Raw genomic sequence first — 218796 nt, 5'->3', positions numbered from 1 at the left:
GGGGAACTGCGCGAGCGGCCACAACGCACCCGCAGACCGCAGCGCGCGGAAAGGGGCACCCCGGACCCGGCACCCGGCACCCGGCACCTGGCACACGGCACACGGCACCGGCACCGGCACACGGCATGGGCAAGGCGCGGTCAGTCGGGAATCGTCAGTTCCGCCGAGAGGCGGAGGTCGGTCGCACTGCGGCCCACCGAGAGGGGGTGCGGGCCAGACTCGGTCCGCCAGCACTCGCCCGTGGCGTCCCATCGCTGGACCGCGCGCAGCGGCACGGCGAGCCGGACCTCGACGGCGTCCCCGGCGTCCGCTTCCGCGACGGCGAACGCGGCGAGGGACCGTTCGGCCCCCTCGGGCCCGAGGTAGAGCTGGACGACTTCGCGGCCCGGACGCCCACCCGTGTTGCGGACCCGGACGACGGCCTCGGCGACGGAGTCGTAGGGCCCCTCGGCCGTGCCGGAAGGGACCCGGACGTCGAGCGCCTCGTACGCCCACTCCGTGTACCCGAGGCCGTGCCCGAACCAGTAGGCCGGCTCGGAACCGGCGCGGGCCCAGGCCCGGTAGCCGATGTACGGCCCCTCCGCGTAAGGGAGTTGCCCGTCGCCGTCCGGGACGACCTGCCGCACCGGCACGTCGGTCTCCGCCGCCGGCCAGGTGGTGGGCAGCCGCCCGCCCGGTTCGGCGGCGCCCAGCAGGACGTCCGCGAGCGCGCTGCCGCCCGCCTGCCCGGGGAACCAGGCCAGCAACACGGCGGCCACCCGTTCGCGCCACGGCATCAGCACGGGCGCGCCCGCGTTGACGACGACCACCGTGTCCGGGTTCGCGGCGGCGACGCGCGCGACCAGTTCGTCCTGGCGGCCGGGGAGGGCGAGCGTGTCGCGGTCGACGCCCTCGCTCTCGGACTCGTCGGTGGTGCCGACGACGACGAGCGCGACATCGGCGTCGGCGGCGTCCCGCACGGCACGTTCGATCAGCTCGTCGTCCGGGACGACGGGCGCCCCGTGGCCGAGTTCGAAGGAGATCAGGCCGAAGAGGGGCCCCGCCTCCTTGCCGTTGACGCTGTGCACGAGGCGGACCGGGACCGCGTGGCCCGCGTGCGCGTCGAGGGTGAAGACGCGCTGCGGCGGGTTGAGGAACGCGGCGGCCGGGTCCTCGCTGTCGGGGTGCAGCTCGCCGTCGAAGAGCAGCCGGTCACCGGCCTCCAGCCGGAAGTGGCCGACGCCGCGCACCGCGAGCCGGTGGGCGCCGTCCTCGTCCGGGGTGAACTCGCCGGTCAGCTCGACGCGCCCGAGGTCGCCGAAGGCGACGCCGCCGGGCAGCGCGCCCATCCAGCGGACGGAGCCGTCGGCCTGCGCGGCGCGCGCGAGTTCGGCGTCGTCGAGCCCGAAGAGGGTGGCGGTGAGCGCGAAGCCGTCGGCGGCGGGCGCGAGCCGGGAACGGGGGTCGGGCCCGGGCTCGTACGTCACGGTGACGTCCTCGGGCACGGCGGCGCGCAGCCCGTCCAGGACCGTGCTGACGTGCGGCGGGAAGACCTGCGCGCTGCCTCCACCGCCGAACCTCGGGTGCGCGGCGGGGAGTCCGGCGACGGCGATCCGCCGGAGCGGCCGGGCCGCGTCGCCGCCCAGCGGCAGCGCGTTCCGCTCGTTGCGCAGCAGTACGAAGGAGCGCGCGGCGAGCGCGCGCGCCGTCTCCTCGCCGTCGAGCGGCGCGGGCAGGTCGCCGGGCGCCACGGCGGGCGGCGCTCCCTCCAGCACTCCGGCGCGCGCCGCGAGCAGCAGCACGCGGCGCGCGAGCGCGTCCACGGTCTCCTCCGGTACGCGGCCCTCGCGGACGGCGGCGACGAGGTGTTCGCCATAGACGGTGTGCGGGCCCGGCATCGCGAGGTCGAGGCCGCCGAGGGCGCAGCGGACGGTGTCGCGGGCGCCGGTCCAGTCGGAGACGAGGACGCCGTCGAAGCCCCATTCGCCGCGCAGCACCCCGTTGTTGAGCACGTCGTGCTCGCTCATGGTGGTGCCGTCGACGCTGTTGTAGGCCGCCATCAGGCCCCAGGGGCGGGCGGTGCGCACCATCCGCTCGAAGGGCGCGAGGTACAGCTCGCGCAGGGTGCGGGAGTCGGCGTGGACGTCGACGGTGTAGCGGTCGGTCTCCGAGTCGTTGGCGACGTAGTGCTTGGGCGTGGTGCCGACGCCGCCCTCCTGCACGCCGGTGACCAGCGCGGCCCCGAGGACGCCGGTGAGCACGGGGTCCTCCGCGTACGCCTCGAAGTGCCGCCCGCCGTACGGCGTCCGGTGCAGGTTGACGGTGGGCGCGAGCACGACGTGCGCGCCCTTGCGGCGGGCCTCCTGCGCGAGGAGCAGCCCGGCGAGGCGGGCCGCCTCCGGGTCCCAGGTCGCACCGAGCGCCGTGGGTGACGGGAGCGCCACGCTGGGGTCCTCGGGCGTCCAGTCCTCACCGCGTACGCCCGCGGGGCCGTCGGACAGCACGAGTCTGCCGAACCCGGCGGACGGCACCGGGCCGACCGACCACATGTCGGCGCCGCCGAGGAGGGCGACCTTCGCGGGCAGGTCCAGCCGGGCGAGGACCGCGTCCACGGCCTCGGCACGCTTGTCGCTCATTTCGCTCATGTCCTTCACCATGCCGCGCGCCCCTCAGATCCACCCGTCGAGAGCCGTGAGAAAGCCCTTGAGGTCGTCGCGGTGCATGACGTGCCCGGTGCCAGTGACCGTACGTACCTCGAAACCGCGTCCGGCGAGGAGCGCGGCGCGCTCGGGGCCGACGAGTTCGCTGGGGTCGGCGAGGAGCGCGAGGGAGGGGACGGCGGCGCGCGCGGGGAGCAGGTCGGTGTCCTCGTGGCCGTCCCTGAAGCGCGCGGTCGCGGGGTCCCAGAGGCGCAGGGTGGCCAGCTCCACGTCGATGTCCTCGGCGTCCCAGCGGGGCCGCGCCTCGGCGACCTCGGCGCGGGTCGTCTCGCGCTTGACCTTCTCGCCGTCGATGCCGTCGAGCGGGCCGGGGCCCGCGGCGAGGAAGGCGGGGTCCTCGTAGACGGCGCGGGCGGGGCGGAGGCGCTCGACGGCGCGGGAGAGGAGGAGCCCGCCGAGGGAGTGCCCGAGGGCCAGCTCGGCTCCGGCGGGCAGGGTGTCCACGAGGTCGTCGGCGAAGGCGTCGAGCGCGTAGTCGCCGGGGGCCGGGCTGCGGCCGTGGCCGCGCAGGTCGACGGCGAGCACCCGGTAGCCCCGCTCGGCGAGCGCGGGGCCCACCTTCACGAAGGTCCTGTGATCGGCCATGATCCCGTGGACGAGGAGGGCGAGCCGGTCGCCCCCGCCCCATTCGTGGGTGTGCAGCTTCACGGTGGGTCCCGCCTTACGTGCGTGGGAGAGGGCACGCCGTCGCGCGCCTGGTGACACGTGTCACTGACACGTGTAACGTCCTGTCTAGCACTGCCCCGACCGATCCGCCAGACCCGGCCTGGTCAACGGCTGTTCAAGGCCCGACGGGCCCGTCGAGACCCATCGAGACCCCGTCGACGCCGGCCGGGGCCGGTCGAGGCCCGGGAAGGACGAAGCCGCCATGACCGATCCCCGCTCCGCGTCCGCGTCCCCGCCGACCAGTGCCGACGTGGCCCGTCGCGCGGGCGTCTCGCGCGCCACCGTCTCGTACGTGCTGAACGGCGCCGAGAGCAGCGCCCGTATCAGCGAGGCCACCCGCGCCCGCGTGCACGCCGCCGCCGACGCGCTGGGGTACGTTCCGCACGCCGCGGCCCGCGCCCTGCGCGCGGGCGCCAGCCGGATGGTGCTGATGTCGGCCCCGCACGTGCCCGCGGGCCCGCTCTACGCGCGCTTCGCACACGAGGCCCAGAGCGCCCTGCGCCTCCTCGGCTACACGGTCGCGCACGTCGCCGCCGGAGCCGCCGGTGACACCGGGATCCCCGGGGTCACCGGGATCCCCGGGGTCACCGGGGACGACGGCGGCACCGGAGCCTCCGGGAACGAGGACGGCACCTCGGTCGACGTCCGCGCCTGGGCCGAGCTGCGGCCCGCGGCCGCCGTCGCGCTGCCGCCCACCGTGCTCACCCCCGCCGATGTGACGCTGCTCAAGCGCGCGGGCACCCGGGCGGTCATCACCGTCGGCCCGCCGCGCGTCGCGGGCGCGCACTCGCTGACGATGGACCAGCGCGAGGTCGGCTCGGCGGCGGTGGCACACCTCGTGGAGCGCGGGCGGCGGCGCGTCGGGGTCGTCGTCCCGGCGGAGCCGGGGCTCGACGCGTTCGCCCGCCCCCGGCTCGCGGGGGCCCACGCGGCGGTGGCCGAGGGCTCCGGCGGCGGCGCGGACGTACGGATGACGCCGCTGCCGCTCGCCCTCACCGAGGAGTCGGCCGCCGCGCTCGCCGCCCGCTGGCCCGCGCTGGGCCTCGACGCGGTCTTCGCGTACAACGACGAGTACGCGGTGCTCCTCCTGCGCGCCCTCCAGGACGCCGGGGTGCGGGTGCCCGAGGACGTCGCGGTCATCGGCGCCGACGACCTCCTGGCCGCCCGGCTGACGCGCCCCCGCCTCAGCAGCGTCCGCGTCGAACACGCCTCGGGCGCCGATTTCGCCGCTTATGTCGACGAGTTGGTCCGCTCCCCCGGCGCCCGTCCGCGCCGCCGCCGGGCGATGACCGTGAGTGTGACGGCGCGGGACTCGACGTAGCGGCGAGGGCCCTGGAAGTGGGCACCGTTATCGTCTTCGCGCGCCCCGATGATAGGCATCGCCCCAGGTCAGAGCGTTCTTATCGGTACTGACAACGGTCACCGGTACAGCCTTTGCCACCCTCCCGTCCCGTGCGCTTCACTGCACTCAGCCGACCCCGATCCGGGGGTCCGCGGGAGGGGAGGAACGGTGGGCAAGGGACCGCACGGTCAGGGCCACGCGCACGGGCACGGTGGCGGGCACGCACACGGCGGCGGGCACGGAGACGGGCACGCGGGGCACTCGCACGGGGTGTCCGCGGACACCGACCGGCGCTGGCTGACGAGCGCGCTGGTGCTCATCACGGTGTTCATCGCCGTCGAGTCGGTCATCGCCTTCGCCGCCGGATCGCTGGCGCTGCTGTCCGACGCGGCGCACATGCTCACGGACGCGGTGTCGATCGTGCTGGCGCTGGTCGCGATGCGGCTGTCGGCGCGCCCCGCGCGCGGCGGCTTCACCTTCGGTCTCAAGCGCGCGGAGATCCTCTCCGCGCAGGCCAACGGGCTGACGCTGATCCTCGCCGCGGCCTGGCTCGGCTACGAGGCGGTCGAGCGCCTCATCCACCCGCCCGAGGTCACGGGCTGGCTGGTGCTGGTGACGGCCCTCGCGGGCATCGTCGTGAACCTCGCGGCGACCTGGTGCCTGTCCCGTGCCAACCGCTCCTCCCTCAACGTCGAGGGCGCGTACCAGCACATCCTCAACGACCTGTTCGCGTTCATCGGCACGGCGATCGCCGGTCTCGTCGTCGTCCTCACGGGCTTCGCCCGGGCCGACGCCATCGCCACGCTGGTGGTCGTCGCGCTGATGCTGAAGGCCGGGTACGGGCTGCTGCGCGACTCGGGCCGGATCTTCCTGGAGGCGGCGCCCGTCGGCCTGGACCCGGACGCGATCGGCGACCGCCTCGCGGCCGCGCCCCGCGTGACCGAGGTCCACGACCTGCACGTCTGGACGATCACCTCCGGCGAGCCCGCCCTCTCCGCGCACGTCCTGGTCGAGCCGGGCGGCGACTGCCACGGCGTCCGCCGCGCCCTCGACACCGCGCTGGCCGAGGAGTACGGGATCACGCACACGACGCTCCAGATCGACCACGCGGCCCCGGCCGCCGTCGAGGCGGCGCCGGCCCTCGCGGTCGCGACGGCCGGACCGGTCCCCCACTGCGCGGCGGCCCACGGCCCGGTCCACCACGAGGGGCCGCACGAGCACTGAGCGGGCGCGCTACGCACCGTCCCCCTCCGGCGGCGTCCCCGGCAGCAGGGCCGTGATCAGGGTGTGCCGGAGCCAGCTCTCGTACGCGTCGTAGGACCACCCGGCGTCGCGTACGAGGCTGTCGTGGACGCCGAGGGTCAGCAGGGCCACGGCGATGTCGGCGGCCCGGTCGGCGACGGGGTGGCCCGTGGCGCGGACCCGGTCGATGATCATCTCGACGCCGAGCCGGTTACGGCGCTCGCCCTCCGCCCTGGTGGCCCGGATGTCGGGGTCGACGGCGGCGCCCGATTCGAGGATCGCCACGATGTCGCCGCAGCGCTCCCTGACCTGGCGGCTGGCGGTGGCCATCAGGCCGAGCAGCTCCTCCGGGTCCGTGGCCTCCCCCGACGCGGCCATCAGGTCGGGCAGCCCGGACTCGTCGTCCAGCAGGTCGACGAGTCCGGCGAGCACGCCTGCCTTGGAGCCGAAGTGCGCGTAGAGCGTCTGGGGCGCGACGCCCGCCTCCTGCGCGATGAGACGGACCGGCGTACGGGCGTAGCCGCGCTCGGCGAAGAGGTGGCGCGCCGCGGTGAGGATCGTGCGGAGGGTCAGGGCCTCGCGCCGGTCGCGCAGCCGGACGATTCCGGGCAGGTCCTCGGTCATGTAGCCTCCGGAGCAGAAAGTTGGAACGTTGTTCTAGTCACTGCAACAGCGATTCACCGGAGGTTACCGTGAACGCCGAAGAGATCCTCACCGGGATGGCACGTGCGTGGAACGCGGGCGACGGCGCCGGATGGGCGGCCCACTTCGCGCCGGACGCCGACTTCGTCGACGCCGTGGGGCGCGTCCAGCACGGCCGGGACGTCATCGGGGCGGAGCACCAGAAGATCTTCGACACGATCTACCGGGGCAGCGAGCTGGAGCTCCGGCTGAGGGACACCAGGCGGCTCGGCGAGGACGTGTACCTGATGCACAGCACCTCGTCGCTGGACGTACCGGCCGGTCCCCGGGCCGGTCACTGGGAGGCGATCCAGACGAAGATCGTCCAGGACGGGCTGATCCTCGCCTTCCACAACACCGCGCTCGTGGACCTGGCGGACGTCGTCCACGAGGACGAGGAGCTGGCCCGGCGCTCGCCGCAGGAGTGGCGGCACGCGTAGCCCCGCCGGGAATCGGGGGCCGGAGCCCGCGAGTCGGGGACCGGGCCCCCGGACCTCCGAGCCCCCGGCCCTCCGGGCCACCGGCGCTCAGCGCCTGCGCGGGCGCAGGTGGGTGCGTATACCCGGCAGGCCGCCGAGCAGCAGCCAGCAAGCCGCGACGGCGCAGACGCCGGTCCAGCCCCAGTGGCCGAAGGCGACGCCGCTGAGCGCGGAGGCGGCCGCGGCGCCCGCGAACGCGGCCACGACGTAACCGGTGTTGGCGGCGGCGGGCGTGTCCGTGGCCGCCAGCGCCCGGGCCTGGTTGGCGACCTGGCCCGCGACCAGACCGGCGTGGACGAGGACGGCCGCCGCACACAGGGCCCACATCCGGTGGCCGCCGAGCCAGAAGAGCGGCAGCCAGAGGACGGCGAGGGCGTACGTGCCGCGCACCACCTTGCGCGAGCCGAACCGGTCGACGAGACCGCCGGAGAGCGGCGCGACCAGGCTGGCCGAGAGCCCGAGGAGGCCGAAGAGCCCGGCCGTCCCGGTGGAGAGGTGGTACGGCTCGCCGGTCAGCAGCAGGACGAGCGAGGTCCACAGGGCGCTCCACGCGCCGAAGAGGCCCCCCTGGCGCAGGCAGGCCCGGCGCAGTTCGGCGGAGGAGGCCAGCGCACGTGCCGTACGGGCCATGCCGTGCAGGGGGTTCGCGGTCACGGCCGGTCCGCCCGCACGCGCGCCGGAGGGCAGCAGCGCGGCGGTACCGGCGCCGACCACGACGGTGAGGAGCCCGGCGGCGAGGAAGACCGCGCGCCAGCCGTACGCCTGCGCCGCGGCGCCGCCCAGCACGCGGGCGGCGACGATCCCGGCGAAGAGCCCGGCCATCAGCGCGCCGAGGTGCATGCCGCGCCGCCCGGCCGGGGCGCGCTCGACGACGAGCGGCACGAGGAGCTGGGGGACGACGGACGCCGCGCTGGCGGCGAACACCCCGGCCCCCAGCAGCCCGAGCCCGGGCGCGAAGGAGGAGGCGGCCATGGCGGCGCCGACGCCCAGGGCGAGGACCGCGACGGCCTTGCGGCGGTGCGCGGTGTCGCCGAGGGGCGCGAAGAGGAGCAGCCCCGCCGCGTAACCGAGCTGGCCGACGGCGGCGATCCAGCCGACGCCCGAGGCGGCGGCGCCGAAGCTGTGCGCGATGAGCCCGAGGAGGGGCGCGGCGAGATAGATGTTGGCGACCGTCACGGCGGTGCACAGCGCGATGACGGCGAGCAGGACGGGGGACGTACGGCCGCCGGGGCCGACGGGGGCCGGGGGCGTGGCCGGGGCCGGAGCCGGGACCGGGGCCGGGGCCGCCTGCGCGGTCGCGGCCTCGTCGCGGCGGGTGCTGCCGGAGAGAGACATGCGGTCCTTCGGTTCGGAAGAGGCACCCCTGGGCAGGGCGAAGAGGTTCCAACCAACTTGTTGGTTGGAACTCTGGCAGGCCCGCGTCAGCCCTGTCAACCAAACAGTTGGTTACACTGACCGGCATGGCAGCACCCTCGACCGGGACACGCGATCCCGAGGCGACCAAGGCCCGCATCTTCCGCGCGGCCACCCAGGAGTTCGCCGCCCACGGCATCGCGGGCGCCCGCGTCGACCGCATCGCCCGTGAGGCACAGGCCAACAAGCAGCTCATCTACGCCTATTTCGGCAACAAGGCGGAGCTGTTCTCGCAGGTCCTGGAGGCGAATCTGATCGATCTGATCGCCGAGATCCCCATCGACGCCGAGGACCCCGTGGCCTGGGCCGACCGCCTCCTCGACTACCACGCGTCCCACCCCGAGGTGACGCGGCTGATGCTCTGGGAGGCACTGGAGTTCGGCGAGACCTCGGCACTCCCCGCCGCGAACGCGCGCGCGGAACAGTACACGCGCAAGGTCGCCGCCTTCGAGGAGGCGCAGCGCCAGGGGCTCATCGACACGGCGATCCCGCCCGGGGACCTCGTCTTCCTGATGATCACGCTGTTCATCTCGCCCACCGCCATGCCGCAGATCCGCCATCTGCTCGCGGGCGACACGGACGAGGACACGGCGCGACTGCGCGGCTCGATCCGCACCGTCGTGCGCCGCATCACCGGCACCTGACCGAGGGCCGGGACCCCCTCAGCGCGGGACTTTCCCGGCGAACCGGGGTGTTTCGGCGCTGACTCACCAGACAGGGCCGTTCGGCCCCTGCGAAGGACCGCGCCCCGGGGGCACTCTGAAGCATCACCTCCCGGGGCCAGCCTCGGACCCCGGGACTGTGGGGGGGAAATGGGGGCAGGGTCCGTTGCTGAGCGGCCTCGGACCGGCCCCCCGGTACGCCCGGGCGTAACCCGTCGCACGCCCGGGCGTATCCCACGTCCCCCGTTCCGGAGGTGTCACTCCGGACCCGGAGGGGTCACTCCGGAGGAGTCGGCATCCCCTCATGGCGGTACATCGCCTGGATGTCCATCTCCAACTGCACCGTGCGCCCGATGACGACGATGCCGCGCTGGATCATGTTCCCGTAGTTGAGCGTGAAGTCGTCGCGGTGCAGTTCCGCGGTCGAGTACGCCGCGCAGCGCAGCTCTTCCCCGTAACCGCCGTTGACCGAGCCGTGGTAGCTGGTGTCGAGGTTGACCGTGCGGCTCACCCCGTGCAGCGTCAGCGTGCCCTGCACGGTCCACTTCGAGCCGCCCTTGTGGGTCAGCTTGCTGCTGGCGAAGTGGAGGTACGGGTAGCGCTCGACGTCCAGGAAGTCGGCGGACTTCAGGTGCTCGTCGCGCGTCCTGTTGCCGGTGTCGATGCTCGACGCGTCGATGGTGATCTCCAGGTAGGAGTCCTCCATCCGCTCGGCGACGCGGATCCCGCCGTCGAAGCGGGTGAAGCGGCCGTGCACATTGGACATCCCGAAGTGCCGGGCCACGAAGCGGATCGCCGAGTGCGGCGGGTCGAAGACCCACACGCCGGGCTGCGGGAGGTCGGGCTCCTGGCCCGTCTCCATCCGCAGCCGCTCCAGCGGCGCCGGGGCCCCGGCGGGGACCTCGATGACGCGGTGCAGCGGGTGGAGTCCCTCGACGGTGCCGCGCAGCGCGTACCGCCCCTGCGGCAGCGCCGCGGTCACGCGCCCGAACGGATCGGTGGTGGCCTTGAGGACGTGCCGCCGGGTGTCGGTCTCCGTGAGCGTCACCTCGACGCCCGGCAGCGGCTGCCCCATCGGGTCGGAGATCTCCGCACTGAGGAGCCCCGCCTCCTGGGGAAGTCCGTCCACCGGCCAGCCGCCGCCGGAGTTCTTCGGCCTTCTCCTGCTGAGGAGCGTCCCGAGGCCCATAAATCCTTGCCTACTTCCTGCTTTGTTGCTCACGTGCTGCCGCGTCTCGCGCGGTACCTGGCCAAAAGCGACCGAATCCGATCGTACGTACGTAGCCGCAAAAGTCGTAACCCGGGCTCTCTCCGCGAACACGAAACCGTCACGCATTTCCCCGTCCCGGACGGTTGATTTCTCCTTACGCGTGAGTAAGTTGACTCCCGCGTCAGCACGTTGAGCCATGCGAGCACTTCCCCACCCCACCCCCGCGCCGCGAGCCGCGAACAGGAGCCGACAATGGGTGTCCGGAAGGATCTGAGAACGGCGAAACGGCGCGGCGACCTCGCCGCCCGCGTCCGCTACGAAGTGATCGACGAGGGCGGGACCGTGCGCGAGGTCCGCGCGGAACCGCTCGTACCGCCCGCGCGGACCGGCAGCATCGCCGACATCCCGTTCACCAACGCGGCCGAGGCACCCGGCGCCACCGTGCTGCGCCGCAAGGAGGGCGGGGCCTGGCATCCGGTCACTGCCACCACCTTCGCACGCGAGGTCGCCGACGCCGCGAAGGGGCTCGTCGCCGCGGGCCTCGCGCCGGGCGGACGCGTCGCCCTCATGTGCCGCACACGGTACGAATGGTGTGTTCTGGACTTCGCGATCTGGGCCGCCGGCGGGCAGACCGTTCCCGTCTACGCGACCTCGTCCGCCGAGCAGCTCGCCTGGATCCTCGGCGACTCGGGCACCGCCTTCCTCCTCGTCGAGAACGACGAGCACGCGGCGACGGCCGAGGAGGTCTTCGCCGCGCTGCCCGAGGGCTCCGAACGCCCTCGGCTCTGGCAGATCGACGCGCCGCCCGGCGGCACCTCCGCCCTCTCCCGGCTCGCCGCGCTCGGCGCCGACGTGCCCGACGAGGAGCTGGCCAAGCGGCGCGCGGCGCTCGGGCCCGACACCGTCGCGACGGTGTGCTACACCTCCGGCACCACCGGCAAGCCCAAGGGCTGCGTGCTCACGCACGGCAATCTGCACGCCGAGGCCGCCAACACGGTCGAGCTGCTGCACCCCGTCTTCCAGCAGGTCACCGGGCAGACCGCCTCGACCCTGCTCTTCCTGCCCCTCGCGCACATCCTCGGCCGCACGATCCAGATCGCCTGCCTCTCCGCCCGGATCGAATTCGGCCACTGCCCGAGCATCAAGCCCGAGGAGCTGCGGCCCGAACTCCGCTCGTACCGGCCGACGTTCGTCGTCGGCGTGCCCTATCTCTTCGAGAAGATCCACGACACCGGGCGCGAGACCGCCGAGAAGATCGGCCGCGGCGCCTCCTTCGAGCGCGCCGACCGTACGGCCGTACGCTTCGGCGAGGCGTATCTGCGGAAGTTCCTGGAGACCGGCAAGGGCCCGGGCCCCGGCCTGTACGCCGCCTGGGCGCTCTACGACCTGCTCGTCTACCGGCGCGTCCGCAAGGAGCTGGGCGGCAGGCTCCGCTACGCGATCAGCGGCGGCTCCCCGCTCGACCGCCGCCTCAACCTCTTCTTCTACGCGGCGGGCATCATCGTCTACGAGGGGTACGGCCTCACCGAGACCACCGCCGCCGCCACCCTCATCCCGCCCCTCACCCCGCGTCCGGGCACCGTGGGCCGCCCCGTGCCCGGCACGGCCGTACGGATCGCGGACGACGGGGAAGTGCTGGTCAAGGGCGGCGTCGTCTTCGGCGCGTACTGGAACAACGAGGAGGCGAGCCGCGAGGTCCTGCGCGACGGCTGGTTCGCCACCGGGGACCTCGGGCGGCTCGACGAGGACGGCTTCCTGAGCATCGTCGGGCGAAAGAAGGACATCCTCATCACCAGCGGCGGCAAGAACGTCTCCCCCGCGCCCCTGGAGGACCTGCTGCGCAGCCGCCCGCCGGTCGCCCAGTGCATGGTCGTCGGCGAGGGACGGCGGTACGTGGCGGCGCTCGTCACCCTCGACCCGGAGGCCGTCGCGCACTGGCTGGCCGTGCGCGGGCGCCCCCGCGACACCCCCTTCGCCGAGCTGCGCGAGGACCCGGACCTGCTCGCGGCCGTCCAGCGTGCCGTGGACTACGCGAACGCCTCGGTCTCCGCGGCCGAGTCCATACGCCGCTTCCGCGTGATCGACGGCGACTTCACCGAGGAGAACGGGCTCCTCACCCCCTCGCTCAAGGTCAAGCGCAGGGCGGTGGCCGAGGCGTACGCCGACGAGATCGAGGCCCTGTATGACGCGTGAGCGGCCGGAACACGCGTACGACTACGACGTGATCGTCGTGGGCTCCGGCTTCGGCGGCGCGGTCTCGGCGCTGCGGCTGACGGAGAAGGGCTACCGGGTCGGCGTCCTGGAGGCCGGGCGCCGCTTCGCGCGCGAGGAGCTGCCGGCCTCCTCATGGGACCTGCGCGACTATCTGTGGGCCCCGGCCCTGGGCCTCTACGGCATCCAGCGCGTCCACCTGATGGCGAACGTGATGATCCTGGCGGGCGCGGGGGTCGGGGGCGGTTCGCTGAACTACGCGAACACGCTCTACGTGCCGCCCCGCCCGTTCTTCACCGACCGCCAGTGGGGCCACATCACCGACTGGCAGGCCGAACTCGCGCCCTTCTACGACCAGGCCCGCCGCATGCTCGGCGTACGCCTCAACCCCACGACCACGCCCTCCGACGTCCACCTCAGGGCGGCGGCGGACCGGATCGGCTACGGCGACTCGTTCCACCCGGCGCCCGTCGGCGTCTTCTTCGGCGACGGGCGCGACGCCGACGGCCGCACGAAGGCCCGTCCGGGCGAGTCGGTGCCCGACCCGTACTTCGGCGGAGCGGGCCCGGAACGCACGGCCTGTGTGGAGTGCGGCGAGTGCATGACCGGCTGCCGCAAGGGCGCCAAGAACACGCTCAACGAGAACTACCTCTACCTGGCCGAGCGGGCGGGCGCCCGGGTGCACCCCATGACGACCGTCCTGGGCGTGCGCGAGGAGGGCGACGGCTTCGCCGTCACCACCCGGCCCACCGACCGGCGCCGGGTACGCCCGCGCGTCCTCCTCGCCCGCCGTGTGGTCCTCGCGGCCGGTACGTACGGGACGCAGACCCTGCTGCACCGGATGCGCGACACCGGCGGGCTCCCCCGGCTCTCCGCACGGCTGGGCGAGCTGACCCGCACCAACTCCGAGGCCCTGGTGGGCGCGCTCACCTTCCCCCGCCGCTACCGCGCGCTGCACGGCCGCGACGCCGAGCTGGACTTCACCAGGGGCGTGGCCATCACCTCCTCGGTCCATCCGAACGCCAGCACCCACATCGAGCCCGTCCGCTACGGCAAGGGCTCGAACCTGATGGCGCTGATCTGCGTCCCGCAGTACGCGACGGGCGGGCGGCTGCCGAACTGGCTGGCGGCGCTCGGCCAGTACCTGCGGCACCCGCTGCTCGTCCTGCGCACCGCCACCACGTACCGCTGGTCGGAGCGGACGATCATCGGGCTCGTCATGCAGACCCTCGACAACTCCCTCACCACGTACCGCCGACGGCGCGGCCCCGGGAAGGGCCTGCTCACCGCCCGTCAGGGGCACGGCGCCCCGAACCCGGCGCACATCCCCGAGGGCGCCGAGGCCGTACGGCACATCGCCGAGCGCATCGGCGGCTTCCCCGGCACCAACCTCGGCGAACTCGCGGGCCGCCCGCTGACCGCGCACTTCCTGGGCGGCTGCCCCATCGGCGAGGACGCCGACAGCGGCGTCGTCGACCCGTACCACCGGCTGTACGGCCACCCCGGCATCAGCGTCGTCGACGGCTCGGCGGTCTCCGCCAACCTCGGCGTGAACCCGTCGCTGACCATCACGGCGCAGGCCGAGCGCGCGATGTCCCTGTGGCCCAACAACGGCGAACCGGACCCCCGCCCGGCTCCGGACGCCCCGTACGTACGCCTGGATCCCGTGCCTCCCCGTGAACCCGCCGTCCCCGAGGGGGCTTTCGCGGCGCTGCGGCTCCAGTAGGGTGCCCCGCGTTTGACCGGTCCGAGGTCGACGTGAGGAGAGCTCATGCGCATACGTCCGAGAGCGTGGCTGTTCCCCCTGCTGGCGGCGGCGACGACGCTCACCGTGGTGCTGGTCACCGTCCCCGGGGACGGCGGCTCGCGCGACGGCCGTCCCCGTGCCGGGACGGTCGCGGCACCCGCCCCCGCGGGCAAGGCGAAACCCGACGCCCGCGACGTCGTCCTGGCCGTCCACGGCGGCGCCGGGACCGCGCTCGTGCGGGACGAGACCAGCCCCGAGAAGGAGAAGGCCTACCGCGACGGCCTCGAACGGGCCCTGCGCGCCGGACAGAAGTCCCTCGACCGCGGCGCGAGCAGCGTCGAGGCCGTCGAGGCGGCGGTGAACGTGCTGGAGGACGACCCGCTGTTCAACGCGGGCAAGGGCGCGGTCTTCACGGCGGACGCGGGCCACGAGCTGGACGCCTCGATCATGCGCGGCTCCGACCTCGAGGCCGGTGCCGTGGCGGGCGTGAAGCATGTGCGCAACCCCATCACCGCGGCGCGGCTGGTGATGGAGAAGTCCAAGCACGTGATGCTCGCGGGCCAGGGCGCCGACGACTTCGCCGTGGAGCAGGGACTCAAGCCCGTCACGCAGGACCACTTCTGGACCCAGCGGCGCTGGGACCAGCTCATGGAGGCGAAGGGCAAGAAGTCCGCCGCGGAGAAGGACAGGAACAAGGACAGGGACGAGGACAGGGACGAGGCCAAGGGCACGGTCGGCGCCGTCGCCATCGACCGCGAGGACGACATGGCGGCGGCCACGTCGACCGGCGGCATGACCAACAAGATGGCCGGGCGCGTCGGCGACTCCCCGATCATCGGCGCCGGTACGTACGCCAAGAACGGCACCGTCGCCGCCAGCGCCACCGGGGACGGCGAGATCTTCATCCGCGGCGCGGCGACGGCCACGATCTCGAACCTCATGGAGTTCGGGGGCAAGGACGTCGCGCGGGCCTCGTACGAGGTCCTGGTGAAGCGGCTGCCGAAGCTCGGCGGTACCGGCGGGGTGATCGCCCTCGACGCGAAGGGCGTCTTCGACGCGCCGCACAGCAGCGAGGGCATGCTGCACGGCTACCTCACGAAGGACGGCAAGCTCGTCACCAAGATCTTCAAGGAGGAGTCCCCGCCGAATCAGTGAGACCGGGCAGGGGGCGGCTGAGCAGGGGCTGCCCCTTGCCGCGCGTCGCAGCCCCCGGGCCCGCTCCGGCTGAGCGCGCAGTTCCCCGCGCCCCTGAAGCCGCCCCTCCGGGGCGTGCTTCATCCGCGCGGGTACGCCCCGTCAGGGGCGCGGAGAACTGCGCGAGCGGCCACGACGCACCCGCAGGCGGCCCGGCACGACAAGGGGCAACCCCTGTCCGTCTAACCAGGCAGCGGGGCCAGCGGGGTCCTCAACGGGAGGCCCAGCAGGGCGCGTTCCCTCACCCACCGCGTGGGCCGGTAACGGGGGTCGCCCGTCGACGCGAGCAGCGACTCGTAGAGGGCCAGCATCCGCTCGGCGCCCAGGGAATCGCCCCACGCCAGGGGGCCCTTGGGATAGCCGAGGCCCAGGGTGACCGCCGTGTCGATGTCGTCCGGCGTCGCGATGCCGCGCTCGGCGATCGACGTGGCGACCGCGACGATCGAGGCCAGCAGCCGCTGGGCCGCCGACCCGGCGGTGTCCCGGACCACCGTCACGGCGTGCCCCTCGGAGAGGACCGCCGCCGCGTCCCGCACCGCGTCGGCCGAGGTCGCCGGGGTGACGGCGAGGACGCGGCGCGGGGTGCCCAGGGAGAGCGGGTCGAGACCGAGCGTGCGCTCGGCAGGCAGGCCGTACCGGGCGACCGCCTCCGCGACGGACGTCCCCCACGTGGGGACCAGGACCAGACCCCCGTCGCGCTCCGCGCGGCGCAGCGCCGCCCGCAGGGCGTCGGCCTCGGGCCCCTCCCCCGCGACGGCCACGGGGCGGGCGGCGTCGCCTCCGGCGAGGTCCTGCTCGGGGACGTCGCGGGGGCCGGGCCCGCCGCCGTCGTACGCGTAGAAGCCGCGACCCGTCTTGCGGCCGTGCAGGCCCGCCGTCACGCGGTTCGCTGTGAGGTACGAGGGGCGGAGCCGGTCGGAGAAGCGGAAGCCGCTCCAGACGGTCTCCATGACGGACGCGGTCACATCGAGCCCGGTGAGGTCCATCAGCTCGAACGGGCCCATGCGCAGGCCCAGGACGTCGCGGGCGATCCGGTCGAGCTCCGCGGGCCCGGCCACGGACTCCTCCAGCAGCGCGAACGCCTCGGTGACCAGGCCGCGCCCGGCGTGGTTGACGAGGAACCCGGGGGTGTCGGCGACGGTGACGGCGCGGTGGCCGCAGCCCTCCACGAACGCGGCCAGCATCGGCGGCACGTCCGCCCGCGTCTCCGCGCCCGGCACGACCTCGACGATCCTCATCAGCGGCACGGGGTTGAAGAAGTGCAGCCCCGCCAGCCGTCCGGGGTCGGAGAGCTGCGCGGCGATGCGGGTGACGGGCAGCGAGGAGGTGTTGGTCGCGAACACGGTCTCCGGCGGCAGTACGCGCTCCAGCTCGGTGAAGACCCCGGCCTTGACCTCCAGCTCCTCCAGCACGGCCTCGATCACCAGCTCGGGCGCGCCGTCCTCGGCCGGAGGCGCGTAGGGCGAGTCGAGCGGGACCAGCCGGTCCAGCGCGCCCTTGGCCTCGTCGGCGGCCATCCGCCCCTTCTCGACGGCGCGCTCGCACATGCGCCGGACGAAGTCCACGGCCTCGGCGACCGACTCGGTGCGGGCGTCGGCGAGTTCGGCCGTATGGCCCGCGGTGACGGCCCACTGGGCGATGCCGCGTCCCATCGTGCCCGCTCCGACGATCCTGATGCGCATCGTGCGTCCGTCCTCTCGGCTCGTTCCGGGTCACGGAACAGTGGACCTTGCGCGGCCCGAAATGGAAAGGTCGGCCCCATGACATCGCAGTCCCGGCGCACGGCGCAGTCCATCGTGATCAGCCACCCCCTCCGTACGCCGATCGGGAGGTTCGGCGGCGCCCTGGCGGGGCAGCGCCCCGCGGGGCTCGCGGCGCGGGTGGTCGCCGAGGTCGTGTCGCGGAGCGGCGTGGCGCCCGACGACGTGGACGAGGTGATCCTCGGGCACGCCTACCCCAGCATGGAGGCCCCGGCGATCGGCCGGGTGGCGGCGCTGGACGCGGGGCTGCCGCAGTCGGTGACGGGCACGCAGATCGACCGCCGCTGCGGCTCGGGCCTCCAGGCGGTGCTGGACGCGGCGATGCAGATCCGGGCGGGCTTCAGCGAGGTCGTGGTCGCGGGCGGCGTCGAGGTGATGAGCGCCGCGCCGTATTACACGCACGAGGGACGCTGGGGCATCAAGGGCCCGGGGCTCCAGTTGCACGACGCGCTGGCGCGCGGGCGGGTCACGGCGGGCGGCGAGAACCACCCGGTGCCCGGCGGCATGATCGAGACGGCCGAGAACCTGCGCCGCGAGTTCGGGATCTCGCGCGAGGACCAGGACGTGCTGGCGCTGCGCTCGCAGCGGCGCGCGGCGCACGCCATGGAGAAGGGCCTGTTCGCCGACGAGACGGTGCCCGTGACCGTGCGGACGCGGAAGGGCGCGGACGTCGTGACGGCCGACGAGCATCCGCGTCCGGACACGACCGCCGAGCAGTTGGCGGGGCTGCGCCCGGTCATGGGCAAGGACGACCCGGAGGCGACGGTCACCGCGGGCAACGCCAGCGGGCAGAACGACGCGGCGGCGGCCTGCCTGGTCACCTCGGAGGCCACGGCCGAGCGGCTGGGGGTCACGCCGATGCTGCGGCTCGTGTCGTTCGCGCGCGCGGGCGTGCCTGCGCGGACCATGGGACTGGGGCCCGTCCAGGCGACGCGTGACGCGCTGGAGCGCGCGGAGCTGACGCTCGCTGACCTCGATCTGATCGAGCTGAACGAGGCGTTCGCCGCGCAGGTCCTCGCCTGCACCCGCGCCCTGGGGCTGACCGAGAGCGACCACGAGCGGCGGATCAACGTGAACGGTTCGGGCATCTCGCTCGGCCACCCGGTCGGCGCCACGGGCGCGCGGATCCTGGCGACGCTCGCGCACGAGATGCGGCGCGGCCACGCGCGGTACGGGCTGGAGACGATGTGCATCGGCGGCGGCCAGGGGCTCGCCGCGGTCTTCGAGCGCGCCGACGCCTGACGGCCCCGCCGGTCCCGCCGGTCCCCAGGGGGCCGGCTAGTCCATCTCCTGCGCGATCCGGTGGAGCATCTCCCGGCTCGCGGCGGGCGGTTCGGAACGGGTCACCAGGCAGTCGACCACGTGCCGGTATGTCTCGATGTCGGAGGCGCCCTCCAGATAACTGGCGCCGTTGAGCTGTTCGAGATAGACCACGTCCGGCAGTTCGGCCACCGGCATCCGCAGCAGCGTCACCGGGCCTCCCGCGGCGGCATGGCCCCCCGCGCTGAACGGCATGACCTGGACGGTCACATGGGGCAGGTCGCTCACCGCGATCAGGTGCCGCAACTGGGCGCGCATGATGGCGGTCCCGCCGACGGGGCGGCGGAGGGCCGCCTCGTCTATGACGGCCCACACGTGCGGCGACCGCGGCCCGTACAGGATCTGCTGGCGGCGCATCCGCAGGGCGACGCGGCGCTGGAGGCCGGTCTCCGACTCGTCGGCATGGGCGAGTTCGATCACCGCGCGGGCGTACTCGCGGGTCTGGAGCAGGCCGGGGACGAACTGCACCTCGTAGCTGCGGATGACGCTGGCGGCCTGCTCCAGGCCGATGTAGGTGTGCAGCCAGGACGGCACGGCCCCGGCGTACGCCTGCCACCAGCCCGGCGTGTTGGCCTCGTCGGTGAGGGCTTCGAGGACCGCGCGCTCGCCCTCGTCCGTGACACCGTAGATCGTCAGCAGGTCGGCGACGTCCCGCCGGGGGAACCCGGTGCGCCCGTGCTCCAGTTCGGCGATGCGCGACGGGGGCACGCGGATGGCCTCGCCCGCCTCGGCCCGGGTGATGTACTGGGCCTCGCGCAGCCGGCGCAGCCGGGTGCCGAGGACGAGCCGGGGCACCGCGGGGGAGGTGCCGCCCTCCCGGGTCCGCTCGGTTCCCCAGGTCCGCTCGGCCCTCCGGGTCCCCTCGGTCCTCTCGCGAAGCCCGCCTCCGGCGCCGCCCTCGCCGCCAGTGACGTCCGTGATGCGCATCCCACCGCTCCCGTACCGTAACCGCATAGGTCTCGCCACCTTCTCAGTTTCCCCTCCCCGCCGCATGGACCCCGCCCCGGGGTACCTTCCCAACTCGCGGCCCTGTCAGGCGCGAAGGTGTGCATGCACCTTGCCAGAGGCATTGCCACGGGGGAATCACGCCTCTGCCGCCGCGCCGCCTTGCCCCTGGCCCCGCGAGCGGGTAGACGGCTCATTCATGGGAACCTCACGGAACGCGCCGCAGGAGGAGAGCGAGGACGGGGCCCGCGGGGCCGCCGCGGGACTCGCCGCCGCCGGAGTCCACGGAACGGCACTGACCTGGGTCGACAACGCGGGCATCACGCGCGTCAAGGCGGTACCGGCGGGGCGGCTCGCCGAGGCGGCGGAGCGGGGCGTGGGCATGTCCCCGGTCTTCGACGTATACCTCGTCGACGACTCGGCGACGACCAGTCCGCACATCGGCGGCCCCGACGGGGATCTGCGGCTGCGGCCCGACCTGGACCGGCTGACGGTGCTCGCCGCGCAGCCTGGGTGGGCGTGGGCGCCGGTGAACCGTTACGAGCAGGACGGCACCCCGTACGCGGCGTGCCAGCGGCAGTTCGCGGCGCGCATGGCGGGGCGGGCGCGGGACGAGCAGGGCATCGAGCTGCGGATGGGGTTCGAGACGGAGTGGACGGTCGTCCGCGGCCGGCTCCCCCAGGCCGGGGCCGAGCTGGACTATCCGGTCACGGGGCCCGCGTACGGCATGACGCGCGTGGTCGAGCTGTCGGACTATCTGCGCGACATCCTGGAGGCGCTGGCCGCGCAGGGAGTCGAGGTGCTGCAGATCCATCCCGAGTACTCCCCGGGCCAGTTCGAGCTGTCGGTCGCGCCGAGCGGCCCGGTGGGGGCCGCCGATCTGGCGGTGCTGGTGCGCGAGACGGTGCGCGCGGTGTCCGTACGGCACGGGCTGACGGCGTCGTTCGCGCCGGTCGTGGAGCCGGGCGGGGTGGGCAACGGGGGGCATCTGCATCTGAGCCTGTGGCGCGACGGGCGGAATCTGTGCGAGGGCGGCGAGGGGCCGTTCGGGATGACGCGGGAGGCCGAGGCGTTTCTCGCGGGGGTGCTGCGCGAGCTGCCCGCGCTCCTCGCGATCGGCGCCCCGACCCCCGCGAGCTATCTGCGGCTGCGGCCCTCGCGCTGGGCGGGCGCCTACCACTGCTGGGGACTTGAGGCGCGGGAGACGGCGCTGCGCTTCGTCGCGGCGGCGCCCGGTGTGTCCGGTGCGGCGAACGCGGAGGTCAAGTGCATGGACGCGGCGGCCAATCCGTATCTGGTGACGGGCGCGGTGCTCGCGGCGGGGCTCGCCGGCATGGCGGATCCCGCGCCGCTGCCGCCGCCCGCCTCGGGCGACCCGGCGCTCACGGGCACGCAGCGCAGGCTGCCGACCTCGCTGCCGGTGGCGCTGGGCCGCTTCGAGCGGTCGGCGGTGCTGCGCGAGGCGCTCGGGGAGCCGCTGTTCGGGGCGGTCGCGGCCGTACGCAGGGCGGAGAGCGAGCTGTTCGAGGGGGCGACCCCGCTGGAGATCGCGGCGGCGACACGAGGACGGTACTGAATGACCGGGCAACCGCTGCTCGTCGACCAGCACTGCCACGGCGTGCTCAGGTCGGGTCCGGGGCGCGCCGCGTTCGAGGCGTACCTGAGCGAGTCGGACGTGCCCGCCGCGCCGGGCACGAGCTTCTTCGACTCGCAGCTCGGCTTCGCCGTACGGCGCTGGTGCGCGCCCGTCCTCGATCTCGCGCCGCACTGCCCGCCGGAGGAGTACCTGGACCGGCGCGCGGAGCTGGGCACGGCCGAGGTCACGCGGCTGCTGCTGCGCGCGAGCGGCATCTCGGCGTTCCTGGTGGACACCGGGCTGCCGGGTGATCTGCTGACGCCCGCGGAGCTGGCGGAGATCGCGGGGGCCGAGGCGCACGAGATCGTCCGCCTCGAACGGCTCGCGGAGCGCGCGGCGGACGCCGCCCGCGACACCAACGCGTTTCTCGCGGAGATCTCCGACGGCGTCCGCGAATCGGTGCGCACCGCGCGGGGGTTCAAGTCGGTGATCGCGTATCGCGCGGGGCTCGACTTCGCGCCGCAGCCGCCGGGCACCTCGGAGGTGTACGCGGCGGCAGACCGCTGGCTCTCCTCCCGCGTGCGCGGCAGCAGGCTGAGCGACCCGGTGCTGCTGCGCCATCTCCTGTGGGCGGCGGTCCGCACGGGCCTGCCCCTCCAGATCCACACCGGGTTCGGCGATCCGGACCTGCGGCTGGACCGCTGCGACCCGCTGCTGCTGACGGACTTCGTGCGCGCGGTCGCGCCGTACGGCACGCCGCTGGTGCTCCTGCACTGCTACCCGTACCACCGGGGCGCGGGCTATCTGGCCGCCGCCTTCCCGCACGTCTACGCCGACTTCGGGCTCTCCCTCAACCATGTCGGGGCCCGTGCGGGGGCGGTGCTGGCGGAGCTCATGGAGCTGGCGCCCTTCGGCAAGCTCCTCTTCTCGACCGACGCGTACGGGCTGCCCGAGCTGTACGTGGTGGGCGCCCGGCTCTTCCGCGAGGCGGTCGCGGCGACGACGGGCGCGTTCACGGGGTCCGGCGCCTGGTCGGAGGAGGACGCGGCGCGGGTCACGGCCCTGCTCTCCGCCGGGAACGCCGCCCGCCTCTACGGCCTGGCACCGGCGCACTGAGCGGGCGGCTCTCCCGCGGGACGTACGGGGGTGTCCCCGCCGGAGAGCCGCGCCTCCAGGGAGCGTGCCCGCGCGCCTGCGGGCCCGCAAGACGTTTCGGCGCAGCCCGAAAAGCGCCGCCCGGCGGGGCGGACGCGGTCCCGCCCGACGCGAGAGGACCGGGCCCGCACCCTCCCCAGGGAATGAGGGAGGACGGGTCCGGTCCCGGCGCGGGCGGGTGTCAGCCGCCGATGTTGACGTCCACACAGGCGTAGAACGCGTTGGCCGTGTCGGCGACGTTCCAGACGGCGAGGACCGTCTGCTTGCCGGTGACGCCGCCGAAGTCGACGTTGTGCGACAGCTCGGACGGGGGCTGCTGGCCGCCCTGGTCGAACTCGGCGATCTTCTTGCCGTCGATGAAGTACTGCCAGGTGGTGGTGCGGTGGGCGGCCGTCAGCTTCCAGTTGAAGGTCGCGGAGCTGCCGACGTTCGCGACGTTCCACCCGTGGTTGTCGTCACGCAGCTCGGCCCACTCGTCGTGGCCGCCCGCGCAGTCCTGCAGGCCCTTCGGGCCCTCGACGCTCTGCGGTTCGTACTTGATCGAGCCGCACTCGACGACTCCGGCCGCGCACTGGGCCTGCCTGCTGGCGGGGTCGCTGATGTAGCCGTGGGCACTGGCGGGGGTCACCGAGAGGCCGAGGACCAGGAAGGGCGAGAGCCCCGCACCGGCCAGCGCGGCCAGCTTCCTTTTCTTGTGCATGTCAACTCCTTACGGAGAGCACGGGTGGGGGGGGAGAGGGCGTGGTGAGGCAAGGTTCCACGCCCTCCAATTGGTCTAGACTTTACAACTCGGTGACCGTACGCGGTCAAGAGTGCGTACACAGAAACGGATTCCTCGGATTCCCCGTGCGTGCGTCCTTGCCGCGGGAATGCCGGAGGTGCTCATGATTGTTCCCGTCCGGCGGAGCACGGCACGCTCTGCGACCCCGAAGCAGGAGAAAGCATGAGCACCATCGAGCTGACCAAGGACAACTTCGAAGAGATCGTCTCGGACAACGACTTCGTCCTGATCGACTTCTGGGCGGCGTGGTGCGGCCCCTGCCGTAGTTTCGGTCCTGTCTACGAGGCCGCTGCCGAGCGGCACCCCGACCTCGCGTTCACCAAGGTGGACACCGAGGCACAGCAGGAGCTGGCCGCCGCGTTCGAGATCCAGTCGATCCCGACGCTGGCGATCATCCGGGACCGCACCCTGGTCTTCGCCCAGCCCGGGGCGCTGCCCGAGACGGCCCTGGAGGACGTCATCGGCCAGGCCCGCGAGCTGGACATGGACGAGGTCCACAAGTCGGTGGAGGCCGCGCAGAACGGCGGCCAGGAACAGGGCGGCGGCCAGGAAGCCTGACCGTCGCCCCTCCCGGGGCCCGTCTCGGGACCCCCGGGGCCCGTCTCCGGGCCCTCGCCGTCCGCGCTCAGCGGCTCCCTGCCACCGGGGCCGCGGGCCCGGACGCAGGGGCGGACGCGGGCGCCGTCCGCGGCATCAGGCGGAAGTCCTGCCGCACCGGGTGCCCGTCGCGCGCGAGCACGCGGGCGACGGCGGCGAGCCGGTCGGGACTGCTCGCGATCACGTTCACGAAGCGGTCGGGCAGGCCCGCCGCGGCGTACTCGCCCCGCTCGTCCGTGATGGCCCGCATCAGCTCCCGCCCATGGGTGCCGGTCACCGTGATCGCCACCCCCGCGAGCGGCTGCCCGTGCTGGTCGGTGACCCGGCCGGTCAGCACGGGGTCCTGCTGTCCCAGCCGGTGGGTGTGCGGCGCGACGGCGCTGGGCTGCGGCATCTCGAACGACGGATCCTCGACGGGCGCCTCGACGGACTCGGCGGACTCCCCCTCGGCCTCGCGGCGCGCGGCGCGCCGCTCCTTCCAGGCGCCGAGCAGGATGAGCGCGACGCCGAAGACGATCCAGCCGCAGATCACCAGGACCGGCCGCACGATGTCCTTGCTGTCGAAGTAGAACAGCCCGCGCAGCGCCTCGATCAGATTGCCCATCGGCATGATCGGATGCAGCGCCCGGAAGAAGCCCGGCACCATCTGCACGGGGATGGCCCCGCCGCTCGACGGCATGCTGAGCAGCACGAAGAGGCCCATGGCCACGCCGGGAAAGAACTGCTTGAAGAACGGCACCAGCCCGTACGAGGTCAGCGAGACCGCCTGCGTCATCAGGAAGATGAACAGGATCGCCAGCGGATCGTCCGGGACGACGTCCATGCCGCGCGCCGTGACGTACGCGATCACACTCATCAGCGCGCCCGCGGTCACGAACGTCGCGACCTTCTTGCGCCGCCCGAATGTCGTCGCCCGCAGCAGCATCATCACCATGATGTACGAGGGGATCGTGCAGGCCAGCACCAGATAGAAGAGGCCGGTGCCCATGCCGTCGCCGGGCGCGGTGGACGCCACGTCGTGCATGTGGAGCTGTCCGCCGCTCTGCTGGGCGACCTTGGTGAACGTCTTCTGGAGCACGGACTCCAGCGAGTACCCGTCGGCCTTCGCGACGAAGAGCTGCGGGTCGGTCCGGTCCGGAACGTATCCGGCGGTGGCATCGCGGTCGGTGACCGCGTCACGCGCCGCGTCCGCGTCCGCGACCCGGTGGATGTCGAAGGCCCCGGGGCTCTTCTGCTCCAGCGCCTGTTCGAGCTGGCCCGCCGAGGGCCCGGCGACGGCCACGTCGACGTGGTGCGGGACCGGGTTGTGGAACGGCAGCAGATAGCAGACGAGGAACCCGGTGAAGAAGAACGCCGGGAACCAGAGCGTCGATGCCAGCGTGCGCGCGGTGGTGGCCAGCGACGACGCCGCTCCCCCGCTTTCCGGTTCCGCCTTGTGCTCCGCCATGGACGTGGTCCGCCTCCCCAGAAATAGATGACTACTGCAACGTTTAGCAACGCTAACAGAAAAGTGCAGTGCTGCAAAAATGCACTACTGTAGAAACATGGCCGTCGAGGAAGCCGGTGCCCCGCCCGCGCCCTGCGGGCTGCGGGAGCGGAAGAAGCAGGAGACGCGCGCCGCGCTGCGGGACGCGGCCGTGCGGCTGTATCTGGAGCGCGGCCCCACGGCGGTCACCGTGCACGACATCTGCGAGGCCGCCGGTGTCTCGCCGCGCACCTTCTTCAACTACTTCGACAGCAAGGACGACGCGGTCTTCGACTGGGACCACCGGCTCACCGGCCAGCTCGTCGCCACGCTCGCGGCCCGCCCCGCGGCGGAGCCCCCGCTGGAGGCGCTGCGCCGTACCTTCCACGAGACGATCCCGACGCTCGTCGCCGACGCGGGCTGGCGCGACCGGCGCCGCCTGCTGCGGGCGTACCCGGAGCTGATCCCCAAGCTGCTGCACAGCAACAGCACCATGCCGGTCGCCATCGCGGAGGCCGTCATGGAGCGCACGGGCCTTCCGCCGGACGCGCTCTACCCTCGCCTCGTCGCGGGCGCTGCGCTCACCGCGCTGCGGGCCTCCATCGGGGCCTGGGACCCCGACACCTCGGCGGAAGAGCTGATCGCGGTCCTCGACGAGTGCTTCGGCTCTCTGGCCGGGGGTCTGCGTCCCCCCTCGCGCTGAGTCGTCCTCTCCTCGGGGCCGGGCCCGGGCTGCCCCTTGCCGAACGCGCCGGTCCGCGGCCGCGTCGTGGCCGCTCGCGCAGTTCCCCGCGCCCCTGACGGGGCGCATCCTCTGGCGCCTCGTGAAGCACGCCCCGAAGGGGCGGCTTCAGGGGCGCGGGGAACTGCGCGCCAAGCCACGAAGCGCCCGCGGACCGCGGCGCACGAACGGGGCAGCCCGGACCCGGCGGCCCTTAGCCCAGGGCCTGCGAGAGGTCGTAGCTCACGGGCTCCTCGAGCTGGGCGTATGTGCACGTCGACGGGTCTCTGTCGGGGCGCCAGCGGTGGAAGAGGACCGTGTGGCGGAAGCGGCCCGCCTCCATGTGGTCGTAGGCCACCTCGACCACGCGTGAGGGGGCCAGCGGAATCCAGCTCTGGTCCTTCGTGCCGCTCCAGCGGTTCGGGCTGCCCGGCATCCGGTTCAGCTCGTGCGCGGACTCGTCCTGCCACGCGGCCCAGGGGTGCCCGGCGAGGGAGTCGAGCCGGAGCGGCGCCAGCTCCTCCATCAGCTCGCGGCGCCGCTTCTCGCTGAAGGACGAGGAGCCGCCGACGTACTGGAGGACGCCCGCCTCGTCGTAGAGCCCGAGCAGCAGTGAGCCCACGGCGGCCGGGTCGCGCTTGTGCGCGCGGAGCCCGGCGAGGACGCAGTCGGCGGTCCGCTCGTGCTTGACCTTGATCATCAGCCGCTCCCCCGGCCGGTACGGCAGATCGAGCGGCTTGGCGATCACCCCGTCGAGGCCCGCGCCCTCGTACTGCCGGAACCAGTCGCGGGCCACGTCCACGTCGTACGTCGCGGGCGCGAGGTGCAGCGGGGCGCGGGCCCGCGCGAGGGCCGCGGCCAGCACCTGGCGGCGCTCGGAGAGCGGGAGGGCGAGCGCGGCGATGTCGTCGAGGGCCAGCAGGTCGAAGGCGACGAAGCTGGCGGGGGTGGTGCGGGCGAGGAGCCGTACGCGGGAGTCGGCGGGGTGGACACGGGCCTGGAGCGCCTCGAAGTCGAGCCGCTCGCCGAGCGCGACGACGATCTCCCCGTCCAGCACGCACCGCGCGGGGAGCTGGGCGCGCAGCACGTCGGCCAGCTCGGGGAAGTAGCGGACGAGGGACTTCCCGGTGCGGCTGGCCAGCTCGATCTCGTCGCCGTCCCGGAAGACGAGACAGCGGAATCCGTCCCACTTGGCCTCGTACTGCATGCCGGGCGGGATGCGGGCCGCCGGCTTGGCGAGCATCGGTTTCACGGGCGGCATCACCGGAAGATCCACATTCGTGATTCTCCGCCGGGACGCGCCGCCGCGCCTGCGCCGCGCGCCCCGCCGGGTGACCATGGGGCCATGCTGCTGGCCGACATCGCCCGGACGTCCCGCGAGATCGCGGAGACCCCGGCCCGTACGGAGAAGGTCGCGCTGCTCGCCGGGCTGTTCCGGCGCGCTGAGCCGTCCGAGGTGCCCGTCGTCGTCACCTACCTCGCGGGGCGGCTGCCGCAGCGCAGGACCGGCGTGGGCTGGAGCGCGCTGCGCGAGCTGCCGCCGCCCGCCGCGGCGCCCCGGCTCACGCTCGGCGACGTCGACGCGGCGCTGACCCGGATCGCCGCCGTCGGCGGCAAGGGCGCGCAGGCCGAGCGGAAGCGGCTGGTCGGCGAGGTGATGGCGGCGGCGACGGCGGAGGAGCAGTGGTTCCTCGTCCGGCTGATCGGCGGGGAGCTGCGGCAGGGCGCGCTGGACGCGTTCGCCGTGGAGGGCCTGGCGGCGGCGACGGACGCGGAGCCCGGCGAGGTGCGGCGCGCGGTGATGCTCGGCGGTTCGCTGGGCGCCGTCGCGCGCGAGCTGCTCGCCCACGGCCCGGCGGCGCTCGACGGCTTCCGGCTGGAGGTCGGCAGGCCCGTGCTGCCGATGCTGGCGCACACCGCGAAGGACGTGGCCGAGGCCCTCGACAAGCTCGGCCCCTGCGCCGTCGAGGAGAAGCTCGACGGCATCCGCGTCCAGGTCCACAAGGACGGCGACGACGTACGGGTGTGGACCCGCACCCTCGACGAGATCACCGAACGGCTGCCCGAGATCGTCGCGGCAGGCCGGGAGGTGGCCGCGGAACGGGCGGTGCTGGACGGCGAGGTGATCGCCCTGGGCGAGGACCCGCGGGGCACGGGGGAACGGCGGCCGCGCCCCTTCCAGGAGGTCTCCGGACGCGTCGCCTCGCGCCTCGACGTGACGGGCGCGAGCAGCGAACTGCCGCTCTCCCCCGTCTTCTTCGACGTGCTGAGCGTCGAAGGGCGCGAACTGCTGGACCTCCCGACGGCCGAACGCCACGCCGAGCTGGCACGTCTCACGCCCGAGCCCCGCCGCGTACGGCGGCTGGTCGTACCGGACCCGTCGGACGCCGAACGGCGCGAGGCCGCACGCGAGTTCGCCGAGGAGGTGCTCGCGCGCGGGCACGAGGGCGTGGTCGTCAAGGGCCTCGACGCGCCCTACACCGCCGGGCGGCGCGGCGCCTCCTGGCTGAAGGTCAAGCCCGTGCACACCCTGGACCTGGTGGTTCTGGGCGCCGAGTGGGGGCACGGGCGGCGCACCGGCAAGCTCTCCAACCTGCACCTGGGCGCCCGGCGCGCCGACGGCTCGTTCGCGATGCTCGGCAAGACCTTCAAGGGCCTCACCGACAAGCTGCTGGTCTGGCAGACGGCGCGGCTGCGGGAGCTGGCGACGAGCGAGGAGAGCTGGGGCGTACGCGTACGGCCCGAACTCGTCGTGGAGATCGCCTTCGACGGCGTCCAGCGCTCGACGCGCTACCCGGAGGGCGTCACGCTCCGCTTCGCCCGCGTCGTCCGCTATCGCGAGGACAAGACGCCGGAGGAGGCGGACACGGTGGGGTCGGTGCGTGGGCTGCTGCGGTGAGCACGGGGCCCGGCACCGTCAGCCGAGCGCCGCGCGGATGCGGGCCGCCGCCGTCTCGGCCTCGGCCTCGTCCGCGTAGCGTCGCCGGGGCCAGAAGAAGCCGCGCAGCCCGTCCTTGCGGTTGCGGGGCACGACATGGACGTGCAGGTGCGGCACGGACTGGCTGACCGTGTTGTTCTCCGCGACGAACGACCCGGCCGCCGCCATGCCGCGCTGCACCGCGCCCGTGACGCGCTGGACGGCGGTGAAGTACGGCCCGACCGCGTCCCCCGGCAGATCGGTGAGGGTCTCCACATGCCGCCGGGGCACCACGAGCGTGTGCCCGGGGAAGAGCGGGCGCCGGTCGAGGAAGGCGACGACGGCCTCGTCCTCGTAGACCCGGTACGCGGGCTGGCCGCCCGTGACGATCGCGCAGAACACGCAGTCCGGGGACGGCTCGGCCGCCGTCACGCGAACGTGTCCGGGTCGGGCCCGACGCGGACTCCCGTCTCCAGCCGCCGGAGCGCACCCATGTCGTCCTCGTCCAGCGCGAAGCCGAAGACGTCGAGGTTCTCCCGGATACGGGCGGGGGTGACGGACTTCGGGATCACCACGTTGCCGAGCTGGAGGTGCCAGCGCAGCACGGTCTGGGCCGGGGTCCTGCCGTGCTTCTCGGCGATCGCGAGGACGGCGGGGTCGTCGAGGACGCCGTTGCCCCGGCCGAGCGGAGACCAGGCTTCCGTGGCGACGCCGTGCTCCGCGTCGAACGCGCGCAGGGCGTCCTGCTGGAGGCGCGGATGCAGCTCGATCTGGTTGACGGCGGGCACGACGCCGCTGACGTCGAACAGCCGCTGGAGGTGCGCGGGCTGGAAGTTCGAGACGCCGATCGCCCGGGCGCGGCCGTCGGCGTGGATCTCCTCCAGAGCCCGCCACGTCTCCACGTACGTGTCGCGGGCCGGGACGGGCCAGTGGATGAGGTAGAGGTCGACGTGGTCGAGCCCGAGCCGGGAGAGGGAGGCGTCGAAGGCGCGGAGGGCGGCGTCGTATCCCTGTTCGGTGTTCCAGAGCTTCGTGGTGACGAACAGCTCGTCGCGCGGGATGCCGGACGCCGCCAGGGCACGGCCGGTGCCCTTCTCGTTCTCGTAGAGCGCGGCCGTGTCGATGCTGCGGTACCCGGCCTCCAGCGCCTCGGTCACGGCCTGCTCCGCCTCGTCGTCCGGCACCAGATAGACGCCGAATCCGAGCTGGGGCATCCGGGTGCCGTTGTTGAGCGTGACGTCGGGGACGCGCGTCATGGGGGGACTCCACCTCCGCCTCGGGGGCCGACAGCTTCCTCCGCCATTGACGCATACGTGCGAGCACGCCGCGCCTCCGGGCCGCTCAGTCCTCGCGGACGTTCTCCCGCGGCCTGGGCAGCACCGCGAACAGGAGCGCGGCCAGCAGGACGGTCGCCGCCCAGCCCAGGCCGTTCTTGCCGATCCAGGTGTCGACGAGCGGGCCCTCGAACCAGTCGACCTTGGTGAAGCCGAGCCCCAGGAGCAGCGCGATGCCCCAGGCCGTCATGGCCTGCCAGCAGAAGCCGCCGACATACCAGTAGCGGCTGGTGCGCCCGGTGTCGAGCAGGGCCTCGGCGTCGTAGCGCACGGCCATCCGGCGGCGGCGCAGCATGTCCACCGCGTAGACGCCGACCCAGGAGGAGAAGGAGACCGCGAGCAGGGAGAGGAACGAGATGAACGAGCCGTAGAAGCTCTTGGCGACGAGCATCAGCAGTAGTCCGCCGACGAGGCTGATGACCGCGTTGATGCTGACGGCCGAGGCGCGCGGCAGCTTGACGCCCATTGTCTGCGCGGTGAACCCGGCCGAGTACATCGAGAGGCTGTTGATCAGCACCATGCCGATCAGCGCGATGATCAGGTACGGCACCGCGAGCCACATCGGCAGGGCCTCGCCGAGGAAGGAGACGGGGTCGTTCGTCTTGGCGAGCGCCGGGCTCTCCACCGACATCACGCCGCCCATGAGCACCATCGGCACCAGGACGAGCAGGGCGCCGGAGACGGTCGTGCCGAAGATCTTCTTGCCGGAGGCGCTGTGCGGCAGGTACCGCGCGAAATCGGGCCCGGTCGGGATCCAGGAGATGCCGCCCGCGGCGATGGTGCCGATGCCCGCGATGAGCATCGCGGTGCCGCCGGCGGGCTTGGAGAAGACCTTGTCCCAGTCGATGGTGGAGATCAGATAGACCAGGACCAGCACGGTGAAGAGGCCGAAGAGATAGGTCGACCAGGTGTTGCAGAGGTTCAGCACCTTCCGCCCCATGCCGCTGACCAGGAACGTCACGCCGACGAAGGCGAGCAGCGTGACGACGATCAGCGGGGTGTTGGACTTGATGCCGAAGAGCAGGTCGAGGACGGTGAGCACCGCGTAGGAGCCGGTGACCGCGTTGATCGTCTCCCAGCCGAAGCGGGCGACCCAGAGGATCATGCCGGGGAAGTAGTTGCCCCGGACGCCGAACGTCGCGCGCGAGAGCATCGCGCCGGGCGCCCCGCCCCACTTGCCGGAGACGGAGAGCAGGCCGACGAGGCCGAACGAGACGAAGCCCGCTATGGCGGCGGCGAACAGGACCTGCCAGAAGTTGAGCCCGTTGAAGACGACCAGGCCCGCGCCCATGGTGAGCAGCAGCACGCTGATGTTGGCGGCCACCCAGGTGGGGAACAGCTCCCGCACCCTTCCGCGCCGCTCGTGGTCGGGGACGGGCTCGATGCCCCGGGTCTCGATCGTCTCGTCCACCGCGGCGGTGGGGGCGCCCTCGCCGTCCGGGAAGGTGGCGGGGGCGTCAGTGGAAGCAGCCATGCGGGGGCTCCGTGCGGTTCTCAGGTGCGTCGTGCGTCATTGCAAGGCCCTGACCAGGACCGCGAGGGACTCTACGCGCGTTGCAAGACGCCCTCTATCGTACATAGCTACACAGTGCGTCCCTCTCGGCAGGCGTTTCCTCCAAGGCGTGAGGGCCGCCCGGAACACTGCCGGACGGCCCTCACGGCTCGTACGATCGAACAAACAGTCAGACGACCGGGACCAGCGCGACGGGGCACCGCGCGTGCTGGAGCACCGCGTTCACCACCGGGCTGACCTGCAGACTCAGCCGGCGCTGCTCGCGCCGGGCGCCGAGCACGACGGTCCTGGCGCCCTGGCTCAGGTCGATGAGCTGCTCGGCCGCCGAGCCGTGATGCGCCTCACTCACGCACGCCACGCCCTCGTAGTCGGCACCGATCCGCTCGGCGGTCTCGCGCACGAACGCCGCGGCGGCCTGACCCTCCGGGGAATCCTTCGCGGTCGACTTGCGCGGCAGGCCCGGCAGCACCGGATTGCCCCAGTTGTGGACGACCCGCAGCGACGAGCCGTCGCGGACCGCCTGCTCGAATCCGTACCGCAGCGGGGCCGTCGCGCCGCTGCGTTTCAGCCCGACGACCGTCTCGCGCCCCTCCGCGTCCGCCGACTCGTCGCCCCGCACCACCAGCAGCGGGCTCGCCGAGTGCGCGGCGAGGCGCAGCCCGACCGAGCCGAGCAGCAGCCCGCGGAATCCGCCGTGGCCGCGCGAGCCGACGACGGTCAGCGCCGCCGTGCGGCTGGCCCGCACGAGGGCGTCGGCCGCCAGCTCGTACGACCCCGAGGGCACCACCGTCAGCCCCGGCACCCGGTCCCTGGCCCGCTGGGCCGCGGACTCGGCGACCTCCAGCCCGGCCTTGCGCGCCCGCTCCCGGTCGGTGTCGGTCACCGGCACCGCGGCGTACCGCGGCGGGGCGGCGCCGCACAGCACCATCAGGCCGACGTCCCGCTGGTGGGCCTCGTCGGCGGCCCGGTCGAGGGCCCGCAGGGAGACCGGGGACCCGTCCACTCCGACGACCACGTGATCCCGTGGTACGCGCCTGCTGCCGGCCGTCGTGGGGCGCTCGTTCGTCTCCGGCATGTCCGTCCTCTCCTCACGTCACTCCCCGTGTACCCCGTCAGTGTGGGACACACAGGCCGCCAGCGGGAGGAGGCACGACTCAAGGCACCATCACGGCCCGTCCGTTGATCTTCCCGTCATGCAGAAGTTCATACGCACGCGGCGCGTCGTCGAGAGCGAACTGCTCGACGTGCACATCGAGTACACCCTGACGCGCGAACTCCAGTACCTCTTCCAGCTCTGCCCTGCTGCCCCAGTACGGTGAACGCACGGTGGCCTCGTAGCGAAGGGAGCCGAAGCCGACGGAGACGGCTCCCCCGCCGATGCCGAGGACCGTCACATCGCCCTCGATGCCCACGCACTCGGAGGCGAGCGCGGTGGTGGGCGGCGCGCCCACGCAGTCGAGCACGAGGGCGGCGCCGTTCCCCGAGGTGAGGTCCGCGATACGGGCGGCTGCCTTGCCGTCGGAGAGCATCGCCTCGTGGGCGCCGACGGAGCGGGCCAGCTCCAGCTTCTCCTCGGCGACGTCGAGCGCGATCACCCGTGCCGGGGTCATGGCGCGCAGGAGCTGGATGGCCACGTGGCCGAGCCCGCCGGTGCCGATGACCACGGCCGTACTCCCGGCGATCAACCTCGGTACCGAGAGTTTGATGGCGTGGTAGGGCGTGAGTCCCGCGTCGGTCAGCGGAACGGTGGACACAGGATCGAGGTCACCCAGCGGAATCAGATGGCGGGCGTCGTCCACGAGGAGGTACTCGGCCATCGCGCCCGGCGCGCCGAGCCCGGGCGGGAAGATGCCCTCCTTCTCGGCACGCAGGCAGTAATTCTCCTTTCCCTGGGCGCAGTTGTGGCAGACGCCGCAGCCCCAGGGGCCGTACACGGCGACGGAGTCCCCGACCTCGAAGCCCTTCGCGCCGTCGCCGAGCGCCGCGACCGTGCCGACGCCCTCGTGGCCGAGGGTCAGCGGCAGCGGGAAGGCGATCTGGTCGGCGCCCATGCTCATCACGGCGATGTCCGAGTGGCAGGCCCCGGCAGCCGTGACCTTCAGCAGCACCTGCCCGGGGCCCGGCTCCGGGTCCGGGACATCGGTCAGGACCGGTGCCGCGCCGATGTGCGGGTACTGCAGCGCCTTCATGGCTTCTCCCTCTCGCTCCGGGTCCTTCCACGGGCCGGGTCCTCACACGGCCGGTCCTTCCACGGGCCGCCGCGGTGGCCGCCGGCATCTCCCCGCCCACGGCCACCGCGGCAGGGCAGTCAGGCCGCGACCTGTCCTGACCGCCCGGCCGCCCCCGCCTGGTCCTCCTGGGACGCCCGGTCCTCCCCGGACGCCCGTTCCCGCGCCTCTCCCTGACGTACGGACACCACCAGCGCGTCCTTCTCGACGTCCGCGACCAGGGTGTCCCCGGGGCCGGCCTCGTCGCTGAGCAGGAAGGAGGCCAGCCGGTTGTCCAGCTCGGTCTGGATCGTCCTGCGCAGCGGACGGGCGCCGAACTCCGGCTGATAGCCGTGCGCGATGAGCAGCTTCTTCGCCGCCTCGGTGACCTCCAGGCCGATGTCCTGCGCCCGCAGCCGCCGCACGCTCTCGTCGAGCAGCAGGTCGACGATCCGCTCCAGGTCCTCCTCCGCGAGCGCGTGGAAGACCACCGTCTCGTCGATGCGGTTGAGGAACTCGGGCAGGAACGAGGCGTTGAGCTGCTCCTTGAGCTGCGGCCGGATCGCGTCGACGTCGCCCCTGTTGGCCAGGATGAGCTGGGAGCCGATGTTGCTGGTCATGATGACGAGCGTGTGGCGGAAGTCGACCGTACAGCCCTGGCTGTCCGTCAGCCGCCCGTCGTCCAGCACCTGGAGCAGGATGTTGAAGACGTCGGGGTGCGCCTTCTCGACCTCGTCGAAGAGCACGATGCTGTACGGCTGGCGGCGCACCTTCTCGGTGAGCTGGCCCGCCTCCTCGTGGCCGACGTATCCGGGCGGGGCGCCGACGAGCCGGGAGACGGTGTGCTTCTCCTGGAACTCGCTCATGTCGATGCGGATGAGCCGGTCCTCGTCCCCGAAGAGCAACTGCGCGAGCGCCTTGGCCAGTTCGGTCTTGCCCACGCCGGTGGGGCCGAGGAAGAGGAACGAGCCGGTGGGCCGGTTCGGGTCGCCCATGCCGGAGCGGTTGCGGCGTACGGCCTGGGCGACGGCCGTGACGGCCTCGTCCTGGCCGACGACCCGCTCGTGCAGCGCGTCCTCCAGCTTGAGCAGCCGGTCCTTCTCGCTCTCGGTGAGCTGGGAGACGGGGATGCCCGTACGCCGCGAGAGGACATCGGCGATGTCGGAGACCTCGACCGCCATCACGCCCTCGCGGCGCTCCTCGACGCCCGCCAGCTCGGCCTCGACCTCGGCGATGCGCTGCTTCAGCTCGGAGGCGCGTTCGAAGTTCTCGGCGGCCACGGCCTCGTCCTTCTCGCGGCCGAGCTTGGCCAGCTCGTCCTCGCGGGAGACGACCTCGGTCGAGCGGCCCAGTGAGCGCAGCCGTACGCGCGCGCCCGCCGTGTCCATCAGGTCGATGGCCTTGTCGGGCAGGAAGCGGTCGGTGATGTAGCGGTCGGCGAGGTCGGCCGCGGCGGCGAGCGCGTCATCGGTGAAGCGGACCTGGTGGTGCGCCTCGTACGAGTCGCGCAGGCCCTCCAGGATCTGCACCGTCTGCTCGACGGTGGGCTCGGAGACGAGCACGGGCTGGAAGCGGCGTTCGAGCGCGGCGTCCTTCTCGACGTTCTTCCGGTACTCGTCGAGCGTGGTGGCGCCGACGACGTGCAGCTCGCCGCGGGCGAGGGCGGGCTTGAGGATGTTGCCCGCGTCCATCGAGCCCTCGCCGCCGGAGCCCGCGCCGACGACGGTGTGCAGCTCGTCGATGAAGAGGATCACCGAGTCCGACTCGGCCTTGACCTCGTCGATGACCTTCTTCAGCCGCTCCTCGAACTCGCCCCGGTACTTCGAGCCCGCGACCAGTCCGGGCAGGTCGAGACCGACGACGCGGACGTCCTTGATGCTCTTGGGGACGTCGCCGGAGACGACGCGCTGCGCGATGCCCTCGACGATCGCGGTCTTGCCGACGCCGGGCTCGCCGATGAGGACCGGGTTGTTCTTCGTCCGCCGGGAGAGGACCTCCAGCGTCTGCTCGACCTCGTCCGCACGGCCGACGACCACGTCGAGCTTCCCCGCGCGGGCCTCCTCGGTGAGGTCGCGGCCGTACTCGTCGAGCGTGGGCGTCCTGCTCTCCGGCGCCGCTCCCGTGGGGGCGCCCTCGCGGCGGCCCGCGGACTCGGCGTCCCTGCCGAGCCGCCCGACGTCCGTGCCGAGCCCCTCCAGTGCCTTACGGGCGCCGGAGTCCCGGTCCTCCAGCAGCGCCGCGAGGATGTGCTCGGGCCCGATGTACGAGACGCCCGCGGCCTGGGAGTGGGCGTGGGCGCCGATGAGCACGCGCTTGGCGGCGGGCGTGAGGCCCGGCTCCGAGGAGGGCGTGCCGCTCTCCCCCGGCAGCGCCTCGGACAGCGCCCGGCCCAGCTTCTCCGGGTCGGCACCGGCCTCGGCGAGGAGCGAGCGCGCCGGGTCGACCTGGGTGCAGGCCCAGAGGAGGTGCTCGGTGTCGAGGTCGTCGCTGCCGTCCTGCTGGGCCCGGCCCGAGGCGGTGGCGAGCAGCTCCCGCGCGGAGTCCGTCAGCAGCCGTCCGATGGGCACGCGCTGCACGGCGGGCGGCGAGGAGAGGGGGGACGTCCCGAAGAAGCGGTTGAGCAGCTCGTTGAACGGGTCGGACGAGCCGAAGGAGCCGTACGGGGGCAGCGTCATGGGTATCGCTCCACGTCGGTCAGAAGTCAGGCCATGCGCACCACTCAACCAGCACCGGAAATAAGCCGCAAAAGGAACATGGAGCACTGGCAACTCGGACAGAAATTTAACCGAGTTACATTTTTCTGCTAGCGTCGCCCCCATGAGCGACAAGAGCGGGACCCCTGCCGGACTGCGCGAGCGCAAGAAGCAGCGCATGTACCGGACGATCTCCGACGCCGCCATCGCCCTCTTCCTCGACAAGGGGTTCGACGCGGTCTCGGTCGCCGACATCGCGGACGCGGCGGAGGTGTCCAAGCCGACCCTCTTCCGGTACTTCGCCGCGAAGGAGGACATGGCCCTGCACCGCTTCGCCGACCACGAGGACGAGGCGGCGCGTGTCGTGCGCGACAGGGCCGCGGGCACCGCGCCGCTCACCGCGCTGGAGGAGCACTTCCTCGCCGGGCTCGACGCGCGCGACCCGGTCACGGGCCTCTGCGACGACCCGGGCGTGCTCGCCTTCCACCGGCTGCTGTACGGCACCCCGAGCCTGGTCGCGCGGATGCACGCGTACACCACGCGTTCCGAGGAGCACCTCGCCGGCGCGCTGGAGGAGGCGGCACCGGGCGGGGAGCACGGCGCGCTCACCGCGCGGCTCGCCGCGGGCCAGATCCTCGTCGCCCAGCGCACCCTCGCGCTGGGCAACTGGCGGCGGATCGCCGGTGGCGCGCGCGCCGACGACGGCCGCGGCGCCGCGGCGGCCGAGGCCCGGCACGCCTTCGCCCTGCTGCGCACCGGCCTCGCGCCGTACTGCTGAACGCGGAACGACCAGAAGAAGGGACCCATGGAGCTCGACACCGAACTGACCGGCGAACGGGAGTACGTGGACGCCTGCCGCGCCGCCCTGGACCGTCTCGTACGGGGCGCGCAGGACGCGGTCCTCGACGGCGCGGGCGTGCTCGACGAGGAGGGCGTGTCCGGCGACGGGGCGAGCGCGGAGGCGCTGGGCCGGTATCTGCGCAGCCGGGCCAAGGAGTTGCGGGAGGAGCCGGAGGGGCCCCCGTTCTTCGGACGGCTCGACTTCGGCACCGGGCCCGACGCGGGCGACCACGCCGGACAGCGCTACTACATAGGGCGCCGCCGCCTCGCCGAGCACCCCTCGGCGCCGCCCCTGGTGCTGGACTGGCGGGCACCCGTCTCGCGCGCCTTCTACCAGGCGACGGCCCTGGAGCCGCGCGGCGTGGACGTACGCCGCCGCTTCGGCTGGGCCCCCGGCGCGCGGGGCGCGGCCGAGGAGCTGACGGGGCTGGAGGACGAGCCCCTGGGCGACGGCGGACGGGCGAGCGGGGAGAACGGGGGCGGCGGGGACGGCGAAGGCGGCGGCGCGCTCGGTTCCGGCATCGTCGCGAGCGAGATCGAGCGGCCTCGGGTGGGCCCGATGCGCGACATCGTCGCCACCATCCAGCCCGAGCAGGACGACCTGGTCCGCACCGGCCTCGCCGAGACCGTGTGCGTGCAGGGCGCGCCGGGGACCGGCAAGACGGCCGTGGGGCTGCACCGCGCCGCGTACCTGCTCTACACCTACCCGCGCCGCATCGAGCGCGGCGGTCTCCTCGTCGTCGGCCCCAACCGGGCCTTCCTCGGGTACATCTCCGAGGTGCTGCCCTCCCTCGGCGAGGTCGGCGTGCGGCAGTGCGTGATGGCCGACGTCCTCGACGGCGCGTCACGTGGCTGGCAGGTGCGCGCCGAGGACGGCCCGCGCGCCGCCGGGATCAAGCACGGCGCGCGGATGGCGGAGGTGCTGGAGCGCGCGCTGTACGCCCGTGTCCGTACGCCGGACGAGCCGGTGGCCGTGCCGGACGGCTCGTACCGCTGGCGGCTGGGCGCGGGTGAGCTGAGCGACATCGTGGCGGAGACCCGCGAGCAGGCCCCGCCGTACGAGACGGGCAGGGAGCGCGTGCGCGCACGTGCCGTCGCGCTGTTGCGCGCCCAGGCCGAGCGCCGCGCCGGTCCGCCGGACAACGAGTGGCTGCGCAGGATGGGCCGCACGAAGGCGGTCAAGGAGTTCCTGGACGCCGCCTGGCCGCGCGTGAAGCCCGAACATGTGCTCGCGGAGCTGCTCGGCGACCCGGACGCGCTGGCCCGTGCCGCCGACGGGCTGCTCGACGCGGAGGAGCAGAAGGAGCTGCTCTGGTCCCGTCCCCCGCGCTCGTTCAAGAGCGCCAGATGGACGGCGGCGGACCTCGTCCTGCTCGACGAGATCGCGGGGCGGATCGCGCACCCCGAGGAGAGCTACGGGCACATGGTCGTCGACGAGGCGCAGGACCTGTCGCCCATGGAGTGCCGGGCCCTCGCGCGGCGCAGCCGCTTCGGCTCGCTGACCGTGCTGGGCGATCTGGCGCAGGGGACGACGCCGTGGGCGGCGCGCACCTGGCCCGAGCAGCTCCGCCACCTGGGCGCCGAGGGCGCCAGAGTGGCGCCGCTGACCACCGGTTTCCGCGTACCGGCCGCGATCGTCGAGCTGGCCAACCGGATGCTCGGCTCCCTCGACGTCGAGGTGCCGCCCGCCCGTTCGCTGCGCCGCGACGGCGAGCTGCGGATCGAGCGCGTGGCCTCCCCCGCCGCCCTGGCCCCGGCGGCGACGGAGGCCGTACGGGCCGCGCTGGAGCGGGAGGGCTCGGTCGGCGTGATGGCGGCGGACGCCCGGGTGGCCGAGGTGCGCGCGGCGCTGGAGGCCGCGGGCATCGCCACCGGGGCGGCCGGGGACACCGGGACGGAGACGCGCGTGACGGTGCTGCCCGCGTCCCTCGCGAAGGGGCTGGAGTACGACCACGTCGTGCTGCTCGAACCGGCCGAGGTCGTGGACGCGGAGCCCCGCGGCACGCACCGGCTCTATGTGGTGCTCACCCGGGCGGTGTCAGCCCTCCATGTGCTGCACGCGCGGCCGCTGCCGGGGGCCCTGGAGGGCTGAGCCGGCGGCGCGCGCCGCGCGCCGGGTGGGCGGCTTCATCTCGCGCAGCCAGTCGGGTCCGTCGGCGATCTCCAGCAGCAGGATCAGCCGCGTGAGCGGGTGGTCCCAGTCCGGCGCGGTCTCGTCGTCCACCGCGCCTGCCCCTACGGGGGAATCGGCGCCTTGTGTGGTCACTGTGGCTCCAGTTGAGGTACGGAAGCTCGCGAACTCCGCTGTGCCGGTGGCGACTTGGTGCCCGGCACGACGACAACGGCCATTCTCGCGCCTCCGCACTTACTTCTGCAAGCACATCTGCAATTACATCTGCAAGAACGTCGACCTGTGAGACGCTTCCAGCGTCCGAACCGCCAACGGGGGACGCAAGTGAGCGAGGGAGAGGCGTACATGCAGATCGAGAACGGTATCGAGGCCACCCGAATCGACGGCGCTGTCTGGCGGAAGAGCCGCCGGAGCAACCCGAACGGCAACTGCGTGGAGCTGGCCGGCCTGCCCGGCAAGGGAGTAGCCGTCCGCAACTCCCGCTTCCCGTCCGGCCCCGCGCTGATCTACACACCCGCGGAGATCGCCGCGTTCATCCAGGGCGCCAAGGACGGCGACTTCGACGACCTCCTCGTGGAGGACTGACCCGAAGGACCCCTGTGTCCGCGCCGTTATGTCCCTGCCACATGTCACCGACATGTGGCAGGGACACGGGCAACCAGCATGCCTGTACGGCGCGTTGGCGGAGTGGGACACTGAGCGTCCGAGCCGTCACTCAGGGGAGCAAGGACAGGCGTGATGTCAGCAGAGCCCGTAGGTCCTGTGGGAGGGACGCCGGTCAGGCGCATCCTCGACCACCCGCGCGGCGGTCCGACGATCCTGCGCATCGTGCTGGGCACCCAGCTCCGCCGTCTCCGCGAGGAGAACGGCATCTCCAGGGAGGCCGCGGGCGACGCGATCCGGGGCTCGCACGCCAAGATCAGCCGCCTGGAGCTGGGCAGGGTCGGCTGCAAGGTCCGCGACGTCGAGGACCTGCTGACGCTCTACGGGATCACGGACGCGGACGAGCGCGAGGAGTATCTCGACCTCGCCCGGCAGGCCGGCAGCCCCGGCTGGTGGCAGAAGTACAACGACGTGATGTCGCCCTGGTTCGACCGGCTGATCGGCCTGGAAGAGGCCGCCTCGGTCATCCGGATGTACGAGGTGCAGTTCGTGCCGGGCCTCCTCCAGACCCGGGACTACGCGCGCTCGGTGATCCGTCTCGGCCACCCCAAGGCCGACACCCGCGAGGTCGAGCGGCGCGTCGGGCTGCGCATGGACCGTCAGGCGATCCTGGACCAGCCGCACACGCCCCGGCTGTGGGCGGTGGTCGACGAGGCGGCGCTGCGCAGACCGCTCGGGAGCCGCGAGATCATGCGCGAGCAGATCGAGTTCCTGCTGAAGGCCACCCAGCAGCCCCACATCACGCTCCAGGTCGCCCCATTCCGCATCGGCGGCCTCGCGGCGGCGGGCGGGCCCGTGACAATACTGCGCTTCCTGGAGCCCGACCTGCCCGACATCGTCTATCTGGAGCAGCTCACCTCCTCGCTCTATCTGGAGAAGCGCGAGGAGGTGGAGAGTTACATGGTGGTGATGGACCGGCTGTGCGCCACGGCCGAGCCGCCCTCCAGAACCACCGCCTTCCTGGAGAGGCTGCTGGAGGAGTACTGAGCGCGGACTCCCCCACCGCCCGCGGGCCCACCGCCCGCGGGCCCACGGCTTGCGGGCCTACGGCTTGCGGGCCACCCCGCCGAACTCGTACCACTCGTCGGTGAGCTGGCGCGGCCCCAGGTCGGAGTCAGGCCGCCAGTCGTTGATCTCCCCGAGGCCCGGGTCGAGCAGCTCCAGCCCGTCGAAGTACCGCTCGACCTCGTGCGCCTGCCGGACCCGGCCCCAGTTCCCGTGGGTGCTGCGGTCCATGAAGTCGGTGACGAAGTCCCGGGTGGCCTTGTCCTCGCTCACGAGCTGGTTGATCACCAGGAAGCTGCCGGAGGGCAGCCGCTCGGTCACCCGCCGCACCAGCGCCGCGGGGTCCGAGGAGTCCGGGATGCAGTGCATCACCGAGACGAAGAGCGCGGCCACGGGCCGGTCCAGGTCGATCAGCCGGCGCACCTCGGGGTGGTCGAAGATGGCGTCGGTGTCGCGCATGTCGGCCTGGATCACCGACGTCAGCTCGTTCTCCTGGAGCAGGGCGCGGCCGTGGGCCAGCACGATGGGGTCGTTGTCGACGTAGACCGCGCGGGAGGTGGGGTCCACGCGCTGGGCGACCTGGTGGACGTTGTCCTGCGTGGGCAGGCCTGAGCCGTGGTCGAGGAACTGCCGGATGCCGTAGTCCTCCGCCAGGATGCGGACGACGCGCTGGAGGAACCGCCGGTTGTTGATCGCGAGGGGTTTGGTGCTGGGCACGACCTTGTCCAGCTCGGCCACGGCCGCCCGGTCCACGGCGTAGTTGTCCTTGCCGCCGAGATAGTGGTCGTACATCCGGGCCACGCTCGGGGTGGTGACGTCCACTCCGAACTCGTCGAATCCGGATTCCTCTTCCCGCATGCGCCTCACCCGTGTCCCCGCGTCCGATTGCGCTTCCGTGTTCGTTCAATCACACGGAAGCATCCCACGCAGAGTACGCCAGTGGCCACGGCAAGTGCCCCCGGAACAGCGGGAATCGGTGCCCGAGGGGGCGTGCCCGGTGTGGGCGTGCCCGTGGGCGGGCGTGCCCGGTGCGGGCGGACGGTCAGTGCGGGCCCAGCTCGGCCCAGACCACTCGTCCGCACCGGGGATGGTCCCCCGCGGAGACCCCCCATCGCTCCGCGAGGGCGCTGACGAGCTGCAGCCCGCGTCCGTTGACCTCGTCGTCGGTGGCGTCGCGGAGCTTCGGAGCGCAGCGCTCCGTGCCCTCATCGGTCACCTCTATACGCAGGCGCTGGCCGCTGAGCTGGAGGCTGCAACTTATCTGGCCGCTGTCGGTGTGCAGCACGGCGTTGGTGAAGAACTCGGAGATCACGAGCTGCGCGGTGTGTCCCAGCTCCTCCGGGAAACCCCAGCGGCGCAGGTGGGCGTGCACCCGCGCGCGGGCACGGGCGACGGAGGACGTGTGCGCGGGAAGCTCGAAACCTTCCTCGCGCACGGCATGGGCCATTTCGACCTGCTGCGGCAAGGAGAGCTTCACGTCGGGACGCGAGGGGGCCACGAGCGATGCCTTCCGTCTACCTGTGGAGGGTGCCGCAGCCCACATGAGCTGGGTCACGTTGTTCACTATGCTCCGCATCCTTCACAGATGGCAAGAGGAGTTCTGCAATTCGCAGAATCGCATCGGCAGTATGGCTGCTGCACCTAGTGCCATGGCACACTGCTCAGGCGTCAGGTCCGCTGGGGAGGCAGTCGAGGGAGGCACACGTGGCTGAGTTGCGGTCCGCGCCGACCGTGGGACAGATCGTCCTCGGACTGCGTCTGAGGGACCTGCGGGAGAGCGCGGGATGCTCCTTCAACGACGCGGCGTACGCGCTGAGTGTCAACACGACCACCGTGCGCCGCATGGAGAAGGCGGAGGTGGGCCTCAAGCCTCCGTACGTGGAGAAACTGCTGCGGATCTACGGGCTCTCCGACGAGGAGATCACCTCGTTCCTCTCGCTCGTCGACGAGGCGAACCAGCCGGGCTGGTGGCACGGCTTCCGTGACGTCCTGCCGGCCTGGTTCAGCCTCTACGTCAGCCTGGAGGGCGAGGCCAGCCTGATCCGGGCGTACGAGCCGCACTGCGTCCCCGGTCTGCTCCAGACGGAGGACTACGCGCGCGCTCTGCTGCGCACCGGCTTCCCGCACGCCTCCGAGGAGGAGCTGGACCGCCGCGTCGCCCTGCGCACGGGGCGGCAGCGGCTGCTCGACGGGCCCAAGGCCCCCACCCTGTGGGCCGTGCTCGACGAGCAGGTGCTGCGGCGGCACGTCGGCTCGCCGCAGGTGATGCGCGAGCAGATCGACCACCTGATCGCGCTGATCGCGAGGCCGAACGTCACCCTCCAGATCATCCCGTTCACCGCCGGTCCCCACCCCGGCATGTTCGGACCCTTCCAGCTCTTCCGGTTCGACATCCCGGAGCTCCCGGACATCGTCTATACGGAGGGGCTCACCGGTGCGACCTACCTGGACCAGCGTCCGGATACGGCCGTCTACCTGGAGGTCCTGGACCGCATGGGCGCGCAGGCCGCGCCAGTACCACACACCGAGGCCCTCCTCGGTGAGATCCGCAAGGAGTTCTGATCACATGGATCACACGGGCCAGATGGGCCACATATACAACGGCATGCCTGCCAAAGACCTCGGCTCCGAGGGCTGGCACAAGCCGTGGAGCGGCACCAATGGCGGAAGCTGTGTCGAGGCCATGAAGCTCGGCGACGGCCGCGTCGCGCTTCGGCAGTCGACCGACCCGGACGGTCCGGCGCTGATCTACACCACGCACGAGATCGAGAAGTTCATTCAGGGCGCCAAGCAGGGCGAGGCGGACTTCCTCCTCGCCTGACCCCCCCCCACCGGTACGGACCTGACCACCCCACCCGGAACGGAGACTCGGATGGCCGGATACGGCAACGCACCGATGATCGACACGACCAAGCCGCACTCGGCTCGCATGTACGACTACTACCTCGGCGGCAAGACCCACTACGAGGTCGACGTCCAGGCCGCGGAGGCCGTGGTCGCCAAGGTCCCCTTCGCGGGGGCCATGGCCCGCGCCAACCGGGACTTCATGATCCGTTCCACCCGCTGGCTCGCCTCCGAACGGGGCGTCCGGCAGTTCCTGGACATCGGCACCGGGATCCCCACCGAGCCCAATCTGCACCAGATCGCGCAGGGCGTGGCCCCCGAGTGCAAGGTCGTCTACACCGACAACGACCCGATCGTCCTCCAGTACGCCCAGGCCCTCCTCCACAGCGCCCCGGAGGGCCGTACGGCGTACGTCCAGGCCGACGCGACCGACCCGGAGGCGATCCTCGACTCCGACGAGCTCTACAGCACGCTCGACCTGAACCGTCCGGTGGCGCTCTCCGTCAACGCGCTCTTCCACTTCGTCCCGGACGACCAGAACCCGTACGACATCCTCGACGCGCTCGTCAGCCAACTGGCCCCGGGCAGCTTCCTCTGTCTGACGCACGCCACCTCTGAGGTCAACGACCCCGCGCTGGCCGCGCTGGGCAAGGAGGTCGAGGAGATCTACGCGGCGGGCGGCACGCCGCTGCGGCTGCGCACCTCCGCCGAGGTCGCCCGGTTCTTCCGGGGGCTGGAACTCATCGATCCGGGCATCACCATGGCGCACCAGTGGCGTCCCGACCCGGCCATGCCGAGCGAGCTGAAGGAGAACGAGCCGAGCATGTACGCCGGCGTGGCACGCAAGCCCTGATCCACCGGATCCCCCGGAAGGCGGAGTGAGCCCATGGCGGAACAGCGCGACGTGCCACGAATCGACACGAGCAAGCCCCATGCGGCTCGCATGTACGACTACTACCTCGGCGGCAAGACCCACTACGAGGCCGATGTCCGGGCCGCCGAGGCCGTGGTCGCCGCGCTGCCCCAGATCGTCCCGGCGGCACACGCCAACCGGGACTTCATGCACCGGGCCACCCGGGTGCTCGCGGCGGAGCACGGCGTGCGGCAGTTCCTGGACATCGGTTCCGGGATCCCCACCGAGCCCAACCTCCACCAGACGGCCCAGAACGTGGCACCGGAGTGCCGGGTCGTCTACACCGACAACGACCCGATCGTCCTGCAGTACGCCCGGGCCCTCCTCCACAGCGCCCCGGAGGGCCGTACCGCGTATCTGCACGGGGACATCACCGAGCCGGAGTCGATCCTGGGCTCCGAGGAGCTGCTGGGCACGCTCGACCTGGACCGTCCCGTGGCCCTGTCGGTGAACGCGCTGCTGCACTTCGTACCGGACGAGCGGCGCCCGTACGGGATCGTGCGGGAACTGCTCGACGCGCTCGCGCCCGGCAGTTTCCTGTGCCTCACGCACGGGATCGCCGACATACCGGACGAGGAGCTGTCCGGCAGGGCGGGCGACGTGATCGACATCTACCGGCGGGGCGGCACCGCGTTCGTGCCCCGGACCAGGGCCCAAGTGGCCCGATTCTTCGAGGGGTTGGAGCTTCTCGACCCCGGCCTGACCATGGCGCACCTCTGGCGCCCGGGGCCCGGCGGGCCGGGTCTCCCCGAGGACGCGCTGACGCTGCACACGGCGGTGGCGCGGAAGCCCTGAGCGCGCCACCACGTACCGCCGAATTCACCCTGGAAATCACCGTATCCGCGCATTGACAGGATGTGTCGGCGCTGCGAGTTTCCCAGGCACGGCACAATCCCGGAAACCGGAAGTCCTCCTGGCCGACCAGGTGCCCGGCGGCGCGCGGTCCGCGCACCGCCCCTTCGAAGCGCACCCAGGCAAGCGAAGGGCACTCCGTCATGTCATCAGCCATCGACGACCCCACCGCAGGGGTGAACGGCAGCACCGAATCCGCCCTCTCCCTCACCACTCCCACCGCCACCACCGCCACCACCGCCTCTCCGGCCTCCTCCTTCGACGACGCCGAGGAGACCGAGGAGACCGCCCGGTCCGCCGAGGCGCCGGCCGCCGGTCTCCACCCGCTGCACGGCCGCTACCGCAACGGCGGCGGCGTCCAGCTCGAACTGCGCGTCGACGTCGACGGGAGGCGCCCGCTCAACCGGCTGAGCGCCGACTTCTTCACCACCACCGGGGCGACGACCAGCTACTACGGCTCGTTCGTGGTGAACGCCGTGTCCGTGACCCGCACGGCGACCGACGCCGTGATCCGCGGCAGGGGCACGTTCACCTGGAGCGCGAGCCACCCCCTCGTCGAGGTGACGATCCCGCTGCGCACGGCCGCCCAGCCGCGCGGCGCCGCCACCGTCCAGTTCCTCCGCACCGGCGGCGCGAAGGGCGCGAGCTATCTCTGCCCGTTCGCCTCCCCGTACTTCAGGACCGTGCAGTGGGAGCAGGACTCGGTCGCGGGCAAGGTCCCGTTCGTCTCGTACCACACGGGCTCGCTGCCGCAGCCGCCCGGCAGTCCGGCGCGGACGCTGACGGTGCCCGGCGCGTTCGCGGAGGCCGGGATCCAGTTGCTGAGCACCGGCGCGGCCAATGTGCTGGCGGACAGCTCCAACGGCTGGACCGACGGCGAGCTGCACGGCGCCATGCAGGCCAACTTCAGCCGCTGGCGGAACGCCCCGCAGTGGCTGGTGTGGCTCTTCGTCGCGAGCCGGTACGAGGGCTCGGCCGGGGTGCGCGGCATCATGTTCGACCACCAGGACGCCTTCCAGCGGCAGGGCTGCGCGGTCTTCTACGACCTGATCCAGGGGGCCGATCCGGCCCGCCAGCGCGCGCAGTTGCGCACGTACGTGCACGAGCTGGGCCACGCCTTCAACCTGCTGCACTCCTGGCAGAAGAACCTGGCCAGCCCGCCCGCGCCGCTCGGCCCCAACGGGGGCTTCGGCGACCTGTCCTGGATGAACTATCCGCAGAACTTCGACCCGGGCGGCGGCGCCCCTTCGGGCGAGACGGCCTACTGGGCGGGCTTCCCCTTCCAGTTCACCGCGAACGAGCTGCTGCACCTGCGGCACGGCTACTACAAGAACGTGGTCATGGGCGCGAACGCCTTCGGCACCGGCGCCTCCGAGCTGGACGCCGAGGCGTTCGACGAGCCGCTGCTCGACCAGTCCGGGCTGCGCCTGGAACTGCGCGGCAAGCGGGCGTACGAGTTCGGCGAGCCGCTGGTGATCGAGCTGAAGCTCGCGACGACCGATCTGCGCGGCCGGCGCACGCACGGCCATCTGCACCCGAACAGCGACCTGGTGAGCCTCGCCATCCGCCAGCCGTCCGGGCGTACGGTCCTCTACCGTCCGCTGCTGCGGCGCTGCGTGGACGACGAGCGCACGGTGACCCTCGACGCCTCGCGGCCCGCGCTCTACACGAGCGCGTACGTCGGCTACGGCCAGCAGGGGCACTACTTCCAGCAGCCCGGTACGTACGAGCTGCGCGCGGTCTATCTCGCGACCGACGGCTCGCGCGTGGTCTCCCCCGTGCTGCGGGTGACCGTGCGGCATCCGATGAGCCGCACGGACGAGCAGGTGGGCGAGCTGATGCTGGGCGAGGAGCAGGGCACGCTCTTCACGCTGCTGGGCTCCGACTCGCCCGCGCTGCGCTCCGGGAACGAGGCGCTCCAGCAGATCATCGACCAGCACGGCAAGCACCCGTTCGCGGTGTTCGCGCGGATGGTGCGGGGGCTCAACGCGGAGCACGAGTTCAAGAGCGTGACGCCCGGCGCCGAGGGCCTGACGGTGCGTCCGGCCGACACGAAGGAGTCCGTCCAGCAGCTCACGCCGGTGGCCGAGGCGAGCATGCAGGGCACGGGCGTCGACCGCATCACGTTGAACATGGTGATGCGCAGGCTGGCGCGCGCCGAGGCCAAGCAGGGCGACCTGGAGCAGGCCACGTCCGTGCTGGACCGGATGGCCGCGCACTTCGGCGAGCAGGGGCTCAACCAGCACGTCGTGGAGGCGATCAGGGACCAGGCGGAGGCCGAGAAGGCCAGGCTCGCCGCCGAGTACGGCAACTGAGGAACCGGACCGGAGCGGAGGGAGGCGGGGCCGCGTGCCCGTGTTCGTCGTGGAGCTGGGGCTGCCCGGCCCCGCACTCCCCTGCCCCGTGGGCAGTCCGGTGCCGGTCACGGTGACCGTGCGCAACACCTCGGCGCGCCGGGTGTGGGCGGCGGGGGTGCTGGACGGTTCGGAGGACCGGGTGCGCTTTCCGCACTACGTGCCCTCGGTGACGTACGAGGGCCGGGCCGTCCACCCGCCCCGGCGCCCGGAGGACCCGCTCGTGGGGCCGCTGCGCCCCGGGGACTTCAGAAAGCTGGAGCCCGGCGAGGCGTTCGACCCGACGGGGCCCGGCTATCTGCCGCTGACCACGTTCGGCGCGTTCGTGCCCGGGCGGCCCGGGATCTACGAGTTCGGGCTGACGCTCTCGACGGAGAGCCCGTCGGCCGACGCGTGGCTGGGCCGCTTCGGGCAGGGCGAGGAGCGGGCGACGGTGCTGGAGCTGGTCGGGCGGGTGCCCCGGGAGACGGTGGCGGCCCGCCCGCTGCGGGTGGAGGTGCGCTGAGGCGGCGAGCGGGGCGAGCGGTGTGCGCGGGGCGCGCGGGGCGCGGGCACGTGCCCGGTGCGCGTTGACAGGGCCGGACCCGGGGGCAGAACATAAGCAAGCGCTTAGCCCACTTCTCCGGGACCGGATGGATCGGATCACCTCCATGGCCACACCCTCGCTCCTGCTCTCCCGCCGCGATCTCGACTTCCTGCTCCACACCTGGCTGGACACCGGGTCCCTCACCCGCCGCGAGCGGTACGCGGAGCACTCCCGCGAGACCTTCGACGCCGCGCTCGACCTCAGCGAGCAGATCGCGGCCCGCCACTTCGCGCCGCACAACAAGAAGAACGACCAGGAGGAGCCCCGGTTCGACGGCGAACGCGTGCACACCGTCCCCGAGGCCGCCGAGGCGCTGGAGGTGTTCGCGAAGTCGGGCATCCTCGCGGCCACGATGGACGAGGAGTTCGGCGGGATGCGCCTGCCGCAGACCGTCGCGACGGCCTGCTTCGGATACTTCCAGGCGGCGAACATCGCGACCGCCGCCTACCCGTTCCTCACCCTGGGCAACGCGCGCCTGCTGTGCGCCCACGGCTCCCCCGAGCAGGTCGAGACCTATGTCCGCCCCATGCTGGAGGGGAGGTTCTTCGGCACGATGTGCCTGTCCGAGCCGCAGGCGGGCTCCTCGCTCGCCGACGTGGCGACAAGGGCGGAGGAGCGCCCGGACGGGACGTACCGGCTCTTCGGCAGCAAGATGTGGATCTCCGGCGGGGACCACGAGCTGGCCGAGAACATCGTCCACCTGGTCCTCGCCCGCATCCCCGGCGGCCCGCCCGGCGTGAAGGGGCTCTCGCTCTTCATCGTCCCCAAGTACCTGGTGGGCCCCGACGGTTCGCTCGGCGAGCGCAACGACGTGGTGCCCGCCGGGCTCAACCACAAGATGGGGTACCGGGGCACCGTCAACACGCTGCTCAACTTCGGCGAGGGCGCCGCGCACAGGCCGGGCGGCGAGGCGGGCGCGGTCGGCCACCTCGTCGGCGAGCCGCACCGCGGGCTCGCGTACATGTTCCACATGATGAACGGCGCCCGTATCGGCGTCGGCGCGGGCGCGATGGCCCTCGGCTACACGGGCTACCTCAAGTCCCTGGAGTACGCCCGCGAGCGCCCCCAGGGCCGCCCGCTGACCGGGGACGGCGCGAAGGACCCGGCAGCGCCGCAGGTGCCCATCGTCGAGCACGCGGACGTACGCCGGATGCTGTTGGCCCAGAAGTCGTACGTCGAGGGCGCGCTGGCCCTGCTGCTCTACTGCTCGCGGCTGGTGGACGAGCAGCTCACCGCGGAGACCGAGGAGGAGCGGGACCGCGCCGCGCTGCTGCTCGACGTGCTCACCCCGATCGCCAAGAGCTGGCCCTCGCAGTGGTGCCTGGAGGCGAACGACCTGGCCATCCAGGTGCACGGCGGCTACGGCTACACCCGCGAGTACGACGTCGAGCAGCACTACCGCGACAACCGCCTCAACCCCATCCACGAGGGCACCCACGGCATCCAGGCCCTCGACCTGCTGGGCCGCAAGGCGGTCCAGGACGGCGGCGCCGGGCTCGCGGCGCTCGGCGAGGCGATCGGCGGGACGCTGGAGCGCGCGGAGGGCGCGGGCGGTGAGGCCGCGGCGCTCGCCGCGGAGCTGCGCGCGGCCTGGGACCGTACGACCGCCGCGACGGCCCGGCTGTGGAGCACGGGCGACCCCTCGGTGGCGCTCGCCAACGCCTCGGCCTACCTGGAGGCGGTCGGCCATGTGGTGGTGGCCTGGCTCTGGCTCGGCCAGTACCTCGCGGCCGACGGCGAGGACGCCTTCCTGAAGGGCAAGCGCCAGGCCGCGCGCTACTTCTTCCGGTACGAACTGCCCCGGACCGGCCCCCAGTTCGCGCTGCTGGAGTCGCTGGACACCACCGTGCTGGAGACCGGCCCGGACTGGCTCTAGGGAAGCCCGCTAGCGCGGGCCGTGGCCGCCCGTCGGGTCGCAGGCGAGCGCCTCGGCCGACGCGGGGGCGCCCTCGACGCTGCTGCGGTCGTGGACGATCCGCGCCAGCTCGGTGCGCCCCGTCCCCGGCCGGACCGTCAGGGTGCGGCCGTGCCCGACCTCCGGGAGCGTACGGGCGCGCGGCAGCGCGGTGGCCAGCACCTGGGCCTCGCGGTCGTAGCCGGGCGCGTAGGTGATGGTGGCGTCCTTCGCGCCCTCCTTCGTTCCCCTCGCGCTCTTCGCAGCGGCCGGTCCTGTCCCGCCGCCCGTGCCGCCCGCCCCGCCCGCGCCGCCCAGGACGTCGAAGCCGTTGCGGCGCAGCGCGTCCCGTACGCGGAGGCTCGCCTCGCCCGTGCCCTCGATCCGTACGGGGATCAGACCCGGCTCCATCGCGACCGGGCGCATCCCGTGGGGCGGGCGCAGCCGGGGCTCGTCCCGGAGCGGACGGTCCTCGCGGAGCGCGCGGAACATGGCGCGGGCGCGCGGCTCGTCCCAGGTCAGCGTCGAGCCCCAGGCCGGCACCCGGTAGTCGAACCGGCCGATGGGCACGGTCGCGAACTCCGTGCGGGCGGGGCTCAGCCCCCGCAGCTCCCCGGCGAGCCGCACCAGCTCGCGCGCGGTCAGCCCGTCGTCCGTGCGCACCGTCCCGCGGAAGGCGCGCGCGGTGCGCAGCAGCGCGGCCGGGTCGTCCGCGGCCCGCTCGCCGGTGAGGCGGTGGAGGATCGCGGCGACGAGCTGCTGCTGGCGGCGGACGCGGCCGAGGTCGCCGGGCGGGGTGACGTGCCGGGCGCGGGCGTAGCGGAGGGCGTTCCGTCCGTCGAAGTCGTGTGTGCCGGCGGTGATGTCGAGCCCGGCGTTCTCGTCCCAGAGCGGCTTGCGGGTGCAGACCTTCGCGCCGCCGAGGGTGTCCACGGTCTTCACGAAGTCGGCGAAGTCGGTCTCGGCGTAGTGGTCGACGCGCAGCCCCGTGGCCTGCTCGACGGTCCGTACGGTGAGGGAGGGGCCGCCGTGCTCATGGGCGGCGTTGATCTTCCCCCGGTGGGCGGACGGCGGCTTGTTCCCGTCCTTGTGCGGCGCGAAGCGGACGTACGAGTCGCGGGGGAGGCTGACGACGCTGACACGGCGCCGGTCGGCGGAGACGTGCATCAGCATCATCACGTCCGTGCAGTCGCACGCCTTGCCGTTCACATGGAGGCGGTCGCGGGTCTCCGGGGAGAGGCCCGCGCGCGAGTCGAGGCCCACGAGGAGGATGTTGAGCGCCTTCGCGCGCCCGGCACCGGCCTCCCGCTGGGCCGCGGCGCCCTGCTGCCCGCCGTGCGGCACGACGCCGCAGGAGAGCAGGGCCCAGGCGGTTCCGACGAGGGCCAGCCCGCGCAGCCGCCGGGCCGTGGAGCGGGCCCGTGGGCCCCGGAAGAGTGCGTGCATCGAGAACACCTCCGCGATGAGCGGAATAAATGATTCCGAATGCTAGGCACGCCCCTCCCCCGCCACTCCGCGACGCCGGGCCCCCGCGCCCCCGCTACCACCCGGCCGGATCAATCGCCCGCGGCCTCAGCCGATGTCGTCCCGCGGCTCCAGCGGCCGGGTCGCCGGGCCCTGGATCACCTCGCCGTCGACGCCGAAGCGCGAGCCGTGGCAGGGGCACTCCCAGGCCGCCTCTGCGTCGTTGAACCGGACCAGGCAGCCCAGGTGCGTACAGCGGGGCGACACCGCGCGCAGCTCGCCCTCGGCCGTCCGGTGCACCGCGCAGCGCCGCCCCTGGATCCGTACGATCGCGCCCGTACCCGGACTGATCTCGTCCACGGAGTCGACGTACGAGGGGCGCAGCCGGTCCCCGACGAAGCGGCGGGCCACGGCCGACTGGAGCCGCAGCAGCGCGGGCGCCTCGCGCGGGCGCAGCCGCACCGGGTCGTACAGCTTCGCCCAGGGCGGCAGCGCCCCGCCGGTGATGTGCGCGGCCAGGAGCTGCCCGGAGAGCACGCCCGAGGCCATGCCCCAGCCGCCGAAGCCGGTCGCCACGTACGTGTGCTGCGTCGCCGGGTGGAAGCGGCCGATGTACGGCACGTGGTCGGTGGTCTCGTTGTCCTGCGTGGCCCAGCGGTGCACGGGGCGGGCGTCGGGGAAGCGCTCGTACGTCCACGCCGCGAGGCGCTCGTAGCGGGCGCCGACCGAGCCGATGCCCGGCATGCCGGGGGTGAACTTCTCGCCCGTGACGATCAGCAGCCGCTGGCCTTCCCGGAACGGGTAGGGCGCGGTGCGCACCGAGCGCGTGGCCCGCTCGGGCGTGAGATAGCCGCCGCCGGGGTCCTGGTCCTCGGGCAGCAGCGCGGCGATGACCAGCTCGCGGCGGGGCTCCAGGCGGGAGAACATCAGCGCGCGGTCGAACACCGGGTAGTGCGTGGCCACGACCACGTCGCGGGCGCGCACCTCGGCGCCGTTCTCGGCCGTGAGCGTGCACGGATCGCCCTCGTCCAGGCCGAGCACGCGGGTGCGCTCGTGGACCGTCCCGCCGCGCCGCACGAGGTCCTCCGCGAGCGCGAGCAGGTACTTGCGCGGATGGAACTGGGCCTGCGCCTCCACCCGTACGGCCGCGCGCACCGGAAAGGGCAGGCCGGTCTCCGTCACGTACGAGGCGTCGAGGCCCGCCTCGGCCGCGGCCTCCGCCTCGGCCCGGATCTCGTCCTCGTGGCCCTCCCCCTCCACGAACGTGTAGCAGGGGACGCGTTCCAGCTCGCACTCGGCGCCCAGTCCGGCCGCGACCTCGGCCAGATGCTCGATCGCGTCCTGCTGGGACCGCGCGTACAGCCGGGCGTTCTCCGCGCCGCGCTTCTCACGGAGGTGGGCGTAGGCGAGGCCGTGCAGCGCCGAGACCTTGGCGGTCGTGTGGCCCGTGACGCCCGCGGCGATCCGGTCGGACTCCAGCACCGTCACGCTCCGGCCCGCGCGGACCAGCTCCCACGCGACCGAGAGCCCGGCGATGCCGCCGCCGACCACCGCGACGTCGGCCTCGGTCCTGCTGTCCGGCGCCAGCGGCGCGTAGGGCGATCCGGCAGCCGAGAGCATCCAGTACGACTCGTATCCGACGGGCAGAGTGGTCATCGCCACGCCCCTTTCGCGCTGCCCTCCGCCGCGTCCGCGACAGAGGGCTCAATTGTGCGCACCCACCTTGTCGTTCCCCGTGCGCCGCCGCTCACGCCCCGAGGGGCGGCTCCCGTGCAGCCCTTGTGTGCCCGTCGTGCGCTCCCCGTGTGGCACCTATGCGCTCCCCGTGCAGAAGCGGATTCCCCGGAATCCGCCCGCGCACCGCGTTCGGGGCGCTACGGTGAGTGCCCGCGGGGATCGATCGGTTGTTGGCTGTACGCCGGGAGGGTTCCGCGATGGGCGAGGAAGTGCACCTGACGCCTGCACACCATCTCGAAGTGCTGCTCGCACGGGCCCAGAATCCGTTCGACGTCTCGGATGCCGTGCTCTCCCGCCTGGAGAGCGCCGTGATGTTCCAGACGGAGCTGTACGGATGGCGGCACCGCAGCACACCCCCGCCAACGCTGCGGTGCAGCAGTTTCCGGCACGTCTTCCTGCTCGCCGACGGCGGCAGTCTGCTGCTGTGGGAGCTGTGCTACGACGCGGAGGACGGCGACGGGCGCGAGCTGTACGAGATCTACGAGTCGGAGGAGGCTCTGCGCCGCTCCGAGCGCCGCGTCCACCGGTGGATGGACGACGACGCGTTCGGACACCTGGACGATGACGAACTGCTCGACGGTTTCATCGATGAGGACTTCGAGGACGAGCCGCCGGCCGCCTTCCCGCTCGGCCCCGGCCGTTCCCCGAGCCACACCGAGCGGGACTCGCCCGAGCACGCCCGCCGGCTGCTGCGCCGCGCGGAGAACCCCGACCGGCCCGGCGAGGAGACGCTGCGGCTGCTCGCCACCGCGCTGGGGCACCAGATCATGCACGTCCCCAAGCCCGCCGCGCGCACCGGCGAGTGCCAGGTGTGGTGCTCGGTCTACGAGCATGTGTTCCTGCTCGCCGACGGCAGCGAGGTGAGCCTCTACGAACTGGAGCACAACCTGTCCGGCACGGGCCGCCTCGTGTGCGAGGTCTATCTGGAGGAGGCGCGAGCCGACCAGGCGGCGCTCAGGCGCGCCCGGGACCGCGGCATCGACCTGTAACCGTATGTGACCTCTTGTGACCTGGAGAACAGCGCCTCTATCGTGGGCCCGCTCGCCAACTCCTGTCAGTGGGCCGCCAATTCAACGGAGGGACCGGCCATGTCCGCTCGTGGGCGTCACCGCCGCTACAAGCCAAGCACCGTCTCGCGCACGTCGCTCAAGGTGACCGCGGGAGGTGCGGGCATCGCCATCCCGCTCGTCGGCGCGCAGCTCGCCCACGCGGCCCCGCAGGACGTGTGGGAGAAGGTGGCCGCCTGCGAGAGCAGCGGCAAGTGGAACATCAACACGGGCAACGGGTTCTACGGCGGGCTCCAGTTCACGCAGAGCACCTGGCAGGCGTACGGCGGCGGCAAGTACGCCGGGCGTGCCGACCTGGCGACCAAGTACGAGCAGATCGCCGTCGCGGAGAAGGTCCTCGCGGGCCAGGGCCCCGGCGCGTGGCCCAACTGCGGCCCCCGCGCCGGGCTCACCCGGGGCAGCGCCGAGCCGGACGCCAAGCCCGAGCGCCGCGTCCAGCAGGCCTCCGCGAAGCAGAAGGAGAAGCCGGAGAAAAAGGAGAGGACCGACAAGGCAGAGAAAGCCGAGAAGGCCGAGAAGGCCAAGGAGGAGCGGAAGAAGAAACAGACCACCTACGAGGTGGTCGGCGGGGACACCCTCTTCTCTATCGCGGACGGCCAGTCGGTCGACGGCGGCTGGCGGGGCCTGTACGAGCGGAACCGCGCCACCATCGGCGCGGACCCCGACCTGATCCTCCCGGGCCAGGACCTGCGGCTCACGGGCGCGCCGCAGAAGGCGAAGGCCGAGCCGGAACGGAAGCCCGAGCGGAAACCGGAGCGCAAGGCCGAGGCCAAGCCCAGGCCCAAGCCCGAGGCGAAGCCCGAGGCGAAGCCCAAGCAGCAGCCGCAGAAACAGCGGCAGCAGGCCAAGGCGAAGCCCGCCTCGTCGTCCGTCATCGCGCCCGTCAGCGGCGTCAGCCCCGGCACGGCCTACCGCGCCTCGGGCGGCAACTGGTCCTCCGGCTACCACACGGGCGTCGACTTCCCCGTGCGCACCGGGACGACCGTCAAGGCCGTCACCAAGGCCAAGGTCGTCTCGGCGGGCTGGGCCGACGCGTACGGGTACCAGGTGGTGCTGCGGCACAGCGACGGCAAGTACAGCCAGTACGCGCACCTGTCGGCCATCTCCGTACGGTCGGGGCAGTCCGTCGACGCGGGCCAGCGCATAGGGCGTTCGGGCGCGACGGGCAATGTGACGGGCCCGCACCTGCACTTCGAGGTCCGTACGGGCCCGGGCTACGGGACGGACATCAACCCGCTGGCGTATCTGCGGGAGCGGGGCGCGAAGGTGTGACGTCCGGGGCGGCGCGGAGCCCGGTGGCGTAGTCGACCGTACGGTCGCACCAGCGCTCCAGCAGCACGCGGTCGTGGCCGACGGCGAGGAGCGCGGCGCCGCTGTCCGCGCGGTACTCCTCGACCACGGCGACCAGCGCCGCCGTGGTCGAGGCGTCGAGCATGGCCGTCATCTCGTCGCACACCAGCACGCGTGGCCGCAGCGCGAGGGCGCGCGCCACGCAGGCCCGCTGGAGCTGCCCGTCGCTCACCTCGTGGGGGCGGCGGGCGAGCAGGTCGGGGCCGAGCCCGACGCGTGCGGCCAGCTCCTCGGCGCGGGCGGCGGCCTGAGCGCCCCGCCCGGTGGCGCGCAGCGGCTCCGCGACGAGCGCCGCCAGCGAGAGCCGGGGGTCGGCCGCGAGACGGGGCTGCTGGAAGACGACGCCGACGGCGGTGCGCTGCGCGCGCGGGGCCCGGTGCCGCCAGCCGCGCGCCTCCTCGCCGCCGATCAGCACGGTGCCCGCGTACGGGCGGTGCAGCAGGGCCGCGACCTTCGCGAGCGTCGACTTGCCGCAGCCGCTCGGGCCCAGCAGCCCGACGGCCTCCCCCTCGGCGAGGGCGAGCGAGGCGTCCCGCAGGACGGGGTCCCGCCGGTCGTACCCGGCGGTGACGCCCCGCAGCTCCAGGGCGGCTGTCATGGACGGCTCCCTTCGGGGACGACGGGATGGTGGCAGGCCTCGCCCTCACCGCCGTCCTCGTCGAACGGCGGCTGGACCGCGCAGGCCTCGCTCGCCCTCGGGCAGCGCGGCGCGAAGGCGCACCCCTCGGGCAGGTCGCCCAGCTCGGGCGGCATCCCCGGAACGGGCGTGAAGGCACGCTCGGGCAGCGCGTCGAGCAGGCCGCGCGCGTACGGGTGGCGGGGGCCTGGCGCGCCGAAGAAGCGGTCGGCGGCGGCGAGTTCGACGACGCGCCCCGCGTACATCACGGCGACCCGGTCGGCGATCCGCTCCGCGGCGGCGAGGTCGTGCGTGATGATCAGCAGTCCGCGGCCGTCGCCCGCGTGGCTGCGCAGCTCGTCCACCGTCTTGTCGACCAGGTCGCGGTCGAGCCCGGTGGTCGGCTCGTCCGCGAGCAGCAGCGGCGCGTCCCCGACGAGCGCGAGCGCCGTCGCGGCGCGCTGGGCCAGGCCGCCGGACAGCTCGTGCGGGTACCGGTCCAGGTGGTCGGCGGGGAACGAGGCGCGCTCGGCGGCGGCGTGCGTCGCGTCCGCCAGCGCTTCCTTTCGCGCGCCGGTCAGCTCCCGTACGGTCTCCGCGAGTTGCGAGCGCACGGTGCGTACGGGCGTGAGGTGGGCGGCGGGGCTCTGCGGGACGAGGCCGACGCGCCGGCCCCTGACCGAGCGGGCCAGCGTCCGCTCGTCGGCGGCCAGCAGGTCCACGGGGTCGCCGCCCCCGTGCAGTACGGCTTCGCCGCGCACGACGGCGTTCCCGGGCAGCAGCCCCAGCAGGGCAGAGGCCAGCACGGACTTCCCGCACCCGCTCTCCCCGACGAGCGCGAGGCACTCGCCGGGCGCGAGGTCGAAGGACACGGACGAAACGGCCGCGACCTCGCGCCCCCTCCGCATCCGAAACCGCACCGACAGGTCCCGCACAGCCAGCAAAGGCTTCACGCCGACACCCCCGTACCCGGCATCGGGTCTGCGCTTGCCAGCCCTGCGCCTTGCGCAGACCTCCCAAGCGCAGCGGTCAGGGGCGCGGGGAACTGCGCGGCCGACCACCGCGCACCCGCAGGCTGCGGGGCGGCAGCAAGGGGCACCCCGGGCACAGCCCCGGAGAAGACGTCCGCGGAACTCACAGCATCAGCTCCGATCGACGGCGGGGATTGATCCGTTCGCGCCAGACACCGGCCAGCCCCGCGATCGCGAGGGTCGGGATGATGATGAAGAGGCCGGGAAAGAGGGTCGGCCACCAGTCGCCCGCCAGCAACGTGCCGCGCGCCCCCTGGATCATGTTGCCGAGGCTCGCCTTGTGCGTGGGCAGGCCCAGGCCGAGGAAGGACAGCGCGGACTCGTGCCAGATGGCGTGCGGCACCATCAGCACGGCCGCCAGCCCGGCCTGCGGCAGCACGCCCGGCAGCAGATGCCGTACGCCCACGCGCCAGCGCGACGCGCCGCCGGAGATCGCCGCGTCCACGTACGGCCGGGCGCGCAGCGACAGCACCTCGGCGCGGACGATGCGCGCGGTCGAGAGCCAGTGCGTGAGGCCGACGGAGATCACGACGGGCCAGATGCCGGGCCGGAACATCGCCACGATGAAGATCCCGAGCAGCAGGTGCGGGACCGAGGAGAAGACGTCCACCACGCGCATGACCAGCCGGTCCGTGCGGCCTCCGGCCGCCCCCGCGGCGGCGCCCACCGCCGTGCCGATGACCGTGGCCGTCAGGGCCGCGACGACGCCGACGAGGAGCGAGACCCGCAGCCCGTAGACGCTGCGCAGGAGCACGTCGCGGCCGACGTCGTCGGTGCCGAAGGGGTGCGCCCAGGACGGCGCCCGGAGCTTGTTCGCCATGTCGACGGCCTGCTCGTCCAGCGGGAAGAGCACCGGGACGAGGACGACGGCGAGGACGATCAGCGCGACGAGCCCCACCGACGCGCGGAGCTTCACGGTGGCGCTCACATCTCCTCCATCGCGACGCGGGGGTCGGCCAGCCCGTAGAGCAGGTCGGAGAGCAGGTTGCCGAGCAGCACGGCGACCGTGGCCAGCGTGGTCAGGGCCGCGAGCAGCGGGAAGTCCGTCGATGTGGCCGCCTCCACCGTCGCCGAGGCGATGCCCGGCCAACTGAAGACCGTCTCGACGAGCAGCGCGCCGGTGATCAGCTCGGGAACCCGCGAGCCGACCAGCGTGAGGACCGGCAGCAGCCCGGACCGCAGGGCGTGCCCGAGGAGCACGGTGCGCTCGGCGAGGCCCCGCGCGCGGGCGCCGCGTACGGCGTCCTCCTCCAGCGCGTCCCCGACGCCCTGGCGGACGTACAGCAGGAACCAGGGGATCTGGGAGATGCCGAGGACCAGCGCGGGCAGCGGGAGGTGGCGGAGCAGGGCACCGGCCGTGACCGTGTCGCTGCCGGAGTCCGTCAGTCCGCCCGCGGGCAGCAGGTCGAACTGGATCGCGAAGAGCCAGATGCCGAGCAGCCCGATCCAGAACGGCGGCGCGGCCTCCAGGGCGTACGAGACGGAGGTGACGGCCCGGTCCAGGAGCCCGCCCCGGCGGCGCGCGGCGGCGACGCCGAGCGCCGTGCCGACGACGACGGCGAAGAGGAAGCCGGCCGCGCACAGCAGCACGGACCAGCCGAGGCGTTCGCCGATGACCTGGGAGACGGGCTGGCGCAGCGCCGTGGAGTCGCCGAGGTCCCCGGAGAGGGCGTGGGTGACCCAGTGCCACCAGCGCTCGGGGAAGGGCCCGTCGACGCCGAGGTTGCGGCGGAGCTGCTCCAGCGTCTCCTGGGAGGCGTTGAGCCCGGCGGAGCCCGCGTACTGCTGCACGGGGTCGAACGGGGACGCGGCGGCGACCGCGAAGACGCCGAAGGTCACGGCGGCCAGCACGGGCACGGCCGCGAGCAGCCTGCGTCCGACCAGGCGCGCCGCCGGGGCCCCGAGCCTCCTGCGTCCCGGGCGGTCCGGGCGTCCCGGACCGCCCGGGCGGCGCGCCGCTGTCGCGGCCTTCGTCACTTCTTCGGCTGCCAGTCCTGCACGTTCCACCAGGGACCGGCGCCGATGCCGTGGTCGTGCGGCTCGGTCTGGGTGGTGAGGCCCTTCCACTTGTCGTCGATCACGTAGACGTGGTCGATGGTGGTCAGGAAGGTGTACGGCGGGTTCTTCGCCAGCTCCTTCTGGACCTTGTCGTACGCCTTGTGGCGGACCTTCTCGTCGCGGCTCCGGCGGCCCTCGTCGAGGGCCTTGTCGACGGCGCCGCTCTTGAAGAACGCCATGTTGTTCCAGCCGCTGCCGATCTGCGAGGAGTGCAGCGCGGGGTACATGTCGAAGTCGGGGTCCGGCGGGAAGCCGTTGCCGAGCAGCATCGGGTCGTGCTTGAGCTTGGGCTGGATGACCTCGCGGCTGCCGGCCTGGACCTTGATGTCGATCCCGGCCTTCTTGGCGTCGGAGGCGTAGGCGAGGGCGTGGTCCTGGCGGAGCTTGTCGCCGGAGAAGTACCAGAGCTTGAAGGCGGCGCGCTCGCCGTCCTTCTCGCGGATGCCGTCCTTGCCGGGCTTCCAGCCCGCCTTGTCGAGGATCTTCTTGGCCCCGGCGAGGTCGTGCTTCCGCTCGGTGCCCTTGGCGAAGTACGGGTGGTCGCCGGCGAGCGGCCCGTAGGCGGGCTTGCCCGCGCCGTTGAGGATGGACTTGACCATGGCCCCGCGGTCGACGGCGAGGTCGAGGGCGCGGCGGATGTCCTTGTCGCCGGTGACGGGGTTGCCGGAGGGCAGGGAGACGGCGCGGTAGTCGGCGGTGGTGGCCTCGATGACCTTCTTGCCGTCGCCGTCCCCGGAGTTCTCGTACGGCTTGGCGAGGTTGGGCGGCAGGATCGCGGCGTCCAGGTCGCCGGACTTGAGGCGGGTGGCGCGCACGTCGTCGTCCTCGATGACGGCGACGGTGAACCGCTTCACCTTCGGCTTGCCGCCCCAGTAGTGCGGGTTGGCCTTGAAGCTGAGCTTCTCGCCCTTGCGCCAGCTCGACAGGGTGTAGGGCCCGGTGCCGACGGGCTCGGTGTTGTACGGGCCGTTGTTGACGTCACCCTTGCTCGCGACGGCCTTGGAGGCGATCGGCTGGAGGGTGCGCTCGGCGAAGGCCGCGTAGGGGTACTTGAGGGTGAAGACGACCTTCTCGTTGCCTTCGGCGGTCTTGCCCTCGGCGCGGACGCTCTTGAGGGCGGCGAAGTCGTCCTTGTAGGCGTTGTTGGTCTTCTTGTCGAGGATCGTCTCGTAGGTGAAGACCACGTCGTCGGCGGTGAACGGCTTGCCGTCGCTGAACTTCACGCCGTCGCGCAGCGTGTACGTGTAGGTCTTGCCGTCCTCGCTGACCTCGGGGAGCTTCGTGGCGAGGGCGGGCTTGAGGTTCATCTTCGCGTCGTGCTTGAGGAGGCCGTCGAATATCTTCGAGTTGCCCTCCCGGCCGTACCCGAGGAGCGGACTGAGCGTCTCCGGCTCCTGCGCGACACCGACGGTGACCGAATCCGTCCCCCCGGAACCCCCGTCGTCGCTGCCCGGGGCCGAGCAGGCCGCCACCCCCGCCAGCGCCGCCAGGGCCATCACTGTGGCGGTCGCTGTCCGTACCGTCCGGGCCGTCATCCCTCGTGCTCCCTACTGGTGGTCGAATGCTCTTGCGAACGATTCGCAATTAAACAGCACGAGACCGGACGCCGTCACTCCGGGGCCGGACCCCCTCCCGGCCCCGCCCTCCTGGCATGGGACAGGGTGCTATGCCCGGAAAGGCCCGTTCCGGGTGGGCAAGATCAGGACGAGTTCACACCGGAGAACCCACGATTCCTTCCACGCGGAGTCCCGGGGTCAGTAGCCTCATGTCCCGTATCGGGAACCCCCGTCATGCTGACCGAGCTGGAGACCCCTCGATGGAACGTCCCGCATGGGCCCCACAGGGCATCGATCTCAACGTGCCCAGTGTGTCGCGGATGTACGACTACTACCTCGGCGGCTCGCACAACTTCGAGATCGACAGGGAAGCGGCGCGCCAGGCCATCGCGGCCTGGCCGGGACTCCCGAAGATCATGCAGACGAACCGGGCCTTCATGCGCCGCGCCATCCGGTACGCGATCGGTGAGGGCGTCACCCAGTTCCTGGACATCGGCTCCGGCATCCCCACCTTCGGCAATGTGCACGAGGTCGCCCAGGCCGTGGACCCCGCCTCCCGCGTGGTCTACGTCGACAACGACCCGGTGGCCGTCGCGCACAGCCGCGCGGTCCTCGGCGGCGACGGGACGGCGGCGATCGTCTCCGCCGACTTCCGCTCCCCGCAGGACGTGCTGGAGAGCCCGGAGGTCGAGCGGCTCCTGGACCTCGACAAGCCGGTCGCGCTGATGCTCGTCGCGCTGCTCCACTTCATCGAGGACAAGGACGAACCGGTCAAGACCATCGCCGAGTTCGGCCGCGCCCTGGCCCCCGGCAGCCTGCTGGTGATCTCCCACGGCTCCCCCGAGGGCGGCCCCAAGCGCGACGGCGGCATCGGCGTCCAGAAGGTCTACAGCCGGACGAACTCGCCGCTCGTCATCCGCTCACGGGAGGGGATCGAGCGGCTCTTCGACGGCTTCGACCTCGTCGAGCCCGGCCTCGTGTCGGTCCCCCGCTGGCATCCCGACTCCCCGCCCGAGCTGGAGGACGCGGTCTCCTTCAGCGGCTTCGCCGGGGTGGGCCGCAAAGCGGGGTTCGCCGGGTGACCTCCGGGGCGCACGAGCGCGACGAGCTCGACGACGACAGCGGCCCGACGGCGGGCCCCACGGACGACGACGGCCTGCGCCGCTTCGCGACGATCTGGAGCCGGACCGTCTATCCGGCGACGCAGACCTCCATGACCCGCCTGGAGCTGGAGGAGTACCTCCACCCCCTGGCCCGCACGCTCGGTGAGGCGCTGCACGCGCATCCGTTCAGCCCGGCGCCGGGCTGGGACGTCGGCGAGGCCCTCGTCGCCGCGCACTGCACGAGCCCCGACGCGCTGCCGCACATCCTCGGCGTCGTCGAGTCCTACCTGGTGCTCTACGGCAGCACGCCCGGCGCCCTGCCGGTCGACGACGCCCGCTCCCGCTGCGCCCGGCTCCAGCACGCCATCGCGGCCGGTTTCTCGCGCGCCCTGCGCGAGCGGACGCTCGCCGAGCAGGAGGCGCTCTCGCGCGCCGCGCTGGCCGCGCAGACGGCCGTGGAGGAGGCGCTGCACGCGAGCGAGACCCGGTTCCGCGCGGTGTTCAAGGAAGCGACCATCGGCATCGGCATCGCCGACATGAGCGGCCGCCTGCGCGACGCGAACGGGGCGCTCGCCCGGATGTTCGGCCGCTCCGAGGAGGAGATGCGCCGCCGCAACATCAACGACTGGGTACACCCCGACGACGCCCCCGGGGTCTGGCGGCTCCACCGCGAGCTGGCACGCGGCGAGCGCGACCACTTCCGCGTCGAGAAGCCCTACCAGCGCCCCGACGGCACCGTGCTGTGGACCAACCTGACCGTCTCGCTGCTGCGCGACGCGGAGGGCGAGCCCCGCTACCAGCTCGCGCTGATGGAGGACATCACCGAGCGCCGCCTGCTCCACCTGCGGCTGCGGTACGAGGCGACGCACGACGAGCTGACCGGGCTGCCCAACAGGACGCTGTTCGCCGAGCGCCTGGAGCGGATCCTGACCGCCGGCAGCGGCGTGAAACGCTTCGGGCTGTGCTACCTGGACATCGACGGCTTCAAGGCCGTCAACGACAGCCTCGGGCACGCCGTCGGCGACCAGTTGCTGATCTCCGTCGCCGAGCGCCTCCAGTCCTGCTCCCCCGCGCCCTCGCACCTGGTCGCCCGGATCGGCGGCGACGAGTTCGTGGTGCTGATCTCCGACCCGGAGGGCCGCGAGGAGGTCACCTCGCTGGCCCGCGCCGCGCTCGCCGCGCTGGCGACCCCGATCTCGGTGGACGGCCGCGAGCTGTCCGTACGGGCCAGCATCGGCATCGTCGAGGGCCCCAGCGGCGATCTGGGCCCCGCGGAGGTCATGCGCAGCGCCGACATCACCATGTACCGCGCGAAGGACGCGGGCGGGAACCGGTACGAGCTGGCCGACCCGGACTCGGACGCGCGGGCCATAGACCGCCACAGCCTCACCAACCACCTGCCCGCCGCGCTGGAGCGGGACGAGTTCTTCCTGGAGTACCAGCCGCTGATCCGCATGAGCGACGGCCGCGTCGACGGCGCGGAGGCCCTGGTGCGCTGGGAGCACCCTGTCCACGGGCGCCTCGGCCCGGACCGCTTCATCCCGCTGGCCGAACACACCGGGCTGATCGTCCCGTTGGGCCGCTGGGTGCTGGAGCAGGCCGTACGGCAGGCGTGCGACTGGGCGGCGGGGCAGCCGATGCGGGTGAACGTGAACCTCTCACCCCGCCAGCTCCACCACCCGGACCTGGTGCCGGACACCATCGCCGTCCTGGAGGCCGCCGGTGTCGAGCCCTCCTCGCTCTGCCTGGAGGTCACCGAGAGCGCTCTGATAGGGGCCGACGAGGACGAGCTGAAGCCCCTGTGGCAGCTCGCGGAGATGGGCGTGGACATCGCCCTGGACGACTTCGGCACGGGCTACTCGAACCTCGCCAACCTCCGCAGGCTGCCCGCGACCACGCTCAAGCTCGACCGCTCCTTCACCCAGGGCCTCCAGCGCCACCCGGCCGACCCGGTCGACGTCACCTTCGTCGAGGGCATCGTCTCGCTGGCGCACGCGCTGGGCCTGGCCGTGACGGTGGAGGGCGTCGAGACCGAGCACCAGGCCGCGCAACTGCGCGACCTGGGCTGCGACACGGCGCAGGGCTGGTACTACGCGCGCCCGTCGTCGGCCGCCGAGTTCGCCCAGGAGTGGGTGGAGGGCTGACGCGCGGGCCGTACGGCGGGCCGCGAGGGCCTCACACGTGCTTGTCGAGCCACGCGAGGAGGTCCGCCTGGACCTCCTCGCGGTTCGTCTCGTTGAGGATCTCGTGCCGCGCGTCCGCGTAGCCGCGCCAGGTCACCTCGCGCAGGCCCACGTAGCGGAAGTCCTCCAGCAGCTCGTACACCAGCGTCATCCGCTGGTTGCACGGGTCCTGCTCGCCCACCGCGAGGTGGACGGGCAGGTCGCGCGGGATCCGGGCGAGCCGCGCCGGGTCGTTGATCCTGCGGATGGCCCGCACCCAGTCCAGCGCGAGACCGGCACCGAAGTCGAAGCCGCAGCCCTCGTCCGCCGCGTAGACATCGACCTCGGCCGCGTCGCGCGAGAGCCACTCGTAGCCCGTGCGGTGCGGGAAAGGGTCGTTGAACGAGCCGAACAGCTCGGCGACGTACCTCGAGGGCGCGTCCCGGCCGCCCTTCTCGATCTCGCCCTCCAGACGGCGAATGTCCGACGCGGCCTCGCTGCCGGGCAGGGACCGGAACGTCCCGGAGAGGATCATCCCGGCCAGACCGCCGCCCTCGCCGTACTCCTGCGCGTAGTCGCGGGCGAGCTGCGAGCCCATGCTGTGCCCGAGGAAGACGAAGGGTGTGCCGCCCGGGAGTTCGGCGCGCACCCGGTCGCCGATCTCCTTGAGGTCGGTGACGATGGCGGGCCAGCCGGCGTCGCCGACCGCGCCGTAGCCGCCGGTGTGCCGGGCGGTCGCGCCGTGGCCCCGGTGGTCCGAGGCCACGACGGCGTACCCGTGCCGGTTGAGGAAGCGCGCGAACCGGTCGTAGCGCCGGGCGTGTTCGGCGGCGCCGTGGGCGATCTGCACGAGGGCGCGCGGAGTGCCCTCCGGCAGCCAGGTGTACGTGGCCACCGGCGTCCCGTCCGCCGCCGTCGTGAAGTCGTCCCGCCGCTCGTGCCCGTCGCCCATGGCCCGTGCCCTCCTCGTGTCCCGTGTCCTGTGTCCCGTGTGATCAGACCGCTCGCAGGCGGTAACCGTAACGGTAGGTACGGTCCGCGTGAAGGAGGTACTCCTCCAGCGGCGGAGCGCCCCAGGAGTCGTTGCCGCCGACGCCCATCTGCCGGTGGTTGACGCCGAGGACGGTCGCTTCGCGGGGCTTCAGCTCGTACGGGTGCTTCGGCCCGTCCAGGTCGTGCGGGGTGTACCGCAGGGCGCTCAGCTCCAGGTGGTCGCCCGGCTCCGTCTCCACCCGCAGCCCGCCGCCCTTCCCGGTGAGCGTCGCCCGCCGGACCCCGGTGACGTTGCCGCACTGCTGCGGACGTACGTACGGGGTGAACTGCTCCTCCACGGTGGAGCGGTAACGCCCGACGGGGGCGCCGGTGTTGCGGTCCTGGTAGTTCTCGTGCGGACCGCGTCCGTACCAGGCGAACGTCCCGTACTCCTCCGGGAGCGTGAGCAGCGCGCCGACCATCGGCAGGTCCGGCAGTCCCTTTCCGGGCTCCAGGGTGTGCGCGACGCGCACCTCGCCGTCGCCGCGCACGGTCAGGACGGTGGTGTACGCGCTGGTCGCGGGCGAAGTCGGCAGCGTGGCGCGGATCTCGATCGCGACGACGGACGCGGACTCGCGGGTGACCTTCACGCTCTCGGTCTTCCGCTTGCTCCCCGCGTCGCGCCAGGTCTTCGCGGTCTCCTGGAACTTGCGCCCGATGTCGTTGTCGGTCGGTCCGCGCCAGAAGTTCGGCTCCGGGCCCTCCGTGAGCACCGGGGCGCCCTTGTGGGTGAAGGCCGTGAGCGTGCCCTTGGCCTTGTCGAGGGTGAGCCGGAAATCGCGCCCCGAGACGGTGACCTCGGTGCCGGTCTCCTCGTACTCGACGGGCGGCAGTCCGCCGTCGCCGGGCTCCTCGGGTGCGGGCTTCTGCCACCCCTTGAGGGCGAGCTGTTCCGTGGCGACCTCGTGCCCGGTGTCGGCCCAGCGGGTCTTCCGGCGCAGGACGAGGGCGAGGTTCAGCCAGTACTCGGCGCCGGGTTCCGGGCGTGCGGGGCGCTTGAGGGGCAGCTCGGCGGTGGCCTTGCCGCCGGGCTCCGTCCGGGGCGGCGCCACGGTGCCGTGCTGCTCGCGTACGCCGTCGCGGGTGACCTCCCAGCGCAGCTCGTAGGCGTCGAGGCCGGTGAAGAGCTGCTTGTTGGCGAGGGTGACCCGCCCCTTCTCGGCCCCGCCGTCGGCGGCGGAGAAGGCCACGCGCTGGTAGACGTGCTTGACCTCGTGGATCTCGGGGTCCGGTTCACGGTCGCCGCGCACGATGCCGTTGCAGCAGAAGTTCCCGTCGGTCGGATAGCCGGGGACCCAGTCGCCGCCGTAGGAGAGGTAGGTGCGGGAGGAGTCGCCGGGGACGGGCTTCCTGATGCACTGGTCGACCCAGTCCCAGATGAAGCCGCCGTGCAGGTTGGGGTACTTCTCGAAGATGTCCCGGTACTCGCGGAAGTTGCCGGTGCTGTTCCCCATGGAGTGCGCGTACTCGCAGAGCATGAACGGCTTGGGGTTGCCCGACTTCCCGTACGCCTCGACGTCCGCGGGCGTCGTGTACATCTGGCTGTGCACGTCGGCGGCCTCGTTCATGCCCTCGTAGTGCACGGGGCGGGAGGCGTCGCGCCGGTGGATCCAGTCGGCCATCTCGCGGAAGTTGTCGCCCTGGCCCGCCTCGTTGCCCAGGGACCACATGACGACGCAGGCGTGGTTCTTGTCGCGCTCGACCATGCTGCGGGCCCGGTCCACGCACGCGTCCGTCCACTCCGGGAGGGAGGCGGGGAGGGAGTCGCGGATGCCGTGGGACTCCAGATTGGCCTCGTCGATCACGTAGAGGCCGTACTCGTCGCACAGCTCCATCCAGCGCGGGTGGTTGGGGTAGTGCGAGGTGCGGACGGCGTTGATGTTGTGCTGCTTCATCAGGCGGATGTCGCGCAGCATCGTCTCCTCGGGCACGGCCTGGCCATGCACGGGATCGAACTCGTGCCGGTTGGTTCCGTTGAAGACGATCGGCTTGCCATTGATCTCCAGCTTGCCGGGCCCGTAGGTGATCTGCCGGAAGCCGAAGCGCACGCGGTGCGTCTCGGTCGTACGCCCGTCCGGCCCGGTCACGGTCAGCACGAGGACGTACAGGCCGGGGCTCTCGGCCGACCAGGGCGCGGGGCGGCGGACGTCGCAGGAGAACTCCAGGTCGGCGGTGCCCCGGGCGGGGACCTCGGCGCTCCCGTCGAGCCCGTCCGTGTCCACCTCCTTCCCGTCCGGGCCGTGGAGGACGGCGCGGACGGTGTGGGCCTCCGCCTTCTCGTCCGTACGGTTGCGCAGCCGGGTCCGTACGGTGAGGCGGGCGTCGCGGAAGGCGTCGTCGAAGTCCGTGGAGACCTCGGCGTCGTCGAGGCGTACGGGCGGGACGGAGTACAGATACACGTCGCGGAAGATCCCGGACAGGTCGATCATGTCCTGGTCCTCCAGCCAACTGCCGTCGGACCAGCGGTACACCTCGACGGCGAGGGTGTTCTCGCCCTCGCGCAGGAGACCGGTGATGTCGAACTCGGCGGGCGTGAAGCTGTCCTCGCTGTAGCCGGCCTGCTCTCCGTTCACCCACACGAAGAAGGCGGACTTCACACCCTGGAACGAGAGCAGGGTCCGCCGTCCCTTCCAGCCGCGCGGCACGGTGAAGGCGCGGCGGTAGGAGCCGACGGGGTTGAAGGACTTCGGCACCTGGGGCGGCTCGGGCTCCTCGTAACCGCTCCACGGGTAGGGGACGTTGAGGTAGATGGGCTCGCGGTAGCCGTGCATCTCCCAGTTGGACGGGACGGGGAGCCGGTCCCAGCCGCTGTCGTCGTACCCGGGCCGGTGGAACCCCTCGGGCCTCTTGTCGGGATTCTCGGACCAGCGGAAGCGCCAACTCCCGTTCAGCGAGCGGTAGTACGGCGAGTCGGCGGGCTTCCCGCGGAGCGCGGAGGCGGCGTCGGGGTACGGGACGAGCGCCGCGCGCGCCGGTTCACGGTTGACCGCGAAGGTCGTCGGATCGGCATCCCATTCCCGGCCCGCCGCCTTGGCGAAAGCGGCCTTCTGGTCCCGGAAGGCGGCCCAGCCCGCGAGGACTCCGCCACTTGCCGTCAGAAATGTTCTTCGTGCCCATGGCTTGGCATCCATACCTCACAAGACACCACAAGCATCAAGGCACATCAACACTTTCGCACACAGATTTTCATCCCCCGGGGCCCGTCATCCCCTCAGGGGCCGTCCCGACCGTCCCCTCAGAGCCCGCCGCGCTCACGGAGCTGGATCTGCTCCACCAGCTCCGCGGCCATGGACTTGATGGTCTCCAGCCCCTGCCGCCCCCACCGCCGGGGCTCGTGGTCGACCACACAGACCGTGCCCAGCGTCATGCCCGTACGGTCGATCAGCGGCGCTCCCAGGTACGAGCGGATGCCGGTCTCGTCCACGACCGGATTGCCCGCGAACCGGGGGTAGTCGCGGATGTCCTCCAGCACCAGCGCCTTGCGCCGCACCACGACGTGCGGACAGTAGCCGTGGTCGCGCGCGAGCACGCGGCGCGCGGGATCGGCCTCGCCGCCGTCGGGAGCGTGGAGCCCGGCGAAGAACTGCCGGTGCTCGTCGATGAAGTTCACCATCGCGTACGGCGCGCCCGTGACGCCCGCCAGCCTGCGGGCGAACGCGTCGAACTCCGGGTCCGGCGCCTCGCCGATCCCCAGCTCCCGCAGCCGGACGACCCGCCGCGGCGCCTCGGCGTCCTCAGGGGTGAGCAGCAGGTGGGTCGTGGGGTCGTACGACATCGGCGCCATGATCGCTCCTCCAAGAATCGATCAGATGCTGGACCAGGGAGACGAGGACCTGGGTGCCCGAGCTGGCGAGCCGCGCGTCGCAGGCCACCACCGGCACCTCGGGCTTGAGGTCTATCGCGGCGCGCACCTCCTCGGGGTCGTAGTGGAACGCGCCGTCGAACTCGTTGACCGCCACGATGAAGCCGAGGCCCCGGCGCTCGAAGAAGTCCACGGCGGAGAAGCAGTGTTCGAGGCGGCGGGTGTCCGCCAGCACCACGGCGCCCAGAGCCCCGTTGCACAGCTCGTCCCAGAGGAACCAGAAGCGCTCCTGGCCCGGGGTGCCGAAGAGGTAGAGCATGTGGTCGCTGCTGAGCGAGATCCGGCCGAAGTCCATGGCCACGGTCGTCGTCGCCTTGTTCTCGACGCCCGACAGGTCGTCCTTGCCGACGCTGACCTGGGTGAGCAGCTCCTCCGTGCTGAGCGGCTCGATCTCGCTGACGGCGCCCACGAACGTCGTCTTGCCGACGCCGAAGCCGCCGGCGACCAGGATCTTCAGCGCGGTCGGGAAGAGGTCCACGCCCCCGGCCGTCGTCCCGCGGTCCTCAGAGTCGTCTACGGAGCCCATCCAGCACCGCCTCCAGCAGTTGTCGGTCGGTCGGGTCGGGGCCCAGCGGCACGGGTGCCGGGGCCCGCGTGGTGATCGCCCCGCAGTCGGCCAGGTCGGAGAGCAGCACCTTGGTCACGACCGCGGGGAGGCGCGTCCGCGAGGCGAGTTCGGCCACCGAGACCGGGCCGCCGCACAGCCCCAGGACCTGGGCGTGATCGGGCCCGAGATAGCTCTGCGGCCGCGTTCCCGTGGCCATCACCAGGGTCATCAGGTCGAAGTGCGCCGTGGGCCTGGTGCGTCCGTTGCTGACGGTGTACGGGCGGATCAGCCTGCCCGCGTCGTCGTCGAGGAGCGGCCCCTCCTCCTCGTCCCGCGCGGGGGACGGCTGAGGGTCGCGCATGCCCCGGCCTCAGCGCCCCGCCGGCTGCCGGGCCGGGATCGCCAGATACGGTCTGACGCTCTTGACCAGCATCCCCATCTCGTACCCCAGCACGGCCGCGTCCGCCTCGCGGCCCGCGACCACGGCCAGACACGCGCCGTTGCCCGCGGTGGAGACGAAGAGCAGCGAGGACTCCAGCTCGACGACGACCTGGCGCACCTCGCCGCCCTCCCCCAGCCGCACCCCGGCGCTGCGCGCCAGCGAGTACAGCCCCGAGGCGAGCGCGGCCATGTGGTCGGCCGTGTCGGGCTCCATGCCGTCGACGGCCTTCACCAGGCCGTCGGAGGACAGCAGGAGCGCGCTGTGCGCGTGCGGGACGCGCTGCACCAGGCCGGTCAACAGCCAGGAGATGTCGGTGTTCTGGCCCAAGGGCGCTTCGCTCACCATGGTCGCGTTCTTCTCCTCGTGGGGGCCGCTCTGGGCAGGCACTAACGGGCGGGACGGGGGCTGTCCCCGCCGGACGCCGGGGACGGGTCGCTGGGGAGGTCCGCGCCGGGGGCGGCGTACGGGCCTCCGTCGAGGTCGGTCTCGTCGGCGAGGCTGGTGCCGCGCCGGAAGGCGGCCATCAGGCCGGGATCGTGCCCCTCCTCGGCCACCGCCTCCGCGTGGGAGCCGCCGAAGGGCACGGGCGGATCGCGCAGCTCGGGCACCAGGTGCTCCTGGCGGCGCCGCTTGGGCAGCCGCGGCTTCCCGGCCTGCGGCGAGGGCACGCCGGACGCGGAGGAGACGGAGGAGGCGGGGGCACCGGAGGAGACGGGGGACGCCGGGGAGCCGGACGGCGCGGCGGGCATGGGCGGGGCGGACGGCGCGGGGAGCGGGTCGACGGCCCGCACGGACCGCAGGGCCTCGCTCACGGCGTCCGCACCGCCCGCGACGTCCGTACGGTCCGTACCGCCCGTACCGTCCGCGCCGTCCCCGCCTCTGCGCTCCTCGGCGCGGGGCTGCGGGGGCGGCGGTACGGGATCGCCCGCGGCCGGGGCCGCGGACCGGGGCGTCCCGCCGTCGGGGGCCGTCCGCTGTCCGTCGTCCTCCGCGCCCACGACGCCGACGTGCTCGGCGCGGGCCTGCGCGCCGGCGGACGCCGGCGCGTACGTCCCCAGCCCCTCCGTCCCTCCCGCGAGCCCGGCCGCCCCGGCCGTCCCCGCTCCCCCGGCCGCACCGGCTCCCCCGTCCTCGGGCTGCTCGTCGCCGAGCAGGACGCGGGGCAGCACGAGCACGGCCTGGATGCCGCCGTAGATGTTGCTCTGGAGCTGGACGACGACGCCGTGGCGCCGGGCGAGGGACGAGACCACGAACAGCCCGATACGGCCGTCCTGGAGCAGCTCCGGCACGTCGATACGGTCGGGCTCGGACAGCACGGCGTTCATATGGTTCTGCTCGGCGGGCGTCATGCCCAGGCCTCTGTCCTCGACCTCGATGGCGAGGCCCGAGGTGACGTGCTGGGCGCGGAGCAGCACCTGCGTCTGCGGAGCCGAGAACAGCGTGGCGTTCTCGATGAGTTCGGCCAGCAGATGGATGACGTCGGCGACGGCGTGCCCGCGCAGCGTGCCCTCGATCGGGGGCACGAGCTTCACCCGGGGGTACTGCTCGACCTCGGCGATGGCCGAGCGCAGCACCTCGGTCATCGAGACCGGGCGCGTCCACTGGCGCCGGGAGACGGCGCCGCCGAGCACGGCGAGGTTCTCGGCGTGACGCCGCATCCGGGTCGCGAGATGGTCGACGTGGAAGAGGCCCTTGAGCAGGTCGGGGTCCTCGACCTCGTTCTCCAGCTCGTCCAGCAGCTCGATCTCGCGGTGGACCAGGGACTGGAGCCTGCGGGCGAGATTGACGAAGACCTCGACCTTCTCCTCGCTGCCGCTGTACGTGCTGCGGACGAGCGCGGCGGCCTCCGTCAGCGCCGTCTCCGCGGTCCGCTGGGCGACGGCGAACTCGTGCGCGAGCAGGTCGAGCGCGTCGCCCGTGGCCTCCGGGACCGGCTCCGGCGTGCGCGGGCGCGGCTGGGGGCGCTCGCCGCGCTCCAGCGCCTGGAGCGTCGCGCGGAGTTCGGCCTGGCCCCGGGCGACGGAGCGGCGCAGCGCCGCGTACCGCTCGACGGTGCCGCGGGCCTCCGAGGAGGCGAGCATCGCGGCGGTCACGATCACGGCGCAGACCAGGAGCAGGCTTCCGGCGAGCACGCCCCACACGGGGGCGCCCACCGGGCCCGGCGCGGGCGTCCCGGTGGCGTCGATGCCGCCCTGGACGCGCATCACGTACGCCACGACGGCGGCCCCCGCGACGGCGATGAGCCCGGCGGGCAGCACGGCGAGGCGCACCATGCGGTGCCGCACCGTGGCGTCCCCCGCGCTCTCGCGCGCGGGGGCCCTGCCGTGCCGTCGCCGCGAGCCGTTCGCGCCTGTCTGCACCGCGTGGCTCGGGGGTTCAGGCATGGGGTTCCTCGGGGTGGGTTGAGGGCTGACGTGACTGAGGAGCGCGCTCTGATCTGAGGCGTTGCCACGCTAGCCCTCGCTCGCACCCGCACCCGGTACAGACGAGGTATTCGCCACCCCCCGCCAGCTCCCAAAGAGTGAAGATTCCGAGTGCGTGTTTGACGCGCGCGGCCGTCAACTCCGCGCGCCGGGCGCCGCCTTCAGCGCGCGCCGCCCGCCCCGGGCGCCAGGCGTACGCGCAGGAACTCCGCCGCCTCGTCCAGTGCCGCGCCCGCCGCGTCCAGGACCCCGGGCATCGCGAAGAAGCCGTGGATCATTCCGTCGTACCGGCTCAGCGCGGCGGGGGTCCCGGCCTCGCGCAGCCTGCGTGCGTACGCCTCGCCCTCGTCGCGCAGCGGGTCGTACTCCGCGGTGATCACCAGTGCGGGAGGCAGCCCGCCGAGGTCGCGGGCGCGCAGCGGCGAGACGTACGGGCTGGCGCCGTCCTCGGGGCCGCGCAGGTAGTGGCGCCAGTACCAGTCCACGGAACGGGCGTTGAAGAACGCGTCGTCCGTGTTCTCCCGCTGCGAGGGCGTGTCCGCGTGGTGGTCGGTGTTCGGGTAGACGAGGAGCTGGGCGGCGAGCGGCGGCCCCGAGCGCTCGCGGGCGAGGAGCGAGGTGACGGCCGCGAGGTTGCCCCCGGCGCTGTCGCCGCCCACCGCGAGCCGCCCGGGGTCCCCGCCGTACCCGGAGGCGTGCGCGGCGGCCCAGCGGACCGCGGCGAAACAGTCCTCGACCGCGGCGGGGAACTTGTGCTCGGGCGCCAGCCGGTAGCCCACCGCGACGGCCACGCAGGGCACCGCGTTGGCGAGCCTGCGGCAGATCGCGTCGCAGGTGTCGAGCGAGCCGAGGGTCCAGCCGCCGCCGAAGAAGTAGGCGAGCACGGGGAGCGGGCCGGGGGCGTCCGGATCGTCCGGGGCCTCCGGTACGTCCGGGACGTCCGGGCGGAAGATCCGCAGCGGCAGCGGTCCCCCGGGCCCCGGCATCGCGGTGTCGGTCACCTCGCCGACGGGCTCGGGGTCGCCGCCCGAGGCGAGCGCGTCGGCGCGGTCGGCGGCGCGGGCCTCGTCGAGGCTCATCGTGTAGAGCGGCGGAGCCGCGGCGGCGGTACGGGCGGCCCGCAGGGCCTCCACCTGAGGATCGAGCGGCACGGCTCCTCCAGTCGTCCGGCAGTCGTCCGATCGTGCGCGCGCGGGGCCCGCGGGGGCGGGGTGCGCGCGGGCGCGGGCCTGCCAGTCTCCGCGCCCGGGAGCCGCCGGGCCACCCCCTTTTCACCCCTTGGCGTCCGCTGTCGCGAGGGTCACGCGTACGAGCCGATTGCCCCTCGACAGCCATGTCGTATGGTCAACAGAGTGTCGAAGCCGCGACCGAGGGAGCAAGCGTGAGCCAGCAGTCCGCCGAGGCCGTACTGACCGGAGTCAGGAATTTCCGCGACGTCGGAGGGCTGCCGACCGCCGACGGGCGCCGCGTCCGGCAGGGCGTGCTGTTCCGCAGCGGGCACCTCGCGCACGCGACTCCGGAGGACGCGGAGTTCCTCGGCGGGCTCGGTCTCCACACCGTCTTCGACTTCCGGAACTCGGCCGACCAGGCCCTGGAGGGCCCCGACGTCGCGCTCCCCGGCGTGCGGAACGTGAACATTCCGCTGAGCGACCCGGCCGACGGCGCCGAGTTCTGGCAGATGGTGCGCGACGGCGAGCTGGACCAGCTCCGCGCGATCCTGGGCGACGGCCTCGCGGCCGACCGTATGACCAGGTCGTACCGGACGATCATCAAGGAGCGCACCGCCGAGCACAGCCGGGTGCTGCACTCGCTGGCCGAGGACAGCGTGCCCGCCCTGATGCACTGCGCGGCCGGCAAGGACCGCGCGGGCCTCTCCATCGCGGTCACGCTCCTCGCGCTGGGCGTGGAGCGCGCGGCGATCGAGGCCGACTACCTGGAGTCCAACTCCCCGCACCGGCGCTACAAGGTGCACCGCAGCGGCAAGTCGCAGGCGGGCATGTCGCCCGAGGTGATGGAGCTGCTCTCGCCGCTGTTCGACGCGCGCGCCGCGTACCTGGAGGCGGCGTTCGCGACGATCGATGAGGTGTGGGGCGACGTGGACACCTACCTCGCGCAGGGCCTCCGGATAGCTCCGGAGACCCGTACGCGCCTGCGTGACCGCTTCCTGGAGGGCTGAGCCCGCCCGGCCGGTCAGCGGTGGGCGACCGCCTGCTTGACGAGGGTCCGCCCGAAGTCCCACATCAGGCCGCCTCCGCCGTGCGCGTCGTCCATGACCTGGGTGAACGCGTCCACGAAGCGCTCGACCTCGCGCTCGCCGATGATCAGCGGCGGGATCAGCTTGATCACTTCGAGGTGGTCGCCGGAGACCTGGGTGAGGATCCGGTGCCGCTGGAGCAGCGGCACCACGACCATCTGCGCGAAGAGCCCCTTGCGGGCGGCCTGGAGCATGGTCCACTTGCCGCGCAGCCCCAGCGACTTCGGCCTGCCGAACTCGATGCCGATCATCAGGCCCCGGCCCCGGACCTCGTGCAGCAGCTCGTACTTCTCCGTGAGCGCGGCGAGCCGGGTGCGCAGCAGGTCGCCGACGCGGCGCGCGTGGGCGACGATCCCCTCGTCCTCCATCACCGCGAGGGTCGCGAGCCCGGCGGCCATCGCCTGCGCGTTGGCTCCGAAGCTCGCGGAGTGGACGAGGACGCGGTCCATCGACGAGTAGACCTTCTTGAAGATCCACTCCTTGCCGAGCGTCGCGCCGACCGGCACGTATCCGCCCGAGAGGGCCTTGGCGACGCAGACGAGGTCGGGGTCGGCGCCCTCCTCGTGCTGGTACGCGAAGAAGTCGCCGGTACGGCCGAGGCCCGTCTGGACCTCGTCGGCGATAAGCAGCGCGCCGTGCTTGTGCAGCAGCTCGCCCGCCGCGCGCAGATAGCCGGGCGGGGCCGCGTGCACGCCCTTGCCCTGGACGGGCTCGACGACGAGCGCGGCGACGTCGCCCTTCCGCAGCTCGCGCTCCAGCGCGTCGAGGTCGCCCAGCTCGACGGCGGTGTCGGGCAGCAGCGGCGCGAAGCCGTCCCGGAAGCCGGACTCGCCGTTGACGGAGAGCGAGCCGGTCGTGAGCCCGTGGAAGGCGTGCGCGCAGTACAGGACGCGGGGTCTGCCGGTGGCGTACCGCGCGAACTTCAGCGCGGTCTCCACGGCCTCCGTGCCGCTGTTCCCGAAGAAGACCCGGTCCAGGCCCGGCGCGAACGACAGCAGCTTCTCGGCGAGCAGCCCGGGCAGCGGCTGGCAGTCGAAGCGCGTGAGGTCGGCCAGCTCCGCGTCGAGCACGTCGTGCAGCGCCTGCCGTACGACGGGGTGGTGGCGGCCCAGGCCCATGACGCCGAACCCGGCGAGCATGTCGAGGTAGTCATTGCCCTCGGCGTCGTAGAAGTAGGCGCCCTCGGCGCGTTCGTAGACCTTGTCGAAGCCGATGGTGTGCAGCATGCGCGGCAACTGGTGGTTGAGGTACCGCGTGTGCAGCTCGTACCGCTCGGTGCCGCGCTCCTTCAGCAGCTTCGACAGGTCGAAGTCCGTGGTCACGCCATGCTCCCTTCGTTCTCGCGGGCACCGCCCGCCTCCCGCGCGGCGCCGGTCCCGCGCGTCTCGCGCTCCCAGCGCTCGCGGCGGGCCCGCTCGCGCTCGTCCTGGCGGGCCAGCGTGGCCGCGATCCGCCCGGCGACCTCTGCGGGCGTCAGGCCGAGGTCCGCGAGCAGTTCGCCGCGCTTGCCGTGCGGCAGGAACCGCTGCGGCAGCCCGACGGCGCACAGCGGCAGGTCGGAGCCCGCGTCGCGCAGCGCGTCGCCGACGGCCGAACCGACGCCGCCCGTACGCCCGTTGTCCTCGACGACCGCCACGGCGCGGTGCCGTTCGGCCAGCGGCACCAGCTCGGGGTCGACGGGTTTGACCCAGCGCGGGTCGACGACGGTCGTGCCGATGCCGCGCTCGGCGAGCAGTTCGGCGGCGTCCAGGCAGACGGAGGCCATGGCGCCGACGGAGACGAGCAGCACGTCGGTCCGCTCGTCCTCGCGCAGCACGTCCATGCCGCCCACGCGCCGCAGCTCCGGGATCGGCTCGCCCACGGTGGCCTTGGGGAGCCGCAGCACGGTCGGCGCGTCGTCCACGTCGAGGGCCTCGCGCAGTTCGGCGCTGAGCCGCTCGGCGTCGCGCGGCGCGGCGAGGCGCAGCCCGGGGACGACCTGGAGGACGGACATGTCCCACATGCCGTGGTGCGAGGCCCCGTCGGGCCCGGTGATCCCGGCCCGGTCGAGGACGAAGGTGACCCCGCAGCCGTGCAGCGCGACGTCCATCAGCATCTGGTCGAAGGCGCGGCCGAGGAAGGTCGCGTAGAGCGCGACGACGGGGTGCAGCCCGCCGGTGGCCATGCCGGCGGCGGAGACCGTGGCGTGCTGCTCGGCGATGCCGACGTCGTGCACGCGCCCGGGGTACGCCTCCGCGAAGGCGCCGAGGCCCACGGGGTGCAGCATCGCGGCCGTGACGGCGACGACGTCGGGGCGCTCGGCCCCGATCCGGACCATCTCCTTGCCGAAGACCGAGGTCCAGGAGGTGCCGCCGGAGGTCTCGACGGGTTCGCCGGAGGCCGGGTCGATCTTGTTGACGGTGTGGAAGTGGTCCTTGAGGTCGGCGAGCGCGGGCTCGTAGCCGCGCCCCTTCTCGGTGAGGCAGTGCACGAGGACGGGACCGTTGAACCGCTTGGCGCGGCTCAGCGCGGACTCGACGGCCGCGATGTCGTGCCCGTCGATCGGCCCGAGGTATTTCAGCCCGAGGTCCTCGAACATGCCCTGCGGGTTGAAGGCGTCCTTGAAGCCCTTCTTCGCCCCGTGGAGCGACTCGTAGAGCGGCTTGCCGACCACGGGCGTGTGCTGGAGGACGCCCTTGCCCCAGGCCAGCACCCGCTCGTACTCGTTGGTGGTGCGCAGCGTGGCGAGGTGGTTGGCGAGGCCGCCGATGGTGGGTGAGTACGAGCGTTCGTTGTCGTTGATGACGATGACGAGGGGGCGGTCCTTGGCCGCCGCGATGTTGTTGAGCGCTTCCCAGGCCATGCCGCCGGTCAGCGCGCCGTCGCCGATCACGGCCACGACGTGGTCGTCCCTGCCCTGGATCTCGTTCGCCTTGGCCAGGCCGTCGGCCCAGCCGAGGACGGCGGAGGCGTGGGAGTTCTCGATGACGTCGTGGTCGGACTCGGCGCGCGACGGATAGCCGGAGAGGCCGCCCTTGGCCCGCAGCTTGGAGAAGTCCTGCCGCCCGGTGAGCAGCTTGTGGACGTAGCTCTGGTGCCCGGTGTCCCACAGGACGCGGTCGGCGGGCGAGTCGAAGACCCGGTGCAGGGCGATGGTCAGCTCGACCACGCCCAGGTTGGGTCCCAGATGGCCGCCGGTGCGTGACACCGCGTGGATCAGGAACTCGCGGATCTCCTCCGCGAGTTCCTCCAGCTCGTCCCCGGTCAGCGCGTCCAGGTCGCGCGGCCCGTGGATGGACTCCAGCAAGGACATGGTCGGCCCCCCTGCTCTCCGTCGGTCTGTCTGTTCTGTTCCGGCTTGCTCTCCTGGTCGGACCTGCTCGTACGGCTTACTTGTTGCTGGCGACGGTCTCCCGCGCGGCGCGCAGCGACTCCTTGAGGGAGCCCATGGTGGCCAGGACCGCGGTCGGCTCGTAACCGCAGTGCGCCATGCAGTTGGCGCAGCGCGGGTCCTTGCCGCGGCCGTACTTGCTCCAGTCGGTCTCCTCGATGAGCTGGCGGTACGTGGGCACGTAGCCGTCGCTCATCAGGTAGCAGGGGCGCTGCCAGCCGAACAGCGAGTAGTTCGGGATGGCCCAGGCCGTGCACGGGAAGTCGGCCTTGCCCTCCAGGAAGTCGAGGAAGAGCGGGCTGTGGTTGAGCCGCCACCTGGCCCGGTTGCCCCCGGCGAACGCCTTCTTGAACAGCTCCCTGGTCTGCTCGACGCCCAGGAAGTGCTCCTGGTCGGGCGCCTTCTCGTAGGCGTAGGCGGGCGAGATCATCATCTCGTCGACCTTGAGGTCGTCGTTGAGGTAGTTGAGGACCTCGATGATGGTCTGCGGGGTGTCGGTGTTGAAGAAGGTGGAGTTCGTGGTGACGCGGAAGCCGCGGCGCTTGGCCTCCTTCATGGCCTCCACGGCCTCGTCGAAGACGCCCTCCTTCGCCACGGATTCGTCGTGCCGCTCCCGCAGCCCGTCGATGTGCACGGCGAACGCGAAATACGGCGAGGGCGTGAACTGGTCCATCTTCTTGCGCATCAGCATCGCGTTCGTGCACAGGAAGACGTATTTCCGCTTGGCGACGAGCTGCCGCACGATCTCCCCGATCTGGGGGTGCATCAACGGCTCGCCGCCCGCGATGGAGACCATGGGGGCGCCCGATTCGAGCACGGCGCCCACGGCCTGGGCGACCGGCATGCGCTGCTTGAGCACGCCGGCGGGGTGCTGGATCTTGCCGCATCCCTCGCACTTGAGATTGCAGGCGAAAAGGGGTTCCAGCTCGACGATGAGCGGGAACTTCTCGCGCTTGCGGAGCTTCTGCTGAAAGAGATAGGTACCCATACGGACGGTCTGGCGCAGAGGCATGGCCATTCTCGCTCACCTCCAGGGGAGCAGCAACGATCGGTGCCATTCGAGGAATGCGGGCAGGACACCGCGGAGCACGCGGAATGCCGATATTCCACCCCGCAGCGTCCCCATTCGAATCAGTTCATGTCCGGGAGCGTCCACCACCACCCGTACGGCCGCAACAGGGCGTCGGCCCGCCCCGGTGACGGCCGTGCGCAGGGTGGCGGCCGATTCCATGTCCGTGGCGAGGGCGCCCGTGGCGTGCAGCACGGCGCGCTCCGCGCCCCGTACGACGTGGTCGCTGCCTACGAGCGGCCCGGTGTGGACGGTTCCGTACGGTGCGAGCGCCGCGGCGAGCAGCTCGGTACCGGTGCAGGGGGTGTGCTCCCGGCCGTCCCGGGTCCCGTCCGCCACGACGAGGTCCCCGGGGCGCATGCCGGGGGCGAGCCCCGCGCAGAACCCGGTGGCGAGCACGGCCGTGCCGCCGGGCACGGCCTCGTCCCGCAGCGCGCGGGCCACGGCCCGCCGCGCGGCCTGCGGCCCCATGCCTGTGCGGAGCACCGACACGGGCCCCGGGGCGTCCTGAGGGGTGCGGCCCGAGCGCCCCGCGCCGCCGCGGAGGGCCAGGCGCTCGATGCCGAGCGCGCACGCGATCAGCAGCGGGCCCGGGGCGCTCGGGCCGTCCATCAGGCGTCCCGGCGTGCGGTGAGGTGGTCCAGCCCGTCGCCGTGCAGATAGCGGCCGAGCGCGGTGAGCGGGAAGACCATCCGGTAGAGGTGGTAGTTGATGGAGAAGTCCCAGGGGAAGCCGGTGCCGGTGAAGAACGGCTCGTCCCAGTAGCCGTCCTCGCGCTGCTGCTCGGCCAGCCAGCCGATGCCGCGCTCGACGGCCTTGGAGTCCCGCTCGCCCCCGGCGATCAGCGTCATCAGCGCCCAGCCGGTCTGGGAGGGGGTGGAGGTGCCGTTGGCGATCCAGTCGGCGTCGATGTACGAGCGCAGGTCCTCGCCCCAGCCGCCGTCGTCGTTCTGGACGCTCTCCACCCAGCTCACCGCGCGCCGGATGGCCGGGTGCGAGACGGGCATCCCGGCGGCGACGAGCGCGGGGACGACGGAGCCCGTGCCGTAGAGGTAGTTGACGCCCCAGCGCCCGAACCAGGCTCCATTGGACTCCTGTTCGGCGAGCAGCCAGGAGATGGCCTTGCGGGCGCGCGGCTCCCCCTGCCTGCCCTCGGCGGCGAGCATCTCCAGCACGTGCCCGGTGACATCGGCCGACGGCGGGTCGATGACCTCGCCGAAGTCGCAGAACGGCAGCCGGTTGGGGAACTTGCTGGTGTTGTCGACGTCGAACGCGCCCCAGGCGCCGTCGCTGGACTGCATGCCCAGGTTCCAGCGCACCGCGCGCCCCACGGCCCGGTCGACGCGCTCCGGGTCGGGGTGGTCGACGCGGCGCAGCGCGAGGGCGACCTCGGCGGTGTCGTCGATGTCGGGGTAGTTGTCGTTGTGGAACTCGAACGCCCAGCCCCCGGGCGGGAGTTGGGGCCGCCGCACGGACCAGTCGCCGGGCCGGACGATCTGCTCGGCGAGCATCCAGTCGGCGGCCTTGACGAGCGCCGGGTGGTCGCGCGGGAGCCCGGCGTCGGCGAGCGCGATGGAGACCAGGCAGGTGTCCCAGACCGGGGACTGGCAGGCCTCCACCATCCGGGTCTCCTCGTCGGGCCAGACGGCGAACCGGTCGAGGGACTCCAGCCCGGCCCGCATCACCGGGTGCTCCATGTCGTAGCCGAGCAGCCGCAGGGCGATCAGCGAGTAGACGGCGGGGGGCTGGATGCCGCCCCAGCAGCCGTCGTTCTCCTGGCGCTCGACGATCCAGCGGGAGGCGTCCTTGAGCGCGGCCCGGCGCAGCGGCTTCACGGCCACCTTGCGGTACGCGTGCAGGGCGCGGTCGATGCGCTGGAAGGCGCCGTCCCAGGTGGTGGCGGGCGCCATCCGGCCGGGCGGCAGCGGGCGGGCCGGGTCGCGGTGCAGCTCGTCGATGCGGAACGGCGCGGGGTGCACGGGCCGCAGGGCGGAGACGACGGTGAGCGGCACGATGGTCTGCCGGGCCCAGCAGCCGAAGTCGTAGATGTTGAGCGGGAACCACTTGGGCAGGTAGATGAGTTCGGGCGGCAGCTCGGGCAGGTCCTCCCAGCGCCACCAGCCGAAGAGCGCGAGCCAGATGCGGGTGAAGACGCGGCTGCGGGCGACTCCCCCGTTCTCGCGGACCCACGCGGCGGCGCGGGCCATGTGCGGGGCCTCGGGATCGTCGCCCGCGAGCTTGAGGGCGACGTACGCCTCGATCGTGGTGGAGAGTTCGCCGGGGCCGCCGTGGAAGGTGGCCCAGGTGCCGTCCTCGCGCTGCTGGGCGCGGACGAAGTTGGCGGCGGCCCGGAGGATCTTCTCGTCCCTGATGCCGAGGAACTCCCGCAGGAGCAGGTCCTCGGCGTCCATGGTGACGTTGGTCTCCAGGTCGCCCTTCCACCATCCCTGCTCGTCCTGCCGGGCCAGCAGGTGGTCGACGGCGCGGGCCGCGGTCCGCTCCGCGAGGGCGGTCAGGCTCTCCTGGCCGGGGGCTTCAGGACCGGGGGAATCCCGGTCCGTGTGCTTCGTACCGGAGACGCCGGGTCCAGCGGGTCCGTCCGTCGTGGCTGTCATCGCTTCTCCTTTCGAAGTCTCCTAAAAGACCGGAATCAAGCGCCCTGCCAGGAAGAGTCACCTCTGCCGTACGACCACGAAGTCGGCCAGCGCGGTGAGCTGTTCGCGCACCCGGCCGGGGACCTCGATCGAGTCGAGCGCCTCGATGGCCGTACGGTGCTGCCGCTGGGCCTCCTGGGAGGTCCACTCGCGGCCGCCGGCCCGCTCGATGAGCGCGGCGCGCTCGGCGAACTCGGCCTCGTCGAAGTCCTCGAACTCCGCCTGGCTCTTTTTCGCGTCGGCCGACATCAGCTCGGCGAGCCGCTCCGCCGCCTCGCCGTCCGAGCCGAGGGCCGCGGCGACCGGCAGGGACTTCTTGCGCTGGCGCAGGTCGCTCCAGGCCTGCTTGCCGGTGGCCTCCGGGTCGCCCCAGATGCCGAGCAGGTCGTCGACTGCCTGGAAGGCGAGCCCGAGGTGGTACCCGTACGACTCCAGCGCGTCGGCCGTACGGTCGTCGGCGCCGCCCAGGACGGCGCCGATGGACGCGGCGCAGGCCAGCAGCGCGCCCGTCTTGTTGCCCTCCATCTCCAGGCACTCCTCGACGGTGACCTGGTCGCGGTGCTCGTAGGAGATGTCCTGGGCCTGCCCGTCGATGAGGGCCCGGGTGGCGTGGGTGAGGCGCCGCATGGCGCGGCCGGAGTCCGCCGTGCCCAGCTCCAGCAGTATCTCGCCGGCGAGGGCGAAGAGGGCGTCGCCGACGAGGATGGCCTGCGCGGGGCCGTGCACCTTCCACACCGTGTCGCGGTGGCGCCGCTGCTCGTCCCCGTCCATCAGGTCGTCGTGCAGCAGGGAGAAGTTGTGCACCAGCTCCACGGCGACGGCGCCGGGGATGCCGGTCTCGGGGCGTGCCCCGGCCGCCTCGGCGGACAGCAGCGCGAGCGCGGGCCGGACGGCCTTGCCGCCGTCCGCCGCCGAGGGGCGGCCCTCGGCATCGATCCAGCCGAAGTGGTAGGCCGCGACGGTGTCCATCGGGGGCGCGAGCCGGTCGACGGCGGCGCGCAGCTCCGGCGTGGCGAGCGTGCGCCCGCGCTCCAGCAGCGCGCGCACGCTCTCGGTGGCGTCCCCGGAGTCGGCGGGGCGCGGGTGAGCCGGGGTCACAGGGTCTCCTCTGTGTTCTGTGCTTGCGGTGCTCGCTGCGTCGAGGGTGCTCATGTGATGGCCCTTCCTTCGGTGCCGGGAACGCCGGACGAGCCGGGAACCGGTTCTTTCTCCTGCGGTCGGCCCAGCGCGGCGAGGGCCTCGCGCGCGGCTGCCACCCCGCTGCGGACGGCGCCCTCCATGGTCGCGGGCCACCCGGTGGCGGTCCACGCGCCCGCCAGGTGGATGCCGGGCGCCGCGGTGCGGGGACCGGGGCGCAGGCGTCCGACGCCGGGGGAGGGCGCGAAGGTGGCGGTGCGCTCGCGGGTGACGAAGAAGTCGCGCACGCCCGCTCCCCGCGCCGCGGGCAGCACCCGCTCCAGCTCGGGGAGGTACCGCTCGCGCAGGGTCGCGACGGGCAGGTCGATCTCCTTCTGCGCCGCGGACTGCGAGAGCGCGAGGTACTGCCCGCCGCCGGTGAGTCCCGAGGCGGCCGTACGGTCGAAGACCCACTGGACCGGGGTGCCGAGCGCGGTGAAGAAGGGGCGGCGCAGCACCTTGCGGTCGTAGATGACGTGGATGTTGAGGATGGGCGCCGTCCCGATGTCGAGCAGCGCGTCCGGGTCGGGCAGCGCCCCCTCGGGGAGCAGGCCGTGCGCCTCCTGCTGCGGGACGGCGAGGACGACGGTGCCCGCCTCCAGCTCCTCGGCGCCCTCCCGGCCCTCGGCGGTGACGCGCCAGCCGTGGCCGTCCCCGGCGGGCTCGACGGCGCGGGCGCGCGTCTGGAGCAGGGTGCGGACGCCCGCCCGGTCGAGCGCGGCGCGGGCGAGGATGTCGTGGATGTCGCCGAGGGGGACGTGGGCCCAGCCGATGTCGGCGGCGCCGGGGTCGGAGAGCAGCCCGGTCTTGAAGACCATCGCGGCGAGCCCCATCGAGGCGTCGGGCGCGTGGGCGTTGAGGGTGGGGACGCCGACGAGATCCCACAGCGCCTCGACGGCGCGGTCCGACTGCCCGTTCCTGTGCAGCCAGGTGGCGAAGTCGATGCCGTCGAGCGCGGGGTCGGCGGGGTCCAGGCGCTTGAGCGCGAGCGCCGCGCGGCCCACCGAGGCGCGCTCGGCGAGCGAGAGGTGCGGGTAGGTCGCGAGGCTCGCGGCGAGGTGCAGCGGTACGGGCGCGGCCGTACGGCGCAGCCGGCCGAGCCGGGGCCGCTCGGGGGCGACGTCGAGCACGGGGACGTCCAGCCGCCGCTGGAGCGGGGCGAGTGCGGCGGCGCCGACGCGCTCCAGGAACCAGCGGTAGGCGGTGCAGCAGCGCAGATAGACGTGCTGCCCGTTGTCGACGGTCAGTTCGCCCGCCGCCGAGTCGCGGCGGAAGGAGAAGGCGAGCCCGCCGAGCCGGGGGCGGGTCTCGATCAGCGTGGTCTCCAGGCCCGCGTCGGCGAGTTCCAGCGCCGCCGTCGTCCCGGCCAGGCCGCCGCCGAGGACGACGGCCCGGCGTCCGCGCTCCTCGGCGTTCCGCGCCGCGGACCGTGCCTCGTCGGCCGTCATGGGAGCTCCTCCCCCGTGTGCGGGATCCTCTGTCCGGTCCGTGTCCGCTGGGACGCCGTGCCCGACGGGCGGGTTGCCCGGCGGTGCGCCGCCGGCGGTGGCATCATGCGCTCCTCCGGGTCCCCTGCCGGGACACCTGGCGGGCGTCGAGGCCGGAGAGGCCGCGCACCGCGACGTACGCCTTCTCGCGGCCGGGGAGCGAGACACGCCCGCGCAGGACGGCCTCGGGTTCCGCGGAGATCCGGTCGAGCAGGCGGTGGTAGATCCCGGCCATCGCGGCGACGCAGGCGCCCGAGCGGCGGTCGAGCATCGGCAGCAGCCGGTAACCTTCCGCGAACAGCGCGCGGGCGCGCCGGACTTCGAAGTGCACGAGCCCGGTGAAGTCGGCCCCGGGCGGCACCGTGGCGCTGTGGAATCCCCCCGAGCAGCCAAATTTCTCCAGATCCTCCGCGGGAAGATATGTGCGTCCGTTGTCCGCGTCTTCCCTTACGTCCCGCAGAATATTGGTGAGTTGCAGAGCGAGACCCAGGGTGTCGGCGTATTCGGGGGCGCGGGCGGCGTCGCGCGCGCCCGGGACGGTGCCGAAGACGCCGAGCGAGAGCCGCCCGATCGCCCCGGCCACACACCGGCAGTACTCCTTGAGTTCGTCCCACGTCTCGTATGTCGCGCCGCGTACGTCCATGAGGACCCCGTCGATCAGCTCGTCCAGCCCGCCGAGGGGGATCGGGAAGGCCTTGGCGGCGTGGCTGAGCGCGACGGCGACCGGGTCGGTGTCGTCGACGGGGATCTCGCCGTCCCTGATCCTGGCGAGCAGCGCCCTGGTGTCCTCCAGCCGCAGCTTCTTGGCGTCGGCGTCGAGCGCGCCGTCGCCGATGTCGTCGACGCGCCGCGAGAAGGCGTAGAGCGCGGACATCGCCTGGCGCTTGGCGGTCGGCAGCAGCCGGATGCCGTAGGCGAAATTCCGGGCCTGCTGCCCGGTGACTGCTTCGCAGTAGCGGTACGCGGCCGCCACCTGTGGGGGCATCTGCTGTACGGACCTGGCTCTGTCCACTTCGGTCACCCCTCTCTTCGCAGGCTCGCCCCTGCCTCGCGCAGCACGCTGAGCGCGCCGGCCCGGGGAGTTCCTGTCAGTACGTCATATCGCGCGGCCCGGATGGCCTGGACGGCGGCCCGCCCTCCGCCGGTGAAGCCCGCGAGAAGGATCCGCAGTCTGCCGTGCACGCTGCGCGCCAACGGGGTGCCCTCGGCGAGCAGTTCCTCCGCGCGCTCCGCCTCGAAGGCGACGAGGGCGCGGACCGAGGCGTTCGCGCTCGGCGCGGCCAGATCGGACTCGGCGACGCGGAAGCGGTCCATGTCCTCGGCGGGCAGGTAGATGCGGTCCCTCTCCAGGTCCTCGGCCACGTCCTGGAGGTGCTCGACGATCTGCAGTCCGGTGCAGACGGCGTCGGAACGGCGCTCGCGCTCGGGGGTGGCGGAGTCCGTGATGGCCAGGACGAGGCGGCCGACGGGGTTGGCGGACAGCTCGCAGTACGCGAGCAGGTCGCCGTAGGTGGCGTACCGGCGGACCTTCTGGTCCTGCCGGTTGGCCTCGATCAGTCCGAGGAAGGGCTCGGGGGTGAGGGAGCGGCGGCGCACCGTGGGGACGAGGGCGCGCAGCAGGGGATGTCCGGGCGCGGGGCCCGTACGCGCGAAGACGCGGCGCAGGTCGGCCTCGAAGGCGTCGAGCATGGCGAGCCGGTCCGAGGTCCGGTCGGCGGAGAGCCCGAGGGAGACGGCGTCGGCGCCGCCGGGGGCGAGGTCGCCGTCCCCGATGTCGTCGACGAGGCGGGCGAATCCGTAGACGGCCATGAGGTCGTCCCGCCACTCGCGCGGCAGGAAGCGGGGGGCCACCGGGAAGTTCTCGCGCGCGGCCTTGGCGAGCACGGCGCGCGCGTGCGCGTCCTCCTCCGCGGTCACCACGTGCTGCCAGTAGCCATTGCCGTCACATCTCCGTTTCTACACCGCTGCGCCAGAACATCCTATTTCGGACACGCCGCACGCACTTACCCTCATAACCGGCCAATGGCACGGCGAGATGGGCGCTTCTTCGCCCGACTTGCCGCGAATCAGCACCGAAACAGCTTACGCCGTACATCAACCCCGCGTGCGGGGGGTTATTCCCGAGGAGCGGACAGCCGTTCGAGACTCAGGGGGCGGGTGCCGTGAACCCGGCGACGATGTCCGACAGGGCGCGCTCGACGAGGTGTTCGAACATCTCGGCGGGCAGGCCCGCGAGCGGGCCCTCCAGGACGAGCGTGGCCAGCCCGTGGGCCATCGCCCAGGCGCTGACCTCGGCACCCGGCCTGCGCTCGGCGGGCATCAGGCCGCAGGCGACGAGCGCGTCGAGGGACTCGGCGAGCATGTCGAAGGCCGGGGCCCGCCAGGACTGGTCCTCCGCGACCACTCCCCCGGCCTCGCCGACGACGAGGGGGGACATCTCCGTACCGCCGAAGGCCGCCGAGAACAGGCCGGGCTCCTCCACCGCGAAGCGGACGTAGCCGCGGCCGAGGGCGCGGATGCGGGCGACGGCGGCCTCGGGTCCGTCGCCCGCGACCTCGGCACCCGCCACCAGCATGTGTTCGGCGAGCCGGCGCTGGCCGTACTGCTTGACCTCGTCGAGCAGGTCGGCCTGGCCCTCGAAGTGGCGGTAGGCCGCGGTGGGCGAGACGCCGACGCGGCGGGCGGCGGCGCGCAGCACGACCGCGCCGGGACCGCCCTCGCGGGCGAGCCCGGTGGCCGCCTCGATCAGCGCGTTGCGCAGGTCGCCGTGGTGGTACCGGTCCTTGGCGCGCACGCCGTCGCGTGCCGCCCTGTCGCCGTTCGCCGCGCTCTTGTCCTCCATGCCTCCATCCTGCCCGATGTTGACGCCATTAACATCCCCTGCCATGCTCGATGTTAACGGCGTGCACATCCAGGCCGTGCCGACCACTCCGCCAGGGGGACCACATGCTCCAGCGCATCGCCGACCTCACTCACCGCCGGGCACGCCTCGTGCTGGTGCTCTCCTTCCTGGTCGTGGTGGCCATGGGCGCCCTCGGCGTGGGGGCGTTCGGAAAACTCCAGGGCGGCGGCTTCGACGACCCGGCCTCGCCCTCGTCCCGCGCCGCCGAGGTGCTGGACGAGAAGTTCGGGGGCGAGCAGAACGTCGTCCTCCTCGTCCGCGCCGAGGACGGCAGGCTCGACGCGCCCCCCGCGAAGGAGGCCGGGCGCGAGCTGACCGAGGGGCTCGCCGGGCAGCCCGGCGTCACCCAGGTCATGTCCTACTGGTCGCCAGGCGGCTCCGCCCTCGCCTCGCGCGACGGCACCGAGGCCCTGGTCACCGCGCACATCGACGAGGACGACTCGGACCTCGCAGCCGCCGTCTCCGACAAGTGGACCGGGGACCGCGGCGCCGTGACCGTACGCGCGGGCGGCTCGGCGATGCTCGGCGAGGACATCAACGGGCAGGTCGCGGCCGACCTCGCCCTCGCCGAGGCCATCGCCGTGCCCCTCACCCTGCTCCTGCTGGTGGCCGCCTTCGGCAGCGTCCTCGCCGCGCTGCTGCCGCTGGCCATCGGGCTGATCGCCATCCTCGGCACCTTCGCCGAGCTGTACGTGCTCGGCAGCCTCACCGACGTCTCCGTCTTCTCCATCAACCTCACCACCGCGCTCGGCCTGGGCCTCGGGATCGACTACGGGCTGCTGCTCGTCAGCCGCTTCCGCGAGCGCCTCGGCGCCGGGGACGAGATCGCCGACGCGCTCCGTACGACCGTGAGGACGGCGGGCCGCACCATCCTCTTCTCCGCCGCCACCGTCGTCGCCGCGCTCTCCGCGCTGCTGCTCTTCCCGCCGTACTTCCTGCGCTCGTTCGCGTACGCCGGGATGGGCGTGGTGGCCGTCGCCGCGCTCTCCGCGCTGTTCGTCGTGCCCGCGCTGCTCGCCCTGCTCGGGCACCGGGTGAACCGCGGGCGGCTGCCCTGGGCCGAGGCCGTGCGCAAGCCCGAGGCCCCGCTGTGGGGACGCCTCGCGGGCACCGTCTTCAAGCGGCCCGCGCTCACCGCGCTGCCCGTCCTCGCCGTGCTCCTGCTCGCCGCGAGCCCGCTGCTGGGCGCCTCCTTCGGCTCGCCCGACGAGCGGGTGCTGCCCGGGAGCGCGGAGAGCAGGCAGGTCTCCGCCGCGCTCCAGAAGGACTTCGACGGCAACACCGGCGACGCCGTCTCCGTCGTCACCCGGGAGCCCGTCACGAGCGACGGCCGGGTCGCGGCGTACGCCCGCGAGGTGTCCCGGCTGGACGGCGTCGTCCGCGTCCAGGCGCCGACCGGCACCTACGCGGAGGGCCGCTCGGTCCGTGCGCCCGGACCCGCCGAGAAGGAGCTCACCGCGCAGGACAGGACGCGGAAGCTCTCCGTCACCACCCGGCTCGCGCCCTCCTCGGGCGCCGCGCAGGACCTCGTACGGGACATCCGCGCGCTCGACGGGCCGGGCGGCGCCGGGACACTGGTCGGCGGCCGGGACGCCGCGCTGATCGACTCCAAGCAGGCCATCGGCGACCGACTGCCCGCCGCCGTCGCGATGGTCCTCGGCACCACGTTCGTGCTGCTGTTCCTCTTCACCGGCAGCGTGGTCCAGCCGCTGCGCGCGATCGTGCTGAACGGCATCAGCCTGGCGGCCTCGATCGGCGCGATGGTGTGGGTCTTCCAGGACGGCCATCTCTCCTCGGTGCTCGGCTTCACGCCGATGCCGATGGACACCTCGATGACCGTGCTGCTGTTCTGCATCGTCTTCGGCCTGTCGATGGACTACGAGGTCTTCGTGACCAGCCGCGTCAAGGAGCTGCACGACGCGGGCGCGGACACCCGCACCGCCGTGACGGGCGGGCTCTCCCGCACCGGGCGCATCGTCACCATGGCGGCCGGGCTGCTGGCGGTCAGCTTCTTCGCCTTCACGACGGGCGAGGTCAGCTTCCTCCAGATGTTCGGCCTGGGCAGCGGGCTGGCGATCCTCATCGACGCGGTCGCCGTGCGCGGCGTGCTCGTACCGGCGGCGATGCGGCTGCTGGGGCGGACCGCCTGGTACGCGCCCCGGCCGCTCAAGCGGCTGCACGACAGGGCCGGGCTGAGCGAGTCGGGGCCCGCCGAGGAGCCCGAGCCGCGCACCCCCGCGGGCGTCTGAGGCCGGGACACGACGGAGCCCCCGCCGAGGGTCGGCGGGGGCTCCGTCACGCTGTCGCCGCGCGGGCTACTTGCTGGTGAACTTGTCGTACTCCTTGAGCACTTCGTCCGTCGGGCCGTCCATCCGCAGCTCGCCCTTCTCCAGCCACAGGACCCGCTCGCAGGTGTCGCGGATCGACTTGTTGTTGTGGCTGACCAGGAAGACGGTGCCCGCCTCCTTGCGCAGCTCGCGGATGCGGGCCTCCGAGCGCTTCTGGAACTTCTTGTCGCCCGTGGCCAGCGCCTCATCGATCATGAGCACGTCGTGGTCCTTGGCCGCGGCGATCGAGAACCGCAGGCGGGCGCCCATGCCCGAGGAGTACGTCCGCATGGGCAGCGTGATGAAGTCGCCCTTCTCGTTGATCCCCGAGAAGTCCACGATGTCCTGGTAGCGGCGGCCGACCTCCTCGCGGGACATGCCCATCGCGAGGCCGCCCAGCACCACGTTCCGCTCGCCCGTCAGATCGTTCATCATCGCCGCGTTCACGCCGAGCAGCGAGGGCTGGCCGTCGGTGTAGACCTTGCCGCGCTCCGCCGGGAGGAGCCCGGCGATGGCCTTGAGCAGGGTGGACTTGCCCGAGCCGTTGGAGCCGATCAGGCCGATGGCCTGGCCCCGGTACGCGGTGAAGCTGACGCCCCGTACCGCGTGCACCTCGCGCATGCCCGCGGCGGGCTTGCGGCGGACGATCCGGTTCAGCGCCGCGGTCGCGCTGCCCCTGCCCTTCGAGCCGCCGTAGACGCGGTAGACGATGTGCAGGTCCTCCGCGATCACCGTCGGCACCCAGGGCGCCGCCGGCTGCGCGACGGGCTGCTCGGCGGGAGTCTTCGCCGACTCCTCGGCAGCGCCGCGCCCGGTGTCCTCAGCCACGGCCATAACGCTCCTCCGCCTTCCAGAAGAAAACAAATCCGCCGATGCCCACCAGGACGGCCCAGCCCAGGGCCAGCGCCCAGACGTGGTCCGGCAGGTGGGCGCCGGTGTAGCCGTCGATGAACGAGAAGCGCATCAGGTCCATGTAGACGGAGGCCGGGTTGCTCATCAGGGTCTCGATCAGCCACTCCGGAGCGTTCCGCTCCCTGAGCATGTAGTCGATCGAGAACATCACGCCGGACGCGTACATCCAGGTCCGGGTGATGAACGGCATGAGCTGCGCCAGGTCGGGGGTCTTGCTGCCCAGCCGCGCCATGATCAGCGCGAGCCCGGTGTTGAAGACGAACTGGCAGGCCAGCGTCGGGACGATCAGCAGCCAGGACCAGGTCGGGAACTGGCCGAAGCCCAGCAGGATGATGGCCAGCACGATCATCGAGTACAGGAGCTGCTGGAGCTGCTGGAGCGAGATCGAGATCGGCAGCGAGGCCCGCGGGAAGTGCAGTGCGCGGACCAGGCCGAGATTGCCGGAGATGGCCCGGACGCCGTTCAGTACGGAGGTCTGGGTGAAGGTGAAGACGAAGACACCCGTGACCAGGAAGGGAATGTAGTTGTCCTGACCACCCGGGACGCCCTTCCGGCCTCCCATGATGATGCCGAAGATGAAGTAGTAGACCGCCGCGTTCAGCAGCGGGGTGGCGACCTGCCACAACTGGCCCAGCTTCGCCTGGCTGTACTGGGCCGTCAGTTTCGCCCGGGAGAAGGCGAGGATGAAGTGCCGTCGCGCCCAGAGCTGCCGGGTGTACTCGGGCAGCGAGGGTCGCGCTCCGCTCACCGACAGGCCGTACTTGGCCGCGAGTTCGGCCGGGGTCAGACGGTCGTCCGGTGACGGCGGGGGCGTCACACCGGTGGCACCGTCGCGGGTTGTCTCGCTCACGTTGGAAACTCTCGTCCTCACACTGCGCAAGTGGATCCTGTGCTGATGCTCTCAGACACGAGCCTGTCAGATCACGGGAGGGCGTCCCAGCCGCGTCAGACGCCATACCGTACGCCACCGCATGGGCCTGCGCGGACCCGCCGGAGTGGTCCATCCCTCCTTGAAACCGCCGAGCCACGCGCGCAGCGCGGGCAGCGAGGGGCGGCGGGCCAGGGTGAGCAGCAGCCAGACCCCCAGGTAGACGGGGATCAGCGGGAGGGGCAGATTGCGGCGGGCGAGCCAGACGCGGTTGCGGGCGACCATCCGGTGGTAGACCGCGTGCCGGGACGGGGGGTGGGTGGGGTGGTTCAGCACCATGTCGGCGCGGTAGTCGATCATCCAGCCCGCGTCGAGGGCACGCCAGGCGAGGTCGGTCTCCTCGTGGGCGTAGAAGAACTCGTCGGGCAGGCCGCCGACTTCGGCGATGACCTGGCTGCGGACGGCGTTGGCGCCGCCCAGGAAGGTGGTGACCCGCGAGGAGCGCATCGGGTCGGAGGCGCGCAGCCGCGGGACGTGGCGGCGCTGGGTCTCCCCCGTGTCGGGGTCGGCGATGCGGAAGCTGATGATGCCGAGCTTCTCGTCGGCCTCGAACGCCTTCCGGACCAGTTCGGCCGTATCGGTGTTCGGGAGCAGCCCGTCGTCGTCCAGGAAGAGCAGCGCGTCGACCTCGGAGCCGGACGGGCCGAAGGCCTCGATGCCGACGTTACGGCCGCCGGGGATCCCGAGATTTTCCGGAAGCTCGACCGTCCGTACACCCTCCGGCAACTCCGGCAGCGGCGCGCCGTTACCGACCACCACGACCGGGACGGGGTCGCCCTCCTGCTTGGCGACCGAGTCGAGGAGCGCCCGGAGCTCCTCGGGGCGGTTACCCATCGTGAGCACGACGGCTCCGAGTCGCATGGTCCCGCCCCCCGTCACTTGAGCCTGCTGGAGGCGAGGATGGACACGAGGTGCAGCAGGGTCTGCAGCACCGCGATACCCGCGAGGACCGCGACGCCCAGCCGGGTGAAGAACAGGTCGTCCCGCACCGTGTCCACGACGGCCAGAACGATGATCAGCAGCGAGGCCTCGATGCCGAGGACCAGCCGGTGGAACTTGAGCGCGGACGCGGCGCGCCGCGCCAGCGCCACGCCGGAGGAGCGCGGCTCGGAGGCGGACTCCTGCACCGGGGGCAGCCCGTTCTGGTGCCGGGCCACGCCGACGAGGTCGGACTCCGCCTTGATCAGGATGGCGCCGAGCGCCGCCAGCGTGCCGAGGAACGCCCAGAGCCAGTCGATACGGCCGCCGCCCCACAGGTCGGCGGCGCGCAGGCCGAGGCCGAGCAGGACCGCGGCGTCGCACAGATAGGCGGCGACGCGGTCCATGTAGACCCCGGCCATCGAGTACTGCTTCTTCCAGCGGGCCACCTCGCCGTCGACGCAGTCGAGCAGCAGATAGAGCTGGACCATCAGCGCGCCGAGCACGGCCCCGGGGATGCCGGGCACCAGCAGCGCCGGGGCCGCGAGGGCACCGGCGAGGGTCATCACGTACGTCAACTGGTTGGGTGTGACCCGGGTGTTCACCAGGTGCCGGTCCACACGCAGGGAGATCTCCCGCATGTAGAGCCGGCCCGCCCAGTGCTCACCGCTGCGCCGGTCCTTCACCCCGGCGGGGTGAACGACCGGCCGCAGTTCAGCTACCGATGGCTTGTGCATAGTCCGCGTACGCGTCCCTGATCTGGTCGGTGGACAGGTCGAGGTGCTCCAGGATCGTGTACCGCCCGGGGCGGGTCTGCGGGGCGTACTCGACGACCTTGACGAACTCGTCGGGGTCGAATCCGATGTCCTGCGGCAGCACCGGCAGGTGGTGGCGGCGCAGCACCTCCACCATCAGCTTCGACCTGTCCTTGTCCCCGCGCAGATACGTGGCGAACGCCGCGCCCAAGCCGCACTGCTCACCGTGCGGCGCGGCGCGCTTGGGGTAGAGGAGGTCGAAGGCGTGGTTGATCTCGTGGCAGGCGCCCGAGGCCGGGCGGCTGTCGCCGGAGACCGACATCGAGATCCCGGTGAGGACCAGGCCCTCGGCGAGCACCTGGAGGAAGCCGTCGTCGCTGACGTCCCCCGGGTGGTGCAGGATCGCCTCGCCGGCCTGACGGGCCATGGCGGCGGCCAGTCCGTCGATGTCCTCGCCGCGCACCTCGTGCCCCAGCTCCCAGTCCTTGACGGCCGAGATGTTGGAGATCACGTCACCGATGCCGGAGCGGATGTAGCGCTCCGGGGCCTCGCGGATGACGTCGAGGTCGATGACGACGGCGATCGGGTTCGGCACGCCGTACGAGCCGCGGCCCGCGTCGTTGTCGAGCGTGGCGACCGGGGAGCACAGACCGTCGTGCGACAGGTTCGTCGCGACGGCGACCAGCGGCAGCCCGATGCGCGCCGCGGCGTACTTCGCGCAGTCGATGATCTTGCCGCCGCCGAGGCCGACGACCGCGTCGTAGCGGCCCGACTTCATGGCGTCGGCGAGCTTGATCGCGTCGTCGAGGGTGCCGCCGCCGACCTCGTACCAGGAGGCGTTGGGCAGCTCCGGCGCGAAGCGCTCGCGCAGCGCGGCGCCGCTGCCGCCGGAGATGGCGAAGGCGAGCTTCCCCTTGGAGGAGATCCGCTGATCGGCCAGCAGGCCCGCCAGGTCGTCCAGGGCGCCGCGGCTGATGTCGACGACGACGGGCGACGGAATGAGGCGGGTCAGTACTGGCATGCGATCTCCCGGCCCTTGGCGAGGTCGTCGTGGTTGTCGATCTCGACCCACTTGACGTCGCCGATGGGCGCGACGTCGACCTGGAAGCCGCGGTTGACCAGCTCCTGGTAGCCGTCCTCGTAGTAGAGCTGCGGGTCGCGCTCGAAGGTGGCCTTCAGCGCGTCGGCCAGCGCGTCGGCCGCCTCGCCCTCGATGAGGGTGACGCCGATGTACTCGCCGGTGGCCTCGGAGGGGTCCATCAGCTTGGTGATCTTCTGGACGCCCTTCTCGGGGTCCACGACGACCTTCATCTCCTCCTCGTCCAGCTTCTTGACCGTGTCGAGGGCGAGGATGATCTTCTTGCCGTCGCCGCGCGCGTCCAGGAGGGAGCGCTCGACGGAGACCGGGTGCACGGTGTCGCCGTTGGCGAGGATCACGCTGTGCTTGATGGCGTCACGGCCGCACCACAGGGAGTAGGCGTTGTTCCACTCCTCGGCCTTGTCGTTGTCGATCAGCGTGATCTTGAGGCCGTACTTCTGCTCCAGGGCCTCCTTGCGCTCGTACACGGCCTCCTTGCGGTAGCCGACGATGATCGCGACCTCGGTCAGGCCGATCTCGGCGAAGTTGCCGAGGGCGATGTCGAGGACGGTCGTGCTCTCCTCGTTCCCTTCGGGCCCGACGGGCACCAGGGCCTTGGGCAGGGTGTCGGTGTAGGGGCGCAGACGCCGTCCGGCGCCGGCTGCCAGCACGAGGCCGATCATGCGGGTTCTCCTGTTTCGTCGTGTACAGCGGGTGCGTGCGAGGACACCCAGAAACGGATGCTCTCTACGAGCACCACGGCCGCGATGACCACGGCGAGCGCGGTCAGCGCAAAATTGAAGCCTTGACCGTCCTGACCTTCGCCGCCCAGCCAGAGGGCGGCGGCGATCGTGACCACCAGGGTCCGTCCTTCGTGCCCCCCGACCGCCCGCACCAGCCAGTGCGGGGGCGCGCCGGTGCCGCCGCGGATGCGGTACACCGTGTCGTAGTGATGGTAGGCGACCGCCGCCACCAGCCCGAAAGCCGCGGGCAGTGCGCCGTTCACCTCCGAACGGGCGGCAAGGACCAGAATGGTGGTGTATTCCGCGATACGGAAGAGGGGCGGGAGCAGCCAGTCGAGGGCTCCCTTGAGGGGGCGCGCGAGGGAGAGGCCGGAGCACAGCACGTAGAAGAGGGCGCCCAGCACCGGCCAGACGCTGCCGAGCGGGGTCCACAGCGCGACGGCGAGCAGTACGGCCGTACCCAGGAAGGCCACGGCGGGCGTGCCGAAGCGCGGCAGGCGCACGCCGCGCAGCGCCCGCGCGGCGAGCCCGGACAGCGGCCCGCTGTCCGCGAGCGCGGCGGTCGCCTCGGCGGCGCGGTCGCTCCGGGAGCGGGCGCGGAGCGAGCGCAGCACGCGTCCGGCCGTCGTGTAGCTCGCGGCGAAGGCGCCGGCGATCAGCAGGACGACGAAGGTGACGCGCGGCGTGGTCGCGGCGGTGAGGACGGCGATCAGCGCCCAGCGCTCGCCGATCGGCAGGATGATCATGCGCCGGGCCCAGACGGTCCAGCCCGCGCTGTCGAGCTTGCCGGAGAGGGCTGCGGTGGGGCTGGTGTTGCCGGTGGCGGCGTCTCCCGGGTCCGGGGCGCTCGCCTCGTTGAAGGCGAAGTCGACGGTGTGCCGGGCGGTCATCAGGATCATGGCGCCGAGCGCGAGGGCCCAGACGTCGTCGCCGCCGCGGGCCGCGCCGAGCGCGAGGCCCGCGTAGTAGCTGTACTCCTTGGCGCGGTCGAAGGTCGCGTCGAGCCAGGCGCCGAGCTTGGAGTACTGGAGGTCGTAGCGGGCGAGCTGGCCGTCGGTCGCGTCGAGGACGAAGGAGGCGATCAGCAGCACGCCCGCGGCGACGAACCCGGCACGCTCGCCGGTCGCCGCGCAGGCGGCGGCGATCAGCGAGACGGCGAGCGAGGCGGTGGTGACCTGGTTCGGGGTCAGTCCGCGCCGGGCGCACCAGCGGGCGATGTAGCGCGAGTAGGGGCTGACGCAGAAGGTGGTGAAGAAGCCGTCGCGGGCCTTCACCGCGGAGCGCAGCCGTACGGCCTCGTCGTCGACGGCGGCCACGGCCTCCTGGGCCTCGCGGCGCGCGGCGTCCTCCCTCGGCACGGCGGCGACGAGGACGCCCAGCTCCGGGCGGTGCACGGCGACGCCCTCGGTGCCGAGCGCCTCGGCGGCCTCGTCCGGGGAGATCCCGGGGCGCAGCGAGACGATCCGGGCCAGCTCAGCGCGGGCCGCCGGGGCCACCGCGACCGCGCCCGGCACCGCGCCCGCGTCGAAGCGGGGGTCGGTCAGCGCGAGCCGCAGGGCGTGGGGGTGGCCGACGAAGGCCGGGTCGATCAGCGCGACGCGCTCGTTCGCGGGGAGCTCGGACAGCTCGGGGGCCACCAAGGCCGCGTCCGCGGCCACACGCACGTCGAACCCGAGCGACCGCAGGTCGCCCTCCAGCGACGACCCGGCGACCGGCGGACCGGTGAGAATGGCGGTCGACAGAACGAACTCACTCCTTGGAAGCTGGCACGCCCACCGGGGGACAACCGGGCAGCGGGCAGGGCACGCCCTCGCCCGTTCGGGGGCGGGGCGGCATGTCGGCAGAGAGTATCGGATCGCCGGGGCGAGCCTTCACCGTGCGTTCACCGCTGCGGTGTTGCACGGGGAACGGATGCCGGGGACAGCATGGTGGATCATGGCCACGGCTCACAACCGGGGCCCGGCCCGGAGCCCGATAGGGTTCCGTCATGACGTGGTTGATCACAGGTGGGGCCGGCTACATCGGAGCGCACGTGGCGCGGGCGATGGCGGCGGCCGGCGAACGGGCCGTGGCGCTGGACGACGCCTCCAGCGGGGATCCCGCGCGGCTCCCCGAGGGCGTCCCGCTGGTGCGGGGATCGGTGCTGGACCGGCCGCTCCTCGACCGTACGCTCGCGGAGCACGGCGTCACCGGCGTGATCCATCTCGCAGCGAAGAAGCAGGTCGGCGAGTCCGTCGAGCAGCCGCTGCGCTACTACCGGGAGAACGTGCACGGGCTGACCGTGCTGCTGGAGGCCGTCGTCGCGGCGGACGTCCGGCGCTTCGTCTTCTCCTCGTCGGCCGCCGTGTACGGCATGCCGGACGTGGACCTGGTGACCGAGGACACGCCCGCGGTCCCGATGAACCCGTACGGCGAGACCAAGCTCACCGGCGAGTGGCTGGTGCGCGCCGCGGGCCGGGCACACGGGCTGGAGACGGCCTGCCTGCGGTATTTCAACGTCGCGGGCTCCGCAGCGCCCGAGCTGGCGGACACCGGGGTCTCCAACATCATCCCGATGTTCTTCGACGCCCTGACGCGCGGCGAGGCCCCGCTGATCTTCGGTGACGACTACCCGACGCCGGACGGCACCTGCGTGCGCGATTACATCCACGTCCAGGACCTGGCGGAGGCGCACGTCGCGGCGGCGCGCGGGCTGGGCGAGGGCGACCTGACGGTGAACATCGGCACGGGCGAGGGCGTGTCCGTACGCGAGATGGCCGACCTCGTCGCGGAGATCACCGGAAAGCGCGAGCCGGCGGCGCGGGTCGCGCCCCGCCGCGCGGGCGACCCGGCCCGCGTGGTGGCCTCGGCGGAGCGGATCCGCAAGGAGCTGGGCTGGCAGCCGAGGTTCGGGGTGCGGGACATGGTGGCCTCGGCCTGGGAGGGCTGGCTGCTGCACCGTCCCGAAGCGCGCTGACGTACGACACGTCGCGCACCTGTCCGGACGCGTTCCGGTCAGAAGCGTTCACCGCGCCGGTTCGAGGGCCCGGCTGCGGCACACTGGATCACGCTGATGACTCAGACTCCGGGATCCGCCCCGGGGCAAAGCGGTACAGCGGTACAGGCGCCCACGAGAAGGAACAACATGGCGAACAGCTCAGCGGCCCCGATCATGCTCGAACTGGTCGACGAGGACGGGACGACGATCGGCACCGCGGAGAAGCTCTCGGCGCATGTGCCCCCCGGCCGCCTGCACAGAGCGTTCTCGGTCTTCCTCTTCGACGAGGAGGGCCGGCTGCTGCTCCAGCGCCGTGCCCTGGGCAAGTACCACTCCCCCGGTGTCTGGTCCAACACCTGCTGCGGCCATCCGTACCCGGAGGAGCCGCCGTTCGCCGCCGCCGCGCGGCGGGTCGGCGAGGAGCTGGGCGTCGCGCCCTCCCTGATGGGCGAGGCGGGCACGGTGCGCTACAACCACCCGGACCCGGAATCGGGCCTGGTCGAGCAGGAGTTCAACCACCTCTTCGTGGGGCTGGTGCGGGGCCCGCTGCGGCCGGACCCGGAGGAGGTCGCCGAGACGGTCTTCGTCACGCCGGAGGAGCTGGAGAAGCGGCACGCGGAGGACACCTTCTCGACATGGTTCATGACGGTGCTGGACGCGGCCCGGCCCGCGATCCGCGAGCTGACGGGCGACGCGGCGGGCTGGTGACCCCACGTCTTCCGGCCCGGCCCGACCGGACGACCCGACCTGACCCGACCTGACCCGACCCCCGGCCGCGTTCCGGCCGGGGGTCGGGTCTATGCCTCGGGCAGTGGCAGGGCCGCCCAGATCACTTTTCCGCCCGCGCCCGTCTGCTCCACGTCGCAGACGCCGCCCGCCTCCGCGGTGACCGCCTTGACCAGCAGCAGCCCCCGCCCGCTGGTCAGCTCCTCGTCGGGCGCGGCGGCGAGGGCCTTGGGGCGGTAGGGGTGGTCGTCCTCCACGGCGACCCGCAGCCACCCCCCGCCGAGCGAGACCTCGACGCCGATCTCGGGCGAGAGCAGCGCCGCGTGGCGCACGGAGTTGGTGACCAGCTCGGAGAGGATCAGCAGCAGTCCCTGTTCCACATCGTCGGGCACCGGTGTCGACTGCCGCCTGAGCAGATCGCGCACGGCGTGCCGCAACTGCGGCACCGACGCGTCCAGGGCAGGCGCGGTGAACCTCCAGGCGCCCTCGTACGCCCGGCGCTCGGCGCGCTCCGCGCGTACGGACCGCCCCACGGCCTCCGTGCGCTCGGCACGCTCCTGCACACCGCGGCTCTCCATCCTCCGCACCCCGCTCTCCTCGTATGCCACGCACGTGCACAGCGTTCTTGCAGATGCACTTGCACCGAGTGTTGGTACTCCGAGGGTCTGGTCCGGTCCGGTGACTGCAAGTCGGCACTTATCGATGGCATTTGACAGAAGACTTACGCGGGAGTCAGGTCTCTGACTGATCTTGCGACCGCTCCGGGCATGTTCCGCCGGGATACGATCCGGCCCATGGAGCCCTCCACGGAACCGTCTCTGCGCACCGCGCGGACCGGCGGTGTCGCGACCGTCACCCTCCACCATCCCGCGAAGCGGAACGCGATGACGCCCGCGATGTGGCGGACCCTGCCCCGCCTCCTGGAGGAGCTGGCGGCCGACGACTCCGTGCGCGTCCTCGTCCTCACCGGCGCCGAGGGCACCTTCTGCGCCGGTGCCGACATCGGCGCCCTGCGGGCCGCGGCGGACGACGGGGGCGGCGGGGACGCGGCCCGGGAGCAGCGAGGGCTCGCGGTGGCCGCCGAGGAGGCACTGGCGGCCTTCCCCAAGCCTACGCTGGCCGCCGTGCGGGGCCACTGCGTCGGGGGCGGCTGCCAGCTCGCCGTCGCCTGCGACCTGCGCTTCGCCTCGGAGGACGCGCTTTTCGGGATCACCCCGGCGAAGCTGGGCATCGTGTACGCGGCGTCCTCCACCGAGCGCCTCGTGCGCCTCGTGGGCCCGGCCACGGCCAAGTACCTGCTCTTCTCCGGCGAGTTGATCGACGCGGCGCATGCCCTGCGCACCGGACTGGCCGACGAGACGCACCCGGACGCGGAGCTGGACAAGCGGGTCGCGGAGTTCGCGCGGACGCTGGCCTCGCGCTCGCGGCTCACACAGGCGGCGGCCAAGGAGTTCGCCGACGGCCGTACGGACGCCTCGCGGATCGACCACTGGCAGCGCGAGGCGGAGACGAGCGGGGAGGCGGCCGAGGGGGTGACGGCGTTCCTGGAGCGCCGCGCCCCGCGCTTCACCTGGCCCGGCTGAGGCGGGGCCCCGACCGGTCAACCGGCCGGGCGGAAGGGCTCGTTCACCGTCTTGCCGAGAGGGCGGAGGTTCTGCTTCCCCTCCCCTTCAGACGTCCCGATACGCCCCGGTAGCGTACGCCCATGACGTCACTCCCCGAGCGCGCCGGGCGGCGCTGCCACCACGCGATCCAGCCCCTGCACTCCGCCGTCTACTTCTCGCCGGCTCTGGGGAGAGAGCTGGCTCCGTACGGCATCGACGACTGGCACGCGACGTACTTCGCGATGCGGGCCGCGCCCCTCGGAGCCGTGGGGGCCGGGGCCGTCACCGCGACCTTCTACACGTTCAGCCACGCCGTGGTCGCCCGTTACGTCCCCGAGGTGTGGGACTCCGCCTCGCCGGAGACCGTACTGGCCGCGCGGCTGCGGGCCGTGGACGCGACGCTGCGCGGGCTGCTGGGCGACGAGGCCGTCGCCTCGCCGGAGATGGCCGAGGCCGCGCGGCTGGCGCTGCGCGCCGCCGAGGCCTGCACCCGGCCAGGGCGCCCGCTCTACGCCGCCAACGCCGACCTGCCCGTGCCGCCCGTCGCCGAGGCCCCGCACCTCGCGCTGTGGCACGCGGCCACGCTGCTGCGCGAGCACCGGGGCGACGCGCACATCGCGGTGCTCCAGGAGGCGGAACTCGGCCCGCTGGAGGCCCAGGTGAGCGACACGGCCGGGGGCCGGGGCATCTCCCCCGGCTGGGCGCTGCGCACCCGCGGCTACAACGAGCAGGACTGGGCGGCGGCGCAGAAGCGGCTCGCCGAGCGCGGGCTGCTGGACGGCGAGGGCCGGATCACCGAGGAGGGCACGGCGCTGCGCGAACGGCTGGAGGAGGAGACCGACCGCCTCGACCGCGCCCCGTACGCGCACCTGGGCGAGGAGGGCGTCGTGCGCCTCACCGAGCTGGGCAAGGGCTTCACGCGCGCCGCGGTGGCGGCGGGCGCGTACCCCGACGGGCTGTTCGGCAAGGACTGACGGCGCCCCCGCGGCCCCGCGCGCCTCCCCGTGTCCCGCCTGTCGCCCGCCTGTCGGAGCCACCTGCCACAATGCAGGTTTACGGGGGATCCACAGGCACCGAGAAGGCGGAACCAACCATCGTGACGACGACGATCGAAGGCAGGATCGCCGAGGAGCTCGGCGTACGCGAGCGGCAGGTGAGCGCCGCGGTCGAGCTGCTCGACGGCGGGTCGACCGTGCCGTTCATCGCGCGCTACCGCAAGGAAGCGACCGAGATGCTCGACGACGCGCAGCTCCGCTCCCTGGAGGAGCGGCTGCGCTATCTGCGCGAGCTGGAGGAGCGTCGCGAGACGATCCTGGAGTCCGTGCGCGGGCAGGGCAAGCTCACCGAGGAGCTGGAGGCCCGGATCCGCGAGGCGGACTCCAAGGCCCGCCTGGAGGACATCTATCTGCCCTACAAGCCCAAGAGGCGCACCAAGGCCCAGATCGCCCGCGAGGCGGGTCTGGAGCCGCTCGCCGAGGGGCTGCTCGGGGACCCGACGGTGGAACCGACGGCGGCGGCGGCCGCGTTCGTGGACGCCGAGAAGGGCGTGGCCGACACGGCGGCGGCCCTGGAGGGCGCGCGAGCCATCCTCGCCGAGCGCTTCAGCGAGGACCCGGACCTGATCGGCGCCCTGCGCGACCGGATGTGGGAGCACGGGCGGCTGGCCTCGAAGGTGCGCGAGGGCAAGGACCAGCAGGGCGCCAAGTTCGCCGACTACTTCGACTTCTCCGAGGGCTTCACCGAGCTGCCCTCGCACCGTGTGCTGGCGATGCTGCGCGGCGAGAAGGAGGAGGTCCTCGACCTCACGCTCGACCCGGAGGCCGCGGACGCGGACCCGGCGGACCCGGCCCAGCAGGGCCCGAGCTGGTACGAGCGCTCGATCGCGCACAAGTTCGGCGTCCGTGACGAGGGCCGTCCCGCCGACAAGTGGCTGGCCGAGACGGTCCGCTGGGCGTGGCGTACGCGCGTCCTGGTCCACCTCGGCATCGACCTGCGCACGCGGCTGCGCACGGCCGCCGAGGACGAGGCGGTGCGCGTCTTCGCGGCGAATCTGCGGGACCTGCTGCTCGCCGCCCCGGCGGGCACGCGCGCCACGCTCGGCCTGGACCCGGGCCTGCGTACGGGCGTCAAGGTCGCCGTGATCGACGCGACGGGCAAGGTCGCCGCGACCGACACGGTCTATCCGCACGCGCCGCAGAAGCAGTGGGACCAGTCGCTGGCGAAGCTCTCCGCGCTCGCCGAGGAGCACAAGGTCGAGCTGGTCGCGATCGGGAACGGGACGGCGTCGCGGGAGACCGACAAGCTCGCCGGTGAGCTGGTCGCGGCGCGCTCCGAGCTGAAGCTGACCAAGGTGATGGTCTCCGAGGCGGGCGCGTCGGTGTACTCCGCGTCGGAGTACGCCTCGCGGGAGCTGCCCGAGCTGGACGTGTCGCTGCGCGGCGCGGTCTCCATCGCGCGGCGCCTCCAGGACCCGCTGGCGGAGCTGGTGAAGATCGACCCGAAGTCGATCGGCGTCGGCCAGTACCAGCACGACCTGTCCGAGGTGAAGCTCTCCCGCTCGCTGGACGCGGTCGTCGAGGACTGCGTGAACGGAGTGGGGGTGGACGTCAACACCGCCTCCGCGCCCCTGCTCTCCCGCGTCTCGGGCATCGGCTCCACCCTCGCGGAGAACATCGTCGCGCACCGCGACAGCAACGGCCCGTTCAAGAGCCGCGCCGAGCTGAAGGACGTCGCGCGGCTCGGCCCGAAGGCGTTCGAGCAGTGCGCGGGCTTCCTCCGGATCCAGGACGGGGACGACCCGCTGGACGCCTCCTCCGTGCACCCCGAGTCGTACCCGGTGGTCCGGACGATGGTGAAGGCCGCGGGCACCGACGTGCCGTCCCTGATCGGGAACCAGCGGGCGCTGCGGGCGCTCGACCCGAAGGACTTCGTGGACGGCTCGTTCGGCCTGCCGACCGTGACGGACATCCTCAAGGAGCTGGAGAAGCCGGGCCGCGACCCGCGTCCGGCGTTCCGCACGGCCTCGTTCAAGGAGGGCGTGGAGAAGCTCGCCGACCTGGAGCGGGGCATGGTGCTGGAGGGCGTGGTGACGAATGTGGCCGCCTTCGGCGCGTTCGTGGACGTCGGGGTGCACCAGGACGGCCTGGTGCATGTGTCGGCCATGTCCAAGACGTTCGTGAAGGACCCGCGCGACGTGGTCAAGCCCGGCGACATCGTCCGGGTGCGGGTGCTGGACGTGGACGAGGCCCGTAAGCGGATCTCGCTGACGCTGCGGCTGGACGAGGAGCCGTCCGCCGGTGGCGGCGGCCAGGGCCAGGGCGGCCAGGGCCAGCGCCGCAAGAGCGGCGACCGGGAGCGCGGCGGCGGCGAGCGGGGCGGCACGCCCCGCCAGCGCCAGGGCGGCGGCAACCGTGGCGGCGGTGGCGGCAGGGGTGGCCAGGGCAAGCCGCAGGGCAAGGGGGGCCAGGGCGGCCAGGGCAGGGGCGGCGGCCAGGGCCGCGGCCGCGGCTCCGGCGCTCCCGCGCCGAACAACAGCGAGATGGCGGAGGCCCTCCGCCGCGCGGGCCTGGCCTGACGGCAGGCTGAGCTTGTGTGACGGAGCCCGGTCGGCCGTGAGGCGCGACCGGGCTCTGCCGTGTCGCCGGCCCGCCGGGGGCCGGGCTCCGCCGTATCCCCGCCCCGTCAGGGGCGCGGGGAACCGCGCGACCGGCCACGGCGCCGGTTCGCCGGCTATGTGTCGGTGCCCGGCATCTCGCCGTCCGTGCCGGCCCCCGGCTTCGCGTCCGTCATGTCGTACTCGGAGCCGAGCAGCCGGACCTTGGCGGAGGACTTGGGCGGGATGTAGGCGCTGGTCTGGTGCAGCCAGTCCACGAAGAACGAGGGCATGGACGAGCCGCTGTCCAGATAGACCTCCATCGAGTCCGACGGGTTGACGGAGGCGATGGCCGAGGTGCCCCGGTCGTGTTCGCGGACGTGGGTGCTGAAGACGGAGAGCGAGCCCCCGTCCTTCGTCTTGAGGGCGTGGATCTTCTCGTGGGTGGGCTCGCCCCGGCTGAACTCGGCCTCGCCGTGCGGCGAGAGGAGCCGGTTCTGCTCCTTGGGCACCTTGCGGATCCACTTGGTGGTGCCGGACTCGGCGACGCGGGTGGTGGCGGACGGGGTTCCCTCGTACAGCTCCAGCAGCGCGTCGGAGAGGCCGTCGGGCGCCATGGGCCCCGTCTTCTTCGCGGTGTCGGGGAGGGGGACCGCGAACCCGTCCTTGTCCTCGGCGAGTTCGGGCATCCACTTGGTCTCGCTGTAGCTGCTCGCGACCATCTTCCAGGCGCCGCCGGACTGCCGCTCGAAGACGAGGATGCCGGGGTACTTGCCCTTCTTCTCGCCCGCGTTCTTCGAGTGCGCGGTCATCATGAACCAGTCGGCGGCGCCCTTCTTGGGTATGTGGAAGCGCCGGTCGACGTAGTGGAAGGGCTCGCGGTAGTCGGCGCGTTCCTTCTTCGACCAGTTCCGCTGCATCTTGTACGTGGACTTGCTCTGCTCGAAGACGGCGCCGCCCTCGACCTTGGAGAGGACCTTGGGGTCGGACTCCTTGTTGGCCTGGTTGTTGAACTTCTCGTAGTGGTCGACGATCTCTCCGGCCCGTGCCGTGGTGACGACTCCGGCCGGTGCGGCCCGCTTCTTCCCGCCCGCGGAATCCGCACCGGAACCGGAGCCGCCGCCGTCACCGGAACCTCCGTCGGCGCCGCCGCAGGCGGTCACCAACAGGACCATGCCGCTCGCGCAGGCCATGCCCGCGAGACGCCCCCGTGCCGAACTCTTCATCACACACTCCCCGTTCTCCCCGTGCGTCACAGTGGTGGAAGGAGTATGCAGGTTCACGGATTTGTGAAATTAACGGGGGCCCCGAAAGCGGACCTCAGGGCCCTCAGAGCCGGATCATGACCTCCTCCAGCGGCTTGCGCCGCAGATCCGGCACGCGCGCCCCGGGGGCCGGATAGCCGACGGGGATGACGTAGGCGCCGCGCTCCTCGGGCGGGCGTTCGCAGACCTCGTTGAGGAACCGCATCGGGCTCGGGGTGTGGGTGAGCGTGGCCAGCCCCGCCTGGTGGAGGGAGGCGAGCAGGAAGCCGACGGCGACGCCGACGGACTCCTTCGTGTAGTAGGGCCGGGGGGTGCCGGGGCCCTTGTGGACCTCGAAGACGACGATGACGGCGGGCGCGGTCTCCAGGAACGGCTTGTGCTCGTCGGTGCCGAGCGGCGCGAGCGCGTCGAGCCATTCGTCGGAGGCGCGGCGCCCGTAGAACTCGCGCTCCTCGGCCTCGGCCGCCTCCCGCAGCCGCCGCTTGCGCGCCGGGTCGGTGAGCACGACGAAGCGCCAGGGCTGGACGTGGGCGCCGCTGGGCGCCGTGGCGGCCGTACGCACGGCCCACTCGATCACGCCGTCGGGAAGCGGGCGGGAGTCGAAGTCGCGGACCGTGCGGCGGCGGGACATGATCGCGTGGAAGGAGCGGGCGCGCTCCTCCGCCTCCTCCGCCGGGACCGTCATCGGCTGGAGGGGGACCGTGGGGTGGGGTCCGGGGCCGGGACGCGGGCTGGACGCTGTGGTATGGACCATAGCGGCAGCACAGCACACCCCGGGCCCGCAAGAACAGCCTTGCGGCGGCCACGACCTGCGCGTACCCTTCCGTGTTGGCCCTGTCGCCTTCGATTGGAGAGGCCGTTGCGCATCTGAGGTCCTGAGACACCGTGTGCCCCGTCGCGCCTTCGCGCGCATGCCACGAGTGTGACCTCGGAAGCGAGCTGCCGTTCTCTCCGCATCTCCCCTTCCCGCCCTCAGCAGCCTGGTGCTGACGGGTCCGGTGTCTCCCGCGTTGTTCACCGTTCTTCACGCGAGGCGACCAGGGAGGCCCCCTTGAATTCCTTCACCACCACATCACTGAGCTGCGCCCGGCTCTCGTTCTCCTGGCAGGACGGGACGCCCGTGCTGCGCGACTTCGACCTCGCCGTCGGCCCCGGCCGTACGGGGCTGATCGGGCTCAACGGCAGCGGGAAGTCCACCCTGCTGAAGCTCTTCGCGGGCGAGCTGCGCCCCGCGTCGGGGAGCGTCAAGGTCGCGGGCGAGGTCGGCTATCTCCCGCAGAACCTCACGCTCGACACCGGCCTGCGGGTGGACGAGGCCCTGGGCATCGCCCGTACGCGCGCCGCGCTGCACGCGATCGAGGGCGGGGACGCGAGCGAGGAGCACTTCACCGCCGTGGGCGACGACTGGGACGTCGAGGAGCGCGCCCGCGCCACGCTCGACGGCCTCGGGCTGGCCCACGTCGGCCTGGACCGGACGATCGGCGAGATCTCGGGCGGCGAGTCGGTGCTGCTGCGGCTGGCCGCGCTGCTGCTGGCCAGGCCGGACGTGCTGCTGCTCGACGAGCCGACGAACAACCTGGACCGGGAGGCCCGCCACCGGCTCTACGAGGCGGTGAACGGCTGGAACGGCGTGCTGCTCGTCGTCAGCCACGACCGCGAGCTGCTCGGCCTCGTCGACCGGATCGCCGACCTGCGCGACGGCGAGGTGCACTGGTACGGCGGGAACCTGGAGGCGTACGAGGAGGCCGTGGAGGCCGAGCAGGAGGCCGCCGCGCGCATGGTGCGTGCCGCCGAGAGCGATCTCAAGCGGCAGAAGCGGGAGCTGGCCGAGGCCCAGACGAAGCTGGCCCGGCGGGAGCGCTTCGGCAAGAAGGCCCAGGCGAACAAGCGCGAACCCAAGATCGTCATGGGCCTGCGCAAGCGCTCCGCGCAGGAGGCGGCGGGCAAGCACCGGATCATGCACGAGCAGCGGCTGGAGGACGCCAAGGAGCGGCTGGAGGAGGCGGCCGAGCAGGTCAGGGACGACGCGGAGATCCACGTCGAGCTGCCCTTCACAGCCGTGCCCCGGGGCCGCCGGGTGCTCACCGTGCGTGAGGCGGAGCTGCGCAACGGGGCGCGGGTCACGCTGGAGACGCACGGGCCCGAGCGGATCGCCCTGGTGGGGCGGAACGGCTCGGGCAAGACCACGCTGCTGCGCACGATCGCCGGGGAGCTGCCGGCGGGGCCGGAGCCCGGGGAGGTCGCCGCGCACGTCCCGATGCGCTATCTGCCGCAGCGGCTCGACGTGCTGGAGGACGGCCTCTCGATCGTGGAGAACGTCGCGAAGCTCGCGCCGGAGGCCACGAACCAGCAGATCAGGTCGCGGCTCGCGAAGTTCCTCTTCCGCGGGGAGCGGGCCGACCAGGCGGTGGGCACGCTCTCCGGCGGCGAGCGGTTCCGGGCGACACTGGCGGCGGTGATGCTGGCCGAGCCCGCGCCGCAGCTCCTGATGCTGGACGAGCCGACGAACAACCTCGACATGTCCAGCGTCCGCCAACTGCGCGCCGCGCTCGCCTCGTACGAAGGCTCGCTGATCGTCGCCAGCCACGATCTGCCGTTCCTGCGGGAGGTCGGGATGACGCGGTGGATGCGGATGGCGGACGGCGAACTGACGGACGTGGACCCGGAGGAGGTGTGACGGCCCGCGCGGCCCGCGCTAGCCGACCGGTGTCACGAGGACGTTCCCCGGGGCCCGGGCTATGAGAAACGATTCGCCGCGCGTCGCCCGGCGGTCCAGCTCCCAGCGGTGCTCGCCCGCGGGGAGCTGGGCGTCGGCGAGTTCGTGGGTGTGGGTGCGGAAGAGCCGGTCGAGGCGGTAGGCGGTGAGGCGGACGCGGCAGGCGCTGCCGACGTGCAGGACGGCGGCCCCGTCCGCCGCCTCCAGGCGGACGAGCTGCCGCAGGTCGTACGGGCTGCGGTCCAGAGCCTGTTCGATCTGCGCGACGAGCAGCGGGATGACGGGCGCCAGCCCGTCCACGAACGCGGCGTCGGACCCGGCGGCCTCGAACGCGGCGCGCACCGCCTGCCGTTCCGCCTCGCCGATGCCGCGGCCGAAGGCGACGGCGCCGTATCCGCGCAGTTCCTCGGGCGAGGCGTGCGCGGCGTCGCGGGAGATCTCGGCGCCGATGCCGGTCTGCCGCAGCGCGTTGGCGAGCCGGGCGAGGACCGAGGCGCGGGCGCCGACGAGCAGCACCCGGCGGGGCGGTGCCTCGTGGGCGCCGTCGGCGAGGACGCGCTCCAGCTCGCTGCGGTACTGCGCGGCGCGGAAGCGGAACGGGCCGATCCCGGGGTAGCCGTCGCGCTCCAGGTCGGCCCGCTCGTCCGTCTGCCAGGCGAAGTCCCGCCAGACGACGGCGTCGTCCTCCCGTTCGATCACGGCCGTGACCGCGCCGCAGTCCAGGCCCTCGCACTCGGGGCAGCCGTAGAGCACGTACCGGCCGTCCGCGAGGGGCGGTTCGGACTCCAGGAGCAGGCGCCGCACGTGGGCGGTGAAGACGGTGGGGCCGAAGTCGGCGGCGAGCGGGGAGACGGTGTCCCCCGCGCTGCCGTCGTCCAGTCCGCCGAGGCGGTGGAGCAGCGGTCTTCCGTCCACGATGAAGTCGAGGAACTCGCGGTGCGCCTCGTACGCACCGTCGGGCAGGACTCCCCCCGCACGCGTCGCCGGAGCCAGTCCGAAGGTCATGTACTCGGCAGGCATGACCCGAGTATTCCCCGCCGGAGGGGGTTCTGCTCCCGGCAGCGGTCATTCCGGATACGGTCGTGCGCATGGCAGACATGAGCGGAGAGGCGCACGGGACCGAGGCCGTGGTCGTGATCGGCGGCGGGGTCCTCGGGCTGACGACGGCCGTGGTGCTCGCGGAGCGCGGAATGGACGTGCGGGTGTGGAGCCGCGAGCCGGCCGAGGAGACCACCTCCTCGGTCGCGGGCGGGCTCGTGTGGCCGTACCGCATCGAGCCCGCCGAGCGGGCGCTGGACTGGTCGGTGCGCACCTTCCGGCACTTCTCCTGGCTCGCCGAGCAGCCGTCGCTGACCGGGGTGCGGCTGGTGCGCGGCCGGGTGGCGGGCGAGGAGCCGCCCGCGGTCTGGACGGAGCTGACGGGCACCCCGCCCCGGGCCCCCGTTGTCGACATGCGGACGTATCTCCCCTATCTGCTGGCCCGGTTGGAGAAGGCGGGCGGGCACTGCGAGCAGCGGGCCGCCGCGTCCCTGGAGGAGGCCGCTGCCGAGGCGCCCGTCGTCGTCAACTGCGCCGGGCTCGGCGCCCGTGAGCTGGTCCCCGATCCGAGCGTGCGCCCGGTGCGCGGGCAGATCGTGATCGTGGAGAACCCGGGCATCGAGGAGTGGTACGTCGCCGCCGACAAGGGCGCCAGCGAGACGACATACGTGCTGCCGCAGCCGTACGGCCTGGTGCTGGGCGGCACCGCGGACGACGGCGCCGACGACCGTACGCCGGATCCGGCCACGGCGGAGGCCATCGTGCGCCGCTGCGCGGCCGTCCATCCGGAGCTGGCCGACGCGCGTGCGCTCGAACACCGGGTCGGGCTGCGCCCGTTCCGGCCGAGCGTGCGGCTGGAGACCGAGCGGGTCCCCGACGGGCGCGGGGGCAGCGCCCTGTGCGTGCACAACTACGGGCACGGGGGCGCCGGGGTCACGGTCTCGTGGGGCTGTGCGGTGGACGCCGCCCGGCTGGTCGGGCCGCCGTCGGGCGGCGTCCACCCGTGGGTCACCGGCAGGCCGTGACCGGCGTCCCGGCCGTCAGCCCGTACTGCGCGCGCCCGTCGAGGAGCAACGGCACCAGCGCCCGCTGGGACTGGCGCAGCGGTACGAGGACGCCGGAGCCGTCTCCGCGTGCCTTCACGCCGTGCAGGGCCAGCGCGGCGCGGACGTCCTTCCACTGCGCGGCGGTGAGCCGGTAGCCGCACGGCGGGTCCTTGAGGACCTGGTCCCCGGCGGGCTCCTCGTTGTCGGCGCCGCCGAGGTAGACCGGGCCGCGGTCGGCGAGGCCCGCGACGCGGGCGGCGCCGGTGGCGGCCTCGATGCGGCCGCGCCGCTCGGAGGCGAAGGCGAAGGCGCCCTTCAGCGCGGCCAGTTGGGAGCCGACGCGCCGCCGGTTGTTGAGCGCCGGGTCGGCCTTCTCGGCGTCGGTCAGGGGGTCGACGCGGGTCTCCACGAGCTGCCCGACGGAGTGCTTGACGCCGACGGTGTTGCGCAGGATCCGCTCCTGTCCGTCGCCCGCGACCTGTTTGACGGGCTCGCCGGTCTCGGGGTCGGTCCAGATGCCGTAGATGCCGGTGCTGTGGCCCGCCTTCTCGGCGTGCGGACGGACGTAGCGCTCGGAGAGGGCCTCGGACTCCTCGTGCACACCGTGCGCGGCGTTGAGGTTCCGGGGCCAGAGGGAGAGCAGGTCCTTGACGTAGTACGGGACGGTCGCGCCGTACTCGTGCAGGTCGTAGACCGTGTCGGGCCGGTAGTCGCGCTGGAGCGCGGCCAGGGCGCGGGCCTCGGCGGTCTTCAGCGCGAGATGGTCGCGGTTGATGTCGACGCCGTCGGAGTTGCCCCGGGTGTCGGCGGCGCGGCCGTCGGGGTTGGCGGTGGGCACGACCAGGACGTTCGTACGGGCGAGGAAGCGGCGGGTCTTGCTGTCCCGGGCGAAGGCGAGGTCGCGGACCGTGGAGAGGCACGCCTCGCGGCCGGAGGGCTCGTCGCCGTGCTGGGAGCAGACGAGCAGCACGGAGTTGCCCCGGCGGACCTGCTCGGCGGTGCGGGGCGCGGGGTCCCCGATGCGGACGAGGCGGAGGGGGCGGCCCTGCGCGGTGGTGCCGACGGTGTCCGTCGTGACGCGGGCGCTGGCCCGGTCGACGGCGGCGAGGAAGTCGCGCTCCTCGGGCTGGGTCGTCCAGCGGGCACCGTTGCTCTGTTCGAATCCGGTGCGGGGCGGGGATCCGGCGTCGGGGGGCGCCGCCTCGGCGAGCGGTGCGGACAGGAGCGGGACGAGCAGCGCAGCCGAGGTCAGAGCTGCCGCCGTCTTCCCTGAGAAGTGCCGCGGGGGGCGTCTGCGCCGTACACGTTTCGTCATGGTCCGTGACCGTAGACCGCGTGGGACCGAGTGCAGAAGGGGGCGTACGGGCCCGTGTGTCGGAGAGATGGCAGTCGTATGACGAGTATTGCCGTGGACATGCGGGCCGCCACAGGAGTACATAACCTTCAGCCGAAGTGACACCTGTCGCGAGGAGTTCGCGAGGAGTTGGAGGACCCGTGCGTCACAGATTGATCGTTCCGGGGGCGGTCGCCGCCTCACTGCTGCTGGCGATCCCCGCGTCGGCGGCCGAGCCGTCCCCGGGCGCGCCGGGCGTGGGCGACCCCTACTACCCGGATTACGGGAACGGCGGCTACGACGTCTCCCACTACGACCTCCGGCTGAAGTACCAGCCCGAGAACGACAAGCTGGAGGGCACCGCGACCCTGCTGACCACCGCCACGCAGGACCTGTCGCGCTTCAACCTCGACTTCGCGCTCGACGTGAGCGAGGTCCGGGTCAACGGCAAGAAGGCGGAGTTCGCCACCTCGGGCGCCCACGAGCTGGAGATCACCCCGGCGAAACCGCTGAAGAAGGGCGAGCGCGCCACGGTCGTCGTGCGCTACGCGGGCACGCCGTCGAAGGTAAAGGTCAACGGCTTCACCTCGTGGCACCGCACCAAGGACGGCGGCGTCGCGGCGAACGAGCCCGAGGCGGCGTGGTGGTGGTTCCCCAGCAACGACCACCCGACGGACAAGGCCTCGTACGACGTCAGCGTCGCCGTGCCGGACGGCACCCAGGCGATCAGCAACGGCACGCTCCAGTCCCAGCGCTCGACGGCGGGCTGGACGCGCTACAACTGGCGCTCGCGCGCGCCGCAGGCGACGTATCTGGCGCTGCTCGCGGTCGGCAAGTTCGACATCACCAAGAGCGAGACGGACAGCGGACTGCCCGTCATCAACGCCTACAGCAAGGACCTCGGCGAGAACGACGGGGCGGCGCGCGCCAGCGTCGAGCGCACCGGCGAGATCACCGAGTGGCTGGAGGGCTACTTCGGGAAGTACCCCTTCGAGGCGCTGGGCGGCGTCGTCCCCAACACGGACACGTCCTACGCGCTGGAGACCCAGACGCGCCCGTTCTACAGCCCCGGCTTCAAGAACGGCGCCAACACCTCCCTCGTGGCGCACGAGCTGGCGCACCAGTGGTACGGCGACAGCGTCTCGGTGCGGCAGTGGAAGGACATCTGGATCAACGAGGGGTTCGCCAGCTACGCCCAGTGGCTGTGGTCCGAGGACCAGGGCGAGGGCACGGCGCAGGAGCTGGCCGACTACACGTACGCCTCGTACCCGGCGGACGACGAGTTCTGGCAGGTGAAGCCGGGCGACCCGGGCGCCGAGAACCAGTTCCACGACGCGGTCTACGACCGGGGCGCGATGGCGCTCCAGGCGCTGCGCAACAAGATCGGCGACAAAGACTTCTTCGCGATCCTCAAGGGCTGGCCGCAGGAGCGCGGCGGGGGCGACGCGACCGTGAAGGAGTTCATCGCGTACGCGGAGAAGGTCTCGGGCGAGAAGCTCGGCAAGCTCTTCGACACCTGGCTGTTCACCCCCGGGAAGCCCGCGACGGGCCCGACGGGGAAGTCGGCCAAGGCGCTGGCGGCGGACGCCCCGGCGAAGCCGAAGTCGTGGAAGAAGATCCACAGCGTGCACCACGCCGAACGGCGCGCGCACGGCCACTGACCGGCCGCTGACCGGCCACTGACGGCCGCGGAGGACCCGCGCGCACCTTGCGCGCGGGTCCGCCCCGTCCCTCAGGTGTGGACGGCGAGCTTGAACTGCGCGTGCACGATCCGCCGGGATCTGGAGTCGGTGTGCCCGACGAGCAGCGCGAGCGGCGTGCCGGGGTGCACGAAGATCCCGTGGGTCTTGGTGAAGCACTGCATGCCGGGTGACGGCGGCCGGTGGTCGGTCGCCGTCGAGTCCGGGCCTGTCGAGAGACCGAGCGGGTCCCGTACGAAGCGGTCCCGCAGCTCGGAGTAGTTCCCGTCCTCCCAGTGGATGTTGGCGGTCAGCTCGCCCCATCCGTCCGCGGCCGGCCATATCAGGCCGGAGCGGTCGTCGCTGTCCCAGTCGACGATCTCGTAGCCGTCGGGCTGCACCATCTGGTGCATGCCGTGCCCGTCGTACGACTCGCCGGCCCCGAACGGGAAGCGGAGGATGTGGTATCCGCCGCCTCCGGGGACGGACTGGGTGTGGTTGGAGATCAGGGAACAGACGTGCACGGTCACAGAGCGCCTCCAGGGAGAGGACGAGAGGGGGATGCCCCCAGTGTCCTGCCGCCGGGGCCTCCTGTCCCGAGGTCTGCGCGGTTCTTCGCGGTGAACGGGGTGACGCGCCGCCCGCCCGGCGCCGGGCGTCAGGCCCCGCTGCGGTGCGCGGCCCGCGCTCTGCGGGCGATCGGGAGGTACCGCAGCCGCTCCGGGAGCAGCGGCACGACGTACGCGACGACGCGGCCGAAGCGGCGCAGCCGCCGCTCCTGACGCGCCGTCCACGCCAGGCCGAGCGCCTCCCGGGCGCCGGGCGGCATCAGACCGACCGTCACGAACCGCCGCAGCCGCGCCAGGACGCGGACCAGCACCGGCCAGGCCGGGCGCAGCGCGACGCGGGCCCAGCGAGGGCCGTACGGGGGCGGCGGGATGTCGCGGTTCAGCGCGGCCAGCTCGCGGGCGACGGCGGTCGGCTCGATCTCCTCTGCCAGCATCCGCCGCCAGTACGGCCAGAACTCCTCCAGGGTCTGCGGCATGTCGCGGTCGCGGATGCCGAGCACGCGCCCGACCTGGAGCCACTCGGCGTACAGCGCGCGCTCCTCGGCGTCGGTGTACGGGCGGCGGGCCAGATAGCGCCGCCCCTGGCGGTACACGGGAAAGCCGGTGGCGTGGACCCACGCGTAGTACGCGGGCGTCAGCGCGTGGTAGCGGCGGCCGTGCGCGTCGGTGCCCTGGACCGTCCCGTGCAGCTCGCGCAGCCGCCGCCCCTCGGCCACGCCGTCCGTGCCGCCGTACACCCACAGCAGCACACTGCGCAGCGAACGCTCGGCCCGGCCCCAGGGGTCGGTGCGGAAGACGGAGTGCTCGTCGACCCCGGCGGCGACCGCGGGGTGCGCGGTCTGGAGGGTGAACGCCGCGGGGAGCATCAGCAGGGCGCGGATCTCCCCGCTGACGTCCCAGAGCATCCCGCCGGGCGGTGGGGGCTCGGGGCCGCTCCGGCGTGCCGGGCTTCCCCGGCGTCCGGGGCTTTTCCGGCTTCCGGGGCTTTCCCGGCGTGCGGGGTCGTTCTGGCGTGCGGGGTCGTTCTGTGGTGCCACATTTTCATGATGCCTCCGGGACGGGTGTGACGCCGAGCGCGCGGGAGGCTGCGAGCCACTCGGGGAACTCCTGGAGCAGGAGGTCGTAGAGGCGCGCGTCGGTGAGGGCGCGGGGGTCGCGGCCCGCGTGGAAGAAGCCCGCGTTGTCGACGACGCGCTTGGCGGGGACGGCGAGGTCGTCCAGCTTGTGGAGGAAGGCGAACTCGCGCTCGTCGGGATCGCCGAATCCGACGAACTGCCAGAACAGCGGCAGCCGTGCCGCCTTGCACAGATAGCGCTCGGCCGCCGCCCTGCTCGTGGGGCCGCCGTCCGTCTGGAAGACCACGAGCGCCGGGGCCCTGGTGCCCGAGGCGAGGTAGTGGTCGATCACCGCGTCCATGGCCCAGTGGTAGTTGGTGCGGCCCATGTGGCCCAGGCCCTCGTGCAGCTCCGCGATCCGGCCCCGGTAGCCGGTGAGGCCGAACTCGGCGGTGCCGTCGACGTCGGTGGAGAAGAAGACGAGCGGCACCCGGCCGTCGTCGTCGAGGTGCGCGGCGAGGCCCAGCACCTGCTCGGCGAGGTGCTGGACGGTGCCGTCCTTGTAGTACGGGCGCATGGAACCCGACCGGTCCAGCACGAGATAGACCGCGGCGCGTTCGCCCGCGACCGCGTGCTTGCGCAGACTGATTGCGGCGGTCTTGTAAAGATCCACCAGGCCTGGTGCGGTGGTCTCTATCTTGGTCAGGCTGACGGCTGAACTCACGGGCTGCTCCTCGCTCTTCCCCGGGCATTCTCCCCGGGCCTCGCGGCCCCGTGACATGGGGGCCGGGGGCGCGCGACGGTCTCCGGAACCCTTCTTCTCACTTCGACCTGCCCCGGCGTCACCAAGTGATCACTAACTGACTTATATTGGGTCGGCGTTGATCGGAGTGTTGCGGCTCAGCTCTAGCTCGTACGTACCGTCTGTCCGGCTCTGTCCCCGAGGACCTGATTGATGACCTCCCCCGAGATACAACCGCCGCACCCGCCACCACCCGCCCCCGGCGCCGTCAACGGCCGAAGAGACGCCGGGCCCGGGGTGGGCACGGGCACGGCGCTCGCGCTGCTCGTCGCCGTGGTCGTGGCGGCCGTCGCCTGCCTCGTCGCGGTGTACGCGGCGCCGCAGTCCTCGCGCGTCGCCGTCGCCTGGGGCAGCGGCGCCGCGGGAGCGGTGCTGTGCGCGGCGGTCGCGGTGGCCGCCCACGCCCGGCTCAGGGCGCGCGACCTGCGCGCGGCACTCGCCCGCCACCAGGCGGAGACGGCCGAACGCGAGGCCACGGCCCAGCACTTCGCCACCACCACCGTGCCCGGCCTCGTGGAGCACCTCCGCAACGGTGCCTCCGCCGAGACCGCGCTCGCCGCCGCTCCTCCCGTCGGCAGCGACGCGCACCGCCGGGTGCTCATCACGCTCGCCACCGAGGTGCACCGCGGCGAGAGCCTGCGCGCCTCCGCGATGTCCGCGTGCGCCAACGCCGCGGGCCGCGTCCAGGCGCTGGCCACCAGCATGGCCGCCGACCTGCGTGAGATGGAGCACAAGCACGCGGACGAGGAGGTCCTCGGCGACCTGCTCCACCTCGACCACCGCACGGCGCAGGCCGGGCGGCTCGCGGACTCCATCGCGGTGCTCACCGGGGCCCGTTCCGGGCGGCGCTGGGCCAAGCCCATCGTCATGGAGAGCATCCTGCGCGGCGCCATGGGCCGCATCAGCGGCTACCAGCGCGTCCGGCTGCACTCGACGAGCACCGTCGCCATCGCGGGCCACGCGGCCGAAGGCGTGATGCACGCGCTCGCCGAACTCATGGACAACGCGGCCAACTTCTCGCCGCCCACCTCCGAGGTGCACGTGTACGTCGAGGAGGTCGCCGCGGGCGTCGTCATCACCATCGAGGACGGCGGCCTGGTCATGGGCGAGGTCGCGCTGCGCCGCGCGCAGCAGGCCGTGTCGTCCGAGTCCGTCGACCTGACCACGCTCTCCGGCACCCGCCTCGGGCTCGCCGTCGTCGGCCGCCTCGCGCGCAAGCACGGGCTCAACGTCTCGTTCCGCCCGTCCGCGCACGGCGGCACCGGCGTGCTCGTACGGATCCCGCGCGAACTGGTCACCGAGACGCGGCGCGAGGAGCCCGCGCCGGTCTCCCGCGAGAGCGACACGCTGTCGGACCGTCAGCTCGTGCCCCCGGCCGAGTCCGCGCCGTCCGCTCCGTCAGCCCCCTCGGCCCCGGCCCCGGCGGCCGTGCCCGCGCCCTCCGCCGCGGCGGAGCGCCCCGGCGCCGGGGAGTCGCCCGAGCACGCGCGTGCCGCGGCGCCCCCGCCGCAGTACGGCGAGAGCGGGCTGCCCAAGCGGCGGCGCGGCCAGACCCTCGCGGCGGCCTCCCGCCCCGCGCGCGGCGCCGACGCCTCCGGCTCCACGGCCTCCGCCGACTCCGGCTCCGGCTCCGGCTCCGACCGGCCCTCTTCCTCCCGTCCGGCCGGGCGGTCCGGTGCGCGCTTCGGGGACTTCCGCCGTGCCCTCCAGGGCGGCGGTACGTCCGAGACCTCCGCGTCCGCCGACGCGGCGGCGACCGCCGATTCCGGGGATTCCCCCACGCCTCCGGCACCGGCTCCCTCCCCCGCCCGCTCCTCTTCCCTCCCGGAGGACGACACCGAATGATCACTGACAGCAAGCTCGACTGGCTGCTGGAGAATCTGCTGGAACGTACGCCGGGCGCACGCCATGCCCTCGTGCTCTCCCGTGACGGCCTCAAGCTCTGCCGTACGCCAGAACTCAGCATCGACCAGGCGGACCAGCTCGCCGCGATCTCGGCGGGCATCCAGAGCCTGTCGCACGGCGCGTCCGTGGAGTTCGGCAACGGCACCGGCGGGGTCCGGCAGGCGATGGCGGAGTTCTACGGCGGCATCCTCTTCGTCGTGGAGGCCGGGGACGGGGCGCATCTCGCGGTGGTGGCGGCAGAGGACTCGGACGTCGGGCTCGTCGGACACAATATGAACGAACTCGTCGAGCAGTTGGGCGAGTACCTCAGCTCGCCGCCGCGCGAGTCCGGAGGCGGAACGGCATGAAGCGGCCGGCCCGGGACGAGGACCCGGACCGGCTGTACACCGTGACCGGTGGCCGCAGCCGCTCCGGTGCGGGCGCGGACGCCTTCGACCTGGTGACCCTCGTGGTCAGCGAGAGCGCCCCGACGCCCGGCATGCAGTCGGAGCACGCCTCCATCCTGCGCATCTGCCGTTTCCCTACGGCCGTCGTGGAGCTCGCCTCCGATCTCGGCCTGCCGGTGAGCGTCGTCCGCATCCTGCTGGGCGACCTCCTCGCCGCGGGCCGGATCACCGCCCGCCATCCGCGTACGCCCGACGTCGCGGACGAACTGCCCGATCCCGAAATCCTGAAGCAGGTGCTCGTTGGACTCCGCAATCTCTGAAGCGAACCCCCAGGCGACACCCGTCCCCACCCCCGGCTCAGGCCCCGCCTCCCGCCCGCCGCTGCACAGCTCGGCGGCGAACGGGCTGAAGATCGTGATCGTGGGCGGCTTCGGGGTCGGCAAGACGACGATGGTCCGCTCCGTCAGCGACATCCGCCCGCTCAACACCGAGGAGACGATGACCCGCGCGGGCGAGGGAGTCGACGACCTCAGCGCGGTGCGGGGCAAGACCACCACCACGATCGCCTTCGACTTCGGCCGCATCGGGCTCAACGACGAGACGGTGCTGTACCTGTTCGGGGCGCCCGGCCAGGAGCGGTTCTGGTTCCTGTGGGACCGGCTGTTCAGCGGCACGCTCGGCGCGGTCGTCCTGGTCGACACCCGGCGCCTGGAGGACTCCTGGTACGCCATCGACCGGCTGGAGGCGCACGGGACGCCGTTCATCGTCGCCCGTAACGACTTCGGCGGGCCCCGGCACACCGCCGAGCAGGTCCGCGAGGCGCTCGACCTGCCCGAGACCATCCCGCTCGTCGACTGCGACGCGCGCTCCCGCGAGTCCAGCAGAGACGTGCTGATCGCCCTCGTCCACCACCTCTACGCCCTGTCCGCCCAAGCACACGCACAGCCGCGGAACGCACAGCCGCACGACGCGCGGGAGACCTCCTCGTGACCACCGCACCGCAGCCCAGCTCCCATCCCGCAACGCCCCCGTCGCCGCCCCCGGGCTGTCCCGCGCACGCGAGCGCGGGCGGCTCGGAGCTGACGTTCCAGGCCGACGCAGTGCCGCTGATGGGGCCGCGCTTCCAGAACGACAACCGCGCCCAGCTCTACCGCGACATGCACGCCCAGCACGGCCCGCTGGCGCCCGTCACGCTCCCCGGCGACGTGCCGGGCTGGCTCGTCCTCGGCTACCGCGAGCTGCACCAGATCACCTCCAACCCCGCGCTGTTCAGCCGCGACTCGGGCCTGTGGAACCAGTGGGGCCGCATCCCGGCGGACTGGCCGCTGATGCCGATGGTCGGCAAGCAGCCGTCGATCCTCTACACGGTCGGCGAGCGCCATCAGCGCCGCTCCGCGCTGGTGAGCGACGCACTCGCGGCCGTCGACCCGTTCGAACTGCGCGACCACGCCGAGCGGTTCGCCGACAGGCTCATCGACCAGCTCTGCGGGCGCGGCGAGGCCGACCTCGTCAGCGAGTACGCCAAGGTGCTGCCCGCGCTGGTCCTCGCGCGGCTCTACGGCTTCTCCGACGAGGACGGCGCGGCGCTCGTGCCGAGCATCAACGCGCTGGTGGACGGCGCCGAAGGGGCGCTGGAGGGCCGCGACCATGTGCAGTCCTCCATGGGCCGGCTCCTGGCCTCGCGGCAGGCGCTGCCGGGCGCCGGGGTGGCCTCGCGGATGCTCAACCACGACTACGCCGACGGGTTCTCCTTCGAGGAGATCCTGGAGGACATGATGGTGAACATCGTCGCGGGCCATCAGCCCACCGCCGACTGGATCGGCAACTCGCTGCGGCTGATGCTCACCGACGACCGGTTCGCCGCCTCCCTCTCCGGCGGCCGGCACAGCGTCGGCGAGGCCATGAACGAGGTGCTGTGGGAGGACACCCCGACCCAGAACATCGCGGGCCGCTGGGCCACCCGCGACACCCAGCTCGGCGGGCGCCGCGTCGCGGCGGGCGACCTGCTGATCCTCAGCTTCGCCGCCGCCAACGGCGACCCGCAGGTGCGCCCCGACCGGTCCGCGTTCACCGGCGGCAACAACGCGTTCCTCTCCTTCGGCCACGGCGACCACCGCTGCCCGTACCCCGCGCAGGACATCGCCGAGGGCATCGCCCGTACGGGCATCGAGGTGCTGCTCGACCGGCTCCCGGACGTCGATCTGGCGGTCGGCCCGCAGGCGCTCGTCTGGCGGCCCTCGCCCTGGCTGCGGGGCCTGGCCTCGCTGCCCGTCCGCTTCACGCCCACCCCGTCGACCGCTGCCTCAGGAGGTACCAGATGACGTCGTGCCCGGTGACCGGAGCGGACGGAACCGACACCGAACTGATCGTGATCGACCCGCTGGTGCGGGGGCTGGCCGTCGAGGGCGCGCGGCTGCGCGCCGCCGGGCCGGTGGCACCCGTCGAGCTGCCCGGGGGCGTACGGGCGTGGGCGCTGACGCACCACGCCGAGACCCGGAAGCTGCTCACGGACAGCCGCCTGGTGAAGGACATCGCGCACTGGGCGGCCTGGCAGCGCGGCGAGATCCCGAAGACGTGGCCGCTGATCGGGCTGGCCGACCCGGGGCCGAGCATGCTCACCTTCGACGGCCCCGAGCACCGCAGGCTGCGCACCCTCACCGCGCAGGCCCTCACCCCGCGCCGGGTCGAGGCCATGCGTCCGCGCATCGAGGCCATCACGCACGAGCTGCTGGACGGTCTGGAGGCGGCGGCGGACGGCGAGGGGAGGGTCGATCTCAAGACGGCCTTCGCCTATCCCCTCCCCATGGCCGTCATCGGGGAGCTGCTGGGCATCGACACCGTCCGCATCCCGCGGCTGCGCACGCTCTTCGACGGCTTCTTCTCCAGCCTCACGCCCGCCGAGGAGGTGCTGTCGATCCTGGAGGAGCTGGGGTCGATCTTCGCCTCCGTGCTGGAGGAGAAGAAGCGGGAGCCCGGCGACGACCTCACCAGCGCGCTGCTGGCCGCCGCCGAGGACGGCGACCACCTCACCGACGAGGAGGTGATCAACACCGTTCAGGTGCTGATCACCGCGGGCCACGAGACCACGATCAGCCTCATCGACAGCGCGGTCGCGGCGCTGCTGGCGCACCCCGAGCAGCTCGCGCTCCTCCGCTCCGGCGCGGTGAGCTGGGAGGCGGCGATCGAGGAGACGCTGCGCTGGGACGCGCCGACCACGCATGTGCTGATCCGCTTCGCGACCGAGGACATCGATGTCGGCGGGACGGTCATCGGCAAGGGCGAGGCCGTGATCGTCTCGTACGGCGCGATCGGCCGCGACGAGGCCCAGCACGGGCCGACGGCGGCGGTGTTCGACATCACCAGGCCTCCGAGCCGGCACCTCGCCTTCGGGCACGGCCCGCATGTCTGCCCGGGCGCCCCGCTTTCCCGGCTGGAGGCCCTGGTGGCGCTCCCCGCCCTCTTCGAGCGCTTCCCCGACCTGGACCTCGCGGTCCCGGCCACGGAGCTGCGCAACAAGCCGGCGGTGACCCAGAACGAGCTGTACGAGCTGCCGGTACGGCTGCGCAAGAGCTGAGCCCGCGGACGTGAGGGAGGGGCGGCACCCGCTCGTAGGGTGCCGCCCCTCCCTTGCGTCCGCGGGCTCAGGGCGTCAGAGCTGTGTGCCCTTCTCGGCCGCGACCGCGCGCACGCGCCCCCGTACGGCGTACCAGCCGACGACGAGCGCGGCGGCGATCACCGGGACGAGCATGACCGTCTTGCGCCCGACGTCGGGGTCGTTCCACATCAGGACGACGACGCTGAGCAGGAAGGCGATCGTGACGATCTCGGTCACCGGCGACCAGGGCAGCCGGAACTCGGGGCGCTCCACGAGGCCCTGCTTGGCGCGGCGCACGAAGACCAGGTGGCAGAGCATGATCGTGCACCAGGTGCTGATGATGCCGAGCGAGGCGATGTTGAGCACGATCTCGAACGCCTTGCCGGGCACCACGTAGTTGAGGCCCACGCCGATCACGCACACGGCGGAGGTGAGCAGGATGCCGCCGTACGGAACCTGGCTGCGGTTCATCAGGCCGGTGAACTTCGGGGCCGAGCCGGACATCGCCATGGAGCGCAGGATGCGGCCCGTCGAGTAGAGCCCGGAGTTCAGCGAGGACATCGCGGCGGTGAGGACGACGAGATTCATCACATCGCCCGCCATCGGCACGCCGACCTTGGAGAGCACGGTGACGAAGGGGCTCTGGCCCTCGGTGTACTCGCCCCAGGGCAGCAGCAGCGCGAGCAGCACGACGGAGCCGACGTAGAAGAAGCCGACGCGCCACATGATGGCGTTCACGGCCTTGGGCACGACCTTCTCCGGCTCGGCGGTCTCGCCCGCGGTCACGCCGACCAGTTCGACGCAGGAGTACGCGAAGACGACGCCCTGCATCACGATGACGACCGGCATCAGGCCGTTGGGGAAGATCCCGCCGTGGTCGGTGATCGTGCCGATGCCCGGTGTCGAGCCGCCCACCTCGTGCTGGGTGGCGAGCAGCACGATGCCGATGATCATGAAGACGACGAGCGCGGCGACCTTGACGATCGCGAACCAGAACTCCAGCTCGCCGAAGATCTTGACCGAGATCATGTTGATCGCGAGCACCACGGCCAGCGCGATCAGCGCCAGCACCCACTGGGGCACGTCGGTGAACAGGCTCCAGTAGTGCGTGTAGAGCGCGATGGCGGTGATGTCCGCGATCCCGGTCGTCGACCAGTTGAGGAAGTACATCCAGCCCGCGACGTAGGCGCCCTTCTCGCCCAGGAACTCGCGCGAGTACGAGACGAAGGAGCCCGAGGAGGGGCGGTGCAGCACCATCTCGCCGAGCGCCTTGACGACGAAGAAGGCGAAGAGGCCGCAGACGGCGTAGGCGAGAGCCAGGCCGGGGCCCGCCGAGGCGAGGCGCCCTCCGGCGCCGAGGAAGAGTCCTGTGCCGATCGCCCCGCCGATGGCGATCATGTTGATGTGCCGCGGTTTCAGATCCTTGCTGTAGCCGGCGTCCCCCGCGTCGTGGGCGGTCTGCGGGCCTCCGGCCGATCCTCCGGAGCCCCCGCGCTGCGGCGGGACGGCGTCCTGGACGACATCGCTTTTCACAAGTTGGTCCAACTCACTCTGGTACGGGCCTTGCCGGGCCTGCTGCCGCATTGATGCATGGGCAGCCGCAGACCGAGGCGTCACCTTTCCCTGTAGGGGCCAACTATGCGGTGGCACATCTCACACAGCGGAACATCTCACATGCTGAACACGGCCTCAGGGGGCAACCCTTGCCGCCGCCCTGCCCGTTTTCAGTCGTAGAGAGCGTCGATCTCCCGGGCGAACTTCGCGCGGACCACCGCGCGCCGCAGCTTGAGCGAGGGCGTCAGCTCGCCGCTCTCCGGGCCCCACTCCCCGCCCAGCAGCCGATGGGCGCCGACCCGCTCGGTCCGGCCCAGGCGCGCGTTGGCCGCGGCGACCGCGCGCCCGACCTCGGCCCGCACCTCGGGGTGCCCGGCCAGCTCCCCGGGCCCGGCCTCCAGGCCCCGCCGCGCGGCCCAGGCGACGGCCTCCTCGGTGTCGAGGACGAGCACGGCCACCAGGTACGGGCGGCCGTCCCCGTGGACGAGGGCCTGGCCGACGAGGGGGTGCTCCTTGAGCGCGTTCTCGACGCGGGCGGGCGGGACGTTCTCGCCCGTGGAGGTCACGATCAGCTCCTTCTTCCGGTCGGTCACCCACAGATAGCCGTCCTCGTCGAGCCGCCCGACGTCGCCGGTCGCGAACCAGCCCTCCGCGTCCGTGCCGGGCTCCACGGAGCCGTCGCCGCGCAGATAGCCCTCGAAGAGCGTCGGGCCCCGCACCTCGATCTCCCCGTCCGGCGCCGTCCGTACCTCCAGGCCCTCCAGGGGACGGCCCACGGAGCCCAGCCGGAAGGCGCCGTGCCCGTTGCTGGTGACGACACCCGTGGTCTCCGTCAGCCCCCACGCGTCCATGATCACGATGCCGAAGCCCGCCCAGAACCGGGTGACGTCCAGCGGCATCGGCGCCGAGGCGCTCGCCGCCCACACCAACCGGTCGAGGCCGACGAGGGCCAGCACGGGCTCCAGCACCGCGCGGGCCCGCCCGTAGGCGTCCTCCAGCTCCGCGGAGGGGCGCTCGCCGCGCTCGCGGCAGCCGACGTGCGTACGGGCCGTGCGCGAGGCCTCCTCGACGGCCGCGCGGCGCTCCTCCGGCAGCCCGTCCATGGCCGTACGGAGCCCGGCCGCGAGCTTCTCCCAGATCCGCGGCACCCCGAAGAACTGCGCCGGGCGCAGCTCCCGCGCCCGTACGGCCACACGCGCGGGGTCGGGGCACAGGTGGACGTGCCCGGCGCGGAAGACCGGCAGGTAGATGCCGAGCATCCGCTCGGCGATGTGCGCGAAGGGCAGATAGGACAGGTGCTCGACGTGGTCGGGCAGCGCGGTGATCCTGTCGAGGGCGAGCGCGTTGAGGACCACGTTCCGGTGACTGATCACCACGCCCTTGGGGTCACCGGTCGTGCCCGAGGTGTAGACGACCGTGACCGGGTCGGAGGCCCGTACCGCCCGCCAGGTCTTCTCGAAGACGGCACGCTCGTACGGGCGGGCGAGCGCGGCGAACGGGGTGTGCGGCCCTCCGGGCCCCTGGTCGGCTACGACGAGCCGCTCCAGCGGCGCGTCCCCCTGGCCGAGCAGCGGCTCCCAGCGGGCCGCCTCGGCGCCGGTCCCGGCGACGGCGAACCGGGCCGCGCTGTGCCGGGCGATGTGCGCGAGCTGCTCGGGGGCCGCCGTCCGGTACACGCTGACGGGCACGGCGCCCAGGTGGACGAGGGCCAGGTCGGAGAGCCAGTGCTCGGGCCTGTCGGCCATCGTCAGCAGCACGTGGTCGCCCGCGCGGACGCCGAGCGCCGTGTATCCGGCGGCCAGCTCGGCGACGCGGTGGCGCGCCTCGCCCCAGGTCAGGGTGGTCCCCGAGGCCGCGTCGTCCTCCTCGGCGCGCCAGGAGAGCGCGGGGAGGTCACCGTGGTCCTGGGCGTTGCGGAGGAGCAGGTCGGGCACGGTGAGTTCGGCAGGGTCCGTGCCGGGCAGTCGCAGGATGGTGGTCATGACGCCTCCGTGCGGACGCGGGCGGCGGGAACGGGCTCCGCGCGACCGAAGGTTTCACAGGAGTGGTGAGACAGCAATACTGTTGAACGTGATCGACAGGCAGACCAGCCCGGACGGCCGGGCCGGCAGAGGGAGCGGCGGGAGACGCGGACGATGGACGAGCTGACCGTTGACCAACTGGCCGCCCGTGCGGGCGTCACCGTCCGCACGGTCCGCTTCTACAGCACGCGCGGCCTGCTGCCCCCGCCGACCATCGGCCCCCGCCGCGTGGGGCGGTACGGGTCGGACCATCTCTCCCGGCTGGCGCTGATAGAGGAGCTGCAGAACCAGGGCATGACCCTGGCCGCCATCGAGCGCTACCTCCAGCGGCTGCCCGACGACATCAGCGCCCACGACCTGGCCATTCACCGCGCCGTCGTCGCCTCCTGGATGCCGGACACGGTGGACGAGGCCACGCGCGGAGAGCTGGAGGGGCGGGTCGGCAGGGAGCTGGACGACGACGAGCTGAAGCGCCTGGAGGCCATGGGCGTCCTCTCCCGCACCGAGGACCCGGACCTCTTCCGCGTGGACCCGGGCATGGTGCAGCTCGGGGTGCGGCTGCTGGACGTGCCGATATCGCAGGAGGCGATCCTCGCGGCCCGCGAGGTCATGATCGAGCACACCCGGTCGGCCGCGCGGGAGCTGAGCCGCCTGTTCAAGGAAGAGGTCTGGGAGCCGTACCGGGAGAGCGAGCCGGACGAGGAGCGGGTGGAGGAGATGAAGTCCCTCTCCGCGCACATGCAGCCGCTGGTGGTGCAGGCGCTGCTCACCGCGTTCCAGCGGTCGATGAACGAGGAGCTGCGGGGCGCGTTCCCGGAGGAACGCGCCCCGAGCACCGGGCCGGTCGGCCGATAGTCGCTAGTCGCTGAAGGTCTCCCCCTTCGCGGCCTTCTCCGCCAGCAGCGCGGGGACGGCGAACCGGTCGCCGTAGCGCTCGCGCAGCTCGTTCGCACGGGCCACGAATCCGGCGGGACCGCCCTCGTACCCGTTGATGTACTGGATGACGCCGCCCGTCCAGGCCGGGAAGCCGATGCCCATGATCGAGCCGATGTTGGCGTCCGCGACGGAGGTGAGCACGCCCTCCTCGAAGAGCCGGACGGTGTCCAGCGCCTCGGAGAAGAGCATCCGCTCCTTCATGTCCTCGAACGGGACATCCGGGGCACCGTCCCTGCCGAAGTGCTCGCGCAGGCCCGGCCAGAGCCCGGCGCGCTTGCCGTTCTCGTCGTAGTCGTAGAAGCCTGCGCCGCCGCTGCGGCCCGTGCGCCCGAACTCGTCGATCATCCGGTCGATGACCGCGTCCGCCGGGTGCTCGGGGAAGTCGACGCCCTCGGCTCGGAGCGCGGCCCGCGTCTCGTTCCGGATCTTACGGGGCAGGGTCAGCGTCAGCTCGTCCATGAGGGAGAGCACCTTGGCCGGGTAACCGGCCTGGGCCGCCGCCTGCTCGACGGTGGCGGGCTCGACGCCCTCGGCGAGCAGCGCCACGCCCTCGTTGATGAAGTGACCGATCACGCGCGAGGTGAAGAAGCCCCGCGAGTCGTTGACCACGATCGGGGTCTTGCGGATCTGGCGCACCAGGTCGAAGGCGCGGGCCAGCGCCTCGTCGCTGGTCTCCCCGCCCTTGATGATCTCGACGAGCGGCATCTTGTCGACGGGCGAGAAGAAGTGCAGCCCGATGAAGTCCCGCTGCCGGGTGACGCCTTCGGCGAGCGCGGTGATGGGGAGGGTGGAGGTGTTCGAGCACAGGAGAGCGTCGGGCGCCACGATGTCCTGGATCTCCTGGAACACCTTGTGCTTGAGCGCGGTGTCCTCGAACACGGCCTCGATGACGACGTCGCAGCCCGCGAGGTCGCGCGGGTCGGCCGTCGGCGTGATGCGGGCGAGCAGCGCGTCGCGCTTGGCCTCGGTGGTCTTCCCGCGCTTGAGGGCCTTCTCCAGCAGGCCCGCCGAGTAGCTCTTGCCCTTCTCCGCGGCCTCCGGGGAGACGTCCTTGAGGACGACCTCGATGCCCGCCTTCGCGCACGCGTACGCGATACCGGCGCCCATCATCCCGGCGCCGAGCACGGCCGCCTTGACGGCCTTGCGCTCCTCGACGCCCTTGGGGCGGCTGCGGCCCTGGTTGACGGCCTGGAGGTCGAAGAAGAAGGCCTGGATCATGTTCTTCGAGATCTGGCCGGTGACCAGCTCGACGAAGTACCGCGCCTCGATCTTCTGGGCAGTCTCGAAGTCGACCTGGGAGCCCTCGACGGCGGCCGCGAGGATGTTGCGCTGCGCCGGGTAGGGCGCGCCGTTGGTCTGCTTCCTGAGGTTGGCGGGGAAGGCCGGGAGGTTCGCGGCGAACTTCGGGCTGGCCGGGGTGCCGCCCGGGATCCTGTACCCCTGCTCGTCCCAGGGCTGGCGGGACTCCGGGTGGGCGTCGATGAACGCGCGGGCCGCGGCGAGCATCTCGGCCTCGGTCTCCACGACCTCGTGGACGAGGCCGATCTCCTTGGCCTTCGCCGGGAAGTACTGCTGGCCCTGGAGCAGCACGTTCAGCAGCGCGTCCGCGATGCCGAGCATCCGGACCGTACGCGTCACGCCGCCACCCCCGGGGAGCAGCCCGAACGTGGCCTCGGGGCAGCCGATCTTGGAGCCCCGCGCGTCGAGCGCGACGCGGTGGTGGCAGGCGAGGGCGATCTCCAGGCCGCCGCCGAGCGCGGCGCCGTTCAGTGCCGCCACGACGGGGACGCCGAGGGTCTCGATGCGGCGCAGATCGCGCTTGACGCGCATCCCGTACTCGTAGACCTCCTCGGCGGCGTCGGGGCCTGCCTGGATGAGGAGGCGCAGGTCGCCGCCGGCGAAGAAGGTCTTCTTGGCGGAGGTGACGAGGACGCCGCGCACGCTGTCGCGCTCGGCTTCGAGGCGGTCGGCGACGGCGGTGAGCGAGGTCTGGAACGCCTCGTTCATGGTGTTGGCCGACTGGTCCGGGTCGTCCAGGGTCAGGGTGACGACGCCGGTGTCGTCCTGGTCCCAGCGGATGGCGGTCGATTCAGGCATGGCGTGTGCTCCGTAGGGCTGCGTTCGGGGTGGAGAGGACGAGAGAGGGAGAGGGAAGAGCGTGAGCCCGTCGGGCTCTGAGCGGGAGAGGGGTCTCAGACACGCTCGACGACCGTGGCGATGCCCATCCCTCCTCCGACGCACAGCGTCGCCAGCCCGTACCGCTGGTCGCGCCGCTCCAGTTCGTCCACGAGCGTGCCGAGGATCATCGCGCCGGTCGCGCCGAGGGGGTGGCCCATGGCGATCGCGCCCCCGTTGACGTTGACCTTCTCCAGCGGGATCTCCATCTCCTTCACGAAGCGGAGCACGACGGCGGCGAACGCCTCGTTGATCTCCACCAGGTCGATGTCGTCGATGGTCAGCCCGGCCTTGGCCAGCGCCTTGCGGGAGGCGGGCGTGGGCCCGGTGAGCATGATGGTGGGCTCGGAGCCGGAGACGGCGGCGGAGACGATACGGGCGCGGGGCGTGAGCCCGTTCCGCTCGCCCGCCTCCTCGCTGCCGATGGCGACGAGGGCCGAACCGTCGACGATGCCCGAGGAGTTGCCCGCGTGGTGGACGTGGTCGATCTTCTCGACCCAGTGGTACTTCTGCAGGGCCACCGCGTCGAAGCCGCCCATGTCGCCGATGGCGGCGAAGGAGGGCTTGAGGCCCGCCAGGGTCTCGGGGGTGGTGCCGGGGCGGATGTGCTCGTCGTGGTCGAGGACGACGAGGCCGTTGCGGTCGCGGACGGGCACGACCGACTTGGCGAAGCGGCCGTCCTTCCAGGCCGCGGCGGCCAGCTCCTGGGAGCGCGCCGCGTACTCGTCCACGTCGTGCCGGGACCAGCCGCCCAGGGTCGCGATGAGGTCGGCGCCGATGCCCTGGGGCACGAAGCTGACGTCGAAGCTGGTCATCGGGTCGTTGAACCACGCGCCGCCGTCGGAGCCGATGGACACCCGCGACATCGACTCGACGCCGCCCGCCAGCACCAGGTCCTCCCAGCCGGAACGGACCTTCATCGCGGCCATGTTGACCGCCTCCAGGCCCGAGGCGCAGAAGCGGTTCTCCTGGACGCCCGCGACCGTGTCGGGCAGCCCCGCGGCGATGGCCGCGACCCGGGCGATGTCCGAGCCCTGGTCGCCGATCGGGCTGACGACGCCGAGCACGATGTCGTCGATCATGGCGGGGTCGAGGCCCGGATTGCGCTCGCGCAGCGCGTGGATGAGGCCCGTGACGAGGTCGATGGGCTTGGTGCCGTGCAGGGATCCGTTCGCCTTGCCGCGCCCGCGCGGGGTGCGGACGGCGTCGTAGACGTACGCTTCGGTGCTCACGTGGGGTGCCTTTCTGGGGTACGGGAGAGGAGCCGGGGAGGGGAACCGGAGGAGGGAAGTCAGCTCAGCAGGGAGCGGCCGATGATCTCCTTCATGATCTCGGTCGTGCCCCCGTAGATGGTCTGGATGCGGCCGTCGGTGTAGGCCTTCGCGACGCGGTACTCGTTCATGTATCCGTAGCCGCCGTGGAGTTGCAGGCAGCGGTCGGTGACGCGCTTCTGGAGCTCCGTCGCCCACCACTTGGCCATGGACGCGTGGACGGCGTCCAGCTCGCCCTTGGCGTGGTCCTCGATGCAGCGGTCGAGGAAGGCGCGGGTGACGGCGCACTCGGTGGCGATCTCGGCGATCTCGAAGCGGATGTGCTGGAGCTTGGCGAGGGGACGGCCGAAGGCCTCGCGCTCCTTCACATACGTCTGCGTGATCTCCAGGAGGTGCTCGGCGACGGCGATCGCGGCCACCGCGATGCTCATCCGCTCCTGCGCGAGATGGGTCATCAGATGGACGAACGCGCCGTTCAGCTCGCCGAGCAGGTTCTCCTTGGGGACGCGGACGTCCTGGAAGAACAGCTCGGCCGTGTCCTGCGCCTTCTGGCCGATCTTGTCGAGGTTCCGGCCGCGCTCGAAGCCCTCCATGCCGCGCTCGACGACGAGGAGGCTCAGCCCGTGCGCTCCGCCCTCGGGCGTGGTCTTCGCGACGACGATGACGAGGTCGGCGAGGATCCCGTTGGAGATGAACGTCTTCGCGCCGTTGAGCAGCCAGTGGTCGCCCTTGTCCTCGGCGGTCGTCCGTATGCCCTGGAGGTCGGAGCCCGCGCCGGGCTCGGTCATGGCGATGGCGCTGACGGTCTCGCCGGAGCAGAAGCCGGGCAGCCAGCGCCGCTTCTGCTCGTCGGTGCCGAGGGAGGTGAGATACGGCCCGATGATGTCGTTGTGCAGGCCGACGGCGAGCCCGGAGGCGCCCGCGCGGGCGAACTCCTCGGCGAGCACCGCCGCGTACCGGAAGTCGTCCTCGCCTCCTCCCCCGTACTCCTCGGGGACCGCGAGGCCGAGCAGGCCCTGCCGTCCGGCGGCGAGCCAGGCCTCGCGGGAGACGACGCCGTCCGCCTCCCACTGCTCGTGATGGGGCTCGACTTCCTTGGCGAGGAACGTGCGCACGGTCCGGCGGAACGCCTCGTGGTCCTCGGTGAAGATCTGGCGCTTCATGGGGTGGACTGGTCTCCTTCGGGCGTTCCGGACGGGCTGGTGCCGGGCAGGCCGGTGCCGGGCAGGCTGGTCCCGGGCAGGCCGGGCGCGTTCCAGTCGCGCGCGACCTCCGCCGTGTGCGCCCCGGGGAGCGCCGGCGGGCGGGTGACGGCGGTGGGGGTGGCGGAGAAGCGGGGCGCGGGCGCGGGCTGGGTGAGGCCCTCGTGCTCCACGAAGGTGCCGCGCGCGGTGAGATGCGGATGGGTGTGCGCCTCGGTCAGGGAGAGCACGGGGGCGACGCAGGCGTCGGAGCCCTCGAAGACCTCCGTCCACTCCGCGCGCGTACGGGCCGCGAAGCGCGCGGCGATGGCTTCGCGCAGGGCTCCCCAGGCGGCGAGATCGTCGCGGCGCGGGGCCTCGTCGGGCAGGCCGAGGAGGCGGATGAACTCCTCGTAGAACTTGGGCTCCAGGGCGCCCACGGCCATGAAACCGCCGTCCGAGGTCGCGTACGTCCCGTAGAACGGGCAGCCTCCGTCCAGGAGATTGGTCTCGCGGCCGTCCTGCCAGACACCGGCCGCGAGCAGCCCCTGGATCATGGTCGTGAGGTGGCTGGTGCCGTCGACGATCGCGGCGTCCACGACCTGCCCCTCCCCCGCGGCGCGCGCGTGATGGAGCGCGGCGAGGACACCGATCACCAGATAGAGCGAACCTCCCGCGTAGTCCCCCAGGAGGTTCGCGGGCGCCACGGGGCGGCCGTCGGCCGGGCCGGTCATGCCGAGGGCACCGGTCACGGCGATGTACCCGATGTCGTGACCCGCGCGGTCGGCGAGGGGGCCGTCCTGGCCCCAGCCGGTCATCCGCCCGTACACGAGGCGGGAGTTGCGGGCGAGGCAGGCCTCGGGGCCGACGCCGAGCCGCTCCGCGACCCCGGGGCGGTATCCCTCGATCAGCACGTCGGCCCTGTCCACGAGCGTGAGCGCGGCCTCCACGCCCTCCGGGGACTTGAGGTCGAGGACCACCGAGCGCTTGTTGCGGTTGGTCAGCTCGGTCTCCGGCGCGGCGCTCAGCGCGTGGCCGCCGGGCCGGTCGACCCGCACCACGTCGGCGCCGAGGTCGGCGAGCGTCATCGCGGCGAAGGGGCCCGGCCCTATCCCCGCCAGCTCCACGACCCGCACCCCGGCGAGCGGGCCCGCTCCCGGCGCCGCCGCTGCCCTCGCCCCTGCCCCGCCCTCGGCCATCCGGCCCCCCGCTCTGTGACACAACTGATGTAACACCGGGAATGCTAAGAACGGGTTTCAGTTTCCACAAGCCCCCGAGGACGGGCGGGCTGCGGCGCGGGCAGCGAGTGCGCGACGGGTGCGCGACGAGCGGACAGCGGGTGGACGGCGGGGTCCACGGCGGGGTGGACAGCGGCGTGGGCGATGCGTAAAGTTGAGTAAAAGGAAGCAGTTTCACGCAGTTTCGAGCAGTGCGCCCTGCGGGTGGGCACACGGAGGGGCATGCACCGATGAGCGACGACGCATTCATGGAGCAGGAGCTCCGCAGTCAGCCGGAGACCTGGCGGGAGGCCGCCCGTATCGGCGCCTCGGGTGCCGACGGCGCGCTGCCGGAGGCGGGCGCGCGGGTCGCGGTGATCGGCTGCGGCACCTCGTGGTTCATGGCGCAGTCCTATGCGGCGCTGCGCGAGGGCTCGGGCCAGGGCGTCACGGACGCCTTCGCCGCCTCGGAGGCCTTCCTCGGCGCCCCGAGGGGGTATGACGCGGTGGTCGCGATCACCCGCTCCGGCACCACCACCGAGGTGCTGCGCGTGCTGGAGGCCGTGCGCGGGACGGTCCCGACGGTCACGGTGCTGGGCGACCCGGACACCCCCGCCACCCCGCTCTCGGACCGCACGGTCGCGCTGCCGTTCGCCGACGAACGCTCGGTGGTGCAGACCCGGTTCGCGACGAGCGCGCTGACCCTGTTCCGCGCGCACCTCGGCGAGGACCTCGCGGCGGCGGTGCGGGACGCGGAGGAGGCCCTGGCCGCCCCCGTCGCCCGGGAGTGGGTGGACGCGGAGCAGTTCAGCTTCCTCGGCACGGGCTGGACGGTGGGGGTGGCGAACGAGGCGGCGCTGAAGATGCGCGAGGCCTCCCAGAGCTGGACCGAGTCCTATCCCGCGATGGAGTACCGGCACGGGCCGATATCCATCGCCGCCCCCGGCCGGGTGACCTGGCTGTTCGGCCGGGCGCCGGAGGGCCTGGCGGACGACGTCGCGCGCACGGGGGCCCACTTCGTGCACCACGCCCGCGATCCGCTGGCGGACCTGGTGCTGGTCCAGCGCGTCGCCCTGGAGCGCGCCCGCGCGAAGGGCCTCGACCCCGACAACCCGCGCAGCCTCACCCGCTCGGTGATGCTCTCGGCCAAGTCCTGACCCGGCCCCGAGCCCGTCCTTGTTCCGGTCTCCGTCCACCTAGGGAAGTGCGGACATGCCCCTCGTCTCCACCGCCTCGATCGTCGCCGACGCACGGGCGGCGGGTGTCGGCGCCGCGGCCTTCAACGTCATCCATCTGGAGACCGCCGAGGCCCTCGTCACCGCCGCCGACCGCACGGGCACGCCACTGATCCTCCAGATCAGCGAGAACTGCGTGCGGTACCACGGCAGTCTGCTGCCGATCACCCGCGCCACCCTCGCCCTCGCCGAGGCGGCCCGCACCGGGGTGTCCGTGCACCTGGACCACGTCACGGACGCCGACCTGGTGCGGCAAGGCGTCGCGGCAGGAGTCGGCTCGGTGATGGTCGACGCCTCGACTCTGCCCTACGAGCAGAATGTCGCGACGACCGCGGAGCTGACCTCCTGGTGTCACGACCGGGGTGTCTTCGTGGAGGCCGAGCTGGGCGAGGTCGGCGGCAAGGACGGGGTGCACGCGCCGGGCGCGCGCACCGACCCCGGCGAGGCACAGCGCTTCGTCCGCGCGACCGGGGTGGACGCCCTCGCGGTGGCGGTCGGCTCGTCCCACGCCATGCGCGAGCGCACGGCCGTGCTGGACAAGGACCTGATCCGGAGCCTGCGGGACGCGCTCCCGGTGCCGCTGGTGCTGCACGGCTCCTCGGGTGTCGCGGACGACGAGCTGCGCGAGGCGATAGCCGCGGGCATGACGAAGATCAATATCTCGACCCATCTCGTCTCGGTGTTCACCCGCGAGGTGCGCGGCGCCCTGGAAGGCGACCCGTCGCTGATCGACTCGCGGAAGTACGTGGCGCCCGCGCGGGAGGCCGTCGCCGAGGAGGCGGCCCGGCTGCTCGGAGTGATCGGCAAGTAGGGCCGGCCGCCGGGCCGGTCGCCGACCGGGGCCGGTCGCATCGCCGGGGCCGGAGTACCCGGTCCCGGGTGCCGGCCCCGGCGATGCGCTCCCGAGGGAGGAGAAGGGGCAGAATGCGCCGGACACGCTGAGGGAGGCCCATGAAACGGCACGAGCGCATGAACGCGCTGCTGGAGCTGCTCGGAGAGCGCGGAAGTCTCGACGTCGAGGAGGCGGCGACCGTCCTGGAGGTCTCCGCCGCGACGATGCGGCGCGACATGGACGCGCTCGCCCAGCAGCAGTTGCTGACCCGCACCCGCGGAGGCGCCGTGCTCAGCGCCGTGACCTACGACTTGCCGATCCGCTACAAGCGCGGCCATCACGCCCAGGAGAAGGAGGCCCTGGCCCGGGCCGCGGCCGGGATGGTCGAGCGCGGCAGCGTGGTGGGGCTCAGCGGCGGCACGACGACCACCGAGATCGCCCGCGCCCTCGCCACCCGCCCCGACCTCGCCGAGCCGGGCCCGCAGCCCCACCTCACCATCGTCACCAACGCACTGAACATCGCGAACGAGCTGGCGGTCCGCCCCCAGATCAAGACGGTCCTCACGGGCGGCGTGGCGCACTCGCGCTCGTTCGAGCTGACCGGCCCCTTCAGCGAGCTGATGCTGCGCCAGATCGCCCTGGACATCGCCTTCATCGGGGCGAACGGGATCGAGCCCGCGCGCGGCGCCTCCGTGCACGACGAGGCGGAGGCCCGTATCAACGGCCTGATGGCCGAGCGCGCCGAGCACGCCGTGGTGACGGTGGACTCCTCCAAGGTCGGCAGGCGGTGCTTCGCGCTGATCGGCGGCCCGGGCACGTTCGGGACGCTGCTCACGGACGCGGGGGTCACGGAGGAGGCGGCAGCGGAGTTCGCCGAGCGGGGGATGCGGATCGTTCCGGCGCCGCTTCCCGGAGATGATCCCGCGAGCCCTCCGGATCGATGAGCCTCCCCAGCCGCCGCGGCACATCGAGGCCCACCAGCACGATGACGACGGTGGTCAGGCCGAACGTGAGCAGTGCGAGGGACTGCGCCAGCGTCAGCGCCTCCCCCAGCCGGGCTCCGAGCACGGGGGCGACGGCGCCGCCGAGCGCGCCCGTGTTGTAGACGAAGCCGAGCGAGGAGGCGCGGTTGCGCACCGGGAAGTGGCCCGCGATGTACTTCGGGAGGATGCCCGAGATGCCCTGGCTCAGCGCGAGCAGCCCGAACAGCAGCACCCCGAGCCCGACCAGGCTGTCCTGCACGGCGAAGACGGGGAAGACGAACGCGAGGGAGGCCAGCAGCGTCAGCGCGTAGGCCCGTCGCGTTCCGAGCCGGTCGCCGACGAACCCGGCGAGCCAGCAGCCCGCCATCGTCCCGAAGCCCGCGTAGTACATCACGTCGGTCACCTGGCCGGCGGAGTAGCCGAGTTCGCCCTTGAGGTAGGTGGGCAGCAGGGACTGGATCGGCCAGGAGTAGAGGAACGCGCAGAAGACGGTGACCGTCAGCGCGACGTACAGCAGCCAGCCCCGGCGCCCGCCGAGCTGCGCGGCGAATGCCACCAGGCACCCGGTCGCGGCCAGCGCCAGCGGCAGGGTCAGCCCGTCGGCGAGCGGCGTGAAGACGCAGAAGAGGGCGACCGTCGCGAGCACTGCCAGCGCCGTGTTGAGCGTGGCGCGGCAGCGGTCGGAGAAGAGCGGGCCCATCGGATTGGGGCGGCGCTCCGCCGGTGCGTCCTCGCCGACCTCCGCCTGCCAGTCCGGCGCCTCGGGCAGGGCCCGGCGCACCCACAGCGCCACCAGCACCGGCAGCACGCCGATCCAGAACATCCAGCGCCAGCCCAGCTCGGGGACGACCCGCTTGTAGACCTCGGCGGCGAGGACGGTGCCCGCCGCGTAGCCGGAGATCAGGAAGCCGGAGGCGCGGTTGCGGAAGCGCACGGGCCAGCTCTCCAGCACATAGGCGGCGCTGGCGCTGTACTCCCCGGCCATGCCCATGCCGATGGCGAGGCGGGCGGCGAAGAGCGAGTGGTAGTTCCAGGCGAAGCCGCAGGCGAACGTGCCGAGGGAGTAGAGCAGGATGCTGGCGATCATCGCGGCCTTACGCCCGTATCTGTCGCCCATCGCGCCGAGGAGCGCCCCGCCGAGCCAGCGGGTGATGAACGCGCCGGACACCAGGCTCGCGGCCTCCACGGAACTCAGGCCGAAGTCGTCGGCGATCTCCGTGAGGACGAGCGTGATGAGCACGAAGTCGAAGCCGTCGAGGAGATAGCCGAGCCAGGCCGCGAACATCGACTTCCACTGGCGGCCGGAGATCTCGCGGTACCACCGCTGTCCGCCCCCGGCTTCCCGCGTCCCCGGCCCGCCCATCTCCCGCCCGCCTCTCTCCGACCCGCTCCGGTGTCCGCCTCCGCCGCGCCCGTTCCCTTGTCCGTCTCCGTGTCCGTCCCCGCCGTGCTGGTTCTCGCGCCCGTCTCCGGCACGCCCGTTCCCGCGCCCGTCTCCGGCGCGTCCGTTCCCGCCGCGGCCGTTCTCGCGCCCGTTCCCGCCGTGTCCGTTCCCCTGCCCGCCTCTCCCCGTTCCGTCGCCCGCGTCGGTCACAGCAGGCCCGCCTCCTCCAGCAGGTGCCGCACGGCCTTGACCGCCTCGCTGTCCAGCGGGACCTGCGGCGGCGCGGTGGCCGCACAGCCGATCACGCCGAGGAGGTGCAGCGCCGCCTTGAACGCGCCGATCGCCGAGGAGTTCCGCCCCATCAGCGCCTCGGGGCCCACATCGGTCAGCGCGAAGAGGGCCGCGAGCCGGTCCTGTTCGGCCGCGGCCTCGGTCCAGCGCCCCTCGCGCGCGAGCGCGTACAGCCGGACGTAGCCCTCCGGGTCGACGTTGCCCAGGCCCGGGACCACCCCGTGGACACCGGCCAGCAGGGCACCGTCGACCGCGAGTTCGGATCCGGTGAGCACCGCGAACCGCTCCAGCAGGCCGCGCCCGCGCAGCGCCACGAGCAGTCGGCGCAGCGCTCCGTCGTCGCCGCTGCTGTCCTTCAGCCCGGCCAGCGTGCCGTCCTCCGCCAGCTCCAGCACCACGGACGCGGGCAGCTTGGTGTGCACGGCGACGGGGATGTCGTACGCGAAGAGCGGCAGCGGGACGGCCGCGCGGATCCGGCGGAAGTGCTCCGCGATCTCGACGGGGTGCGTCCGCGTGTAGAACGGCGCGGTCGCGACGAGCGCCGACGCGCCCGCCTCCGCCGCCCGTTCGGCGTGCGCGATCACGCGTGCGGGCGTCATGTCGATCACGCCCGCCAGGACGGGCACGCGGCCGTCGGCGGCCTCGACGGCGGCCCGGAGGACGGTCGCGCGCCGCGCGTCGTCCAGGAACGCGGCCTCTCCGCTGGAGCCGAGCACGAACAGCCCGGAGGCGCCCGCGTCCGTCACCCGCCCGGCCAGGGCCCTCAGCCCCGCCGCGTCCACCTCTCCGTCGGCCGTCAGCGGCGTGCACAGCGGCGGCACGACGCCGGTCAACGGCGCGGGGAACGGGGCGGAGGACGAGTGCTGCGCTGCGGACGACGAGGTGGCGGCGTGCTGCATGAGGCTCCAACTTCCCTGATGACACGGACAAATTGGACGTAGGATGTCCGTTTTCCGAGCCTCAATGTCCTCCGCCCGTGACCATGTGTCAATACGCCCGCCCGTTCGACGTCAGCTCCCCGACACGAGGACGACCGCGAGTCCCGCGATCACCACGCTGGAGACGAGCGAGGTGACAGCCCTGCCCCGTACGCCCGTGAGCGCCCGGCCCACGGCCACGCCGCCCACCGCGAGGAGCAACTGCCAGCTCAGCGACGCCAGCGCGATGGCCGCGACGAAGGCGAGCCGGCTCGCAGTCCCCGTTCCGCCGAGGTCCTGACGGCCCAGGGTGAGCGCGGAGAAGTAGATGACCGCCCAGGGGTTGAGTAGGGTGAGTCCGAGAAAGCCCAGGTAGGCACGGGCGGGCGTCCGCAGGGCCACCCCGCGCCCGCCCTCGCCCTCGCCCTCGCCCTCGTACTTGCCAGTGCTCCGGCCTCCTCCGCCCCTTCGGCGGCGCAGTGCCGCGAGTGCCGTCCTGCCGCTCCTCGCCGCCATCACCATCAGCACCGCGCCCGCCGCCCAGCGCAGCGGCACCGCGACCGGCTCCACCGCGCCCGCGACCGCCGCGCCGCCGAGCACGGCGGCAGCCGCGTACCCGCCGTCGGCCGTCGCCGTCCCCAACGCCCCCGCGGCGCCCACCCGGAACGAGGTCCGCGCCGCCACGCTCACCAGCAGGACCGCGAGCGCCCCCACGGGGATCGAGACCGCGTAGCCCGCGACGAGTCCGGTCAGCACCGCATCCGTGATCGATTCCGTCATACGGCCAGCCTCGGCGGCGCCAACCGTTCGAGTCCATCGAAAGTTTCCGCATCGGACCCTGTGGAAGTCCCGCACGGTTGTCGCAGGATGGAGTGATGATCGACCCCCGGCTCCAGACCCTGCGGGTGCTGCGCGAGTGCGGCACCGTCACCGCGACAGCCGCCGCGCTGCACCTCACTCCGTCCACCGTCTCCCAGCAACTGCGCCAGCTCGCCGCGCAGATGGACCTCACGCTGCTCGAACCCGAGGGGCGCAAGGTCAGACTCACGCCCGCCGCGCACGCGCTGCTGCGCCACGCGGACGCCCTCCACGCCCGCTGGGAGGAGGCCGCGGCCGACCTCGCGGCCCACCGCGAGGGCACCGCGGGCCGCCTGCGCGTCACCGGGATCGCGACGGCGCTCTCGGCCCTCGTCGTCCCCGCCACGGCCCGCCTGCGGGACGAGGCGCCCGGCCTCGACGTGACAGTCGCCGAGGACCCCACCGAGGACCGTTACGGCCTGCTGCTCACCGGAGAGGCCGACATCGCCGTCGTCCTCCCCACGCCCGCGGCGCCGCCGCCGGACGACCCCCGGTTCACCCCGCACCCCCTGCTCAGCGACCCGCAGGACCTGCTCGTCCCGGTCGGCCATCCGCTCGCCGACCGCGTGCGGGAGGGCGTACGGCTCGACGAGGCGGCGGACGAGACCTGGATACGCGCCGGAGACCCGCAGGACCAGCACCAGTTGCTGCTCACGGCGTGCGCCGCCGCCGGGTTCACCCCGCGCCTGGCGCACGCCGCCGTCGACTGGGCGGCCGTCGTCGCGCTCGTCGCGCACGGCTTCGGGGTGTGCCTGATGCCCCGGCTCGCGCCCCTACCGGCCGGGGCCCCGGCCCCGGTCGTCCGCGTCCCCCTGCGCGGCCCGTCGCGGCCCGTACGGCGCATCGTCGCGTACGTACGGCGCGGCAGCGAACGGCAGCCCCCTGTCGCGCGCGGCCTCGCGGCACTGAGGGACGCGGCGGAAGCGTACGCGCATGAGGCGTACGCCCCGGGGACGTATCCGGATGGGACGCATCCGGCAGGGAAACATGCAGCCGGGCCTCATGGAGCCGCGTCAGGGCGGCCCGCGCCGGACGCCTGAAGCCGCCCTGCCGTCGGGGCCCCTGCCGTCAGGGCGCCTGCCGTCAGGGGTCGGCCCCGGCTCGGCACCCGCTCAGCGGCCGCCCGGCTCCAGCCGTGCGATCCGGCCCTTCTCCCCCGAGGCCCAGCACCCGAAGTCGGGCGCGCAGTCCACGGTGTCGTACGAGCCCTGGTCGAACGTGCGCCAGCTCCGCCCGCCGTCCAGCGTCAGGTCGGATCCGGTCGGGCCCACCGCGAGGGCCGTACGCCGGGCGTGCGGCAGCCAGGTGACGCCGGAGCGGTACTCGGGCACGGGACGGGCGCTCCGCTTCCAGTGCGCGCCCCCGTCGCCCGTGACGGCCGAGGCGTCCGGCGACTGCTCGCCGGGTTCGTAGTCGCCGCCGACGGCCAGCCCGTGCCGCGCGTCGCGGAACGCCAGGCCGAATACGCCCCGCGCGGGCTCGGCCCCCGGGAGCGGCGTGTCGGTGACCGTCCAGTGCCGCCCGCGGTCCGCCGAGTGGAAGACCCTCGCCCTCTCCCCGCCGCCGGTGGCCATCCACACGTCCCGGCTCCCGGCGCTGGTCAGACACTGGCCGCTCGCCGCGAAGTTCGTCTCGCCCTTGAGCGCGGGCGGCATGCCGCCGGACGGCAGGACCCGCCAGTTCCGGCCCCCGTCGCGCGTCGCGAGCACGCGGAACTTTCCGTCCACGGGGTCGCCGACGGTCAGACCGTTGCGGTCGTCGAAGAAGGTCATGCAGTTGTAGAACGCGGCGGGATCGTCGTTACGGAAGGTCTCCTTCCAGTGCGCGCCGCCGTCCTCCGTACGGAACACGCGCGAGGCGTCGCCCTCGCCGATGGCCAGGGCCACGGCGCGCCGGGGGCCGAACGTCTCGATGTCGCGCAGCTCCAGCCCCTCGGCGCCGGGCGGGGAGACGTCCTTCCAGCTCGCGCCGCCGTCGCGGGTGCGCAGCACCGTGCCGCCGCTGCCCGCGACCCACGCCGTCGAACGGCTCACCGCCGACAGGCCCCGGAAGCGGGACTCGCCGCCGTCGTGCTTGAGCGACCAGCCGATGTCCGTACGTGCGTCCGTACGCCCGTTCGCACTCGGAGCCGCGTCCGCACGCGCCGCGCCCGTCGCGGTACCGGCCTGCGCGGGAGCCGCGCTCACCGCCGTGACCAGCACCGTCACCGCCGCCGCGCCGCCAAGCCCGAGGGCCCGCACGCGCCTCTTCCGTCCCGTACCGCTCATGGTCCCCACGCCCCTCATGGCGGTGGAACCTAGCCCACGCTGGGACCCACGTCACCCGGACCCGGGCCTTCCGGTGCGAAAATGTGCCGCATGGATCAGTTTTCAGCGGCAGGCGAGGACGGAGCCGCGGAAGCGGCCACAGCCTCCGGCGCGTCCGGAGCGAGCAGCGCCGACGCCGGAGCGACGGGCGACAACGGAACGAGCGCGCAGACGGGCGCCGGAGGCGGAGCCGACCCCGGAACCGGCCCCGGCCCCGGCCCCGGCCGGGGAGTCGAACGCGGGGCGGAGACCGGAAACCGAACCGGAGGCGGGGAATCCGAGGGCGCCCCGCAGGCATGGGCGGCGCTCGGCGGCGACCCCGCGCTGCTGGCCCGCGTCGCACGCACCCGCCGCCCCGGACTGCTGCCCTCGGCGCTGCCCGTCCAGGAACTGGCCGCAGCCACGGTGACCGCCTGCGCGCTCGCCGCCGCCGAGTTCTCCTGCGTACGCGAACGCAGCGCGGTCCTGCCCTCCGTCCAGGTCGACGACGGCGCCGTGGCCGCCGCGTTCCACAGCGAACGGCACCTGCGGATCGACGGCCGCGACCCGGTCAACTTCGCACCGCTCTCCCGCTACTGGCGCACTTCCGACGGCTGGGTACGCACCCACGCCAACTACCCCCACCACCGGGCCCGCCTGCTCGGCGCGCTGGGCCTCGGCACGGAGGACGGCAGCGGCAGCGGCAGCACCGGAACCACAGGCGGCACCGGCGCCACCGCCGACGACGAGGCGTTCGCCGCCAAGGTCGCCGCTGAATTCGCGGGCCGCGAGGCCGTCGAGGTCGAGGACGCCGTGTTCGCGGCGGGCGGGCTCGCGGTCGCCGTACGCACGCCCCACGCCTGGCTCGCGCACCCCCAGCGCGCCGCCGTCGTCAACGCCCCGCTCGTCGCCACCAGCAGGCTCGACAACGCCCCGCCCCTCCCCCTCGACGGCCGCCCGGGCCCCGGGGGACTCCAAGGGCTCCGCGTCCTCGACCTCACCCGCGTCCTGGCGGGCCCCGTCGCCACCCGTACGCTCGGCCTGCTCGGCGCCGACGTGCTCCGCATCGACCCGCCCCAGTACCCCGAACTGACCGACACCTACGCCGACACGGGCCTCGGCAAGCGCTCCACCGCGCTCGACCTGGCGAGCCGCTCCGGCCAGGCCACCTTCGAGGAGCTGCTCGCCTCGGCCCATGTCGTCGTCACCGGGTACCGGCCCGGCGCGCTCGACCGGTTCGGGCTCGCCCCCGAGTCGCTCGCCGACCGGCGCCCCGGCCTGGTCGTCGGGCAACTGTGCGCCTGGGGCGGCTCGGGCCCCTGGCAGCGCCGCCGCGGCTTCGACAGCCTCGTCCAGGCGGCGACCGGCATCGCCCACATCGAGGGCGAGGCACGCGCCGCCGGGGGCGAGGACGCGCCCGGCGCGATGCCCGCGCAGGCCCTCGACCACGGCAGCGGCTATCTGCTCGCCGGTGCACTGCTGCGTTGCCTCACCGAGCAGCGCACCGGAACGGGCGGTTCCCGCGTCGTCCGGCTCGCCCTGGCCCGTACCGCGGAGTGGCTGCTGCGCGAACTGCCGAGGGAGCAGGACACCGGCCCCGCCCACCCGTTCGACCCCACGCCGTGGACGGCGGAGGCCGACAGCCCGCTCGGGCGCCTCCGCCACGTGCGCTCCCCCGTCGCCTTCGGCCGGCACACCCCGTCCACCTGGACCCGGATGCCCGGCCCGCCCGGCACGGACCCCAGCGCCTGGAGCTGACCCCGGAGCCCCCGGGACCCGCGCCCGGGGACCCTGGCCCCCGGGGCCTGGGGCCTGGGGCCCGGCCTTCTGACCAGGCGTCACATCCCGCCGGGGAAACCCAGCATCCACTCACCGAGCAGGACCAGCACGAACCCCAGTCCGAGCACGGCCGTCGCCACCCGGGTGCGCCCACGGCGGCTCAGCACGATGGCTGTGCCGGACAGGGTCAGCGCGATCCCGTAGAACCCCACGGTCAGCACTGAGGGGGCGCTGCCGAGCCGGATCACCAGGGCGACGGCGACGACGAGCATGACGGTCGCGGAGAGGACGATCCGGATGCGCCGCGCCTGCCGCGGCGTGAGGCCGGGCCTGTCCTCGTGGACCTGCTGTGCGGGGGATGAGTTGGCTTCCGGCATGCAGGTGAGCGTATACGGCGCCCCTGACACCGGGGAGGCTGAGCCCCCGTTAGCCCTCCGAGCCGCCCTCGGGGTCCGAGCCGCCCTCGGAGGAGGACTTGGCGCCGCCCGCCCACTCGCGCAGCGCCTCACGGCTGTCGAAATTGCCGAGATTCGTGTCGATGGGCTTGCTCGTGTACTGGTGGAAACGCCACGGGTGCTTGACTCCCGGCTTTCCCGGCTTCCCGTTGTAGTGCGCGATCCAGAGACCGTCACCGGCGAAGGAGGTCGTGTCCCTGTTGAGCCAGAAATTCACGTTGCAGTAGAGCAGCACCTTGTGGTCGGGCCGCTTGTCCTGGACGTACTTGATCCAGTCGTCCTTCTGCGCGTTGCTGACCCCGGTGTCCTCCCAGTCGAGCACCAGCATGTCCCCGGCGACCAGGTTGATCTTCGACAGGAAATAGTCGGCCTGCGTCTTCATGCTGCCGGGCCTGACGAAGTGGTAGAAGCCGGTGACGAGCTCCGCGTCACGCGCCGTCTTCCGCTGGGCCACCCATTTGGGATTCGTGTACGACTTTCCTTCCGTGATCTTGATGAATACGAAGTCCATGCCTTTCGTGCTGTACTTCTCCGGCTGGTACGAGGCAACATCGATCCCTTTGATCAAGAGTGACCACCATCCTGCTTCCTGTGCGGTTCTACGGGTGATACCCATCAGCCGTTCGCGTGTACCACTTCGGTCAACCCCTTTACACGGCGTGCAAGTTGTAGCCACAGGAGCACGTCGAATTCCCCACCGAAACACCCGCGTCCCGTACGGCGGCGGGAAACGCGCTCTTTCCCGAATGCGCGCAATGGCTACCTCATCCTCACGTGATCCGGTGTCCGGCCCCTCCCGCGGCGCCGCGCGGATCGGCATAATCCGCTGCGAACGTGCGTGGCACCACCCCTGCTTGTCCGTCGAGAGAGCAAGAGAGGTCGCACCGTCATGAAGTTCAGTTACGCGATGCTCCCCGACTACCCGCTCCAGGAGTCGCTGGCCTCGATCAGGCTCGCCGACGAACTGGGCTTCTACGCCTGTTACGCCGCCGACGAGACCTGGCACAAGGACATGTGGCTGCTGTTCGCCGCCGCGGCGGGGCAGACCGAGCGGATCCGCTTCGGGCCGAGCGTCGCGCCCGTGACACTGCGCGAGCCGTCGCTGATCGCGCAGGCCGTCGCGACGCTGGACGAGCTGTCGGACGGCCGGGCCGAAGCCGTGCTCTCCAGCGGGAACTTCGGGCTGCTGGCGCAGTACGGGATCGACTGGGCGCGCACCAAGCCGCTGTCGCGGACGAAGGAGGCACTGGCCGTCGTCCGCACGCTGCTGGACGAGGGCGCGATCACGCGGCAGGGCGAGTTCTACTCGTACGAGGGGCTGTTCACCTTCGCGCGGCCCGTGCAGGACAGGGTGCCGCTGAAGCTGGGGGCGATGCGCGGGCCCCGTTCGTTCGAGGCGGCGGGCGAGCTGTCGGACGGGTGCCATCACGCGCTGAGCTACACGCGCGAGGCCTACGACTACGCGGTCCGGCACATCAGGGCGGGCGCCGAGAAGGCGGGCAAGGACTGGACGTCGCTGGACATCGGGGCCTGGGTGGTGTTCGCGACGGGCCCGGACTCGGCGGCGGCGAAGGACGCGGCCCGCAGCATGGTGGGCATCTACGCCTCGTCCATGCCGGAGGAGCAGCTTGTCCGCAACGGCGTGGACCCGGGCGAGCTGAAGCCCATCGTCGAGGCGATCGGCGCGGGCGACCTGGCACGGGGCATCGAGCTGACGTCGCCCGAGCTGGCGGACCGGCTGTCGATCGCGGGGACGCCGGAGGAGTGCGCGGAGAAGATCCGTACGCAGATAGCGCCGTCGGGCGTGAACCACATCATCTGCGCGCTGACGGACCGCACGTTGGTCAAGGCGTTCACGGGCCGGGACCTGGAGGGCGTGGCGGACGTGAACGCCCAACTGCGGCTGATCCACGACAAGATCATGCCCGCGCTGGACTGAGTCCGGCACCTCGCTCGCTGCTCCGCGCCCGGCGGGCCCGGCGGACCCAGCGGACCCAGCGGGCCGCGAGATTCGTTCTCGCGGCCCGCTTGCCGTGATCTCGCGCCCTTCGGGTGTACGGCCGCTGTGGCCGGTGCGAGAGCGAGCGAGGGAGGAGGCGCCCATGTCGTGCACCCAGCCGTTGACGGGCGAGGACCCGCTGCGGGTCGCTGTGATCGTCGGCAGCACGCGCCAGGGCCGCGAGGGCGACGGGATCGCGGACTGGTTCGCGGAGCTGGCGCGCGGCCGGCGGGACCTCTGCGTGGATCTCGTGGATCTCGCGGACTTCCACTTCCCCGAGCGCTATCCCGAGGCCCCGACGCCGGAGGTCATGAAGTTCACGGACCGGGTGGACGCCGCGGAGGCGTTCGTGATCGTCACCCCGGAGTACAACCACAGCTTTCCGGCCTCGCTCAAGCAGGCGATCGACTTCGCCTATGACGAGTGGCAGGCCAAGCCCGTCGGCTTCGTGTCGTACGGATCGCGCTCCATAGGCACCCACGCGGTCACGCACCTGCGTGCGGTCTTCACCGAGCTGCACACGGTCACGGTGCGCGACTGCGTGGGTCTCGACCTGCTCGGCCCCCGCGACCCCGAGGACAGCGCGCGGTCGGCGGAGGCGATGCTCCGTCAGCTCGCGTGGTGGGGGCTGGCCTTGCGCGAGGGACGGGCCTCGCGGCCGTACTGCACGTGATGACGAAGGCATGAGAGGACTGCGCCGATGAGCAAGAGCAAGAGCAAGGGCGGAGGGACGCCCTCGGACGCCCCGGCGATCGAGACGTCGGGGCTGGTGAAAGTGTTCGGGGAGAACAGGGCGGTGGACGGCATCGACCTCACGGTCTCCCCCGGCACGGTGTACGGGGTGCTGGGGCCCAACGGAGCGGGGAAGACCACCGCGGTCAAGATGCTGGCCACGCTGCTGCGTCCGGACGGCGGAGAGGCCCGGGTCTTCGGGCACGACGTGCTGCGCGAGGCGGACACGGTCCGCTCCCTGGTCAGCCTCACCGGGCAGTACGCGTCGGTGGACGAGGACCTGACCGGCGTGGAGAACCTGGTGCTGCTCGCTCGGCTGCTGGGCCACGGCAAGGCCAGGGGCCGGGAGCGGGCCCGGCAGCTCCTGGACGCGTTCGGGCTGGCGGAGGCGGCGGACCGTCAGGTGAAGAACTATTCGGGCGGCATGCGCCGCCGTATCGACATCGCGGCGAGCATTCTCAATACCCCGGATCTCCTCTTCCTGGACGAGCCGACGACGGGCCTGGACCCGCGCAGCCGCAATCAGGTGTGGGACATCGTGCGCGCGGTGGTCGCGCAGGGCACGACGGTGCTGCTGACGACGCAGTATCTGGAGGAGGCCGACCAGTTGGCGGGCCGGATCGCGGTGATCGACCACGGCAGGGTGATCGCGGAGGGCACTCCGGGAGAGCTCAAGTCGTCGGTCGGCGCGGGCTCGGTGCATGTGCGGCTGCGCGACCCCGGTCAGCGCGCGGAGGCCGGTGAGGTGCTGGCGCGCGAGCTGGGGGCGCGTGTCCAGTGGGAGGCCGACCCGGTCGCGCTGACCGCGCGGGTCACCGGAGACGACGAGGGGCCCGGAGCGGCCACGCGCGCGTCCCGCGCCCTGGGCGAGCTGGCGGCACACGGGATCACCGTCGACGACTTCTCGCTGGGCCAGCCCAGCCTCGACGAGGTCTTCCTGGCCCTGACCGACACCCGCCGTCCGCACCGTGACGGCACATCCGCGGAGTTCAAGGGAGCGGCGGCATGAGCACCTCGACGACCACCAACACGGCGAACGGTGACCTGCGTGAGGGGGAGCTGCCGCCGGTCGAGGCCGAGCAGCTCGCCGCGGTGCTCCTCGCCACGGACCGGCCGGCGCGGCCGAGTGCGCTGTCGGTGTCCGCGACGTTCGGTTGGCGGGCCATGCTGAAGATCAAGCATGTGCCGGAGCAGCTCTTCGATGTGACGGCCTTTCCGATCATGATGACGTTGATGTTCACGTATCTCTTCGGGGGCGCGCTCGCGGGATCGACGTCGGAGTATCTGCAGTTCCTGCTGCCGGGGATCATGGTGATGAGCGTCATCATGACCACGATGTACACGGGCGTCGCGGTGAACACGGATATCGAGAAGGGCGTCTTCGACCGGTTCCGCACGCTCCCGATATGGCGGCCCGCGCCGATGGTGGGCTATCTGCTGGGGGACGCCGCGCGGTACACGATGGCGTCGGTCGTCATTCTCGTCGTCGGCCTGATCATGGGCTTCCGCCCGGAGGGCGGGGCGCTCGGGGTGCTGGCGGGGATAGTGCTGCTGGTGGCCTTCTCGTTCGCGTTCTCCTGGATCTGGACGATGTTCGGGCTGCTGCTGCGCTCGGAGAAGTCGGTGATGGGCGTCAGCATGATGGTGCTGTTCCCGATGACTTTCCTGAGCAACATCTTGGTGGAGCCGGAGACGATGCCGGGCTGGCTCCAGGCGTTCGTGGACGTCAATCCGGTCGCGCATCTGGTCGCCGCGGTGCGGGACCTGATGGCGGGGACCTGGAACGGGTCGGAGATCACCTGGACCCTCGTCTCGGGCGGCGTCCTCATCGCCGTCTTCGGGACGCTGACGATGCGGATCTACAACCGCAAGTGAGGTGCCCGCACCACCGCGAGCGAGCCGAGCCTCGCGCACGTGGCCGCACCGCCGCGAGTTGGCCCCGCGCAGGGGGGCGCCGCCTTCGGGCCGCGCCGCCCGTGCGCGGGGCCGCGTCTTGCCCTCGGCGCCCCCGGGGTTCCGGCACCCTCAGGGGTCAGGCACCCTCAGGGGTCAGGCACCCTCAGGGGCCCGGCACCCCAGGATTCCGGTGCCCCGGTTCCCCGTCTGCGTACGGGCGGGGCGCCGCGGGCGCGACTCGTCGGACCGGACCCGGTCGGTCACAGCCGCCAGGTGACGGGGCGTTCCGGGGCGTAGCGGCAAGCCGTGCCGGTCGAGACGGCGGCGCGTAGGTGGGCGGCCAGTTCGGGGTGGCGGGTGTCGAGCTTGCGGAGGGTGTCGCGGATGCGGGCGGTGACCGTCTTACGGGCCCGTTCCGCGCCGTCGCCCAGGCGGCGGGGGCGGCCGGCCAGGCCGGTGGCCGCGCGGAGTTCGGCGAGGAGGGCGTCGCGCTCGCGGTCGTACTCCGCGGCGCGTGCGTCGTCGCCGCGGGCCATCGCGCGGTCGATCTCCTCGTCGAGCGTGGCGAGGTGACGGGCGTACCGCTTCTTGGCCTCGTCGTCGAGGACGGCGTCGCCGCCCATGCTGTGGGCGGCGGCGACCTCTTCGCCGCCCTCCGGGCTGAGCAGCCGCGTCGCGGAGATGTCGGCGTGGGGGCTGCTCAGCAGCAGGTGCAGGTCCCGCAGCCCCTTGGCGTCCGGCATGTGGATGACGCGACCCGCGAAGTCGAGCTGCCAGACGGGGCCCTCGCGCAGGAACGCGCCGTGGGAGGCGGGGACGGTCGGCGTCTCCGTGGGCGGTGGCGGTACCGGTTGCGGTGGTTCGGTGGCCGTTGGTGGGGCCGTGCGGCTTGCGGGGGCCGGTTCGGCCGTCGGTCCGGCCGTCGCGGGGGCGGGCTTCGGGGGTGTGGCCGCCTCGTGGCGGGCGGCTGCGCGGGTCCGGGTGTCCCGCACGCGGCGGACGACGTGGCGCATGCCGAGCTGAGAGGCCTCGCGTTCCGTCCGGTCGAGAAGGTGTCCGGCCTGGCGGGCGTCGCCGGGGGCGTCGCGGGCGAGGAGGGCGCCGCCGAGATAGGAGCGGGCCTCCAGGGACCAGGCGTGGAGGCCGAGTTGGTCGGCGGTGCGGAGGGCGGCGGTGAGGCCGTTCACGGCAGCGTCCCAGTCGCCGCGCGCGGAGTCGAGGAGCGCGGACCAGAGGACGACGGGGCCGCCGATGTCGCATCCGTAGGCGGCGACGGCCCATTCGCCGAGGTAGGGGGCGAGGTCCGCACCGGCTCGTTCGACGAGGGCGGGGTCTCCGGAGAGGGCCGCCGTCTGGGCCAGGAGGCGGAGCCACATGGCCTTGATACCGCGGGGGAATTCCTCGGGGGCGGCCAGCATGTCCCTGACGTAGGCGAGAGCGGCCCGGAGACGCGGGTCCTCCACGCACCCGTCGGTGTCCCCGTGCGCGCCCGCGTGGGCGTCCCCGTGCGCGCCCGCGACAGGGGCGCCCCCGTCCCTGTGCCGATCCCGGTCTCCGGCCCCATCCCCGGCCCCGTCCCCGTATGCCGCGTCGCCTCCCGCGCAGACGCTCTGGACGGCGGTGAGGGCCTCCAGGAGCCGTGGGTGGGGGTGGCCGTTCTCTCCTATGGTCCCGTGGAGCTGGGCGAGTTCGTCGAAGCGGCCCTGGAGGAGGAGCAGGGACCAGCGGAGGTGGTGGCCGAGATAGGTGGACTCGACGTGGCAGAGCACGTCGTCGGTGAACGCCTGCTCGAACCGCTCCTCGGCCTCGGCGAAGCGGGCCCGGTGCGCGGCGAGGATGCTGCGGTCGGCGGCGGCCATCATCCGGCCGCGCGGCACGGTGCTCCGCTCGGTGGCCCGGAGCATCGCGTGGAACTGGTCGAGATAGCGGGGATCGCCCTGCTCCAGCAGCGCGACCCAGCGCAGGCCGCTCGCGAGGGCCTCCATGGCGGCGTCTCCCGAGCGGCGGGCGGCGCTCATCATCTCGCTGGTGAGCGCGGTCCGTTCGGCCGCGGTGCCCGGGCCCCAGATCACGTCGTGCCGCACCCAGAGGCCGAAGCTGAGCGCCTCGTCGTCCCCGTTCTCCCGGACGAGGGAGGCGAGGCGGTCGGACAGCTCCTCGACGAGCTGGTCGAGGAAACCCGTACGGCCCGGGCGCGGGTCGCCCCTCGTCCCGTCCCCCGGGAGCAGTCTGGCGTGGGCCTCGCGCAGCAAGTCCTCGATCCAGGCACCGCGGGTCCAGATGTCCCCGGTGCGGTACGCGGTGAGGGCGGCCCTGCCCAGCAGCTCGGCGTCGTCCAGCTCGCGGGCGAGGGCGGTGGCGCGGTCGAGGACCTCCCACGCCTCGTCGCGCTCGCCGCCCCGGTGCAGCTCGGCGCCGAGCGTGAGCCCGATGACGACGCGGGTGCGGCGGTCCTCCTCGGGGACGCGCTCCAGGGCGCGGCGGCGGTGGCCGACGGCCTCCTCGGCGGCGAGCCTGTCGTGCGCGTCGGTGGCCGCGTCGGTCAGCAGCTTCACCACGTGGCGGGCTTCGAGCGCGTCGCCCGCGAGATAGCCGTGCCGGGCCAGGTCGGCGGGGAGGAGGTACGGGTCGCGCGCGGGGGCGCCGTCGGCGGCCCGGACGGCGGTGTGCACGGCGGCGGCGTGGAGGGCGCGGGCCTCGGCGGGGTCCAGCGCGTCGTACAGCGTCTCCCTCACCAGGTCGTGCGCGAACGCGAAGGTGCCGCCGCCCTCGACGGTCACCAGGCGCGCGGCCACGGCCTGGTCCAGCAGCCGGTCGGCCCTCGGCACGGGCTGCGCGGCGACGGCGGCGAGGCGGCGGCGGTGGAAGCGGCGGCCGAGGACGGCGGCGGCCGTCAGCAGCCCGGAGACGGCCTCGGGCAGCAGGGAGAGGCGGCGCTGGAGGGCGTCGCGCACGCCGGGCGCGACGGCGTCGGCCGAACCGCCGCTGTGCCAGAGGCGGGCGGTCTGCTCGACGAAGAACGGATTCCCGCCCGTGCGGGCCTGGACCTCGGCAACGAGGTCCGCCTCGGGCTCGACGCCCGTCGTGCGCTCCATCAGCAGCCCGGTCTCCTCGCGGCTGAGGCCGGTGAGGGTGAGCGTGGTCGCCTTCGCGAGCAGCGGCAGCATGAGGGGGCGCAGCGGGTGATCGGCGGCCTCCACCTCCACGTCCCGGTACGTGCCGATGAGCAACAGCCGCTCGAACCAGGTGTGCTGGACGGCGAACTCCAGGAGCCGCAACGAGTCGCCGTCCGCCCAGTGCAGATCGTCGAGCACGACGACGAGGGGCCTGCTCTGCGCGACGGCGACGAGCGCGGCGGTCACCGCGTCCTGGAAGCGGAACGCGTCCTCTCCCCCGGCCGGCACGGCCCCCGCGCTCCCCGCACCCGCCGCACCACCCAGATCCCCCGCGCCGACCGGGTCCCCCGCACCCCCCAGGCCCCCCAGGTCCCTCGCACCCCCCGGACTCCCCCGGCTCCCCACGTTCCCCCGGCTTCCCCCGCTCTCCACACTCCCCGGGCCCCCGCTGCCCGTACGCCGTCCCGTACCCCCGGGCGGCGGCCCGGCCCGGGCCGCGCCCTCGTCCCCCGCCGGGACCCCGGGCACGCCAGACGGGCCGGTCACGCCAGGCACCGCTCCCGGCACCCCGGACGTCCCCGGCGCCCCCGCAGCCCCGGACGTCCCCGGCATCGCGCGCGGCGTCCCGCTCTCCGCCGTGCGGGACGCCGCGCCCGTCTCCCCCATCAGCACGGGCAGGCAGCCCTCTCCGGCCGCCTCGGCCGCGGCGCGCACCGCGCTCCACTCCTCCGCCGTGGCGGCGCGCCGCAGGCCGCGCATGACCTGCGTCCACGGCCAGTACCCCGGCGCGCTGTGCGAGTCCCAGCAGGAGCCGCCGAGCACGAGCGCGCCGAGCTGCCGTGCCTCGTCGGCGGCCTGGGCGACCAGCGAGGTCTTCCCTATCCCGGCCTCCCCGGTGACCAGCACGAGCCCTCCGTGGCTCCGCACCGTGCGGAGGGCCTCGGCCCGCAGCTCACCCGCGGGATGCTGCCGCCCGATCAGCTCTCGTCCCATACCAAGCGAGAGTAAAGGAGCCCACTGACAGCGCCCGGCGCGCCAGGATTCGCGGTCCTGGAGGCGAAGCAGGAGGATCGGGTACGCACGTCACACACAACGACCAGAGCGGAGAGGTTCTCCATGGCGACCACACGCACCGCCCACACCGTCTGGAACGGCAATCTGACGGAGGGCTCCGGCGTCGTCACCTTCGACTCGTCCGGCATCGGCGACTACCCGGTCTCGTGGCCCGCGCGCTCCGAGCAGCCGGGCGGGAAGACCAGCCCCGAGGAGCTCATCGCGGCGGCGCATTCGAGCTGCTTCTCGATGGCGCTCTCCAACGGCCTGAACAGCGCGGGGACGCCGCCCACCAAGCTCACCACGCAGGCCGACGTCACGTTCCAGCCGGGCACGGGCATCACCGGCATCCACCTGACCGTGCAGGGCGAGGTGCCGGGCCTGGACGAGGCCGGCTTCGCCTCGGCGGCCGAGGAGGCGGCGAAGAACTGCCCGGTGAGCCAGGCGCTCAAGGGCACCACCATCACGCACGAGGCCAAGCTGGCCTGAGCCGGCCGGTCCGGGAGGAACCATGCCGGAGCTGCCGGAAGTCGAGGCCCTGCGCGGCTTCTTGGAGGAGCGGCTGACGGGCCGTGCCATCGCGCGTGCGCTGCCGGTCGCGGTGAGCGTGCTGAAGACGTACGACCCGCCGCTGAGCGCCCTGGAGGGCCGGACGTTCAGGAGCGTGTCCCGGCACGGCAAGTTCCTCGGCATGGAACTCCCGGAACCGCCGGGCGGGGGCGGGGCGGACGGCGGCGGCCTGTGGCTCGTCGTCCACCTCGCCCGTGCGGGGTGGCTCCAGTGGAAGGACAGCTTCCCGGCGGCGCCGCCGCGCCCCGGGAAGGGGCCGCTCGCCCTCCGCGTCGAACTCGCGGAGGGCGGCGGTTTCGATCTCACCGAGGCGGGCACCCAGAAGCGCCTGGCCGTGTACGTGGTCCGCGACCCGGCCGACGTGCCGGGTGTCGCCCGGCTCGGCCCCGATCCGCTCGCGGAGTCCTTCACGCGCGAGGAGTTCGCGGGGCTGCTGCGCGGGCAGCGGCACCGGATCAAGGGCCTGTTGCGCGACCAGTCGGTGATCTCCGGTATCGGGAACGCGTATTCGGACGAGATCCTGCACGCCGCGAAGATGTCCCCTTTCAAGGTCGCCGACGAGCTGACGGAGGACGAGATCTCCGGGCTGTACGGGGCCATGCTGGCCACCCTCACCGCGGCCGTCGAACGGGCACGGGGCCTGTCCGCGGCGGAGTTGAAGGCGGGCAAGCGGATGGGGCTGCGGGTGCACGGCCGGGCCGGGGAGCCGTGCCCTGTGTGCGGGGATACCGTCCGGTCGGTGTCGTTCCGGGACTCCTCGCTGGAGTACTGCCCGACTTGTCAGACCGGCGGAAAGCCCCTCGCCGACCGCCGGATGTCCCGTCTGCTGAAATGAGCCCATGCCTCACGAGCCCGCCACCCAGGACAGCAAGAGCACCCGGGCGAAGAGCACGAGCACCCGGGCGAAGAAGGAGCGCGAATTCGACATCGTCCTGATCGGGGCGACCGGTTTCACCGGCTCCCTGACGGCCGAGTACCTCGCACGGCACGCCCCGGTGGGCTGCCGCTGGGCGGTCGCGGGCCGGGACACCGCGAAGCTGGAGGCCCTGCGCCACCGGCTGGCCGGGATCCGTCCCGAACTGGAGTCGGACGACGCGCTGCCGCTGCTGCGCGCCGACGTCACGGATCCGGCGTCCGTACGTGAACTCGCCGCCCGTACCCGCGTGGTGGCCACGACCGTGGGGCCGTACATCCGGTACGGCTCGGCGCTGGTCGCGGCCTGCGCCGAGGAGGGCACGGACTACGTGGACCTCACGGGCGAGCCCGAGTTCGTCGACCTGATGTATCTGCGCCACCACTCGCGCGCCCGCGAGACCGGCGCCCGCATCGTGCACTCGTGCGGTTTCGACTCGGTGCCGCACGACCTCGGGACGCTCTTCACCGTGGAGCGGCTGCCGGAGGGGGTGCCACTGAGCGTCGACGCGTACGTACGGTCGAACGGGGCGTTCTCCGGCGGGACGTACGAGAGCACGCTGCTGGCCTTCGCGCGTGCCGACCGTATGGCGAAGGCGGCCAAGGCGCGGCGGGCGGCCGATCCGCGTCCCGAGGACCGCAGCGTACGGACGCCGCTGGGCCGGATCTCGCGGACCCCCGCGTACACCGGGCTGGACGCGTGGGCGGTGCCGTTGCCGACGATCGACGCGCAGGTCGTCGGGCGTTCCGCGGCGGCCCTGGAGCGCTACGGGCCGCGCTTCCGCTACAGCGAGTACGCGGCGCTGCGGAGCCTGCCGCTGACGGTGGGCGCGGTCGCGGGCTTCGGCGCCGCGTTCGCCGCCGCGCAGGTGCCGTCGCTGCGCAAGCTCCTCGCGTCGCGGCTGGAGCCCGGTGACGGGCCCGATCCGGAGCGGCGGGAGCGGAGCTGGTTCTCGGTGCGCTTCTTCGGCGAGGGCGGGGGCCGTCGCGTGGTCACGGAGGTCTCGGGCGGCGACCCGGGGTACGACGAGACGTCCCGCATCCTGTCCGAGGCGGCGCTGTCCCTGGCCCTCGACCCCCTGCCGGAGACATCCGGCCAGGTCACCACGGCGGTCGCGATGGGCGGCGCGCTGACGGAACGCCTGATCGCCTCAGGGCTGGGCTTCCGGGTCGTGGAGGAGTACGAGATCTGAGCGCACGGCGCTCTGCCCTCTCTCCCTCCCCCCGGGCCCCTGGGCCCGCCCGCCCCTCGCCCGGCACCCCCGGCCGGACCCCGCCGGGGTGCCGGGCGTGCGCGGGGCGCCTAGCGTCGCCCGCATGGCGATCTCCAAGGTCGGCGGCGGGTCCGGGCCCGGGGAGCCGACCGACATCTACGCGCATCCGCTGAGCGCCCGGCAGCTCCCCAAGCACCGCATCCCGGACGGGCCGCACGACCCGGACACGGTGTGCCAGCTCGTCCGGGACGAGCTGGACATGGACGGGAACGCGGCGCAGAACCTCGCGACGTTCTGCACCACCTGGAGCGCGTCCCAGGTGCACACGCTGATGGACATCAGCCTCGTCAAGAACATGATCGACAAGGACGAGTACCCGCAGACCGCCGAGATCGAGAGCCGGTGCGTGCGGATGCTCGCGAACCTCTGGCACGCGCCGGAGCAGAGCGAGGCCGTGGGCTGCTCGACCACGGGTTCGAGCGAGGCGGCGATGCTGGGCGGGCTCGCCATGAAGTGGCGGTGGCGCAAGGCCCGCGAGGCGGCGGGCAAGCCCGCCGACCGCCCGAACCTGGTGTGCGGCCCGGTGCAGGTGTGCTGGGAGAAGTTCGCCCGCTACTTCGACGTCGAGCTGCGCCGGGTGCCGCTGCTGCCGGACGCGACGGGCATGCGGCCCGAACAGTTGCGCGCGTACGTGGACGAGAACACGATCGGCGTCGTCGCGATCCTCGGCGTCACGTACACCTGCGACTACGAGCCGGTGCGGGAGTTCTCCGACGCGCTGGACGCGATCCAGCGGGAGACGGGCCTCGACGTCCCGCTGCACGTCGACGCGGCGAGCGGCGGCTTCGTCGCGCCCTTCCTCCACCCGGACCTGGAGTGGGACTTCCGGCTGCCGCGCGTGGTGTCGGTCAACGCCTCGGGCCACAAGTACGGGCTGGCGCCGCTGGGCGTGGGCTGGGCGGTGTGGCGGGACGCGGAGATGCTGCCGGAGGACCTGGTCTTCCATGTCTCGTACCTGGGCGGGGACATGCCCACCTTCGCCCTCAACTTCTCCCGCCCGGGCGGCTCGGTCATCTCGCAGTACGCGCTGCTGCTGCGGCTGGGCAGGGAGGGGTACCGGCAGGTCCACCGGAACTGCGCGGACACGGCCGCGGCGCTCGCCGGGAAGATCGCCGACGCCGGCCCGTTCACGGTCCTGTACGACGGGAAGGGCGCCCTGCCCGCGCTGTCCTACACCCTCAAGGACCCGGATCCGGGCTTCTCCCTCTACGACCTGTCCGACCAGCTCCGGATGCGCGGCTGGCTGGTGCCCTCGTATCCGCTGCCGCCGGACCGAGGGGAGACCGTGATCCAGCGGGTCCTGATCCGGCACGGCATCAGCAGGGACAAGGCGGACCTGTTCTTCGAGGACCTGCGCGCCTCGCTCGAACGGCTGCGCGGCACGGGGCCCGGCGCGAGCGCGCCCCGGGTGGGGTTCCACCACTGACGCCGAAGAGGCCGGAAACCGTCGTTGCCGATGGGCCCCGTGTGCCGTAAGGATGCGGTTCATGGGGGTGGAGGACGAGTTGAGTCCGGACAGCGCGCGGAGCACGGCCGAGTTCCTGGGTCTGCTGAAGGAGCTGAGAGTACGCTCGGGACTGACCTACCGTCAGCTCGAGGAGCGGGCGGCGCGGAGCGGTGATCCGCTCCCCCGCAGCACGGTGTCGGCCATGCTGCGCGGCAGGACGCTGCCCCGGCACGAGCTGCTGGCCGCGTACGTCCGCGCGTGCGGCGACGGCGACCGGCTGACGGCGTGGCTGGAGGCCAGGGACCGCCTCGCGGCCCGGCCACCGGACGCGCCGCCTACGGCCCCGCAGGCGGAGGGAAACGATCCGCCTCCGCCCACGGCACCCCGGCTGCCCAACCCGCGCAAGCTGACCGTCCCCGTCTCGATCGTCGCGGCGATACTGCTCGTCACCACGGTCTGGTTCCTGGCCTCGGGCAACGACACGGGAGACGGCGGCGACAGGGTCGGCGGCACGGGCGCACGGACCACGGCGGATGAGTCGGTCTCGGAGAGATCGGGGTCGGAGGGGTCCGGGCCGTCCTCCGGACGGAGCCCGTCCGCGCGGAAGGGGCTCGCGGCAGAGGTGGTGCGCGGCGCGGTCCGTATCCGGCCGTTGTCGGCGCCGCGGCTCTGCCTGACGGACGGCCACGTCGAGGACGGGCGGTACGAGCCGCTCGTCGCCGTCCAGCGGCCGTGCGACCGGACGGCTCCCCAGAAGACGGTCGTACGGGCCGTGCCGGGCTCTGAGGCGCATCGCGTCGAGTGGCGCCATCCCGAGTTCGGCACCGGCTGCCTCAAGGTCCTGGAACACGGCCCCGGCACGGGCCTGCTGGAGCCGTGGGACGCCTGCGAGAAAGCGACCCCCTTCCGGTTCGAGCGCACGGCGCCCGGCTCCGACACGTACGCCTTACGGATAGACGAGGAACGGTGCGTGGCCATCAGGGGCGGCTCCGGGAAGGAAGGGGCGGAGGCGGTGGCGCGGAAGTGCGCGGACGAACGGGCCCAGCGCTTCCGCGTCGAACCGGCACCGTGACACGGCCCGGCAGGAGACGGCACGCGACGACGGCGACGCCCTTCCCCCGTCCGAAGGCGTCACCGTCGTGCCCGGTGCCCGACACCGGTCAGGTTCGGGCGCGGACGCCGGGGCCGCAACGGCCTTACGGCGTCCCGGACATGAAGCAGGCGTCCACGCAGGTCAGCGGCGCGTCCGGGACAGAGGGCGTCCGGGACACCGGTTGACCGGGGGCGTCCGCTCGGCTTGCATGTGCGCATGACGCGCACACCGACGCCCGCTCCCGCCCCCGCCGGTCAGCCGGAGCTGCCCACCCTCCCCTTCGCCTCGCGCGCCGAGTGGGAGGCCTGGCTGGAGGAGCGGCACGGCGAGGCCGACGGCGTCTGGATCAAACTCGCCAAGAAGGGCACGGGCGTCACCAGCGTGAGCTACGCCGAGGCGGTCGAGGTCGCGCTGTGCTTCGGCTGGATCGACGGGCAGTCCCGCCGCCTGGACGAGACGTACTGGCTCCAGAAGTTCACCCCTCGCCGGTCCCGCAGCAAGTGGTCGCAGATCAACCGGGAGCGGGCAACGGAGCTGATCGAACGCGGCCTGATGCGGCCCGCCGGGCTGCGCGAGATCGAGCGGGCAAAGGCCGACGGCCGGTGGGAGGCCGCGTACGCGAGCCCGAGCCAGGCGAGCGTCCCCGACGACCTCCAGGCCGCACTGGACGCGAACGAGGCGGCGCGCGCGTTCTTCGCCACGCTCGACGGCCGCAACCGGTACGCGATCCTCCACCGCATCCACGACGCGAAGCGCCCGGAGACGCGCGCCCGCCGCATCGAGCAGTTCGTGACCATGCTCGGCGAGGGCCGCACGCCGCACTGAGCCCGAACACGGACACCAGCACCAGCACCAGCACCAGCACGAGTGCCGTGCTCGCTCATCGCGCGGTCCAGCCGCCGTCCATGGCGAGGACCGACCCGGTGAAGAACGCCGCCTCGTCGCCCGCGAGACAGACCACCGCCGAGGCGGCCTCCTCCGCCGTCCCGATGCGGCCCAGCGGGTGCAGGGAATCGAGCATGTCCAGCGTCTCCTGGCTGTCGCCGACGAAGGCGCGGTACCTGGGCGTGTCCACGGTGCCCAGGGCGAGGGCGTTCACCCGGATGTTGGCGTGGGCGTACTCCAGGGCCGCGGCCTTCGTCAGGCCGATCACTCCGTGCTTTCCGGCCGTGTAGGAGCTGATGCCGCCGCTGATGCCGACGGCACCGAGCGTCGAGGCGGTGTTGACGACGCTCCCTCCGCCGCGCCGCCGCATCGCGGGTATCTCGTGCCGCAGCGGCAGGAACACGCTGGTCAGCAGCGCGGTGACGTCCGCCGCCCACTCCTCGGGGCTCATCTCGTCGATCTGGCCCGTGGGGCCGAACTCCCCCGCGTTGTCGAACGCGACGTCGAGGCCGCCGAAGGCGTCCTCGGTGGCACGCACGAGCGCCGCGACGTCCTCGTCCTTCGTCAGTCCTTCGTCACGTCGGCCGGCACGGCGAGCGCGGTGCCGCCGGCCGCGGTGATCTCCTCCGCGACCCGCCCGGCCTCCGGGCCCCGCCGGTCCGCGAGCACGACGCTCGCGCCCTGCGCCGCCATTTCCCTGGCGGCGGCCTCGCCGATGCCCGACGCCGCTCCGGTCACGGGCGCGACCTTGCCGCGCTGCCGCAGCCGCAGCCGCAGCCGCAGCCGCCCGACTGCCGTTCCCGTCGCCATCCGCGTCGCCGTGCCGGTCGCCGTTCCTTCCGTGCTCATGGCTGATCCCCTCCACCGCTCAACTACATCCGTAGTTCCCGACGGGCGCCATACTCCACATATAGTTGCCGGGTGTGGGGCCGGTCCTCAGGTCACGGCGTCCAGATAGACCCAGGCGCCCTCGTGGCGCACGAACCGGCTGTGCTCTTCCTGCGTGCCCGGGCGCCCGTCCGCCGTGTAGTGCGCGCGGAACGTGACCGTGCCCTCCGTGTGGAACGCGCTGCCTCCCGTCGTCTCCACGATCTCCAGCCCCGTCCAGCGCGGACCGTCCGCGAGGTCGAGACGGCCGGGACGGGTGCTCGGGTGCCAGGTGCGCAGCAAGTACGCCTCGTCCCCCACGGCGAACGCCGCGTAGCGCGAGCGCATCAGCGCCTCCGCCGTCGGCGCCGTCGCCTCCCCGCCGTGGAAACGCCCGCAGCACTCCCCGTAAGCGGCGGGCAGCCCGCACGGGCACGGAGCGGACGGATCGAAGGAGCGGGCGGCGGACGGAGCGGGCGTACGGCGGGGCGGCCGGGGGCGTCGTCGGGACATGCCCCCATCCTCTCCGACGGGCCCCAGACCCCCGTCAGGACCACTCGTTGCGGCGAATCCGGCGCGCGGCGCGCATGTCCGGGGCCAGCGGTGGCAGGCACGCGCTGAGGACGTCGACGGGATGAGGTCGACGGGATGAGGAGGCGGCTTCCATGCGGCCACGCCTGCGCGACCATGTGCGCTTCCTGGAACGGCCCGACGGCACCTACGTCCACGCACCGCACGGCGGCACCCTGCTGCCCGGCGCCCATCTGCACGCCTGGCTCGACCGGCTCGCGCCCTTCCTGACCGGCGAGCACAGCCTGGCCGAACTCGTCGAGGCACTGCCGCCCGAGCAGCGCGAGACCGTGGAGCGGCTGGTCGGCACGCTGGCCGAGGGCGGGTTCGTGACGGACGCCGTGCCGGAGCGCCCGCACGGCCTCAGCGCCGACGAGCAGCGGCTCTACGCCGAGCAGTTGGCCTTCCTCCGGTACGCGGCGGACTCCGCCGAGCATCGCTTCGAACGCCTCCGTGCCGCCCGCGTGGCGCTCTGGGGGGACGGCCCGCTGCTCGCGGAGGTGCTGCGGCTCGGGCTGCGTTCGGGGTGGCGGACGGTGGAGGTGACCGTCCCGGACGGAGCGCCCGCCGAACCGCTGCGGCGCCTCGCGGCGACGGCGCGCAAGGACGCGCTCCAGGAGGTGACCGTGCGCCGGGCGCCCGGCACCGCGCCCATGCCGCCGTACGAGCTGCGCGTGCGGCTCGCCGACGACGAACAGCCGCCGGAGGAGGGGGCACTGTGCCGGGTCGCGGCCGGGAGCGAGGCGGTGTGGATCGGCCCCGTGGGCGGCCCCTCTCCCCCGGCCGAGCTGGGCACGCACCCCCTGGAGACGCTGGACCCGGCGGCGCGTGCCGTCGTCGCCGCGCAGGTCGTGCTGGTGTGCCTGCGACATCTGACGGGGCTGGAGGGCGAGGACGGCCGCCCCTCCCGCGCCGTACGGGTCGATCCGCAGGCGCTCACCACCTCCGAGCACGTGGTCACGCACCGGGACCCGGGCCCCGTAAGGCCCCGCGCGGGGCGTACGGCGCGGGAGGTCGCGGCGTGGTGGGACGCGCCCGGGCTCTCCCGCGAGGAGCTGGACCGGCGTGCGGCACGGCTCACCGACGCGCGGACGGGCGTGCTGCGCGCGGTGGGCCCCGGCGCGTGGGCCCAGCACCCGTGGTGGACGTGCCGGGCCGAGGTCCGTGTGCCGAGGGGCGGCACGCTCGCCGTCGGCGGGTACGGCCGTACGCGCGAGGAGGCACGGGAGCGGGCGGTCCTCACGGCCCTGGCCGCCCGCGCCACGCGGCTGGAGGAGGCGGCACCCGGGACGGGCCGTCCGGCGCACGGCCGGGAACTGTGCACGGGCGCGCCGATCGAGATCCCGGGCCCGGCCGACGGCGACGGAGGCGGTAACGGGGACGGCGACCGAGACCGCGACGGTGCCCTGGCGGTGACGGCGGGCGGGCTCAGCGTGCCGGAGGCCGCGTTCCACGGCGTACGGGCGCTCGCGGAGCGGCTGCTCGTCGCGCGGCTGAGCGGCTGGCGCACGCCGTTCCCCGAGGTCGGGGGCGCGGGGGCCGAGCCGCACACGGAGGCGTACGCGCTGCTGCGCGCGACAGGGCTGGAGGTGCGGGTCCACGATCTGTCGGCGGTGCTGGGCGGCCTCCCGGCGTTCGCGGTCACGCTCGACGGCGCGACGGTGGCGCTGCGCTGCGGGGCGCGCCGCGACGAGGCGCGCGCCGAGGCGCTCGGACTGGCACTACTGGCCTGGCAGTCGGCGACGGCGGGCGAGCCGGAATACGCGCCACCCGTGGCGGGCGCGCTCCCCGAAGACCTGCGCGGTCCACGGGACCGGGCCCGGCCGGGGCACGTCCCGCCAGGGCTCGTCCCGCCGGAGCCAGAACGGACCCCGCCGGAGCAGGAGCGGGTCCCGTCCGGCGGCGCCCGGCGCGGGCCGGGGCTCGTGGCGGCGCTCGCGGCCGCCGGTGCGCGCCCGGTCGCGCTGCCGGTGTGCGCGGACCCGGTGGTGACGGCCGCCGTGCCGTCCCTCGTGCGCGTCGTCCTGGTGGAGGGGAGCCCGGAGTGACCGAAGTCGCCGACAGGGCGGAGGAGAACGGGCCGCGCGGCACACGGGGCGTCCGGCTGTGCGGGGACGAGGAGCTGGGCCCCTGGCTCCTGGGGCGGTGCGCGATGCCGCCGCCGACGGCCGGGGTCACGGGCGTCTGGCTGGCGTGCGTGCGCGAGTACGGCGACGCGCCACCCGCCTGCTACGCGGAGGCGGAGGCCGAGGCGTCCCGATGGCTGCCGCTCGTCTGGGAGCCCGGGGCTCTGCTGGTGGGACCGGCGGGGCTGCCCGGGGAGCCGGGGTGCCCGCGCTGCGCCTGGCTGCGCAGGCGCCGCAATCTGCCGCTGCCGCCCGGGAGCTGCGGCCCGCCGTACCACGCGCCGCCTCCCGGCCCCGTCCTGGACGCGGCGGGCGCGCTGGTCGCCGGTGAACTGGCCGCCCTCGCGGCGCTGCTGGCGCCGACCGCGCGCGGCGAGGGCGCGCCGCCGCTCCGTACGCGCGGTGCGCTGTTCCGCGTCGGCACGGGGCGCGGCGTGATCACCCGCCACCCGGTGCTGCCCGATCCCGTGTGTGAGCGGTGCGGGCCGCTGCTGCCCGCCGCCGACCTCGATCCGCTGCCGGGCCGCGCGCGGGTGTCCGCGCCCGGCGCGCTGCGCACGCTGACCGGCGCGGACGTCGCCGAACGCGCCGGGCGGTTCGTCGACCCGTACGTGGGGCTCGTCCACGAGGTGCGGGAACGCGCGGACGGCGGGCGCCCGGTGGCCGTCGCCGTGCGCGAGCCCGCACGCGAGCGGCCGGAACTCGCGCACGGCCACCGCCACCGCCACGGCCACGTCTACGGGTACGGATACGGCCACGGGGCCGACTTCCGTACGGCCGCCTCGACCGCCGTGCTGGAGGCGCTGGAGCGGCTCGGCGGCGAGCCCACGCCCGCCGCCCTGGCCCGGCGCGGCCCGACCGCCCCGTACCGCGACGTGGCGGAGCACGCCGTCCCCCCGCCCTCCTTCGGCCTGCACCCGGACGCCTCGTACAACCGTCCCGGCTTCCCGTACGTCCGCTGGTCGGAGGCGTGCGAGACGGAGTGGGCGTGGGCCCGGTCGCTCACCCGGGACCGGCCCGTGCTGGTGCCAGCGGGGCTGGCGCACCACGCGGATCCGCGCCCGGCGCGCCCGCTGTTCGTGCAGGAGCTGTCCAATGGCTGTGCGCTGGGCGGCAGTCTGGCCGAGGCGGTGCTGCACGGGCTGCTGGAGGTCGCCGAGCGGGACGCGTTCCTCGCGACGTGGTACGCCCGGCTGCCGCTCACCCGTATCGACCTCGACTCGGCCCCGGACCGGCGGATCCCGGTGCTGGCCGCGTGGGCACGGGAGCGCGCGGGCCGCGAACTGATGGCGTTCGACGCGACGTTGGAGCAGGGCGTTCCGGCGGTGTGGGTGATGGCGGTCGCGCGGCAGGGCGGGGCGGCCGGGCGGCGGCCCGCCGTGCTGTGCGGGGCGGCCGCGCGGCTGCGCGCCGAGGACGCGCTGCGCGCGGCACTCGACGAACTGGTGTGCACGCTGCTGGCGCCGCCGCGGCAGGACGGGGAGCGCGCGGCGGCGATGCTGCGGGACCCGTTCGCGGTGCGCTCGATGCCGGACCACGAACTGCTGTACGCGCAGTCGGGGGCGTACGGGCGGCTCTCGTTCCTGCGCGCGGACGGCGAGCGTACGCCGGTGGCCGTCCTCGACCGGGCCCGTCCGTGGCCCTCGTCGGACGATCTCGCGGAACACGTACGCGAACTGGTGCGGCGGTACGCGGAGGACGGGATGGAGGTGCTCGTGGTGGACCAGACGCGGCCCGAGCACCGCTCTGCGGGGCTGCGCTGTGTGAAGGTGCTGGTGCCGGGGACGCTGCCGATGACGTACGGGCACGCGTTCCGCAGGATCGAGGGGCTCTCGCGGGTACGGACGCTGCCGCGCACGCTCGGCTTCCGCGCGGACGCGCTGACGGAGGAGGAGATCAACCCGCACCCGCACCCGTTCGCCTGACCCTCGCCCCCCACAGCCCCCGGAACGCCCGCGCGGCGCCGGGCCTTGAGGGCTCGGCGCGCGCGGCAGGGTGGGACGGGGTGCGGGTCAGGTGCCGTGCTCGACCGCCGTCAGGTGGCCGTCGCAGCGCGGAACGGAGAAGCCCTCGGCCTCGGCCTCCTCCGTGCGGAGGTCGGACAGCGCGGCGGCGAGCTGCGTCGAAGCACTCATGGCGATTCCCTTCGTGCGGCCTGCGTCAGGGGGCGTGCCGGACCGGACCGTTCCGGTACCGCTGAATGGCTTGCCTTCGGCCCTCCGCGGCAATCTGGGCGCCCCCCAGGTTCACCCCTCGGGGCGAAGCGGCCCCCGTGAAACCCGCTCATCCCCGCACTTCTCGAATGGGGTGCCGAGTACGCCCTCCGGGTCGTAACGCTCCCGGACGGCCGCGAGGCGGGCGTGGTTGGCGCCGAAGTAGGTGTGGCGCCAGCCGGGGCGGTCGGCCTCGGCGTAGTTCTGGTAGGCGTGGCCGGAGGCCAGCGGACCGATCTGCTGGTGGAGTCCGTCGAGCGCCTCGGCGGTGCCCGCGCGGGGCCCGCCGGCCGGGGGCCTGAACTGCGAGAGCATGCCGAAGAGATGGCCCCGGTGCACCATGGCCGTGGCCCCGGCGGGGACGCGGTTGTAGGCGCCGCCCAGGGCTTCGAAGTCGCAATTGCGGCTCTCGCCCGGCGCGAGGTCCCGCTCCAGCGCGTGGATCAGCTCGCGCGCGGCGCTGGCCGGGAGCGGGCGGTCGAAGAACTCGTGCCTGCGCAGCACGAGCGGCAGCCGCCCCTCGGACGCGCCGCCCCAGAAACGGAGCGAGGCGCGCTGGCCGTGGCTCGCGGTCGCGTAGCTGTCGGGCTCGCGGCCGACGGCGGCGACCAGCTCCGCGAGGTGCCGCTCCAGGTCCTCCCGTTCGCCGAGCCAGGCGCCCCCGACGGCGGCGGGCGCCAGCCCGTCCCAGGGTTCCCCCGCGGTGAGCCCCATCATGGTGGACAGCGCGTCCGGGGCGCCGGGCCCCCATTCCTGCCAGGCGGCGAGCACCTTGGCGCGCCAGCCGAGGGGCCAGCTCAGCAGGAAGTCGGTGACGGGCAGTTCGGGGTACGTACGGAACTCCAGCTCCGTCACCACGCCCAGCCCGTAGTGGCCGCCGCCGCGCAGCGCCCAGAACAGGTCGGGATGCCGCCCCTGGTCGCACTCCACGACGCGCCCGTCGGCGAGGACCACGCGGGCTCGGGCGAGGCTGTCGAGCGCGAAGCCGTACCGCCGCCCGACCGTGCCCATGCCGCCGCCCAGCGTCAGCCCGGCGACGCCCACGGTGGGGCACAGGCCGGTCGGGACGACCCGGTGCCGCTCGTCCAGCGCGTCGGCGAGCCCGCCGGTCAGGGTGCCCGCGCCGCAGACCGCGCGCTCGCCCGCGACCGTGACGGCGTCGAGCCGCGCCAGGTCGAGCACGAGGCCGGGGCCCGTCGAGAACCCGGCGAAGCAGTGGCCCCCGGCGCGCACATGGACGGCGAGCCGGTGGGCGCGGGCGAAGCGCAGGCCCTCCCGCACGTCGTCCTCGCCCGCGCACCGCAGCACGGCGCGGGGGCGTGCGTCGTCGTGCCGCGCGTCGGCGGTACGGCGCGCCGCGGCGTACTCCGGGTCGTCCGGCAGCACCAGCTCGCCGCCGAGGCCGCTCCGGAGGGCTTCCCAGTCCGTGTCACCCCGTACAAGTGATGACGTTACGTAAGCAGTCACACACGCTACGTATCCATTTCTGTACAGCCCAACACGCCGACGACCGCCACCCGTTCGACGCATCCTCGCGCCCTGCCCGCCAGCGCACCGCACTGAACTGCTACGGTCGCGCACCGTGATGGATGAGAAGCGGACAGTGGCGATCGTGGATCAACTCGGCTTCCCCGCCGTCGCGGTGGTGCTCCCCTCGCAGGCCCCGGAGCTGAGAGCGCAGGTCGACTACGCCCCGTTGTGGCCTCCCTTCCTCTTCGCCGCGCCCAGCATGCGGCTCTACGCCCCGCTCGCCGAGCGCTGGCCCTACGCGCAACTCCTGCTCACCGACCGGACCTCGGGCGGGCTGCTGGGCTGGCTGGACACCGCCCCCTCCTACTGGGACGGGGCGGACGCGCGTCTGCCGGGCGGCTGGGACGACCTGATGCGCCGCGCCGTCGACGGCCTGAGCGCGGGCCGTACGCCGACGGCGCTCGCGATGATGTCGCTCAACCTGCTGCCCGACGCGCGCGGCAGGGGCCTGGGCGCCACGGCGATCGAGCTGAGCCGCGCGCTCGCCGGGCGGCTCGGCCTGCGCGCGGTGCTCGCGCCCGTACGGCCGACCCTCAAGTCCGCGCACCCGCACGTGCCGATGGAGGAGTACGTGGCACGGCTGCGGGCCGACGGGCTGCCCGAGGACCCCTGGCTGCGCGCCCATCTGCGCGCGGGCGGGCGCGTGGCGGGCATCGCGGAGGAGTCGACCGTGATAGAAGCGCCGCTCGCGGACTGGGAGGCGTGGGGCGCGGAACTACCCGCCGACCGCGCCGGTACGTTCACCCTGGACGGTGCGCTCGTGCCCGTCCGTATCTCGCCGGACGGCCGTACGGCCCGCTACACGGAGCCGAACGTCTGGGTCGTCCACCCGCCCGCCCGTATCCCCGCGCAGCGCACCCGCGAGGGGCGGCTCGCGCGCTGAGCGACGTCCCGGCCGCGAGTGCGGGCCGCTCGTCCCCCACACGGGCGGGCTCGCCGCACGGACGGGGGAAACGGGGGCGGGGTGGCCCTTCGCGCCCGTACCGCGCGGTGAGGATGCGGGCCATGTCACGACTTCGCCCGCGGGCCCTCGCCCGCCGCGCCCTGCCCCTTCTGCTCGCCGCCCAGGCGGTGTTGCTCCCCGCCGGTCTCGTGTCGGGGACCGCCCACGCCCAGCAGCTCTCCTGTCCGCCCACCGCCTGCGGCTCCGTCTCCACCGGCCCCGTCTCCCAGGCACCGCCCAGTGAGGGCCCGTGCACCAGCCCGGACAAGGCCGTGTGCCTGGTCAGGAGCCAGACGCCGGAGGAGCGGGAGAAGTCCCGCGAGATCCGCGTCCGTTACCACGAGCTGCTGGCCGAGATGGACCGTACGGAGTGCGAGATGCGGACCGAGGGGCGCTCCGAGGAGGAGATCGCCCGGAAACTCGTCCAGATGCGGAATGAGGCGAAGCACATCACCCGTGCGGGGATGAGTCCCGACGAGGTCCGGGTGCTGGAGGAGCGGAACCGGCAGAAGTACGGGAACCCGCTGGGGCCGACCGCGGATCAGCTCTACGCCAAGTACGGGTCCTGGCGGGCCGTCAGCGACGCGGCCGGCCGCACCAGTGTCGCCGTCGACCACGAGCTGGGGCTTGAGTACCGGCCTTGTGGTTGCGAGGCCGAGCGGGCCGCGTAGCTTTTTTCCGGTGCGCCTGCCGGGGCGGGGCTGTCCGCCGCCGGGCGGCTGCCGCTCCGGGGGTGGCTCGGCGCGCAGTTCCCCGCGCCCCTTGAAGTCTCCCGCCGCGTGCGGGCCCGTGGGGGTGCGCCCGCCAGCCCGGGACTGTGCCCCGTCGCGCGGCTGCCGCTTGAGTGTGGCTCGGCGCGCCGTTCCCCGCGCCCCTTCAGGGCTCCTGCCGCGTGCGGGCCTGTGGGGGTGCGCCGTTCCCCGCGTTTCTGGGGCTCGGCTCAGGCTCAGAGCGGTGTGGCTGCCTTCAGGACCAGGAAGAGGGCCATCGTGGCGTTGAGGGAGGAGACGGCGGAGACCGTGGTGCCGAGGGCGGCGAGGAAGGCGGCGCCGCCCGCGAGGCTGGCGGCCGGGGGCCAGCTCCGGGACGGGGGGACCGGTCCCAGGAGTGCGGCGACGCGGCGGGGCACGGGGCCGCCCGCGGCGAACGCGGCGATGCCGGGGGCCCGGCCGCCCTCCCCCGCCACGAGCGCCGCCTTGGCCACGGCGCGGGCCGTCACGCGGCGGTCGCCGATCTCCCGGGCGGCGTCCTCGTCGGCCCAGCGTTCGGCGTTGTAGGCGACGGCCTCGCGCAGGGGGCGCAGGAGGGGGTTCGCGCAGGCCGCGAGGCGGGCGGCGAGCAGGTGGCGGTGGTGCCGGCCCGCCAGGTGCGCGCGTTCGTGGGCGAGGAGGGCGCCGCGTTCGTCCTCGGCGAGCGCGGACAGCATGCCGGTGGAGACCACGACGCGGGCCGGGCGGGCGCCCGTGCCGGGCAGCGCGTACGCGTAGGGCGCGGGGTCCGGGAGGACGGCGGGCCCCTCGGGCGGGAGCCCGGCGAGGGCGCGGTGCGCGTGCGTACGGACGCGGCGGTGGCGGCGCAGGTCGAGCGCGGAGGCGCCGAGGACGAGGTTGAGGGCCGCGATGGCGGTCGTGCCCGTCCAGTCCGGGTACGGGACGACCTCGCGGACCTCGGGGTCGGCCCAGCCGTCCGGCAGCGGGTTGCCCGGGAGCTGGGCCGTGCCCACGACGACCAGCAGTGCCAGGCACACGGTGCTGCACAGCGCGAGCACGATGCCGAGCACGGTCAGCAGCCGGGTGGCGCCGCGCGGGTGCAGATGCTGCTCGGCGAGCCGCACTATCGGCAGCGAGGTGAGCGGCAGGACCAGGGGGAGGAAGACGAAGACACCCATCAGCGTCCCCGGCCGCGGCCGTCCTCCCCGCGCTCCGCCTCGTCGGAGGCCTCGCGCAGCAGCTCCCGCATCAGCCGCTCGTCGTCGGCGCTGAGCGAGGAGACGAAGCTCGCGAGGACCGCGTCCCTGTTCGCCTCGTTGTCGAGCACGCGGCGCATGCGCAGCGCCGCGAGCCCCGCCTCGTCGGCGACGGGACTCCAGACGTACGAACGGCCCCGGCGGGTGCGGGTGACCGCCTGCTTGGTGTGGAGCCGGGTCAGGATGGTGACGACCGTGGTATACGCCAGGTCGCCGCCGAGGCGCTCCTGCACCCAGGCCGCGGTGGCCGGTCCCGTGGCCGTGCCCAGCGCGGAGAGGACCTGTGCCTCCAGCTCGCCCTGGCCTCTGCGGCGCGACCGGCGCCCCTCGTTGCCCTCTGCCATGCGGGCAATCCTACTGAGCGGCTACCGGTCGGTGGCCACGCCCTTGAACGCCCGGGTCTGGTCCTTGATGGCCCGTTCCGTGGGGAGCCGTTCGATCGAGGAGGCCCCGAAGAAGCCCACGACGCCCTCGGTGTTGGCGAGGACGTACGCCGCGTCCTCGGGCTCGGCGATCGGGCCGCCGTGGCACAGCACCAGCACGTCGGGATTGACGCGCTTGGCCGCGTCGTGCATGGCCTGCACCGAGCGGACGGCCTGGTCGAGGGTGAGGGCCGTGCCCGCGCCGATGGAGCCCTTGGTGGTGAGGCCGACGTGCGGGACGAGGACGTCGGCGCCCGCGCGGGTCATCTCGGCGGCCTGGTCGGGGTCGAACACGTAGGGCGCGGTGAGCAGGTCGCGCTCGTGGGCGAGGCGTACGGCGTCGATCTCCAGGCCGAAGCCCATGCCGGTCTCCTCCAGGTTGGTGCGGAAGACACCGTCGTAGAGGCCGACCGTCGGAAAGTTCTGCACGCCCGTGAAGCCCATGGTCTTGAGCTGGTCGAGGAAGCGGCCCATGTCGCGGAACGGGTCGGTGCCGCAGATCCCGGCCAGCACGGGGGTGTCGTGCACGACGGGCAGCACCTCGCGGGCCATGTCGACGACGATCGCGTTGGCGTCGCCGTACGGGAGGAGCCCGGCGAGGGAGCCGCGGCCCGCCATGCGGTACCGGCCGGAGTTGTAGATGATCAGCAGATCGACGCCGCCCGCCTCCGCGCACTTGGCGGAGAGGCCGGTGCCCGCGCCCGCGCCGATGACCGGGCGTCCGGCGTCGGCCTCGGCGCGCAGGCGGGTGAGGGCTTCCTTGCGGTCCATGGGAGTTCCTTTCCGGGGGGTGTGTCGTACGTACGGGTGTCGGGCGCGGGTGTCGGTGACGGGTATCGGGCGCGGGTGTCAGGCGTGTCAGGCGTGTCAGGCGCGGGCCGTGATCAGCGCGTGCAGGCGGTCGGCGGCGGCCTGGGCGAAGGACGCGTCGTTGAGGTGCGCGTCGATCTCGTGCAGCGGGACGCCGGTGCCGTCCAGCGCGGCGCGCAGCGCGCCGAGTCCGGCGGCGTCGGCGGCGGGGTCCTCGAAGGGGCCGTCCGGCGCGTCGACGGCGGAGACGCCGCGCAGGGGCCAGAAGACCTCCGTCGGGCCGGAGGCGGCGGCGAGCTTGCGCCCGGTCTCGGCGCCGAGGGCGGCCATCTCCTCGGCCGTGGTCCGCATCAGCGTGACGGTCGGGTTGTGCACGAGGAGCGTGCGGTCCGCGAAGCGCTCGGGGACGGTCTCGCGGGGGCCGAAGTTGACCATGTCGAGCGCGCCGGGCGCGACGACCTGCGGGATCCCCGCGGCGCCGGCGGCCGTCAGCCGGTCGGGGCCCGCGCTGAGCACGCCGCCGACCAGCTCGTCGGCCAGCTCGGTGGTGGTGAGGTCGAGGACGCCGTCGAGCACCTTGTCGGCGGCGAGCTTCTCGACGGCGCGGCCGCCCGCGCCGGTCGCGTGGAAGACCAGGACCTCGTAGCCCAGCTCGGCGAGGCGGGCGCGGGCCGCGTCCACGGCCGGGGTGGTGACGCCGAACATCGTCGCGGCCACGACCTTGCGCCCGTCCCGCCCGGGCGCGGCGAGGGCGCGCTCGTGGTGGCGGGCCATCCCGGCAGCGGCGGCGGTGGCGTTGCCGAGGACGCGGGAGGAGACGGAGTTGATGCCGGCGACGTCCACGACGCTGTACATCAGCGTGAGGTCACTGCTGCCGACGTACGGGCTGACGTCGCCGCCCGCCATGGTGCTGACCAGCACCTTCGGTACGCCGAGCGGCAGCGCGCGCATGGCGCGGGCGGCGATGGCGGAGCCGCCGCTGCCCGCGGCGGCGAGCACGGCGTGCAGCTCGCCGCGCGCGTACAGGTCCTGGACGACGCGCTCGACGCCCTCGGCCATGGCCGCGACGGCGGCGCCCCTGTCCTCGGCGGCCCGCAGCCGCGTCAGGTCGTGCCCGGCGGCGCGGGCGACGCTGTCGGCGGTGACGTCGGCCGTGGGCGCCGACGGGGGCGGCGGCAGGACGCCCGTGTCCACGAGCAGCACGTCGCAGCCCTGTTCGCGCAGCCGTTCGCGCATCCAGGCGTACTCCTCGCCCTTGGTGTCCAGCGTCCCGACCAGCACCACCGTGGCCATGCCCTCACACTCCCTCGTACCTCGTCGTACGCGATGTGCGCCCATGCTCGGTCTCCACGCGCTGACCAGCAAAGACCACTTCGGGGGAAATGGCCTGCGGGGCGCGGCGGGAGGCGGCGGGCGGAGCTCGGCCCGCGCGCGGGATGATGGCGGGGTGCGACGTCTCACTCCCAGTCAGTTGTCACGGCTCCTCACCGGCTGGTCCCTCGACGGCGACGGCCACGGGGACGACGCGGGCGGCGACGGCGGCTCGCTCCCCGGGCGGCTCGCGGGCGCCCTGCGCGAGCTGGCCGAACGCGGCGACGTGCCCGCCGGGACGGTGCTGCCCTCGCAGCGCGCCCTGGCCGCGGTGCTGGGCGTCAGCCGTTCGACCGTGACGGCCGCCTACGGCGAGCTGGAGGCCGAGGGGTGGCTGGAGAGCCGCCAGGGCAGCGGCTCGCGACTCCGCGGCACGCCGCTGACCAGGGAGAACGGCGCGGAGGGGCGGCTCGCGAGCTTCGACGAGCGGCACGGGGACCCGACGGCGGACGCCGTCGATCTCTCCAGCGGCGCGCTGCCCGGCATCGCCGCGGTGGACACCGCGATCGACGGGCTCTCGGCGGAGGAGCTGGGCCCGCTGCTGCGCACGGACGGCTATCTGCCGTACGGGCTGCCCGCGCTCCGCGAGGCGCTCGCCGACGCCTACGCGCAGGCCGGTACGCCCACGCGCCCCGACCAGATCCTCGTCACGGCGGGCTCGCAGCAGGCCGTGTGGCTCCTCGCGCAGGCGCTGGTCGACCCCGGGGACACGGTGATGACGGAGAACCCGACGTACCGGGGCGCGCTGGAGGCCCTGCGGTCCCGGGGCGCGCGGCTGGTGCCGCTGCCGGACGACGGCACGGGCACACCGACCGGCCCGGGCGCGGTCCCGGGCGCGGGTGCGGTCCCGGGCGCGGGCACTGGCGCCGCCGGTGGAACGGACGCCGGGCTGCTGCGGCACGTACGCCCCCGGCTGGTCTACCTCCAGCCCACCGCGCACAACCCCACGGGCCGCAGCCTCTCCCCCGCCGGGCGGCGGGCGTGGGCGGCGCTGCTGACGCGGCTCGCCGAGGAGCAGGGGCTGTTCACCGTCGAGGACACGGCGTGCGCCGAGCTGACGCTGGACGGGGACGCCGCGCCGGTTCCGCTGGCCTCGCTGCTGCCGGGCGCGAGCACGGCGACGGTGGGTACGCTCTCGAAGCTGTTCTGGGGCGGGCTGCGCGTCGGCTGGATCCGGGCCGCTCCCCCGCTGGTGCGGCGGCTGGCCGGGATCAAGAAGTCGGTGGACCTCTCGGGCCCTGTGCTGGACCAGGTGCTGGCCGTACGGCTGCTCGCGCGGATGCCCGCGGCGCGGGCCCAGCGCAGGGGCGCGCTGCGCGAACGGCTGGCGCACGCCGAGGAGTTGCTGCGCGCCCACGCGCCCGGGTGGGAGTGGGAGCGGCCCTCGGGCGGGCCCGCGCTGTGGGTGCGGATGCCGGGCGCGGACGCGGAGGCGACGGCCCATCTCGCCCGCCGCCGGGGCGTGCTGGCGGTGCCGGGGCCCGCGTTCTCGCCCGTGGACGGCTTCCGGGACCGGCTGCGGCTCCCGTACGCACACGAACCGGAGCTGCTGGAGCGGGCGTTGCCAGTGCTGGTGGAGAGTGTGCGCCACTCGGGTCCGTGAACGTCACAGGGGTGGACAGGGGCCTCGCGGGCTCTCACCCTGTCGGAGCATGTACCGTCCCGATCTCTCCCCCGTCGGGGACAGCCTCGCGCTGTCGTCCCTCGTCGCGGCGCTGCCGCTGCTGACCCTGTTCGTGCTGCTGGGCGGCCTGCGGCTGAAGGCGCACTGGGCGGGCCTGGCCTCGCTCGGGGTCGCGGTGGGCGTGGCCGTCGTGGCGTACGGCATGCCGGTGGGGCTCGCGCTGCTGTCGGGGACGGAGGGGGCCGCGTTCGGGCTCTTCCCGATCATGTGGATCGTGCTGGCGGCGCTGTGGGTGTACCAGCTCACGGTGCACAGCGGCCGGTTCGAGGACCTGCGGCGGGCGTTCGACCTGGTGAGCGGGGACGCGCGGGTGCAGGCGCTGATCATCGCGTTCTGCTTCGGCGCGCTGCTGGAGGCGCTGGCGGGGTTCGGGGCCCCGGTCGCCATTACGGGTGTCATGCTCATGGCCGTCGGCTTCACGCCCGTACGCGCCGCCGTCACCGTGCTCGTCGCGAACACCGCGCCCGTCGCCTTCGGCGCCATCGCCACGCCCATCATCACCGCGGGCAGCCTCACCGGGATCCCGTACGAGGACATCGGCGCGTACGTCGGCCGCCAGACGCCGCTGCTCGCGCTCTTCGTGCCGCTGCTGCTGGTCACGCTCGTGGACGGGCGGCGGGGGATCCGGCAGACGTGGCCCGTGGCGCTGGTGTGCGGGGTCGCGTTCGCGGTGGCGCAGTTCGTGAGCGCGACGTACATCTCGGTGGAGCTGACCGACATCGTCGCCTCGCTGGTGGCGCTCGCGGCCGTCGTGCTGTTCCTGCGGGTGTGGCAGCCGGAGCCGGTGCCGGAGTCCGGGCCCGTGGCCCCGGACTCGGCCCCGGACTCGACCCCGGGCTCGGCCTCGGACTCGACCCCGGGCTCGGCCTCGCGCGAGGGTGTGCCCTGGCGGCGCGTCCTGATGGCGTTCCTGCCGTACCTCGTGGTGATCGGCGTCTTCTCCGTGGCCAAACTGTGGGACCCCGCCAAGGAGTTCCTCGCGGACACCGACGTCGAGGTGGCGTGGCCCGGCCTCGACGGCGAGGTCCTGACGGCGGACGGCGAACGCTCCTCCACGACCGTCTACGTCCTCCCCTGGCTCTCCTCCCCCGGCTCCCTGCTCCTGCTGTGCGGGGCGCTGGTCGCGGCCGTCTACCGGATCCGCCCGTGGGACGCCTGCCGCGAGCTGGTCCGTACGGTCGTCACGCTGCGCTGGGCGCTGCTCACTGTCGCCTCGGTGCTGGCCCTGGCGTACGTGATGAACCTGTCCGGGCAGACCATCACCATCGGCACGTGGATCGCGGGCGCGGGCGCGGCCTTCGCCTTCCTCTCACCCGTCCTCGGCTGGCTCGGTACGGCCGTCACGGGCTCGGACACCTCGGCCAACGCGCTCTTCGCCACGCTCCAGCAGACGGCGGCGCGGAAGGCGGACCTGGACCCGACGCTGCTCGTCGCGGCGAACACCTCGGGCGGTGTCGTGGGCAAGATGATCAGCCCACAGAACCTGACGATCGCGGCGACGGCGGTGGGCATGCTCGGCCGCGAGGCGGAGCTGTTCCGCAAGGCGATCGGCTGGAGCGTGGTACTGCTGCTGGTCCTTTGTGTCCTGGTCTTTCTTCAGGCCCACGCGCTGAGCGGCATGCTGCCATAGGGGGGCTCAGCGGCCTTAGGGCGCTGCCGAGGAAGTGCCCCGAGGCCTGCCTTGCAGGCTGCGGGTGCTCCGTGGCCGATATCGCGTGGTTCCCCGCCGTCAGGCCTCGCGGGCGGGGCCCCGGCGGGGGCGGCGGCGGCCGCCTCGGCGGGGTCGGCGGGGGCGGGTGGAAGCGGGGCCCGGGGCGCGCCCCGCCGGGGTGGCGGGGGCCGCGGCGACCGGCGTGACCGGGATGCCGGAGGGCGTACGGGCGCCGGTGACGCGGGCCAGCTCGGGGTCGTCGGCGCGGCCTATCGTCACCGTGCTGGCGGCGACGCCCGCCTGCGCCATCAGGCCGGTCATCTCCCGCCGCTGCTCGGGCAGCACGAGGGTGACGACGGCGCCCGAGGCGCCCGCGCGGGCCGTTCTGCCGCCCCGGTGGAGGTAGTCCTTGGGGTCGGTGGGCGGATCGACGTTGAGGACGAGGTCGAGGTCGTCGATGTGGATGCCGCGCGCGGCGATGTTGGTGGCGACGAGGACGCTCGCGGTGCCGCCCTTGAACTGGTCGAGCGCGCGGGTGCGCTGGGGCTGGGACTTGCCGCCGTGCAGGGCCACGGCGTGGACGCCGTGCGCGAGGAGCGACTTCGTCAGCCGGTCGACGGAGCGCTTGGTGTCGCGGAACATCAGCACGCGCCCCTCGCGCGCGCCGATGCGCGCGGCGACGGCGAGCTTCTCGGCGGTCCCGACGTGCAGCACGTGGTGGGCCATGGTGGTGACGACGCCCGCGGGCGGGTCCACGGAGTGCGTCACCGGGTCGCTGAGGAAGCGCCGCACGAGACGGTCCACGTCGCGGTCGAGCGTCGCGGAGAACAGCATCCGCTGGCCGTCCGGGTCCACCTGCTTCAGCAGCGCCGTGACCTGCGGCAGGAACCCCATGTCGGCCATCTGGTCGGCCTCGTCGAGGACGGTGACGCGCACCTGGTCCAGCGCGCAGTCGCCGCGCTCGATGAGGTCCTTGAGGCGGCCCGGGGTCGCGACGAGCACCTCGGCGCCGTCGCGCAGCGCACGGGCCTGACGGGTCAGCGAGACGCCGCCGACGACGGTGGTGACACGCAGCCGCAGCGCGCGGGCGTACGGCGAGAACGCGTCGGTGACCTGCTGCGCCAGCTCCCTGGTGGGCACGAGCACCAGCGCGAGCGGGCTCCGTGCCTCGGCGCGGGTCCCCGCCGTGCGGGCGAGGAGCGCGAGGCCGAAGGCGAGGGTCTTGCCGGAGCCGGTACGGCCGCGGCCGAGCACGTCGCGCCCGGCGAGCGCGCTGGGCAGCGTGGCGGCCTGGATGGCGAAGGGGGCGGTGATGCCCTCCTTGCGCAGGGCGGCGAGCAGCGGCGCGGGGAGGTCCATCTCGTCGAACGTCGTGACGGGGGGCGGCGCGGGCGCGGCCGGCGCGGAAGGCGCGGACGGCACGGTTGGCGCGGCGGCGGGCTCGGCGGACCGGGGGGCCGTCGCGGGCCCCTTCCTCTGGTGTGCCCGGCGTCCGTGGCGGGAGCGCGGGGAGCGTCCGCCACCGGAGCGGGAGCCGGGGTCGCCGGGATTACGAGAGGTCACGCGGATCGCCTGCTTCGGTGCGCCGGGAGGCCGTGCGAACGGCCGGAAGGACCGGCGTCCCGGGCGGACCGGGTGAGCCGGGGTCGAGCGGGTGCGGGCCGGATTCCGGTGACGTACCGGGGAGTTGAGGGCCCGCACAGGGCTGGGGCCCGCACCACGCGGGTGCGGGCCCCAGTCGGGCTGAGCGGGGCTCAGGCCGGGGTGATGTTCTCCGCCTGCGGGCCCTTCTGGCCCTGCGTGACGTCGAAGTTCACCTTCTGGCCCTCGTGCAGCTCACGGAAGCCCTGGGCGGCGATGTTCGAGTAGTGGGCGAAGACGTCAGCGCCGCCGCCGTCCTGCTCGATGAAGCCGAAGCCCTTTTCCGAGTTGAACCACTTCACGGTTCCAGTGGCCATGTCATTTCTCCTTCAGGGGGCTGGAAGTCCACACCTCGTGGACTCCTCGTCGCCGCAATGACCCCCATCCAGAGATGAAACTCTGGAAAAACAAAATGCGCCTGCGGTCACAACCACCAGGCGCACATAAGTCATGGGTACCAAAACTGCAACGCCTTCACACTAACACGCCCTCCCGTGAAGGGAAAGCAACAGAGGGTCAGTGATGATCTCCGTGCCCGCCGTGGTCCCCGTGCCCCGGGACCGTGCCGTCGGGCTTGGCGATCAGCAACAGGCCCGCCATCCCCATGTCGGAGTGGCTCTGGACATGGCAGTGGTACATCCACGCGCCCGCCCCGACGCCCTCGCCCGCGAGGACCTGGAACCCGAACGAGTCGGCGGGGCCTGTGATCTTGTTGTCGATGACGGCGCTGGGGTCGTCGGGGCCCTCCAGCATGCCCGTACGGTTGTCGGCCCAGCGGTGACCGTGGACGTGGAACGTGTGGTAGTACTCGCCGTGCGTGATCATGATGATCTCGATGCGGTCGCCCACCGTCGCCTTGAAGTCGGGGCCCTTCTTGAGGTTGTTGGTGGTCATGTCGTTGAAGACGATCGTGAACTGCCGGTCCGGGTCGGGCAGGATGTCGCCCTCGCGGCGCACGATCATGGGCCCGTAGAGGCCGTTGCGGATGCCTCCGGTGCCGTGCTCGGTGCCGACGACGTGGTCGTGGTAGTGCCAGTAGCCCGCGCTGCCGGGGCGCCAGGTGCCGTCCTTGCGGCGGCCCGGCGCGTGGGTGCGCCAGGTGTACGTGCGCTTCCCGCCGGGCTCGACGTGGCTGTCGTTCATCTTCGTGCCGTCGTTGTTGATGTCGTAGTCCACGCCGTGCGGGTGGAGGCTGGCGGCGACGTCCATCGTGTTCTCGAACTCGATGTGCAGGGTGTCGCCCTCGATCAGCTCGATGAGGGGGCCGGGGATGCCGGCCTTGCCCTTCTCCAGGCCGTATCCCATCTGCCCGTTCGGCAGCTTCTCGGCGTAGATCTTCATGCGGCGGGTCTCGCCGCCCTTGCCCGCGCGGCGTACGGAGCCGGCGGCGCGGGGCGCGGCGGACGGGGAGGAGGCGGCCGTGAGGGCGGCGCCGCCGAGCGCGGCGGCGGCCCCTCCGGCGAAGAGGCGGCGGGTGAGGGCGCGTCTGGGGTGCGGGTCGGTGCGGTCGGCGGTCTCGGTCATCGTGCTCCCCCCGGTGAGGTGAGGTGAGGCGAGTGAGGCGAGTCGGACGCGTTCGTGAGTCGAGCCGCGAGGGACGGTAGCGCGAGGATCTTCGTTTATCCACACTCAGGACAAAGTTCGTTGTATCGCGGTCATAGCTCTTGGCGAAGCACCAAAAGAGGTCTAGCTTCTGCGACGTTCTGTGACAGAAGTGAGGTGGATCGCCTATGCGGCTCGAACCGCAGCAAAGACCCTCACCGCGACGAGGGTGGAGCACGTTACGGAGCAGAACCCGGCGCCGCGGGGCCCGCGGCAGGCTTGCGGCGCTCGTGGCAGGGGCGCTGGCGGCCGGGCTGCTGGGCGCCCCGGCGCTCGCGGGGCAGGCGCCCGACCGGGCCACGCCGAAGCTCCAACTCCCCTCGCCGCCCGGCGGGGAGGACGTCAAGGTCCTGGTCTTCCACGGCGCGACGGGCGAGGAGTCGCCCACCGTCGACGCGGGGATCGAGGCCATCGAGAAGATCGGGCAGCAGGGTCCGGCCCGCGAGCGGTTCACCATCACCGCGACCGACGACCCGGCGGTCTTCGCCAAGCCCCGGCTCGGCAAGTTCAACGCCGTCGTCTTCCTGACCGGCGACGGCGACGTGCTCACGCCCGAGCAGGAGGCGGGCCTGGAGAGCTACATGGAGGCCGGGGGCGGGTTCCTGGGCGTCCATGGCGCGGCGAACGCCGAGCCGTACTCGGACTGGTTCACCGGGCTGGTCGGCGCGCGGCCCGCCGCCACGAGCCCCGAGAAGGCGCAGCGCGCCACCGTGGAGGTCGGCGACCGGAACAACCCCGCCACCAAGGGCCTCCCGGTCGAGTGGAAGCGTCCCGACAAGTGGCTCAACTGGAAGAAGAGCCCGAGCGGTTCGGTCCATACGGTCGCACGCGTACGGGAGAACACGTACAAGCCCGGCGAGGGCGCCAACGGCTGGGACCACCCGGTCTCCTGGTGCCGTGACTACGACGGCGGGCGGTCCTTCTACACGGCGATGGGCGGCACCGAGGCCAGCTACGCCGAGACCGACTTCCGCTCCCATCTGCGCGGCGCGCTGATGTGGACGACGCGGCTGGAGCGCGCGGACTGCCAGGCCGCGATCTCCTCGAACTACAAGGCCGAGCGGATCACCCAGCCCAACCAGCCGGGCCAGTCCGACCAGATCGGCGAGCCGCACGGCGTGGTCACCGCGAAGGACGGCCGGGCCTTCTACATCGGCCGGGGCGGCGGCGACGCGAAGGCGCCCGTGGTCACCGACTGGAACGACCCGGACATCGGCAAGGGCAAGGGCCAGGTCCACGTCTACGACCCGGCGACGAAGAAGGTCACCCTCGCGGGCGAGCTGACCGTCTTCGGCAACAAGGGCGGTGGCGACGAGCTGGTGAAGAACGAGGAGGGCCTGCTCGGCATCGAGCTGGACCCGGACTTCGCCTCCAACGGCTGGGTGTATCTGCACTACACGCCGCACAGCGAGATCAACCGGGACACGCACATGGCCGAGCGGCGCGTCTCGCGCTTCACCCTCGACCAGAAGACGAACAAGCTGGACCTGAAGTCCGAGAAGGTCCTGCTCAAGTGGCCCGTCCAGATCCACAGTTGCTGCCACGCGGGCGGCGGCATGGCCTGGGACTCCAAGGAGAACCTCTACATCGCGACCGGGGACAACAACTCCTCGCGCTTCTCCGACGGCTACTCGGGCAACAACCCCGAGCCGAACTTCAAGGGCGTCTCCTTCGCCGACGCGCGCCGCACGGCGGGCAACACCAACAACCTCAACGGCAAGATCCTCCGCATCCACCCCGAGGACGACGGCACGTACACGCTGCCGGACGGGAACCTGTTCACGGGCAAGGAGGAGGACGAGGGCGGCGGCAAGACGCGCGGCGAGATCTATGTGATGGGCGTGCGCAACCCGGCGCGCATCTCGATCGACAAGAAGACCGACACGCTCTACGCGGGCTGGGTCGGACCCGACGCGGGCGAGCCGAGCACGACCTGGGGACCGGCGAAGTACGACACCTTCGCCAAGATCACCAAGGCGGGCAACCAGGGCTGGCCGTACTGCATGGGCAACAACCAGCCCTACCGCGACCGCAATCTGCCCGACCCGAGCAAGCCGCTGGGCTGGTACGACTGCGACAACCTCAAGAACGAGTCTCCTAACAACGACGGCCTGGTGAAGATCCCGCCGGCCCGGCCCAACAACATCTGGTACTCGCCCCAGGGCGGCGGCCCCGACTTCCCGAGGAACGCCGACGGCGTGCCCAGCTACAAGCTCGGCGAGCAGAAGCTGCGGCTCCCCTGGCTCAAGGGCGGCGGCCAGGCCGCGATGAACGGCCCGGTCTACCGCTACGACGCGGCCGGCGGGTCGAAGGACAAGTGGCCCGAGTACTGGGACGGCAAGTGGTTCGTCGGCGACCTCTACGACGGCGAACAGCCGCGGCACGCCGTGGTGATGCCCGACACCGACACGCCGGGCGCGCTGCCCGCGCACGCCGAGAGCCTGGACGGCATCGTCCCGGTCGGCGAGGGCGGCATCCGCAACCTGATGGACTGGAAGTTCGCCCCGGACGGCTCGCTGTACGTCCTGGACTACGGGCGCGGCTTCTTCACCTCCGACGACAAGTCGGCGCTGTGGCGCGTCACGTACAAGGGCGGGCCGCCGACACCGGCGGAGGGCGACCTGGCCGAGCCTCCCGAGGGGGCGTCGCGATGAGACGGACGACACGACACGCCCGGCGACCCCTGATCGCGCTGCTGTCGGCGCTGCTGATGGTGCTGGGGCTGACCACGGCCTCGGCGTACGGCCAGAAGTCGGCGCCGCCGGAAGGCCCCCGGCAGGAGGCTGCGGCCGAGCAGCAGGTGCTGACCTGGACCGCGGGCAACGACATCAACAAGTACACCTCGGCGCCCGCCACCGCCGTGGCCGGGAAGGCGACCATCGTCTTCGAGAACAGCGAGGCCACGGGCAACACGACGGGCATGCCGCACACCCTGACCTTCGACACCTCCAACCCCGACTACAACCAGGACGTCGACCTCGACATCCTCGCCAACCCCGGCGACGCGCAGGGCGGCAAGCACACGGCCGAGGTGACCCTCACCCCGGGCACGTACCGCTACCACTGCACGATCCCCGGGCACGGCGCGATGCAGGGCACCCTCGTGGTGACCGGCGACCCGGGCGAGGACACCGCGCCGCCGGAGACCTCCGCGAAGGTCGACGGGGAGAAGGACGACGCGGGGAACTACCTCGGGATGGCCACCGTCACCGTGACCGCGTCCGACGCGGGCTCGGGCGTGGACACCATCGAGTACGCGCTCGGCGACGGCGCCTGGCAGCCGTACACCGCGCCGGTGATGGTCCACGAGGTGGGCACGCACAAGGTCCGCTACAGAGCCAAGGACAAGGCGGGGAACACGGCCGCGGAGAAGTCCGTCGAGTTCACGGTCGTCCAACCGCCGGACGAGGACACGACGCCGCCGACGGTCTCCGCGAAGGCCGAGGGCTCGAAGAACGCGGACGGCGACTACGTCGGCAAGGCCGAGGTCACCGTCGAGGCGAAGGACGACAAGTCCGGCGTGGACAAGGTCGAGTACTCCCTGGACGGCGGCCCGTACCTGGCCTACGCCGACCCGGTCCTCATCGACCGTACGGGTCACCACACGGTGCTGTACCGGGCCACGGACAAGGCGGGCAACACCTCCGAGTCCGGCAAGCTGTCCTTCCGCGTGGTGCCGGGCGGCGGCGTGCCGTCGCCGGACTGCCCGGAGTTCGACGAGCGGCTGACCGTCATCGTCGGCACGGTCGACACGGGCGTGCCGAACCGGATGACGCAGCGGCGCTGCACCATCAACGAGCTGATCGAGGACGAGAAGGAGTGGACCTCGCAGGCGCTCTTCCTCAAGCACGTGAAGAGCGTGACGGCGAAGCTGCTGAAGGACGGCGTGATCGTCGAGCGTGAGCGCAAGCTCATCAATCGCGCCGCCCGCCAGTCCGGCATCGGCACGCCGGGCCAGGACACCGGCTACAAGCCGCTGTTCGACGGCACGAAGGAGTCGTTCGCGAAGTGGGAGCACGTCGGCGGCGGGGCCTTCGGGCTCAACGGCGACGGCACGATGACCACGTCCTCGAAGGTCGAGGGCATGGGCATGCTGTGGTTCCCGCAGCGCAGGTACGGCGACTTCTCACTCAAGCTGCAGTGGCGGGACGACGCGCCGGGCGACGCCGACTCCCGGGCCAACAGCGGCGTCTTCGTCCGCTTTCCCGACGTCCATGACCACCCGGAGGAGTCCCGGCCCGAGTGGGTCTCCATCAAGTACGGCCATGAGCTGCAGATCCTCGACAGGCCGGACGGCGACATGTACAAGTCCGGCTCGGTCTACGGCTTCGACCGGGTGAACCTCGCGAACGCGGGCGTCACCCCGAAGGGGACCTGGAACGACTACGAGATCCGCGTGATCGACCAGCACTACCAGATCTACCGCAACGGAGTGCTGATCAACGAGTTCGAGAACAAGGGCGGCCAGGTGTTCAACCCGCCGCGCGACGACGACCCGGGCACGGACGGGCGCCGCTACGCGTCGGGGTACCTCGGCCTCCAGACCCACAGCACGGGCGACGTGACGTCGTTCCGCGACATCCGGATCCGCGAGCTGTAGGGGGTACGCCGAGCAAGGCTCCGGCCCCGGTTCTCCCTCTGCGGAGAACCGGGGCCGGACCGGGTATTCGCCGGGGCGCTGAGCAGGGACTGCCCCGTCCTGTGCATCGCAGCCGACCGCCACATCGTGGTCGCGCGCGCAGTTCCCCGCGCCCCCTGAAGCGGCCCCTCCGGGGCCTGCTTCGGGGCTACTCCGAGGCGCTCATCAGCCAGGGAAGCGCGCCGGGATCCGCGTCATAGCCCTGGACGTCGCCCCGCAGCTCCCAGCCGCCGGTGCCGGTCCGCACGAACTCGGCCACCTTCGCCGCCGTCGCGCCCGCGACAGCGGAGAAGTCGTCCTGTGCCAGTTCGGTGTAGCCCTCGCGGAGCTTCACCTGCGTGTTCTGCACGTCGCCGAACGTGCGCCGCACGCCGGGCTGCTGCTGGATCGCGACGCCGACCAGCACCCGCACGTACCGCGGCGCCAGCCGCTCCAGCTCCAGCGTCATGACCTCGTCGGCGCCGAAGCCCTGGCCGGTCTGGCTGTCGCGGTTGAGGGTGATGGTGCCGTCGGGCGAACGACTGTCGAAGGACACCAGGTAGTCCGGCTCCTCCAGGGCGTCCGTGGTGAACGTCGCGGCGATTATGTCGAGGTCGCACGGCGGGGCCCCGAGCGGGGCCGGATCCCATTTGAGCGATACCTCGACCTTGTTGAGCCCTTTGTTCAGACCGCCCACGGGACCACCCTTTCTCGGGACCGCCAACTTCCTGGATCTTCGCGGCAGTTTCCCATCTTGCCACGGAGCGTGCGCGCTCAGGCGTCCACGCGTCGCAGGGCCGTGTACTGGAGGACGGCGAAGCCCGCGACGACCGCCGCCTGGAGCGGGGCCCAGACCGTGCCGGCGGTGGTGAGCCCGTCGAACCAGAGGGTCATGGCCGCGATGCTCAGGACGGCCCAGGCGAGGTTGATCTCGACGATCGCCCGGACGGCGAGCCGGGGCGCGGGACGCCGGGTCGCGGTCCAGCCGACGGCTACGGCGTACAGGACCAGCCCGGCGCCGAGGCCCGCCAGCAGTTCCTGGCCGACGCCCAGCAGCCGCCCGCAGGGGCCGGAGAGCAGCAGGTAGGCCAGGCCGTTGACGCCGGTGACGGCCGCGTCGAGGGCGAGGAAGCGGCGCAGCCAGACGGCGGCGGACGCGTCGGTGTGCGGTCGCGCGTAGGACAGAGCCATGAGGAGCACCTCCAGGTCGGAGCGGAGTGGGCACGCCCCACACTGCCGGGGCGCCCGCCGGGGGTCGATTACCGCCGGGGTAATCCCCGGGCCTCACGGCGCGCGCCAGCGCTCCCCGTCGCGTACGCGCGCGAAGCCGAGCCAGAGCGCTTCCATCGCGGCCCGTACGACGCGCTCGCGGGGCACGTCGCGGTGGTCGAGCCACCACAGGGCGAAGCCCTGGAGGACGGCGCGGCAGGCCTCCCAGGCGAGTTCGGCCTCGATATCGCCCGGCTCGTAGGGCGTCAGGCCGATCTGGTCGGCGAAGAACGGCAGCAGCGCGTCGCGGCTCCCCTCGACGACGGCGGCGTGCTCGGCGCGCACTCGCCCGCCGCCCCGAACACGTGGCACCCCGCCGGGGGACGGGCGCGGCCCCGCCGCCGGGGAGCCGTCACGGGACGGCTCCGGCGGACGAGGGCAGCGGCTGATACCGGTTGCCGTGGTAGACGACGGGCGCGCCGGGCTCCGCCGCGACACCGGCGTCCGTCCACACGGGCCGCCCCAGCACGAGGGTGTGGTCGGCCGCGCCGATGAGCCGCTCGCGTACGCAGACGCAGGCGGCGACGGCGCCCTCCAGCACCGGCGCCCCGGCGCGCATCCGCCACGGGGTGCCCGCGAACCGGTCGGCGTGCCGCGCGGCGCCGCCCGCGAACCGGCCCGCCAGTTGGCGCTGGTCCCAGCCCAGCACGTTGATGCCGAAGGCGCCGTGCCCGGCCACGGCGGCGAGCGTACGGCTGCCGTCCGCGAGGGAGACCAGCAGCAGCGGCGGGCGCAGTGACACCGACAGAAACGCGTTCACCGTGCACCCCGCGGGCTCCCCGCCCAGCGTGCCGGTGACGACGGCGACCCCGGTCGCCCAGGCCCGCATGAACGCCCGTACGTCGGGCCCGGAGGCCTCTCCCGGGATCGCGCGCGTTCCGGCCGCGCGGGGGCCGTCCTCCTCGCGCAGGGCGCTCATGACACCTCCTCCAGGACGTCCGGGGCCGTGTCCGGCCGCGCGGCGCAGCGGGAGCGGAGGGCGAGCAGCTCCCCCCGGTCGGCGCCCGGCAGGCCCAGCGCGCGGTCGCAGTCACGCGCCGCGGCGTCCCAGGAGCCCGCGGCGGCGTGCACGAAGGCGCGGTTGTAGAGCAGGTCCGGGTCGTCGGGGGCCTGCCCCAGCGCCCGGTCGAGGTCGGCGAGCGCCCGTGCGGGGTCGCCCGCCTCGTGGGCGAGGGCCGCGCGGGCGGCGAGCGCGCCGACGAGGGTGGTGTCGGTGGCCAGCGCGGCGTCGAAATCGGCGCGGGCCGCGTCCGCCTCGCCGTCGCGCAGCGCGAGCATGCCGCGTACGCACAGCAGGCGCGGCTGCGCGGGGTCGAGGCGCAGCCCGTCGGCGACGAGGGCGCGTACGGCGTCCGTCCCGTCCGACTCCAGCAGCAGGTCCGCGAGGGACGCGCGGGCCTCCGCCTGGTCGGGCTCCAGCTCGACGACGCGGGCGAACTCGGCCGCCGCCTCCTCCGTCCTGCCCATCTCCAGCAGCAGGTCGCCGCGGTTGTAGTGCAGTTCCCAGAAGGGCGGGGAGAGGGAGATGGCCCTGTCGTAGTCGGCGAGGGCACCGCGCGGGTCGCCGAGTTTGCGGCGGACGTCGGCGCAGTCGAAGTAGTAGTCGGGGTAGTGGGGGTCGGCCTCGATGACCTTGAGGAAGTCCGCGAGGGCCTCCTCCGGACGGCCGAGCGCGTCCTTGAGCTTGCCCCTGTTGTGGACGAGCACGGACTTGTGCAGGCGGTGCTGGTCGGGACCGAGTTCGGTGCGCAGCCGTTCCATGCCCAGCTCCACGAGCCGCAGCGCCTCGTCGAGGTTGCCCAGGTGCATCTCGACGAGGGCGAGGCCGTTCTGCTGGAACGTCAGATGGAAGGCGCGCTCCTCGCGGTCCTCCCACTGGGAGGCGAGGGCGATCGACCCGTTGATGGCGGCCTTGGCACGGCGGTGGTCCCGGTTCTCGGCGGAGCGGAAGCGGGTGTAGATCATCGCCATCGCGTATCCGGTGAACAGGTGCAGCCCCGGTTCGTCGAACATGCAGCGCAGATCGAGGTAGAGGTCCTCGGCCTCCTCGTACTGCCCCAGCACCGCCAGGGCCGTGGTGGCCTTGGTGGCGATCTGCCAGTACTGGACGGTCTCGGTACGCGGGTCGGTGAACTCGCGGCCCCGCACGCCGTAGTCGTACAGCGCGTGGTAGAAGCCGCGCTCCACGGCGAAGTCGGCCGCCTCCCTGAGGGCCTCGCCCGCGCGGCCCCGACTGCTGCCGCGTTCGAGGTGGTAGGGGAGGGCGCCGAGGAAGGCCCCCGGCACCTCCCGCAGTTCGGCGGCGCGCCCCTCGTGCAGCGCGACGGCCGCGTCCGGTTCGGCGGCGCGGAGGGCGTCGTACGCCTCCCGCTCGGCCGGGTCCTCGCCGGTGCAGTCCGAGGCGACGAACGCGCGGGCGAGCGCGTCCCGGCTCCGGCCCTCCCCCGTCGGCCTCGTCCCGGCCCGTACGTCGAGCGGCGTGCACCGGGTGTGCTCCGCGAGCGCGCCGCGCAGTTCCCCGGGCAGGTCCCCGCCGTCGCCCCGCGTGTGGACGGTGATCCGCAGCGGCCCCGTACGGGAGCGGCGCAGCAGGATGGCGAGGAACTCCTGGTCGGTGTGGTCCGCCTCGTCGACGCGGGTGAAGGCGAGCGTGAGAGGCGCGCCGCCCGGGGCGAGCCGGGCCCAGGAGTGCAGGAACTCGGTGATGCCGTGCGCGATGCGCCGGGTGCGCGTCGGCGCGTACAGCCGCGTGCGTTCTACGGGGACGGCGAGGGCGGTGAGGGTCGCGGGCGCGGCCCCGATGAGGGCGTGCAGCTCGGGCGCGACGGTGAGGATCTCGATGGTGTGCGCACGTGGCAGCGCCGGGTCCGCGGCGTGGGCGGCGGGCACCAGGGCCCGCACGAGCGCGCCGACGCCGGTGTACGGGCCGCGCAGCCGACGGTGGCAGTCGACCGTGTGGTCGGCGCCGTGGCGGTCGGACCGGTGGCCGTCGGATCCATGGCCGTCGGGCCCATGGCCGTCGGGCCCATGGCCGTCGGGCCCATGGCCGTCGGGCCCATGGCCGTCGGACCGGTGGCCGGTCACGGGTGCGAGCGCGAGCGCCGCGTGTGCCGCCGCGTCCGGGCCCGTGATCCAGGTGTGGGTGGTGGTCATACCGACTGTTCCTTCCGGGCGGAGCTGACGGAGCGGGAGCCGCGCCCCGCGAACAGCGGGAGCGCGACGAACTGGACCACGGCCAGCAGCAGGGTGACCGCCGAGTCCCAGAACCGCGCGTCGTCCAGGGACGCGCGGCCGAAGCCCTCCACGACGCGGGTGGCGAATTCGAGGACCACGGGCCCGACGACGAGCAGGGCGCCCGCCACCAGGAAGAGGACGCCGCCGACGAGGATCACCGCGTACCAGGGCGCGACGGCCCGGTCGCGGGGCGACCACTCGCGCTCCTCCAGGCCCGCGAGCCGGACCCCGGGGATCCGGGCCAGGAGGGGGAAGGTGCGGCGCAGGTACGCGGAGGCCACCTCGTGGAGGTTGGTGCAGCCCAGGGCCGTCGCGACGACGTAGTACATGTCGGTGCGCAGGCACAGGTAGAACTGCCACGCGAGCCGGATGAGCGTCACATAGCAGACGGCCAGCGCGAGCCCGCCTGGCCACGAGAGGGTGCCGTCGGCGAGGTCGGCCCCCGCGAGCGTGAGGGTGACGCAGACCATCACGGCGTCGGTGAGCATCCCCGCGAGGAACGGCAGATAGCGCCGCGCGCGCGGGACGCCGAGCAGCCCGTCGAGGCTCGTCTCGAAGACCGGCAGGAAGTATCTGCGGCCCATGCCGAGCCTGGTCGGCAGCCCCAGCCTGCGTCCCGCCAGCGCGTGGGCTCCCTCGTGGAGCAGCGCCAGCGGGAGCTGGACCAGCGCGAGGCCGAGCTGGACGACGAGGAGGGACGGGGAGAAGAAGACGTGCCGGGCGTGCGGGCGTACGCCCGGCTCGCTCACGAGGAACCAGACAGCCACGGCGGCGAGCAGCACGTAACAGGCCCAGGCCCAGGGCGAGAAGACCGCCCTGCCGAGGGTCCGGAAGCGGACGCGGGGCAGTTCGGCGGGGGCCGCGCCCTCGCCGCGTACGAAGCCCAGCTCGTCGAGGGTGGCGACGAAGTCGTCCATGTCGACGGTCTCGCCGTACGTCGCCTCGTACCACGCGGCGGCCTCGGGGGCGGGCGCGCCCTCGGCGAGGCGGCCCAGGAGGGCGGCGCCGTCGGCGGGCAGCAGGGCGTAGGCGGCGGCGTCGGCACGGCCCACCATGACGCCGTCGGGCTCGGGGACGAACGTCAGAGGATGCAGGGAAACGCGGGTGACGGCATTCATCGTGGCTCGGGATCTCTTCCGGCAGCGGGAAAGGGCCAGGGGGCTTCTGATGGATCTCCGTGGAGCGACGCCGCGGAGATCCATCAGAAGCCCCCTGGCGGCGGGGCCCGTGCGGGAGCGTTCCTCCGCGCGAGCCCCGCGTGTGGTCGGTGCGGGACCCGCGGGGACGGCACTCGGGCCGCCCGGGCGCGGGCCCCGCGAAGGTGGGCTCAGCAGCCCCAGGTGTAGATCCCGGCGGACGACGTCAGCTTGACGGCGCCGGTCGTGCGGACCGTGATGGTCTTCATGGCAGGCGTGTCCCCGCCGCTCAGCAGCAGGTGCACTGGTAGACGCCGGCGGACGACGTCAGCTTGATGGAACCGGTCTTGCGCACGGTGATCTTCTTCATGGATCTCACTTCCCCGTTCGGGTCTGGGAGCGCCGGACCTCCCGGCGTGACCGTCACGCTGCCAGCGCGCAACGGGGCGGCACATGGGGAGGCGCCCCCCATGTTCCGCGCCCCGCCCGCCGCCGAATGCGGGGGCGCCGCCCCCATGCCCCGGGGGCGGCGCACGGCGAGGCTCGTGCCATGCGAGACGACACCCTTTCCGTTCTCGTCTGCGGATCCAGCGCGGCGAGCAACCTGCCTTCGTATCTGACCTGGCTGCACCAGGAGATCGACCTGCCTCTCCGGGTCCTGCTCACCCACAGCGCCGAGCGGTTCGTGCCCCGGGAACTGGTGGCCTGGCACGTCGACGAGATCTTCACGAGCGACGATCCGGGCCTGAACCCGACCGAGTTCGCGCGCCGTTCGCTGGCGGTCGTGGTCCTGCCCGCGACGGCCCACATGCTGGCCTCGGCGGCGCTCGGCCTGGGCGGCTCGCCCGCGCAGACCGTGTTGCTGGCGGCCGAGCGGCCCGCGCTGTTCTTCCCGAGCATGAACGGGATCATGTGGGCCAGGAAGTCCACCGCTCGCCACGTCGAGGCGCTGCGCGCGGACGGCCACACCGTCGTCGAGCCGCGCGAGTCCGAGGTGTACGAGCTGTGGCAGCGCGAGGTCGTCATCGGGCCCGCGCTGCTCCCGCCCGACCAGGCCGCGGAGACCGTCGTCAAGTGGGTGGAGGCGGGGCTCCCGGCGGATTGACACTCAGCTCATTGCTGTGCGCGTCCCCGAATACCCCGCTACGACGCCCACCCGGTGCCGCTACCGTGCGGGACGAGCACAGTGGAGAGCACGAGCGCATCACGACGGGGGACGTCATGCGGGGGATGCACGCGGAACACCTCATGGGCCGCGACAGAGAACTCGAAGAACTGAACCGGGCGTTGGACGACGCCCTCGCGGGCCGGGGCGGAGCCGTCTTCCTCCTCGGCGAGGAGGGGGTCGGCAAGACGCGTCTCACCAGGGAGGTCGCGGACCGGGGCGCGGCACGCGGCGCGCGCGTACTGCGCGGCGGGGCCGGCACGGTCGGCCCAGCGGTGCCGTTCCGGCCGCTGACCGAGGCCCTGTTGCGGCTCTTCCGGGAGCCCGCGCTGCTGCCCGGGCCGTGCGCCGTGCCCGCGCCGTACGGTGCGGCACTGCGCGGCCTGGTGCCCGACTGCTCCAGGGCGGGGGCGTCGTCGGGGCCGGGGGCGGGGGCGGCGCCGGGTGCGGAACTCTCGTACGAGGTCGAGGCCGAGACCGCCGCCGAGACCGTGCCAGGGCGCGAGTTCGGCCGTGGGCCCGGCCTCGGACACAGCCCCGGTCCCGGAGACGCCGGGAACACCTGGAACACCGGGGACGCCGGGGACGCCGAGGGCAGCGGCGCCGCCGGCTCGCTCGTCGTGCTCGCCGAGGCCGTGCTGCGGCTGACCGCCGTCGCCGGGGGCGAGGAGGGATGCCTGCTCGTCCTGGAGGACCTGCACGCAGCCGACCCCGCGACGCTCGCCGTCGTCGAGTACCTCGCCGACAACCTGGACGCGCAGCGCACCATGCTGCTGGCGACCGTACGGTCCGAGCCGTGCGCGGCGCTCGACCTCGCGTACGCCGCCCGCGCGCACGGCCGGGGCAGGCTGCTGACGCTGGGGCGGCTCGGGAAGGAGGCCAGCGGGGCGCTGCTCGCCTCCTGTCTGCGTACCGATCCTGCGCGGCTGCCCCACGCGGCCGTCGAGACGCTGTGGGAGGGGAGCGCGGGAAACCCCTTGCTCCTCCAGGAGCTGCTGGGCGAACTGGTACGGCGCTCGACGCTCGTTCCCGAGGCCGACGGCTGGCGCCTGACGGGCGATCCGGCCGTCCCGGTGCCGCGCGCGCTGGTGCGCCGGGTCGCGCGGGGCGCGGACCGGACGGGGCCCCGGGGGCGCGCTCTGTTCACGGCCGCGGCACTGTTCGGGCAGCGGTTCCCGCTGCCGGTGGTGCAGCGGGCGACGGGCCTCGACGACCACGAGATGCTGGAGTACCTCAAGGAGGGCGTGGCGCGCGGCTATCTGGAGGCGGGTGAGCCCGCCCCGGACTGGTACGTGTTCCGGCATCCCGTCCTGCCCGCCGCGCTGCTCGCGGGGCTGACCCCGGCCGAACGGGCGGTCCTCGTACGGCAGTTGACCGACGCGATCGAGGAGCTGCACCCCGGGATGCCGGGCGCGTGGTGCCGTACGGCGGCCGGGCTCGCGCTCGACGCGGGCGATCCGCTGGGCGCCGCGCGGCTGCTCGCACGGGTGGGCGGCAGGGCGCTGGCCGAGGGCCGGGTGGACGCGGCGGCCGGGACGCTGGGCCGGGCGCACGCGCTGCTGGCCGGTCTGGACGGGGAGGCCGCCGCGGAGTCGCGGTCCGCCGTGCTGGGCCGGCTGCTGGACGCCCGTACCGGCGCCGGGGACACCGAGGGTGCCCTCGCGCTCGCGGACGAGGTGGACGCGCTGTGCGGCGTGCACCCCGATCCGGCGTACGCGGCGGCGCTCCGCGCCGGTCTCGCGCGCGCCGCGACCGCCGCCGGGCGGCCGGAGGAGGCCCGTCACTGGCTGGACGCCGCGCGCTCGGGCCTCGGCCACGGCGCGGCGCCCGTCCGGGCCGGGCTCGACGCGGCGGACGCACATCTCACGCTCCGCTCCCCCGCCGCGAACGGCACCGACGCCGCCGAGGTGACCCGCGGCACCGACCGCACCGGCGGGGCGGTCGGTGCCGCGGGGAAGGCCGAACGGCTCGCGCGCGGCGCGCTGTCCCACGCCGGTGACGACGCCGCCGTCGCGTGCGAGGCCTGGCAGGCGCTCGGCGCCCTGTCGCTGCGCTCCGCGCCCGGCGCCGCGAACTCCTGCTTCGAGCAGGCGCGTTGGCTCGCCGAGCGGGCCCGGCTGCCGCTCGCGAGGCTCGACGCGCACCTGGGCCGGGCCACGGCGTACTGGCTCACGCGGGGCGACACACGGCACCTGGAGCGCGTACAGAACGAGGCCGCGCAGCTCGGCGCCGCCCCGCCCGGGCTCACGGCCGCGTCCGTACTCGCGCTCGACGCGGTGCTCGGCGGGCGGTACGAGGAGGCCGCGCCGCTCGTCTCCCGGTGCCGTCGGCGTGCGGACGGCCTCGGGCTCGCCGACGCGCGGGCCCTCGCCCCGCTGACGGCCGCCGTGCTCGCGGGGCACCAGGGCCGACGGGCGGTCCTGGAGCGGGCGTGGGGCGAGTTCGCCGAGCACGGCGGCGCGCGTACAGGCTGGGCGGCGGTCGGCCGGGGCCTCGCGCTGGCCTTCTGCGCGCTGCTGGAGGAGGACCGGGAACGGGCCCGCGAGGAGCTGGCGCACGCCGCCTCCCTGGAGCGGCACCACCCCGCGCCCCTCCCCCTGTCCGGCCGTCACGGCCTGTCCCTCCTCCTCGACGCCCTCACGGGCGAGGGACCGCACGCGGCACGGCCCCCCGGAACCGCCTCCGGCCCCACGGCGGGCACGGTGGGCGACGGCCCGCCCGGCGTCGGCCGCCCGCCCGGCGTCGGCGGCCCGCCCGATCTCCGCGTCCACGCGGTCCGCTGGAACCGGCACTTCGCGCTCCTCGCGCGGGCCGTCGCGCTCGGCAGGGCGGGGCACCCCACGGAGGCGGCACACGCGGTCGCGGAGGCCGCACGCGCGGGGGCGCCGTTCCCCATGGCCCGGCACCTGGGCCTGCGGCTGGTCGCGGAGGCGGCGTACGCGGAACGCTGGGGCGCGCCCGAGGAGTGGTTACGGGGCGCGGAGGAGCACTTCCACACCGCGCACGTCCCCGCGGTCGCCGCCGCGTGCCGCGCGCTGCTGCGCCGTACGGGCGCCGCGCTGCCGCAGCGCCGCAGGGGCACGTCGCACGTGCCGCACGCGCTGCGGCTGCTGGGCGTGACGGGACGCGAGTTCGAGGTGTTCCGGCTGATGGGCCGCCACCCCGGGAACCTGGCCATCGCGGGCGAGCTGTTCATCTCGCCGCGTACGGTCGAGAAGCACGTCGCGAGCCTGCTCGCCAAGACCGGGCAGCCGGACCGGGCCTCGCTCAGCGCCTTCGCGAGGCGGCAGGAGTCGGATGCCTCGGGCGGGGTACTCGGCCCGCATGACTGAGAAGGCGCTTTACCCTCGTGCGGGCCAGCGTGCCGCCACAGCGCCGGGCACAGATCTGTCCGAGCCGGTGGCGCGGATCGTCCGTGAGGAACTGAAGGTCATCCAGGACGAGATGCGCGCCGAACTCCGCGCGCAGCCGCAGCGCCGCGCGGTGAAGATGAACGCGGGCGCCACGGCGGCCTCGCTCTACGGAGGCGGCGCGCTCGCCGTCGCCGTGGGGCTGCTGCTGGCGCTGGCGCTGCCCGGCTGGGCCGCGTTCCTGATCGTCGCCGCGGGCCTCTTCGGCCTCGCGCTGGCGTTCCGCGCGGCGGCACGCGACCGCAGGCACCGTACGGCGGACACCGCGTCCGGCGAACGTCCCCCGGCTGCGCCGCCCGCTCCGCCGACCGCCCCCGCGGGGCTGGGCACGGGCACCGGCATCGGCGCGGGCCCGATCCCGCCGACGCCGGGCACGCCGCCCGCGGCTCCGCCCCCGACCCCCGGCGCCGACCCGGAGAGCCCCCACCACAGGGCCTGACGGCCACGGCGCCGCACCCCCGCCCATCACGGCCGACGGGCCCCGCGCCCGTCGGCCCCTAGCGCGCCCGCGCGCGGTTCCGGTGTCGCGGGCGCCACGGGTCAGTGACCCTCGGCCGCGAGCCGGGCGGCGATCTCGGTGCGGGAGGAGGCGCCGAACTTGGCGAGGATGTGTTCGAGGTGCGCGTCGACGGTGCGCTTGGAGATGACCAGCCGCTCGGCGATCTGACGGTTCGACAGGCCCTGGGAGACGAGCGCGGCGACCTCGCGTTCGCGGCGGGTGAGCGCGTCGGCAGGGGCGTGCCGGGGGCGGGGCGCGGCGCGGGGGCTCGCGGCGCGGGGCTCGTCCAGGGCGTAGGCGACGGTGTCCTCCAGGGGGCAGTCGGCGCCGCGGCGGCGCAGCAGCGCGTACCGCTCCTCGCCGAGGGCCGCCCGCGCGACCTCCCGTACGTGCTGGTCGTAGCGCTCCATCGTCGCGGTGAGCCGGGGGCGGCTGCCCGCGCTGATCCAGCGTGCGGAGGCGGCGCCCTGGAGCCAGGCCGTGCGCTCGTAGCGCTCGTCGGCGGCGGCGAGCCAGGCCAGCCCCGACAGCGCGTACCCGGTCCCGGCGGGGTCGCCCAGCTCGTGCTTGAGGCGCAGCGCCCGGCCGACGTCCTCGGCGCTCTGCTCGAACGCGCCGCGCGCGTAGTGCGCCATGCCGCTGACGAAGAAGAGATAGCCCCGCAGCCAGTGCTCCCCGCTGCGCTCGCCCAGGATCCGGTGGCCCAGGCGGCAGTACGCGAGGCACTTCGCGGGCTCGCCCGCGAGCTGGAAGCCGTAGGCCATCGTGCCGTAGAGCACGCACAGGCCCGTGCGGTCGCCCAGCGCGCGCATGCGGCGCTCCGCCTCGGCGGCGACGGTCGCGGCCTCCGCGAAGCGGTGCTGCGCGGCGAGGCTGAGCTGCAGGTGGGCGTGGGCGCGTGCCGCGTGGACGTCATCGAGCGGGCCCAGTTCGATGGCGGCCGACAGGTCGGCATCGGCCGCCGCGAGGTCGCGCTGGAAGGTGGCCAGGGAGGCGCGGACGCTGAGCGCCCGTACGCGCTCGGGGCAGGGCGCGGGGAAGCGCTCCAGCACCCGCGTCTGCCAGTAGCGGCCCTCGGTCATGCGGCCGGTCGCGAGCCAGTACCCCCACAGTCCGCCGGCGAGGGCCGCGGCGGTGGTGGCGGTGCCGGGCAGCGCGAGCGCGTACTCCAGCGCGGCGCGGACGTCGGCGTGGTCGCGGCGCAGGGCGTGGGCGCGGGCGAGCTGGCCGTCGTGGAGGAAGCGGGCGTCGAAGTCGGCGGCGAGTGCCGCGTACCGCTCGACGTGCCGCAGCCGTGCGGGGCCGAGTTCGCCGCGCTCGGCACCGTACTCGCGGAGGGTGTCGAGCAGCCGATAGCGGGTGCCGTGCTCCTCGTCGTCCTCGCGCAGTACCACCGACTTGTCGACGAGGTGGATGAGGGTCTCCAGGATCTCCTCGCGGGGCAGCTCGGCGTCGGCGCACACCTCTTCGGCCGCGGCGACGTCGAAGGAGCCGGCGAAGACCGAGAGCCGGGCCCACAGCAGCCGCTCCTGCGCGTCGCACAGGCCGTAGCTCCAGTCGATGGCGGTGCGCAGCGTCTGGTGGCGGGGCAGCGCGGTGCGCCGTCCGCCGGTCAGCAGCCGGAAGCGGTCCTCCAGGCGGTCCACGAGCTGGCCGAGGGGGACGGCGCGGAGCCGCACGGCGGCGAGTTCGAGCGCGAGGGGGATGCCGTCCAGGCGGCGGCAGAGCTTGACGACGTCCGCGCGGTTGCGGCCGGTCACGGCGAAGCCGGGCAGCACGGCGGCGGCACGCTGCTCGAACAGCTCGACGGCGTCCCCGCCGCCCCGCGCGTCCCCCGCATCCGCGCCCCCCGCGCCCGCGCCCGCGTTCCCCGTGCCCGCCGCGCCGTCCACGTCCCGCACCGGCAGCGGCGGCACCGGGCAGGTGTACTCGCCGGGCACGTCCAGCGGCTGACGCGAGGTGGTCAGGAGGGTCACGGCGCGGGTCTCGCGCAGCAGGATGTCGGCGAGCATCGCGCAGGCGTCCACGAGGTGTTCGCAGGTGTCGAGGACGAGCAGGATCTCGCGCTCGCGCAGATGGTCGACGAGGACGTCGAGCTGGTCGCGGGAGTCCTGCTCGGGCAGGCCGAGGCAGGTGGAGAGGGTGTGGGTGAGCAGCTCGGGGTCGCGCAGCCCGGTCAGCTCGACGAGGCAGACCCCGTGCGCGTACCGCGAGCGGAGGCGGGCGGCGGCGCGCAGCGCCGTGCGGGTCTTGCCGACGCCGCCGGGCCCGGTCACGGTCACCAGCCGGGCGCGCTCCAGGAGCCCTTCGAGCTGCCGGAGTTCGGCCGATCTGCCGACGAACCCGGTGACTTCCATGGGGAGTTCGCCCGTACGCCGCTGGATCACGCCGAATGCCATGGATGTGCCTCACCGTCGTGCCGACCCCGTGCCCACTGGGGAGGATACGCAGCACAGCACTCGTTGTAAGGGGCGGTCAACGGTTCGTGACGCGCGCCATCCGCGGGACGGGGCCGAAGCGGCCGGACTCGAAGTCCACGAAAGCCTGACGGAGTTCGTCCTCGCTGTTCATCACGAAGGGGCCCCCGGCGGCGACCGGTTCGCCGATGGGGCGCCCGGAGAAGAGCATCAGCGTGGTGCGTTCGCCGCCGGGCGGGGTCGTCATCACCAGCTCGCTGACGGTGTCGTCCCCGGAGGCCGGGTCGGCCACGGGGTCGGACCAGGCCGTCTCGCCCTCCCAGAGCCGGTGCCCCGCGAGGGTGGCCGAGCCGGAGACGACGTAGGCGAACGCCCGGTCGTGCGAGGCGAGGAGCTGGCTGTAGGTGGTGTCCGGGTCGAGGGTGACGAAGAGCCCGGTGACCGGCCACAGCGTGGCGGCGGGCCCGGTGGCGCCGCCGGTGGCGCCGGAGACGACCTCGACGCGGACGCCGGGCTCGGTGTAGACGCCGTGGTCCTCCGGGAGCAGGTCCTGGTAGTGGGTCGCGGTCATCTTCAGCCCGCTCGGGAGGTTCAGCCAGAGCTGCAGGGTGTGCGCGTACTCGTCGCGGTAGGCCAGCTCGCGGTGGATGATGCCCCGGCCCGCGGTCATCCACTGGACGCCGCCCGCGGTGAGCGTGCCCGCGTTGCCGAGGCTGTCGCCGTGCTCCAGGACGCCGCCGAGGACGACGGTGATGGTCTCCATGCCGCGGTGCGGGTGCCAGTCGAAGCCCGTCGAGGAGAACCAGTCCTCGGCCATGAGCAGGAAGGGGTCGGTGCGGCGGAAGTCGCCGGGCGCGATGACCAGGGCCTTGTTGTCCACCTGGGTGTCGGGGCCCGCGACCTGCCGGGGCTCGGAGCGCTGCACATGACGGAGCGTGACGGCGCCGTGGTCGGAATCGTGGCGGTCCATGGGTGGAGTCCCTCCCGTCGGTCCACGGGGTCCGGGGTCGGCCTCCGGCCATGGTGCGCCTGCCCGGGCCGGCCCGCACCCCGGGCCCGGGATTCACCGTACGTACGCACGTGGGGCGGTCCGCTCAGGTGCGTACGGCGAACGTGTCCAGCGCGTGGAGGATCCGGTCGCCCATCGCCGGGCTGCCCAGGTGCCCCGCGTCGTCGACGACGGTCAGCTCGGCGTCCGGCCAGGCGCGCGCCAGCTCCCACGCGGTGCGCAGCGGCCCGCCCAGGTCGAGGCGGCCATGGATCAGCGCCCCGGGGATCCCGGCCAGCCGCCCGGCGTCCCGCAGCAGCTCGCCCTCCTCCAGCCAGGCCCCGTGCGAGAAGTAGTGCGCGCAGATCCGGACGAGCGCGAGCCGGGCCGTGCCGGGGCGGCCGGAGTACGGCGCGGGGGTGCCGTTCGGCTCGGGCGCGAGGACTGTGTCCTCCCAGGCGCACCACTCGGCGGTGGCCCGCTCGCGCACGGCGGGGTCGGGGTCCTCGGTGAGGCGCGCGTAGCCGGAGAGCACCTCGGCGATGTCGCCGGAGTCGTGCGTGACGCCGGAGACGCCGGAGGCGGCCGCGAAGCGCTCCCACGCCTCGGGGAAGTAACGGCCCACGCCCCGGTAGAGCCAGTCGGTCTCGGTGCGGCGGGTCATGGTGACCGCCGGGATCACGATCTCGGATACCCGCTCGGGATGCCGCTCGGCGTAGGCGAGGATCAGCGTCGAGCCCCAGGAGCCGCCGAACAGCAGCCAGCGCCCGATCCCGAGGTGCGCCCGCAGCAGCTCCATGTCGGCGACGAGGTGCGCGGTGGTGTTGTGCCGCAGGTCGGTGCCGGGGTCGCCGGCGTGCGGGGTGCTGCGGCCGCAGCCGCGCTGGTCGAAGAGGACGACGCGGTAGCGCGCGGGGTCGAACCAGCGCCGGAACCCCGCCGAGCAGCCCGAGCCCGGGCCGCCGTGCACGACGAGCGCGGGCTTGCCGTCGGGATTGCCGCACGCCTCCCAGTGCACGAGGTTCCCGTCGCCCACGTCGAGCATCCCCGACGCGTACGGCTCGACGTCCGGATACCGCGTCCTCATGTCCCGCCTCATGTCCCGCCCCATGTCCCGCCCCATTTCCCGTCCCTCTCCTGGATACCGACTGCGGAACGTACGTCACGCCTACACCTGGCGCCACCACGGGTCGCGCACGGCACGGTCCTCGTCGGCGGAGCAGGCCACGCCGGTGACGACCGCGTGGCTGTCGGTGCTCCAGCCGTAGACGCCCTGGCCCTGGCGGCCCAGCTCGACCAGGCGCTGCCGGGAGCCGCCGTCGCCGGTGTCGACCGTGCAGCGCAGGACGGGGGCCCAGGACTGCCCGTCGAGCGCCGCCGTGAGCGCCGTGAGGGGCAGCACGACGACGGTGAGCAGCAGCGCGACGGCCTGCTCGGCGGAGACCAGGGCGCCGCGGCCCGTACGGTAGGCGGCCAGCACGCCGTACCGCAGCCCGAGCAGCACCAGCCCGGTGCCCAGCCCCCACCAGCCCCCGTAGAAGACCGCCATGAGCGTGCCGATCGCGAGGGGCGCGGCGAGGGAGAGCGCGACCAGCCGCGCCTGCGCCGCCCAGCCCCGGCCGCGGGGCACGGCGCCGCGCGCGGCGAACCAGCCGAGGACGACGCGGGAGACCACGACGGCGAAGACGGCCGCGAGCAGCGGGTTGGTGAGCATCATGCCGATGGGGATGTCGATCCAGTTCGAGGGCTGGAGGACGAGGAAGACCTCCCACGCGGAGTGCCCGCCGCCCACGGTCCAGGCGACCTTCACGGCGGGCAGCGCCAGCGCGACGGCGAGCACGACCGTGTGCCCGGGCCCGCCGTGCCGGTCCTCCGCCCGCCGCCCGCCGCCGCCCGCGCCCTCGGCCGTCCCGGTCTTCTCGCCCTGTTCCGCCATGGCTCGATCCTCCGGACGCGCCGCGCGGCCCCGCGAGCGCTGTGGCCCAGAGGGAGGTGCCGCCGACCCCGTACGGGCGGATGCGGGAGAATGGGCGGGTCGCCGCGTCCCAGGAGTGCTCGTACGTTGTCCTCGCAGGCCCCCACCCCCGCCACCGCCCCCGACCGCGCCCTGAGCGCCGACTGCGCGCAGTGCTTCGGCCTGTGCTGCGTGGCGCTCCCCTTCGCCGCCTCGGCCGACTTCCCCGTCAGCAAGCGCGGGGGTGAACCCTGCGTGAACCTGCGGGAGGACTTCCGCTGCGGCATCCACGCCCGGCTGCGCGAGGAGGGCTACCAGGGCTGCACGGTCTACGACTGCTTCGGCGCGGGCCAGCGCGTCTCCCAGGAGACGTTCGGCGGCCGGGACTGGCGGGCGGAACCGGTGAGCGCCGAGCTGATGTTCGCCGTGTTCCCGGTGACCCGGCAGCTCCACGAGCTGCTCTGGTACGTGACGGAGGCGCTGTCCCTCTCCCCCGCCCGCTCCCTCCGGCCCGACCTGCGTGCCGCGCGCGCCGAGATCGACCGGCTGGCGGGCGGCGCAGCCGAGGAGCTGGCGAAGCTGGACGTGGAGGCCGTGCGCGGCGAGGTCAACGGCCTGCTGCTGCGCGTCAGCGACCTGGTGCGGGCCACCGTTCCGGGCCGTAAGAAGAACCACAGGGGCGCCGACCTGCTCGGGGCCAGGCTGCGGAACGCCAAGCTGCGCGGCGCGAGCCTGCGCGGGGCGCTGCTCATCGCCGCCGACCTCGGCGGCGCCGATCTGCGCACGGCCGACATGATCGGCGCCGACCTGCGGGACGCGAATCTGGCGGGCGCCGATCTGACGGACGCCTTCTTCCTCACCCAGCCCCAGGTCAACGCGGCCCGGGGCGACGCGACGACGCGCCTCCCCGGCGCGCTCGCCCGCCCGGCGCACTGGGAGGGCGAGGGCGCGCCGCGGAGGTAGCGGCCCCGCTCACTCCGTCACGAAGTCGCCCATCATCGCCATGTCCTCGTGGCGGGAAGGACACCGTGGACCTGCCGCCCTCGGACGCGGTGGAGGTCGCCGTCCGCTTCACGGGCCACGCGGGCACGTTCACGCTCCACTGCCACAACCTGGAGGTGCCCGGCCTCCAGCGGGAGAAATCGACGACGACGTCCATCCGTTCGCCCGGGGCGTTCCCGTACGTCCGTCATGCCTCCACCTTCGGACTGTCCGTGTCCTGGCGGCCGGGAGCCGCTTCCTCGGGGGACGGAGTCCCGGAGGCGGAGCGGGGGAACCACCAACTGGCCCGCCCGAGAAGGGTGATCAGGGCCGGGGTGAGGAAGCCTCGGACGACGGTGGCGTCGATGATGATCCCCGCCGCCAGCGCGGTGGCGAACACCTTCACGTCGGTGACCGGGATGCCGGCCAGCGCGGTGAAGGCCAGGAAGAGGATGAGCGCGGCCGAGGTGACGAGCCGTCCGGTGCGGCTGATGCCGGTGACGACGGACGGCACGGCCGTGTCGGTCACGCCCTTCCGGGCCAGTTCGAGATGGGTCTCCCGGACGCGGTGCAGGATGAACACCTCGTAGTCCATGGAGAGTCCGAAGAGGAACGCGAAGACCGCCATCGGGATCCAGATGGTCACCGCGCCGACGGCCGGGGTGTCGAACAGCAGCTCGCTGCCGTACCCCTTCTGCCAGACGAGGACGACCACGCCGTACGCCGCGCACGTGGACAGCGCGTTGAGCACCAGCGCCTTCAGCGGGAGGAGCACCGAGCGCAGGGTCGCGGCCAGGACGAGGAAGGTGAGGACGGCGACGAGGAGCAGGATCAGGCCCAGCGAGCCGTAGACCGCGTCGACGAAGTCGATGTCCTGGACGGGGCCGCCGCCGACGAGGACGCCGTCGGTCTCCCGGGCGGTGTCCACGATCTCCGACACCGTCTCCCGGCCCGCGCCGCTGGACGGGTCCTCGGCGGTCCACACCTCGGTGATCCGGCTGCCCCCGCGCTGCCAGTCCTCGGGGGCGACGGAGCCCGCGACGCCGTCGATCCCGGAGAGCCGCTCGCGGAGGGCGTCGGCGCCGCCCGCCTCGCCGACCGCCTCGACCGGGCGCGCGATGCCCTCGCCGAAGCCCGCGTCGACGATCCGTTCGAAGGCCGCGGCGGGCCCGCCGCCCTGGGCGAGCGTCTCCGTCTCGGGCGCCCCGAGCCGCATCGCGAGCACGGGCGCCGCCGCGCCCAGCAGCAGCGCGCCGCTGAGGACGGCGCACAGCACGGGGCGGCGGGTGGTGAGCCGGGCGATCCCGGTCCACATCCGGCTGTCGGGCCGGTGCGCGCGGCGCGGCCTGTCGAGCGCGTCGCCCCAGGAGTGGAGCAGGACGGGCAGCAGCGTGACGGCGACGCAGACGCTCACCAGGGGGATGAGCAGGCCCGCGTAGCCGACGCTGCGCAGGAACGGGACCGGCAGGACGACGAGCGCGGCGAGCGAGATGGCGACGGTGGCGCCGCTGAGCACTACGGCACGGCCCGCGCTGCCGACGGCGCGCACCACCGCCTCCGTGCGCGCCTCGCGCCCCGGCCCGTCGGCGCCCGGCCTCGCCCGCTCCTCGCGCCACCGGGTGACGACGAGCAGCGCGTAGTCGATGGCGATGCCGAGGCCGATGAGCGCCACGAGGTACTGGACGATGAAGGAGACGTCCGTGATCCCGGTGACGCCCCGGACCAGCAGGAACGTGGTGGGGATCGCCGCCGCCGCCATCAGCAGCGGCACGACGGCGAGGCCGCTGGCGAAGACCAGCACGAGCACGACCAGGGCGCCGAGCGCGCCGATCAGCGTCTCGTAGACCGGGCCGCGCCGGGCGCCGCTGTCGCGCCCGGAGAGGACGGGCTGCCCCGTCAGCTCGACGGGCTCACCGGCGATCTCCGCCTTCTCCACGGCCTTCTTGATGCCGGGCAGCGACTTCTCGTACGGCGACTGCGAGGGGTTGCCCGGCGGATAGACCATCGCGACGGTCGTCCGCCCGTCCTCGGAGACGAGCGCCTGCCCGGCCCCGGCCCCGGTCCCGCCCCTGCCCCCGCTCTTCGCGTACGAGACGCTGCGGCCGCCCTCGGGGGTGACCCGGGCGACGAGGGCGCCCCACTGGCGGCGGACGTCCTCGCTCCGCACGCTCGTCCCCTCGGGGACGGTCACGGTCAGCAGCAGGGGCGCGTTCTTGCCGCCGGTGCCGGTGAAGCGCTCGGCGAGCGCGTCGTTCGCCTTCTGCGCCTGGCGGTCGGGCAGCCGCGACTCGTAGCTGAGCCTGTCGATGGTGCCGCTCGCCATAGCGCCGCCGACGAGGGTGAACACCAGCCACACCAGCACCACGGGCCACTTGTGGGCGAGCACCCATCGCGTCATGCGTTCCACGGACCGAACCTCCTGTAGGGACGCTACTATATAGACACGCTACATATGACGGCAAACGTAACCCTCTGCCAAGTGCCTTGCAAGCGGCCTCATTTGGGCGAGGGGGCCCGCCCCTCAGGGCTGCGCAGGGGCTGCCCCTGGCTGCGCATCGCAGGCTGCGGCCGCCGTCGTGGCTTGTCGCGCAGTTCCCCGCGCCCCTGATCGGGCAAGCCCTGAAGTCTTGAACCGGTCGCGCCCACGCGGCGGAGCCGCATATCGACACAGCTCCGCGCCCCTGACGGGGCGGTTCGAGGAGTGCCCTAAGGGGCGCGGGGAACTGCGCGACCGGCCACGGCGCTGCGGCAGACTGCAACGCACCGCACGGGGCAGCCCCTGCCAGGCCCGCTCACTTGCGGGGCGCCGAGCTACACGCGGCGCGCGACGGCGGCGAAGCGCCCAAGCGAGAGCCCGAAGTAGGCCGCCGATGCGACCGTCAGCGTCGCGGGCACGGAGACCAGGGCCCAGTCCAGCGACTCGGGGTGGCCCAGACCCCGGTGGAGCACCATCACGACGAGCGCCGCGACCACGCACAGCACCCCGGCCAGGGCGGCGAACGTACCGGTGGCAAGGGTCTCCCCGCGCCGGGCGGCGGCCGCGCGGAGGCCGCGTCCGCCGCGCAGTCCGGAGACCGCCCCCGCGAGGCTCAGCACACAGCCGAAGGCGATCACGCCCAGCCCGGCCATCACCACGGGCGGCCGGTAACCCCACGGCCCCGCGGGCCCGCTCAGCAGCGCGTACGCCCAGGTGAACGCGAGCAGCGGCAGCGCGCACAGCGCGCGGGACGCGAGCCGCCCGGCGCTGAGCCGGAGCGTCGCGTCGTTGAACTCCCGGGCCAGCGCGCCCGGTTCGCCCCACTCCCGCACCGCGCGGCGCGCGGCCTCCTCGGGGTCGGGGGTGTCGTCGAGGTGGCACTCGGTGGCGCAGCGCAGCCCGTCCAGGACCTCGTCCACGATCTCCCGGCGCCGGGCACGGGGCCCGACGAGGCGCGCCGACAGACGCTCCGCGTACCGCCGCAGGGCGACGGGATCGGCTACGTCCTCAGGGTCGGTCACGTCTCGCTTCCCAGCACGCCGGAGATCACCGAGGAGACCTCCTGCCATGCCGTCCTCTTCGCGGCCAGCTCGCGGCGGCCCGCCGCCGTCAGCGAGTAGTTGCGGCGGCGCCTGCCGTTGGTCCGGGACCACTCGCTGCTCACCAGGCCCGCGGCCTCCAGGCGGTGGAGCGCCGGGTACACCGTCCCGGTGGGCAGATTGATCGTGTCCCGGCTGCGCCTCTTCAGCTCCTCGATGACCGCGTAGCCATGCAGGTCGCCGGGCTCCAGGACGGACAGAAGCATCCCTTCCAGGTTCCCTCTCAGGGTCTCCGCCTTCATACCCGGTCACACTACACATGGCGCTCCGGTACGGCGGTGGCGCTCACCGCGACGGCGGTGACGACGAGCCCGTCGCGCACCGCCCACCGGCCGTGGAAGCCGGTGAGCGCGCCGTGCCCCGGCACCAGCAGCCGGGCCGTGAACGCCCCGCACGGGGAACCGTTCGGGGAGCCCGGCGCAGCGCCGTTCGGGGAGCCCGGCGCAGCACCGTACGGGGAGCCGGGCGCAGCGCCGTTCGGGGAGCCCGGCGCAGCACCGTACGGGGAGCCGGGCGCGGCGCTCTCGTCCCTGAAGTCCAGCTCCGCGTCGGGGAAGCCGAGCCAGCGCCCCGTGAGCGGGAACCACGCCTTGTAGACCGCCTCCTTCGCGCTGAACAGCAGCCGGTCCCAGTGCACTTGGGGCCGTGCCGCCGCCAGTCGCGCGAGCCGCTCCGCCTCGCCGCCGACGGTGATGCCGCCCAGCACGCCCCTCGGCACGGGCCCGTTGGGCTCCGCGTCGATCCCGAGCGCCCGGACGTCGCCGCGACGCGCGACGGCCGCCGCGCGGTACCCGTCGCAGTGCGTGAGGCTGCCGAGCGTGCCCTCGGGCCACCCCGGCGCGCCCCGCCGTCCCGGCAGCAGCGGCCCCGGCGGCACGCCGAGCCGGGCCAGCGCGCGGCGGGCGCAGTGCCGCCCGGTGGCGAACTCGGCCCGCCGCTTGGGCACCGCCGCCGCCACGGTCTCCGCCTCCTCGGGGTACAGCTCGGCCCCCGTCACGTCGCCGCGCGCGGAGACCACCTCGACCTCCGGCGGCAGCAACTCCTCGATCACGGAACGGGCTCCCGCACCGGCGCCGGGAGGATCTGCCGCAGCCGCGGCGAGGGGTGCCGGGGCCGCTTCCACTCGCGCGGATAGCCGACCGAGACCTCCTCGAACGGCACCCCGTCGTGCCAGGTCGTCCGGGGGATGTGCAGATGCCCGTAGACGACGGCCGCAGCGTCGTACGTCACGTGCCAGCGGTCCGTCAGCTCGGTGCCGCACCAGAGCGCGAACTCGGGGTAGCGCAGCACGCGCGTGGGCTCGCGGACCAGCGGCCAGTGGTTGACGAGCACCGTCGGCAGCCCTTCCGGGCGGGCCGCGAGCCGCTCCTCGGTGGCCCGCACCCGCGCGCGGCACCAGGCGTCGCGGCTCGGGTACGGGTCGGGGTGCAGCATCATCTCGTCGGTGCAGACCACACCCGCCTCGTACGCCACGGCCAGCGCCTCCTTCGCGGTGTGCGTGCCCTCGGGCCGGAACGTGTAGTCGTACAGCAGAAAGAGCGGCGCGACCGTGACCGGGCCGCCGGGGCCCTCCCACACCGGGTACGGGTCCTCCGGGGTGGCGATGCCCAGTTCGCGGCAGAACCGCACCTGGCGCATGTAGCGCTCCTCGCCGCGCGACTGGTCCGGGTCGTCCCGGGGCGTCCACAGCTCGTGGTTGCCCGGCGTCCACACCACGCGCGCGAAGCGCCCGGCCAGCGTGCGCAGCGCCCACTTGATGTCGGCCATGGTCTCGCTGACGTCCCCGGCGACGATCAGCCAGTCGCCGGGGGACCCGGGCCGCAGGGTGTCGAGGAAGGCCTTGTTCTCCTCGAAGGCCACATGCAGATCGCTGATGGCGAGCAGCTTCGGGTCTCCCCGGTCTCCCGCGTGCCGGTCTCCCCCGAGCCCTGGTGACATCTCCCCCGTACCCCCTTCACGGCGACGGCGATTGGATCGCGTGTTCTCCCTCAGTGTCACCGATCACGCCGCCGGAGTCAGGGAGATCAAGGAGACCCCTGTGCGTCGCCCAGGGTCCGGGTGATCTGGTCGAGCCGCCGGAACCGGCCCTGGTCGTCGACGGTTCCGAAGAGATGGACCTCGGTGTCGATCTTCCGGCCCTTCCTGGTGACCGCGCGGATGACCATGCGGGCCGCCAGCCGGTCCCCGTCCGCGAGGGCCTCCAGCACCTCGTAGTGCCCGCTCTCCACCATCTTCCGCACGGGGCGCAGATGGGCGATCAGCTTCTCGCGGTCGATCACGATCCCGTCGCTGATCTGCACGAAGCCCGGGCTGAAGTACCGGTCCACGACCGCCCCGACGTCTCCGCCGTCCGCGTCGCAGGAGAGCGCCTCCTCATGGAACGAGGCGTAGAAGTCCTCCAGAAACCGGTCGGGCGGCGTGTCGGCGAAGCGGCTCATCGTGGTCCTTTCGGGGCGCGGAGATACGGGCGGCAATGGGGGCGATGGGGGGCGGCCGGGGGCCACGGGGACGACCGGGAGGGCGCGGTTCACGTCCGTCCGGCGAAGCCGTAGCCGAGGTCCTCGACGGCGGCGGCGACGGCCGCGTCGTCCAGCCCGTCCCCGGCCGTGACGGCGGCGCGCCCGGACGCGGCATCCACGTCCACCCGCACGACCCCGGGCACCCCGCCGATCGCCTCGCCGACGAACGTCTCGCAGTTCCCGCACACCATTCCGGTGATCCCGTACACGACGACCGTGCCGGGCGAGTCCGCAGCCTGCTCTGACGGCATTCAGTCCTCCTCAAGGCCTGTCGGGAAGATCCCTGTGCGTTCACGGTGCGCCGTACCGCTCACAGAACGCTGTCAGAGCGCTGGCACCATGGCCCCATGCGCGTGGGAGTGCTGGGACCGCTGCAGCTCCGGACCGACGGGAAGACCTCCGCGGTGGGAGGAGCGAGGCTCCGTGCCCTGCTGGCCAGGCTGGCCCTCGACGCGGGACGCCCCGTCGGGGTGGGCGCGCTCTGCGCCGCGGTGTGGCCCGAGGAGCCCGGCGGCCCGGACCGTACGCACGCGTTGCAGTCCCTCGTCAGCAGGCTGCGCCGCGCCCTCCCCGACGACGTGCCGCTCCGCCAGGGGCCCGGCGGGTACTGCCTCGACCTGCCGCGCGAGGACGTCGACGCGCACCGGTTCGCCGGCCTCGCCCGCCGGGGCGGACGCGCGCTCGGCGAGGGCCGGGCCGAGGAGGCGGCGGCGGAGCTGCGGGAGGCCCTCGCGCTGTGGCGGGGCGAGGCCCTCGCCGACGTGCCGGACACGGGCTCGGGCTTCACCGCGAGCGTCGTCGCACGGCTGGAGGAGCAGCGGCTGCGGGCCGTCGAGGACCGGATCGAGGCGGACCTCGTCCGGCGGGTGGAGCCCTCGGACCTCGTCGCCGAACTGGAGGCGGTCACCGCCTCCCACCCGCACCGCGAACGCCCGCGCGGCCTGCTGATGCGGGCGCTGCACGCGGACGGCCGCTCGGCCGAGGCGCTCGGCGTCTACGAACGGTTCCGCGCCCACCTCGCCGACCGGCTCGGCACCGACCCGTCCGAGGACCTGCGGCGCGTCCACCTCTCCGTCCTGCGCGGCGAGCCGCCGGTACGGACCGCGCCCCCGCCCGTCGCCGGTACGGCCGCCGCTCCGGCCCCGGACCCGACCCCGGCGCCCGCCCCTCCCCCGCGCGCCGCCCTCACCAGCTTCGTGGGGCGGGAGCGCGAACTCGACGCACTGGACGCCCAGTTGCGCGCCGGGCGGCTCGTGACGCTCGTCGGCGCGGGCGGTTCGGGCAAGACCCGGCTCGCGCTCGCCCTCGCCGCGCGGCTCGCCGGGGAGGGCCGCACCGTACGGACGGCGGAACTGGCGCCCCTGTCCGCGCCGCAGGACGTGCCCCGCGCGGTGGTCGCGACCCTCGGCCCACGCGGGGCCGGACCGGCCGGAGAGGAGGGTGCGGGGCCCGTCGACCGTATGGCCGAGGCGTTCTCGCTGACGGACACGCTGCTGGTCCTGGACAACTGCGAGCACCTCGTCGACGCGGTGGCACGGCTGGTGGACGAGCTGCTCGGCCGCTGCCCGCGCCTCCGCGTCCTGGCCACCAGCCAGGAGCCGCTGGGGATCCTGGGCGAGACGCTGCTGCCGGTCCCGCCGCTGGAGTGCCCGCCGCCCGGCAGCCCGGCCGAGTCGGTGACGGCCTCGCCCGCGGTCCGGCTCTTCGCCGACCGCGCCGCCGCCGTACGCCCGGGCTTCGCGGTCACCGCCGAGAACGCGGCGGCCGTCGCCGGGATCTGCCGCCGCCTCGACGGGCTTCCGCTCGCCCTCGAACTCGCGGCGGCGCGGCTCCGGCTGCTCTCCGTCGAGCAGCTCGCCGCCCGTCTCGGGGACCGCTTCGCGCTGCTGACCGGCGGCAGCCGTACCGCGCTCCCCCGGCACCGCACGCTCCGCGCCGTCGTCGCCTGGAGCTGGGACCTGCTGGACGAGGACACCCGGCACCTCGCGGCGGCCCTGGCCGTCTTCCCCGCCTCCTTCACGCTCGAAGCGGCGGAGGAGGTCGCGGAGGACGTCGCGGCGGAGGGCGCTGTCCCGGAGGACATCGCGGCGGACGGCGTCCTGGCGTGGGAGCGCGTCGCCGCGCTGGTCGACAAGTCGCTGCTCCAGACCGTGCCGTCCGCCGACGGCCTCGACGTCCGCTACCGCATGCTGGAGACCGTCCGCGCCTACGGGCTGGAGCAGCTCGCCGAACGCGGCCTGAGGGAACGCGCGGAGGCCGCGCACACGCGCTGCTTCCTCCGGCTGGCCGAGCACGCCGAGCCCCTGCTGCGCGGCCCGGAGCAGCTCCCCTGGCTGCGACGGCTGGCCGCCGACCGCGAGAACCTCGTCGCGGCCTTCCACCGCGCGCGGGCGACGGGCGACGCCGCGACGGCCGTACGGCTCGGGGCCGCCACGTCCTTCCTCTGGACGCTCACCGGCGAGCACGCGCGCGCCGTCGACCTGCTACGGGACGCGCTGACGCCGGACGGCGAGACACCTGCCGGCGCGCGCCGCGCGGCCACCGCTGGCCTGCTGCTGCACAGCGTGCTCGCGGGGCGTGCGGCCGAGACACGGGCGGAGCTGGACGAACTGCTGCGACGGCTCTCCGACGAACCGTCCCCGCCGTCCCCGAAGTCCCCACCGACCCCACCGACCCCACCGACCCCACCGTCCCCGCATCCGACGGAACCGCTGATCGAGCCGCTGGCGGCACTGATCGCGGGCGACACGGAACGGGGCCTGGCGGCGGCCGACCGTACGGGCGAGGCCGCGGGGGGCGCCTGGGCGCGCGGCATGCTGCTGCTGGTCCGCTCGTTCCTCCACAGCAACCGGGGTGACGGCGCCGGGGCGTGCCGCGAACTGCGTGCCGCCGCCGGGGAGTTCCGCGCCGCGCGGGAGCGATGGGGGCTGGTCACGGCGCTGACGCACGCCGCGTTCGCGCTGACCGCGCTCGGCGAGCCCGGCGCGGCCGTCGCCGCGCTGGAGGAGGCCATGGAGCCCGCCCGCCTGCTCGGCGGCCACGACCTGCAACGCGTCTGGCTGGCCACGGCCCGCGTCCGTACGGGCGGTACGGGCGGTACGGGCGGTACGGGCGGTACGGGCGCCCCGGACGCCCCCGGCGACACCGAGGCGGCGCGTGCCGAGTTGCTCGACGTGGCGACCGGCGCCTCCTCCGCGCGGTACGCGGGCCTGGCCCGGCTCGCGCTCGGCGACCTGGCGCGCCGGGCCGCCGACCTGCCGGAGGCCGAGCGGCAGTACGCGCTGGCGGAGGCGGCGTTCGCCCCGCGCCCCGGCCCCCGCCGTACGCCCGCGGTCGAGGCCGCCCCCACCGCCCTCCAGGCGCTCCACCGGGCGGTGACCGCCCGGCTGGCCGCGGCCAGGGGCGACGCGGCGGGCGCCGTACGCTGCCTGGGCGACGCGCTGGAGGGCGCGGTGGCCGCGTGGGACATGGTGCTCGTGGCGGAGACGGCGGTGAGCGCGGCCCAACTCCTCCATCTGCGCGGCGAGTTCACCGCCGCGTCCCGTCTCCTCGGCGCGGCGCACGCCCTGCGGGGCGCGGCCGACGCCGCGAACCCCGACGTCTCCGGCCCGGCGGACGCGCTCGCCGCCGAGCTGGGCCCCGCCGCCCACAAGGCCGCGTACGAGGACGGGCTCGCGCTCCCGGCACCCGAGGCCGTCACGGTGGTCGGCGAGGAACTGGCCCGCGTCCGCCGCGCCGACGGGTTCGCCCCGCCCGTTACGCCGCCCCCGGAACCCGGTCCAGGAACCCCTTCACGGAGATGATCCGGCCGTCCTCGGCGAGGGTGATGACATCGGACCCGGCGGCGGGCGAGGAGCCGTCGGCCGTGGAGACCAGGTCCCAGGTGAAACGGGCGATGTCGTGGTTGCCGTCGACCTCGCCGGTGTGCGCGAACTCGTGGCCGGGGAACTGCTCGCGTGCCGCCGTGATGGCCGCGGTCAGCGCCTCGTGGCCGCGCACGTCGGCCAGCGGGTCGGTGTAGCTGCCGTCCTCGGTCCACGCGGCGGCGACGGCCTTCGCGCGGCTCTCCGCGTCCGGGGCGTTCCAGGCGGCGAAGTAGCGCTCGACGGCGGCCTGGTAGGTGCTCGCGTCCATGGTCGTCTCCTCGTTCTCGTCGTTCGTCGTCATCGACTGCGGTCGTCCGCTGTCGTTCTCCGCTGTTCTTCGCTGTGCTGCGCTGTTCTGGGTACGACCTTGCCCGGAGCCGCCACCCCGGGTCGATTACCGGCGAGGTAAGGGCGGGGCCCGTCCCGGCTCTTGTTGCGGCCGTGACGGCCGCATAGCCTTCAGCCGCCACGTCCGCCCCGGGCCGAGGAGCGCGCATGGAAAGACCGTTGAGCACGGCCCCGTACGCCCGTACCGGCCGCCCCGCCGTGCTCGCCCTGCTGCTCGTACTGCTGGCCCCGATGCTCGCGCTGGGCCCCGGCCCCGTGGCCGCGTACGCGTCCTCGTCCTCGTCCTCGTCCGCGCAGCCGCGCGAGGCCGTTCCCGCGCTGCTCGGTGTCGAGGCCGACGACGGCGCACGCGTGACCCGCGCCGTGCGCGACGGGCGGCAGCTCGACCTGACGATCGACTCGCCCGCGCTGGGGCGCGAGGGCCACGCCCGCGTGCTGCTCCCGCCCGGCCGCGGCGCCGAGGCCCGTCCCGCACGTACCGGCGTCCCGTCCCTCTGGGTGCTGCACGGCTGCTGCGATCCCGGCAACGGCTGGGAGGCGTGGACGGACAGGACCGACATCGAGGAGGCGACGGCCCGCACCCGTGCCCTCGTCGTCCTCCCCGAGGGCGGGCCCGTCGGCTTCTACAGCGACTGGTGGAACGGCGGCGAGGGCGGGCCGCCCGCCTGGGAGACGTTCCACCTCACCGAGCTGCGCCAGATCCTCGAACGCGGGCTCGGCGCGGGCCCGCGCCGCGCCGTAGCGGGCCTCTCGATGGGCGGATACGGCGCGCTCGCGTACGCCGTGCGCCACCCCCGTATGTTCCGCGCCGCCGCGTCCTTCAGCGGACTCGGCGACACCCGCCTCGGCCGGTGGCTGGTCGACGACCTGCTGCCGCGTCACGGGCACGACCCGGACGCCGTATGGGGCGACCCCGTCGCCCAGCGGGACGTCTGGCGGGCGCACAACCCCGCCGAACTGGTCCGCCGACTGCCGCGCGGCTACCCGGTGTTCGTCGGCGCGGGCGACGGCACCCCCGGCCCGCTGGACCCGCCCGACGCGCGGCACGACGCGCTGGAGGCCCGGCTCCTCCCGTCGAGCGTCAGCTACGTCGAGGCCGCACGCGCCCGAGGCCTCCGCGTCACGGCCGACCTGTACGGCCCGGGCACGCACACCTGGCCGTACTGGGAGCGCGAGCTGCACCGGGCGCTGCCGATGCTGACGCGGGCGCTCACCCCCCGGAGCTGATCCGTTCCCCGCAGCGCCCCCACCGGCGGAAGGCGTGCCCGACCCGTCCTCGACCAGCCCCCTCCATCCTCCCGTCGGTACTGCCATGACCGCCATGACCGCCATGACGACGCCAGGGAGCGCGACGATGGGACACGCCCTCACCCTCAAACCCGGCACCGCGTGGTGCGACGCCTGGGCGCGCGCCCGGTCCGCCGTACCGGAGGCCGTGGCCGACGGCGGTCCCGCCGGGACCGGCGGAACCGGCGGCGGCAGCGCAGGGGCGGGCGACGACGTCCCCCGCGTCCGCAACCGCTGGGCGGACGCGTGGCACGCCGACGGCGACCCGCTCCCCGCCACCACCCCGGTCGACGGCACGCCGATCGCGGGCCCGCCCCGGCTGGACGCGGCCACCGCGCACCAGGCGGTCCGCGCGGCGCTCGACGCGCACCGCGCGTGGCGGCACGTGCCGCTGCCCGAGCGGCGCGCCCGCGTCAGCGCCGCGCTCGACGCCCTCGAAGCGCACCGCGAACTCCTCGCGCTGCTGCTCGTCTGGGAGATCGGCAAGCCCTGGAAGGCGGCCCAGCAGGACGTGGACCGCGCGATCGACGGCGTCCGCTGGTACGTCGAGCGCATCGGCCCGATGATGGACGGCCGCTCGCCGCTGCCCGGCCCGGTCAGCAACATCGCGAGCTGGAACTACCCGATGAGCGTGCTCGTCCACGCGATGCTCGTCCAGGCCCTCGCGGGCAACGCGGTCGTCGCCAAGACCCCGACCGACGGCGGCCTCGCCTGCCTCACCGTCGCCTGCGCGCTGTGCGTACGCGAGGGGCTCCCGTTCACCCTCGTCAGCGGCAGCGGCGGCGAGCTGTCGGAGGCGCTGGTACGGGCGCCGGAGATCGGCTGTGTCTCGTTCGTCGGCGGCCGGGACGCGGGCGCGCGCGTGGCCACGGCCGTCGCCGACCTCGGCAAGCGGCACATCCTGGAGCAGGAGGGCCTCAACTGCTGGGGCGTCTGGGAGTTCGGCGACTGGGACGCGCTGACGCCGCTGCTGCGCAAGACGTTCGACTACGCCAAGCAGCGCTGCACGGCCTACCCGCGCTTCGTCGTGCAGCGCACCCTGTTCGCGGACTTCCTCGCCGCGTACCTCCCGGCCGTACGGTCGCTGCGCTTCGGCCACCCGCTGGCGGTCGCCGCGCCCGGCGACCCGCTTCCCGAGCTGGACTTCGGGCCGCTGATCAACGCGGGCAAGGCGCGCGAGCTGGCCGACCTGACGGCCGACGCGATCGGACGGGGCGCGGTGCCGCTGCACCGCGGGATGCTCGCCGACGGCCGCTTCCTGCCCGGCCAGGACACCTCCGCGTACCTCCCGCCGACCACCCTGCTGGGCCCGCCCCCGTCCTCGCCGCTGCACCACGCGGAGCCGTTCGGCCCGGTGGACACGATCGTCCTCGCCGACACCGAGGCCGAGCTGCTCGCCGCGATGAACGCGAGCAACGGCGCCCTGGTCGCCACCCTCTCCACGGACGACCAGGGGCTCTACGACCGCCTGGCGCCGCAAGTCCGCGCGTTCAAGACCGGCCACGGCAAGCCCCGTTCGAGGGGCGACCGCGACGAGCTGTTCGGCGGCTTCGGCGGCTCCTGGCGCGGCGCCTTCGTCGGCGGCGAGCTCCTGGTCCGCGCCGTCACCGAGGGCCCGGCGGACGAACGGCTGCCGGGCAACTTCCCGGACTACCGCCTCCAGCCGGAGGGGGAACGGGAACGACGAGCGGCCTGACGCGAGCCTCAGTCGCGGCGGGCAGCGGGGCCGGGACCGGCTTCTGGCGCGTCGAGGGCGTCGAGGGCGTCGAGCACCGCCTCTCCGTGCGCCTGCGCCCACTCGGTCAGCGCGCGGATCGGATCGGTCAGCGTCGCCCCGAGGGGCGTGAGTTCGTACTCGACGCGGGGCGGCGCCTCGGCGTAGGCGCGGCGGTGGACGAGCCCGTGGGCCTCCAGCCGCCGGAGCGTCTGGGTGAGCATCTTGCGGGAGACGCCGCCGATCAGCTCGATCAGCTCGCCGTGGCGGACCGGCCCCCTGCTGAGGCCGGCGAGCACGACCACCGTCCACTTGTCGGCGATCAGCTCGACCGCCAGCCGTGCCGGGCAGTCGGCGAGAAAGGGGTCGCCGGGACCGAAACCGCTCATGACACCAAAGGTACCTGTGGGTTCCTGTCGGAAATCTAGCCTGAGTCTCTCCCGCTTCCCCTCCCACCAGGAGAGACATGCGCATCATCACCCAGCAGACGCTCGGCGGTCCCGAGGTGCTCACCCTCGTGGACGCGCCCGAGCCCCGGCCCCTCCCGACCGAGGTCCTCGTCCGCGTCGAGGCGATCGGGCTGAACCCACTGGAGGCGCGCCTGCGCGCGGGCGAGTTCCCGCTGATAGGAGAGCCCCCGTTCACGCTCGGCTGGGACATCAGCGGCGTGGTCGAGGAGGCGTCGGGGACATGGCGGTTCCGGCCCGGCGACGAGGTGTTCGGGATGCCGCTGTTCCCGAGGGCGGCGCACGCGTACGCCGAAGCCGTGGCGGCGCCCGCCCTGCACCTGGCACGCAAGCCGGCGTCGCTCTCGCACGTCGAGGCCGCGGCGCTGCCGGTCGCCGGGCTGACGGCGTGGCAGGGCCTCGTCGACCTCGGCGGCGTGACCAAGGGAGACCGCGTCCTGATCCACGGCGGTGGCGGCGGGGTCGGCCATGTCGCGATCCAGATCGCGAAGGCGCGCGGCGCGTACGTGTTCACGACCGCGAGCGGCAGCAAGCGGACGTTCGCCGAGGGGTTCGGCGCCGACGAGGTGATCGACTACACGGCGGTCGACTTCGCCGAGGCGGTCCGCGACATCGACCTCGTGCTCGACACGATCGGCGGCGACACCGCCGAACGGTCGCTCGCGGTGCTCCGCCCCGGCGGTCACCTGGTGACGGCGGTCGCCGAGGAGGACACGGAGCTGATCGCCGCGTACGAGGCGGCCGGCATGCGCTTCAGCGGCATCGCGGTCGACCCCGACCCGGTCGCCCTGCGCGGCCTGGCCGAACTCGTCGAACAGGGCCGGCTCCGGGTCCACGTACAGGAGACGTTCCCGTTCGCGCGCGTAGCCGACGCACACCGGCTGCTCGACGCGGGCCACCTCCGGGGCAAGCTGGTCCTGACGGTCGGGGGAACGGGGAGCGGGGGACGGGGAACGGGGAGGAGCCGGAGGAGGGCTACCCGATCCCCTGCCGATCGGCGGTGAGCGCGAACTCCCGCTCCGTGGTGTCGGGCACATCCCGCTCCATGGCGTGCTCCAGCAGCTCGCGCTGGCGCAGCAGCGGCTCGCGCCGCTCCTCGGGGGCGAGCTCGACCAGGTCCTCCAGGGCCGCGCGGAGCCGCCGGGTGACCTGCGGCTGCCGCGTGGCCACGCCCCGGATCTCCGTGAAGCCGAGCTTGACCAGGTCCTCCCACCGGGGCAGGTCCTGCACCAGGCGCGGCGCCCCGGCCCGGTCGGTGTGCAGCAGCAGCCCGAGCGGCCTGCCCGCGGCCTCGGCGAGGAACTGCTGGACGCGGTCGACGCACTGCACGGCCGTCGTCGGATCGTTGACGGCGGGCGAGAGCGCGCGCAGCGCGATGTCCACGAGCTGCCGCAGCCCGAACCCGAGGTCCTGGTGAAAGGTCCGCTCGACCCCCGTACTGAGCGCGGCGTCGAACGCCCTCTCGGCCCGCCGCCGCCTCCCCGGCCGCCGCCACTCCCCGTACACCGCGATCACGGGCGTACCCGGCACGAGAAAGTCCCCGATCCGCGGCAGCAGGTGCACGACGACCCCCTGCGCCGAGGCCACCCGCACGAGCCGCGCCACATGCACGTCCCGCAGCACCCCGGCCCGCCCCCGGTGCACGAGCGTGGCGCTCCGCTCCCCCACGTGCTCGATCACGTACGGCCGCGCGGGCAGCACCAGCAGCCGCCCCGCCTCCCGCGAGATCCGGTCGACGACATGGCTGACGCGCATCAGCGACATCGTGGCGCTCACATAGCCGATGAAGAGCCCCAGAGCGGCGATGACCAGCAGAAACGCCACGGCGATCGTCACGAACGGCACGCTGCTCACCCGCTCCGGATCCGAGGACTCCGGATACTGGAGCTGCACCAGCAGCGAGAACACGAACGTCGCCAGGAACACCGCGAACGTCCCCTTGGTCACCCGGCTCCGCACGTACAGCCGCAGCACCCGCTGCGACCACTGGCTCGACACCATCTGCAGCGCGACGAGCGAGATCGAGAACACGACCCCCACCAGCGTCAGCACGGACGACCCGATCATGGCCACGATCGACTTCGCGGTGTCCGCGAAATGGATCATGTCGCGCAGCGACCCGTAGTCCCGCTCCCGCTGGAGCCGCTCGACGTACACGTCGTCGACGAGAGCACACCCCAGAGCCAGCACCACGGCCCCCACCAGCCCGGCCACGGGCGCGAACCAGAACGTGTCCCGCAGATGCTCCCGCAACGGCGACAACGGCCGAGGCCGCCGCAGCGCCACCTGAGCCCGCACTCCCGGACCGACATTCCGCACCGAATCAACCACAAACGGACTCTACGTCGGAAAACCCTGGGGAGAAGCACTCCAAACCCTTGGTATCGTTACCTGTGTCGCCGCGCCCCACAGGGGCCCAAGGCGACAGCCCAAGTCCGGGTGGCGGAATGGCAGACGCGCTAGCTTGAGGTGCTAGTGCCCTTTATCGGGCGTGGGGGTTCAAGTCCCCCCTCGGACACTTGACGGAAAGCCTCTCTGAGCAGCGGGAACGCTGCCGGAGGGGCTTTTTCGTGCCCGGAAGTGGGCACCGGGTGGGCACGAGCACCATCACCGACCCTGCGCACCGTGCTGTGCATGGCATACGTCGAAGATCACTTCAACGGCACCCGGTGCAGCACGCGTATCCGATAGGCCCTGTCGGTCCTTTGGAGTTCCACCACTTCGACGGTGCTCACGTCGAGGGCCACAGGAGCCGATTGCCGAAGCGTGGTGGCCACTTCGACCACGGGTGCGGCCGGTCGCTCACGGTTGTTGTACGCCACCCCCATATGCGGGCGGAATCCACCGGTCGGCTTGCCGCCGGGCGCCCCGACCGAGGTGTTGATCTCTGTCAGGGCGGCGTGGAGGCGGACCAGGGGCGCCCACGGCGTGAGCGAGAGGCGAAGGGCTCCTCGTGACCCCGCAAGGGCATGCGCGTGAAGTCGGAACGGCGGCTCGGTGCCCTTGGCCACGTGTTCGGCCAAGACGTCGATGTCCGAGGGAGACACCTTCGACGCGTCTCCGATCCGGGCGAGGGTGACGTGACCCGGAGCACCGGGGTGGCACTGTTACGTCCAGTTGACCGCTCAAGGGTCAACTAAGAATTTGCGCGAGTCGCCTTCCCTCCCGAAGCAGTTTCGCCAAGGCATAGCCCGAAGAGCTGATAGTTCTCCGCAAAAGGAAGAAGGAGCTCTTGTTGAGAGTCACCTCCGATTCTTCCAGAGAAGCAGGAGAGCCACTCCAAGCGGGAGAAGAATGCATCCTGCAGCCACCGAGACGAGCAGTTTCCACGGGCCGGATGGATATTCCGTAAGCGCGAACGGGACCACGAGGCCCCCGATGACCATGCCCACCAGGAGGAGCCTAAATACTCGCTCCTGGACGTCAGGATACTTCGGGGACTTACTCCGGAAATAAACCCAAATGCCGACAAGAACGACGAGTGCGCCGACGAAGGACAACCTTGTAAACTCATCGCTGTACGGTCGCCACTGAACCGCCAGAAAAAGTGTGGAGGTTGTCACCCTCCCCCCCTCGCGTCACACCAATGATCCTGCCATCGACAAAGGGCCACCCAGCCGATCCCGCAGCATACGACTTTCGACCTGCCACAGCTACCGCACGCACAGGTCACCCTCGTGGAGCTATCGGCGATTCCTGCGGGCGTGAACCATGAAGAAGGCACCGCACACAATAAAAATCACAGAAATGGAGGAATAGAGAACCACGGCACGAGTGGAGTCATTTCCCGGGACCGCGACGATCGGCAACAAAAATCCAAGGATGGTTACGGCCATGCCCCAGCGAAATACGTGCTTCCTCGATTTCTCATCAAGCGGCTTCACTAATCACCAGATCCTTACCCAAATATGACCCTTGGGGCGCCCACTTGTGACGCCCCAAGGCCAAGAGACCTAAGCTGCCTACTTGGTGGCTTCGTAGGCGGCAGTTCCTGCAGCAGCCCTATGGCGACACAGAACGGTGTGGCTGGCACTGTTCCCGTTCCCCCGGTAACCACGGTGGCTCCTCCCTCACATATTCCCGTGATTCCAGCGCCGACAATTAGGCTGGCGAAATTTGCTCGCAGGCCCTTCATGTCCCCGGTGAAGAACGAGCCTACTGTTCCAGCCCATGACCCTGCGTCGAAAATCTTGCCGAGACCTCCCCAAAGCCCGCTGGGATCAATGACGTTGGTGGGGTCACCGGACGCGTACAGGTACGGGTTGGCCTCCAGACCTGAGGGGTCGGGTTGGGTGAAGCGGCCGGTGCGGGTGTCGTAGTAGCGAGCCGCGTTGTGGTAGAGCTGCGTCGGGTCCTGGTAGCTGCCGCGAAGCGGTAGGGCTGGGGGCCTTCTCCGTCGGAACGGTGACGCCACGGGGGCTGTAGTAGTAGGTGTTGACCTTCTCGCCCTGGTCGTTGACGACGGCTTCGGTGGAGCCGAGGGCGTCGGTGAGGTAGTAGTAGCTCTTTCCTTCCGTGCGGAAGGAATTGAGGGTGCCGCCGACCTCGCGGGTGAAGGTCATGTCCACTCCGCCGGTGGTCTGGGCGAAGAGGCCGAGCGGGCCGTGGTGCAGGGCGGTGTCGCCGAACTGGACGCGTTCGGAGTTGTCCGTGCTGGCGTACTTGACCTGGAACTCCTTCCCGCCCTGAGTCAGCGCGGTGTTCTGGGAAAAGTCGATCCACTTGCTGTCAGTACGCGCTGCCTGCCGTCGGGGGCATACCTTGTCATAGCAGCGCAGGCAACTTTCCTTCACCATCGGCGCTGTATTCACTTTTCACGAAACCGCTGCCGGGCCATAAGACCGGCCATCGCGGCGCCGCTGCAGAGGATTCCGACCATTGCCAGTCGCGCCACCGCAGCCCAATCCGGCTTGTCACGGTATACGAGGATACTGAAAGCAACAGGCGCCAGCACGACAATGAAGGAGAAGACCAGTGCTCCCTCATACACCCTCCAAACGAGGGAAGGGCGTTCGCCGATATGACGGTCTTCGGAGCGAAATATCCTTTCCCTAAGATATCGAAAGGCGGCAATCGAGAACAGAAGGGAAACAGCGAGCAGTGGCCAGATTACCCATCCCGGGTAGTTCCAATTGACGGCGATCACCAGGGATGCCCAACAAAAGACAGGAGTTCCTAAATTCCAGGCACGGTCTCGCATCATGTCAAATTACTCCTGCCTTCTGCGTGCCACCTGCTGTTCAGCTTTTCCTATGGAATCCCGCTCCGGCTGCTCAAGGATGTCCTTGAGCAGCCGGAGCGAACTGCGTTATCGCCTCCCCTGACTACCCCATGTGGCGAACTTTCCCAAGCCTGTCAGAGCCACACCGGCAGTTCCATTCGTGGCGCACGCCTTGCCTCTGTCGGCCCATGAGGAGTCGTTGTAGGACTCTTCAACGATGCCCCATGCGCACCCGCCGACCGCAGCCCCCAGGTACGGATTGCCCGTGACGGTGGTGACTGTAGCGGCGATCGCGGTTCCAACGGTGGCTCCGACAACCGAACCAATACTCCAGTGCCCTGAGGGGTCAACACGGTTGGTGGGGTCACCAGACGCATAGAGGTAGGGGTTGGCTTCCAGACCTGAGGGGTCGGGTTGGGTGAAGCGGCCGGTGCGGGTGTCGTAGTAGCGGGCGGCG

General features: G+C 73.2%; 184 protein-coding genes, 1 tRNA gene and 1 pseudogene. 77 read left to right on the top strand and 109 right to left on the bottom strand.

Annotated elements, in window-relative coordinates:
* Positions 1-140: 140 nt before the first annotated feature.
* On the bottom strand, positions 141-2624 hold the full coding sequence (locus ABD343_RS30155; protein WP_344532655.1) for a glycoside hydrolase family 3 protein: 2484 nt from the start codon (positions 2622-2624) through the stop codon (positions 141-143).
* A 24-nt stretch (positions 2625-2648) separates the two neighbouring features.
* Entirely contained in the window at positions 2649-3347 is a 699-nt protein-coding gene (locus ABD343_RS30150; protein WP_344532653.1) for an alpha/beta fold hydrolase, read from the bottom strand.
* 220 nt (positions 3348-3567) lie between these two features.
* Between ABD343_RS30150 and ABD343_RS30145 the strand changes: the two genes are divergently transcribed.
* Entirely contained in the window at positions 3568-4686 is a 1119-nt protein-coding gene (locus ABD343_RS30145) for a LacI family DNA-binding transcriptional regulator (protein WP_344532651.1), read from the top strand.
* Positions 4687-4875: 189 nt separating this feature from the next.
* On the top strand, positions 4876-5931 hold the full coding sequence (locus ABD343_RS30140) for a cation diffusion facilitator family transporter (protein ID WP_344532649.1): 1056 nt from the start codon (positions 4876-4878) through the stop codon (positions 5929-5931).
* A 9-nt stretch (positions 5932-5940) separates the two neighbouring features.
* On the opposite strand, the gene ABD343_RS30135 is transcribed toward ABD343_RS30140, so the two are convergent.
* Positions 5941-6573: a TetR/AcrR family transcriptional regulator gene (locus tag ABD343_RS30135; protein ID WP_344532647.1), complete on the bottom strand. Its 633-nt coding sequence runs from the start codon at positions 6571-6573 to the stop codon at positions 5941-5943.
* Between the two features lie 68 nt (positions 6574-6641).
* Here ABD343_RS30135 and ABD343_RS30130 point away from each other — a divergent pair, with 68 nt between their 5' ends.
* Positions 6642-7070 (top strand): SgcJ/EcaC family oxidoreductase, encoded by a 429-nt coding sequence (locus tag ABD343_RS30130; protein ID WP_344532645.1) that lies wholly within the window; start codon positions 6642-6644, stop codon positions 7068-7070.
* An 87-nt stretch (positions 7071-7157) separates the two neighbouring features.
* Here the strand turns inward: ABD343_RS30130 and ABD343_RS30125 are convergent, their stop codons facing one another.
* Complete coding sequence (locus ABD343_RS30125; RefSeq protein ID WP_344532643.1) at positions 7158-8444, bottom strand: MFS transporter; 1287 nt, start codon at positions 8442-8444, stop codon at positions 7158-7160.
* A gap of 125 nt (positions 8445-8569) precedes the next feature.
* On the opposite strand from ABD343_RS30125, the gene ABD343_RS30120 reads away from it, so the two are divergent.
* Entirely contained in the window at positions 8570-9166 is a 597-nt protein-coding gene (locus tag ABD343_RS30120) for a TetR/AcrR family transcriptional regulator (RefSeq protein ID WP_344532641.1), read from the top strand.
* 295 nt (positions 9167-9461) lie between these two features.
* Here ABD343_RS30120 and ABD343_RS30115 read toward each other — a convergent pair whose 3' ends face one another.
* Positions 9462-10373, bottom strand: a complete 912-nt coding sequence (locus ABD343_RS30115) for a YceI family protein (RefSeq protein WP_344532639.1) — start codon at positions 10371-10373, stop codon at positions 9462-9464.
* Positions 10374-10646: 273 nt separating this feature from the next.
* On the opposite strand from ABD343_RS30115, the gene ABD343_RS30110 reads away from it, so the two are divergent.
* The 3 genes from ABD343_RS30110 to ABD343_RS30100 are packed head-to-tail and all read left to right on the top strand — an operon-like array spanning position 10647 to position 15507.
* On the top strand, positions 10647-12587 hold the full coding sequence (locus ABD343_RS30110) for an AMP-dependent synthetase/ligase (RefSeq protein WP_344532637.1): 1941 nt from the start codon (positions 10647-10649) through the stop codon (positions 12585-12587).
* Complete coding sequence (locus tag ABD343_RS30105) at positions 12577-14331, top strand: GMC oxidoreductase (protein ID WP_344532635.1); 1755 nt, start codon at positions 12577-12579, stop codon at positions 14329-14331. Before ABD343_RS30110 ends, ABD343_RS30105 begins: the two co-directional genes overlap by 11 nt.
* A 45-nt stretch (positions 14332-14376) precedes the next feature.
* Positions 14377-15507: an isoaspartyl peptidase/L-asparaginase family protein gene (locus tag ABD343_RS30100; RefSeq protein ID WP_344532633.1), complete on the top strand. Its 1131-nt coding sequence runs from the start codon at positions 14377-14379 to the stop codon at positions 15505-15507.
* Between the two features lie 221 nt (positions 15508-15728).
* On the opposite strand, the gene ABD343_RS30095 is transcribed toward ABD343_RS30100, so the two are convergent.
* Entirely contained in the window at positions 15729-17228 is a 1500-nt protein-coding gene (locus tag ABD343_RS30095; protein WP_344532631.1) for a 3-hydroxyacyl-CoA dehydrogenase NAD-binding domain-containing protein, read from the bottom strand.
* 78 nt (positions 17229-17306) lie between these two features.
* Between ABD343_RS30095 and ABD343_RS30090 the strand changes: the two genes are divergently transcribed.
* Positions 17307-18548, top strand: a complete 1242-nt coding sequence (locus ABD343_RS30090) for an acetyl-CoA C-acetyltransferase (RefSeq protein WP_344532629.1) — start codon at positions 17307-17309, stop codon at positions 18546-18548.
* A 36-nt stretch (positions 18549-18584) separates the two neighbouring features.
* Here the strand turns inward: ABD343_RS30090 and ABD343_RS30085 are convergent, their stop codons facing one another.
* Complete coding sequence (locus tag ABD343_RS30085; RefSeq protein WP_344532627.1) at positions 18585-19553, bottom strand: helix-turn-helix domain-containing protein; 969 nt, start codon at positions 19551-19553, stop codon at positions 18585-18587.
* A gap of 217 nt (positions 19554-19770) precedes the next feature.
* Between ABD343_RS30085 and ABD343_RS30080 the strand changes: the two genes are divergently transcribed.
* Both ABD343_RS30080 and ABD343_RS30075 read left to right on the top strand, forming a co-directional pair.
* Positions 19771-21147 carry a type I glutamate--ammonia ligase gene (locus tag ABD343_RS30080; RefSeq protein WP_344532625.1) on the top strand — a complete coding sequence of 459 codons (1377 nt, stop codon included), beginning with the start codon at positions 19771-19773 and terminating at the stop codon, positions 21145-21147.
* Positions 21148-22263: an amidohydrolase family protein gene (locus ABD343_RS30075; protein ID WP_344532623.1), complete on the top strand. Its 1116-nt coding sequence runs from the start codon at positions 21148-21150 to the stop codon at positions 22261-22263.
* Between the two features lie 220 nt (positions 22264-22483).
* On the opposite strand, the gene ABD343_RS30070 is transcribed toward ABD343_RS30075, so the two are convergent.
* Positions 22484-23002 carry a lytic polysaccharide monooxygenase gene (locus ABD343_RS30070; RefSeq protein WP_344532622.1) on the bottom strand — a complete coding sequence of 173 codons (519 nt, stop codon included), beginning with the start codon at positions 23000-23002 and terminating at the stop codon, positions 22484-22486.
* A gap of 243 nt (positions 23003-23245) precedes the next feature.
* Between ABD343_RS30070 and trxA the strand changes: the two genes are divergently transcribed.
* Complete coding sequence (trxA, locus tag ABD343_RS30065; RefSeq protein WP_344532620.1) at positions 23246-23641, top strand: thioredoxin; 396 nt, start codon at positions 23246-23248, stop codon at positions 23639-23641.
* Between the two features lie 67 nt (positions 23642-23708).
* Here trxA and ABD343_RS30060 read toward each other — a convergent pair whose 3' ends face one another.
* Entirely contained in the window at positions 23709-25127 is a 1419-nt protein-coding gene (locus ABD343_RS30060) for an ABC transporter permease (RefSeq protein ID WP_344532618.1), read from the bottom strand.
* Between the two features lie 97 nt (positions 25128-25224).
* On the opposite strand from ABD343_RS30060, the gene ABD343_RS30055 reads away from it, so the two are divergent.
* Positions 25225-25848 carry a TetR/AcrR family transcriptional regulator gene (locus tag ABD343_RS30055; protein WP_344532617.1) on the top strand — a complete coding sequence of 208 codons (624 nt, stop codon included), beginning with the start codon at positions 25225-25227 and terminating at the stop codon, positions 25846-25848.
* A 232-nt stretch (positions 25849-26080) separates the two neighbouring features.
* Here ABD343_RS30055 and ABD343_RS30050 read toward each other — a convergent pair whose 3' ends face one another.
* Positions 26081-27142 carry an ATP-dependent DNA ligase gene (locus ABD343_RS30050; protein ID WP_344532615.1) on the bottom strand — a complete coding sequence of 354 codons (1062 nt, stop codon included), beginning with the start codon at positions 27140-27142 and terminating at the stop codon, positions 26081-26083.
* A 69-nt stretch (positions 27143-27211) separates the two neighbouring features.
* Between ABD343_RS30050 and ABD343_RS30045 the strand changes: the two genes are divergently transcribed.
* Positions 27212-28765, top strand: a complete 1554-nt coding sequence (locus ABD343_RS30045) for an ATP-dependent DNA ligase (RefSeq protein ID WP_344532613.1) — start codon at positions 27212-27214, stop codon at positions 28763-28765.
* A gap of 18 nt (positions 28766-28783) precedes the next feature.
* On the opposite strand, the gene ABD343_RS30040 is transcribed toward ABD343_RS30045, so the two are convergent.
* The 6 genes from ABD343_RS30040 to ABD343_RS30015 form a co-directional block, all read right to left on the bottom strand.
* A complete protein-coding gene (locus ABD343_RS30040) occupies positions 28784-29215 on the bottom strand; it encodes an HIT family protein (protein WP_425578314.1) in 432 nt (143 codons plus the stop codon).
* Positions 29212-30039 carry an aldo/keto reductase gene (locus ABD343_RS30035; RefSeq protein ID WP_344532611.1) on the bottom strand — a complete coding sequence of 276 codons (828 nt, stop codon included), beginning with the start codon at positions 30037-30039 and terminating at the stop codon, positions 29212-29214. The genes ABD343_RS30040 and ABD343_RS30035 overlap by 4 nt, the downstream gene beginning before the upstream one ends.
* 85 nt (positions 30040-30124) lie before the next feature.
* Positions 30125-31591, bottom strand: coding sequence for a purine-cytosine permease family protein (locus ABD343_RS30030; RefSeq protein ID WP_344532610.1), 1467 nt, complete (start codon positions 31589-31591; stop codon positions 30125-30127).
* A gap of 208 nt (positions 31592-31799) precedes the next feature.
* On the bottom strand, positions 31800-32705 hold the full coding sequence (locus tag ABD343_RS30025; RefSeq protein ID WP_344532608.1) for a universal stress protein: 906 nt from the start codon (positions 32703-32705) through the stop codon (positions 31800-31802).
* A gap of 79 nt (positions 32706-32784) precedes the next feature.
* Positions 32785-33819, bottom strand: coding sequence for an NAD(P)-dependent alcohol dehydrogenase (locus tag ABD343_RS30020; RefSeq protein ID WP_344532606.1), 1035 nt, complete (start codon positions 33817-33819; stop codon positions 32785-32787).
* 119 nt (positions 33820-33938) lie between these two features.
* Entirely contained in the window at positions 33939-36512 is a 2574-nt protein-coding gene (locus tag ABD343_RS30015; protein ID WP_344532604.1) for an ATP-dependent Clp protease ATP-binding subunit, read from the bottom strand.
* 142 nt (positions 36513-36654) lie between these two features.
* Here ABD343_RS30015 and ABD343_RS30010 point away from each other — a divergent pair, with 142 nt between their 5' ends.
* Positions 36655-37308: a TetR/AcrR family transcriptional regulator gene (locus tag ABD343_RS30010; protein ID WP_344532602.1), complete on the top strand. Its 654-nt coding sequence runs from the start codon at positions 36655-36657 to the stop codon at positions 37306-37308.
* A gap of 27 nt (positions 37309-37335) precedes the next feature.
* Positions 37336-39462, top strand: a complete 2127-nt coding sequence (locus ABD343_RS30005; RefSeq protein WP_344532600.1) for a HelD family protein — start codon at positions 37336-37338, stop codon at positions 39460-39462.
* Here ABD343_RS30005 and ABD343_RS30000 read toward each other — a convergent pair.
* Entirely contained in the window at positions 39409-39636 is a 228-nt protein-coding gene (locus ABD343_RS30000; protein ID WP_344532598.1) for a hypothetical protein, read from the bottom strand. The two genes, ABD343_RS30005 and ABD343_RS30000, sit on opposite strands and share 54 nt — an antisense overlap.
* A gap of 210 nt (positions 39637-39846) precedes the next feature.
* Here ABD343_RS30000 and ABD343_RS29995 point away from each other — a divergent pair, with 210 nt between their 5' ends.
* Both ABD343_RS29995 and ABD343_RS29990 read left to right on the top strand, forming a co-directional pair.
* A complete protein-coding gene (locus ABD343_RS29995) occupies positions 39847-40086 on the top strand; it encodes a DUF397 domain-containing protein (protein ID WP_344532596.1) in 240 nt (79 codons plus the stop codon).
* Positions 40087-40239: 153 nt separating this feature from the next.
* Entirely contained in the window at positions 40240-41151 is a 912-nt protein-coding gene (locus ABD343_RS29990) for a helix-turn-helix domain-containing protein (RefSeq protein ID WP_344532594.1), read from the top strand.
* A gap of 57 nt (positions 41152-41208) precedes the next feature.
* Here the strand turns inward: ABD343_RS29990 and ABD343_RS29985 are convergent, their stop codons facing one another.
* Positions 41209-42027, bottom strand: coding sequence for an SAM-dependent methyltransferase (locus tag ABD343_RS29985; RefSeq protein WP_344532592.1), 819 nt, complete (start codon positions 42025-42027; stop codon positions 41209-41211).
* 184 nt (positions 42028-42211) lie between these two features.
* The gene (locus ABD343_RS29980; protein ID WP_344532591.1) at positions 42212-42646 is read right to left on the bottom strand and encodes an ATP-binding protein; all 435 of its coding nucleotides are present in this window, start codon (positions 42644-42646) and stop codon (positions 42212-42214) included.
* 227 nt (positions 42647-42873) lie between these two features.
* Here ABD343_RS29980 and ABD343_RS29975 point away from each other — a divergent pair, with 227 nt between their 5' ends.
* From ABD343_RS29975 to ABD343_RS29945, 7 genes are all read left to right on the top strand, one after another.
* Positions 42874-43731: a helix-turn-helix domain-containing protein gene (locus ABD343_RS29975; protein WP_344532589.1), complete on the top strand. Its 858-nt coding sequence runs from the start codon at positions 42874-42876 to the stop codon at positions 43729-43731.
* Positions 43732-43753: 22 nt separating this feature from the next.
* A complete protein-coding gene (locus ABD343_RS29970) occupies positions 43754-43990 on the top strand; it encodes a DUF397 domain-containing protein (RefSeq protein WP_344533103.1) in 237 nt (78 codons plus the stop codon).
* Positions 43991-44041: 51 nt separating this feature from the next.
* Positions 44042-44866 carry an SAM-dependent methyltransferase gene (locus ABD343_RS29965; RefSeq protein WP_344532588.1) on the top strand — a complete coding sequence of 275 codons (825 nt, stop codon included), beginning with the start codon at positions 44042-44044 and terminating at the stop codon, positions 44864-44866.
* Between the two features lie 33 nt (positions 44867-44899).
* Complete coding sequence (locus ABD343_RS29960; protein ID WP_344532586.1) at positions 44900-45721, top strand: SAM-dependent methyltransferase; 822 nt, start codon at positions 44900-44902, stop codon at positions 45719-45721.
* 200 nt (positions 45722-45921) lie between these two features.
* Positions 45922-48093, top strand: a complete 2172-nt coding sequence (locus ABD343_RS29955; RefSeq protein WP_344532584.1) for a hypothetical protein — start codon at positions 45922-45924, stop codon at positions 48091-48093.
* Positions 48094-48127: 34 nt separating this feature from the next.
* Positions 48128-48637, top strand: a complete 510-nt coding sequence (locus tag ABD343_RS29950) for a hypothetical protein (RefSeq protein WP_344532582.1) — start codon at positions 48128-48130, stop codon at positions 48635-48637.
* Positions 48638-48764: 127 nt separating this feature from the next.
* The gene (locus ABD343_RS29945) at positions 48765-50594 is read left to right on the top strand and encodes an acyl-CoA dehydrogenase (RefSeq protein WP_344532580.1); all 1830 of its coding nucleotides are present in this window, start codon (positions 48765-48767) and stop codon (positions 50592-50594) included.
* A gap of 9 nt (positions 50595-50603) precedes the next feature.
* Here the strand turns inward: ABD343_RS29945 and ABD343_RS29940 are convergent, their stop codons facing one another.
* Together ABD343_RS29940 and ABD343_RS29935 are read right to left on the bottom strand one after the other, a co-directional pair.
* Entirely contained in the window at positions 50604-52058 is a 1455-nt protein-coding gene (locus ABD343_RS29940) for an LCP family protein (RefSeq protein ID WP_344532578.1), read from the bottom strand.
* Between the two features lie 126 nt (positions 52059-52184).
* Entirely contained in the window at positions 52185-53732 is a 1548-nt protein-coding gene (locus tag ABD343_RS29935; RefSeq protein WP_344532576.1) for an FAD-dependent oxidoreductase, read from the bottom strand.
* 278 nt (positions 53733-54010) lie between these two features.
* On the opposite strand from ABD343_RS29935, the gene ABD343_RS29930 reads away from it, so the two are divergent.
* Both ABD343_RS29930 and ABD343_RS29925 read left to right on the top strand, forming a co-directional pair.
* Positions 54011-54802 (top strand): DUF6227 family protein, encoded by a 792-nt coding sequence (locus ABD343_RS29930; RefSeq protein ID WP_344532574.1) that lies wholly within the window; start codon positions 54011-54013, stop codon positions 54800-54802.
* A 99-nt stretch (positions 54803-54901) separates the two neighbouring features.
* Positions 54902-56152 carry a transglycosylase family protein gene (locus tag ABD343_RS29925; RefSeq protein WP_344532572.1) on the top strand — a complete coding sequence of 417 codons (1251 nt, stop codon included), beginning with the start codon at positions 54902-54904 and terminating at the stop codon, positions 56150-56152.
* On the opposite strand, the gene ABD343_RS29920 is transcribed toward ABD343_RS29925, so the two are convergent.
* The 5 genes from ABD343_RS29920 to ABD343_RS29900 all read right to left on the bottom strand — a co-directional run bounded on the left by ABD343_RS29920 (position 56109) and on the right by ABD343_RS29900 (position 61470).
* Positions 56109-56828 (bottom strand): ABC transporter ATP-binding protein, encoded by a 720-nt coding sequence (locus tag ABD343_RS29920; RefSeq protein ID WP_344532570.1) that lies wholly within the window; start codon positions 56826-56828, stop codon positions 56109-56111. The genes ABD343_RS29925 and ABD343_RS29920 overlap by 44 nt on opposite strands.
* On the bottom strand, positions 56825-57754 hold the full coding sequence (locus ABD343_RS29915; protein ID WP_344532569.1) for an ABC transporter ATP-binding protein: 930 nt from the start codon (positions 57752-57754) through the stop codon (positions 56825-56827). Before ABD343_RS29915 ends, ABD343_RS29920 begins: the two co-directional genes overlap by 4 nt.
* Before the next feature lie 226 nt (positions 57755-57980).
* The gene (locus ABD343_RS29910) at positions 57981-58805 is read right to left on the bottom strand and encodes an ABC transporter permease (RefSeq protein ID WP_344532568.1); all 825 of its coding nucleotides are present in this window, start codon (positions 58803-58805) and stop codon (positions 57981-57983) included.
* On the bottom strand, positions 58802-59761 hold the full coding sequence (locus ABD343_RS29905) for an ABC transporter permease (RefSeq protein ID WP_344533102.1): 960 nt from the start codon (positions 59759-59761) through the stop codon (positions 58802-58804). Before ABD343_RS29905 ends, ABD343_RS29910 begins: the two co-directional genes overlap by 4 nt.
* A gap of 89 nt (positions 59762-59850) precedes the next feature.
* Entirely contained in the window at positions 59851-61470 is a 1620-nt protein-coding gene (locus ABD343_RS29900; RefSeq protein ID WP_344532566.1) for an ABC transporter substrate-binding protein, read from the bottom strand.
* A 281-nt stretch (positions 61471-61751) separates the two neighbouring features.
* Between ABD343_RS29900 and ABD343_RS29895 the strand changes: the two genes are divergently transcribed.
* Entirely contained in the window at positions 61752-62573 is an 822-nt protein-coding gene (locus ABD343_RS29895; RefSeq protein ID WP_344532565.1) for an SAM-dependent methyltransferase, read from the top strand.
* Positions 62570-64738 carry a putative bifunctional diguanylate cyclase/phosphodiesterase gene (locus ABD343_RS29890; RefSeq protein WP_425578313.1) on the top strand — a complete coding sequence of 723 codons (2169 nt, stop codon included), beginning with the start codon at positions 62570-62572 and terminating at the stop codon, positions 64736-64738. The genes ABD343_RS29895 and ABD343_RS29890 overlap by 4 nt, the downstream gene beginning before the upstream one ends.
* Before the next feature lie 31 nt (positions 64739-64769).
* Here ABD343_RS29890 and ABD343_RS29885 read toward each other — a convergent pair whose 3' ends face one another.
* From ABD343_RS29885 to ABD343_RS29850, 8 genes are all read right to left on the bottom strand, one after another.
* The gene (locus ABD343_RS29885) at positions 64770-65708 is read right to left on the bottom strand and encodes an alpha/beta fold hydrolase (protein WP_344532563.1); all 939 of its coding nucleotides are present in this window, start codon (positions 65706-65708) and stop codon (positions 64770-64772) included.
* Between the two features lie 43 nt (positions 65709-65751).
* A complete protein-coding gene (lacZ, locus tag ABD343_RS29880) occupies positions 65752-68919 on the bottom strand; it encodes a beta-galactosidase, LacZ type (RefSeq protein ID WP_344532561.1) in 3168 nt (1055 codons plus the stop codon).
* Positions 68920-69023: 104 nt separating this feature from the next.
* A complete protein-coding gene (locus ABD343_RS29875; RefSeq protein ID WP_344533100.1) occupies positions 69024-69563 on the bottom strand; it encodes a GAF domain-containing protein in 540 nt (179 codons plus the stop codon).
* Complete coding sequence (locus ABD343_RS29870) at positions 69523-70176, bottom strand: GTP-binding protein (RefSeq protein ID WP_344532560.1); 654 nt, start codon at positions 70174-70176, stop codon at positions 69523-69525. Before ABD343_RS29870 ends, ABD343_RS29875 begins: the two co-directional genes overlap by 41 nt.
* Entirely contained in the window at positions 70154-70558 is a 405-nt protein-coding gene (locus ABD343_RS29865; RefSeq protein WP_344532558.1) for a DUF742 domain-containing protein, read from the bottom strand. The genes ABD343_RS29870 and ABD343_RS29865 overlap by 23 nt, the downstream gene beginning before the upstream one ends.
* A gap of 9 nt (positions 70559-70567) precedes the next feature.
* Complete coding sequence (locus ABD343_RS29860; RefSeq protein ID WP_344532557.1) at positions 70568-70984, bottom strand: roadblock/LC7 domain-containing protein; 417 nt, start codon at positions 70982-70984, stop codon at positions 70568-70570.
* A 41-nt stretch (positions 70985-71025) separates the two neighbouring features.
* Positions 71026-73023, bottom strand: coding sequence for a sensor histidine kinase (locus ABD343_RS29855; RefSeq protein WP_344532555.1), 1998 nt, complete (start codon positions 73021-73023; stop codon positions 71026-71028).
* Between the two features lie 200 nt (positions 73024-73223).
* Positions 73224-74213: an alpha/beta hydrolase gene (locus ABD343_RS29850; RefSeq protein WP_344532553.1), complete on the bottom strand. Its 990-nt coding sequence runs from the start codon at positions 74211-74213 to the stop codon at positions 73224-73226.
* Between the two features lie 230 nt (positions 74214-74443).
* Between ABD343_RS29850 and ABD343_RS29845 the strand changes: the two genes are divergently transcribed.
* Positions 74444-75238, top strand: a complete 795-nt coding sequence (locus tag ABD343_RS29845; RefSeq protein WP_344532552.1) for a tyrosine-protein phosphatase — start codon at positions 74444-74446, stop codon at positions 75236-75238.
* A gap of 14 nt (positions 75239-75252) precedes the next feature.
* On the opposite strand, the gene ABD343_RS29840 is transcribed toward ABD343_RS29845, so the two are convergent.
* The 10 genes from ABD343_RS29840 to ABD343_RS29795 all read right to left on the bottom strand — a co-directional run bounded on the left by ABD343_RS29840 (position 75253) and on the right by ABD343_RS29795 (position 87914).
* Entirely contained in the window at positions 75253-76638 is a 1386-nt protein-coding gene (locus ABD343_RS29840) for an aspartate aminotransferase family protein (protein WP_344532551.1), read from the bottom strand.
* The gene (gene dxs / locus ABD343_RS29835; RefSeq protein WP_344532550.1) at positions 76635-78608 is read right to left on the bottom strand and encodes a 1-deoxy-D-xylulose-5-phosphate synthase; all 1974 of its coding nucleotides are present in this window, start codon (positions 78606-78608) and stop codon (positions 76635-76637) included. Before dxs ends, ABD343_RS29840 begins: the two co-directional genes overlap by 4 nt.
* A 76-nt stretch (positions 78609-78684) precedes the next feature.
* On the bottom strand, positions 78685-79704 hold the full coding sequence (gene hpnH, locus ABD343_RS29830) for an adenosyl-hopene transferase HpnH (protein ID WP_344532548.1): 1020 nt from the start codon (positions 79702-79704) through the stop codon (positions 78685-78687).
* Positions 79705-79710: 6 nt separating this feature from the next.
* A complete protein-coding gene (locus ABD343_RS29825; RefSeq protein ID WP_344532546.1) occupies positions 79711-80367 on the bottom strand; it encodes a phosphorylase family protein in 657 nt (218 codons plus the stop codon).
* Positions 80367-82370, bottom strand: a complete 2004-nt coding sequence (shc, locus tag ABD343_RS29820; protein ID WP_344532545.1) for a squalene--hopene cyclase — start codon at positions 82368-82370, stop codon at positions 80367-80369. The genes ABD343_RS29825 and shc overlap by 1 nt, the downstream gene beginning before the upstream one ends.
* A 57-nt stretch (positions 82371-82427) precedes the next feature.
* A complete protein-coding gene (locus tag ABD343_RS29815; RefSeq protein WP_344532543.1) occupies positions 82428-83561 on the bottom strand; it encodes a polyprenyl synthetase family protein in 1134 nt (377 codons plus the stop codon).
* Positions 83558-85033 (bottom strand): hydroxysqualene dehydroxylase HpnE, encoded by a 1476-nt coding sequence (hpnE, locus tag ABD343_RS29810; RefSeq protein ID WP_344532542.1) that lies wholly within the window; start codon positions 85031-85033, stop codon positions 83558-83560. Before hpnE ends, ABD343_RS29815 begins: the two co-directional genes overlap by 4 nt.
* Before the next feature lie 103 nt (positions 85034-85136).
* Entirely contained in the window at positions 85137-86057 is a 921-nt protein-coding gene (gene hpnD, locus ABD343_RS29805; protein ID WP_344532540.1) for a presqualene diphosphate synthase HpnD, read from the bottom strand.
* A 32-nt stretch (positions 86058-86089) separates the two neighbouring features.
* Positions 86090-86992 carry a squalene synthase HpnC gene (hpnC, locus tag ABD343_RS29800; RefSeq protein WP_344532538.1) on the bottom strand — a complete coding sequence of 301 codons (903 nt, stop codon included), beginning with the start codon at positions 86990-86992 and terminating at the stop codon, positions 86090-86092.
* 226 nt (positions 86993-87218) lie between these two features.
* Positions 87219-87914, bottom strand: a complete 696-nt coding sequence (locus ABD343_RS29795) for a TetR/AcrR family transcriptional regulator (RefSeq protein WP_344532537.1) — start codon at positions 87912-87914, stop codon at positions 87219-87221.
* 104 nt (positions 87915-88018) lie between these two features.
* On the opposite strand from ABD343_RS29795, the gene ABD343_RS29790 reads away from it, so the two are divergent.
* Positions 88019-90223 (top strand): MMPL family transporter, encoded by a 2205-nt coding sequence (locus ABD343_RS29790; protein WP_344532535.1) that lies wholly within the window; start codon positions 88019-88021, stop codon positions 90221-90223.
* A gap of 66 nt (positions 90224-90289) precedes the next feature.
* Here the strand turns inward: ABD343_RS29790 and ABD343_RS29785 are convergent, their stop codons facing one another.
* The 7 genes from ABD343_RS29785 to ABD343_RS29755 all read right to left on the bottom strand — a co-directional run bounded on the left by ABD343_RS29785 (position 90290) and on the right by ABD343_RS29755 (position 97377).
* The gene (locus ABD343_RS29785) at positions 90290-91135 is read right to left on the bottom strand and encodes an ABC transporter ATP-binding protein (protein ID WP_344532534.1); all 846 of its coding nucleotides are present in this window, start codon (positions 91133-91135) and stop codon (positions 90290-90292) included.
* Positions 91122-92063: an ABC transporter permease gene (locus ABD343_RS29780; protein ID WP_344532533.1), complete on the bottom strand. Its 942-nt coding sequence runs from the start codon at positions 92061-92063 to the stop codon at positions 91122-91124. Before ABD343_RS29780 ends, ABD343_RS29785 begins: the two co-directional genes overlap by 14 nt.
* 66 nt (positions 92064-92129) lie before the next feature.
* On the bottom strand, positions 92130-93002 hold the full coding sequence (locus tag ABD343_RS29775) for a glycosyltransferase family 2 protein (protein WP_344532532.1): 873 nt from the start codon (positions 93000-93002) through the stop codon (positions 92130-92132).
* A gap of 14 nt (positions 93003-93016) precedes the next feature.
* Complete coding sequence (locus tag ABD343_RS29770; protein ID WP_344532530.1) at positions 93017-93796, bottom strand: CDP-alcohol phosphatidyltransferase family protein; 780 nt, start codon at positions 93794-93796, stop codon at positions 93017-93019.
* Positions 93774-94835 carry an iron-containing alcohol dehydrogenase family protein gene (locus ABD343_RS29765; protein ID WP_344532528.1) on the bottom strand — a complete coding sequence of 354 codons (1062 nt, stop codon included), beginning with the start codon at positions 94833-94835 and terminating at the stop codon, positions 93774-93776. Before ABD343_RS29765 ends, ABD343_RS29770 begins: the two co-directional genes overlap by 23 nt.
* Positions 94823-95575 (bottom strand): phosphocholine cytidylyltransferase family protein, encoded by a 753-nt coding sequence (locus ABD343_RS29760; protein ID WP_344532527.1) that lies wholly within the window; start codon positions 95573-95575, stop codon positions 94823-94825. Before ABD343_RS29760 ends, ABD343_RS29765 begins: the two co-directional genes overlap by 13 nt.
* Positions 95572-97377, bottom strand: coding sequence for a DUF5941 domain-containing protein (locus ABD343_RS29755; protein WP_344533099.1), 1806 nt, complete (start codon positions 97375-97377; stop codon positions 95572-95574). Before ABD343_RS29755 ends, ABD343_RS29760 begins: the two co-directional genes overlap by 4 nt.
* A gap of 245 nt (positions 97378-97622) precedes the next feature.
* Here ABD343_RS29755 and galE point away from each other — a divergent pair, with 245 nt between their 5' ends.
* Both galE and idi read left to right on the top strand, forming a co-directional pair.
* Complete coding sequence (gene galE / locus ABD343_RS29750) at positions 97623-98591, top strand: UDP-glucose 4-epimerase GalE (protein ID WP_344532525.1); 969 nt, start codon at positions 97623-97625, stop codon at positions 98589-98591.
* 168 nt (positions 98592-98759) lie between these two features.
* The gene (gene idi, locus ABD343_RS29745; RefSeq protein WP_344532523.1) at positions 98760-99320 is read left to right on the top strand and encodes an isopentenyl-diphosphate Delta-isomerase; all 561 of its coding nucleotides are present in this window, start codon (positions 98760-98762) and stop codon (positions 99318-99320) included.
* Between the two features lie 89 nt (positions 99321-99409).
* Here idi and ABD343_RS29740 read toward each other — a convergent pair whose 3' ends face one another.
* The gene (locus ABD343_RS29740; protein WP_344532522.1) at positions 99410-99916 is read right to left on the bottom strand and encodes an ATP-binding protein; all 507 of its coding nucleotides are present in this window, start codon (positions 99914-99916) and stop codon (positions 99410-99412) included.
* A gap of 216 nt (positions 99917-100132) precedes the next feature.
* On the opposite strand from ABD343_RS29740, the gene ABD343_RS29735 reads away from it, so the two are divergent.
* The 3 genes from ABD343_RS29735 to ABD343_RS29725 all read left to right on the top strand — a co-directional run bounded on the left by ABD343_RS29735 (position 100133) and on the right by ABD343_RS29725 (position 104516).
* Complete coding sequence (locus tag ABD343_RS29735; protein ID WP_344532520.1) at positions 100133-100921, top strand: enoyl-CoA hydratase/isomerase family protein; 789 nt, start codon at positions 100133-100135, stop codon at positions 100919-100921.
* 122 nt (positions 100922-101043) lie between these two features.
* Positions 101044-101916, top strand: a complete 873-nt coding sequence (locus tag ABD343_RS29730) for an SCO6745 family protein (protein WP_344532519.1) — start codon at positions 101044-101046, stop codon at positions 101914-101916.
* Positions 101917-102038: 122 nt separating this feature from the next.
* On the top strand, positions 102039-104516 hold the full coding sequence (locus ABD343_RS29725) for a Tex family protein (RefSeq protein WP_344532517.1): 2478 nt from the start codon (positions 102039-102041) through the stop codon (positions 104514-104516).
* A 155-nt stretch (positions 104517-104671) separates the two neighbouring features.
* Here the strand turns inward: ABD343_RS29725 and ABD343_RS29720 are convergent, their stop codons facing one another.
* Together ABD343_RS29720 and ABD343_RS29715 are read right to left on the bottom strand one after the other, a co-directional pair.
* A complete protein-coding gene (locus ABD343_RS29720) occupies positions 104672-105760 on the bottom strand; it encodes a DUF8094 domain-containing protein (protein WP_344532515.1) in 1089 nt (362 codons plus the stop codon).
* Positions 105761-105863: 103 nt separating this feature from the next.
* Positions 105864-106553 (bottom strand): nitroreductase family protein, encoded by a 690-nt coding sequence (locus ABD343_RS29715; protein WP_344532514.1) that lies wholly within the window; start codon positions 106551-106553, stop codon positions 105864-105866.
* A 297-nt stretch (positions 106554-106850) separates the two neighbouring features.
* On the opposite strand from ABD343_RS29715, the gene ABD343_RS29710 reads away from it, so the two are divergent.
* The gene (locus tag ABD343_RS29710; protein ID WP_344532512.1) at positions 106851-108476 is read left to right on the top strand and encodes an ABC-F family ATP-binding cassette domain-containing protein; all 1626 of its coding nucleotides are present in this window, start codon (positions 106851-106853) and stop codon (positions 108474-108476) included.
* Positions 108477-108494: 18 nt separating this feature from the next.
* Here ABD343_RS29710 and ABD343_RS29705 read toward each other — a convergent pair whose 3' ends face one another.
* Positions 108495-109535 (bottom strand): oxidoreductase, encoded by a 1041-nt coding sequence (locus ABD343_RS29705; RefSeq protein ID WP_344532511.1) that lies wholly within the window; start codon positions 109533-109535, stop codon positions 108495-108497.
* A gap of 77 nt (positions 109536-109612) precedes the next feature.
* Between ABD343_RS29705 and ABD343_RS29700 the strand changes: the two genes are divergently transcribed.
* On the top strand, positions 109613-110578 hold the full coding sequence (locus ABD343_RS29700) for an FAD-dependent oxidoreductase (protein WP_425578320.1): 966 nt from the start codon (positions 109613-109615) through the stop codon (positions 110576-110578).
* Here the strand turns inward: ABD343_RS29700 and ABD343_RS29695 are convergent.
* Complete coding sequence (locus ABD343_RS29695) at positions 110562-111914, bottom strand: M14 family metallopeptidase (protein ID WP_344532508.1); 1353 nt, start codon at positions 111912-111914, stop codon at positions 110562-110564. The genes ABD343_RS29700 and ABD343_RS29695 overlap by 17 nt on opposite strands.
* A 179-nt stretch (positions 111915-112093) precedes the next feature.
* On the opposite strand from ABD343_RS29695, the gene ABD343_RS29690 reads away from it, so the two are divergent.
* A complete protein-coding gene (locus ABD343_RS29690) occupies positions 112094-113593 on the top strand; it encodes a M1 family metallopeptidase (protein ID WP_344532506.1) in 1500 nt (499 codons plus the stop codon).
* A 71-nt stretch (positions 113594-113664) separates the two neighbouring features.
* Here ABD343_RS29690 and ABD343_RS29685 read toward each other — a convergent pair whose 3' ends face one another.
* From ABD343_RS29685 to ABD343_RS29675, 3 genes are all read right to left on the bottom strand, one after another.
* Positions 113665-114141, bottom strand: a complete 477-nt coding sequence (locus ABD343_RS29685; protein WP_344532505.1) for a hypothetical protein — start codon at positions 114139-114141, stop codon at positions 113665-113667.
* Between the two features lie 128 nt (positions 114142-114269).
* Positions 114270-115085, bottom strand: coding sequence for an oxygenase MpaB family protein (locus ABD343_RS29680; RefSeq protein WP_344532504.1), 816 nt, complete (start codon positions 115083-115085; stop codon positions 114270-114272).
* 136 nt (positions 115086-115221) lie between these two features.
* Positions 115222-116016, bottom strand: coding sequence for a vWA domain-containing protein (locus tag ABD343_RS29675; protein ID WP_344532502.1), 795 nt, complete (start codon positions 116014-116016; stop codon positions 115222-115224).
* Positions 116017-116190: 174 nt separating this feature from the next.
* Between ABD343_RS29675 and ABD343_RS29670 the strand changes: the two genes are divergently transcribed.
* The 6 genes from ABD343_RS29670 to ABD343_RS29645 all read left to right on the top strand — a co-directional run bounded on the left by ABD343_RS29670 (position 116191) and on the right by ABD343_RS29645 (position 121902).
* Positions 116191-117882, top strand: a complete 1692-nt coding sequence (locus ABD343_RS29670) for a sensor histidine kinase (RefSeq protein WP_344532501.1) — start codon at positions 116191-116193, stop codon at positions 117880-117882.
* Positions 117879-118289 carry a roadblock/LC7 domain-containing protein gene (locus ABD343_RS29665; RefSeq protein ID WP_344532499.1) on the top strand — a complete coding sequence of 137 codons (411 nt, stop codon included), beginning with the start codon at positions 117879-117881 and terminating at the stop codon, positions 118287-118289. Before ABD343_RS29670 ends, ABD343_RS29665 begins: the two co-directional genes overlap by 4 nt.
* A complete protein-coding gene (locus ABD343_RS29660; protein WP_344532498.1) occupies positions 118286-118648 on the top strand; it encodes a DUF742 domain-containing protein in 363 nt (120 codons plus the stop codon). Before ABD343_RS29665 ends, ABD343_RS29660 begins: the two co-directional genes overlap by 4 nt.
* Positions 118629-119318 (top strand): GTP-binding protein, encoded by a 690-nt coding sequence (locus ABD343_RS29655; protein ID WP_425578312.1) that lies wholly within the window; start codon positions 118629-118631, stop codon positions 119316-119318. The genes ABD343_RS29660 and ABD343_RS29655 overlap by 20 nt, the downstream gene beginning before the upstream one ends.
* A 119-nt stretch (positions 119319-119437) precedes the next feature.
* On the top strand, positions 119438-120649 hold the full coding sequence (locus tag ABD343_RS29650) for a cytochrome P450 (protein WP_344533097.1): 1212 nt from the start codon (positions 119438-119440) through the stop codon (positions 120647-120649).
* Entirely contained in the window at positions 120646-121902 is a 1257-nt protein-coding gene (locus tag ABD343_RS29645) for a cytochrome P450 family protein (protein ID WP_344532496.1), read from the top strand. Before ABD343_RS29650 ends, ABD343_RS29645 begins: the two co-directional genes overlap by 4 nt.
* A 75-nt stretch (positions 121903-121977) precedes the next feature.
* Here ABD343_RS29645 and ABD343_RS29640 read toward each other — a convergent pair whose 3' ends face one another.
* Both ABD343_RS29640 and ABD343_RS29635 read right to left on the bottom strand, forming a co-directional pair.
* Entirely contained in the window at positions 121978-123456 is a 1479-nt protein-coding gene (locus ABD343_RS29640) for an amino acid permease (protein WP_344532495.1), read from the bottom strand.
* A gap of 191 nt (positions 123457-123647) precedes the next feature.
* Positions 123648-125459: an AMP-dependent synthetase/ligase gene (locus ABD343_RS29635; protein WP_344532493.1), complete on the bottom strand. Its 1812-nt coding sequence runs from the start codon at positions 125457-125459 to the stop codon at positions 123648-123650.
* A 153-nt stretch (positions 125460-125612) separates the two neighbouring features.
* Between ABD343_RS29635 and ABD343_RS29630 the strand changes: the two genes are divergently transcribed.
* Positions 125613-126353, top strand: coding sequence for a MerR family transcriptional regulator (locus tag ABD343_RS29630; protein WP_344532492.1), 741 nt, complete (start codon positions 125613-125615; stop codon positions 126351-126353).
* A 3-nt stretch (positions 126354-126356) separates the two neighbouring features.
* Here the strand turns inward: ABD343_RS29630 and ABD343_RS29625 are convergent, their stop codons facing one another.
* The 4 genes from ABD343_RS29625 to ABD343_RS29610 all read right to left on the bottom strand — a co-directional run bounded on the left by ABD343_RS29625 (position 126357) and on the right by ABD343_RS29610 (position 132260).
* Positions 126357-128531: a 3-hydroxyacyl-CoA dehydrogenase NAD-binding domain-containing protein gene (locus tag ABD343_RS29625; RefSeq protein ID WP_344532490.1), complete on the bottom strand. Its 2175-nt coding sequence runs from the start codon at positions 128529-128531 to the stop codon at positions 126357-126359.
* A gap of 95 nt (positions 128532-128626) precedes the next feature.
* A complete protein-coding gene (locus tag ABD343_RS29620; protein ID WP_344532489.1) occupies positions 128627-129841 on the bottom strand; it encodes an acetyl-CoA C-acetyltransferase in 1215 nt (404 codons plus the stop codon).
* A gap of 59 nt (positions 129842-129900) precedes the next feature.
* Positions 129901-131043 carry an acyl-CoA dehydrogenase family protein gene (locus tag ABD343_RS29615; RefSeq protein WP_344532488.1) on the bottom strand — a complete coding sequence of 381 codons (1143 nt, stop codon included), beginning with the start codon at positions 131041-131043 and terminating at the stop codon, positions 129901-129903.
* Positions 131040-132260, bottom strand: a complete 1221-nt coding sequence (locus ABD343_RS29610; protein WP_344532487.1) for a CaiB/BaiF CoA transferase family protein — start codon at positions 132258-132260, stop codon at positions 131040-131042. The genes ABD343_RS29615 and ABD343_RS29610 overlap by 4 nt, the downstream gene beginning before the upstream one ends.
* A gap of 269 nt (positions 132261-132529) precedes the next feature.
* Here ABD343_RS29610 and ABD343_RS29605 point away from each other — a divergent pair, with 269 nt between their 5' ends.
* From ABD343_RS29605 to ABD343_RS29595, 3 genes are all read left to right on the top strand, one after another.
* The gene (locus ABD343_RS29605) at positions 132530-133435 is read left to right on the top strand and encodes an SIS domain-containing protein (protein WP_344532486.1); all 906 of its coding nucleotides are present in this window, start codon (positions 132530-132532) and stop codon (positions 133433-133435) included.
* A gap of 55 nt (positions 133436-133490) precedes the next feature.
* Positions 133491-134324 (top strand): class II fructose-bisphosphate aldolase, encoded by an 834-nt coding sequence (locus ABD343_RS29600; protein WP_344532485.1) that lies wholly within the window; start codon positions 133491-133493, stop codon positions 134322-134324.
* A 140-nt stretch (positions 134325-134464) separates the two neighbouring features.
* The gene (locus ABD343_RS29595) at positions 134465-135289 is read left to right on the top strand and encodes a DeoR/GlpR family DNA-binding transcription regulator (RefSeq protein ID WP_344532484.1); all 825 of its coding nucleotides are present in this window, start codon (positions 134465-134467) and stop codon (positions 135287-135289) included.
* On the opposite strand, the gene ABD343_RS29590 is transcribed toward ABD343_RS29595, so the two are convergent.
* From ABD343_RS29590 to ABD343_RS29580, 3 genes are all read right to left on the bottom strand, one after another.
* Entirely contained in the window at positions 135192-136691 is a 1500-nt protein-coding gene (locus tag ABD343_RS29590; RefSeq protein ID WP_344532483.1) for a sialate:H+ symport family MFS transporter, read from the bottom strand. The two genes, ABD343_RS29595 and ABD343_RS29590, sit on opposite strands and share 98 nt — an antisense overlap.
* A 227-nt stretch (positions 136692-136918) precedes the next feature.
* Positions 136919-137902, bottom strand: a complete 984-nt coding sequence (locus ABD343_RS29585) for a dihydrodipicolinate synthase family protein (protein ID WP_344532482.1) — start codon at positions 137900-137902, stop codon at positions 136919-136921.
* A 111-nt stretch (positions 137903-138013) separates the two neighbouring features.
* A complete protein-coding gene (locus tag ABD343_RS29580; RefSeq protein ID WP_344532480.1) occupies positions 138014-138700 on the bottom strand; it encodes a LysE family transporter in 687 nt (228 codons plus the stop codon).
* A 95-nt stretch (positions 138701-138795) separates the two neighbouring features.
* Between ABD343_RS29580 and ABD343_RS29575 the strand changes: the two genes are divergently transcribed.
* On the top strand, positions 138796-139818 hold the full coding sequence (locus tag ABD343_RS29575; RefSeq protein WP_344532479.1) for a LysR family transcriptional regulator: 1023 nt from the start codon (positions 138796-138798) through the stop codon (positions 139816-139818).
* A 72-nt stretch (positions 139819-139890) separates the two neighbouring features.
* On the opposite strand, the gene ABD343_RS29570 is transcribed toward ABD343_RS29575, so the two are convergent.
* On the bottom strand, positions 139891-141045 hold the full coding sequence (locus tag ABD343_RS29570) for a beta propeller repeat protein (protein WP_344532477.1): 1155 nt from the start codon (positions 141043-141045) through the stop codon (positions 139891-139893).
* Between the two features lie 81 nt (positions 141046-141126).
* Here ABD343_RS29570 and ABD343_RS29565 point away from each other — a divergent pair, with 81 nt between their 5' ends.
* Entirely contained in the window at positions 141127-142821 is a 1695-nt protein-coding gene (locus ABD343_RS29565) for a CoA transferase (protein ID WP_344532476.1), read from the top strand.
* An 80-nt stretch (positions 142822-142901) separates the two neighbouring features.
* Here ABD343_RS29565 and ABD343_RS29560 read toward each other — a convergent pair whose 3' ends face one another.
* Both ABD343_RS29560 and ABD343_RS29555 read right to left on the bottom strand, forming a co-directional pair.
* On the bottom strand, positions 142902-143219 hold the full coding sequence (locus tag ABD343_RS29560) for a hypothetical protein (protein WP_344532474.1): 318 nt from the start codon (positions 143217-143219) through the stop codon (positions 142902-142904).
* 49 nt (positions 143220-143268) lie between these two features.
* Positions 143269-143865: a glycoside hydrolase family 25 protein gene (locus tag ABD343_RS29555; RefSeq protein ID WP_344532473.1), complete on the bottom strand. Its 597-nt coding sequence runs from the start codon at positions 143863-143865 to the stop codon at positions 143269-143271.
* Between the two features lie 321 nt (positions 143866-144186).
* Between ABD343_RS29555 and ABD343_RS29550 the strand changes: the two genes are divergently transcribed.
* From ABD343_RS29550 to ABD343_RS29535, 4 genes are all read left to right on the top strand, one after another.
* Positions 144187-145236, top strand: a complete 1050-nt coding sequence (locus tag ABD343_RS29550) for an LLM class flavin-dependent oxidoreductase (RefSeq protein WP_344532472.1) — start codon at positions 144187-144189, stop codon at positions 145234-145236.
* A gap of 163 nt (positions 145237-145399) precedes the next feature.
* A complete protein-coding gene (locus ABD343_RS29545; protein ID WP_344532471.1) occupies positions 145400-145969 on the top strand; it encodes an NADPH-dependent FMN reductase in 570 nt (189 codons plus the stop codon).
* A gap of 27 nt (positions 145970-145996) precedes the next feature.
* Complete coding sequence (locus ABD343_RS29540; protein ID WP_344532469.1) at positions 145997-147037, top strand: ATP-binding cassette domain-containing protein; 1041 nt, start codon at positions 145997-145999, stop codon at positions 147035-147037.
* Positions 147034-147903, top strand: a complete 870-nt coding sequence (locus ABD343_RS29535) for an ABC transporter permease (protein WP_344532468.1) — start codon at positions 147034-147036, stop codon at positions 147901-147903. Before ABD343_RS29540 ends, ABD343_RS29535 begins: the two co-directional genes overlap by 4 nt.
* Positions 147904-148184: 281 nt before the next feature.
* Here ABD343_RS29535 and ABD343_RS29530 read toward each other — a convergent pair whose 3' ends face one another.
* Complete coding sequence (locus ABD343_RS29530) at positions 148185-152033, bottom strand: AAA family ATPase (protein WP_344532467.1); 3849 nt, start codon at positions 152031-152033, stop codon at positions 148185-148187.
* Between the two features lie 123 nt (positions 152034-152156).
* On the opposite strand from ABD343_RS29530, the gene ABD343_RS29525 reads away from it, so the two are divergent.
* The 6 genes from ABD343_RS29525 (at position 152157) to ABD343_RS29500 (ending at position 158214) form a co-directional block, all read left to right on the top strand.
* Positions 152157-152582 carry an OsmC family protein gene (locus ABD343_RS29525; RefSeq protein ID WP_344532466.1) on the top strand — a complete coding sequence of 142 codons (426 nt, stop codon included), beginning with the start codon at positions 152157-152159 and terminating at the stop codon, positions 152580-152582.
* Positions 152583-152604: 22 nt separating this feature from the next.
* Positions 152605-153498: an Fpg/Nei family DNA glycosylase gene (locus tag ABD343_RS29520; RefSeq protein ID WP_344532464.1), complete on the top strand. Its 894-nt coding sequence runs from the start codon at positions 152605-152607 to the stop codon at positions 153496-153498.
* 4 nt (positions 153499-153502) lie between these two features.
* A complete protein-coding gene (locus tag ABD343_RS29515; protein WP_344532463.1) occupies positions 153503-154768 on the top strand; it encodes a saccharopine dehydrogenase family protein in 1266 nt (421 codons plus the stop codon).
* 124 nt (positions 154769-154892) lie between these two features.
* Positions 154893-156275, top strand: a complete 1383-nt coding sequence (gad, locus tag ABD343_RS29510; RefSeq protein WP_344532461.1) for a glutamate decarboxylase — start codon at positions 154893-154895, stop codon at positions 156273-156275.
* A 61-nt stretch (positions 156276-156336) separates the two neighbouring features.
* A complete protein-coding gene (locus ABD343_RS29505; protein ID WP_344532460.1) occupies positions 156337-157368 on the top strand; it encodes a helix-turn-helix domain-containing protein in 1032 nt (343 codons plus the stop codon).
* 237 nt (positions 157369-157605) lie between these two features.
* Positions 157606-158214: a YdeI/OmpD-associated family protein gene (locus tag ABD343_RS29500; RefSeq protein WP_344532458.1), complete on the top strand. Its 609-nt coding sequence runs from the start codon at positions 157606-157608 to the stop codon at positions 158212-158214.
* 55 nt (positions 158215-158269) lie between these two features.
* On the opposite strand, the gene ABD343_RS29495 is transcribed toward ABD343_RS29500, so the two are convergent.
* The 3 genes from ABD343_RS29495 to ABD343_RS29485 form a co-directional block, all read right to left on the bottom strand.
* Positions 158270-158842: an SDR family oxidoreductase gene (locus ABD343_RS29495; RefSeq protein ID WP_344533096.1), complete on the bottom strand. Its 573-nt coding sequence runs from the start codon at positions 158840-158842 to the stop codon at positions 158270-158272.
* Positions 158839-159123 (bottom strand): SDR family NAD(P)-dependent oxidoreductase, encoded by a 285-nt coding sequence (locus ABD343_RS29490; RefSeq protein WP_344533095.1) that lies wholly within the window; start codon positions 159121-159123, stop codon positions 158839-158841. The genes ABD343_RS29495 and ABD343_RS29490 overlap by 4 nt, the downstream gene beginning before the upstream one ends.
* An 87-nt stretch (positions 159124-159210) precedes the next feature.
* Positions 159211-159654 (bottom strand): YchJ family protein, encoded by a 444-nt coding sequence (locus tag ABD343_RS29485; RefSeq protein ID WP_344532457.1) that lies wholly within the window; start codon positions 159652-159654, stop codon positions 159211-159213.
* Positions 159655-159806: 152 nt separating this feature from the next.
* On the opposite strand from ABD343_RS29485, the gene ABD343_RS29480 reads away from it, so the two are divergent.
* Together ABD343_RS29480 and ABD343_RS29475 are read left to right on the top strand one after the other, a co-directional pair.
* Entirely contained in the window at positions 159807-161759 is a 1953-nt protein-coding gene (locus tag ABD343_RS29480) for a hypothetical protein (RefSeq protein ID WP_344532455.1), read from the top strand.
* Positions 161756-163762: a TOMM precursor leader peptide-binding protein gene (locus ABD343_RS29475; RefSeq protein ID WP_344532454.1), complete on the top strand. Its 2007-nt coding sequence runs from the start codon at positions 161756-161758 to the stop codon at positions 163760-163762. The genes ABD343_RS29480 and ABD343_RS29475 overlap by 4 nt, the downstream gene beginning before the upstream one ends.
* Before the next feature lie 87 nt (positions 163763-163849).
* Here the strand turns inward: ABD343_RS29475 and ABD343_RS29470 are convergent, their stop codons facing one another.
* On the bottom strand, positions 163850-163972 hold the full coding sequence (locus ABD343_RS29470; protein ID WP_344532453.1) for a hypothetical protein: 123 nt from the start codon (positions 163970-163972) through the stop codon (positions 163850-163852).
* A 111-nt stretch (positions 163973-164083) separates the two neighbouring features.
* On the bottom strand, positions 164084-165517 hold the full coding sequence (locus tag ABD343_RS29465) for an FAD-binding oxidoreductase (protein ID WP_344532452.1): 1434 nt from the start codon (positions 165515-165517) through the stop codon (positions 164084-164086).
* A gap of 145 nt (positions 165518-165662) precedes the next feature.
* On the opposite strand from ABD343_RS29465, the gene ABD343_RS29460 reads away from it, so the two are divergent.
* Positions 165663-166463 carry an N-acetyltransferase gene (locus ABD343_RS29460; RefSeq protein ID WP_344532451.1) on the top strand — a complete coding sequence of 267 codons (801 nt, stop codon included), beginning with the start codon at positions 165663-165665 and terminating at the stop codon, positions 166461-166463.
* Between the two features lie 122 nt (positions 166464-166585).
* Entirely contained in the window at positions 166586-167194 is a 609-nt protein-coding gene (locus ABD343_RS29455) for a hypothetical protein (RefSeq protein ID WP_344532449.1), read from the top strand.
* 275 nt (positions 167195-167469) lie between these two features.
* Here the strand turns inward: ABD343_RS29455 and ABD343_RS29450 are convergent, their stop codons facing one another.
* The 4 genes from ABD343_RS29450 to ABD343_RS29435 form a co-directional block, all read right to left on the bottom strand.
* On the bottom strand, positions 167470-168411 hold the full coding sequence (locus ABD343_RS29450; RefSeq protein WP_344532448.1) for a M56 family metallopeptidase: 942 nt from the start codon (positions 168409-168411) through the stop codon (positions 167470-167472).
* Positions 168411-168833: a BlaI/MecI/CopY family transcriptional regulator gene (locus ABD343_RS29445; RefSeq protein ID WP_344532446.1), complete on the bottom strand. Its 423-nt coding sequence runs from the start codon at positions 168831-168833 to the stop codon at positions 168411-168413. Before ABD343_RS29445 ends, ABD343_RS29450 begins: the two co-directional genes overlap by 1 nt.
* A gap of 21 nt (positions 168834-168854) precedes the next feature.
* The gene (locus ABD343_RS29440) at positions 168855-169682 is read right to left on the bottom strand and encodes a phosphoenolpyruvate hydrolase family protein (protein WP_344532445.1); all 828 of its coding nucleotides are present in this window, start codon (positions 169680-169682) and stop codon (positions 168855-168857) included.
* A 96-nt stretch (positions 169683-169778) separates the two neighbouring features.
* Complete coding sequence (locus ABD343_RS29435; protein ID WP_344532443.1) at positions 169779-171014, bottom strand: Tm-1-like ATP-binding domain-containing protein; 1236 nt, start codon at positions 171012-171014, stop codon at positions 169779-169781.
* Positions 171015-171168: 154 nt separating this feature from the next.
* Between ABD343_RS29435 and ABD343_RS29430 the strand changes: the two genes are divergently transcribed.
* Positions 171169-172695 carry an aminotransferase-like domain-containing protein gene (locus ABD343_RS29430; RefSeq protein ID WP_344532442.1) on the top strand — a complete coding sequence of 509 codons (1527 nt, stop codon included), beginning with the start codon at positions 171169-171171 and terminating at the stop codon, positions 172693-172695.
* A 49-nt stretch (positions 172696-172744) separates the two neighbouring features.
* On the top strand, positions 172745-174406 hold the full coding sequence (locus ABD343_RS29425) for an L-lactate permease (protein ID WP_344532441.1): 1662 nt from the start codon (positions 172745-172747) through the stop codon (positions 174404-174406).
* Positions 174407-174505: 99 nt separating this feature from the next.
* On the opposite strand, the gene ABD343_RS29420 is transcribed toward ABD343_RS29425, so the two are convergent.
* From ABD343_RS29420 to ABD343_RS29410, 3 genes are all read right to left on the bottom strand, one after another.
* Positions 174506-175990 (bottom strand): DEAD/DEAH box helicase, encoded by a 1485-nt coding sequence (locus ABD343_RS29420; RefSeq protein WP_344532439.1) that lies wholly within the window; start codon positions 175988-175990, stop codon positions 174506-174508.
* Positions 175991-176181: 191 nt separating this feature from the next.
* The gene (locus ABD343_RS29415) at positions 176182-176385 is read right to left on the bottom strand and encodes a cold-shock protein (RefSeq protein ID WP_028436804.1); all 204 of its coding nucleotides are present in this window, start codon (positions 176383-176385) and stop codon (positions 176182-176184) included.
* 199 nt (positions 176386-176584) lie between these two features.
* Positions 176585-177592, bottom strand: a complete 1008-nt coding sequence (locus ABD343_RS29410) for a multicopper oxidase domain-containing protein (RefSeq protein ID WP_344532437.1) — start codon at positions 177590-177592, stop codon at positions 176585-176587.
* 206 nt (positions 177593-177798) lie between these two features.
* On the opposite strand from ABD343_RS29410, the gene ABD343_RS29405 reads away from it, so the two are divergent.
* Both ABD343_RS29405 and ABD343_RS29400 read left to right on the top strand, forming a co-directional pair.
* Positions 177799-180324 carry a ThuA domain-containing protein gene (locus ABD343_RS29405; RefSeq protein WP_344532436.1) on the top strand — a complete coding sequence of 842 codons (2526 nt, stop codon included), beginning with the start codon at positions 177799-177801 and terminating at the stop codon, positions 180322-180324.
* Positions 180321-182270, top strand: coding sequence for an OmpL47-type beta-barrel domain-containing protein (locus tag ABD343_RS29400; protein ID WP_344532434.1), 1950 nt, complete (start codon positions 180321-180323; stop codon positions 182268-182270). Before ABD343_RS29405 ends, ABD343_RS29400 begins: the two co-directional genes overlap by 4 nt.
* Before the next feature lie 187 nt (positions 182271-182457).
* Here the strand turns inward: ABD343_RS29400 and ABD343_RS29395 are convergent, their stop codons facing one another.
* The 6 genes from ABD343_RS29395 to ABD343_RS29370 form a co-directional block, all read right to left on the bottom strand.
* On the bottom strand, positions 182458-182985 hold the full coding sequence (locus ABD343_RS29395; protein ID WP_344532433.1) for a TerD family protein: 528 nt from the start codon (positions 182983-182985) through the stop codon (positions 182458-182460).
* 77 nt (positions 182986-183062) lie between these two features.
* A complete protein-coding gene (locus tag ABD343_RS29390) occupies positions 183063-183479 on the bottom strand; it encodes a hypothetical protein (RefSeq protein WP_344532431.1) in 417 nt (138 codons plus the stop codon).
* A 93-nt stretch (positions 183480-183572) separates the two neighbouring features.
* Entirely contained in the window at positions 183573-183842 is a 270-nt protein-coding gene (locus ABD343_RS29385; protein ID WP_344532429.1) for a hypothetical protein, read from the bottom strand.
* Positions 183843-183909: 67 nt separating this feature from the next.
* Entirely contained in the window at positions 183910-184476 is a 567-nt protein-coding gene (locus ABD343_RS29380) for a flavin reductase family protein (protein ID WP_344532427.1), read from the bottom strand.
* On the bottom strand, positions 184473-186710 hold the full coding sequence (locus ABD343_RS29375) for a tetratricopeptide repeat protein (RefSeq protein WP_344532426.1): 2238 nt from the start codon (positions 186708-186710) through the stop codon (positions 184473-184475). Before ABD343_RS29375 ends, ABD343_RS29380 begins: the two co-directional genes overlap by 4 nt.
* Positions 186707-187909, bottom strand: coding sequence for a hypothetical protein (locus tag ABD343_RS29370; RefSeq protein ID WP_344532425.1), 1203 nt, complete (start codon positions 187907-187909; stop codon positions 186707-186709). Before ABD343_RS29370 ends, ABD343_RS29375 begins: the two co-directional genes overlap by 4 nt.
* A 568-nt stretch (positions 187910-188477) precedes the next feature.
* Between ABD343_RS29370 and ABD343_RS29365 the strand changes: the two genes are divergently transcribed.
* The 3 genes from ABD343_RS29365 to ABD343_RS29355 all read left to right on the top strand — a co-directional run bounded on the left by ABD343_RS29365 (position 188478) and on the right by ABD343_RS29355 (position 192941).
* The gene (locus tag ABD343_RS29365) at positions 188478-189032 is read left to right on the top strand and encodes a flavoprotein (protein WP_344532424.1); all 555 of its coding nucleotides are present in this window, start codon (positions 188478-188480) and stop codon (positions 189030-189032) included.
* Between the two features lie 143 nt (positions 189033-189175).
* A complete protein-coding gene (locus ABD343_RS29360; protein ID WP_344532423.1) occupies positions 189176-192424 on the top strand; it encodes a helix-turn-helix transcriptional regulator in 3249 nt (1082 codons plus the stop codon).
* The gene (locus ABD343_RS29355; RefSeq protein ID WP_344532422.1) at positions 192417-192941 is read left to right on the top strand and encodes a phage holin family protein; all 525 of its coding nucleotides are present in this window, start codon (positions 192417-192419) and stop codon (positions 192939-192941) included. Before ABD343_RS29360 ends, ABD343_RS29355 begins: the two co-directional genes overlap by 8 nt.
* Before the next feature lie 101 nt (positions 192942-193042).
* Here ABD343_RS29355 and ABD343_RS29350 read toward each other — a convergent pair whose 3' ends face one another.
* From ABD343_RS29350 to ABD343_RS29335, 4 genes are all read right to left on the bottom strand, one after another.
* Positions 193043-195400, bottom strand: a complete 2358-nt coding sequence (locus ABD343_RS29350; protein WP_344532421.1) for an ATP-binding protein — start codon at positions 195398-195400, stop codon at positions 193043-193045.
* Positions 195401-195476: 76 nt separating this feature from the next.
* Positions 195477-196388 (bottom strand): pirin family protein, encoded by a 912-nt coding sequence (locus ABD343_RS29345; RefSeq protein ID WP_344532420.1) that lies wholly within the window; start codon positions 196386-196388, stop codon positions 195477-195479.
* 124 nt (positions 196389-196512) lie between these two features.
* Complete coding sequence (gene pip / locus ABD343_RS29340; protein ID WP_344532419.1) at positions 196513-197493, bottom strand: prolyl aminopeptidase; 981 nt, start codon at positions 197491-197493, stop codon at positions 196513-196515.
* An 81-nt stretch (positions 197494-197574) separates the two neighbouring features.
* Entirely contained in the window at positions 197575-198342 is a 768-nt protein-coding gene (locus ABD343_RS29335; RefSeq protein WP_344532418.1) for a hypothetical protein, read from the bottom strand.
* A gap of 90 nt (positions 198343-198432) precedes the next feature.
* Here ABD343_RS29335 and ABD343_RS29330 point away from each other — a divergent pair, with 90 nt between their 5' ends.
* Complete coding sequence (locus ABD343_RS29330) at positions 198433-199323, top strand: pentapeptide repeat-containing protein (RefSeq protein WP_425578311.1); 891 nt, start codon at positions 198433-198435, stop codon at positions 199321-199323.
* Between the two features lie 226 nt (positions 199324-199549).
* On the opposite strand, the gene ABD343_RS29325 is transcribed toward ABD343_RS29330, so the two are convergent.
* The 7 genes from ABD343_RS29325 to ABD343_RS29295 form a co-directional block, all read right to left on the bottom strand.
* Positions 199550-201739 (bottom strand): MMPL family transporter, encoded by a 2190-nt coding sequence (locus ABD343_RS29325; protein ID WP_344533093.1) that lies wholly within the window; start codon positions 201737-201739, stop codon positions 199550-199552.
* 413 nt (positions 201740-202152) lie between these two features.
* Positions 202153-202839, bottom strand: coding sequence for a permease prefix domain 1-containing protein (locus ABD343_RS29320; protein WP_344532416.1), 687 nt, complete (start codon positions 202837-202839; stop codon positions 202153-202155).
* Positions 202836-203123, bottom strand: coding sequence for a PadR family transcriptional regulator (locus tag ABD343_RS29315; protein WP_344532415.1), 288 nt, complete (start codon positions 203121-203123; stop codon positions 202836-202838). Before ABD343_RS29315 ends, ABD343_RS29320 begins: the two co-directional genes overlap by 4 nt.
* Positions 203124-203170: 47 nt before the next feature.
* Positions 203171-203968 (bottom strand): 4'-phosphopantetheinyl transferase family protein, encoded by a 798-nt coding sequence (locus tag ABD343_RS29310; RefSeq protein ID WP_344532414.1) that lies wholly within the window; start codon positions 203966-203968, stop codon positions 203171-203173.
* Entirely contained in the window at positions 203965-204855 is an 891-nt protein-coding gene (locus ABD343_RS29305) for a metallophosphoesterase family protein (RefSeq protein WP_344532413.1), read from the bottom strand. Before ABD343_RS29305 ends, ABD343_RS29310 begins: the two co-directional genes overlap by 4 nt.
* An 86-nt stretch (positions 204856-204941) precedes the next feature.
* On the bottom strand, positions 204942-205355 hold the full coding sequence (locus ABD343_RS29300) for a nuclear transport factor 2 family protein (protein WP_344532412.1): 414 nt from the start codon (positions 205353-205355) through the stop codon (positions 204942-204944).
* An 89-nt stretch (positions 205356-205444) separates the two neighbouring features.
* Positions 205445-205687: a cation transporter gene (locus ABD343_RS29295; protein ID WP_344532411.1), complete on the bottom strand. Its 243-nt coding sequence runs from the start codon at positions 205685-205687 to the stop codon at positions 205445-205447.
* Between the two features lie 96 nt (positions 205688-205783).
* On the opposite strand from ABD343_RS29295, the gene ABD343_RS29290 reads away from it, so the two are divergent.
* Complete coding sequence (locus ABD343_RS29290; protein WP_344532410.1) at positions 205784-209239, top strand: AfsR/SARP family transcriptional regulator; 3456 nt, start codon at positions 205784-205786, stop codon at positions 209237-209239.
* Here ABD343_RS29290 and ABD343_RS29285 read toward each other — a convergent pair.
* Positions 209193-209603, bottom strand: a complete 411-nt coding sequence (locus ABD343_RS29285) for a nuclear transport factor 2 family protein (protein WP_344532409.1) — start codon at positions 209601-209603, stop codon at positions 209193-209195. The genes ABD343_RS29290 and ABD343_RS29285 overlap by 47 nt on opposite strands.
* A gap of 194 nt (positions 209604-209797) precedes the next feature.
* Between ABD343_RS29285 and ABD343_RS29280 the strand changes: the two genes are divergently transcribed.
* The gene (locus ABD343_RS29280; RefSeq protein WP_344532408.1) at positions 209798-210877 is read left to right on the top strand and encodes an alpha/beta hydrolase; all 1080 of its coding nucleotides are present in this window, start codon (positions 209798-209800) and stop codon (positions 210875-210877) included.
* A 127-nt stretch (positions 210878-211004) separates the two neighbouring features.
* On the top strand, positions 211005-212633 hold the full coding sequence (locus ABD343_RS29275; protein ID WP_344533091.1) for an aldehyde dehydrogenase family protein: 1629 nt from the start codon (positions 211005-211007) through the stop codon (positions 212631-212633).
* 8 nt (positions 212634-212641) lie between these two features.
* Here the strand turns inward: ABD343_RS29275 and ABD343_RS29270 are convergent, their stop codons facing one another.
* Positions 212642-213040: a winged helix-turn-helix transcriptional regulator gene (locus ABD343_RS29270; RefSeq protein ID WP_344532407.1), complete on the bottom strand. Its 399-nt coding sequence runs from the start codon at positions 213038-213040 to the stop codon at positions 212642-212644.
* A 77-nt stretch (positions 213041-213117) separates the two neighbouring features.
* Here ABD343_RS29270 and ABD343_RS29265 point away from each other — a divergent pair, with 77 nt between their 5' ends.
* Positions 213118-214122, top strand: a complete 1005-nt coding sequence (locus ABD343_RS29265) for an NADP-dependent oxidoreductase (protein ID WP_425578310.1) — start codon at positions 213118-213120, stop codon at positions 214120-214122.
* Here the strand turns inward: ABD343_RS29265 and ABD343_RS29260 are convergent.
* Positions 214094-215380, bottom strand: coding sequence for a DUF2254 domain-containing protein (locus ABD343_RS29260; protein WP_344532406.1), 1287 nt, complete (start codon positions 215378-215380; stop codon positions 214094-214096). The two genes, ABD343_RS29265 and ABD343_RS29260, sit on opposite strands and share 29 nt — an antisense overlap.
* Before the next feature lie 171 nt (positions 215381-215551).
* On the opposite strand from ABD343_RS29260, the gene ABD343_RS29255 reads away from it, so the two are divergent.
* A tRNA-Leu gene (locus ABD343_RS29255) sits at positions 215552-215636 on the top strand.
* A gap of 133 nt (positions 215637-215769) precedes the next feature.
* Here ABD343_RS29255 and ABD343_RS29250 read toward each other — a convergent pair.
* From ABD343_RS29250 to ABD343_RS29230, 5 genes and pseudogenes are all read right to left on the bottom strand, one after another.
* Positions 215770-216204 (bottom strand): annotated as a pseudogene (locus ABD343_RS29250) (2'-5' RNA ligase family protein); the annotation flags it as partial.
* Positions 216205-216360: 156 nt separating this feature from the next.
* Positions 216361-216681, bottom strand: a complete 321-nt coding sequence (locus ABD343_RS29245; RefSeq protein ID WP_344532405.1) for a hypothetical protein — start codon at positions 216679-216681, stop codon at positions 216361-216363.
* Between the two features lie 335 nt (positions 216682-217016).
* Positions 217017-217532, bottom strand: coding sequence for an RHS repeat-associated core domain-containing protein (locus ABD343_RS29240; RefSeq protein WP_344532404.1), 516 nt, complete (start codon positions 217530-217532; stop codon positions 217017-217019).
* A 393-nt stretch (positions 217533-217925) separates the two neighbouring features.
* Positions 217926-218321: a hypothetical protein gene (locus ABD343_RS29235; protein WP_344532403.1), complete on the bottom strand. Its 396-nt coding sequence runs from the start codon at positions 218319-218321 to the stop codon at positions 217926-217928.
* 105 nt (positions 218322-218426) lie between these two features.
* Positions 218427-218796 (bottom strand): RHS repeat-associated core domain-containing protein (locus ABD343_RS29230; protein ID WP_344532402.1); only part of this gene is annotated, 370 nt, incomplete at its 5' end.

This window comes from Streptomyces albiaxialis (assembly GCF_039530985.1).
In the GTDB taxonomy this organism is placed as follows: domain Bacteria; phylum Actinomycetota; class Actinomycetes; order Streptomycetales; family Streptomycetaceae; genus Streptomyces; species Streptomyces albiaxialis.
This window is presented reverse-complemented; position numbering and strand designations above follow the sequence as displayed.

Excerpts from the sequence above, each read along its gene's own strand:
- ABD343_RS30155 (WP_344532655.1), bottom strand. The coding sequence starts at position 2,624 with ATGAGCGAAATGAGCGACAAGCGTGCCGAGGCCGTGGACGCGGTCCTC.
- ABD343_RS30145 (WP_344532651.1), top strand. The coding sequence starts at position 3,568 with ATGACCGATCCCCGCTCCGCGTCCGCGTCCCCGCCGACCAGTGCCGAC.
- ABD343_RS30135 (WP_344532647.1), bottom strand. The coding sequence starts at position 6,573 with ATGACCGAGGACCTGCCCGGAATCGTCCGGCTGCGCGACCGGCGCGAG.
- ABD343_RS30125 (WP_344532643.1), bottom strand. The coding sequence starts at position 8,444 with ATGTCTCTCTCCGGCAGCACCCGCCGCGACGAGGCCGCGACCGCGCAG.
- ABD343_RS30120 (WP_344532641.1), top strand. The coding sequence starts at position 8,570 with ATGGCAGCACCCTCGACCGGGACACGCGATCCCGAGGCGACCAAGGCC.
- ABD343_RS30115 (WP_344532639.1), bottom strand. The coding sequence starts at position 10,373 with ATGGGCCTCGGGACGCTCCTCAGCAGGAGAAGGCCGAAGAACTCCGGC.
- ABD343_RS30110 (WP_344532637.1), top strand. The coding sequence starts at position 10,647 with ATGGGTGTCCGGAAGGATCTGAGAACGGCGAAACGGCGCGGCGACCTC.
- ABD343_RS30105 (WP_344532635.1), top strand. The coding sequence starts at position 12,577 with ATGACGCGTGAGCGGCCGGAACACGCGTACGACTACGACGTGATCGTC.
- ABD343_RS30100 (WP_344532633.1), top strand. The coding sequence starts at position 14,377 with ATGCGCATACGTCCGAGAGCGTGGCTGTTCCCCCTGCTGGCGGCGGCG.
- ABD343_RS30095 (WP_344532631.1), bottom strand. The coding sequence starts at position 17,228 with ATGCGCATCAGGATCGTCGGAGCGGGCACGATGGGACGCGGCATCGCC.
- ABD343_RS30090 (WP_344532629.1), top strand. The coding sequence starts at position 17,307 with ATGACATCGCAGTCCCGGCGCACGGCGCAGTCCATCGTGATCAGCCAC.
- ABD343_RS30085 (WP_344532627.1), bottom strand. The coding sequence starts at position 19,553 with ATGCGCATCACGGACGTCACTGGCGGCGAGGGCGGCGCCGGAGGCGGG.
- ABD343_RS30080 (WP_344532625.1), top strand. The coding sequence starts at position 19,771 with ATGGGAACCTCACGGAACGCGCCGCAGGAGGAGAGCGAGGACGGGGCC.
- ABD343_RS30075 (WP_344532623.1), top strand. The coding sequence starts at position 21,148 with ATGACCGGGCAACCGCTGCTCGTCGACCAGCACTGCCACGGCGTGCTC.
- ABD343_RS30070 (WP_344532622.1), bottom strand. The coding sequence starts at position 23,002 with ATGCACAAGAAAAGGAAGCTGGCCGCGCTGGCCGGTGCGGGGCTCTCG.
- trxA (WP_344532620.1), top strand. The coding sequence starts at position 23,246 with ATGAGCACCATCGAGCTGACCAAGGACAACTTCGAAGAGATCGTCTCG.
- ABD343_RS30060 (WP_344532618.1), bottom strand. The coding sequence starts at position 25,127 with ATGGCGGAGCACAAGGCGGAACCGGAAAGCGGGGGAGCGGCGTCGTCG.
- ABD343_RS30055 (WP_344532617.1), top strand. The coding sequence starts at position 25,225 with ATGGCCGTCGAGGAAGCCGGTGCCCCGCCCGCGCCCTGCGGGCTGCGG.
- ABD343_RS30045 (WP_344532613.1), top strand. The coding sequence starts at position 27,212 with ATGCTGCTGGCCGACATCGCCCGGACGTCCCGCGAGATCGCGGAGACC.
- ABD343_RS30035 (WP_344532611.1), bottom strand. The coding sequence starts at position 30,039 with ATGACGCGCGTCCCCGACGTCACGCTCAACAACGGCACCCGGATGCCC.
- ABD343_RS30030 (WP_344532610.1), bottom strand. The coding sequence starts at position 31,591 with ATGGCTGCTTCCACTGACGCCCCCGCCACCTTCCCGGACGGCGAGGGC.
- ABD343_RS30025 (WP_344532608.1), bottom strand. The coding sequence starts at position 32,705 with ATGCCGGAGACGAACGAGCGCCCCACGACGGCCGGCAGCAGGCGCGTA.
- ABD343_RS30020 (WP_344532606.1), bottom strand. The coding sequence starts at position 33,819 with ATGAAGGCGCTGCAGTACCCGCACATCGGCGCGGCACCGGTCCTGACC.
- ABD343_RS30015 (WP_344532604.1), bottom strand. The coding sequence starts at position 36,512 with ATGACGCTGCCCCCGTACGGCTCCTTCGGCTCGTCCGACCCGTTCAAC.
- ABD343_RS30010 (WP_344532602.1), top strand. The coding sequence starts at position 36,655 with ATGAGCGACAAGAGCGGGACCCCTGCCGGACTGCGCGAGCGCAAGAAG.
- ABD343_RS30005 (WP_344532600.1), top strand. The coding sequence starts at position 37,336 with ATGGAGCTCGACACCGAACTGACCGGCGAACGGGAGTACGTGGACGCC.
- ABD343_RS29995 (WP_344532596.1), top strand. The coding sequence starts at position 39,847 with ATGCAGATCGAGAACGGTATCGAGGCCACCCGAATCGACGGCGCTGTC.
- ABD343_RS29990 (WP_344532594.1), top strand. The coding sequence starts at position 40,240 with ATGTCAGCAGAGCCCGTAGGTCCTGTGGGAGGGACGCCGGTCAGGCGC.
- ABD343_RS29985 (WP_344532592.1), bottom strand. The coding sequence starts at position 42,027 with ATGCGGGAAGAGGAATCCGGATTCGACGAGTTCGGAGTGGACGTCACC.
- ABD343_RS29970 (WP_344533103.1), top strand. The coding sequence starts at position 43,754 with ATGGGCCACATATACAACGGCATGCCTGCCAAAGACCTCGGCTCCGAG.
- ABD343_RS29965 (WP_344532588.1), top strand. The coding sequence starts at position 44,042 with ATGGCCGGATACGGCAACGCACCGATGATCGACACGACCAAGCCGCAC.
- ABD343_RS29960 (WP_344532586.1), top strand. The coding sequence starts at position 44,900 with ATGGCGGAACAGCGCGACGTGCCACGAATCGACACGAGCAAGCCCCAT.
- ABD343_RS29955 (WP_344532584.1), top strand. The coding sequence starts at position 45,922 with ATGTCATCAGCCATCGACGACCCCACCGCAGGGGTGAACGGCAGCACC.
- ABD343_RS29945 (WP_344532580.1), top strand. The coding sequence starts at position 48,765 with ATGGATCGGATCACCTCCATGGCCACACCCTCGCTCCTGCTCTCCCGC.
- ABD343_RS29940 (WP_344532578.1), bottom strand. The coding sequence starts at position 52,058 with ATGCACGCACTCTTCCGGGGCCCACGGGCCCGCTCCACGGCCCGGCGG.
- ABD343_RS29935 (WP_344532576.1), bottom strand. The coding sequence starts at position 53,732 with ATGACCACTCTGCCCGTCGGATACGAGTCGTACTGGATGCTCTCGGCT.
- ABD343_RS29930 (WP_344532574.1), top strand. The coding sequence starts at position 54,011 with ATGGGCGAGGAAGTGCACCTGACGCCTGCACACCATCTCGAAGTGCTG.
- ABD343_RS29925 (WP_344532572.1), top strand. The coding sequence starts at position 54,902 with ATGTCCGCTCGTGGGCGTCACCGCCGCTACAAGCCAAGCACCGTCTCG.
- ABD343_RS29920 (WP_344532570.1), bottom strand. The coding sequence starts at position 56,828 with ATGACAGCCGCCCTGGAGCTGCGGGGCGTCACCGCCGGGTACGACCGG.
- ABD343_RS29915 (WP_344532569.1), bottom strand. The coding sequence starts at position 57,754 with ATGCGGAGGGGGCGCGAGGTCGCGGCCGTTTCGTCCGTGTCCTTCGAC.
- ABD343_RS29900 (WP_344532566.1), bottom strand. The coding sequence starts at position 61,470 with ATGACGGCCCGGACGGTACGGACAGCGACCGCCACAGTGATGGCCCTG.
- ABD343_RS29895 (WP_344532565.1), top strand. The coding sequence starts at position 61,752 with ATGGAACGTCCCGCATGGGCCCCACAGGGCATCGATCTCAACGTGCCC.
- ABD343_RS29885 (WP_344532563.1), bottom strand. The coding sequence starts at position 65,708 with ATGGGCGACGGGCACGAGCGGCGGGACGACTTCACGACGGCGGCGGAC.
- lacZ (WP_344532561.1), bottom strand. The coding sequence starts at position 68,919 with ATGGATGCCAAGCCATGGGCACGAAGAACATTTCTGACGGCAAGTGGC.
- ABD343_RS29875 (WP_344533100.1), bottom strand. The coding sequence starts at position 69,563 with ATGTCGTACGACCCCACGACCCACCTGCTGCTCACCCCTGAGGACGCC.
- ABD343_RS29870 (WP_344532560.1), bottom strand. The coding sequence starts at position 70,176 with ATGGGCTCCGTAGACGACTCTGAGGACCGCGGGACGACGGCCGGGGGC.
- ABD343_RS29865 (WP_344532558.1), bottom strand. The coding sequence starts at position 70,558 with ATGCGCGACCCTCAGCCGTCCCCCGCGCGGGACGAGGAGGAGGGGCCG.
- ABD343_RS29860 (WP_344532557.1), bottom strand. The coding sequence starts at position 70,984 with ATGGTGAGCGAAGCGCCCTTGGGCCAGAACACCGACATCTCCTGGCTG.
- ABD343_RS29855 (WP_344532555.1), bottom strand. The coding sequence starts at position 73,023 with ATGCCTGAACCCCCGAGCCACGCGGTGCAGACAGGCGCGAACGGCTCG.
- dxs (WP_344532550.1), bottom strand. The coding sequence starts at position 78,608 with ATGTCCTTGCTGGAGTCCATCCACGGGCCGCGCGACCTGGACGCGCTG.
- hpnH (WP_344532548.1), bottom strand. The coding sequence starts at position 79,704 with ATGGCCATGCCTCTGCGCCAGACCGTCCGTATGGGTACCTATCTCTTT.
- ABD343_RS29825 (WP_344532546.1), bottom strand. The coding sequence starts at position 80,367 with ATGGACGGCCCGAGCGCCCCGGGCCCGCTGCTGATCGCGTGCGCGCTC.
- shc (WP_344532545.1), bottom strand. The coding sequence starts at position 82,370 with ATGACAGCCACGACGGACGGACCCGCTGGACCCGGCGTCTCCGGTACG.
- ABD343_RS29815 (WP_344532543.1), bottom strand. The coding sequence starts at position 83,561 with ATGAGCACCCTCGACGCAGCGAGCACCGCAAGCACAGAACACAGAGGA.
- hpnE (WP_344532542.1), bottom strand. The coding sequence starts at position 85,033 with ATGACGGCCGACGAGGCACGGTCCGCGGCGCGGAACGCCGAGGAGCGC.
- hpnD (WP_344532540.1), bottom strand. The coding sequence starts at position 86,057 with ATGCCCCCACAGGTGGCGGCCGCGTACCGCTACTGCGAAGCAGTCACC.
- ABD343_RS29795 (WP_344532537.1), bottom strand. The coding sequence starts at position 87,914 with ATGGAGGACAAGAGCGCGGCGAACGGCGACAGGGCGGCACGCGACGGC.
- ABD343_RS29790 (WP_344532535.1), top strand. The coding sequence starts at position 88,019 with ATGCTCCAGCGCATCGCCGACCTCACTCACCGCCGGGCACGCCTCGTG.
- ABD343_RS29785 (WP_344532534.1), bottom strand. The coding sequence starts at position 91,135 with ATGGCCGTGGCTGAGGACACCGGGCGCGGCGCTGCCGAGGAGTCGGCG.
- ABD343_RS29775 (WP_344532532.1), bottom strand. The coding sequence starts at position 93,002 with ATGCGACTCGGAGCCGTCGTGCTCACGATGGGTAACCGCCCCGAGGAG.
- ABD343_RS29770 (WP_344532530.1), bottom strand. The coding sequence starts at position 93,796 with ATGCACAAGCCATCGGTAGCTGAACTGCGGCCGGTCGTTCACCCCGCC.
- ABD343_RS29765 (WP_344532528.1), bottom strand. The coding sequence starts at position 94,835 with ATGCCAGTACTGACCCGCCTCATTCCGTCGCCCGTCGTCGTCGACATC.
- ABD343_RS29760 (WP_344532527.1), bottom strand. The coding sequence starts at position 95,575 with ATGATCGGCCTCGTGCTGGCAGCCGGCGCCGGACGGCGTCTGCGCCCC.
- galE (WP_344532525.1), top strand. The coding sequence starts at position 97,623 with ATGACGTGGTTGATCACAGGTGGGGCCGGCTACATCGGAGCGCACGTG.
- idi (WP_344532523.1), top strand. The coding sequence starts at position 98,760 with ATGGCGAACAGCTCAGCGGCCCCGATCATGCTCGAACTGGTCGACGAG.
- ABD343_RS29740 (WP_344532522.1), bottom strand. The coding sequence starts at position 99,916 with ATGGAGAGCCGCGGTGTGCAGGAGCGTGCCGAGCGCACGGAGGCCGTG.
- ABD343_RS29735 (WP_344532520.1), top strand. The coding sequence starts at position 100,133 with ATGGAGCCCTCCACGGAACCGTCTCTGCGCACCGCGCGGACCGGCGGT.
- ABD343_RS29730 (WP_344532519.1), top strand. The coding sequence starts at position 101,044 with ATGACGTCACTCCCCGAGCGCGCCGGGCGGCGCTGCCACCACGCGATC.
- ABD343_RS29720 (WP_344532515.1), bottom strand. The coding sequence starts at position 105,760 with ATGAAGAGTTCGGCACGGGGGCGTCTCGCGGGCATGGCCTGCGCGAGC.
- ABD343_RS29715 (WP_344532514.1), bottom strand. The coding sequence starts at position 106,553 with ATGGTCCATACCACAGCGTCCAGCCCGCGTCCCGGCCCCGGACCCCAC.
- ABD343_RS29705 (WP_344532511.1), bottom strand. The coding sequence starts at position 109,535 with ATGCCTGCCGAGTACATGACCTTCGGACTGGCTCCGGCGACGCGTGCG.
- ABD343_RS29700 (WP_425578320.1), top strand. The coding sequence starts at position 109,613 with ATGAGCGGAGAGGCGCACGGGACCGAGGCCGTGGTCGTGATCGGCGGC.
- ABD343_RS29695 (WP_344532508.1), bottom strand. The coding sequence starts at position 111,914 with ATGACGAAACGTGTACGGCGCAGACGCCCCCCGCGGCACTTCTCAGGG.
- ABD343_RS29680 (WP_344532504.1), bottom strand. The coding sequence starts at position 115,085 with ATGCTCTGGGACGTCAGCGGGGAGATCCGCGCCCTGCTGATGCTCCCC.
- ABD343_RS29675 (WP_344532502.1), bottom strand. The coding sequence starts at position 116,016 with ATGTCACGGGGCCGCGAGGCCCGGGGAGAATGCCCGGGGAAGAGCGAG.
- ABD343_RS29670 (WP_344532501.1), top strand. The coding sequence starts at position 116,191 with ATGACCTCCCCCGAGATACAACCGCCGCACCCGCCACCACCCGCCCCC.
- ABD343_RS29665 (WP_344532499.1), top strand. The coding sequence starts at position 117,879 with ATGATCACTGACAGCAAGCTCGACTGGCTGCTGGAGAATCTGCTGGAA.
- ABD343_RS29660 (WP_344532498.1), top strand. The coding sequence starts at position 118,286 with ATGAAGCGGCCGGCCCGGGACGAGGACCCGGACCGGCTGTACACCGTG.
- ABD343_RS29650 (WP_344533097.1), top strand. The coding sequence starts at position 119,438 with ATGGGGCCGCGCTTCCAGAACGACAACCGCGCCCAGCTCTACCGCGAC.
- ABD343_RS29645 (WP_344532496.1), top strand. The coding sequence starts at position 120,646 with ATGACGTCGTGCCCGGTGACCGGAGCGGACGGAACCGACACCGAACTG.
- ABD343_RS29635 (WP_344532493.1), bottom strand. The coding sequence starts at position 125,459 with ATGACCACCATCCTGCGACTGCCCGGCACGGACCCTGCCGAACTCACC.
- ABD343_RS29630 (WP_344532492.1), top strand. The coding sequence starts at position 125,613 with ATGGACGAGCTGACCGTTGACCAACTGGCCGCCCGTGCGGGCGTCACC.
- ABD343_RS29625 (WP_344532490.1), bottom strand. The coding sequence starts at position 128,531 with ATGCCTGAATCGACCGCCATCCGCTGGGACCAGGACGACACCGGCGTC.
- ABD343_RS29615 (WP_344532488.1), bottom strand. The coding sequence starts at position 131,043 with ATGAAGCGCCAGATCTTCACCGAGGACCACGAGGCGTTCCGCCGGACC.
- ABD343_RS29610 (WP_344532487.1), bottom strand. The coding sequence starts at position 132,260 with ATGGCCGAGGGCGGGGCAGGGGCGAGGGCAGCGGCGGCGCCGGGAGCG.
- ABD343_RS29605 (WP_344532486.1), top strand. The coding sequence starts at position 132,530 with ATGAGCGACGACGCATTCATGGAGCAGGAGCTCCGCAGTCAGCCGGAG.
- ABD343_RS29600 (WP_344532485.1), top strand. The coding sequence starts at position 133,491 with ATGCCCCTCGTCTCCACCGCCTCGATCGTCGCCGACGCACGGGCGGCG.
- ABD343_RS29595 (WP_344532484.1), top strand. The coding sequence starts at position 134,465 with ATGAAACGGCACGAGCGCATGAACGCGCTGCTGGAGCTGCTCGGAGAG.
- ABD343_RS29590 (WP_344532483.1), bottom strand. The coding sequence starts at position 136,691 with ATGGGCGGGCCGGGGACGCGGGAAGCCGGGGGCGGACAGCGGTGGTAC.
- ABD343_RS29585 (WP_344532482.1), bottom strand. The coding sequence starts at position 137,902 with ATGCAGCACGCCGCCACCTCGTCGTCCGCAGCGCAGCACTCGTCCTCC.
- ABD343_RS29580 (WP_344532480.1), bottom strand. The coding sequence starts at position 138,700 with ATGACGGAATCGATCACGGATGCGGTGCTGACCGGACTCGTCGCGGGC.
- ABD343_RS29575 (WP_344532479.1), top strand. The coding sequence starts at position 138,796 with ATGATCGACCCCCGGCTCCAGACCCTGCGGGTGCTGCGCGAGTGCGGC.
- ABD343_RS29570 (WP_344532477.1), bottom strand. The coding sequence starts at position 141,045 with ATGAGCGGTACGGGACGGAAGAGGCGCGTGCGGGCCCTCGGGCTTGGC.
- ABD343_RS29565 (WP_344532476.1), top strand. The coding sequence starts at position 141,127 with ATGTGCCGCATGGATCAGTTTTCAGCGGCAGGCGAGGACGGAGCCGCG.
- ABD343_RS29560 (WP_344532474.1), bottom strand. The coding sequence starts at position 143,219 with ATGCCGGAAGCCAACTCATCCCCCGCACAGCAGGTCCACGAGGACAGG.
- ABD343_RS29550 (WP_344532472.1), top strand. The coding sequence starts at position 144,187 with ATGAAGTTCAGTTACGCGATGCTCCCCGACTACCCGCTCCAGGAGTCG.
- ABD343_RS29545 (WP_344532471.1), top strand. The coding sequence starts at position 145,400 with ATGTCGTGCACCCAGCCGTTGACGGGCGAGGACCCGCTGCGGGTCGCT.
- ABD343_RS29540 (WP_344532469.1), top strand. The coding sequence starts at position 145,997 with ATGAGCAAGAGCAAGAGCAAGGGCGGAGGGACGCCCTCGGACGCCCCG.
- ABD343_RS29535 (WP_344532468.1), top strand. The coding sequence starts at position 147,034 with ATGAGCACCTCGACGACCACCAACACGGCGAACGGTGACCTGCGTGAG.
- ABD343_RS29530 (WP_344532467.1), bottom strand. The coding sequence starts at position 152,033 with ATGGGACGAGAGCTGATCGGGCGGCAGCATCCCGCGGGTGAGCTGCGG.
- ABD343_RS29525 (WP_344532466.1), top strand. The coding sequence starts at position 152,157 with ATGGCGACCACACGCACCGCCCACACCGTCTGGAACGGCAATCTGACG.
- ABD343_RS29520 (WP_344532464.1), top strand. The coding sequence starts at position 152,605 with ATGCCGGAGCTGCCGGAAGTCGAGGCCCTGCGCGGCTTCTTGGAGGAG.
- ABD343_RS29515 (WP_344532463.1), top strand. The coding sequence starts at position 153,503 with ATGCCTCACGAGCCCGCCACCCAGGACAGCAAGAGCACCCGGGCGAAG.
- gad (WP_344532461.1), top strand. The coding sequence starts at position 154,893 with ATGGCGATCTCCAAGGTCGGCGGCGGGTCCGGGCCCGGGGAGCCGACC.
- ABD343_RS29505 (WP_344532460.1), top strand. The coding sequence starts at position 156,337 with ATGGGGGTGGAGGACGAGTTGAGTCCGGACAGCGCGCGGAGCACGGCC.
- ABD343_RS29500 (WP_344532458.1), top strand. The coding sequence starts at position 157,606 with ATGACGCGCACACCGACGCCCGCTCCCGCCCCCGCCGGTCAGCCGGAG.
- ABD343_RS29490 (WP_344533095.1), bottom strand. The coding sequence starts at position 159,123 with ATGAGCACGGAAGGAACGGCGACCGGCACGGCGACGCGGATGGCGACG.
- ABD343_RS29485 (WP_344532457.1), bottom strand. The coding sequence starts at position 159,654 with ATGTCCCGACGACGCCCCCGGCCGCCCCGCCGTACGCCCGCTCCGTCC.
- ABD343_RS29480 (WP_344532455.1), top strand. The coding sequence starts at position 159,807 with ATGCGGCCACGCCTGCGCGACCATGTGCGCTTCCTGGAACGGCCCGAC.
- ABD343_RS29470 (WP_344532453.1), bottom strand. The coding sequence starts at position 163,972 with ATGAGTGCTTCGACGCAGCTCGCCGCCGCGCTGTCCGACCTCCGCACG.
- ABD343_RS29455 (WP_344532449.1), top strand. The coding sequence starts at position 166,586 with ATGTCACGACTTCGCCCGCGGGCCCTCGCCCGCCGCGCCCTGCCCCTT.
- ABD343_RS29450 (WP_344532448.1), bottom strand. The coding sequence starts at position 168,411 with ATGGGTGTCTTCGTCTTCCTCCCCCTGGTCCTGCCGCTCACCTCGCTG.
- ABD343_RS29445 (WP_344532446.1), bottom strand. The coding sequence starts at position 168,833 with ATGGCAGAGGGCAACGAGGGGCGCCGGTCGCGCCGCAGAGGCCAGGGC.
- ABD343_RS29440 (WP_344532445.1), bottom strand. The coding sequence starts at position 169,682 with ATGGACCGCAAGGAAGCCCTCACCCGCCTGCGCGCCGAGGCCGACGCC.
- ABD343_RS29435 (WP_344532443.1), bottom strand. The coding sequence starts at position 171,014 with ATGGCCACGGTGGTGCTGGTCGGGACGCTGGACACCAAGGGCGAGGAG.
- ABD343_RS29425 (WP_344532441.1), top strand. The coding sequence starts at position 172,745 with ATGTACCGTCCCGATCTCTCCCCCGTCGGGGACAGCCTCGCGCTGTCG.
- ABD343_RS29415 (WP_028436804.1), bottom strand. The coding sequence starts at position 176,385 with ATGGCCACTGGAACCGTGAAGTGGTTCAACTCGGAAAAGGGCTTCGGC.
- ABD343_RS29410 (WP_344532437.1), bottom strand. The coding sequence starts at position 177,592 with ATGACCGAGACCGCCGACCGCACCGACCCGCACCCCAGACGCGCCCTC.
- ABD343_RS29405 (WP_344532436.1), top strand. The coding sequence starts at position 177,799 with ATGCGGCTCGAACCGCAGCAAAGACCCTCACCGCGACGAGGGTGGAGC.
- ABD343_RS29400 (WP_344532434.1), top strand. The coding sequence starts at position 180,321 with ATGAGACGGACGACACGACACGCCCGGCGACCCCTGATCGCGCTGCTG.
- ABD343_RS29390 (WP_344532431.1), bottom strand. The coding sequence starts at position 183,479 with ATGGCTCTGTCCTACGCGCGACCGCACACCGACGCGTCCGCCGCCGTC.
- ABD343_RS29380 (WP_344532427.1), bottom strand. The coding sequence starts at position 184,476 with ATGAGCGCCCTGCGCGAGGAGGACGGCCCCCGCGCGGCCGGAACGCGC.
- ABD343_RS29375 (WP_344532426.1), bottom strand. The coding sequence starts at position 186,710 with ATGACCACCACCCACACCTGGATCACGGGCCCGGACGCGGCGGCACAC.
- ABD343_RS29370 (WP_344532425.1), bottom strand. The coding sequence starts at position 187,909 with ATGAATGCCGTCACCCGCGTTTCCCTGCATCCTCTGACGTTCGTCCCC.
- ABD343_RS29365 (WP_344532424.1), top strand. The coding sequence starts at position 188,478 with ATGCGAGACGACACCCTTTCCGTTCTCGTCTGCGGATCCAGCGCGGCG.
- ABD343_RS29360 (WP_344532423.1), top strand. The coding sequence starts at position 189,176 with ATGGGCCGCGACAGAGAACTCGAAGAACTGAACCGGGCGTTGGACGAC.
- ABD343_RS29355 (WP_344532422.1), top strand. The coding sequence starts at position 192,417 with ATGACTGAGAAGGCGCTTTACCCTCGTGCGGGCCAGCGTGCCGCCACA.
- ABD343_RS29350 (WP_344532421.1), bottom strand. The coding sequence starts at position 195,400 with ATGGCATTCGGCGTGATCCAGCGGCGTACGGGCGAACTCCCCATGGAA.
- ABD343_RS29345 (WP_344532420.1), bottom strand. The coding sequence starts at position 196,388 with ATGGACCGCCACGATTCCGACCACGGCGCCGTCACGCTCCGTCATGTG.
- pip (WP_344532419.1), bottom strand. The coding sequence starts at position 197,493 with ATGAGGACGCGGTATCCGGACGTCGAGCCGTACGCGTCGGGGATGCTC.
- ABD343_RS29335 (WP_344532418.1), bottom strand. The coding sequence starts at position 198,342 with ATGGCGGAACAGGGCGAGAAGACCGGGACGGCCGAGGGCGCGGGCGGC.
- ABD343_RS29330 (WP_425578311.1), top strand. The coding sequence starts at position 198,433 with ATGGGCGGGTCGCCGCGTCCCAGGAGTGCTCGTACGTTGTCCTCGCAG.
- ABD343_RS29325 (WP_344533093.1), bottom strand. The coding sequence starts at position 201,739 with ATGACGCGATGGGTGCTCGCCCACAAGTGGCCCGTGGTGCTGGTGTGG.
- ABD343_RS29315 (WP_344532415.1), bottom strand. The coding sequence starts at position 203,123 with ATGCTTCTGTCCGTCCTGGAGCCCGGCGACCTGCATGGCTACGCGGTC.
- ABD343_RS29305 (WP_344532413.1), bottom strand. The coding sequence starts at position 204,855 with ATGTCACCAGGGCTCGGGGGAGACCGGCACGCGGGAGACCGGGGAGAC.
- ABD343_RS29300 (WP_344532412.1), bottom strand. The coding sequence starts at position 205,355 with ATGAGCCGCTTCGCCGACACGCCGCCCGACCGGTTTCTGGAGGACTTC.
- ABD343_RS29295 (WP_344532411.1), bottom strand. The coding sequence starts at position 205,687 with ATGCCGTCAGAGCAGGCTGCGGACTCGCCCGGCACGGTCGTCGTGTAC.
- ABD343_RS29290 (WP_344532410.1), top strand. The coding sequence starts at position 205,784 with ATGCGCGTGGGAGTGCTGGGACCGCTGCAGCTCCGGACCGACGGGAAG.
- ABD343_RS29285 (WP_344532409.1), bottom strand. The coding sequence starts at position 209,603 with ATGACGACGAACGACGAGAACGAGGAGACGACCATGGACGCGAGCACC.
- ABD343_RS29280 (WP_344532408.1), top strand. The coding sequence starts at position 209,798 with ATGGAAAGACCGTTGAGCACGGCCCCGTACGCCCGTACCGGCCGCCCC.
- ABD343_RS29275 (WP_344533091.1), top strand. The coding sequence starts at position 211,005 with ATGGGACACGCCCTCACCCTCAAACCCGGCACCGCGTGGTGCGACGCC.
- ABD343_RS29270 (WP_344532407.1), bottom strand. The coding sequence starts at position 213,040 with ATGAGCGGTTTCGGTCCCGGCGACCCCTTTCTCGCCGACTGCCCGGCA.
- ABD343_RS29265 (WP_425578310.1), top strand. The coding sequence starts at position 213,118 with ATGCGCATCATCACCCAGCAGACGCTCGGCGGTCCCGAGGTGCTCACC.
- ABD343_RS29235 (WP_344532403.1), bottom strand. The coding sequence starts at position 218,321 with ATGATGCGAGACCGTGCCTGGAATTTAGGAACTCCTGTCTTTTGTTGG.